We start from the raw sequence: 226,056 nt of genomic DNA, 5'->3' as shown, positions 1-226,056 counted from the left end.
AACGACACCTTGGCGTACCCCGATACCGCCCTGACCATGCGCGGCCGGGCGTCACTCACGGGGTGATGGTGGTCTTCTCGTCGATGGTGACGGTCGCCGGCATCGCCTTCTCGACCTGGTCGGGCAGGGCGTCGGCGTTGAGCTCCAGCAGGTAGATCACGTCGTCCTTGCCGTTGATGACCACGACCTTGTCCGCAACGGCCTTCACCGTGCCGTCCTGCGTCCACGTGCCGCCGATCTGGAAGGCTGGGAAGCCACCGAGGTTGTCCTCGGTGCCGTCACCGTGGGCTTTGAAACCGGGCAGGTTCTTGGTCGAACCGGCGGCGAGTTCGATCAGCTTCTGTGGGTCGACGTCGCCCTCGAGCTTGGACAGCGTCGCCACGATGCTGGGTGTGTACTTGGCGGCCTCCGGGCCGTTGTCGACGACGGCCCAGTACGCGGTCGGCGGCGTGTCCGGTCCGGCGTCAGCCCAGCCGTTCGGGATCGGGAAGTTGATCGTGGGTGCGCCCGGATCGCCCCGATGCACCGGGGTGGCGTTGATGTGCGCGTCGTTGAAGTAGCCGGCGATGGTCGGGTTCGGGCCGTTTGCGGTGATGCGGGGCGCCACCTTCGGTTGCGGCTTGGCGCTCGCCGAGGCGGACGTGTTGGTCGGCGCGTTCTTTTCGCTGGGCTGCGTGCCGCACCCCGCCAGCCCGATCGACGTCGCGAGTATTGCGACGGCTGCCCCGGCGATGGCTGTCCGCTTCATTGCACTGGCTCCTGTCGATCGATCGGCGCTGTCCGGACCCAGCCTAAAGGGCCGTGTTCGCCGGCCACGATCTACGGGATTGTGCCGATGTTTCGTTTCGCGGCCACTGCACGCTGACGGGGCCGACCTCGAGATTCCGCGCGGCGCTGGAAGGCGAAGCGGCAGAATATGTCTCCGCGTGCGGGGGCTATTCCATCAGTTCGCGGCGATCGAAGCTATCGTGGGTCACCCGCCACGACGCGAATCCGTCCCCTGCGACGTGCAGCGTGATCTCTGGATCGCAGGCGCATTCCTCGACATGATGTGGCTGCACATCGTCGAGCGGGACGATGTGGATTTCGCGAGACCCGATCCAGCCCGTCCACCACCGATTGCCTGGACAGGCACAGCCGAGCTCGGTGCAGTGGACGGGGTCGATGATCACGCCGACCGTGGCCACGCGTCGATGTACTGGTCCATGACCGCGTGCCATTGCATAGCCCGGACCTCGTCGCCGGCCGCGCGGGCTTGCTTCAGGTGTTCGCCTACGAAGACGAGGCAGCGCCCAATGCGCGCGGTATTTGCCGTCGTTGCCATCTCTGACCTCCCTCGACACGGGAAACAAGACCGGTTGGCGTCATTGGCGCGCGGCCAGCATTCGCATCGTCGCACGGAGAACGCAGGATTTCACGCCGACACACTCTGCGCCTAGCCGATGTGCAGCGGGTCGATCTGCACCCGGACCGGCTCGCTGGTTTGACGGGCGCTGACCACCGCGACTCCCCGCCGCAACTCCCCCGCCAGCGCCAAACCCTGACTGCGCTTGACCCGCAACAACATTCGGCTCACCGGCTCGTCGGCAGCCACGCCGGGTGGTCGGCGCACGCCCGGCGGCAACGGCGCCGGGCCGAGCACTTCGGCGGTATCCGGCAACCGGATCTCGTCGAGCAGCGCCGCTACCGCCGCACCGGCACCGTCCAGCGCAGCCATGTGCGCACAGGGCGGCAGCGCAACCTCGGCGCGGGCGGCCAGCTCCGCGTCGGCATGGCCGACCGGATCCCAGCGGATCAGCGCCTGCACGGTCGGCACCGACGCCTCGGCCACCACGGCCACCACCCCGCCTTCCTCGCGGGACCGAACCAACGCCGCGGCGGCCATCCACCGCCGCAGCGTGTCTTCGGCCGCGCGCAGATCCTGCCGGCCCAGCAGCGCCCAGCTGTCCAGCAGCAGCGCCGCCCCGTAACCGCTCGCCGCGCGAGGTTCAGCGCCGGGCGTAGCCACTACCAGCGCCGGTCGAGCGTCGACCTGCGACACCACCGCCTCACCCGCCGACGTGATCACCGTCGTGCCCGCGAACGCGCGACCCAGCTCCTCGGCGGTGCGCCGGGCGCCCACCACGACCGCGCGCACTGCCTCGGACCCGCAGGCGCTGCACCGCAGGGCGGCGTCGGCGCGGCCGCACCAGCGGCAGACCGGCGCCGTCCCCGCCCGATCGTCAAGCGACAGTGGGCCGGTGCAATGCCGGCAGCGGGCGATCGTCCGGCACCGCGCACACGCCAGTGCGGGGATGTAGCCGCGCCGCGGCACCTGCACCAGCACCGGTGCGCCGGCCTGCAGCGCCGACCGGGCCGCGCGCAGCGCGACCGAGGGCAACCTGGCCGTGCGCGCCGCCGGGTCGCGCTCGTCCGCGTACCCCCCGTCGTCGAGGGCCACCACTCGGGGGGCCCGTGCGCGCACCACCGGCCGCGCCGCGACGACGTCGTGCGCCCACCCGCTGCGCACCAGCGCCTGCGACTCCGCGGTGCGGGCGTACCCGCCGATTACTGCGGCACAACGTGTTTGGTGGGCGCGAAGCATCGCCACCTCGCGCGCATGCGGGTACGGGGCCCGCGGCTCGGCCAACGTGTCGTCTCCGTCGTCCCAGACCATCACCAAGCCGAGGTCGTGCACCGGCGCGAAAACCGCGCTGCGGGTGCCGATGACAAGTCGCGCACTGCCTCGCAGCGCCGCCAGCCAGCGCCGGTAGCGTGCGGACGGACCCAGGCCCGCCGACAGGGCGACCACCAAGGCGTCGTCGAGCAACGCCGTCGCCGCCAGCCACATGGCGTCCACATCGCGCTGGTCCGGGACGATCGCCAACACCCCCCGGCCGGTCCGCACGGTCTGCGCGGCAGCCTCGGCGAAACGGTCGGCCCACGACTCGCCCGGCAGCGCCTGCCACACCGCGCGTGCGGCGCGGGCCTCGGCCAACGCCGTCAGGAACTGGCCCCCGCTGCCATAGACTTCCCACCGGGCCCGGTCGACTTCGTTGATAACCAAAGATGCTGTCGCCGTTGGTATTTCGGCCTCCACCTTGGCATGCCGGGGTGGCACCGCAAGCCGCAACACGTCGGCGCGGGTACCGGCGTAGCGGGCCGCAACCGCGTCGACCAATCGACGGATCTCCGGGGTGAGCACCGCCTCGGCCGAGACCACACGCTCAAGCCACGCCAGCTTGCCGACATGATCGGTGTTGGTGCGGCGCTCCAGGATGAACCCGTCGACGAGGCGACCGTGAAAGCGAAGTCGCACCCGCACACCGGGTTGCGCGTCGTCGGATTGCTCCTCGGACACCAGATAGTCGAACTCACGATCCAGATGCGGCACCGACAACATCGGCAACACGCGAGCAATCGGCTCGAATGCGGCGGCCTGCCGGGTCCGGGTGGTCACTCCGCTGGTGTAGCAGACGCCGTCGACATCCGGCCGAAGAAGAAGCCGGCGGTGATCAACACCTGTGCCGCCGCGTATGTCCACCAAATCGGCACCGCCAGCGTCTCACTGTCCAGCACGAACCGGCTGACACCGATCATCGCGTCCGACCACGCGAAGCACACCGCACCCACCGCCGTCCACCGCGTGGGCAGCTCCGCCAGCAGAGCTGCTGACACCATCGCCGCCAGCACTGCCATGTAGACGGTCACCGGAACCGTCATGCCCTCGCGGTCCAACCGGGGCCAGAACCAGGTCAGCAGGGTCACGCACAGCGCCCAGATCAGCGCGACGGGGAGCCAGCGCCCACGCGGCCGGCCGGACCGCCGGGCGATTGGCACCAGCGCCCCCAGGAAACACAAGTGCGCCAACAGGAATGCGGCCAGCCCGAACACAAATGACGGCGCCCACCACGGGACGGCCAACAGCGCGTCTCCGACGGCGGAGAGCAGCAACGCCGGCATCAGCCAGCGCCGTTCGCGGACATCCGGATGCGCCGCCGCCGCCAGCGCCAACAACAGCGCCATCGATGCCTTGAACGCGGGCTGGGGGCCCCAGACCCCCGTCAGTTCGGCACCCGGCGGCAGCCTCAACGCCACGATGGTCAGGAACACGCCGTAGGCCAAGCCCGCCCAGCCGCCGGCGACCCAGGCGCCCAGCATGACCCGCGGTGCGTACGGTGTCTGCATGCCTAGCGTCGACGACCCTGGTTCCGCCATCGATCCCATCCTGCAGAAGGTACTGGACGCGGTCCCGTTCCGGTTATCCGCGGACGACGGTGTCGCGGCGGCCAGGGCGGCGCTGCGGGACCTGCCGCGGCGCAGCTTCTACCCAGAATTGCGGGTGGAGGATCGCGCCATCGACGGGCCGGCCGGGCCGATCAACATCCGGATCTACTGGCCGCCAACCGATGACGCCGCACCCCCGGTGGTGATGTTCTTCCACGGTGGTGGCTTCGTCGTAGGCGACTTGGACACCCACGACGGCACGGCCCGTCAGCACGCCGTCGGCGCCGAGGCCGTCGTGGTGTCGGTGGACTACCGGTTGGCGCCCGAGCATCCCTACCCCGCCGCGATCGACGATGCCTGGGCCGCAACGCAATGGGTGGCCGGGCACGGCGACGAGCTCGGCGCCGACACAAGTCGGCTTGCGGTGGCCGGAGATTCGGCGGGCGGCAACATTTCTGCCGTCATCGCGCAGCGGTCGCGGGACGAGGGCGGCCCCCCAATTGCGTTCCAGCTGTTGTGGTATCCGGCGACACTGTGGGACTCGTCGCTGCCGTCCTTCCGTGAGAACGCTGACGCGGCGGTGCTGGACAGCGCCGCGGTCGCCGCGTTCAGCCGCTACTACGCGGGCGAGATTGACCTGTTCAATCCCCCGGTCGGCATGGCGCCGGGCCGGGCCGCCAACCTGGCCGACCTCCCCGCCGCCTACATCGCCGTCGCCGGCCACGATCCCCTGCGCGACGACGGAGCCCGCTACGGCGAGTTGCTGGCCGCCGCCGGCGTTCCGGTCGAGGTGCACAATGCGACGTCGATGGTGCACGGCTACCTCGGCTATGCCGGAGTGGTACCCGCCGCCACCGAGGCGATGGATCGCGGGTTGGCCGCCCTGCGCAAGGCGCTCCACGTACGGTGAGTCCATGACGGACCCGATCATCACCCGACCGCAGATCGACCCGACGCTGAAGGCGTTGGTCGACGCGTTTCCGATGACCTTCAAGGCCTCTGACGGCGTCGAAGTCGCCCGCGCCCGGCTGCGGCAGCTGAAGGCGCCGCCGGAGATGCTGCCGGATCTGCGAATCGAAGACCGCACGGTCGGCCAGGGTGACGTGCCGGTGCGCATCTACTGGCCGCCGGGTTCGTCGGTTGAAGAGCACGGCAAACTGCCGATCGTCGTGTTCTATCACGGCGGAGGCTTTGCGCTCGGCGACCTGGATACCCACGACCCGGTCGCTCGCGCCCACGCCGTCGGCGCCGACGCCATCGTGGTCTCGGTCGACTACCGGCTCGCGCCCGAACACCCGTTTCCGGCTGGGCTCGACGACTGCTGGGCCGCGCTGCAGTGGGTCGCCGAGCACGCCGCCGAGCTGGGAGGCGACCCCGATCGAATCGCGGTCGCCGGTGACTCAGCGGGCGGCAACCTGGCCGCAGTGGTCGCCCAGCGCGCTCGCGACGAGGGTGGCCCGGCACTCGTCTTCCAGTTGCTGTGGTACCCCACGATCACCGCCGACTTGTCGCTGCCGTCGTTCACCGAGAACGCCGACGCGCCGATCCTGGACCGCGACGTCATCGACGCCTTCCTGCACTGGTACATCCCCGGTACGGACATCAGCGACCCGAAAGCCCTTCCGGCGACGCTCGCGCCCTGCAACGCGGCCGACCTCTCCGGCCTGCCGCCGGCGTTCATCGGCAGCGCCGAGCACGATCCGCTCCGCGACGACGCCGCCCTCTACGCCAAGCTGCTCAACGACGCGGGCGTGCCCGCCGAGCTGAGCAACGAGGGCACGCTGGTGCACGGTTACGTCAGCTTTGCGTTGATCATCCCGGCCGCCGCGGAGGCAACCGAACGCGGTCTGGCCGCCCTGAAGAGGGCACTGCACTAGATACGCGGTACCGTCGGTATCGACTGACCGCCTGTAGCGATGGAGGTACCGGTGACCAGTGACCGGCCCGACTACCACTGCCTGATCGTCGGCGCGGGATTCTCCGGCATCGGCGCTGGGATCAAGCTCGACCGCGAAGGCTTCGGTGACTACCTCATCGTCGAGGCCGGCGACGAGGTCGGCGGGACCTGGTATTGGAATACCTATCCCGGCATCGCCGTCGACATCCCGTCGGCGTCCTACCAATTCTCGTTCGAGCAGCGGCCGGACTGGTCGCGCACCTATGCGCATGGCGGCGAACTGAAGGCCTACGCCGAACATTGCGCCGACAAATACGGCCTTCGGCCCAAAATCCGATTCGGCACCACAGTGGTGTCCGCCGAGTTCGACGACGAGCGCTCGTTGTGGCGCGTGCAGTTGAACCCCGGCGGGGAAGTGACGGCGCGGTTCGTCTACAACGGCAGCGGTGTGCTCACCGTGCCGAAGCCGCCGGACATCGACGGCGTCGACTCCTTCGCCGGGGAGATAGTGCACACCGCCCGCTGGGACCACAACCTCGATTTGCGTGGCAAACGGGTCGCGGTGATCGGCACCGGCGCCTCGGCGGTACAGCTGATCCCGCAGATCGCGCCGATCGTCGAGCAGCTCACCGTTTTTCAGCGCACCCCGATCTGGTGCTTCCCGAAGTTCGACGTGCCGTTGCCCACTCCTGCGCATTGGGCACTCCGCCTGCCCGGCGCCAAGACCCTGCAGCGGCTGATCACCCAGACTTACGTCGAGGTGACCTTCCCGCTGCCGGCCCAGTACTTCACCGTCTATCCGTTGGCCCGGTGGATGGAATCCCTCGGTCGCGCGTACCTTCGGCTCAAGGTGAGGGATCCCCTTGTGCGCCAACAACTTACGCCTAATTACGCGATCGGCTGCAAACGTCCGGGGTTTCACAACAGCTACCTGTCTACCTACAACCGCGACAATGTTCGTTTGGTTACGCAGCCCATCGACAAGGTCACACCGTCGGCGGTGGCTACCACCGACGGCACCAACCACGAGATCGATGTGTTGGTGCTGGCCACCGGTTTCCACGTGTTCGAAGCCGACAGCACGCCGACCTTCTCGGTCACCGGCAGCGGCGGGCGGTCACTGCAGGAGTTCTGGGAAGAGAACAGGGCGCAGGCCTACGAGGGCACGGCGATCCCCGGCTTCCCGAACTTCTTCTCCACGATGGGCCCGTACGGATATGTCGGGTCGTCGTATTTCGCTTTGATCGAAGCGCAGACGCATCACATGGTGCGGTGCATGAAACGGGCGCAGCAGCGCGGCGCCCGTCGCGTCGAGATCAGCGAGGAAGCCAATGCCCGCTATTTCGCCGAGCAGTTGCGCCGCCGCGACAAGCAGGTCTTCTGGCAACCAAGCTGCCAGGCGGCCAACAGCTACTACTTCGACAAGAACGGCGACGTGGCACTGCGGCCCGCGCATACGTTCGAAGTCTATTGGCGCAGCAGACGTTTCGACCTCGACGACTACCGCTTCACGGCCTGACAGGCGCCGTCGTGGGTGCGGCCCGCCGCACACTAGAGCCACTGGAAACACAGAAAGCCCCCGCGTGGCGGGGGCTTTCTGATGCGAGTTACACGGCGCGCTGTAGCTCCTCGACTTTGTTGGTCTGCTCCCACGGCAGCTCGATGTCGGTGCGGCCGAAGTGGCCGTACGCGGCGGTGGGCGCGTAGATCGGGCGCAGCAGATCCAAGTCGCGGACGATGGCACCAGGTCGCAGGTCGAACACCTCGGGGACGATCTTCTCGATTTTGACCGGGTCGACGGTCGCGGTGCCGAAGGTCTCGATGAACAGCCCGACGGGGGCCGCCTTGCCGATCGCGTACGCGACCTGCACCTCGACCCGCTCGGCCAAGCCGGCGGCGACGATGTTCTTGGCCACCCAGCGCATCGCGTAGGCGGCCGAGCGGTCCACCTTCGACGGGTCCTTGCCGGAGAAGGCGCCACCACCGTGGCGGGCCCAGCCGCCGTAGGTGTCCACGATGATCTTGCGGCCGGTCAGGCCGGCGTCACCCTGGGGGCCGCCGATGACGAACTTGCCGGTCGGGTTGATCAGCACACGGGTCGACGAGGTGTCCAGCGTCTCGTGCGCAAGGTCGGCGAGCACGGTCTTGATGACGTGCTTTTGCAGATCGGGGTCCAGCGTCTTCACCAGGTCGATGCCGTCGGCATGCTGGGTCGAGATCACGACGGTGTCCAACCGGGTCGGAACATTGTCCTCGTACTCGATGGTGACCTGGGTCTTGCCGTCCGGGCGCAGGTAGTCCAGCGTGCCGTTCTTACGGACCTCGGTCAGTCGCCGCGCCAGCCGGTGCGCCAGTGCGATCGGCAGCGGCATCAACTCCGGGGTGTCGGCAATCGCGTAACCGAACATCAGGCCCTGGTCGCCGGCGCCCTGCGAGTCCAGGGGGTCGGCGGCACCCTCGACGCGCGTCTCGTGCGCGGTGTCGACGCCCTGCGCGATGTCGGGCGACTGGCGGCCGATGCCGATGTTCACGCCGGCAGTCTCGCCGTCGAAACCCTTCTCGGACGAGTCGTAGCCAATGTCGAGGATCCGCTGCCGGACGATGTTGGGGATGTCGGCGAACGCCTCCTTGGCGTTCGTGGTGACCTCGCCGATGACATGGACCTGGCCGGTGGTAACCGCCGTCTCGACGGCGACACGTGAGCGCGGGTCTCCCGCCAGCAGCGCGTCGAGCACCGAGTCGCTAATCGCGTCACAGATCTTGTCTGGATGCCCCTCGGTCACCGACTCACTGGTGAACAAACGACCCTTTCCGCTCACACTCTCTCCCTTTCGAAGCACATCAAATTTGTTAGTTAGGCAAATTATATCGCCAGGCTGGTATATGTTACCGGCCGGTCCGCGGGGCCAGAGACGCTAGGTGCCCCGCCTCAGGAAGGTGACGATCGCGTCCACGATACGGCTGGCCATCAAAGTCTTCGAGCCGGGTTGCAGCGCCGACTCCGTGCCGTCAGCGGCCAGCAGCCAGCCGTCGTTGTGGTCCACCTCGAAGGCTTTCCCCTCGCCGACGGCGTTGACGACCAGTAGGTCACATCCCTTGCGACGCAGCTTGGCTCGCGCGTGAAACAGCACGTCACCATTGGCGTCGCCGGTTTCGGCGGCGAATCCGACGATGGCGCGCATGTTCGGTAGCTGGCCGGCGGCGCGCGACTGCACCGCCTCGGCCAGGACGTCGTCGTTGCGGACCAAGTCGATTTGGGGTGCCGACTCGTCGGCGGCGCTCTTTTTAATCTTGGCGGTCGAGACGTGGGTGGGCCGGAAGTCGGCGACGGCCGCCGCCATCGCCAGCACGTGGACGTCGGGCGCGTGCTTGGAGACCGCATCGCGCAACTGCTGGGCCGTGCTCACGTGCACGACCTCGACGCCGGCCGGGTCGATCAGACCGGCGGTGTGTCCTGCGATCAGGGTGACCTCGGCCCCGCGCTGCGCGGCCACCCGCGCCAGCGCGTAGCCCTGTTTGCCGGAGCTGCGGTTGCCGATGAAGCGGACCGGGTCGATGGGCTCGCGGGTGCCGCCGGCGGTAACCAGCAACTTGACACCGGCCAGGTCGAACGGAAGCGCGTCGTGGCGTTCCAGCAGCAACTGGGCGAACGTGACGATCTCTTCGGCCTCGGGCAAGCGACCAGCGCCACTGTCCTCACCGGTCAACCGTCCGGATGCTGGTTCGAGCACTACCGCGCCGCGGCGGCGCAGGGTGGCGACGTTGTCGGCGGTCGCGGGGTGCAACCACATCTCGGTGTGCATCGCCGGTGCGAACAGCACCGGACATCGAGCGGTCAGCAGCGTCGCGGTCAGCAGGTCGTCGGCGCGGCCATGGGTGGCACGCGCCAGGAGGTCCGCGGTGGCCGGCGCGACGACGACAAGGTCGGCGGCCTGACCGATGGCGACGTGGGGCACCTGCGGCACATTGTCGAAGACCCCGGTCTGGACGGGTTGGCCGGACAGTGCCTCGAAGGTCGCGGCCCCGACGAACCGCAACGCGGATTCGGTGGGGATGACGCGGACCTGGTGGCCGGCCTCGGTGAGTTGACGGACGACGGTTGCGGCTTTGTAGGCGGCGATGCCGCCGGCCACGCCGACGACGATCCGCTTGCGGTCGGTCCGCTTCTCGCCCACGTGGCTCACAGCCGGCCCGCCTCGATTGCGCTACTCGCCTTCGGTGTGCTCGAGCAGGTCGCCGTGGATCTCGCGCATCGCGATCGACAGCGGCTTCTCCTGCAGACCCGGCTCGACCAGTGGGCCCACGTACTCGAGGATGCCCTCACCCAGCTGGTTGTAGTAGTCGTTGATCTGTCGGGCGCGCTTGGCGGCGTAAATCACCAAGGCGTACTTGCTTGACACCCGCGCAAGCAATTCGTCGATGGGCGGGTTGGTGATGCCCAGCGGCGTGTCGTAGGCGCCGATACCACCTGCGGACGGGTCGAACTGGTCCGGGACGGCGGCTAACGAGGTGTCGGTCTGCGAACTGCTCACGTAAATTTTCTCCTGGCGGCCTATGGCACGATATGCGGCTAAATCGAAATTTCGAGTCTGGATTGAACGTCACGCCGTTTCGGGCGAACTTCCGACCAGCAATGATACCAATTCTGAGCACGCGGTTTCCAATTGGCGATTGACGACGACCTCGTCGAAGTCCTCTTGGGCGGCCAATTCGATGCGCGCGGTGGCAAGGCGTCGCTCGATGACGTCGCGTGTTTCGGTCCCCCGGCCGATCAGCCGGGCTTCCAACGCCTCCCAACTCGGGGGGGCCAGGAAGACCGTCAACACCTCCGGCATGGCTCGCTTCACGGCACGAGCCCCAGCCAGGTCGACCTCGATGAGCACCGGGTGTCCGGCGGCGACGGCGTCGCGAACCGGGCCGGCCAGGGTGCCGGAACGGTGTAGGCCACCGTGAATTTCGGCCCACTCGAGCAGCGACCCGTCATCGATCAGCTGCTGGAATCGGTTGGCCGAGACGAAGTGATAGTCGATTCCGTCGACCTCGCCGGGCCGAGGCGCCCGGGTGGTCGCGGAGACACTGAAATGTAAATCCGGGATCCGCTCCCGCAGGCAGCGGACGACGGTTGACTTACCCACCGCGGACGGACCGGACAGCACGATCACGCGTGCCATGCCGTCCGGTCCCCCGTCGATGCTCAACGACGCTCAGGTCGTTGGGTCAGGAAAAGTCGAACTTTTCCAGCAGAGCCTTGCGCTGACGGTCGCCGAGGCCGCGCAGGCGGCGCGTCGGGGCGATCTCCAGCTCGGTCATGATCTCTTGCGCCTTGACCTTGCCCACCTTCGGCAACGCCTCCAGCAACGCGGAAACCTTCATCTTGCCCAAGACCTCGTCGGTCTCGGCGTCCTTCAGCACCTGCTTGAGATTGGTGCCGCCACGCTTCAGCCGGTCTTTGAGCTCGGCTCGGGCTCGGCGTGCGGCGGCAGCCTTCTCCAACGCTGCCGCGCGCTGCTCGTCGGTCAACTGGGGAAGGGCCACGATTCCTCCGTATCGATCAGCAACAGATTTCGATCTTTATTTGTCTCGGCCAGGTAGTCCAGCCAGCGGTGACGACCGTACCCACGCCTCCTGACGAAATCTAACCCGCCCCCCTGCTTGAAGCTACAAAGGCGCAGCTTATGGCGCCGAATAGGCCGCGTTCCGGCCGTCCGGTGCGCCGATCGACGGCTGTGGATGAACATGCCGCGAGCAATCGCTTTCGCGGAGCAAAATTGGCTCTACCTGGCATTTTGTCGCAGCGGGCAATAGCTGCCCGTCGCCGGCAATCCCGTCGCCCGATCCCTTTGACACCGGTCAAAAAGCCGAATCTGGTCCGCGGCGGAATACCGCGGCGTGTCGCGCGTGTCGCGGCAGCCGACACGACCGCCCGGGAGGTGGACGACGCCGTGTCGTTCCTGGTCCCCCGCACGCTCACTCGGCCAGGTAGGCAACCTCGTCACGCATGCGCTGCGCCGCAGCGCGCACCGCTGCGACGTCCGGTCCGGCCCGCAATACCTCGCGGGAGACCGCGGGCAGCAACTGACCGGAAACGGCTCCACCGAGGCCCCTGAGCGCGTCGGGCCGCCCGCCTTGGAAGCCGACCCCGGGGACAAGTACCGGCCCGGCGAGTTCGCCGACATGCGGCACCTCCGTCAACGTGGCGCCCACGACGACCCCCACCGTGCCTGCGCCCATCGTCCGGTTGGCTGCCGCAGCCTCGTCGACGATCAATTGGGCGACCGGACGGCCGTCGGATAGGGCGCGCTGCACGCTGGCGCCCTCCGGGTTGGACGTCGCGGCCAGCACGAACACTCCGCGACCATGTGCCGCGGCGCTGTCCAGCAGCGGTTGCAGCGAGCCGAAACCGAGGTAGGGCGACGCGGTGACGGCGTCGGCGGCAAGCGGCGATTCGCCCGTCCAGGCGGCCGCATAGGCCGCCATCGTCGATCCGATGTCACCGCGTTTGGCGTCGGCCAGCACCAGCACTCCGGCCTCGCGCAGGCCGGCCATCGTGCGCTCCAGCACCGCGTACCCGGCCGCGCCGTAAGCCTCGAAGAATGCGACCTGAGGCTTGACGACGGCGAAATCGGCGTACGCCTGTACGCAGATGTCGCAGAACGCCGCCAGCCCCGCGGGACTGACCGGCAGTTCCCACGCCCGCAGCAACTCGGGATGCGGGTCGATGCCCAGACACAGCGGGCCGCGACGGGAGATCGCGTCAGCCAGCCGGGCGCCGAACCCGCCCATGTTCAGTGGCCGCCGTCGTTCAGCGTGCTGTGCAACTCCTGCAGCGAGCGGACGCCGATGTCGCCGCGGATCCCGGCCTCGATGCCCTGCACGGCGGCCGACACTCCCTGCACGGTTGTCACGCACGGAATGTTGACTCCCACTGCGGCCGAGCGGATCTCGTAGCCGTCGATGCGCGGACCCGAGTTGCCGTAGGGGGTGTTGAACACCATGTCGACCTCGCCCGCACGGATCGCGTCGACCGCCGACATCGCCGGGCGACCGGGCTGGGCCTCTTCGAAGTGCTTGCGGACTTCGTCGCACGGAATACCGTTGCGGCGCAACATCTCCGCGGTACCCTCGGTGGCCAGTACCCGGAACCCCAGATCCGCCAGCCGCTTCACCGGGAACACCAGCGAGCGCTTGTCCCGGTTGGCCACCGAGACGAAGATCGTGCCGGAGACCGGTAACGAACCGTAGGCCGCGGTCTGGCTTTTGGCGAACGCGCTGCCGAAATCGCGGTCGATGCCCATCACCTCGCCCGTCGACTTCATCTCCGGGCCGAGCAGTGAATCGACACCCGAACCGTCGGCGCGACGGAACCGGTGGAACGGCAGGACGGCCTCCTTGACCGCGATCGGCGCGTTTGGTGCCGCATTGCCGCCGTCACCGGTGGGCGCCAACAGCCCTTCTTCGCGAAGCTGGGAGATGCTGGCGCCCAACATGATGCGGGCACACGCCTTGGCCAGCGGTATCGCGGTGGCCTTGGAGACGAACGGCACGGTACGGCTGGCCCGCGGGTTGGCTTCCAGCACGTAGAGCACATCGTCCTTGAGGGCGTATTGGACGTTGAGCAAACCGACCACGCCGATGCCGTGCGCGATCGCCTCGGTCGCTTTGCGAACCTGCTCGATGTCGCTGCGGCCCAACGTGACCGGGGGCAGCGCACAAGCCGAATCGCCGGAGTGGATACCGGCCTCTTCGATGTGCTCCATGATGCCGCCGATGTAGACCTCGTCGCCGTCGCAGAGAGCGTCGACGTCGATCTCGATGGCGTCTTCGAGGAAGCGGTCCACCAGCACCGGGTGCTCGGGTGAGAGTTCGGTGGCGCGCTCGATGTAGCCCTGCAACGTCTCGTCGTCGTAGACGATTTCCATGCCGCGACCGCCCAGCACGTACGAGGGCCGGACCAGCACCGGATAACCGATGTCGGAGGCGATCCGCCGAGCCTGCGCGAACGTAGTGGCCATGCCGTAGCGCGGCGCGGGCAATCCGGCCGCCGTCAGCAGGTCGCCGAACGCGCCGCGGTCTTCGGCGAGGTCGATGGCCTCTGGCGGAGTGCCGACGATCGGCACCCCTTCGTCGGCGAGCCGCTGTGCCAGGCCGAGCGGCGTCTGACCGCCGAGTTGGACGATGACACCGACGACGCCGGGACCGCCGGCACCGGAGAGCTGCTCGGCGTGAAACACCTCCAGGACGTCTTCGAATGTCAGCGGCTCGAAATAGAGCCGGTCGGCGGTGTCGTAGTCGGTGGACACCGTCTCCGGGTTGCAGTTGACCATCACCGTCTCGAAACCGGCCTGCGACAACGTCGTCGCCGCGTGGACGCAGCTGTAGTCGAATTCGATGCCCTGGCCGATCCGATTGGGTCCCGAGCCAAGAATCAGCACCTTGGGCTTGGCCGTCTGCGGCGCCACCTCACTCTCGGCAGCGGGGTCGAGCTCGTAACTGCTGTAGTGATACGGCGTTCTGGCCTCGAATTCCGCGGCGCAGGTGTCGACAGTCTTGTACACCGGGTGAATGCCCAGCCGCCGCCGCAGCGAGCGCACCCCGTCCTCGCCTGCCAGTTCTGGCCGCAGCGAGGCGATCTGGCGGTCCGACAGACCGCTGTGCTTGCAGCGGCGCAGCAGCTCGCCATCCAGGACGGGTGCGCCGGCTACCTCCTCGCGCAGCGTCAGCAATTCGGCGATCTGCGCGACGAACCAGGGGTCGATTCCCGAGGCGTCGGCCGCCTTGTCCACCGATGCACCGAGACGCAGCGCCAGTTCGACGTCGTAGAGCCGGCCGTCGGTGGGAGTGCGCAGGCGCTCGAGTGCATCCTCGGCGCTACCGCCGTCGTCGCTGCCGGTCCAAAAACCGGTGCGCTTGGTCTCCAGCGACCGCATCACCTTGCCGAGCGCCTCGATGAAATTGCGGCCCAACGACATTGCTTCACCGACAGACTTCATGGTGGTCGTCAGGGTCGGGTCGGCGCCCGGGAACTTCTCGAACGCGAATCGCGGCGCCTTGACCACGACGTAGTCGAGCGTGGGCTCGAAGCACGCCGGGGTCTCCTTGGTGATGTCGTTGAGGATCTCGTCGAGGGTGTAGCCGACGGCCAGTTTGGCGGCGATCTTGGCGATCGGGAACCCGGTGGCCTTGGAGGCCAAGGCGCTCGACCGCGAGACCCGGGGGTTCATCTCGATGACGATCAGCCGACCGTCGCGCGGGTCGACCGCGAACTGGATGTTGCAGCCACCGGTAGCGACACCCACCTCGCGCAGGATGTCGATCCCGAGGTCACGCATCCGCTGGTATTCGCGGTCGGTGAGCGTCATCGCCGGGGCGACGGTCACCGAATCGCCGGTGTGCACGCCCATCGGGTCGACGTTCTCGATCGAGCACACGACCACGACGTTGTCCTTGCCGTCGCGCATCAGCTCGAGCTCGAATTCCTTCCAGCCGTAGATCGATTCCTCGATCAGCACGTTGGCGCTGGGCGACGCGGCCAGCCCGGCACCCGCCATCCGGTCGACTTCGTCGGCGGTGTGGGCCAGCCCGGAACCCAGACCGCCCATCGTGAATGATGGCCGGACCACCACCGGCAGCCCTAGTTCGCCGACGGTTTCACGCACCTCGTCCATCGTGAAACAGACTCGGCTGCGGGCGGATTCGCCACCCACCTTGGCGACGATGTCCTTGAACCGCTGCCGGTCCTCGCCGCGCTGGATCGCGTCGATGTCAGCACCGATCAGTTCGACGCCGTAACGTTCCAACGCACCACTTTCGTGCAGGGCGACGGCGGTGTTGAGCGCTGTCTGACCGCCGAGTGTGGCCAGTAAGGCGTCGATCTTGTTGCCGCGCTCGGCTTGCTGGGCTATGACCCGCTCGACGAACGCCGGGGTGATCGGCTCGACATAGGTGTGATCGGCGTACTCGGGATCGGTCATGATCGTGGCCGGGTTCGAGTTGATCAAGCTCACCTGCAGCCCCTCGGCGCGCAGCACCCGACAGGCCTGCGTTCCGGAGTAGTCGAATTCGGCCGCCTGCCCGATGACGATCGGTCCGGAACCGATGACCAGGACGTGCTTGAGATCAGTCCGCCGCGGCATTACTTGTCCTCCTCCGACGTGCGGCGAGCGTGCACAGTTGTACGACGGTCACGGCGTGTCGACGTACCGACACGCACGCTCGCGGTAATGGAATGTGAGGGTGCATCGCTCACCATCACTGACCGCCCATCACGTCGACGAATTGGTCGAACAGATACGCCGCATCATGGGGTCCCGCGGCGGCTTCCGGGTGATACTGCACTGAAAACGCCCGTCCGTCGGCCAGTTTCACGCCTTCCACGACACCGTCGTTGGCGCAGGTATGGCTGACCACTGCGGTGCCGAACGGGGTGTCGAAGCGCTGGCCGGCTTCACCCTCGAGCGCGAACCCGTGGTTCTGAGCGGTGACCGCCACCCGCCCCGTCGCGTGATCCATCACCGGGATGTTGATGCCGCGATGTCCGAAGACCATCTTGTAGGTCGACAGGCCGAGCGCCCGTCCCAGGATCTGGTTGCCGAAACAGATGCCGAACAACGGGATTCCGGCGCCGAGCACCTCGCGGGTCACTGCGACGATATGGTCGGCAGTCGCCGGGTCGCCTGGGCCGTTGGAAAGGAACACTCCATCCGGCTTGAGGTCGGCGATCTGCTCGAAGGTCACCGACGAGGGCAACACCCGCGTACGCACCCCGCGGCTGGCGAAGTTGCGCGGCGTGTTGGTCTTGATGCCGAGGTCGATCGCGGCGACGGTGAAGCGGTGCGGGCCTTCCGGTTCCACCACGTAGGCCTCCTGGGTGCTGACCTGGCCGGCCAGGTCGGCGCCCAGCATGGGCTGCTGATTGCGTACCCGCGCGGTGAGTTCCTCGGGTGAGGCCAGCGCGTCGCCGGAGAACACGCCGGCCTTCATCGAGCCGCGGCTGCGGAGATGCCGCACCACCGCGCGGGTGTCGATGCCGGCAATCCCGACGATCTGCTGGCGAATCAACTCGTCTTCCAGCGTTCCGGTGGCGCGCCAGTTGGACACTCGCGGCGACGGATCGCGGACCGCGTACCCGGCGACCCAGATCTTGTCCCCCCGGCTTTCGCCGTCTTCAGCGTTCCAGCCGGTGTTGCCGATCTGCGGAGCGGTCGCCACCACAATCTGCTTGTGATAGCTGGGATCGGTCAGCGTCTCCTGGTACCCCGACATCCCGGTGGAAAAGACTGCCTCGCCCAATGTTTGACCGATCGCGCCGAAAGCCGTACCGGTGAACGTCCGGCCGTCGTCGAGAACCAGCATCGCCTTCACAGCGCGACTCCTTCCGGCCAGCTTTGCAGCCACCCCTTGTATTCACCGCGATTGTCGGCGCGAAATCCGGTGTCGATCTTGACTCCCGACGGCAGCTTCCACCGGATCGCCAGGATTCCGTCGCGCGCGGCGACCTTCCCGGCGATCACGTGCTCGGTCCTGATGCCAGAGATCGAGTCATTGGGGATCCAGATCGGTTGTGCCCCAACGCGTTGGACGAGGATGCCTTCGGGGTGGCGGGTCAGCACCGCCTTGCTGCGGTAGCCCAGGTCGCCGACCGTGATCCGCTGGCTCCAGGCCGGCGCCATGGTGCAGCCCACGTAGATGCCGGGCGTGGTGATCGCCGCGGGGCCGACCTGGGTGGGAATGTCGGGCAGCGTGCCGATCAACTCGGCTTGGCGTTCGGCGCGCTTGCGCCAGCCGCGGAGCATCAGCTGGATGATGAACGCGATCAGCAGGGCCAGCACCCCAGCCATGATCAGCGACGCGACCAGCGTTTCTGAGTTCATGCGGGGCTCTTTCCGTCGCGCGCGGTCACCTTGCCGCGCAACAGAGTTGCCGTGACGGTGGCGGGCAGCGTCATCGTCTCGTAAGGGGTGTTGGCCGACCGGCTGGCGAAGTCGGCGCCGGCGACGGTCCAGGTGGCGTCCGGGTCCACGACGGTCAGGTTGGCCGGCTCGCCGATTTCCAGCGGACGGCCCTGGTCGGGCAGACCGACGATGCGGGCCGGGTTTTCGCTCATCACGCGCGCGACGCCGCGCCAGGTGAGCAGACCGGGCACGACCATCGCCTGCACCACCGCCGACAACGCCGTCTGCAGCCCAAGCATCCCGGGCAGCGCCGCGGCGAATTCGACGCATTTCTCGTGCTCGGCGTGCGGCGCGTGATCGGTGGCCACACAGTCGATCACTCCCTCGGCCAGCGCCTGTCGCAGCGCGGCCGCATCGGCAGCCTCCCGCAGCGGCGGGTTGACCCGGTTCACGCCGTCGTAGCTGGCCAGTCGACTGTCGTCGAGCAGCAGGTGGTGCGGCGTCACCTCGGCGGTGATCGAAATGCCCTGCGACTTAGCCCACTTGATCAGCTCGACGGTTCCGGCGGTCGAGGCGTGGCAGATGTGCACCCGGGCACCCGCGTCGCGCGCCAGCAGCGCGTCACGGGCCACGATCGACTCCTCGGCGGCACGCGGCCAACCGGACAGTCCTAGCCTGGCGGCGGTCGGGCCCTCGTGCGCGACGGCGCCGACGGTCAGCCGCGGCTCCTCGGCGTGCTGAGCGATCAGCACCCCCAGCCCGGTGGCGTATTCCAGCGCTCGGCGCATGATCAGCGGGTCGTCGACGCACTTGCCATCGTCGGAGAACATCCGCACCTGGGCAGCTCCGGCGGCCATCATGCCCATCTCGGTGAGCTCTTTACCGGCCAACCCGACCGTGACGGCGCCCACGGGATGCACATCGACCAGACCGACCTGCTGCCCGCGATGCCACACGTGGTCGGTGACCACCGGGCTGTCGGCAACCGGCTTGGTGTTGGCCATCGCGAACACCGCGGTATACCCACCGAGCGCGGCTGCGGCCGAACCGGTTTCGATGTTCTCGGCATATTCGCGTCCCGGCTCGCGCAGATGGGTGTGCAAGTCGACGAACCCCGGCAGCAGCACCTGGCCGGTGGCGTCGATCACCTCGGCATCGTCGGGCACCGCCAGCTTGGCGCCGATCTCGGCGATCTGGCCGTCGGCGGCCAGGACATCGACCTGGTCCCCTTCGCCGTAGAGCCGCACTCCACGCAGCAACACGGTCACGCCATCACCTCCTTGACGGCCGATCCAGTGCCCACCAGCAGATGGAACAGCACCGCCATCCGGACGTGGACACCATTCGAAACCTGTTGCAGCACAGCTGATTGCGTTGAGTCGGCCACCGACGAAGAAATCTCCATGCCGCGCAGCATCGGGCCGGGGTGCAGCACGATCGCGTTACCCGGAAGCATTGCCTGACGGCGGTCCGACAGCCCGTAGCGCACCGAATACTCACGCGTGGAAGGGAAAAAGCCGCCGTTCATCCGCTCGGCTTGGACCCGCAGCATCAGCACCGCGTCGGCGGCCGGCAACTCGGCGTCGAGGTCGTGCGACACCGTGACCGGCCAGTCCGCGACGCCGACGGGTAGCAGTGTGGGCGGCGCCACCAGCGCCACCTCTGCCCCAAGTGTGGCCAGCAGCATGACGTTGGACCGGGCGACTCTGCTGTGCAGGATGTCGCCGACGATGACGATTCGGCGTCCCTCGATGCCGCCGAGTCGCTGCCTGATGGTCAGCGCGTCGAGCAGCGCCTGCGTCGGGTGCTCGTGCATGCCGTCGCCGGCGTTGATCACCGCCGGGCCGGCCGGTGCACCGCTGCCGGACGATCCCGTCCAGTCGGCGAGCCGGTGCGCGGCACCGGACGCCGAATGTCGGATGATCAGCGCGTCCGCGCCGGCAGCGCGCAGGGTGAGCGCGGTGTCGCGCAACGATTCGCCCTTGCCGACCGACGATCCGGCAGCGCTGACGTTGATCACGTCCGCGCTCATCCACTTGCCCGCGACTTCGAACGACACCCGCGTGCGGGTCGAGTTCTCGTAGAACATCGTGATGATCGTGCGCCCGCGCAGGGTCGGCAGCTTGCGGACCTCGCGGCCGACGAGTGCCTGCGCGAAGCGGTCGGCGTCGTCGAGGATCGCGGTGGCCTCGTCGCGGGATAGGTCGCCGGCGGCCAGCAGGTGCCGGGTCATGACGCGTCCTCCCGGGAGATGACGACGGCGTCTCGGCCATCCTGCTCGGCCAGCAACACCCGCACGTTCTCGGTGCGCGACGTGGGGACGTTCTTGCCGACGTAGTCAGCGCGCAGCGGCAGCTGTCGGTGACCGCGATCGACGAGCACTGCCAGCTGGACCACCCGTGGTCGGCCGACGTCGCGCAGCGCGTCCAGCGCCGAGCGCACCGAGCGTCCGGAATACAACACGTCGTCGACCAGGATCACCAGCGCGTCGTCGATGCCGCCAGCCGGGATCGAGGTGTTCTCCAGCGGCCGCGGGGGCTTGGTCATCAGATCGTCGCGATACAGCGTGATGTCCAATGCCCCGGACGGAACCTCGGCGCCGGAGAATTCGGCGATGTTGGCGGCCAGACGATCGGCCAGAGTCACACCGCGGGTGGGGATTCCCAGTAACACGACCCGAGGTGCGTCGGCACCGTCAAGGGCGGTCTTCTCGATGATCTGATGCGCAATGCGCGAAATAGTACGACCCACGTCAGCCGCCGACATCAATTCGCGGCCGGTGGCGGCGTCACCCGCTGCACCCATGCGAGACCTTGACCTCCTTCTCCGCCTCTCTGGACGGATCGTTAAAGGATGTCGACTGCCGGGCAGCCTAGCATTTGCGGGCGCGGTTGGCCGAAACGACCTGTGCGCGTTCTGACCGGCGCACCGGTGCGTTCCTCCAGTACGCTCATCCGCGTTGCCAAGGAGAACCTCCCCGCCAACCGAGGATCGGATGAGCGACCAGCCAAACGAGTCGGGCAGGCCCCTGATCGGGTTCGTCACCGGTGAACACGCACCGACATTCAGCCCGGGTGCGATCAATCGTCCGTGGATGTCAGAGATGCGCCGAGGTTGGGCCAATCGCTGCCTTCCGATGCTGATCGCCAACCAGAGCGGTTGGGAACTGCGCAACCCGTCCGGGTTCACCGCGACCTGGATGGGCGGCAACGACCAGTCAGGCGTGACTGTGGCGCCCGATCGTAGAGGGCCCGGTCAGTTTCTTCCCGGCAGCAATTTCGGTCACGGCATTCTGACCTGGCATCTGCCGATCGTGTTTCGCACTCCCCCCGGCTATGACCTGCTGGTCCGTGGACCGGCGAATCATCCCAAAGACGCCATTTCACCGCTGGAGGGCATCGTCGAAACCGACTGGACCAGTTCGGCTTTCAGCATCAATTGGAAGTTCACCCGCGAATACATGCCGGTCCGATTCGAGATTGACGAGCCGATCTGCATGATCGTTCCGCAACGCCGCGGCGAACTGGAAGAATTCACACCCGAATTCCGGCCGATCGAATCAGATGGCGATCTGCACCGCCAGCACGAATTCTTCATCCGGTCGCGGCAGGAGCTTGGTCAAGCCCAAGCGGCGACGACGTCGGGCGCCGACGACAAGGCGCCGTGGCAGGGCGACTACACACGCGGTGTCCATGCGGACGGCGAGGCCGGGGCACCCGATCACCAGACGCGCCGCCAGCTTCGTCCGTTCGCCCAGCTACCGGAAAAGCAAACCCACTAGGGTGCCGACGGGGCCAATTCTGTCTGGACGCCGCCAGGCAGTGGCGGCGTTCCTCGGGTACCTGCTCGGGGCGCTGGCCGTCACCGCCCGCGCCTGGCAAGCCCCGTCGTCCGGTTGGGCCGGCAACTGTTGCGATCAGGAGCAGGCGATCTGGTATCTCGGCTGGACCCCGCACGCGCTCACGCATGGGCTCAACCCGTTCTTCACCACCCAGATCGGCGCTCCGTCCGGCGTGAATCTGATGTGGAGCCCGTCGATGCCGCTGCTCGGGATTCTCGGTTGGCTACCCGCCAAGATCGGCGGCCCGATATTCGGATTCAATACCCTTGTTGTACTGGGCATTTCGCTCAGCGGCTGGACCGCCTGGCTGGCGATTCGCCGCTGGACCGGTGACGGTGTCGCCCCGATGGTCGGCGGGGCGGTCTATGCGTTCTCGCCCTATGTCGTCTCGCACGCAGCCTTACATCTGAATCTCGCCACGGCGTGGGTGCCGCCGCTGCTGCTGATCGTCATCGACGACTTGGTCGTGACGCGCCGGCAACCACCGTGGCGGCTTGGTCTGGTCCTCGGTCTCCTCGGCGTCGCTCAGCTCTTGATCAGCGAGGAGCTGCTCGCCACCAGTGTCGTCGCGGGCGTGGTGCTCCTCGGCGCGATCGCGACGGCGCACCAGGTGCCGATGCGGGCCCGGCTCCTGCCCACCCTCGCGGTCGCGGCCGTGACCTTCCTGCTGCTCGCGGCCTGGCCGCTCACCGTGCAGTTCCTCGGACCGCAGCGGGTCAGCGCGCAGGTTCAGGACCCGACGACCTTCTCGACCGATGCGCTGAATCTCGTCCTCCCGACGCCCTACCAGCTCATCGCGCCGGGCGCGGCGATCCGAATATCGCAGCACTTCAGCGGTTTCTACCACGAGGCGACGGCCTATCTCGGCGTGCCGCTGATCGTCCTGCTCGTCGTCGCGGCCATCCGCTTCTGGCGTGATCCGCGTATTCGGATTGCCAGCATCACGGGTGCGGTGATGCTGGTGCTGTCGCTGGGACCGTGGCTACATTTCGGCAAAGACGCTGTGCGCGTGCCGCTTCCGTGGCTGGTACTGGGAAAGCTACCCCTGCTCGAACATGTTCTGCCGGGCCGCTTGACCGTCTTCGTCTGGCTGGCGGTCGCCGTCGTGGTGGCGCTGGTCATTGCGAGGGTGACTCGCCGCGCCGTCCGGCCGTCCGCGCTGTGGATGCTGGCGGTAGGCGTGTCACTGGCTGTACTGATCCCCGCGCCGCTCCCCCGAGCGGCGTTCACCACCCCGGCGTTCTTCACGAACTGGTCCAGCCATCACATCGGCGCTGACGAAACAGTGCTCGTTGCACCATATTTCGTCAACGGCGGCGAAGCTGCCCCGATGGTCTGGGCGGCCGAGGCGGACTACGGCCTCCGGATGCCCGAGGCCTACGCGTACCTGCCCCAGCCCAACGGTGGCACCTACTCCGGGCCGCCGCAATCGCAGCTCACCTTCACCATGTTCGTGATCCAACAGCGCGGGGCCTGGCTGGTGGCGCGCGGCGACATCCGCGCGCAGATCGCCGACGACCTCAGAGCCGCGGACGTGCGCCACGTCATCGTCGGACCCGGTCCGCACTGGCAACCGATGATCGCCTTCTTCACCGACCTGTTCGGGCACTCCCCCGAGATCGTCGAAGGAGTCGCGCTCTGGCGCGACGTCACAGTCCGGTGACCAACGACTCCGCCAGACCGATGGCGAGGATTTGCGGGCCCCCGATCAGTTGGTCCATTGCGCTGAAACCGAAAAGCAGGCCTTCCGCCACCTCGCCGTCGGCGAAATAAGTTCCCGACTCGGCGAACTCCTGCGACGCCAAAGTAGCGAGGGCTTGGAGGTCGCTGAACGTCTCGGCAAGATCGGCTGGCGGCGTGAACGATTCGACATCGGGCCAGGTCAGGTCGTACGAGGCGTCGGTGAGCCGTCCGGTGAGGGCGTCGACGACGTCGACGGTCAGCACCTGACCCGACGACACCAGATAGTCGTCGGTTCCGAACAACGTCAACCCGAGCCCGGTCGCGAAGTCGCCATAGGCGAGATCGGTGGCCCCCGCGGTGAGGTCGGAGGACCCCGAATCGAACAACAGCGCCAGGTCCGCGGTGATGTCGGCGACCGGGTCGTCGGCGCGGGCCGGGGGCGCCAAACTTAGCTGAGCCCACGCGATTCCTGCGGCCGCGGCGCCGGCGAGGGCGACGAAGCCACGGGCGGGTCGCAGAGTACGTGTCGTCATGTCGGACCTCCGTGCAAGTTAATTAGGAATTGCCTGAGAGGAATCGTCGTTGGGCCGCGGGTCATGGTCTATGGGGAAAGCTCCCCATATTCGGGCGGACCCTGCGGCCGATCGGGCACCCACTAGCCTGAATCGGGTGAACCTCGAGGGCAATCAGGCCTCCATTCGCGAAGCCTGCGACGCCGGTCTCCTCGCGGGTGCAGTGACGCTGGTGTGGCAAGGCGGAAAGGTGCTGCAGGTCAACGAAATCGGGTACCGCGACGTCGACGCTCAGTTGCCCATGCAGCGCGACACCCTGTTTCGTATCGCGTCGATGAGCAAGCCCGTCACCGTCGCCGCCCTGATGACCCTCGTCGACGACGGCAAGCTGCGGCTGAGCGATCCGATCACGCGCTGGTTGCCGGAATTCGCCGAGATGCGGGTGCTCGACCATCCGACCGGGCCGCTGGACCGAACGCATCCAGCCAACCGCGCGATCCTGGTCGAAGACCTGCTCACCCACACCAGCGGGCTGGGCTACGGCTTCTCGGTCGCCGGCCCGATTTCCCGTGCCTACGTCCGGCTGCCGTTTGGTCAGGGACCGGATCCCTGGCTGACCGCGCTTGCCGAGTTGCCGCTCGTGCATCAACCGGGTGAACGTCTGACCTACGGCCATTCCACCGACGTGGTCGGCGTGCTGGCCTCACGCGTCGAGGGCAAGCCGTTCCACGAGGTGCTCGACGAGCGAATCCTGCGGCCGCTGCAGATGACTGACACCGGCTTCCACGTCACGCCTGAGGGTCGCCGGCGCGCCGCGACGATGTACCGCCTCGACGAAAACGACCACCTCCAGCACGACGTAATGGGCCCGCCGCACATCACACCACCGGCCTTCAGCAACGCCGGGGGCGGGTTGTGGTCGACCGCCGACGACTACCTGCGATTCGTCGAAATGTTGCTGCGCGACGGAACTTTGGACGGTGTGCGAGTGCTGTCACCCGAGTCCGCGCGGCTGATGCGTACCGATCGACTCACCGACGAGCACAAGCGCCATAATTTCCTCGGCTCACCGTTCTGGATCGGGCGAGGATTCGGGCTCAACCTGTCGGTCGTGACCGATCCGTCGAAGTCGGCGCCGCTGTTTGGCCCGGGCGGATTGGGTACATTCGGCTGGCCTGGTGCCTACGGCACGTGGTGGCAGGCCGATCCGTCCGCCGACCTCATCTTGGTTTACCTGATCCAGAACATGCCGGCGCTGTCGGCTGACGCCGCCGCGGCGGTCGCCGGCAACACCTCGCAGGCGAAACTCCAAGCGGTACAACCGAAGTTCGTGCACCGGACCTACCGGGCGCTGGGTCTGTAATGGCCGAATTCACGCCCGAGCGCATCGAGGGCCCGCGACTTCTGCTGCGCCCGCCGGTGATTGACGACGCCGGGCCACTTTTCCAGCGAGTCGCTCGAGATCCGCAGGTCACCAAGTACCTGCTGTGGACGCCACACCCGGATGTCGCCGCGACGCAGCGGGTGATCACCGAACGCATGAATGTCGACCCGCACCTGCGAACGTGGGTGATCGTCTTGAAGCACAGCGACGAAATCGTGGGAATGCTCAGCTGCGCGCGTCCCCTGCAGTATGTCGCCGAGATCGGCTATTGCATCGGCCGGCGTTGGTGGGGCAAGGGATTGATGTCCGAGGCGCTCGGCTTGCTGATGGCCACGCTGAGCGCCGATCCCGACGTGTACCGGGTCTGGGCAACGTGCCACGTCGACAACGAACGGTCGGTGCGTCTTCTCGAACGCGCGGGTTTCACCTTCGAGGGTCGGATGGCGCGTCACGGGATCTACCCGAACATCGGTACCGAACCGCTTGACAGCCTGCTGTTTGGAAAGGCGATGCGCTGAACGCTCGTTGGCCAGGAAAGCTCTCGGTCGCCGACTGTGAAACTGGTGCGAGAATCCGAGCGGTTGATCGCAGTGGCGCCACAATCGTTGCCCGCGACGGCCCGAAGCAGCTATCGGATCACCATGTCGGAACCAAGAGCTGCGTTGATCCGCTTCAGGGCGTCCTCGGTGAACACCGACAATCCCAGATCGGGGTTGTAGCCGTGAATCTCCTTGACGTCGAGTTGCGCGAGGAAATACAGAATCTGCTTGGACACCACCTGGCCGGGCACCAGCACCGGGAAGCCCGGCGGGTAGGGGACGACGAATCCGGTTGACACCAATGACTTTCCGTCGGCGAGCCGGCGGCCTGCCTCCCCGATCATGACGTGTTCACGATCTTCGTCCGCGTAGCCCGCGTAGAACGCCGAGCGCATGTCTCCGAACGAGCTGGCCTCGTCGGGCTTGAAGGTGTTGTCGAACTCGCTGAAGTCCGGCAGGGCGGGCAGGTCCTCGGTGATCTCCGCGACGCGCCGTTGGTGCAGCGCGCGGTCGTCGCGGCTGGCCGTGGCTTGGGTGTGGTCGAAGTCGCTGGCGATTCGGCGCAACACGTCCAGCAGATAGTGCACGCTCGACCATGTCACGCCGATCGTGAAGATCAGCAGAACACTGTTGATCGACGTCTTGTTGATCTGGATGCCGAATCGCTCCATCAGCACCTTCTCGCGGAAGTCGTAGCCGTTCATGCCGGTCTTACCGATGAACAACGTGACCCGCGTCGGGTCGAGCACGAATTGGTCGGACCGCCACGCTTCGTTCCAGTCCGCCAGCGCCCCCTGCCGCACCTGGCGATAGGAGCTGACCGCCGAGAGCCTGAAATCGTCTGGCACCAGGTCGGATTCGTCGAGGATGCGGAACCATTTGCTGATCAGCCGGTCCTTGCGGACGCGGTGCCGAAAGACCAGCGCCATGTCGTAGACGTAGCGCACCATCTGGAAGCCCTCGATGTCGACCTGGCGGCGGGCCAAGTCCAGCGAGGCGAGCAACTGCTGGTTGGGTGATGTCGAGGTGTGGGTCAGAAACGCCTCTCCGAACGCATCGCGGGACTGCGAATTGAAGTCCTGGTCGCGGACGTGGATCATCGACGCCTGCCGCAGCGCCGACAACGACTTGTGGGTGGAATGCGTGGCGTAGACCCGCACCCGCGCCTTGCTGGGGTCGGGAAGCAGGCGGTGCTCCGCCCACTCGCTGCGCGGGACGTCGCGCATCGACTCACGCCACTGCAGATACTCCTGCGCGTAGGCCGGCGAGGACAGCATGGACTCCAACCGTTCGGCCGACACCATCGCGGTGCGCTGCCGCGCCCACGGGACCGCGGTGGCGAACGCGTACCACGCCTCGTCCCACAAGAAGCAGATGTCCGGCTTGATCGCCAGCACTTCCTCCATCACCCGCCGCGGGTTGTAGACCACGCCGTCGAAGGTGCAGTTGGTGAGCAGCAGCATGCGCACCTTGTGCAACTGCCCGGCGGCCTCGAGGTCGAGCAGCGCCTTTTTGATGGTCTGCAGCGGTACCGCGCCATAGATCGCAAACGGTTGCAGCTCATAGGCATCCAGATACAGCGGGTAGGCGCCGGCGAGAACCAGCCCGTAGTGATGCGACTTGTGACAATTGCGGTCGATCAGCACGATGTCGCCAGGCCGGGTCAACGACTGCACGACGATCTTGTTCGCGGTCGACGTCCCGTTGGTGACGAAATAGGTGTGGTCGGAATTCCAGGTGCGCGCGGCCTTGTCCATCGCCTTCTTGATGTTGCCGTGCGGGTCCAGCAGTGAGTCCAGGCCGCCCGACGTGGTCGAGGTCTCGGCCATGAAGATGTTGCGCCCGTAGAACTCCCCCATGTCCTGCAGCGTCTTGGAGTTGAAGATGCTGGCGCCGCGAGCCACGGGCAGGGCGTGGAACTGGCCGGCCGGTCGGGCCGCGTAGGCCCGTAGTGCATCGAAAAACGGCGTCGCATACCGCTTCCTGATGCCGGCCAGCACGGTGCTGTGCAGATCGGTGACGTCGTTGAGCCGGTAGAAGGTGCGGTCGTAGACGTTGGATTCGTCCTCGGTCTCGGCAGCGATGGACTCGTCGGTGAGCAGATACAGGTCGATATGTGGACGAAGCTCGCGGATCCACTCTCCACATTCGACCCAGTCGTGGGTGCGGTCGGTGGCGATCACGGCGTCGTTCGGTCCGAGCAGCGTGGTCATCAGCGGCACCCTGTCGTGGGAGCGCAGCGGGATGTCGTGCCGGATGATCGCGGCCTGGATCTCCCCGTTGAGTGCGACCGCGGTAATGGCGTCCTCGACGCTGGAGACCACCAGCAGCTCGAACTGCACGTCGTCATCGACATCGCGGATGGCCCGCAGGCTTTCGGCGAGCCCTTCGGGCGCGTTGACTGGGGCGTCGTCGGCGAGCAACACGGTGTAGAACTGCTGCTCCTTCGCGCGCGCCACCAACTCCTGGTCGGCGAGGGATGTGGAGGTGTCGAACAGCGCTGCCCGGTCGCCGTATTCGGACAGCAACCGAACGGCCAGCGAAACCTGTTCGGCCAGGCTCACCGTGGCGAGTTGGTCAAGGTAGCCGCAGTAGGTGGCGAGGTTCTCCGGCCCCGGGTAAATCCAGTAGCGCTCGTAGGCGCCGAGCCGGTTGAGTAGACGCCGTACCCGGGCGACCTCATGCGAGGTGTCCATGCCGGCGCGATCGATGACGGCCAGTTGGTGGCACGCGTCATCGAGCAGATTCCAGGTGTCGACGCGCGAATAGGACGGATTGGCCACCGCCGCCAGCGCGGACACACTCAGCCGTCTCGGGTGTCTGCCGTCTCGGTCCATTACGCCAGTGTGTCCTTCCCGTTACCGCGGTGCGAGCGTTTCGCCGCGGGCAATTCAGACCGCCCGCTCGGACATATCAGAATGGACACATGCCACGCCTGGTGTTCACCGGACATATCGCGGGGTTCGGCACGCGAGCCGGTACCCGGTTCGTCGTCGGATCCTGGCTCCAGTCGCCGTTCGGCCGGTTCGCCGACGTCATGGTCGAGACCGCCGACGGCCAGCGCTCGCTGCTGGCGCCGAATGAGGACATCGCCGAGTTCGTCTCCGCCACATACCACTTCGACACGATCGAACTCGGTGGCGTCACGGTGGAGCAGAGTACCGACCGCTTCAGAGTGGTCGCCCCGGGCCTCGAAGCCGCGGGAGCACTCGGCGGTGCCGCACCGTTCGACTGGCTGCTCCGATGGGTGCCCGGCCGATTGGCCGCGGCGCCTGCGTGGCTGCGCGCCATCGATCCGGTGGCCGCGCGGCTGGTGCCGGGTGTCCGCACGGCGGGCAGCGCGGGCAGCGGACGCCGCGAGTATTACGGGGTACGCCGCGCTCGGCGCATCGTGTCGATGGACGGCAGTTTCCGCGGCGCCGACCTCGCGGGATTGGCCGATCTGGATCCGCCGGTGCGCTTCGGCTTCTCGTCGGCGCCCGCCACCCCGCAGTTGGTATCGGTGACGACCACGATCGACGTGCCCTGAGGTGTCAGGCCTCGAAGTCGTCGTCGGCCCGGCGACCGCGGGTGATCGGAATCCAGCGGCGCGGCGGCGCGACCTCGGTGGCGTCGGACAATGACCGTACGACGGCCTGCGTCAACGCCATGATCGCCGCCATCACCGGCAACAACGGCCGAAACGGAGTCGCAGCCGCACGCACGGTTTCGATGCGGCGAGCCAGAATGAGTCGCTCGACCGAGTGATACAGCCACGCGCCGACACCCAGCGCGTAGATGGCCAGCGCCGCGGCGACCGCCGCCTGCCCGTAGGCCGCGCACATCACCGCGCCCAGGATCACCGTCGCCGCAAGGATGCCGGCGATCACGACGCGCAGCTCCAGGCGGGTCATGACTCGCCGGTCGGCGCGGCTTCGGGATCCTCGGGCATCTTTATCGTCGCCGAAGAGCCTTCTGGTCCAGCTCCTCCTCGGCCGCCCTCAGGCGCCCGCATCGTCGCTGAACGGACGGCCTCCGCCGCGGCCCGGATCTGCGGAGTCACCAGCATGACTTGGCCCAACACACCGTTGACGAAGCCCGGTGAATCGTCAGTGGACAGCTCCTTGGCCAGCTCGACCGCCTCGTCGACGGCGACCGGCGCCGGCACGTCGTCGGCGTGCAGCAACTCGAACACCGCGACCCGCAGAATCGCGCGGTCGACGGCCGGCAGCCGATCCAGCGTCCAGCCCTGCAGGTGCGAGGAAATCAGGTCGTCGACGTGAGCAGAGTGCTCGGTCACGCCATGAGCCACCGCCACCGTGTACGGATGTGGTGGTGCCACATCGTCGTTGGCCTCCGCCAGCGCCGTGCGTGCATCGGCCGCCTCGGCCGGGGTGAGCCCACGGGCCTCGGCTTCGAACAACAAGTCGACGGCACGCTTACGTGCCTGATGCCGTCCCTTGACGGGCCGGCTCACGCGTTGACACGTCCCAGGTAGCTGCCGTCGCGCGAGTCGACTTTCAGCTTGTCACCGGTGTTAATGAACAGCGGCACCTGAAGCTCGGCACCGGTCTCGACGGTGGCCGGCTTCGTCCCGGCGCTGGAGCGGTCGCCCTGCAGGCCCGGCTCGGTGTGGGTGACGACGAGTTCTACGGTCACCGGCAGCTCGATGTAGAGCGGGGCGCCATTGTGGAACGCGACCTGGACCGGAAGGCCCTCTAGCAGGAAGCGGGCGTTGTCGCCGACCAGCGACTCCGGCAGCGGGTGCTGCTCGTAGTCCTGGCTGTCCATGAACACGAAGTCGGTGCCGTCGCGGTAGAGGAAGGTGGTGTCGCGGCGGTCGACCGTCGCGGTCTCCACCTTCACCCCGGCGTTGTAGGTCTTGTCGACGACCTTGCCGGACAGCACGTTTTTGAGCTTGGTGCGCACGAACGCAGGGCCCTTGCCGGGCTTGACGTGCTGGAACTCGATGATCTGCCACAGCTGGCCGTCGATCACGAGTACAAGTCCATTTTTGAAATCGGCAGTGCTTGGCACGGTCGGTGAATCTCCTACAGGATCGCCAGTTATCTAGGGAACTGGATTTTTGTTGTCAGTGGTTCTAGCTGCGGTTTTAATAAGATTCGGCGAGTCATCGTCATTGCATACCGCTCTACCCTAAGATAACTACCGTGCCGAAGACTTTGCCGGACCTCCGCGAACTGCTGGAGTCGTGGGAGATATCCCTGCGCGCCGAGAACAAGTCCCCCACGACCATCGCGTCCTACTTGCGCGGCGTGAGGTTGTATCTCGACTGGTGCAACCGGAACGAACACCCGGTAGAGATTACCCGCGCCCAAGTGCAGACCTACACCGCCGAGATGATCGGCGAGGGCAAGGAAGCGAACACGGTCCGTCTCCGACAAGCCGCGTTGAAGGCATTCGTGCGGTGGATGCTGGAGGAAGGCGAGATGTCCGAGGACACCTTGTTCGGCCTGAAGCCGCCGAAAATCCCAACCAAGATTGTCCAGGGCCTCACCGACGACCAACTCCGCGCGCTCATCCGGGCCTGTCAGGGCGGCGAGTTCACCGATCGCCGCGACCATGCCATCGTTCGGCTGATGGGAGAGACCGGACTACGGGCTTCGGAGCTACTCAACCTGACCGTCGATGATGTTGATGTCAGGCGCGGCATCGTCGTCGTCCGCAGCGGCAAGGGGGCCAAGGGACGGATTGCGCCGTTCGGGCCGCAGACCGCCGCAGCTATCGACCGCTACCTTCGCGCCCGACGCTCCCATGCTCGCGCCCACACCCCGGCGATGTGGCTCGGCTCCTGGGGCCGCGGATTCGCCTACCACGGGTTGAATGACACGCTGAAGATGCGCGCAGCAAAGGCCGGCATCGACGGGTTCCACCTACATCTGATGAGGCACACCGCCGCGAGCCGTTGGCTGGCTGCTGGAGGCAGCGAGGGCGGATTGATGACCCTAGCCGGATGGTCGAACCGCAAGATGCTAGACCGGTACGTACAGGCCACCGCATCCGAACGCGCCGCCGCGGAGTCCCGCAAGCTCAACCTGGGCGACATCTGAGGCAATAACACAAATAGCTGTGTTCCAGTCTTTCGGAGCGTTGTGGGCTTAGCCTTGCCCACATGGACACCCCATCTACCGAACGCAGCTTAGCTGCCAGACACCTAGCCCACCTGAGTTGGGCGCACACCGAAAACCGTTCAGCGCGAACACATCCCGCCCGGACGGCCTTCGAGGCGCGGTTTGAACGTGAAGCCGACCCGGACGGCGTGTTACTGCCCGCTGAACGCGTCCGTAGGGCCGCACACCTGCGGAAGGCATACTTTGCCAAGCTGGCGTTGAAGTCCGCGCAGACGCGGCGTCGAAGGGCCGAGGCGAGGGCAGCATGACCGCGAAACCCGAGACCCTCGGACAGGCCACCGAGTGGGAGCGGACCAAGAGCCGCTACCTCGGCCATGGGCTGTGCCAGCGTTGTGCCGCGCAGGCCGCCTGGGCGCACCAGAACCGGGGTGACAGCTGGACGACGATCCATCCGCCCTGCGAATCCTGTGCCCAGGTCGTTGCCAAGCTGCCGCATTCGACGCCTAGCCCGAAATGGCGAAAGTCGTTGCGCTGCCGCGCCGGAGCATCGCTTCAGGCAGCGGCATAATGCCGGTCACGCTGGCGGTTGTCAGGACTTCAGACCTTCCCTTCAACGATGCCCGAGCCATTACCGGCCGCATCCGTAAGTGGGTCAACGACTTTCCGGCCAACGATGTTAAACGTGCCTACGCCGGGCGCGTCTGGTTGGCGATGGGGTACGAGTCCTGGGCCGAATGGTCGGTCTCCGAGCTTGGCGGTGTCCAGCTTCCCGCGCTTCAACGGCGTGAAGTGGTGGTCGACCTCGCCGAGTCGGGCATGTCCCAGCGCGCGATTGCCAGTGTCGTTGGCGTAGATCAGAAGACAGTGAGCAACGACCTACGACGTGAGGAAAATTCCTCACGTGGGACGACCAAGGGGCTGGACGATAAGACGTATCAGCGGAAGCGTGAGCCGCTAGCGAAGCCGCAACCACAGTTCGATACTGCCCTCGACACCGCCCGCACGGCACTGGAGGCGCTGGGCTATGCCATCACCGACCGCGATCAGGGCGCGCAGGGCATAACGCTGGCTCGCAGCTATGTCACCAAGTACACGCAGTTGATGACGGCGCTCAGGCGCGGGGGGTCCCATGACATTCAGTAAGTTGCTCTGGCACAAAGAACTTCGGGGCTGCGACATGAAGCCCAGCGCCTACCGCGTGCTGATGACCGTGTTCGACTACACCGACGAGAACGGGCAGGGCGCGTACCCCGGCAACGACCGCCTGGCGGCTGACACCTGCCTATCGCTGTCCACAGTCAAGGATGCGTTGAAAGACCTTGTGGCTGAGGGATGGCTGCGCCGGGAGTGCCGCGGCGGGCGCAGCGGCAGCGGCGCGCACTGGGCAGCCGAGTACGCCTTGGCGAGGCCGTGGGAGATGTCAACGGGTGAATTCGAGTCCTCAACGGGTGAATTTGAGCCGTGTCAACAGCCGAATTCGAGGCATGTCAACAGCCAGAATCGGCCGTCTCAACAGTCGGCCAGTAACCCCCCACCAGATCATTACTCACCAGATCAAGTATCAGATCATTTACCAGATCATCTGTGCAGCGCGCGCAGTTGAAAATGCCTTCCCCTTCCCTGCCGATGCTTACGTCACCAACTACTCAAGAAACGTCATCGCATGGACGAGGACAAGGCTAACTACTACATGAACGTCACGTTCTCGAAGACTCCACTTCTTCGTTTCCCAGATGAAATGAATTCTCACAATGAACCTCCAGACCTCAACTAATCACCAGGCGTGGCGGAGCGCGGGCTACAGGCCCATCCCCGGCTGGCCGACATACGTGCTCGGCCTTGGCCTCGACGTGTGGAGCCTTCCCCGCGAGGTGGGCTGCAAGGGTGGTGTCACCCGGCAGACGACGGCACGGCAACTCAAACCCGACCGCGGACGGGTGTCGTTGTCGTGCGACGGGACCGTGCGCCGCTACCATGTCGCGGACGAGCTATTCCCCGCCGTGTTCCCCGAACGCCTACGCCCACAAGTGATCTGCCGCCACGGCCATCCACTTCACCACGTCGATTCCGCTCTGCTAGTGACACGGCGACTCGCCACGCCCTCTGTGCAGGTATGGGGAAGCGGCAACCGCATCTGCCTGCATTGCACCGACGCTCCGGCGACCTATCCCACGGACAACACTTACTCCCTGCAACACGGCGTGGACGGGATGCCCGACTACCAGCGCCGCCCGCTGCGATCCACGTCGTTGAACGACGGCCCGCGGTTGCGCGGCGGTAGCCGTTTCCTACTCGCCGAACTCGATTGGGGCGACCACGGCTACACAATTTCCCATTCGCCGTAACCATTTCCGCAGGTAGATTAGTTTACCAATATTCCCAATAGGTAGGAAAAGAATTTCCTGAATACCTACCAACGAAAGTCCACAATTGAACATCATTAAGTCCGAGGACCACAAGCAAATCCTCCCCGAATTCATCGACGTGCTCGTTGACCCCAGCACCAAACACGGTCAGGTCGTCGCCTTCAAGGTCGATCCCCACCGCGGCGAGAGCGTCATCATTCCGATGGCCGTCGAGACCGCCCGCGAACTATGCGTCACGCTGATGCGGACGCTGATCGCGGTCTCTGAACTCAAGTGACCGACGCTGCCACAATCAGCGATCCGCTCAGGCAACGCATCACGGCGCAACGCCGCGGTGATGGGTCGGTGTGTGTCCGTGGAGCGCGTGCCCTGATGATCCTGTCACCCAGCGAGATTGACCGGCTGGCAGACTTCGCCACCGGTCGCGCGCACATTCAGCGGTACCCGGCCGGTGGCTAACCACGACATCATCATCCCGCCATGGATGGAAGGCCTACCACCCTGCAATCCGCCGTACTCCCATCTGCCGGTGTCGGCGCGCAACTCCGCACTGTTGATGTAGTACACCTACGCCCCGCGCAGTCCGGTTGTCACTTGGATACAGGCATAACCGCTGGTCAAGTGGGTGGAGGGGTACGTTCTCATCTCTAGAGGGATGCCATCCCTACCGAATAACCGGGCTTCTATCTGGCGAAGCAAGTAAATGAAAAACGTGCCCACGGCAGCACAGCAAACTCTTCGAAGGACATATGCAGAAACCTCCCCGTCCGTGTTCGCGGTGCGGCAGGCCCGTGAAACGCGGGGGCCTATGTGCAGATCATCTCCTCCAGTATGACCGGCAACGCCGTCCGTCGGCAACCCAACGCGGCTACAACCGTGAACACCGAAACCGTTTCAGGACAGGCGTTTTGGAGCGTGACCCGTGGTGTGTCATCTGTGAGGATGCGCCGGCCACCGTGGCCGATCACTTTCCGATGTCCCGGCGAGAATTGGTCGCCGCCCACCTGGACCCCAACGACCCTGAGTACGGGCGCGGGCTATGCAAACCGTGTCACGACAGCTACACCGGAGCAACGAAACGCTAGTCCCGGCCAAGTAGATGGAGTCCAACCCCGACCAGCGCCACCACGACAGCGAACACGGCTAGCACGACCAGCGCGACATGCATCGTTCCGTGTCCGTGTCCGTGCCCGCTGACCATCAGCCCCACCACAACGGCCAGTAGCAGTCGCGTCCAAGGGCTTTGCATCCTCGGAATGTATCGCGCCGCATAATCGAAGCGATGGACGTTGAACAGTGGCTCGATAGCCTCGACCCCGACGACCCGAATGTAGTAGTCCAGGACGGTCGCTACCTACGTCGCATAAGCGCCGCCGATGATGAACTACGCGATGCAGTGGCCGACGCACGGGCCAACGGGGAATCCTGGGGCCTGATCGGCATGGTTCTCGGTATCGACGCCACGACCGCCGAGCAACGCTTCGCCACGTAACTACAAGCTGAGGTTGCGCGACCGTCGAAGTCGCAGCGCCACAACCAGTTGCACGGCGCAGTTGACCAGCAATACCGCCGCCAACGGATAGCTGTGATGCGTGAGGAAGTAGAGGCCCGCTGCGGTCATCGGCACGACGCCAACCATGATCCCCCAGAACCGGATGGTCGCCTTGTCCATGCTCACTCCTTTGCCGGGGTGTAATCACATTACCCCGGCCCTGAACGTCGCTCTCCGTTGATCTGAGAGGGCGTTTCTCCACGACTTAACGTAGTCGAATAATCGACAACGTTCCCCGGCTGAACGTTCACCCGCTCGCCGCTCACTGACGCCGCGCTGAAATTACTCACGCGTGAGTAATTCGGCCCCGCCGACGTGACCAGCGACCCGGCAGCGAACAGCCACCACGAAGTGTCTAACGCGTTAGACACCTTTTGCAGTACCCCGTGCCCACCTCACCGCGCTGAAATGTTGTCAATTGTCAACATTTGCCCCGTGAGAGCGCACAACTGACCGCACCAAAAGTGCGCAACGCCGATGCGCTCTTCAAAAAAGTCTGCAACGCCGTTGCCGACTTCCACGGTCCCGTCAGGATCGAATATCCATTCTTTTCTGAAAGAACAACTTAATCACAACATGAATAGCGTATTAGAACGCAAAGAGGCCGATCTAAAGGCCCGAGGGAAGGCACTAGACCGTCGCCTCAAAAACGCCACTTCTCAAGCAGAGATTAAAAAGCTCGAAGCAGAAATGCAGAAGTGGCTTGACGAATGCGACCACCTCGATTGGGAGAAGTCGCGTTTCAACCTGACCGGTAAGAATGCCAAGCTGAAGGCTTTTGGCGCAGACCGTTCCAGCGCACACGGACATTCGCCGGCCGAAATCGTTCTCGGCGCGGAAGCTAACCCTCTGCGATTCTCCGAGGATTCGGTTAAGAGCATTTATGACGCGCTGCAGAAGCGTCAGAGTGTGAGCGTTAAGGCATTCTCGACCGTTGAGAGTTTGATTCCTCCGCAGCTTGCGCCGGGAATTCTTGAGAGGCTCCATGAGAATAGGTTGCTGGACTATTTACCCGTCCAGAGCATCACGGCCCCTAGCTACGAGATAATTGTTCACAACTCGACTACCGGCGCTCCGGCCCCGGTTGCTGAAGGTGCCCTGAAGCCCGAGGTGGTGTTGAACACCACGCAGCTGACGTTGACCGCCATCAAGTTGGCCGCCCACGTCGGTATCTCGTATGAGTCGATTGCCGACTATCCAACCTTCTACGGGTACGCCCAACAGGAGGTCATTCGGCAGATCGGGGACGTGGAGAATTCCGAACTCCTGACCGGTTCGGGAACCGGCGGACAGATGCAAGGGTTTTTATCGACCAGCGGAATCCTGACTCACGACGCATCGGCGGACACCGGAACCAACGTCACGGCCCTGGACTCCATCGAAATGGCGATCACCCAGCTTCGCGTTGGTTCGGCCTTCGCCGAGGCAAACCTAATCGTATTGCACCCCAACACCTTTAGCGCCATCCGCAGGCTGAAGAACACCCTCGGCAACTTCTTGATCGGTGACCCCACCGACCAGGGTGCGCGGGAACTGTTCGGTGTCCGAGTTTTGGTCACCACGGCGATTGCCGCAGGCACCGGATTGGTCCTCGATACCACCAAGTTCGGACGTGTTCTGCTCCGTGAAGGAATTACCACCCACGCCGGACAGACGAACGATGATTTCACCCGGAACATCGCCCGTATTGTCATGGAGGAGCGCCTTGTCCTGGCCGTCGAACGCCCAAGTGCAGTGCTGGCGATTTCCAACCTGCCCACCGCGCCGTGACGCCTCGCAAACCGCGCCCTGATCTGGCTTACCTCGATGACCTCGAAATCAATGAGCAGCCCGAACCGGCCATCCGATCCGAAGCCCCGAAAAGGGTGCGGGTGTTAAAGCCGTTCCTGGTCTGTCATGAGGGAGCGAGATATTTCCCAGATCAAATCGCCGAAGTACCCGAAGCACTAGCTCACGAGTTGCTGGTCAACCAATGGGTCACTGAGGCTGAATAGATTTCCCCTCATCCCCGTAAGCCCTTGGGGATAGGGAAACCGCGTCGGGGACCTTTGACTCAGGTCACCATGGACGCGAGTCACAGCATCGGCACTTCGGTGCATTCCTCCAGGCTGTGACAGACCGACGCCCGGACTTCTAGCTGGGGTTCCCGGCGTCGGTCACCAAACTTCCCCCGCCACCATTCATCGGGTGTGCCTTTCAGAAGGCGGGGTAGACGGCGAATCAGATCAATTCGCCACACATAACTCCGGGGGCGGGTTTTCCTAAACCCCGTGCCGAGGTTGGCGTAGCCCGCCCCTGGAGTACCAACTTTACACGCTAGCGCACTCCTGAGGTTGCAGCGCGGGCATTGCACGGGTTCATCTCCTGTCCCCGTGCCCGGAGCCGGGTCAGTGCGGTCATCTGACCCGGCTCCCTTTTGTCTGAGTATCAAATAATCTTGGGTACAAAACCTTCAATCTCGGCCATTCGCTCCATTTCGACATATATCTCACGCATGTGGTGAGAAATCGGCGATAACGGGTGAGTGCTGAAATACCATGCCAGCGCCGTGTAGCCTCTAAGCGTGACTTTCGGTAACAGTGCAATGCTTGGAAACTTTTTGGCGTTGGGCACCACCTCTGCCACAACTACTTTTTCTGATAAGTTATATTGGCGAAAAGTATTGAAGTAATTCATTGCAAAATTTCCGTCGCCGACTAAGCGCATAGCAATAACAATCACTCGTCCCAATGAGAAACTTATTTGTGTGATACCAGCGATCCGGCCGCCAGTTGGCTTTATGGGACCGAACCCCACCTGAGTATGTGTGTGGTCCGGCTCGGCCATCTGACCTACAAAGATGTGCCATTGCGGGATATCTTCGCGGTCATAAATTTCTTTCAGGTCCCCCGGCTCTGGCAATAGCGGGCTATCGTAGAAAGCGCGTAAGACGGCAACTTTGATAGCCCAGAGCCTGAAATCCAGCGGGTCGGGTTTCAGACTGTCTTCATAGGGATTAAGTATCCACGGCTCGACAGCATCGTCTAAGCGGTTCATCCAGCTACTATTGCAGTCGCTACAGACCCATCGAATCTTCAGTTCAAACAATAATTCTGGCTTGGACTTCCGCACGGAGCCGTCCGGGTTGACCCTAGTGAACTCCCTATTGAACGGGCCATCACCTGTTTTAAGTTTTTTCTGCCACGACTCGCGAAAAAGGTGCTCCTCGCTCATACGGACTCGTCGAGAATCTGGATTCTTGGGGTCTACCAGATCGCCGGTCCGCCTACCGCAGAAGATGCACTGTCGCCGCTTGGCCTCGCGGTTGCGCTTCGCCTTACCCACCGCAGCGAGGTTAATCAGAACTGTTTACATCTTGAGACAGCCACGCCCGTGACTCGCCGCGTCTCTTCCAACGGATCTCGCATCGAATACCGGACACCCACGACGGCATGGGTGGTGCTGGGTGAGCCCCCCGCAAAACCGTTGCCCCACCTGTTGGCGACCAAATTCTCATGCGGGCTGTGGCTGCCGTTCCGGATCATCACCTCGATGACGGCGGAGAGACGCGCGCCATCGCGACCACTAATGAGTACTTCCTGCCCCAAAGGTCTGACCCGCCTATTGATCGCAGCATTCGTCGCGCTGATGCACCGCTGCGGGACTGCCGCCCCCAATGCAGCTTCGGGGAGGTAGTGCTTCAAGGCGTCGGCGGCGTTGTTCAAATCGTGTCGCCACGACAACCCATTGAAGTCTAAGACAAACAGGTACCATCTCTGCACATCGGAGAGGTGCCAATGGACAGAACGCCTGACGAGTGGATCGGGGAATACGGAATTCGCCGCCCGCTTTACGTTGAATATGTACGCCGGGTAGAGACCCTACTGAAAGACCTATTAAAGGCAGGGGGAATTGATGTTATTCAGGTCGAATCTCGCGCAAAAACTGTCGAAAGTTTCGCCGATAAGATTCAGCGAAAAGATCGAAGCGATAGAAATCCATTTGAGTCGGTGACTGACTTAGCCGGCGTCCGGATAATAACATACTATACCGATGACGTTAAAAGGGTCGGTAAACTGATTGGCAATGAATTCGAAATTGACGTTGAAAACTCCGTAAGTAAGTCAGAAGAGTTAGCCAAAGATCAATTCGGATACAGGTCCGACCATTATGTAGCTAAGCTTTCGGCCACCAGGTCGAAGTTAATCGAATGGCAAGCGTACACCGGAATTCCAATAGAATTTCAAGTCCGCACAGCACTTCAGCATGCATGGGCAGCTGTCGATCACAAGATCAAGTACAAGTCGGCCAACGAAGCGCCCACTACACTCCAGCGTCGGCTTTTTCAGCTAAGCGCGCTGTTCGAACTAGCTGACGAGCAGTTCGCCGTACTGAGAGACCAGTGGGCAGCGACATTCACCGCATATAGCGCGGACGTGACTAGTGGTCAGTTGCACCATGTACCCATTGACACGTCCTCTCTGGCGGCTTATTGGAACCTCAGCCGCACGGCGGCGAAGGTCCGAACGGAGTTGGCGGCAGAAAATCTCACCGATGACTCTGAAGTGATTGAAGAGGCACGTTTGGCGAGAGACCGTCGGGATAGCGTACGTGCTTTACGGGAAGTCGGAATAACTACGCTTGCGCAGCTTGATGAATATCTCCAGAGCGAACGTTTCGGTCTCTGCAAAGCAGCTTTGGTCAAATACTTCGAACAGCCTGACGCGCCCTTGGAAATTGGCGAAGAGAGTTTATCCCCAAACTCGTCTTTAGATGACTATCTGACAATGATACTTACGATAGACCATCCTGAAACTGTTGGCGATATCGAACCAAGAATTTATATAGACCAGGATTTCATTGACGGATTGAAAGCGGCCGGAGCCAATCTGCGTTAGCTGGCGAACTTTTTCGTTGCAACGGCAACTGGGCCGGGCATCGCATCACTAGGGTGCTGAATGGCTTGCGCTCGCATGCCGAAAGCGGACTACGTACCGCGAACCTCTTTGCGAAGCGCAATCAACTCACGCTCCAGCTGCTCTATGGCGTGCAAGGCGAACGCGCCGGGTGCGACCGCCTTGGTGAACTCGCGCTGAACAGGGTTGTGGGGGTGCAAGTCATCGATCCGTGCCACCATCTCCGCGAGTTCCCGGCTGATCACCATCTCGGCGGGGAGGTCCAGTCCGGCCTCCAGCACTGGCACGATGTCACGCGGCTCGTCCTCGAAGAAGTCGGGATTGGTCATTGGGGCGAATCGCCCCAGCGCCTCAACACTTGCCAAGGTCGCATCGGTCAATGCTGCGAGCAAGGTGGACTGCGCAGCAGTGATCGCACTGGCGTCACCTGATTCCCCAGCACTGCTGAGGTTGTCGAAGGCGGTCCGTAAAGCGGCCGCGATGTCGTCAAACGAACTGAATTCTTTGGAAGTCATTGCCCGAGGGTAGGCGTACGCGCCGACATCGCTCGAAGGTCAGCGACCCGACTAGCCGAAACCCCCCGGCTCAATGTCCGGGGGTCCTCGGTTGGGGATACTGCGGACCGTACGCCGGTAGGAAAAGCGACGAGCAAGCAGAGTCGTCCCCTGAAAAGTGTTAGCTGAGTCCCTAGATAACGGACTGCATAGCCTTCAGTGCTGACCTTGTTTTACCAGCTCACAGCACATCGCTAGCTAACCTAGAATCGCCAGTTCCTTCGGGAACCGGGTGAGTAATTCCGGTGCGTGGCCGAGGGCCTGCCCCGTGTCTGCGACCACCAGCGTGTCCTCGATGCGGACGCCGCCACGGTCGGGCAGATAGACGCCGGGTTCCACCGTCACCACGGAACCCGCCCGTAGTGTACCGGCGGCGGTGGCGTTGATCCCCGGCGCTTCGTGGATCTGCAGGCCCACCCCGTGGCCCAGACCGTGACCGAAGTGCCCGCCGTGCCCCGCGTCGACGATCACATTGCGGGCGGCGGCGTCGACGTCGGCGAGGCCCGCGCCCGCAGCGAGCGCCTCCCGTCCGGCTCGCTGCGCCGTACTGACCAGCTCGTATATGTCCAGCTGCCAGTCAGCAGCTGCGTCCAGCACGAAGGTGCGGGTCATGTCGGAGTGATAGCCGCCGACCAGAGCGCCGAAGTCGATCTTGACGAAGTCGCCGCTGGCCAGCACCGCGTCCGTCGGCCGGTGATGTGGGATCGCCGAGTGAGCCCCGCTGGCCACGATGGTCTCGAACGAGACACCGTCGGCGCCGTGGTCGAGCATCAGCGCCTCCAACTCGCGAGCGACCTCTCGTTCGGTGCGCCCGGGCCGCAGCCCACCACGCTCGACGAGAGCAGTCAGCGCCGCGTCGGCCGCCTCGCACGCCAGCCGCAGCAACGCCACCTCGCCGGCATCTTTGACTTCGCGCAGTGCCTCGACGAGCTGTGACGCGCGGACCAGCTCGGCGTTGCCCGCCGCGTCCACCAGCCCGTCGTAACCGTCGACGGTGACCACGTGGCTCTCGAAGCCCACCCGCCGAGCCTCACCGGCGGCCGCACGCCCGGCGAGATAACGCCCGCAGGCCCGCTGTATCGCGACTTCCACGTCGGGGGCCTGCTGCGCGGCCTGGGTGCGGTAGCGCCCGTCGGTGGCCAGGACCGCGTCCTCGCTGTCGGCGAACACCAGCAACGCCGCGTTGGACCCGGTGAATCCGGACAGGTAGCGGACGTTCGTCAGGTCCGTGACCAGCATCGCGTCGAGTTCCGCCGCGCGTAATTCGGCTCCAAGAGCGGCTCGCCGCTGGGAATGTGTCACGCCAGGTGACGCTACTCGCTACGCTGTGGCCCCATGACTAACTGGATGCTGCGTGGCCTGGTGTTTGGCGCCGCGATGGTCGTCGTCCGGCTGTTCCAGGGAACGTTGATCAGCGTCTGGCAGACGCAGGCCGCTCTGATCAGCATCGTGCTGCTCGTTCTGTTCGTCGTGGGCGTCGTCGCCTGGGGTTTTATCGACGGCCGTGAAGACGCCGCCTCCAATCCCGACCCGGACCGCCGCGAGGACCTGGCGATGACGTGGCTGCTGGCCGGCCTGGTCGCCGGACTGCTCAGCGGCGCAGTGACCTGGCTGATCGCAGTGTTCTACAAGGCGCTCTACGTCGGCGGCCTGATCAACGAACTCACCACCTTTGCCGCGTTCACCGCGCTGGTGGTGTTCCTGGGCGCCATCAGCGGCGTGGCAGTGGGTCGTTGGCGCGTCGACAAGAAGGGCGATTACAAGCCGCAGAGCGGTACCCGCGACGGCGAGGAAGACCGCGCTGACACCGACGTGTTCGCCGCCGTCAGGTCGGGGCAAGCACACGGCGACGGTGCCGTCGAAGAGTGGCCTGAGGAGCAGACCAGCGCCGTCGCGACGGCCGAGCGCGACCACGACGCGCCGACCGCCTACAGCGAGGAAGCCGCCGAGACGACCGAATCCCACGCGGCGCCCAGCGAAGCCAAGACCGCCGAGGTTCCAGCCAGCCAACACTCCGAGCCGGCCACCGAGCACATCGAAAAGCCGAAGACCGACTAGTCCTTGCGGTCGGCGAGGTAGCGCAGGGCGAGCAGGTAGCCCTGCACACCGCATCCCACGATGATCCCGCTCGCGACCGGGCTCAAGTACGAATGATGACGAAACTCTTCGCGGGCAAACACATTCGAGATGTGCACCTCGATCAACGGTGCACTCAATTCGGCGCAGGCGTCGCGCAGCGCGACCGACGTGTGGGTCAGGCCACCGGCGTTGAGGATCACCGGTTCGTCGGCGTCCGCGGCCTGATGGATCCAGTCGAGCAGTTGACCCTCGCTGTCGCTTTGCCGGACAACCACTTTGACGCCGAGCTCGGCCGCTTCGCGTTCGATCAGCGCGACGAGGTCGTCGTGGGTGGTGTCGCCGTAGACCTCCGGCTCGCGACGACCGAGCCGGCCGAGGTTGGGGCCGTTGATCACGTTGATGACCGTCCCCGGCGGGATCGTCGTGGGCGTCACCGCGTGCCCACCTCGGCGTAGGCGGCCGCAAGCAGCGTCGGGTCCGGACCCTCAAGCCGTCCGGGCTTGGCCAGTCCGTCGAGCACGACGAACCGCAGCACTCCCGCCCGGGTCTTCTTGTCGCCGGCCATCGATTCCATCAGCTGCGGCAGTGCGTCCGCGTCATAGCTGGTGGGCAACCCGATCGAAGTCAGGATGTCGCGGTGCCGCTGCGCAGTGGCGTCGTCGAGTCGCCCGGCCAGCCGGCCCAGTTCGGCGGCGAACACCATGCCGACGGAGACCGCGGCGCCGTGCCGCCACTGATAGCGTTCGCGGCGCTCGATGGCATGGCCCAACGTGTGGCCGTAGTTGAGGATTTCGCGCAGTTCCGATTCCTTCTCGTCGGCTGCGACGACGTCCGCCTTGACGGCGATCGCGCGCCGGATCAGTTCCGGCAGCACCTCCCCGGACGGATCCAGGGCGGCCCGGGGGTCGGCTTCGATCAGGTCGAGGATGACCGGGTCGGCGATGAACCCGGCCTTGACCACCTCAGCCATTCCCGCGGCGATCTCGTTGTGCGGCAGCGTCTGCAGCGTGGCCAGGTCGACCAGGACCGCGGTCGGCTGGTGGAATGCGCCGACCAGATTCTTGCCCGCGTCGGTGTTGATGCCGGTCTTTCCGCCGACCGCCGCGTCGACCATCGCCAGCAGCGTGGTCGGGACGTGGACGATCGACACTCCCCGCAGCCAGGTTGCCGCGGCGAAGCCGGCGACGTCGGTCGCTGCGCCGCCGCCCAGGCTGACCAACGCGTCCTTGCGGTCGATGCCGATGCGGCCCAGCACTTCCCAGATGTAGCCGACGACCGGCAGATCCTTACCGGCTTCGGCATCCGGGATTTCGATCTGGTGTGCGTCGATACCCTTGTCGGACAGGTGGTTTCGGATGGCCTGCGCGGTCTGCGTCAGGACGGGCTGATGCAGGATGGCGACCCGGTGGCGACCAGCGAGCAGCTCGCCGAGTTCACCGAGCAGGCCGGTGCCGACGACGACCGGATACGGCGGGTCAACGTTCACCTGTACCGTGACCGGCTCGCGAGGCTCCGTCATTTCTCCGCCTCGGCGCTGCCGTGCCTGCGAGCGGCGGCCAGCGCCGCCGGGGTCGCGGGTGTCGGTGGCGGGCCGGTCCGCGGCTCCGGCACACTCAGCGTCTCGGGCACAGACGAGCGGCGCCACGGGGGCCGTCGCCGGTCGCGGGCGGCGCTGCCAAGCTTCTGGTTGTTGAGGCGGCATACGATGTGTCGGACGACGGCGCCGGGGTTGCGACGGTTGGTGTTCACCCGGATCGTGGCGACCTTTCGATAGAGGGGCACACGCTGCGTCATCAGCGCGCGGAACTTCTCAGCCCGGTCGGGACCGGCCAGCAGCGGCCGCACGGTATTGCCGCCCGTGCGCCGAACCCCTTCGGCCGCATTGATTTCCAAGTACACGACGGTGTGGCCGGCCAGCGCGGCCCGCACGCCCGGGGTGGTGACGGCGCCGCCGCCCAATGACAGCACACCGTCGTGCGAGGCCAGCGCCTCCCGGATGACTTCTTCTTCGATCCGGCGGAATTCCGGCTCGCCGTCGGTGGCGAAAATGTCGGCGATCTTGCGGCCCGTCTTCTCCTCGATCGCCGCATCCGTGTCGAGCATGGCAACGTCCAGGGCCTTGGCCAGCCGTCGACCGATTGTGGACTTACCGGATCCCGGCAGTCCCACCAGTACGGCTCTCGGCGCCATGTGCAGCTATCCCCCTATGGACCTAGCCCGCACTTCGGTGACCGGTTCCCGCTCGGCCACCGAGCGACGGTACGCCTCGATGTTGCGGCGGGTCTCGGTCAGCGAATCGCCGCCGAACTTCTCCAGGGCCGCGCGTGCCAGGACCAGCGCCACCATCGTCTCGACCACAACGCCGGCGGCCGGCACCGCGCAGACGTCGGAGCGCTGATTGATGGCGACGGCCTCGTCGCCGGTGGCCATGTCCACGGTGGCCAGCGCCCGTGGCACGGTCGAAATCGGCTTCATCGCGGCGCGAACGCGCAGGGGCTCGCCGTTGGTCATGCCGCCTTCCAGACCGCCCGCGCGGTTGGTCGAGCGGACGATGCCGTCAGGTCCGGGATACATCTCGTCGTGCGCGCGGCTGCCTCGTCGCCGGGCGGTGGCGAATCCGTCGCCGATCTCGACGCCCTTGATGGCCTGGATGCCCATGACGGCGGCGGCGAGCTGACTGTCCAACCGGTTGTCACCGCTGGTGAAGGAGCCGAGACCGATCGGCAGGCCGGTCACGACGGCTTCGACCACCCCGCCGAGGGTGTCGCCGTCCTTCTTGGCGGATTCGATCTCGGCGATCATCGACGCTTCGGCGGCCTTGTCGAAGGCCCGTACGCCGCTGGCGTCGATCGCGGCCAGGTCGCTCGGCTGCGGCGGTGGGCCGTCATAGGGCGTGGAGTCGCCGATCGAGATCACGTGTGACAGCACCTCGACACCGAGGGCTTGGCGGAGGAACTGGCGAGCGACGGTGCCGGCCGCGACGCGGGCGGCGGTCTCCCGGGCGCTGGCGCGTTCCAAGACCGGCCGTGCGTCGTCGAATTCGTACTTCAGCATGCCGGCGTAGTCGGCGTGGCCGGGCCGGGGCCGGGTCAGCGGCGCGTTGCGCGCGACTTCGAGATCGGCCGCGTCGACCGGGTCGGGGGCCATCACGGTTTCCCACTTCGGCCACTCGGTGTTTCCGACCTCGATGGCGATCGGCCCGCCGAGGGTGACGCCGTGGCGCACTCCGGCGAGCACGGTGACCTGGTCACGCTCGAACTTCATCCGGGCGCCACGACCGTAGCCGAGTCGGCGGCGGGCCAGCTGGTCGGCAATGTCGTCGGAGGTGATCGTCAGCCCGGCGACCATGCCTTCGACCACGGCCACCAGCGCTCGGCCGTGGGATTCACCAGCGGTAGTCCATCGCAACACGGGTCCCATCTTCCCACGACGGGCATCGACATCGAAAAACGTCTTGTGTGACGGGGACTGTTAGCGCCGCAGCGACCTGAGTGCGACGTATTGCCAGATTCCCAGCACCAGCATCACCAATCCGGCGTCCGCCAGCGCCCAGTTGCCGGCCCGGGTCAGGCCTAGCCAGTCGAAACCGGCGGCGGCCAGCGCGAGCGGAGCCAGCGCGAAGTTGGTTACCACGAACGCTGCTACCAGCCCCGAGGACAGCCGCATCCGACGCAGCCCGAGGAGCATGAGCGGCCCGACGATCGCGAACACCAGCCCGACGTCGAGCAGAACCGCGCGCGGCACGGCCCATGAGTGGGATAACGGGCCGCTCAGCGCGGCGACCAGAGCCCCCGCGGCAGTCCAGAACACGAGATCCGCGCGAAGCGGACGCCGCCGAGACGAATCAGTAGTAGATGAGATCGCTGTCGTTGTCATGGCTGAATTGTCTGGTCAATCTCGCTGCCGATCCCAGCTCGGTTACTGCCACACCCTGCCATTCCGGCACCACAAGGCAGGTTTTATTACTCCCGAGTAGGGTACTTGCCTCTGTGATCGCAGTCACAAGCCCGTACCACCGCTAAGCAGAGAGGCGGTCCATGACGTCGACCCTGAATCCACTGAAGAGTTTCAAGCGTTGGGCCAGATCCCCGGCCAAGGACGTGGAGTCCGTCTCGGGTTCGTGGGTGAACCTCGTTCGCGGCCTGGCCACCAGGGCCACCACCCCGTTACTGCCCGATGACTACCTTTCGTTGCTCAACCCGCTCTGGTCGGCGCGCGAGCTCCGCGGCGAAATCGTTGCGGTCAAACCGGAGACCGAGGACACCGCCACGGTCGTCATCCGACCGGGATGGGGATTTTCCGGTGACTACCGTCCCGGCCAATACGTGGGCATCGGTCTGCGCGTGGACGGCAAATGGCATTGGCGGTCGTATTCTCTGACCTCGGTTCCCCAGCGCGGGGAGAACGAGATCACGATCACCGTGAAAGCCACCCCGGAGGGTTTCCTGTCGGCCCACCTGGTCAACGGGGTCGAGCCGGGAACGATCGTGCGACTGCAGTCCGCCAAGGGCGACTTTGCCCTACCCAACCCGCCGCCAGACGAACTGCTGTTCATTACCGCGGGTAGCGGCATCACGCCGATCATGGGCATGTTGCGATCGCTGCGAGGTCGCGGCCAGTTCCCCGACATCGTGCATCTGCACTCGGCGCCGTCGAAGGAGGCCGTGATCTTCTACGACGAATTGCGCGAAATCGAGAAAGAGGAGCGTGGCTACCGGCTCCTCCTGCAACTCACCGAGACCGACGGCAAGGTCGACTTCAACGAATTAGACAACCTCGTTTCCGACTGGCGTGATCGTTCCGCGTGGGCATGCGGGCCGGCGGCCATGCTCGATGCCGTCGAAAAGGTATGGCAGGACAACGACATCGAAGATGCGCTGCACATGGAGCGGTTCACGATTGCCGCCACCGACAAAGGCGGCGAAGGCGGCACCGTCAAGTTTGCGATCTCCGACAAGGAAATCGAAATCGACGGCGCGACATCTATTCTCGAGGCCGGTGAGAATCTGGGCATTCAGATGCCGTTCGGATGCCGCATGGGCATCTGCCAAACCTGCGTGCTGCCACTGGAAGACGGCTATATCCGTGACATTCGCTCCGGCGAGGAGCACGGCGCCGGCGACCGCATCCAGACCTGCATTTCGACCGCATCCGGCAACTGCACCATCAAGGTGTGAGAGGAAGTCGTTTTCCATGGCAATCACCGATATCAAGGCGTACGCCCACCTGACCCCCCAGGACGTCGAGAACCTGGCGGCCGAATTGGACGCCATCCGGGCCGAGGTAGAAGAGTCGCGGGGTGAACGCGACGCCAGGTACATCCGCCGGGCGATCCAATTGCAGCGCGGGCTTGCGGCTTTCGGCCGCCTGGCCCTGTTCGCCAGCAGCAGCCGAATGGCTCGCCTGGCGGGTATCGCAAGCCTGGCCTCGGCAAAGATCATCGAAAACATGGAACTGGGCCACAACATCATTCACGGCCAATGGGATTGGATGAACGACCCGGAGATTCATTCCACCGAGTGGGAGTGGGACACCGCGTGCCCATCGTCGCAGTGGAAGCATTCGCATAATTTCGTGCACCACAAGTACACCAACGTCGTGGGATTGGACGCCGACGTGGGCTACGGCATCATGCGGGTGACCCGAGACGAACCGTGGGCGCCGTGGATGATCGGCAACCCGATTTACAACCTGCTCCTCGGCACATTGTTCCAGTGGGGGGTCGCGCTTCACCACGTCGAGACCGCCAAAGTCAGGAAGAAGGAGAAGTCCCTGGCCGAGGTTCGCAAGGATCTGCGAATCATGGGCAAGAAGATGGGCCGACAAATCGGCAAGGACTATATCGTATTTCCCGCCCTCGCCGGAACCAACTGGAAACACACGCTCACGGCCAACGCGATCGCCAACCTGATCCGGAATTACTGGGCCTACATGGTGATCTTCTGCGGCCACTTCCCCGACGGCGCAGAGAAGTTCACCCGCGAGAGTTACGAACAGGAGACGCGCGGCGAATGGTACCTGCGTCAGATGCTCGGCTCGGCCAACTTCAATGCCGGCCCCGTCATGGCATTCATGAGCGGGAATCTGTGCTACCAGATCGAGCACCATCTGTTCCCCGATCTGCCGAGCAACCGATACGCCGAGATCAGCGTTCGGGTGCGCGCCGTATGCGACAAATACGATCTGCCTTACACCACTGGGCCGCTGCTGCGGCAGTACTGGCAATCCTTCTGGACGATCCTCAAACTCGCCCTGCCGAACGGCTGGCTGCGGTCGACGTCCGATGATGCGCCAGAAACGCACTCCGAGAAGAAATTTCGCGGTGAACAAATGCCTCAGGTCAACGGAAGGCGATACGGATTGCGCACCGCGCTGAAAAGCCGGGCCGCCGCCTAGCACCCTCGGCCCGGCGAACTGCCCAACGCCTGGGCGGCCCGAAGCGCGGTCGGCACGCTGTTGCCTGCCAACCAGCGGGTTAGCGTGACCCTCGATGGGGAACGTGAGAGAGGTTGCCCTCTGAAGCCGCCGGCGGGTGCATTGCGACAACCGCCGAACGAGGAGCAGTCATGGCAGAAGACAGTGGGCGCAGTAATCCGATCAAAGGCGTCGTCGAGGGCGTGAAAGGCGTCGCCAAGCAGGCCATCGGCGCGGTGTCGGGCAGCGAACTGCTGGTACGGGAGGGCAGGGCGCAGGCCGCCCAGGCGAGCGGCTACATCCCCAGCGCCCCAGGCGCCCAGCCGCCGGAAAAGGACGAACCGACGACGCCACATCCGCCGCTACCACCCAAGCCGGACCAGGTGGCGCCCGAGTTGCGCACCGCGACCGGGGCGCCGGTGGAGGGGCCCGATACCGCCCGGGGGCAGCAGGACGAATACCTCACCACCGGGCAGGGCGTCCGACTGTACGACACCGACCATTCGCTGAGGGCCGGCGAGCGGGGGCCAACGCTTCTGCAGGATCAGCACTTCCGGGAAAAGATCACCCACTTCGACCATGAGCGAATTCCCGAACGCGTCGTACACGCCCGCGGCGCGGCTGCGCACGGAGTTTTCCGCGCCAACGGCGCCGCCGAAAAGATCTGCAAGGCAGGCTTTCTGAAGTCCGGCACCGAGACAGCGGTTTTCGTGCGATTCTCCACCGTGCTGGGTTCCCGCGGATCCTCCGACACCGTTCGCGACACTCGCGGCTTCGCGACCAAGTTCTACACCGGCGAAGGCACCTTCGATTTGGTCGGCAACAACATTCCGGTGTTCTTCATCCAGGACGGCATCAAGTTCCCGGACATCATCCATGCCGGCAAGCCACATCCCGACCGTGAAATCCCGCAGGCCCAGTCGGCGCACGACACGTTCTGGGACTTCGTGTCCCTGCACACCGAGGCCTCCGCACACACCATGTGGAACATGTCCGACCGGGGCATCCCGCGCTCGTACCGGACGATGGAAGGCTTTGGCGTACATACGTTTCGGTTGATATCAGCGGACGGCACCACGTCGTTGGTCAAATTCCACTGGAAGCCGAGACTCGGGGTTCATTCGCTGGTGTGGGAAGAGGCACAGATCGCCGCCGGCGTCGACCCCGACTTCCATCGTCGCGACCTCGCTGACGCGATCGAATCGGGCGCTTACCCCGAGTGGGACCTCGGGGTCCAGGTGTTCCCGGACAACCCGGAGCAGACCTTCGAGGGCATCGACCTTCTGGACTCGACCAAACTCGTGCCCGAGGAGCTGTCCCCCGTCCAGATCATCGGGACGATGCAGCTCAACGCCAACCCGACCAACTTCTTCGCCGAGACCGAACAGGTGGCCTTCTGCACCAGCCACCTGGTGCCTGGTATCGACGTCACCGACGACCCGCTGATGCAGGCACGGCTGTTCTCCTACCTCGACACACAGATCACGCGCCTCGGCGGACCGAATTTCGCCCAGATCCCGATCAACCGTCCGCACGCGGCGGTCAACGACATGCTGCGCGATGGCTTCCACCAACACGGCGTCCACCCCGGAGTTGCTCCCTATCAACCGAACTCACTGGACGGCGGCTGTCCGTTCATGGCCGGCGCCGACACCGGGGCGTTCATCGAGGCACCCGTGGCGTTGCCCGCGTCGACCAAGCGGCGCGCGAACCCGGCGAGCTACGACGACCATTTCAGCCAGGCGACGCTGTTCTACCGCAGTTTGAGCCCGATCGAGCGATCTCACGTGATCGGCGCGTACGCCTTCGAACTGGGTAAGTGCTACGAGCAGGCAATCAAGGAGCGCACGCTTGCCGTCTTGGCGCGGATCGACACCGAGCTGTGCGAGGCCGTGGCCGCACGCCTGGGCCTCGAAGCGCCGGTCCCGGCTACGCCGCCGGTGGCTCCGGCGGCCAGCCCGGCGTTGTCGCAGGTGGGCGGGCAGTGGCCGGTAGCGGGTCGCCGGATCGGCATCCTCACCGACGCGAACTCCGACATCGGTGACGTCGCGGCAGCGGTTGCGTCGATCACCGCGGCGAAGGTCGTTCCGCTGGTCTTTGCAGCGCACGGCGGCACACTGCAACACGAAGGTGCACCCGTGCCAATCTCGCGAACGTATTTCACCGGACGTTCGATCGAGGTGGACGCGGTGCTGTTGGCCGGCTCGCCAGATGACACCAACGCACGGATCATCGTCGACGAGGCGTTCCGCCACCTCAAGCCGATCGGTGTCCTTCCGCCGGGTTCGAAACTACTTGCTGCGGCTGGTGTCTCGTTGGACGCCCCGGGAGTCTTCGCCGATTCGGGCGGCTCGGAGATCGTGGAGTCGCTGATCGGCGGCCTCGCGCAGCACCGTGTCTGGGAGCGCGTCGTCGCGGGCTGACGGATATGTGGGACCGTCGGCCTAGAGCATCATCGATCCGATGGCCGCGGCGCTGGCCGAACACATCGACGGGCCGTGCGGCAGCGCCCGCACCGACCAGCCGAAGCGCGCCACGACACCGGCCACCGCGGTCAAAAGTGGCGCGCCTATCGCGGCCATCGTCCACACATCGGCGCCGAAACATGCTGTCAGCGCGCCCAATCCGAGCGCAAGCTTGACGTCGCCGGCGCCCATCGCGGCGGGGGCCGCCACGTGGACCACCAGATAGGCGGTTGCCAACGCGCCGGCACCGACCAATGCGGCTCGGCCGTGCCCGGACCAGGCCGCGGCAGCCGCGATCACCGCAAATCCCGGAATGGTGAGCCAATTCGGTAACCGACGCTGGCGCACGTCATAACCACTTAGCGCCAGCATCCACACCAAGGCGATCCCGACCAGCATGCGTTTCTCCTATGTCAAGCCGCTGCCGGTTGGCAAGGCTGAGTTCGGTGTTGCTGGTCGGTGTGGAGGCGGCCGAAGACGACGCGGGCGAGGCGGCGTTTGAGGCAGCGCAGGGCTTCGGGATTGGAGTCGCCTGCGGCTAATCGATGACGGTAGTAGGTCTGTCCGAGGCCCTCGAGGCGGATTTGGGTGACGGCGATGCGGTGCAGGGCGGCATTGAGTTGTCGGTTGCCGGAGCGGGTCATGCGGACTCGACCGGCGGTGTTGCCCGACCACACTGGTACCGGGGCCACCCCGGCATGCCGTGCGAAGGCGGCCTCGCTTTTGAACCGGGTCACTCCTGCCGTCTCACCGACGAGCTTGGCCGCGGTCAACTCCCCGCACCCGGGCATCGCCAACAGTGTCGGGGCAATCGCGCGCACTCGCGCACCGATCCGCTTGGCCAGCGCGTCGATCGCTTCGGTCAGCCGGTCGATGTCGGCGAGCTCATCGCGGGCCAGCTCGGCGACTAGACCGGGAACGGTCGTCAACCAGGCGCCCAACAGCAGGCGATGTTTAGCGCGATCCAACGACCCAGGACGGGGGGCGCGCTCGGGATCAAGTTCATGAACTCGCCAGCGCAACCGGTTGATCGTTGCAGTCCGTTGTGCCACAAGAACTTCCCGGCGATCCACCAGCAGCTTCAGCTCGCGGGACACCTCATCATGGGACGCTACCGGCAGATCGGGTTCACGCAGGAATCCCCGCGCAACTGCGAGCGCATCGATCGGGTCAGACTTGCCCCGGGTCCGTGCCGACGCACGGGTTTGGGCCATTAACTTCGGTGGTACTCGCACCACCTTTTGGCCAGAACCCAGCAAGTCGCGTTCCAGGCGCGCTGACAAATGCCGGCAATCCTCGATTGCCCACACCACCTCGGCGCCAAAGCGTTCCCGGGCCCACATCACCGCCTCAGCATGCCCGGCAGTGACCGCTCTGACAGTCTTCTCGCCGAGCTTGCGCCCCACCTCGTCGACAGCAACAAAGGTATGGGTGTGCTTGTGAACATCGGCTCCAACAACAACCATAGGGGTTGCCTCCTTCACTGTGAGGTGACGGTTGGGCCGGTCGGCGGACAAACCTCAGTGGGGGCGGTGCCACGCTCCTATCAAGTCACGCCGGCCGGTCCTTCACACCCGGTGCCGGCAAAACGCATGAACGCCAACCGAAGGCGGCAGGCAGGCTATGAGCCAGACACCAGGTGATCAGGATCCAACCACCGCAACCTCCTGCGGCACCTCACCCTGACACTGAGCGGCATGCTAATCCAGGGCGGCCTCCATCGCCGCTCGCGGAGCGGGTAGGCCTGTGAATTGTTCGACTTGCGCGAAGGCCTGGTGCAGCAGCATCTGCAAGCCGCCGATCACCCGGCCGCCCGCCGCAGTTACCGCCGTGGCCAGCGGGGTAGGCCATGGGTTGTAGATTGCGTCCAGAAGAACTGGTATCGCGGCGAATTCGGCGGCGTGGCGCGCGGCCACCTCGGCGGGCAGGGTGCTGACCAAAACCTGCGCGCCAGCGATCGCGTCGTGGACCGATCCACCGTCGAGGACGCAGATTCGGGCAGCGGCACCGACCCGCCCGGCGAGCTCGACCAACGGGGCCGCCTTGTCCGGATTACGTGCCACGATCGTGATGTCGTTGACGCCGAGTTCGGCCAATGCCACCACCACCGCCGGAGCTGTGCCGCCAGAGCCGGCCACGACGGCAGGGCCGCTCGCCGCGCCGAGCGCACCCTTGACGCCGTCCACATCGGTGTTGTCAGCCCGCCAGCCCTGGGGTGTCCTCAGCAGGGTGTTGGCCGAACCGACCAGTTCTGCTCGTTCGGTGTGCGTATCCGCGAATTGCAGCGCGGCGAATTTGCCGGGCATGGTCACCGAGACACCAATCCACTCGGAACCCAATTTGCCTACCACGTTGGGCAATTGGTCCGCGTCGCACTCGATGCGGTCATAGGTCCAGCCGTCGAGGCCCAGCGCGCGGTAGGCGGCCAGGTGAAGTTGCGGGGAGCGCGAATGAGCGATCGGCGACCCGAGAACCGCTGCTTTTTTCGGCGCCCGGCTATCGGGCACTGTCAAGGACACCATTGCGCTTGGCCAACTCGATATTGGCCAGATGCTGTTGATAGTCGCGGGTGAACAGTGTGGTGCCCTGCGCGTCGATGGTGACGAAGTACAGCCAGTCACCGTCATCCGGGTGCTCTGCGGCCTTCAGCGCATCGGTACCCGGCGAACATATCGGCGTCGCGGGCAATCCGTCGGCGGCGTAGGTGTTCCACGGCGTGCCCTGCGCGCGGTCGCCGTCGGTGGTGGCCACCTCGCGGCGGTCCAGCGGATAGTTCACCGTCGAGTCGAACTCCAGCTTGCGGTGCTCGGCGAGCCGGTTGTAAATCACCCGCGCAACCTTGGCGAAATCCTGGGGTTTGGCCTCCCGCTGCACCAAGGAAGCGACCACCAACACGTTGTAGGGCGAGATGTTCATCGCGCTGGCGTTGTCTTGCAGCCCCGACCTGACATACAGGTCGGCGCTGGAACTGATCAGCGTCGAGAGGATCTCCTCCGGGGACGCCGACGGGTTGATGTTCCAGGTCCCCGGCGCGATCAAGCCTTCGATTCGACGGTGGTCGTTACCCATCGCCGTCACCGACGGGATTGCCCACGGCGGCACCAGAAGTGTTGAGGGATCGGCTTTCTCGGCGGCCGCACGCAAGTCGGCGCCGGACACGCAGTGCTTGTTGCCGTCCAGGTCGACGCAGCTTGCCTGGGAAATCATCGTGAAGATGCCCGGCGTGGTTTTGTTGGTCTTGACGTCGGAGGTGTCGTCGAGCTGCTGACCCTCCGGGATCACCAACTTGCCGACCCGGCTACCGGGATCGACCAGCCGATTCACTGCCGTCGCCGCCGGAAGTTCCGTACGCAGCCGGTAGTAACCGGGCTGGATCGCGGTGATCTTCTGATTGTCGTGTGCGGCCCCGAGGAACGCTTTGACGGTCTTGACGACGTCTTGCTTGTGCAACGTTTCGGCGATCGCGGTGGTCGAGTCGCCGGCATGCACCTCGATCACCAGATCTTGTTTGCCGTCGCCGGCGAAGTCATAGCGCGAGCCGCCGCCGTGCCATAGCCGGGAACCGAGGAATACCGCGGCGATGAGCACCCCGATGGCCAGGCTCAGCAAAATTCCGCGGGTCGTGTGCCGTCGACGGCGTTCGCGTTCGGCGCGCGCTCGGTCGGCCCGCGAGCTTCCTCGCCGCGTCGCCCCGACCGCCGTCGATGCGGGTGACGAGCCGCTGCGTCCGGCTGCGCCGCGCCGGCGCTCGTCACGGCTATCAGACACCGTTGACGTCCCCGGGCAGCATCGCGCGGCGCTCGTCCAACCAACCCTGCAGGATCGCCACCGCTGCCGCTTGGTCGATGACCCTACGCTGTCCCTTTGCCCTGACCCCGGCCTGGCGCAGCGCGCGCTGCGCGCTGACGGTCGTCAGCCGCTCGTCAGCCATCCGCACCGGGATCGGCGCGATCCGGCTGGCCAGCGCGTCGGCCAGTTCGATCGCGTCGAGCGCAGACGGGCCGGTGCGGTCGGCCAACGTTCGCGGCAGCCCGACGATCACCTCGACGACCTGCAGGTCGGCGACCAACTCCGTCAGGCGGCGGATGTGTTTCGTCGATCGCTCTCGGCGCACCGTTTCGACCGGGGTCGCCAGGATCCCATCGGGGTCGCTGACGGCTACACCGATGCGGACGCTGCCGACATCGATGCCGAGCCGTCGCCCTGATCCGGGATCGTCCCTACCCGGCCGATCCGGCAGGCGATGCGGCGAACCCACTCAGCTGGTCCTTGTGATCTCTGCCCGCAACGCGTCCAGTGCGGCGTCGATGCCCGACGGATTCTTTCCGGATCCCTGGGCAAGGTCGGCCTTGCCACCCCCGCGGCCCTCGACCGCCGAGGCCAGCGGCTTGATCAGGTCGTTGGCACACAATCCGAGATCCTGGGCGGCGGCGTTGGCGGCGACGGCGTAGGGAACGCTGCCGCCCTCCCCTTCGGCAATCAGGGCGACGACCGCGGGGTCGTTACCCAGCTTGCCTCGGATGTCACCGGCCAGCGAGCGAAGATCGGCGGCCGTGATGCCGGCCGACATCCGCTGCGCCACCAAACGGACGTTGCCGATGTGCTGCGCTCCGGCGGCGGCATTTGCGGCCGCTGCCCGCGCGTTCGCCAGCCGATTGCGTTCCAGTTCCTTCTCCGCGGCTTTCAGCCGTTCCACCAGGGTCGCCACCCGGGCCGGCACCTCCTCGGAAGGCACCTTGAGCGACGAGGCCAGCCCGGCCATCAGCGCCCTTTCTTTGGCCAAGTGCCGGTACGAGTCCAGCCCGACGTAGGCCTCGACCCGGCGCACGCCGGAGCCGACAGAAGATTCGCCGAGGATGGTCACCGGGCCGACCTGCGCGGAGTTGTGCACGTGGGTGCCACCGCACAGCTCGAGGGAGAACGGCCCGCCGATCTCCACCACCCGCACCTCGTCGGGATAGGACTCGCCGAACATCGCCATCGCGCCCATCGCCTTGGCCTTCTCGAGCTGCTCGAGGAAAGTGTGCACCTCGTAGTCGGCCTGCACGGCCTCGTTGGTCACTTCCTCGACCTGGCTGAGCTGGTCGGCGCTCAACGCGCCCTGGCTGTTGAAGTCGAACCGCAGATAGCCCGGGCGGTTCAGTGATCCCGCCTGAACCGCATTGGGTCCCAACACTTGTCGCAGGGCGGCGTGCACCATATGGGTGCCGGAGTGACCCTGGGTGGCACCCTTGCGCCAGTCGGGATCAACGGCTGCGACGACGGTGTCCCCTTCGACGAACTCCCCCGATTCCACATTCACCCGGTGCACCCACAGGGTTTTCGCGATCTTCTGCACATCGGTGACCGCGGCTTTGGCGGTTCCGCTGGAGCCGGTGCCGCTGATGGTTCCCGCATCGGCGACCTGACCACCCGACTCGGCGTACAGCGGGGTCCGGTCGAGTACGAGCTCGACGCGGTCGGCCCCCGCGGCCTCTTCGGTTCCATGAGTCACGACCGGAACCCGTTTGCCGTCGACGAAGATACCCAAAACCTTTGCTTGCGAACTCAATTCGTCGAATCCGGTGAACTCGGTCGGTCCGGCGTCGACCAGTTCGCGGTAGGCGGTCAGGTCGGCGTGCGCATGCTTGCGCGCCGCCGCGTCGGCTTTCGCCCGGCGCCGCTGCTCGGCCATCAGCTCACGGAATCCAAGTTCGTCGACCTGCAGATCTGCCTCGGCGGCCATTTCGAGGGTCAGCTCGATCGGAAACCCGTAGGTGTCGTGCAGGGTAAAGGCGTCAGACCCGGACAACACGGTGGCACCCGAGGACTTGGTGGCGGCCGCCGCCTCTTCGAACAGCCGCGAACCCGACTGCAGGGTCCGGTTGAACGCGGTCTCCTCGGCGACCGCAACGCGATTGATCCGGTCGAAGTCGGCGACCAACTCCGGATACGACGGGCCCATCGCGTCCCGGACGGTGGCCATCAGTTCGGCGACGATCGGGCCGTCGATGTCGAGCAGCCTTGCCGAACGGATGACACGCCGCAGCAACCGGCGCAGCACGTAACCGCGGCCGTCGTTGCCGGGGCTGACCCCGTCACCGATCAAGATGGCGGCGGTGCGGCTGTGGTCGGCGATGATGCGGTAGCGCACGTCGTCGTCGTGGTTTCCGACGTCGTAACCGCGCGGGGCGCGGCGGGCCACCACGTCGATGACGGGACGCAGCAGGTCGGTTTCGTAGACGTTGGCGACGCCTTGCAGCAGGAACGCGACCCGCTCGACACCCATGCCGGTGTCGATGTTCTTACGCGGCAGCGGCCCGAGGATTTCGAAGTCGTCCTTACCGGTGCCATCGCCACGTTCGTTCTGCATGAAGACGAGATTCCAGATCTCGATGTAGCGGTCCTCGTTGGCTTCTGGGCCACCCCCGACGCCGAATTCCGGCCCGCGGTCGTAGTAGATCTCCGACGACGGGCCGCACGGCCCGGGGATGCCCATCGACCAGTAGTTGTCGGCCATGCCGCGTCGCTGGATCCGTTCGATCGGCAGATCGGCGATCTCGCGCCATAGCTCGATGGCCTCGTCGTCGTCGAAATACACGGTGGCCCAAAGCTTGTCGGGCTCGAATCCGTAACCGCCGTCTTCGACCGGATTGGTCAGCAACGTCCAGGCGAATTCGATGGCCTCGCGCTTGAAGTAGTCGCCGAACGAGAAGTTGCCGGCCATCTGGAAGAAGGTGTTGTGCCGGGTGGTGATCCCGACTTCATCGATATCGGGTGTGCGGATGCATTTCTGGATGCTGGTCGCCGTCGGGTAGGGCGGCGTGCGCTGACCGAGGAAGAAGGGGACGAACTGCACCATTCCGGCATTGACGAACAGCAGATTGGGGTCGTCCAGAATCACCGAGGCACTTGGCACCTCGGTGTGGCCCGCTTTCACGAAGTGATCGAGGAACCTCTTCCTGATCTCGTGTGTCTGCACTTCTCCGCTTCCTTTTGGCCGCCTCTTTCGACCGCACCACAGTACCGGTCCTGCTGACCGGCCCGTACATGCGACAAAGCCGGCCGGGGTTCAGCCCCGCACGAACGACAAGCGCACCGACCGACGCGGGTTGTCCCGGTTCAGGTCGACCAGGACCACGCTCTGCCAGGTGCCCAACAGCGGCTCTCCTTCTTGAACCGGAACGGTGATCGAGGGCGCGACGATTGCCGGCATCACGTGATCGGCACCGTGTCCGAACGATCCGTGGGCATGGCGATAGCGGTCATCGCGCGGCAGGAGGCGTTCCAAGGTGTCGACGAGGTCGTCATCGGATCCGGCGCCGGTTTCGATGATTGCGACACCGGCCGTCGCATGGGGCACGAAAACGTTGCACAGGCCGTCGCCGCGTGACGAGCAGAACGTGCGCACCGAGTCGGTTAGATCGACGATACGGCGACGCGCAGTGTCCACATCCAGCACATCGGTATTCATTTGACCAGCCTACGTATGTGCCGTTTGACGCGCCGGGCGCAGCATCCTTCAAGGTACGATCCTCGGCGATACAGGAGGGGTGGCCTTGAGCGGATTGGACCGACTTTGATTGCACGCGGCCGCAGTGCGCAGGCCCCGTCGCCGCGTCGACGACTGTTGCCGCCGCCCCTGACCGACCCCCGCTGGTATTGGCTGATCGGACCCGCGGGCGTCGTCGCTTTTCTGCTCGGTTTCTGGGGCTACCTCAGTTATGAGCCGGAAAAAGACGTTCATCATTCGTTCTCGGATGCCGTTTACGGCAGTTTCAAGCTGTTCTTCCTCCATGCCGCGCCGCAACCGGAGAGCCACGTCGGCATCGTGCTGGACACCGCCCGCTATCTCGCGCCGATCGTGGCGGGTTGGGCCGGAATCATCGCGTTGTTCGGGCTGCTACGCCACCGGTGGCAGCAGATGCTGGTCCCGCTTCGGCGCGATCACGTGGTGGTTTGTGGCCTCGGCTATGTCGGCTTCGAGTTCGTGCGGCAACTGACCGACGCACGCCGCCGGGTGATTGTGGTGGAAGCGGACGCCAACAATCCGCGCATCGAAGCCTGCCGCGAAATGGGGGTCCCAGTCATCGTCGGCGACGCTCAGCTGGAATCGACGCTGGAATCCGCCGCCGCCAAGCGCGCAGAACGGCTGCTCGCCGTCACCCCCGATAGTGTGGTCAACACCGAAATCGTCAATCGGGCAACACATTTGGCTCGCGGCCGGCAACGCCTGCAGTGCCTCGCCCGGGTGGCCAACCCGAGCCTGTGCATCTCGCTGCGGATCGAAGAGTCGAACCGAGGCGCAGACCAGACGGCGTTGGACTTCTTCAGCACCGACGAACTCGGCGCGCGATTGCTGCTCGACCGGTACCCCTTCGACGCCGTACGGCAGCCTCATATCGCAGTAGCCCACCTTGACAGCTTGGGCTGCGAGTTGGTCCTGCAGGCGGCTCGGATCTGGAACGATCGTCGGACCGACTCTTGGGCGCCGCTGCGGGTCACCGTGATCGACGACGAAGCCGACAAGCGGTTAGCTGCCCTGCAAGACGAACATCCCGCCCTCGAGCAGATCTGCACCTTCTTTGCCTGCAGCCCCTCGGTCCGCGGCTTGACTCGATTGACCGAAGGCGGGGCGGCGATCACGTACGCGTACGTGACGGCTCAGCACGACGAGCAGGCTGTCGAGACTGCGTTGAAACTGCGCCACGCTCTCGATCGAGCGGTGCCGGTGGTGACGGCGTTGTGGCGGGCTTACGGAGTGGCGGACCTGCTGGAGAATCTCACAAGCCAGCGAGGTGCGAACCTCGCGGTGGTGAGGATGCTTCAAGAGACGTGCACCGTGGAACTCGTCGAGGGCGGTTCGTTCGAAGCCATAGCCCACGAAATCCATCGGCGTTACCGGCTGATGCAGCCCGATGGAGGACGTGACGTACCCGAATGGTCAGACCTAGACGAGGCATTGAAAAAGTCGAACCGGGCGCAGGCCCGTCACATCGGCGTGAAGCTGCGCAGTATCGGGTGCGAAATCGCACCACTTCGCGACTGGCAGGCGAGAGACTTCACCTTCACCGCCGCCGAGCTGGAAAAGCTGAGCATCATGGAGCACGACAGGTGGGCGCAGGAGAAGATGGACGCCGGCGTCAAGACCGATCCCCACTTCGTCCCATGGCATGAGCTACCCAAGGAAATCGCCGAATGGGATACGAACTTCGTCCGTGCGATCCCGGCAATGCTGGCCGCGGTCGGCTTGCAAATCGTTGACGTCAACGAGTCTGCGCCGCGTTATCCGGTCGTGGCGGCTGCCGATATCGCTGCATCTAACTGACGATTTGCTAAGCACTCGCTTGGCCCCGGACCGTATACTGCTGAAAATTTCCTGAGACGCCCGGGGGAATCTCTTGCTCTTTGTCAGCTACGCGAGTCAGGATCGCGCGCTGCTCGAGCATCTCCTGACGGCTCTGCGGCGCGCGCGTCAACAGGTGTGGTGGGATGACCAACTCGGTGGGGGTGAAGCGTGGTGGCACGCAATCCTGGAGCAAATCCGCCGCTGCGAGGTGTTCATCGTCGCGGTTTCAAACAATTCACTCGCCTCCAAACCGTGCCAAGCCGAGCTCGGTTATGCCGAGGCTTTGCGGCGACCGATCTTGCCCGTGCAGATCGGGCCGATTGACAGCCTGCGGCTGACGCCATTGGCGGCACGACAGACCCTCGATTTCCGCGAGCCGAACAAACAAAGCACCCTCCGCCTGCTGGCTTCGGTGCAGCAGCGCCAAGCCCAGGTGCCGCCACTGCCCTGGCCGCAACCGCCCGAGCCACCGGTCCCGTTCGCCTACCTGATGCGGCTTGCGGCAACGCTGTCGCGACCCGAGCTGACGCGACATCAGCAAACCGAATTGGTGACCGAACTGAAAGATCGGCTCGACGACGACAGGCACGACCCGAAAGCGGTCCGGGACATCACACAGCTGCTATGCCAGCTGCGTGACCGACCGGATGTCACGTGGCGGATTCGCACCGAAATAATCTCCACGCTGGCCGGTTTGGAAGCTGGGCCCGATGCCTCGTCGATTACTGTTCCGTTCGGCACCGCCCAATCGCTCGCGTCCGGCCCGCTGGCGACCCCAACTCGGTTCGATTCCGCGCCCCTGCCCACGATCATGTCCGCGCAGACAGTTCCGCAGGCCATCCCCTCCGCATCGCCGCTCCCATCCTTCGCGGCCCAGCCAATGCCGCCCGGACCGCCGGCTGCGGTTCCGGCACCGATATCGGGCGGCGATCCTCGACCGCCGAAGTCGCGGCGCCGCTGGGTCTTTGCCGGCATCGCCGGCGTAGTGATCGCGGTAGCAGCCGCGGTGAGCTACACGTTGGTGCTCCCACATCCTGCACCAAATCCGCTGGAGGCTCTGCTGCTCAGCGACGCCGAGGTCAACCAGGTAATGGGCGCCAACGACATGAAGACCGTTGAGCGCGGGAACCAAGCAATGAAGCAGAGCAACACGATCAACGTCTCGGCCCAGGACTGCATGGGAGCGCTATACCCGGGTCTGACCAGCACATACCAGGACAGCGGCGAGCTCAGTCTGACCTGGCGGACCCTCCAGAAGCCTGGTGGTCTTCCGCGGGCAGGTGAAAGCAAGAACCAGTTCGTCGACCAGGACGTTGCCGTCTTCCCCGTCAACTCCGACCAGCCGTTCAACCTTGTAGCCAAGGAGGCGGCGTACTGGAAGGCCTGCAGCGGAAAGACGGCCACGGTTACCTATGCCGACCGTCGCAAGTACACCTGGACCATCAACTCTCCGACCGGTGAGCCGCCAAAGATTCTGCTGACCTACAGCCAAGACAGCGACCACGGTTACACCTGTCAACGCGCGCTGAGCACGGTGTCGAACTACGTGGTCGACGTCAAGGCGTGCGGGTACAACATCACTGACCAGGCCAATCGCATTGCCGACCAGATCGCTGGCGACGTCAAAGACCCCAACGGAACGAAATAGGGTCGACATCGTGACGTGTGCCGCGTCGATCTCGATGCCCGTCAGTTGTAAAAGACGAATTCCACGATCCGCCAGAGCTGCCGACCGGTCCACAAGAAGAACACAACGACGACACCCAGGCTGAGAAACAACCCGGCGACCACCAGGTCGTTGATCGCGGACGCCGGAGTGTCGGCGGTATTGCCGCGCACTCTAACCTCCATTGATTGAGGCCGTTGGCGGAAACCATAGGTGTAAGCGTCGACCGAGCCGCTGTACGACTGCCCGTCAACGCTCCAGGTGATCGCGCAGCGCTTGATCCGCGGCACGACGAGGTTGAGCAAGCCCTCGGAGCCGGTGTTGTCGTCCGCGCAGTACTGCACCGAGGCGGCCGTGGGCGTGCCCGCCCGGTAGGCAAGGTAATCGCAGCCGGCGATCCCGCAGAACAGCAGAGACATCCCGGCGACGCCGAACGCGGCCAACACCGACAACAACCGGCGCGGCCAACGTCGTTGCTTCGGTGGCCGGGCGGGCGGCGGGTCAGGTAGCCCGAAATGTGCCCGGACGCGCCCGACGAATGCGTCGACCTCTTCTGTCTTATAGCCGAGCCTTCCGGGCGGCGCCGGACGAAAATTTACCTCGCCGACCTGCTGGGCAGTGAGAACGTGTCCGGCCGGGTCCCTTAGGGCCGCCTCGAGGCGGTCGAGAAATCCGTCCACGTCGTCGTGGTGGTAACCGCGCCAACCCAGCGGGCGGGAGAAGGACACGGATCGGACTTGTTCCGCGGTGAGCGGGGGACCCGGCGCGGCCGACACCGCAGGCCCCGTTCGAGGTCGGCCGCCCGCCCGTCGGGATCGTTGTCGTCCATGCCCGCAAGGCTGTCCCGTTGCAGCCGCCGATCGCATGGGTAGAAATCCCCAACTTTTTGCCGGCCGAGCCGGCTCGAGTCCTCAGCGCCTGCGCCGGATGATCGCGCGCAACTTCTCCAGGCGCGCACCGATATCGCGTTCGGCGCCCCGGCCGGTCGGCCGGTAGTAATCGACGCCGACCAGCTCGTCGGGCGGATATTGTTGCGGGACAACGCCGTCGGGATCATCATGCGAATACTTGTAGCCCTGCGCATTGCCGAGTGCCGCGGCGCCCGAGTAGTGGCCGTCGCGCAGATGCGCCGGAACCATGCCTGCCTTACCGGCGCTGATGTCCTGCATCGCCGCACCGATGGCCGAGGTGACCGCGTTCGACTTGGGAGCGGTGGCCAGATACACCGTGGCATGAGCCAGCGTCAGCTTGGCCTCGGGCATTCCGATCAGCGCGACCGTCTGCGCCGCCGCGACCGCGGTCGGCAGGCCCATCGGATCGGCCATCCCGATGTCCTCGCTGGCGAGGATCATCAGCCGACGGGCGATGAATCGCGGATCCTCGCCGGCGACCAGCATGCGGGCCAGGTAGTGCAATGCAGCGTCGACGTCACTGCCCCGCACCGACTTGATGAAAGCGCTGATCACGTCGTAGTGCTGGTCGCCGTCTCGGTCGTAGCGCACGGCGGCCTTATCCAGCGACTGCTCGATGGTCTCGACGGTGACCTGCTCCCCCGCCTCGGCCGCCACCTCCAGCGCCGTCAGCGCGCGACGGGCATCCCCGGCCGCCAGCCGGACCAGCAGGTCGACGGCTTCGGGTGTCACCTGCACCCGGCCGTCCAGCCCGCGCGGATCGTCGATCGCGCGTAGCACTACCGCGCGAACGGCGTCGGAGGTCAACGGATGCAGTTGCAGGATCAGCGATCGCGACAGCAGCGGCGCCACAACCGAAAACGAGGGATTCTCGGTGGTCGCTGCCACCAGCAGCACGACCCGGTTCTCGACGGCGGCCAGCAACGCGTCCTGCTGGGTCTTGGAGAAACGGTGCACCTCGTCGATGAACAGCACCGTCTGCTCACCGTGGGCAGCCGCGCGACGGGCGGTGTCGATGACCGCCCGCACTTCCTTGACCCCCGCCGACAACGCCGACAGCGCCTCGAAGCGACGGCCAGTGGCCTGCGACACCAGCGACGCCAGCGTCGTCTTTCCACTTCCAGGAGGGCCGTAGAGGATGGCCGATGCCACTCCCGAGCCTTCGACGAGTCTTCGCAGCGGCGACCCGGGTTGTAGCAGGTGATCCTGCCCGACAACTTCCTCCAGGCTGGCCGGTCGCATCCGCACGGCCAGTGGCGCGCCGGCCGATCCGCCGGGCGCAGGATCACCCAGACTGTCCTCGTCGGGGACGTCGAACAGACCGTCAGGCACGGAGTCAGGCATACCACGTCGGGGCGACACGCAAGCGCCCAGTGCGGGGTATCAGCGGGGGCGCCGAATACTTGCTAAGTTCGCCAATGCGCACGCCTGGACAACTTCCGACGACGAGGCAGGAGCGGCTATGAGCCAACCTCCGGAGCACCCTGGCAACCCGAGCGAGCCGTACGGCGGCAACCCAAATCCCGGTGACTATCCGCCGCCTCCCGGCTACGGACCGCCCCCCGGTCCGCCGCCGGGCTACGGACCGCCGCCGGGTCAGCAGCACCCCGGTTACGGGCCGCCTCCCGGGTACGGCGCACCACCGCCACCTCCTCCCGGATACGGCGCGCCGCCACCGGGTTACGGCCCGCCGCAGCAGGGCTACGGCCCCCCGCCCGGCTATCCGCCACCACCGGGTTACGGGCCGCCGCCTGGCTACTCGGGCATCCCCGGCTACTCGTCCGGGCCGGGCTCGGTGTTCAACATCGGTGACGCGTTCAACTGGTCGTGGAACAAGTTCAGCAAGAACATTGGTCCGATGCTGTTGGCGGCACTCGTCTACGGCGTGATCGGCATCGTCGTCCACGGCCTAGTCTTCGTGGTCCTGGGTGGCGCGACAGCCAACACCACGACCGACAACGACTATGGCGCGTCCTTCGCTGCGAGCCTGGGCGCAGGCGGCACGTTGGTGCTGTCCATCGTGTCGTTCGTGTTCAGCATCTTTGTCCAGGCCGCGTTCCTTTCAGGCGGGCTGGACCTCGCCGACGGCCGACCGGTCATCGTGGGATCGTTCTTCAAGCCGCGCAACTTCGGCAACGTGGTTCTCGCCGGCGCCCTGCTCAGCGTCATCAGCGCGGTGCTGGATCTGATTTCGCTGCCAGGCTTCGTGTTCGCGTTGCTGTCGTTCGTCGCGCTCGTCGTCTTCACGTTCTTCGCGCTGTTCACCATCGCGTTTGCCACCGACCGGGCGCTGCCACCGATTGACGCCCTGAAGGCCAGCATTGCCACCGTCCGGGCGCACATCGGCGAGACGCTGATTTCATTGCTGGTGCAGGGCCTGCTAGTGATCATCGGCTTTTTCGCTTGCGGCGTCGGCATTTTGGTGGCCGGGCCCTTGGCGCTGCTGATACAGGTCTACACCTACCGCAAACTCTCCGGGGGGCCGGTCGCGCCACTCACCCCCTGAGCGCGCCGCTACGGCTGGGTGACGAAGTCAATCAGCTCTTCCACCCGCCCGATCAGCGCCGCGTCCAGGTCGGTCCAGTCGCGTACGCTTCCGCGGATGCGCCGCCACGCCGCGGCGATGTCGGCTTGGTCGTGGTGCGGCCAGCCGAGTGACTGGCAGATGCCGTGTTTCCACTCGATACCGCGCGGGATCACCGGCCATTCCGACAGCCCGAGCCGCCCCGGCTTCACCGCTTGCCAGATGTCGACGAACGGGTGACCGACGACGAGCGTGTGCGCACCCGCTGGGCTGCGCTGCACCGCTTCGGCCAGCCGCGACTCCTTCGACCCGGCCACCAGATGGTCGACGAGCACGCCCAGCCGGCGTTGCGGTCCGGGCTGGAATTGCTTGACGATGTCGACGAGATCGTCGACACCGCCGAGGTATTCGACCACCACCCCCTCGACGCGTAGGTCGTCGCCCCACACCTGCTCCACGAGTTCGGCATCGTGGCGCCCCTCGACGTATATCCGGCCGGTCCGCGCGACTCTGGCGCGCGCTCCGGCTACGGCCACCGAGCCGGACGCCGTCCGGGTGGCGGTCTGTGGTGCCGCGCGTCGGGGTGCGGTGAGGATCACCGGCTTGCCGTCGACCAGATACCCCGGCCCGACCGGAAACGACCTGCGACGGCCGTGGCGGTCCTCGAGCTGCATCCGGCCGTACTCGACGCTGACAATCGCGCCTACGTAGCCGGTCTGGGCGTCCTCGACGACCATGCCGAGTTCTATTGGCGTCTCGGCAGACCGGGGTTTGCGCGCGCGATGCGGGTCGCGGGCCAGGACATCGGAACCGTAGCGATCTTTCACGCGAGCGATCCTAGAAAGGGTGGGCCGGGAAATCGGGTTGCGCCACTCCGCCGACATCACACCGAGACGCGCCGCCGCTGCGCTGCAACCTGTTGGTCGGTGTGATGAGATTTCCGGTTATGACCATCAAAGTGGCGCTGGAGCACCGCACCAGCTACACCTTTGACCGGCCGGTCAGAGTTTTCCCGCACGTCGTGAGGCTGCGTCCGGCACCGCATTCACGCACCCCCATCGAGGCCTACTCGCTGCAGGTCGAACCGGCCGACCACTTCGTCAACTGGCAGCAGGACGCGGTGGGCAACTTCGTCTACCGGCTGACTTTCCCGAACCCGACGGATCGACTGACCATCACCGTCGGACTGATCGCCGACCTGAAGGTGATCAACCCCTTCGACTTCTTCATCGAGGACTGGGCCGAAATCTGGCCGTCCGGGGGGTTCAGCTACCCCGAGCCGTTGGCCGACGAGCTCAAGCCTTACCTGCAACCGGTCGACGAAGACGGCGCAGGATCGGGTCCTGGCGAGTTGACGCGGAAATGGGTGCGCGAATTCTCCGTACCGCCGGAAACCCGGACAATCGACTTCCTGGTCGAGCTCAACCGGCGGATCAACGCCGATCTCTCCTACAGCGTGCGGATGGAGCATGGCGTTCAGACGCCGGATTTCACGCTGCGGACCGGCGTGGGTTCGTGTCGTGACTTCGCCTGGCTGTTGGTGTCGGTCGCACGCCAGATGGGTCTGGCCGCCCGATTCGTGTCCGGTTACCTGGTGCAGCTGACGTCTGACGTCAAGGCGCTCGACGGGCCGTCAGGTCCGGCCGCCGACTTCACCGACCTGCATGCGTGGGCAGAGGTCTTCATTCCCGGCGCGGGATGGATCGGGCTCGATCCGACATCCGGGCTGTTCGCCGGCGAGGGCCACATCCCTCTCGCCGCTACACCGAGCCCCGCCAGCGCGGCACCGATCTCCGGCGGCATCGAGCCCTGCGAGTCGACGCTGGAGTTCTCCAACACGGTGACCCGCATCCACGAGGATCCGCGGGTCACGCTCCCTTACACCGACGAAGCTTGGGCCACCATCCAGGATGTCGGCCGCAGCGTCGACGCTCGGCTTCAGGCCGGTGACGTCCGGCTCACCATGGGTGGTGAACCGACGTTCGTGTCGATCGACAACCAGGTCGACGACGAATGGAATACCGCCGCCGACGGTCCGCACAAACGCCAGCGCGCCTCTGACCTGGCCGCCCGATTGAAGGCGCGGTGGGCGCCACATGGACTGGTGCATCGCGGCCAAGGTCGCTGGTACCCGGGTGAACCGCTGCCCCGCTGGCAGATCGGGATCTACTGGCGTACTGATGGACAGCCGCTGTGGCCCGACGCCGCACTGCTGGCCGACCCGTGGAGCACCGCTCCGCCCGGCTCGCCGGCAGACAGCGGCACGGCCCAGAAGCTGTTGTCCGCGATCGCCGACGGACTCGGTCTGCCGCCCTCCCAGGTGCGGCCGGCATACGAGGACCCGCTGTCGAAGCTGGCAGCGAAGGCCCGGCTGCCGCAAGGCGACCCGGTGTCGCCCGAAGACGACCTCGACCCGGAAGCGGGCCGCGACAATGCCGCCGCGCGCGCCGAACTGCTGGCCCGGCTCGACCAATCCACGGACACACCAACGGCGTTCGTGCTCCCGCTGCACCGCCGGGACGACGAACTCGGCTGGGCCAGCGCCAATTGGCGGCTGCGCCGCGGCCGCATCGTCCTGGTCGACGGGGATTCGCCGGCGGGTTTACGTCTGCCGCTGAACGCGATCAGCTGGAAGCCGCCGCGGCCGTCGTTCGACACCGATCCCACCACGGTGGGCGACGAGCTACACGCGTCGGCCGTCGAAGCGCTCGTCGACGACGACGAGAGCGCACCGACCACCGCGATGGTCGCCGAGGCGCGGGACGGACTGCTCTACGTATTCCTCCCGCCGACCGGCGCGCTCGACCACTTCGTGGACCTGATCACCCGAATCCACGACGCGGCCGCAAAGATCGGCTGCCCGGTGGTGATCGAAGGGTATGAGCCGCCGGCAGACCCGCGGCTGACGTCGACGACGATCACCCCCGACCCCGGCGTCATCGAGGTCAACGTCGCTCCGACCGCCAGCTTCGCCGAGCAGACCCGGCAACTCGAAACCCTGTACGAACAAGCCAGATTGGCTCGACTCACCACGGAGTCGTTCGACGTCGACGGCAGCCACGGCGGCACGGGGGGCGGCAACCACATCACGCTGGGCGGGATCACCCCTAAGGACTCACCGCTGCTGCGTCGCCCCGACCTGCTGATGTCGTTGCTGACCTACTGGCAGCGACATCCCTCGCTGTCGTACCTGTTCGCGGGCCGCTTCGTGGGTACCACGTCGCAGGCGCCGCGCGTCGACGAGGGCCGGGCGGAGGCGCTCTACGAGCTGGAGATCGCGTTCGCCGAAATCAACAGGCTCGCTTCGGCTTCCGGCACGCCCCGTCCCTGGATCATCGACCGGGCATTGCGGCATTTGCTCACCGACATCACCGGCAATACGCATCGCTCGGAGTTCTGTATCGACAAGCTCTACAACCCCTACAGCATGCGGGGCAGGTTGGGCCTGTTGGAGTTGCGCGGCTTCGAAATGCCCCCGCATCTGCGGATGGCGATGGTGCAGTCGTTGCTGGTCCGGTCGCTGGTGGCGTGGTTCTGGGAGGAGCCGCTACGGGCTCCGCTGATCCGGCACGGCGAGAATTTGCACGGGCGATACCTGTTGCCGCACTACCTGATTCACGACATCGCCGACGTCGCCGCGGACCTGCGCGCCCACGGCATCGCCTTTGAAACCAGCTGGCTGGACCCGTTCACCGAGTTCCGCTTCCCACGCATCGGCACCGCGGTCTTCGACGGTGTCGAGATCGAATTGCGCGGCGCCATCGAGCCGTGGAACACGCTGGGCGAGGAGTCCACTGCCACCGGCACCGCTCGCTACGTCGATTCGTCCGTCGAACGCCTTCAGGTCCGCATCATCGGCGCCGACCGACACCGCTATCTGGTCACCTGCAACGGCTACCCGGTTCCGCTGCTCGCCACTGACAATCCCGACGTACACGTGGGAGGTGTGCGTTTCCGGGCCTGGCAACCGCCCAGTGCGCTGCATCCCAGCATCACCGTCGACGGTCCGCTGCAGTTCGAGCTGATCGACCTCACCACCTCGACGTCGCGCGGCGGCTGCACGTACCACGTCGCCCACCCCGGTGGGCGGGCGTACGACGTTCCTCCGGTCAACGCCGTCGAAGCCGAGTCGCGGCGCGCGCGACGCTTCGAGGCGACCGGATTCACCCCAGGCAAACTGGACCTCTCCGACATCCGGGAAATGCAGGCGCGAATTTCCACGGACGTCGGCGCGCCGGGCATTCTCGATCTGCGGCGCGTGCGTACCGTCCTGCGGTAATGGCTGCGGCACATATGGCAGTACATCCCGGCGACGCGGCGCCATTTCACGACCGCACCGACGTCGACCGGTTGCTGGACGGATACCGCACCGCGCGTACCCAAGAGACCTTGTTCGACGTGCGCACGCCGGATCTATCAGGCCCGGCGATCGGTTACGACGAGTTCCTCGATGCGGCGGGCAACGTGCGCCCGGCGTGGACGGATCTCGCCGACGCGGTCGGTGACCGCGGTCGGGCCGGGATGGGTCGACTGCGTTCCGCGGTGCGCCAACTCGTCGACAACGACGACATCACCTATACCGGCGTCGATCCCGCCAAGGGATCCGCCGACGGGGTTCCCGGCGAGCCGCGGCCGTGGGCGCTGGACCCGCTGCCGCTGGTGGTCGCGGCAGCGGATTGGGAGGCCCTCGAAACCGGACTGATTCAGCGGTCGCGGGTGCTCAACGCGGTCTTGACCGACCTGTACGGCAACCGCCGCTCGTTGACCGACGGCGTGCTGCCGCCCGAGCTGCTGTTCGCCCATCCGGGCTATGTCCGCGCCGCCAACGGGATCGAGGTGCCGGGGCACCATCAGTTGTTCATGCATGCCTGCGATGTCAGCCGCTTCTCCGACGGCAGTTTTGTGGTCAACGCCGACTGGACGCAGGCGCCATCCGGCGCCGGCTACGCGCTCGCCGACCGACGGGTGTTGGCGCAGGCGCTGCCGGATCTCTACGAGAAGGTCGGTCCGCGACCGACCACCCCGTTCGCCCAGGCATTGCGGCTGGCGCTGATCGACGCGGCGCCCGACGGTGTGCAGGATCCGGTGGTCGTCGTGCTCAGCCCCGGTATTTACTCCGAAACATCGTTTGACCAGGCGTATCTCGCGACGCTGCTTGGTTTTCCGTTGGTCGAGAACGCTGACCTGGTGGTGCGTGACGGCAAGCTCTGGATGCGCTCACTGGGCACCCTGAAACGGGTGGACGTCGTTTTCCGTCGCGTCGATGCCGCGTACACCGATCCGCTCGACCTGCGCGCCGACTCGCGGCTCGGGGTGGCCGGCCTGGTAGAAGCCCAGCGCCGCGGAACCGTGACCGTTGTGAATACCGTTGGCAGTGGCATTCTGGAAAGTGCTGGGCTGCAACGCTTTCTGCCTCAGCTGGCAACCCGGCTGCTCGGTGAAGCGCCGTTGTTGTCCAGTACGCCGAGCTACTGGGGCGGCATCGACACCGAACTATCGCACCTGCTGGCGAACCTGTCGTCACTGCTCATCCGCCCGACCATCGGCGGGCAAACACTGGTCGGACCGGCGCTGTCCTCGGAGCGATTGGCCGACCTGTCCGCCGCCATCACCGCAATGCCGTGGCAGTGGGTCGGCCAGGAATTGCCCCAGTTCTCCTCAGCCCCGACGAGCTACGCGAGCGAGCTCTCGGCGGGCGCGGTCGGAATGCGGCTGTTCACGGTGGCTCAGCGCGGCGGCTATGCACCGATGCTCGGCGGCCTCGGTTACGTGCTGGCCCAGGGACCGTCCGCGTACACGCTGGGAACCATTGCGGCCAAGGATGTCTGGGTTCAACCGACCGATCGCTCGCGAACTGAGACGGTCACCCTGCCACCGCCGGAGGTCCCCGCGAAAGCGGGTGCGGGCACGTTGGGCGTCAGCTCACCTCGCGTGCTGTCCGACCTTTTCTGGATGGGACGTTACGGCGAGCGCGCCGAGAACATGGCCCGGCTGCTGATCGCCGCCCGCCGTCGTTACTACGAATTCCGGCATCGCCAGGAGATCTCCGAAAGCCAGTGCGTACCAGTGCTGATGGCCGCATTGGGCCGCATCACCGGAACCGACCCCGGACCGGATGACCAAGCCGAGAGCATCGCCATCGCCCCGTCGACGTTGTGGTCTCTGACCATGGATCGCGACCGACCCGGCTCGCTGGTGCATTCGGTGGATCGGCTGGCGCTAGCCGCCAGGGCGGTGCGTGACCAGTTGTCAACCGACACATGGGCGGTGCTGGCCGGCGTCGAACGAGCACTGGCTCACAACGCCGAACCGCCCGACTCCCTGGCCGAGGGCGACGCGGTGCTCGAAACGGCGCAGTCGCAAACGCTGGTCGGCATGCTGACGCTGGCGGGCGTCGCATCGGAGTCCATGGTGCAGGACGTCGGGTGGACGATGATGGACATCGGGAAACGTATCGAGCGAGGGCTGGGTCTCACCGCGCTGCTGAACGCCACCCTGACCACGGTGCGGGCCCCGGCTGCCGAGCGTGCAGTCATCGAATCAACGCTCATCGCGATGGAATCCGCCGTGATCTACCGCCGCCGCACGGCGGGTCAGGTCAGCGTCGCCGCGCTCGCGGAGCTGATGCTGTTTGACGCCACCAACCCCAGGTCGCTGGTGTACCAACTCGAGCGGTTACGCACCGACCTCGGTGACCTGCCCGGGTCGTCGGGATCGTCTCGGCCACAACGCATGGTCGCCGAGATCAGCACCCAGGTGCGGCGCTCGCATCCGGCCGAACTCGAATCGGCGACCAAGGATGGGCGACGCGATGAGCTGGCCGAGTTGCTCACCACGGTGCATACGGCGCTGCGCGAACTTGCCGAGGTGATCACCGCGACGCAGCTGGCGCTGCCGGGCGGTATCCAGCCGCTGTGGGGTGGGGACGAGCGGCGGACGATGCCGTGAGGCTTACGCGCTGACTGAATCCCGCCTTCCCGAGAGGGCGGTCAGTTCGTCGATGACGGTGTGAATGAACTTCATCTTCTGCAGCACCGCGACCGGAAGCACGAACGGATACAGGTCGTCGTGGCCCATCGACCGGTTCACCATGTTCAGCGACCACGAGACCGGCAGCCACATATCGATGATCGTCTGAAATGCGCTCGGCCCCAGAACCGGCCGATCGAACGTTGCGGTGGCCGGCGCGAAGCCCGACCACGCCGCAGTGTCGAGCGTGTCGCGGATGTGCAGGTAGTGGGCGAACGTCTCGGCCCAGTCCTCGGCCGGATGCATGGTCGCGTACGACGACACGAAGGTCTCTTCCCAGCCGTCGGGTGCGCCTTCGCTGTAATGGCGATCCAACGCCGCTTGATAGTCAGCATCGGGGTCGCCGAAAAGGTCGTTGAATCGAGCCACATAGTCGGCGGACGGAGCGATCAGCCGGTAGTAGTAATAGTGACCGATTTCGTGGCGGAAGTGCCCGAGCAGCGTCCGGTACGGCTCGTCCATCTCGACCCGCAACTGCTCACGGTGGACGTCGTCGCCTTCAGCCAAATCCAATGTGATGATGCCGTTTTCGTGTCCGGTCAACACCTTCTCGCGGGCACTGGAAAGCAGCCGGAACGCCAACCCGTAGTCGGGGTCTTGGTCGCGGCCGACGATCGGCAGCCTCAGCTCGTGCAGTTCGGCGATCAGCCGGCGCTTGGCCGCCTCCGCCCGGGCGAACTCCGCCAGCCCGGCGGTATCCGCGTCGTTCGGTCGCTCGATGGTCAGGGCACACGACGCACACAGCCATCCGGGCTGGCGCACCGGGACCAGCCAATTGCATTCCGCCAGATTGCGATTTGCGCACAGTTCGTACTCGCTGGCGCTGACGAAGCCGGCCCGGCCCGCGTCGTCGCCGGTGGTGATGACCAGCAACGCCATCTCGTAGAGGGAGAAACCCAGGGCGCTACCGCACGCCAAGCACGCGGAGTTCTCGAAAGTCAGACGCTGGCCACAGTTGGGGCAGTGAAAGTCACGCATAGAGCTCGCCGCCTTCAAATGGCACGACGTCGACCGCGACGTCGATCTGGCTGGTCTCGGAGTTGGTGTAAATGATGCCGCGCAGCGGGGGCACGTCGGCATAGTCACGACCGCGGCCGACAATCACGTATCTCTCGTCGACCATCTGGTCATTGGTGGGATCTAGTCCGAGCCATTCGAATTGGCCGGGCGGCTGCGGCGTCCACACCGCGGCCCAGGCGTGCGTCGCGTCGATGCCGATCATGCGTTCCTTCCCTGGCGGCGGGTTGGTAGCCAGATATCCGGACACGTAGCTGGCAGCCAAACCGTTGGCGCGCAAGCAGGCGATCGCGAGCCGCGCGAAGTCCTGACATACCCCCTCGCGCGCTTTCAGAACCTCGTTGACTCCGGTCGATACCGTGGTCGAACCGGAGCGGTAGGTGAAGTCGGTGTAGATCCGGGTGGTGAGGTCACGCAGCACGTCGGACAACGGCCGCTCGGGCACAAAGCTCGGCGCCGCGTATTCACGGACCTCGTCGGTGATTTCGGGTGGATTCAGGTCGAGAGCGAACTCGGTAGCCAGTGCGCCCCGGATACCCACCGGGCGGGCAAGCTCCCACGGCGCCAAAGCAGGTCCGCCGCCCCACCGCTGCGGCGGTGACGGATAGACCTCGACGAGCGACTCGCTGGTGACCGTCAGCGTCTGGTGCGGCTCGGTGACGTGAAAGTACGAGCTGATGTTGCCGTAGGTGTCCAGACTCGTCGAGCTGTCCGCCGGTGTCGGTGAGATATGCAGTTCGTGGGACAGACACCGCTGCCGCGCAAGGTTTCGCGGAGTCAGGAATCCGCGGCCGTACGAACTCGTCACCACATCGGAGTAGCGGTACTCGGTGCGATGGGTGATGCGGTATCGCGCGCCGGCGCCTGGCAGGTGCCCCGAATCGCTGGTAGGGCTCGGCAACGTCACGCTGCAACACTAGTGAGGCCTATGGCCACCCGCAGCGGCGCGGGCCGATCCGATTCCTGGCCGGGTCCGCGGGAGCACAATGGGTCATGGCCACCTGGGACGACGTCGCCAACGTCGTCGGCGAACTGCCACTCACCGAGGAGCGATCGCCTCGGGAGTGGCGGGTGGGTAAGAAGCTGATCGCGTGGGAACGCCCGCTGCGCCCATCCGACCGTGAGGCGTTGGCGGCCCTCGGCGTCGACCCGCCGGAGGGCGACATCCTCGGGGTCCGGGTGGCCGACGAGGGAGTCAAATTCGCGCTGATCGCCCACGAACCGCACCGGTACTTCACCACCCCGCACTTCGACGGCTATCCCGCCGTGCTCGTTCGTCTCGCGGCGATCGACGAGCACGGACTGCGTGAGCTGATTGTTGATGCGTGGCTTCGGCAGGCCCCAAAAAAGCTGGTAGAGGAGTTTTTGGGCGGGAGACGCTGACCGCTGGGCTACGCCACTTGAGCATCTTCTGTCACTTTAGTAACAGCAGCATCACAAGCCACTTTAATTTACTTCATCACGACAAGATAACTTCATACTCATATAACTCAGTAGTTATATCTAGCATCAAAAACCTCATTAATTAACTCAAATACTATTCAGCAACACAAAACATATAATTAAACTTTAATCTCATTAATTGCTAAAGCCCCACTCATTGACTCCTTTCACACCTGCTTGTTAGACCTGTTAAATGAGTCATTTAGGTGGACTATTGAGCACGATGTGCAAGCACCTGGTGATATGCACATTGGTCGTCCTGGGCATGACGCTCCTGGTCAACCCGACCACCGGCGTGGCCTACGCGGACGGCATGAACTGGGATGCTGTGGCGCAGTGTGAATCGGGCGGTAACTGGCACGCCAACACCGGCAACGGATTCTATGGCGGACTGCAGTTCAAGCCCGCTACCTGGGCAGCGAACGGTGGGGTCGGCGACCCTGCGATGGCCTCGCGCGAGCAACAGATCGCCGTGGCGAATCGCGTTCTCGCCACCCAGGGACCCGGAGCGTGGCCCAAGTGCGGCGGCAATGGTCAGCTGTTCCCGATCCAGATCGTCAACATCTTCATGCACCCGGTGTACGGCACGATCCAGACGCTGTGGTCGATGGTTCCGCACTGAGTCGTTCACGGCCGACGTGACCATGCCGTGATAGGTGCCGTGATAGCCCCGTAACCGCGTGATTCGAGGGGTCGGTTGAGGGGCTAACTATCCGGTAGGGCTAACTGGCCGGCTGCAGTTCGAAGACCGGGATCACCCGCGAGGTCTTCGCCTGATACTCGGCAAAACCCGGCGCGAGCGCGGTGACCTTGGGGAAGAACTCGTCGCGCTCGGCGGGCGGTAATTCGCGGGCGACCACGTCCAAGGACTCGTTGCCGACCGCTGACCTTGCCGTCGTTGGCACGAAATTCGTCGGGGTTGACTATTCCGCGAAACAGAAGCGAGGGTCGCTTCGGTCGGCCGATTCACTGCCCTGGCGTCTATTTCGCGGACGCAGCCTCGGGCTTGACGTCGATCCCCGACTCCTTGCGCTGCTGGGCGGTGATCGGGGCCGGCGCATCGGTCAACGGGTCGACACCGCCGCCCGACTTCGGGAACGCAATCACCTCGCGGATCGAGTCCGCTTTCGACAGCAGTTGGACGATCCGGTCCCACCCGAAAGCGATTCCACCGTGCGGCGGAGCGCCAAAGGTGAACGCATCCAACAAGAATCCGAATTTCTCCTGCGCCTCGGCGGCACCGATGCCCATCATCGCGAAGACGCGCTCCTGGACGTCGCGGCGATGGATACGAATGGAGCCACCGCCGATCTCGTTGCCATTGCAGACGATGTCGTAGGCGTCCGCGAGCGCATTGCCCGGATCGCTGTCGAAGGTGGCCTCGGACTCGGGCTTGGGCGAGGTGAAGGCGTGGTGCACGGCTGTCCAGGCACCGCTGCCCAGCGCGACATCGCCGGCGGCGGTGGCCTCGTCGGCAGGCTCGAACAGCGGAAAGTCGACCACCCAGGTGAACGCCCAGGCATCCGGGTCGATCAGGTTCAGCCGCTTCGCAATCTCGTCACGAGCCGCTCCCAGCAGCGCCCGGGACGGCTTCACCGCGCCGGCCGAGAAAAAGATGCAGTCACCCGGTTCGGCGCCGACGTGGGCGGCCAGGCCGTCGCGTTCGGCGTCGGACAGGTTCTTGGCCACCGGACCGCCCAGTGTGCCGTCGTCACCGACCAGCACGTAGGCCAGCCCTTTGTGACCGCGCTGCTTCGCGAACTCCTGCCACCCGTCCAGGGTGCGGCGCGGCTGCGAAGCCCCACCGGACATCACCACTGCGCCGACATACGGCGCCTGGAACACTCGAAAGGTCGTCTCGGAGAAGAACTCTGTGCATTCGACGAGTTCGACACCGAACCGTAGGTCGGGCCGGTCGGTCCCGAACCGCCTCATCGCCTCGGCGTAGCTGATCCGCGGTATCGGCAGCGGAAGGTCATATCCGATCAACGCCCACACGGCCTTGAGCACCCGCTCGGCGGTCGCGATGACGTCGTCGGCTTCGACAAAGCTCATCTCCAGATCGAGCTGGGTGAACTCGGGCTGGCGGTCGGCGCGGAAATCCTCGTCGCGGTAGCAACGCGCGATCTGGTAGTACCGCTCCATGCCGGCCACCATCAGCAGCTGCTTGAACAGCTGGGGGCTCTGCGGCAGCGCGTAGAAGGAACCGGGTTGCAGCCTTGCCGGCACGAGGAAGTCGCGTGCGCCTTCCGGTGTCGAGCGGGTCATCGTCGGGGTCTCGATCTCGACGAAGTCCTGGCCGGCCAGCACGCCGCGCGCGGCCGCATTCACCTTGGAGCGCAACCGAATTGCGTTGCCCGGACCCTCGCGCCGCAGGTCTAGGTAGCGGTAACGCAGCCGGACTTCCTCACCCGCGGGCTCGTCGAGCTGGAAGGGCAGCGGAGCGCACTCCCCCAAAACCGTGAGCGATGTTGCGTTGACTTCGATCTCACCGGTCGCGATTTCGGCGTTGGCGTTGCCTTCCGGTCGGATCTCGACGACACCCTCGACGGCGATACAGAACTCCGCACGCAGTCGATGCGCCTGAGCCAGCACGTCCTCGGCACGGAAGACCACCTGGGACACGCCTGTCGCGTCGCGTAGGTCGATGAAGATCACTCCGCCGTGGTCGCGCCGACGCGCGACCCATCCCGCCAAAGTCACCTGTTGACCGGCGTCGGTGACCCGCAATGAACCGGCGGCGTGACTGCGCAGCACAAATACTCCTCGCGAACGGTGGGAACGACAGCCCAGTCTAGAGGCGGGTAATTTCGACCGAAGCTATGGATGTCATGGGTCGGGTCGCGCTTATCGGTCCGGGGGCCGTTGGCACGACGGTCGCCGCGTACTTGTCCGCCGCTGGTCACCGTGTTCTTGTCTGCGGGCGAACCCCGCGTGCCCAGATCGAGCTGCGGCCGGACGGCGCCGACCCGATCATCGTGCCCGGACCGGTACGTACCAATCCCGCGGAGATCACTGCTCCGGTCGAGGTGGTACTGCTCGCGGTCAAAGCGACGCAGAACGCACACGCGGCTCGCTGGCTGGCGCGGCTGTGCGATGAGCACACGGTCGTAGTTGTCTTCCAAAACGGTGTCGAACAGGTCGAGCAGGTGCAACCGCTGTGTGCGTCGTCAGCGGTTGTTCCCGGCATCGTGTGGTTTTCGGCTGAGACTCAGCCGGCCGGCTGGGTGCGGCTGCGTACCGAGGCGCGGCTGTCGCTACCGACCGGGCCGGCCGCAACTACGTTCGCCGAAACGTGGCGCGCGGCCGGCGGCGTCGCCGACTGCGATCCGGACTTCGTCACCGCAGCGTGGCGCAAGCTGCTGGTGAACGCGGTCGCCGGCCTGATGGTGCTGACCGGCCGGCGGTCTGGGATGTTCCGGCGTGACGACGTCGCGGAGTTGGCGCAGCGCTATGCGGCGGAATGCCTCAAGGTGGCTCGCGCCGAGGGGGCGCAGTTGGCCGACGACGTCGTCGCCGGCACCGTGGAGATGTTCCGGCAGGCGCCGGCGGACATGGGCACTTCGATGCTGGCCGACCGCGAGGCCGGCCGCCCGCAGGAGTGGGACATCCGCAACGGGGTGATCATCCGCAAGGCCCGCGCGCACGGAATCGCGACGCCGATCAGCGACGTGCTGGTGCCACTGCTGGCTGCCAGCAGCGACGGCCCTGGCTAGTCGAAACACTCTATTCCACAACGGAATTCGTTGACGAGGCCGTCCGGGTTAGAGAGCGAAGACCAGATTGGCGATGAGTTCGATTTGCCCGGGCAGGATGAACTGATCGATCAACGACTGCGCGTTGTACAGCGTCGCGTCGGCCAGATCGGTCGCGGGCAAGCTGTTGATCAAGTTGACCAGGGTGGTAGCGCCCTCGACATAAATGGTGTTGGCCTCGGTGACGGACTGAGCGAGGCTGGTCGGCGCCGAGAAGTCGAACGGAAGACCCGATCCGATTTCGAAATCGGTCGGCGGGATGATCGCCACGCCCTGCAACTGGTCGGTCAGCGCGGTTTCGTAGAAGCTGGGGATCCCGAACAGGTCGTCGTCCACGGCGATGAACAGCTGCGTCAAGCCGGCGGCCTCCGTGGCGGGGTTGCCCAGATCGGTCAGCGCGGTGGAGTAGGCGGTGTTCGCGGCGGCCTCGATGGCCGCGACGCCGTCAGTGATCGAGTCGGCGTGGGCCACCGGCGAATTTGTCGCCACGGCCGCGAACGCGCCGAGCGCACCGACAGCGGCGCCCAGGATGGCCCGGGGGTGTCTGTACGTCATGGGGGCTCCAATCTCTTGAAGCCCGAACGTATCTCGTTACCTGAGAGACTTCGCAGCGAGTACTGAGAATTTCCTCAGTTGGACACCTACAGTTTGCGAAGGGCTCAAAGCCCGAAGCCGGCGACTGAACCGACGATGAAGAGCTCAGGAACGACGAAGTAGAGGTACTCGTAACCGGTGAGGGCGGAGTCCAGCGCGCCGGCAAAGTCTCCGGCCGACAGGTCGGACGCCGCGTTGGTCAAATCACCGAGCCCGATGAGTTCCAGCGTCGGAGCGACGATCAGGGCGTCGTTGAAGTCCGCCGGTGTGGGAATCGTCCAACTCAGCGATGATTCGATCGGCTCCCCCAGCAGCGCAGCCAGTGAACCTTGGAGAAGATTGTCCGGCACCGACAGCAGGTAGTCGTCCAGGCCGCCGTAGAACAGCGCCAGCCCATTGGCCAGCTCACCGTCGGCAAAGGCCGCGTTGGCAAGGGTGAACGCTTCCTGACCGAGAGCGAAGTCGCCCTGCACGGCGGCGACGATGTCGCTGAAAGGGTCGTCGGCACGCGCGACTGCGATCGTGCCGATGGCCATCGTGTACGCAGTCACGAGAGCGCTGATGATCGTCGCCAGCAGGATTCCGCCTCGCGTGGTGCCGAACATATGTAGTGCTCCCATCTGCGCATAGCTGTCTCAACATCGGTACTGAGAGTTTGTCAGCGGTAACTTATCATTCGTTCAGCTTCGAACAAGCCCGGCGCCTGTACATGTGCCGTCCGACAGCTCACGCGCCGGGCCCGTTTCACGAGACCGGGGTTGAGGCGCGCATCGGGGGACGATGCAGTGCGACTCGGCTCGACGGGCTCTGCGCGGCACCGTGCGCCGTTTGCGGTAGAACCTGTCTCGCTACACCCGGATACGGTTGGCGGCGCAGTGGACGCGCCGGCTCACAGACCGGTCAGTGGCGCTCCGCCCGCGAAGATCATGAACATGTCGTTGAACAACCCGGCCGCCGCGTCGAACGGAGGGGGCAAAGTGATGTCGCCGAACGGTGTCACCAGCGTCTCCATGATGGTGTCTCCGCCGGGTATGGGCGAAGCGATGTCGGAGTAGAAGCTCTCGAATCCGTAGCCGAAATTGACGATCTCGAACTCCGACCCCGGCGGCAGCACGGCGGCGTCTGTCGAACTGGTGACCAGAATCGTCTCCGTGGAGTCGTTGAATTCGTCGAGTGTGTTTGTCACGTCAGCGGTAAAGGATCCCGCCGCGGCACCGTCGGTGAAGTTGAAGTCCTGTCCGCCTTGCACTCCGACGTCGACGGGCGGCAGCCCGTTGATCCCTGTGAACCCGAGTTCGGTGATTGGATCGAAGACCATCCCGTTCGGCAGCGTAATCGTGGAATTACTCAGAGTTTCGACGCTCGCAGCATCGAAAAGGGTTGGTATCCACATGTTTCCGAGCGGCGTGTACAAGATGTCCACGTAGTGGTTTCCACCCGGCATCACGTAGTCGGAGTAGACATTGGTCAGATTGCCGAACTGGATCGTGTTGAAGATCGAGCCCACTGCCGGGACATCCGCCGCGCCGCTGCCGATGTTGGTTGCGCCGTTGTCGGAAGTGATCAGCACGGCCTCGGTGTAGGTTCCGGCGCCGTCCGTCGTCGTGGTATCGACGGTCCCCACGGTCCCGAGCAGGTGATGAGCCGAGTTGAAGAACTGGAAGTCCTGGCTGCCCTGCAACGCCACGGTCAGTGGTGGAATGCCGCTGATCGATGTAACGTCTTGCGAGCCAACAGGAACCATCGTGCCGCCGTTGCCGACGCCGACACCGCCGGCGTCGGCGATCAATCCGTTGGCTGCGTCGAACGAGGTCGGGATCACGATTGTCCCGCTGGGCGTCTGGAGCGTGTCGGTGATGGTGGATCCGCCCGCACCGTTGGGGACCGCCGAGTAGGTATTGGTGAAGCTGCCGTATCCGTAGGAGTATGTGTCGAAAACGGAGCCCACCGCCGGACCGTTGGCACCCGTCACGTCGCCCGCGACGTACACCTCGGTGTTTATTCCGCCAAGACCGTCGTTCGAGTAACTCTCGTAGCCGTAGAAGGTCCCAGAGTTGTGGCTTGTGACGTTGGCCCAGTCGAAGGTCTGGTTGCCTTGGATGCTGCCTTCGACGGCCGGCGGTGCGGTGTCGCCGCCTTCGAACCCGTGTCCGTAGATCCCGGTTATGGTTTCGATCGAATGAGGGTCGGGGGTAACCGTCCAGTTGTCGGCATGCGCGACAGCCGACGGGAGGAACACCATGGCGAGCAATCCACTTGCAACGGCGCCGACGCGGCGGTGCCTGGTGGTCATCGATGTCACCTGCCGTGCGGCCGAACGCAGGCGCAGATCCAGAATTGAAGCGCCGGAGGCTGTTTCACGCTTCTCGATTGATTGCTTGCCCATGTCGCCGATCCTCCAGTGGTCATTCCGGGTGAACGAATGTGGTGCGCCGGACATCAGCCGGCTCGGTCTGACAGGCCAAAGGCTGGGTAGACGAATCCGAGGTCTGCCCGGATGCGCTCTGGGGTCAGGCCGAACTGCGAGGGCGAATGCCCGTGCTTGCTGCTGTAGCTTCGCTGCCGCGCGGCCTGTTCGCGTACCTCGTCCAGGAATTCCTCGGAGGGCTTGATCTCGACGAAATCGAGGATTCGATCCATCGTCGATTCGAGGTCGTGAATCAGGTCCTCGTACCGGACGATGCACAAGTTGCGCTCGGGGATCTTTCCGGCAGCGTGGGCTTCGTGAAAATGACGCAGCATGTCACACGAAGCCTGATACAGGTTCTCCACCCACCTGCGCTGGTCGGCTTCCTTGGTGCGATTCCACACGTCGTAGCCATTCTCGAGCACGCTGGCAAGCAACGACATTCCCGACGGGATCACCTCGACCGGATCGCGAATGACGTAGACGAGTTTGCAGTCGGGGTAACGCCGCAGCACCGCGTCGAGGCGCATGGTCAGCATGCTGGTTTTGGCCAGCACGCGGCCGGCGCCCTTGAGCGTCAGGTTCCGCCGCCAGCAGGCGTCATAGTAGTCGAAGAAACGCTCTTCCTCGTGGGGCGTGACGCCGTCAATCCCGAACTCCCGCCGCGACAATTCGCTCCCCCACTTGTCCTGCCACGCAAGGAAATACGCCCACGCGAAGGGGCCGTCCATGGTGCGGAAGAACCAGGCCACATCGTCGGTCTCGATGCCACGCAGGCTGGTCTCGTGCACGTCAGAAGGGTGATAGCGAGCCGGTGACAACTTGTCCAGGCGTGGCACGATACCGCCCAGGAGCTTGCGCGCGGTGATCGCGGGAAACAGCATTTCCCATAATTCGAAAGCCGCCATGTCACCCGCACCGAGCAGCAGTCGATGCAGGAATGTGGTCCCACTGCGGGGGTTTCCGATGATGAAGATCGGCCGGTCGATCGCCTGATTGCGGTGACGCGGATAGCACAGGTGGTCCAGACCTAACGTGATCGCCGAAACAAGCTGGCGCAGTTGTAGCAGCGTGAAGGCGCCAAACGGCCGAAACCACAAACCGAACGTTTGGCCGAGCACGCGGTAGACCCGCAGATAACGACCCACTTAGCTCTCCCACACCGCGGACGCGCATACGACGGTGAAACCGGATGCGGCGCTGGCGATCACAAGCTTGTCGCCGTTGTTGACCGTGCCGTGCTTGAGTCGGTGGTTGAGGGCCACCGCCCATGATGTGCTGGCGCTGTTGCCGTAGAGGGAGTGAGTGTGAACGCACGCTTCGGGGCGGGCGCCGATTCCGTCGAAGACACGCTCGAGGATTGCTTGGCTCGGCTGATGGAAGACATAGTGGTCGACGTCTTGGGCCGCCCACCCCGCGTCGGTGAGGAGTCGCGCGACCTCACCGGGCACGTGAACCGCAAGTGCGAAAAGTTCTTTCGAGCGCGAGAAGAACGGTCCGTCGACCGGCGCGGAACACAGGCCGTAATGCTCTGCCAACGTCTTGTGCCGGAAGCCCAGGAGTCGCGCTCCTCCGGCCGCCAGCGACTCGCGCGTCACCAAGAACGCCGCGGCGGCGTTGCCCAGGGTGAGGCCAGCGGCGTAAGTGGCTACGTCGTCGAGCGTCTGCAAGTCGTATGTAACGTGGTCGCGCCATAATTCACCCGCGCAGACCAGCGCGGTCTTGAGCTCGGGATGCAGGGCAAAATAGCCGGCGACGACGTGAATCGCCTCGACCAGCCCAGCGCAGGCACATGTCACGTCGAAGGCGTGCAGCGGCGTCGCACCCAGCCGGCCCGCCACCTCGGCCGCGGTCGCCGGTTCGAAGTTCTCGCGAGCAATTCCCCCGTAAACCAAAAGATCGACCTCGGACGCCTCGACGCCGTTCTCGAAGAGGCACGCCGTCGCCGCGCGGGACGCGAACTCGCCAGGCGAGAGCGTCGGGTCCGGGTCGATGTATCGGACTTGGGTGTTACATCGGGCCAACACGTATTGCACGCCTTGACAGACCGGCTCCCAGTCGGAATCCGGGCCGCGAAACGACTCCCGTACCCGCGTCAGCACCGTCGCGTTGTCGACTGCGGTCTCGGGAATGACGACGGAAGGCTTCGATAAGAACATTCGAGGAAGCTGAGAATTGTTTGCAATTCTTTTAGACATGGCTGGCCCCATTCCCAGAAGCCGCCCCGGTGCGGCCTCGATTGAAAGCCAAAATTACTCTTCAAGCGCATTTCAGTCGCGGAATTCGGCTGAACTCGCCGTGCCCGGCTTCTCAGCTGCGGTTAAGGAATTTCATTCCGAGACTCGGAACCACCAATTTCGGCGCCGACCGTCCGGATCGTTAATAACTTCGTCGTAACGAGACCGAATGATGCGAGTTGCGCGTCGCTGAATGTCGTAACGTGGCCACTCATTCGTCCACGGAGGGTCGCACCCGGCGGCCGCTGTCGCGAACTCCAACCACCCGCGCTGTAGCCGGCGCCCGACCCGGGGCGTCCACCATCTACCCAGCGGGTGCAGACGTCGACCCAGGTGCGAATCGTAGGTATGCAGGATGTGCACGATCTCGCTGCCGTGCACTGCGCCCAAGCCGGTCAGCCGCAGCGTCGCAGGTGCGTGGTCGAAACGGTACATATGCGTGGGCGCCAGTGCGCTATAGGCATCGGCGAACGCCCATGTCGGGGCCACGAACATGGCGTCGGCACCGAAGGCTTCTAGGGCGCGACGGTTCGGATAGCGCGGGTAGGCGGCACCGATCTGCGATGTGGCATCCGGTGAAAGCCGGCACAGCAGACGGTCCACGCTGTCCGGTGTGGTGGGAAGCATCGGCGGGTTGTCGCGGACAAACAGTGCGGCCTCACGCCGATTGGTACCGATAATGAGCGGCATCCGGGCGATCGCGCCTCGTTGCGCCGCCTCGATCGGATGCCGAGGCAGCAACTCAACGCCGTAGGTCAATCCATGCGCTAGTGTCGGCGACGACGCAACACTTGCGAGTTGTAATTGCCCTGCGGCGCGGCGCAATTCGCGTTGAGGCAGGCCCTTCAACTCCGCGGCCGTCACCTCGAGATGAGCAAGGAATCGATGCGTCTGCTCCGCGCGAATTTCGCGGTCGGCGATCAGCGGCAGCGCGGGACTCTGCGCGATCGCTCGCGCAAACAGGCCGTCGGCGGCCGGGCTGGCCAATAGCGCCAATACCGATGTGGCACCGGCTGATTCACCGAAAATCGTCACTCGATCAGGATCGCCGCCGAACGCTGCGACGTTCTCGCGTACCCATGTCAACGCGGCAATCTGATCACGCAGGCTGAGGTTGTCGTCGAATCCGGCGCCGAGCGCCCCAAGATCAAAACCGCCGAAAACACCGACGCGGTAGGTGACATTGACAACGACGACATCACCGTTGGCGGCCAGCCGCGACCCGTCGTAGAGCTGAAGCTGCCCGGCCCCGTTGACAAATGCCCCACCGGGGATCCAGACCATTACCGGCAGCGAGGCACTCACATCGGGTGACCACACTGTGACCGTCAGGCAGGCTTCGTCGCGGATCTTCGGGTCGTTGCGGTCCCCCGCTGCCATCGATCGGCTCTGGGGTGGCAGCGGAGCATGCTCGAGCGCGTCTCGTACACCGGGCCAAGCTGGCAACGGCTTGGGTGCGGCGAATCGACGGTCACCGACCGGCTGTTGCGCGTAGGGCACTCCACGCCACACCGCAATCCCGTCCTCGGCAATCCCGCGCAGAGCACCGAGCGCCGTGTGGGCGACGACGGGAACTTCGACAACCGCGGGCACGCCCGAATCGTAGTGTGCAAAGCTGATATCGCCGGGCCGGCAATACGTCACAAACCGCGACGGAGAATGCGATGACCTTCAACGAGGGTATGCAGATCGACACCAGCACGACGGATTCGTCTGGCGGCGGCGGAGGGCGAGGAATCGCGATCGGCGGCGGCCTCGGCGGGTTGTTGTTCCTTGTGGTCGCGTTGTTGCTCGGCGTCGACCCCGGCAAGGTCGTCAACCAGTTGCCCTCGACCAGTGCCGGCCAAGACGTCGCACCCGGCTTCGATTTGAGCAAGTGCAAGACCGGTGCCGACGCGAACGAATACGTGCAGTGCCGGGTGGTCGCCACCGGGAACTCCGTTGATGCGGTGTGGAAGCAGCTGATGCGCGGCTATACCCGCCCCAGGGTGCGGTTGTTCACCGGCCAGGTGGACACCGGCTGCGGGGCGGCCACCACCGAGGTTGGCCCGTTCTACTGCCCCGTTGATCAGACTGCGTATTTCGATACCGGCTTCTTCGATGTGCTGCGAACCCAATTCGGTTCGAGCGGCGGCCCGTTGGCGCAGGAATATGTGGTAGCGCACGAGTTCGGGCACCACGTCCAAGATCTGCAAGGCTCGCTCGGCCGGGCGCAGCAGGGCGCGCAAGGCGCCAACGGTAACGGCGTCCGCACCGAGTTGCAGGCTGACTGCTACGCGGGCGTGTGGGCGCACTATGCGTCGACGACCAAGCAGGAAAGCACCGGGGTTCCGTTCCTGGAACCGTTGAGTGACAAAGACATTGCCGACGCGCTTTCTGCGGCGTCATCGGTGGGCGACGACCGGATCCAGAAGGCCGCGACAGGTAGGGTCAACCCGGAATCGTGGACCCATGGATCCTCGGAGCAGCGTCAGCACTGGTTCACCGTCGGCTACCAGACCGGTGACCCCAATCAGTGCGACACTTACCACGCGGCTGACCTGAATTGAATCAGAACAGCGTCGGGGCGGCTGTGTCGGTGGCTTCCCGTGCAGTCACGGGCTCCGAACGCCGCGACGTTCCGCGCAGCCCGTGCGAGGCGATCAGCGGCGCCGCCCGCGCCCGCAGCTCGTTACGGTATGACGCCGGCAAATAGGCTCCGCGCCGGTACAATTCGCGGTATTTGCCGACCAGTTGCGGGTGAATCTGCCCCAGCCACGACATGAACCAGCCGCGGGTGGATCCGCGCAAATGCAAACCGAACACTGTTACACCGTTGGCGCCGGCCGCCGCGATCTGTCCGAGCAGGCTGTCGAGATGTTCGACCGAGTCGGTCAGGTATGGCAGCACGGGTGCGACCATCACATGACAGTCCAAGCCGGCCTCGCGAATCGCGGCGATGAGTGCAAGCCGGGCCTGGGGACTCGGTGTCCCAGGCTCCACCTGCTTGTGCAACTCTGGGTCCCCGACCGCGAGAGACACCGAGACACTGACCGGAACGTGCGCGGAAGCCTCGGCAATCAGCGGGAGATCGCGGCGCAGCAGCGTCCCCTTGGTCAGAATCGATAACGGGGTGCCCGATTCGGTCAGCGCGTTGATGATGCCCGGCATCAACGCGTAACGTCCCTCAGCACGTTGGTACGGATCGGTATTGGTGCCGAGCGCCACGGTGTCCCGCCTCCACGACGGCCGGCTCAGCTCTCGGCGCAAGACATCGACGATGTTGGTCTTGACGACGACTTGGGTGTCGAAGTCATTGCCGCAGTTGAATTCCAGGTATTCGTGGGTGGGCCGGGCGAAGCAGTAGCGACAGGCGTGCGAGCAACCACGATAGCCGTTGACGGTGTATTGGAATGGCAGCGCGGACGCGCGCGGAACTTTGTTCAGCGCCGATTTGCACAGCACCTCATGAAAAGTGATTCCTTCGAATTGTGGCGTGCGGACACTGCGTACCAACCCGATCCGCTCCAGACCGGGCAGCGCGCCATCGTCGACGCGGACCTGTTGGGAGTCCCAACGCATGAAGCCATTCGAACTTACGTTCGATCAAAAGTCAACCCGCTGGCCGCGAATGCGACTGCGGTCGGTACCGGGGCTCGTCGCCAATACGCCTGCGGCGAGCGGGTTGTCATTTAAGCTGGACCACCGTGACGTCTAATACTGACGGCCCAAAAGACAACAAAAATCTTAAATGGGCTATGGGTGGGGTGGCCGCGGTTGCCGTCTTGGCGACGATCGTCGCGGCCGTATTGCTATTCGGCGACGGGGGTTCTGGAGCGCCGACCGGCGGATCCGACAACGGCACGGGCCAGGAGACGGCGAACGTCGCCAGCGCGAAGGACACGGGACCGGTGACGGTGATCACCGACGATCCCAGCTGCACCGCGTGGATGTCGATCAACAACGAATTGGCTAACGGCGGGCAGGGTTTGTGGAACGACCGCGATCGGTCCGTGCCGGCGTCGGCCTGGAATCCCAAACAGCGTGCGATGTTCATCGCCGCCGCGCAATCGATGCGTAGCGCGGCGGCGCAGGCGGTCGGTTTGGTGAAGCTCACGCCGCACCGCGTCATGCGAGAGCTCTATCAACAGTTCATCGCCTACGCCCGCGCGTACTCCGAGCGAATCCCGAGATATACACCGTCAGACAACAATTTGGCGGGCGCCGCTAACAGCGCATCTTCCGCGTTGGGGTCGATCTGCGCTGCCATCAGCGATGGTTCGGCCGCGGCCCGCGGGCCGCTGGTGTCGCCTTCGCCGCCTCCGTCCGACATCGCGCCGGTGGGAAATCTGGCGAGCCCGCAGCCTTTTCTCACGTCGGACAACAACGTGTGCCCGGAGTGGAAGGCCGCTTTGGATCAGTTCGGCCAGCAGACCGCGCAATGGCAGCAAATGGATCCCAACGTTCCGTCGATCTATTGGAACAAGGAACAGAAGGCGGTCAACTACGCGGTGGGACCGGTGATGAACTCGTTCGCCGGGAAGCTGGAAGAGCTTGGAAAGCGCAGCGATAACGCGATCTGGCAGGATTTGGCGAACCTGTCGGCTCAGTACCGGCGCGCGTTTGTCACTGCTCTGCCGACCTACACGCCGACCGACAACCATTTAGCCAACGCGGCCAACTTTGCATCCACGACCGTCCTGGGAGGGTGTGCGGCGGTCGCCGAGTAGCCACCCTCCCAACCGTCGCGTCCGTTGCGACCCGCGCACGAAATGAGCTGCGAGTTAGCAATACTCGATCAGCGGCGGGCAGTTCGGTAACCCAGTCTTACGGCCGCGACAGATTGCCGGCGACGGGTGACGCCCTTCGCCTGGAACCAATCGCTGCCGAAACCTCGGGTGCGGCAATATGTTTGGGCGCCAAGACGAGGCAAACACCAGCGAAAACACAACGCACCGGGCATGTTCATGCCCGGTGCGTTGTCCCCCGAAGAGTGGTCAGGCCCAGCTGGAGCCAACAGCGGAGTCGGTCGACGACATGTTGTTGCCTGCCGTCTGCACCTTCTGGCCGTGGGAGTTGGCCTGTTCGTAGATGACCTGGAAGTTGCGGCCCAACTGGGTGATGAACTCCTGGCAAGCCACCGAACCCGAGCCACCCCAGAAGTCGCCGGCGGCCAGCACATCGCGAACGATGCTCTGGTGCTCGGCCTCCAAGGAAGCGGCCTGGGCGCGGATCAGGGCGCCGTGGGCATCCACGTCACCGAACTGGTAGCTGATCGACATGAGTGTTCTCCTAAATGGTTTCGGTGACCGGCTAGCTGGACAGGATCTGCTGGCTGGACTGCTCTTGGGTCTCGTAGTTGTTCGCGTCGCGGATCAATCCGTCCCGGACACCGTGCAGCATGTTCACGATGTTGCGAAACGCCGTGTTCATCTGACCCATCGTGTCGTAGCTAGTGGCCTGAGCAGTACCGGACCAGCCGGCCCCGGCGATGTTCTGGCTCGACGCCCACATCTTGCGGGCCTCGTCCTCCACGGTCTGGGCGTGCACGTCGAAACGGCCAGCCATCGCCCGCATCTCGTGCGGATCAGTCATAAAACGCGTAGGCATAACTTCTTCTCCTTCTATTTCACTGCCATGTCTTGGGTTAATGCGCACTGCAGCAAAGGCATCCCCCCGGTTCTCATCCGCCTGCCGGCGTGCGAGTCTCAACTTTCACGGACGCCGTCTTCGCCGCCTGCGTGCCCATGCCGCGTCCATTCATCGCACCCATCAGCGCCTGGGTGTACGGGCTGGTCGGTAGGTTCGCGGCGGACGCGACCGGTGAAGCAACGCTGTTGGCCGGCAGCACCGGAGCCGCGCGCACCATCTCGGGAGCATTCTGGGCCCAGCCTTGCGGAATCGAGAGGCCGCCCATACGTCCAGCGCCGGCAAGCTGAGCGGTGATTTGTGATCCGAATCCACGCATCTGGCCGGAAATGCTTCCGAGCAAGGCTTTGAGCTTTCCGTCCACGAGCGACTGCACGTCGGCAAGCATCGCCTGCTGGCTCGCCTGCAGCGCCTGACTCGCGCCCATCGAGTTACTCAAGCTCATCAGCATTTTGACCGGCATGCTGGCAAACGTCGTCAAGTAGTAGACGCCCTGAATCGGGAGCAAAGCACCGGCGGTCGAAGTGACCGCGCCGGTCGCTGCCGAGCTGGCGCTAGAGGTCGCCGCGCCTGAGGTGGCGGCGGCTGAGTGCGCCGTCGTCGACGCGCCCGATACGTTGGTCATCGCTGACGACAGCGCCGTCGTCAGCGTGTTAGCCGACGTGCCAGCCGTGCCGTTTCCACTCAGCAGTCCCTGTAGCGCGCTGGCCAGGTTATTGACCGTGCTGCTGATGGAGTTCTCGATCGACTGCGCCGCCGCGGCCAGATCGGACGACAAACCGCCGTCACTGGTCGAGGGCGCCGGGGTCTGTTGGGGCAGTACGACAGCCTGCTCCGAGGCGGCCGCGTAGGTGTCCATCGTCAGGCCGTCTTGGAACCACATTTCCATGTAGTGCGCTTCGGTCGCCATGATCGCTGGGGTGTTCTGACCGAGAAAGTTGGTCGCGACTAGTGCGGCCAGCAATGCCCTGTTGGCGGCAATCACAGCCGGAGGCACCGTCGAGGCGAACGCTCCTTCGTAGGCCGCAGCGGCGAACTGGGCCTGAGCGGACGTTTCGGCAGCTTGGCCTGCGGTGGTGGTCAGCCAATCGATATAAGGCGCCGTCGCCGCCGCCATGCGCATTGACGACGGCCCAAGCCACGTCGCCCCGGTGAGTTGCGCAAGAACCGACTGATATGACGCGGCGGTTGACTCCAGGTCGGCCGCCAGCTCGCTCCATGCCGACGCGGCAGCCATCAGCGGCCCAGACCCAGCGCCGCTGTACATCAAGCTGGAGTTGATCTCCGGCGGAAAGATCATGAAACTCATCGACCCAGGCCCCCCTTAGTCGGCAGCAGCTGCATTCGCCGCCTCGGTCAGCGCGTACGCCCCCGCCCCGGAACGTAACGCGGCTACTACTTGCTCGTGCACTACCGCAGCCTGCGCGGCAATCTGCTGATAGGCGGCACCGTGCTGGCCGAACTGCGCCGCCGTCATTGCCGAAACAATATCCGAAGCGGCGGGAGCAAGACCTGTAGTCGGTGTCGCCGCTGCGGCGTTTCTTGCCGCCATCGACTCGCCAAGGCCTGCCAGACTGCTCGCAGCCCCGGACAATTCTTCGGGCTGCGTAGTTACGAACGACACCGAATCCTCCTCGAGAACAGGAGTCAGACCTCGTGGCGCCCCCGCTCGATGAGTTAATCGAATTAACTCAACTGCAAAGTAGGCGTGTTTGAGGTCTGACAGTTTCGCAATCTTAAATCACAGAACAGCATCTTGTGCTGAGAAAAACCGAAGAGAGATTGCGCTGGCGACAATTTCTTGCGGCGTTCCGACAGGACCTTGCCAACCACAGCCAACCCATGTGAAAACTGGCCTAACGAAAGCTTGCTATTGGATGTTTGCCAGTTACTCGGTCTGCCACCGCCGTCGCGGTCCGACCACCCGGCCCGCGCAGCGGTCGTGATCATCGCCGGCAAACGGCTTACGCCCGCCCAGCCACGCGCCGACGGTTCATGGCGTGACGTAAATGCCTTGATGTCAGAGCAATTCGGCGACGTACGCCCCGCGCGGCAGTGACGGCGAGCCGATCGCCCGCCATCCCGACGACACTGCAACGGCCACAAGCGGCAAACCACCACGACGCCGTTTCGACGCGGACGCCGAGGAGACGGCCGGGCGACTCCGGCCTCCGTGGTAGCGCGGCTCAGGGAACGGTGTCGCACCCATTGTCCGGGCATCGATAATCCGGCCTCTCCGCGTTGTTATTAGCCGACAGATACGGGTCATGATCAAAATCTCGCGCCCATCACACAAGCTGAGAAAATGCTTAAGGGAATCGCTTTTGAAACATATTCCCGACGCGCCCCGCGCCGCTGCGGTCACTCATGAGCAGGTACGCCGCGGCATGGAGCGCCCGGACCTTGCCACCGTCCCACATTTCCGCCGCCCATTGGGCGGCTACCCGACAGGCACGCCTGAGCGTCCTCCAAGCCAGCAGCACGGCGGGAGTATGAAAGAGGCATGGTCGACGAGGTACACCCGGACGACGGCGTGAATTCGGCACGGGGTGTCAGCCGCCGAACCCTGCTGGCCACCGGCGCGACGGCGGCAATCCTCGGCGCCGGGTTCGGGGCAGGGGCCGTCGCACTCCTCGGCCCCTCCCAGCGCGGGCCGAGCTTGTGGACTCAGCCCAGCCGGCGCGGGGCCCAACCGGTGGGTGGTTTGCACTTGCAATTCGGTCGAGACGCTTCTCGCGAAGTCGTCGTGTCCTGGCACACCACCGATCCGGTGAGCAATCCACGCGTCTTGGCGGGCACGTCCACCGGCGGCTTCGGCCGTACGGTGCCCGCCGAAACGCGCACCTACCGCGACGCCAAGTCCAAGACCGAAGTCCGGGTGCATCACGCCAGACTCGACAACCTCGCTCCCGATACCGACTACGTGTATGCGGCGGTGCACGACGGCACCGATCCCGAGCTGGGAACGGTACGTACAGCGCCGGCAGGACGTAGTCCGTTGCGCTTCACCAGCTTCGGGGATCAAGCGACGCCCACCTTGGGTCGGCTGCAGAAAGACAGTTACCGCAGTGACAATCTGGGTTCCCCGGCAGCCGGCGACATCACAACGGCAATCGAGCGCATCGGACCGCTGTTCAACTTGGTCAACGGAGACCTCTGCTACGCGAACCTGGCGCACGACCGGATTCGCACCTGGTCGGACTGGTTCGACAACAACACCCGCTCCGCACGTTACCGCCCCTGGATGCCCGCGGCGGGCAACCACGAGAACGAAATAGGCAACGGTCCAGTCGGTTACGCCGCCTACCAGACCTATTTCTCGCTGCCCGAATCGGGATCGGACACCGAGCTTCGCGGTCTGTGGTACTCGTTCACCGCCGGTGCGGTGCGGATCATCAGCCTGAGCAACGACGACATCTGCTACCAGGACGGTGGTAACTCCTACGTCCGGGGTTACTCCGGCGGAGCGCAAAAGCGTTGGCTGGAAGGCGAACTGGCGAACGCACGCGCCGACAAGCGCATCGACTGGGTGATCGTCTGTATGCACCAAACCGCGGTGTCCACGGCCGATCACACCAATGGCGCCGACCTAGGCATCCGTCAGGACTGGTTACCGTTGTTCGACCGCTACCAGGTCGACTTAGTGGTGTGCGGCCACGAGCACCACTACGAGCGTTCCCATCCACTGCGGGGGGCGCAGGACACCGAGACCCGAACACCGATCCCGGTGGGAGACCATGGTGACACGATCGACACGACGCGAGGGACCGTGCACGTCGTCATCGGCGGCGGGGGAACGTCGACACCGTCGAACGGTATGTTCTTCCCAGAGCCGCGGTGCCGAGTGGTGACCGGAATCGGCGACACCCGCGACGGGATCGGGCGCCGTGTGCCGATCTACGTGATCGAAGACGCGCCATGGTCGGCGTTTCGCGACGGGCAAAACCCTTACGGCTTCGTCGCTTTCGACGTCGACCCCGGGTTGCCAGGTGGCAATACCACGATCAAGGCGACCCACTACGCCGTCAACGGCCCGTACGGCGCGGTCAGCGTGGTCGAGCAGTTCACGTTGACTCGGCCCCGCGGAGGCTGAACTTCCCAGATGACACGGCTTCCCGCGCGAGTTCGCCGTCGTTCGAAGAGGACCACTCGCTAATAGCCCAAGCGCGAAAGCACTTCGCGGACAACGGAATCGGTCTCGACATCGACCTGCTCGCCCGTCGTCAAGTCCTTGACGCCGACGGTCCCCGCGTCGATGTCACGGTCGCCGGCCACCAATGCGAGCCGCGCTCCGGACCGGTCGGCGGCCCGCATCGCACCCTTGAGGCCGCGACCACCGTAAGCCAAATCCACCCGCGCCCCGGCCGCGCGCAGTTGGCCGGCCAGCACGGCGAGTCGTAGCTTGGCCTGGTCGCTCAGCGGTACGCCGAACACGTCGCAGCGCGACGTGGGGCCGACATCCTTGCCCTCGGCGCGCAGCGCCAGCAGCGTCCGGTCGACGCCAAGCCCAAATCCGATGCCAGACAGATCTTGTCCGCCGAGCTGCCGCATCAGCCCGTCGTAACGGCCGCCACCGCCAATGCCCGACTGGGCCCCCAACCCGTCGTGCACGAATTCGAAGGTGGTCTTGGTGTAGTAGTCGAGGCCGCGAACCATCCTCGGGTTGATGACGTATGGCACGCCCAGCCCGTCGAGATGGGCCAGCACCGTGTCGAAATGTTGCTTGGCCTCGTCGGACAGATGATCGAGCATCACCGGAGCGTCGGCGGTCATCGCCTTGACCTCCGGACGCTTGTCGTCGAGCACACGCAGGGGGTTGATCTCAGCGCGCCTGCGGGTTTCCTCGTCGAGATCCAAGCGAAAGAGGAAGTCCTGCAACAGCTCACGGTATTGCGGACGACAGGTGTCATCGCCTAGCGAGGTGATCTCCAAGCGGAACCCGTCGAGGCCGAGCGACCGGAAACCGGCATCGGCGACGGCGATCACCTCGGCATCCAGGGCCGGGTCGTCGACGCCGATGGCTTCGACCCCTACCTGCTGCAGCTGGCGATAGCGGCCGGCCTGGGGGCGTTCGTAGCGGAAGAACGGACCTGAGTAGCACAGCTTGACCGGCAGTGCGCCGCGATCTAACCCGTGCTCGATCACCGCGCGCACCACGCCCGCAGTGCCTTCGGGCCGAAGGGTCACCGATCGGTCGCCGCGGTCGGCGAAGGTGTACATCTCCTTCGACACGACGTCGGTGGACTCCCCCACGCCGCGCGCGAACAGCGCGGTGTCCTCGAAGATCGGCAACTCGATATCGCTGTACCCCGCCCGGCGAGCGGCGTCGAGCAGAGCCGCCCGCACCGCGACGAACCGCGCTGAATCCGGCGGAACGTAATCCGGAACGCCCTTGGGCGCACTGAATTCACTCAACGGCGCCGCTCCTCCCCATCGCTACGCACTGCATCGTCACCGGCTCAGCCCCTCGATGAACGGGTTGAACCGGCGCTCGTCGCCAATGGTGGTGGCGTTGCCATGCCCGGGCAGCACCACCGTGCTGTCATCGAGCACCAACAGCTTGTCGACAATCGAGCGCAGCAGGTCGCGTCCACTGCCGCCGAACAAATCGGTGCGCCCTACCGATCGCTGGAACAAGGTGTCGCCGGTGAGAGCTACATCTTTGGCGCCCATGGCGCCGTCGATCCGGAAGACGACCGATCCACGGGTATGTCCCGGCGTGTGGTCGACGGTGACGCTGATTCCGGCCAGATCGATCTTGTCCCCGTCGCGGTCCAGTTCGACGACCTGCTTGGGCTCCCGGAAGATCGCCGCAAGCAGGATTTGGCCGATCTTGGGCCCGAAGTCCTTGATCGGGTCGGTCAGCATGAAACGGTCCTCGGGATGGATGTACGCCGGGCACCCATACGTGTCTGACACCTTCTGAGCCGACCAGATGTGGTCGATATGGCCGTGCGTGAGCAGCACCGCCGCCGGTGTCAGCCGATTCTTGTCGAGGATGCGACGCAGCTGACCCATCGCGCGCTGGCCCGGGTCGACGACAATGGCGTCGGCGCCGGGGTGCGGAGCCAGCACGTAGCAGTTGCACTGCAGCAACCCGGCAGGAAATCCGGTGATCAACACGATCACCAGTTTCCCATTCAGCTCGCCCGACGACGATGCGGCCCGCGCATCGGCGGCTGAGGAGTCGGGCCATATGCCGCGACGACGGGTCGCGCCACCCTTTTCGGAGGTGAACTGGCACACTCGTCAAGACCCAGACCGCGATCATGAAGGGACCGGCGGTGCCGAGCAACGAGCAACGACGTGCGTCAGCCAAGCGCAAACTCGAGCGGCAGCTCGAACGCCGCGCCCAGCAGGCCCGTCGTCGTCGAACACTGGCAATCATCGGCGGATCGGTCGCGGCAGTCGTCGTGACCGCCGCGATCGTCGCAACGGTCGTTCTGACCAATCACGACGACAAAAAGACGTCGGCCAGCTCCGACACCTCCTCGAGTGCGGCTCCCAGCGCCAAGGGCGCTCCGCTGCCGGCGTTCAAACCGAACGACACGATCGGCGCCGACTGCCAGTACCCGCCGTCCGGCCAGCCGGCCAAACCTGCGAACCTCCCCCGTACCGGCAAGGTGCCCACCGATCCAGCGCAGGTCAGCGTCAGCATGGTCACCAACCAGGGCCACATCGGTCTGCTGCTGTCAAACAACGAATCACCCTGCACCGTCAACAGTTTCGCGAGTCTGGCGCAACAGAAGTTTTTCGACGGCACGAAGTGCCACCGGCTCACGACGTCCATCCTGCAGTGCGGCGACCCCAGCGCTGACGGCACCGGCGGGCCGGGGTACAGATTCGCCGACGAATATCCGGTCGATCAGTATCCGCCCGGCGACCCAGCGGCGCACGAGCCGGTGATCTATCCACGCGGCACGTTGGCGATGGCAAACAGCGGGCCGAATACCAACGGCAGCCAGTTCTTCTTGGTCTACAAAGACACACCGCTGCCGCCCGCCTACACCGTCTTCGGCAAGATCCAGCAAGATGGGCTGGCCACCCTGGACAAGATCGCCAAGGGCGGCATCGCCGGCGGCGGTGAGGACGGACCGCCGGCTTCCGAGGTGACCATCACGTCGGTGAGGTTGGACTAAATGACCATAAAAGTGACCCGCATTGCCGCCCTGCTCGGCATCACCGCCGTCGCCTTGACCGTGACATCGTGCTCGCACCACAAGTCCGGCCAGGCCGCCGCCACCACGCCGAGCAGTGCCGCGGCGGCCGCCACGTCGACGTTGCCGCCCGTCCCGCCGGTGACCGGCCCGAAACTGCCGCCGTTCTTCCCCGGACCGTCGGTCGGCGCGAACTGTCAGTACCCGCGGACGACCGAACCGGCCGGCAAGCAGGCGGCCCCACCGCCCAACGGCAAGGTCTCGACAGAGCCGGCGACGATCGGGCTGACCTTTGTCACCGACCGCGGTCGAATTCCCTTGCAACTGGCTAACAACGAATCACCATGCACCGTCAGCAGTTTCGTGAGTCTGGCGCAGCAGGCGTATTTCGACAACACCGAATGTCACCGCCTCACCACGGCCCGTGCGTTGTCGGTGTTGCAGTGCGGCGATCCTAAGGGCGACGGCACCGGCGGGCCCGGCTATCAGTTCGCCAACGAATTTCCGACCATCCAGTACCCGCCCGGGGAACCGGCGCTTAAAGTACCCGTCGTCTATCCACGCGGAACTCTAGCGATGGCTAATGCCGGACCGGGCACCAACGGCAGTCAGTTCTTCATGGTGTACCGCGACTCACTGCTGCCGCCCACTTACACCATCTTCGGCACGATCACCCCGGCCGGGCTGGCGGTGATCGACAAGATCGCCTCCGGCGGCGTCGCCGGAGGCGGCGACGACGGCAAGCCCGCGAACGAGGTCGCGATCACCTCAGCCCGCCTCGACTGACCGTTCGACGTAGGTGCGGGCCGCCCGTCGAATCGAATCCTCGGTGGGTGTCGGATGCCAGCCCAATTCACGGCTCGCCTTGGCGTGGCTGGCCGGTGATGTCAGCTCGACCAGCCGCGCGCTCTGTCTACTCATCGGAAAGTCCTTGCGCAGCAACGCCCCCAGCCCGTCGTTGATCCAGCCCAAGCCGTAGAGCGCCGCCATTGGAACGCCGAATCGGGGCGGTCGCGCGCCGACCGCCTGCGCGGCTATGGTCAGCAGTTCACGCTGGCTCATGTAGCGCTCCGAAACGATGTAGCGCTCACCGATGCGGCCCCTCTCCGAGGCCAAGAGCAGCGCGTCGGCGACATCGTCGATACCGACCACTTCGGAGCCGACGCCGCTGACATAGAACGGCATCTTGCCCTGGGCCGCGAGCTTGACCAACATGCCTTGGCGCGGTTGCCAATCCGGTGGCCCATACGGGTTCGACACGTTGGCCACGACGGCTGGCAGCCCCTGCTCGGCCACATAGGACAGCACCAGAGCTTCGGCGGCCCGGCGCGATGCGATGTAACCACCGGCTTTGTCCGCCCAGTTGAACGGGGTGTCCTCGTCGACGGTCTGACCGTCGAACCCCACGGCGATGGTGCCGATAGTGCTCAGGAAGACAAAGCGCTGCACGTCGGCGGTCACCGCCGCGTCGAGCACATGCCGAAGGGCTTCGACGTTGGTGGCGAATAATGGTGCGGGATCCCGCAACTCCGCCCGAGTGTCCACGACGCAGTAGTAGACCACCTCGCGGTCTGCCATCGCCCGGGCCACCGCGTCGCCGTCGAACAGATCACCGTAGTGCCGATCGACGCTAAGACCGTCGATGCCCTTGGTAAAACTGGTCTTTCGCAACAACACCCGGACGTCGGCCCCGTCGGCCACCAGGTGGCGGGTCACGCAGGCACCGACGTTGCCGCTCGCGCCCATGACCAGGGCCCGCTGTCCGGCGACCGCCACCCGTCAGGCCGCCGACGTCACCCGGTAGACGTCGTAGACGCCCTCGACATTGCGGACCACGTCGAGCAAATGGCCCAGGTGTTTGGGATCGCCCATCTCAAATGTGAAGCGGCTGATCGCGACTCGATCACCGGCGGATGTGGTGACCGATGCCGACAGGATGTTCACCCGTTCGTCGGCGAGCACGCGGGTCACATCCGACAGCAGGCGGTGCCGGTCGAGCGCCTCGACCTGGATCGCGACCAGAAACACTGACGACGGTGAGGGCGCCCAGTGCACGTCGATGATGCGCTCGGATTGCTGTTGCAATGACGTGGCGTTCGTGCAGTCGGTGCGGTGCACGCTGACTCCCCCACCGCGAGTGACGAATCCGAGAATCTGATCACCGGGCACCGGTGTGCAGCACTTGGCCAGCTTGGTCAGTACACCCGGCGCCCCGGGCACCGAGACCCCGACGTCGTCGCTGCGCGGGCGGCGCGGAATGGCGGTCAGAGTCGAGCGCTCGGCGAGGTCTTCTTCGGCCTGGTCGATCCCGCCGAGTTCGACCAGCAGCCGCTGCACCACGTGCTTGGCCGAGATGTGCCCCTCGCCCACCGCGGTGTAGAGCGCCGAGACGTCGGCGTAGTGCAGCTCGTTGGCGACCGCCGCCATCGAGCCACCATTGACCAAGCGCTGCAACGGAAGTCCACCGCGGCGCACTTCGCGGGTGATCGCGTCCTTGCCGGTCTCGAGCGCTTCTTCCCGGCGCTCCTTGGCGAACCACTGCCGGATCTTGGTCTTGGCACGCGGCGAGACGACGAATTGCTGCCAGTCGCGTGATGGTCCGGCGGTGGCAGCTTTCGAGGTGAACACCTCGACCACTTCGCCGTTTTCCAGTTTGCGTTCCAGCGCCACCAGTCGGCCGTTGACGCGGGCCCCGATACAGCGGTGCCCGACCTCGGTGTGCACGGCGTAGGCAAAGTCCACCGGGGTGGATCCGGTGGGCAGGGTGATCACGTCGCCTTTGGGCGTGAACACGAAAATCTCTTGCACCGCAAGGTCGTAGCGCAGCGACTCGAGGAACTCGCCGGGGTCGGCGGCCTCTCGCTGCCAGTCGAGCAGCTGCCGCATCCAGGCCATGTCGTCGATCTCGGCAGCGGCGTGCACGTGCGGCACGCCGTTGCGGCCCTTGGTCTCTTTGTATCGCCAGTGCGCGGCGATACCGTATTCCGCGGTGCGGTGCATGTCGCGGGTGCGGATCTGCACCTCCAGCGGCTTGCCCTCCGGTCCGACGACGGTGGTGTGCAACGACTGGTAGACGCCGTAGCGGGGCTGAGCGATGTAGTCCTTGAACCGCCCGGCCATCGGCTGCCAGAGCGAATGCACCACGCCCACAGCGGCATAGCAGTCGCGGATCTCGTCGCAGAGGATGCGGATGCCGACCAGGTCGTGAATGTCGTCGAAGTCGCGGCCCTTGACGATCATCTTCTGGTAGATCGACCAGTAATGCTTGGGCCGTCCTTCGACAACCGCGTTGATCTTCGAGCCGTTCAGGGTGGCGATGATCTCGGCCCGAACCTTGGCCAGGTACGTATCGCGCGACGGCGCCCGGCCGGCGACCAGCCGGACGATCTCTTCGTACTTCTTGGGGTGCAGAATTGCGAAGGACAGGTCCTCCAGCTCCCACTTGACTGTGGCCATGCCCAGCCGATGCGCCAGCGGGGCAATGACTTCGAGCGTCTCGCGCGCCTTCCGGGCCTGCTTTTCCGGCGGCAGGAAACGCATGGTCCGCATGTTGTGCAGCCGGTCGGCCACCTTGATCACCAGCACACGCGGGTCGCGCGCCATCGCGGTGATCATCTTGCGGATCGTCTCTCCCTCTGCGGCGCTGCCCAGCACCACCCGATCCAGCTTGGTCACCCCGTCGACCAGGTGGCCGACCTCGTCGCCGAAATCGGCGGACAGCGCCTCCAGGCTGTAGCCGGTGTCCTCGACGGTGTCGTGCAGCAGCGCCGCGACCAACGTGGTGGTGTCCATGCCCAGCTCGGCGAGGATGTTGGCGACCGCCAGCGGGTGGGTGATGTAGGGGTCGCCCGAATGCCGCAACTGGTCGGCATGCCGGTGCTCGGCCACCTCGTAGGCCCGCTGCAATAGCGACAGGTCTGCTTTCGGGTAGATCTCCCGGTGCACCGCGACCAGCGGTTCCAGCACCGGGCTGATCGCGCTGCGCTGAGCGGTCATTCGCCGAGCCAGCCGCGCGCGAACCCGTCGCGACGCGCTGCTCGGCGCTTTGAGACCGATCCCAGGCTCAGCCGCTTGGGCCGCAGGAGACGGAAGATCGGCGAGCTGCAGCGGCTCCGTCGGCGGCTGTACCGCCGTGCCCTTGTCGTCCGCCACGCCTTTCACCTCCGAAGCTCCAGGATAACGTTCTCGAGCCGATTGCCCGGCTCCTTCTCATCGCGCCGTGACTGACACTCGACGCCCGCACACTCGAGCGCCTAGAACACGCAAACGCTGTGTACCGGCAGCGGCGCAACGTTGTCGCGGCCCCCAAGGCCAATCAGTTCGATGACCACCGCCGCGCGACTCACCTGAGCGCCGGCCTGGTCGAGGAGGCGATGAGCCGCCGCCAGCGTGCCGCCGGTGGCCAGTACGTCGTCCACGACGACAACGTTGCGACCGGTCAGTTCGATTCCGTCGGCGGGCAGCTCGAGGCTCGCGGTGCCGTATTCGAGCTGATAATGCTCGGTGTGTACGGGCGGTGGGAGTTTGCCGCCCTTGCGGATGGCCAGGACACCGGTTCCCAGCCGGGCCGCGACGGCGCCGGCGAGCAGGAACCCGCGGGCGTCGATCCCGGCGATCAGGTCGGCACCTGAGGCGACGTCGACGATCTCGTCAGTCACCGCGGCCAGCCCGCGCGGGTCGGCGAGCAGCGGCGTCAGATCCTTGAACTGGACTCCCGGCGAAGGGAAGTCGGCGACCTGCCGGGTCAGCGCGACGACCAGGTCGGCTGCCGTCATCGCACCAAAACCCAACGGTCCATGTTCCAGCCGGCGCCCCAGCGGCTGGGGTTGGTGCCGACCGCGTACATCTTCTTCGAGGCCAGCAAGGTCCGCTGTTGGCGGTACAGCGGCAGGGTCGGCATTGCTCCCCACAGCACGGGCGCGCTTTCGGCCAGCAGGCGGACCAGGTCGGCAGGATCGGCCGATACCGCCAGCGAGGCGATGATGCCGTCGACCTGCCCGTTGGTGAACCCCGACGCGTTGTTCCCGTTGCCAGTGTGCAGGTCGTAGGCATCCATGGCCGACGAGCCGGTCGAACCGCTGCCGGTGGCGCCGCCGGTGCTGGCCAGCAGCACGTCAATCTTCCCGTCCTTGAGAGCCTGCGGGCCAACCGAGTCGGACGTCACGTCCGACACCGTGATTCCGGCCGGGCCGCAGGCTTTGGCGATCGCGCCGACAATGGCCGCCAGTCGCGCATTGGGTCCGCGGTAGCCGATCCGCACGGGCAGCGGCTTGTTCTTCAACTCGCCGCGCGCCGCCACCGGATCGGCCTTGAGGAAGCGGGCCGCCTCGGGGATGTTCTCGGCCTGCCCGATGGCGTCGTCAACAGCCGGGTGCAACCGCGCATTGGCGATCGGCGACTGCGCGTCGCGCGCGATCACGTCGCGCGGGGTGCACGATGCGACAGCGCGGCGGGCCGCGACGTCGGCGAGCGGCCCGGCCGGTGCGAAAATCAGTTGTTCGATGCCGTCGGACGGCGCGTCGGTGCGCCGGTAGTTGTCCGGCGTGGCCAGGGCTCCCGATGAGCCGGCGGCAACGTCGACGATATCGGCGCTCTTGTCGTTCACCCGGTCCTGGATGTCGGCTTTCTGCGGCCAGACGGTGACCCGCTTGGTCATCGGCTTGGGCCCCCACCACTTGTCGTTCGCGACGAGAACGACTGCGCCGCCGTCCATCACAGATTCGACCTTGTATGGCCCCGACGACGGGAAGTGTTTGGCGATGACGCCGGCCTCGGTGCCCGGCTTCAGGTTCCAGGTGGTGTTCCACGTCTGCGCGATGCGGGCGATGTTCGGCGCGTTGTTGCCGAGCAGCGAGGCGGTGGTGTCGATGCCGAGTTCTTCGGCGATGACGTGCGACGGCAGGATCGCGGTGGCGGTGAACAACTGGTTGTAGTCGACGATGTTGCGGTCTGGAGCGAACGACACTCGCGCCTTCTTCTGCCCGGGTTGGCAGTCGATCGAGGTGACGTCGACGTAACCGGCCTGGCTTGCGGCGTCGAAGCCGGGAAACCGGCCCGACTGGGCGGCCCAGGCCAACACCAGGTCGTCACAGGTGACTGGTTTTCCGTCGGAGTAGACCGCGTTGTCGGCGATTTGGTAGTCGAGCACCAGCGGCGATCCGCCGACCAACGAGATCGAGCCGAAGTCGTGGTCGGCGACGACCTGACCGTCGGGCCCGTGGTAGCCGAATCCGGTGAGCGTGCGGGCGAATGCTTGCGCTCCGGCGGACGCGGCACCGCTCACCGTGTTGGTGTTGTAGGAGTCCAGCGCGCCGTCGACGACGTAGTCGACCTGGCCTGCCGCGCTGCCAGAGCAGCCCGTCAGCAGCGCCGGCACCAGTGCTGTGAGCATGACAGCCAGACCACTGGCGCCCATGCGCCGACGCCAGGGCATCATCGCCTTAGCGTTTGTTCTGCTTGCCGGTCGGCCGCGCGTGGCGGCCTGCAGGGTTGCGCGCGGGCCTGGCGCCGGGGGCCGGCTTGCTGGGCGGCGGCGTTGCGGCAACAGCAGCCGGCGCCGACTCCGCCGAGTCCTCGGTCGAGGCGCTTTGTCGCTTGCTGATCGGGGCCTTGGTGCCATCGGGTCCGCGTCGGCGCAGCACCCGACGGGTGTGAGTCTGAACCAACTCGGTGCGTTCGCGCAGCGTGACCAGTAGCGGCGTGGCGAAGAAGATCGACGAGTAGGTGCCGACGATGATGCCGACCAGCTGCACCAGAGCCAGGTCCTTGAGGGTGCCGACACCGAGCAGCCACACTGCCACCACCATCAGGGCCAGCACCGGCAGCGTCGACATCAGGCTGGTGTTGATCGATCGCATGAAGGTCTGGTTGATCGCGAGGTTGGCTTCTTCGGCGAAGGTACGCCGGGTGGTGTGTTGGAAGCCGTGGGTGTTCTCCTCGACCTTGTCGAACACGATCACCGTGTCGTAGAGCGAAAAACCCAGGATCGTCAGCAGACCGATGACGGTGGCCGGGGTGACCTCGAAACCGACCAGCGAGTAAATACCGGCGGTGACGGTCAGGTCGAAAACCATGGTGGTGAGCGCGGATATCGCCATGTAGCGCTCGTAGCGGACGGTGATGTACAGGCTGACCAGCACCAGGAACACCACCAGGGCGATGACCGCCTTCTTGGTGATCTGCCCGCCCCACGTCGATGACACCGCGGAATCCGAGATGGCCTTCTTGCTGGGCTGTCCGTCGGAACCCTTAGGCGCGAACTGGTCGAACAGCGCGTCGCGCAGCTTCTCGGTCTTGTCGTTCGACAAGGTTTCCGAGCGAATCTGCACAGTCGCCGACGATCCGCTGCCGACGATCACCACCGTCTCCGGGTCATTGCCCAGCGTCTTTCGGAAGACATCCTCGACCTGGCTGACGGTGGCGTGTCCCTTGTCGCCGACAACCGGCATCGACATCGTCGTGCCGCCCTTGAAATCGATGCCAAAGGTGAAGCCGCGCAACAGGATGCTGATGATCGCGATCGCGACGATCACCCCGCTGATCGCGTACCACAACGTGCGTCGTCCGACCACCTCGAAGGCACCGGTACCGCTGTACAGCCGGGACAGGAAGCTGTGGTGCGGCAGAACCGCCGAGTCGTCGCCGCTCGGGCGAACCACGCGCGCCGTCTCCTTGTCGATCTCGACGGCGGTCGTGTCGTCGGTGCCAGTTGTGTCTGCATTTGACGCCATCTCGCTACCCCCGTTCCGTCGCGTAGGCTCCGGACTTCGCTGCGCTCCGTTCGCGCGCGACCTGCTGGACCGCGCCCAGGCCGTTGTATGCCGGCTTCGCCAACCTGGCCGACTTGCCCGCCAAGTAGACCAGTGGCCACGTCACCAGGAACACCACCACGGTGTCGAGGGCCGTTGTGAGTCCCAGCGTGAACGCAAAACCCTTGACCTGGCCGATCGCCAGCACGTAGAGAACGGCGGCTGCCAGGAAGGTCACCGCGTTGCCCGACAGGATCGTCCGACGAGCCCGCACCCAGCCGCGGGGAACCGCGGACCGGAATCGCTTGCCGTCGCGGATCTCGTCTTTGATGCGTTCGAAGAAGACCACGAACGAATCGGCGGTCGTGCCGATACCGATGATCAGACCCGCGATGCCGGCCAGGTCCAAGGTGTAGTTGATGTATCTGCCGAGGAGCACCAGGATGGCGAAAATCATTGCGCCCGAAGCCGCCAACGACAACGCGGTGAGCACCCCGAGGACTCGGTAGTACAGCAGCGAGTAGAGCAGCACCAGGATCAGCCCGATACCGCCGGCGATCAGGCCCGCTCGCAGCGACGTCAATCCCAGTGTCGCGGAAACGGTTTGAGCTTCCGACGACTCGAACGACAGCGGCAGCGAGCCGTATTTGAGGACGTTGGCAAGCGCTTTGGCCGAGCTCGCGGTGAACGGCGGGTCCCCACCGGTGATCTGCGTGCGGCCCCCGGGAATCGCTTCCCGAATCTGAGGTGCGCTGACCACCTGCGAGTCCAGGGTGAACGCCGTCTGAGTGCCGATGTGCGAGGCAGTGAAGTCGGCCCAGGTGTTCGCCGCACCGCTGCGGAACTGGACATCGACGATGTAACCGCCACTGCGCTGATCCAGACCAGAACTGGCGTTCTCGATCTGGTCACCGCTGATGATCGACGGCGCGAGCAGGTAGGCCTGTTTGTGGTCCTTGTCGCAGGTCACCAGCGGCAGCTGGGGGTCGTCATTGCCTGCCAGGATGTCCTCTTGGAAGCACCGGGTGGCCTCATATTGGAGCGCCAAGAACTGCACGCCCTTGTTCGTGCTCTGCCGCCACTCTCGCTCCTTGGCAATTCGCTCGGCGAGGTCCTTGCGCGGGTCTGGCGGACCCGGCTGGATCGGTGGAGGCGCCGCGGGCGCAGGCTGCTCGGCCGCCGTCGAGGGCGACGCTGGGGCCGGTGACGCTGGGGCCGGTGGTGGCGCCGGGGTCGGGGTCGCGGGAGCGTCCTGGGGGTAGGGACGCGGCTGCGGCGGAACTGCCGGGCCACCGGGCGGGTTAGCAGGCGGATTGGGTTGTCCAGCATTCCCACCATCAGGCGCGGGCGCCAACTCGGCCGGGCCGCCGGGCTGAGCCCCAGGCGCCGGCGCATCCGGCGCCGCTCCAGGTGCGAGCGCTCCCGGCTCACCGCCCGGACCGCCCTGGGGGCCCCGAGGAGCAGGTGACCGCGGACCACCCTGCGCGCCGGCGGGGTCGACGGGAAGAGCGTTGATTACTGGCCGGATGTAGAGACGCGCCGTCTGCCCGAGGTTGCGGGCTTCGTTTCCGTCGGTTCCCGGAACGGTGATCACCAGGTTGTCACCGTCGACGATCACCTCGGACCCAGAAACACCAAGGCCGTTTACCCGGGCACTGATGATGGACTGCGCCTGCGACAGCGCTTCCTTGGTCGGACGCGATCCGTCCGGTGTCCGCGCGGTCAACGTCACCCGCGTGCCGCCCTGGAGGTCGATTCCGAGCTTAGGGTCAGGACGCTTGTTCCCGGTGAGGAACACCAACAGGTAGACCCCGATCAGCAAGACCAGGAATACCGCCAGATAGCGGCCAGGGTGCACCGGCGCCGATGGCGATGCCACGTGTTGCGTCTCCTCCGCTCATGCGCGCTGCGCTGTTCTGCAAGTCGCCGCCCCGCCGTTGGCCTCCAGCGCCCCGCTCGGTTCGACTGCACCGAAAAGGGTACGTGGCGGGCCCACAACCTCAGTCGTTGGGCAGTCGGCCCGGCTCGTCGGCAAGATCGCCGGCCTCGTCGACCCCGTTGTCCAGGGTTTCCGGTTCAATGCGGCTCGCGACCGCCAATTTCACCCAGGTGGTCACGACCCCTGGTGCGACCTCGAGGTCTACGACGTCGTCGGTGATCCGCGTAATGGTGCCGTGCAGGCCGGACGTGGTTTGCACTCGATCACCGATGGCCAGCGACTCGTGCAGATCGATGGTCGCCTGCATCGCGCGCTTCTGACGGCGCGACGCAAAGAACATGAACGCCCCCAAGACGATCAGCATCGGCAGGAACACAACCGTTTGGTTCATGAAGGCAGAGATCTTTCGTCGACGTCGCTGGACGGTCACCAGTGTGCCATCAGGCCGTCGCCATCCTCGATCATTGAGCGATGGAGCCCATCTCCGACGGACCGACGTTCCCCCGCACGCGGGAGGTGCCCCCACCTCAGCACGATGCTCGGCCTGCATCGTTGCCGCTCGCTGAAGCGTTGCGCAGCACCGGCGCCGTCCGCGAGTTCACCGATCAGGCCGTGGACGACGCCGTGCTGGCTCGAGTGCTCGACACCGCCCGATTTGCCCCCAGCGGCAGCAATGCTCAGGCCTGGCGAGTGGTGGTGATCAAGGATGCCGAGAACCGTCGTCGGCTGCGGGACTGCTACCTCAAGGGCTGGCGGGACTACCAAGCGCTTGCCGCCGCGGGCCTGCGGCCGTGGTCACCGACCAACGATCGCGCCGCAGAGGCTCGGGCGCTTGCCGCCGAAAACCTCTCGGCGCCAGCCGTTTTCGCGGAAAACTTCGATAAGGTTCCGGTATTGCTGGCGGTGTTCGCCGACTTGTCGAAATTGGCCGCGATCGACCGCGACGCGGGCCGCTATACGTTCGCCGCGGGCGCATCCATCTATCCGTTCGCGTGGAACGTCATGCTGGCCGCACGCGACGAGGGCCTCGGTGGCGTCATCACCACGATCGCGATCCGGGAAGAGGCCGAAGTCAAGGCCATTCTTGGGGCTGCCGACCCGTTGGCGCTGGCCGCGGTGATCGCGCTCGGTTATCCCGTCCGACGGCCTCGTCGACTTCGCCGCGAACCTGTGAGCTCGTTTGTTACGGTCGATTCGATCGACGGCCCGGCCTTCCAGGTTTAGACCGTGTCGGATCGTGGCAAGAGTGAATCGTTGCCTTCAGCAACTTCACAGTGGCTACCGAGGAGGTCTGAAGTGAAAAATCTTATTGGCCGGTTGGCGAGCGCACTGGTGTTGGCCGCTGGAGCCGTAGCCTTTGCGACGTCCGCTACCAGCTGGGCCGATCCGCCCGCGAACTGCGAGCCCGGCCAGTACTGGGACGCCTACAGCAACATCTGCCGCCCGCTTGGCCAGGGCCCGGCGCTGAACTGCCCTCCCGGCCAGTGGTGGGACCCGAACGGCAACGTCTGCCGCGAGTTGGGACACACCGCAGCCGGCTGACAACTGATTGCCAGCCGCGCCCCGCGCGCGGCTGGATTTCACCTGGTCGTCTTCTCGCCGAGTCTCGCGGCTCGTCGCATCGCCGGGCTACGCTGCTGGCGTGCCCGCCATTGAACAGAGCCGCCGCCTCGTCACCGAAATCCCCGGTCCGGCGTCGCTTGAATTGACCAAACGCCGCGCCGCAGCGGTCTCAGCCGGGGTGGGCATGACCATGCCGGTGTTCGCCGCGCGCGCGGCGGGCGGGATTGTCGAAGACGTCGATGGCAACCGGCTCATCGACCTCGGGTCAGGAATCGCGGTCACCACGATCGGCAACTCTGCGCCGCGCGTCGTCGACGCGGTCCGCGCACAGGTCGCCGATTTCACCCACACCTGCTTCATGGTGACGCCGTACGAGGAGTATGTGGCGGTCGCCGAAAGGCTCAACCGAATTGCCCCCGGTTCGGGCGAAAAACGGTCGGTGCTGTTCAATTCGGGCTCCGAGGCCGTTGAAAACGCGATCAAGATCGCCCGCTCTTATACGAAGAAGTCTGCGGTGGTTGCCTTCGACCACGCCTATCACGGCCGTACCAACATGACGATGGCGCTCACCGCGAAATCCATGCCGTACAAGAGTGGATTCGGCCCGTTCGCGCCAGAGATTTACCGTGCGCCGCTGTCCTATCCCTTCCGCGACGGCCTGATCGACAAGGAAATGGCCACCGACGGCGAACTGGCCGCCCGCCGCGCCATCGAAATCATTGCCAAGCAGGTGGGTGCCGACAACCTGGCGGCGGTCATCATCGAACCCATCCAAGGCGAGGGCGGCTTCATCGTGCCCGCAGAAGGTTTTCTGCCGGCGCTGCTCTCCTGGTGCCGAGAGAACAACGTGGTGTTCATCGCCGACGAAGTGCAGACGGGCATTGCTCGGACCGGGGCGATGTTCGCCTGCGAGCACGAGAGCATCGAGCCCGACCTGATCTGCATTGCGAAGGGCATCGCCGACGGGTTGCCGCTGTCCGCGGTCACTGGCCGCGCCGACGTCATGGACGCCCCGCACCCCAGCGGCGTGGGTGGCACCTACGGCGGCAACCCACTCGCGTGTGCCGCCGCGCTGGCCACGCTGGACACGATCGAGGCCGACGGGCTCATCGAGCGGGCCCGCCAGATCGAGCGGCTGATGAAAGACCGACTTCATGCGCTGCAAGCCTCCGACGACCGTATCGGCGACGTGCGCGGCCGCGGCGCGATGATCGCCGTGGAATTCGTCAAACCAGACAGCGCCGAGCCCGACGCCAAGCTGACCAACGCTCTAGCGACCGCAGCGCACGCCGCCGGCGTGATCGTGCTGACGGCAGGCACCTTCGGCAATGTCGTGCGGTTTCTGCCGCCGTTGACAATTACCGACGACCTGCTCAACGAAGGCCTCGACGTGCTGACCGGTGCGCTAGCTGAGCTCTGAGGACTTAGCGGTCCCGAAGCGGTGTGGCGCCGAACACCATGACGAGTCCGTCGGGGTTTTCCTGTAGCGCGTTGCGCAACGGTGCCAGTGACACTTCGGCCGCATCAGGCGAGATGATGAGAACCGACGCGTTTTGATACCGGGCCAGCGCGTCGCGCACGGGGACCATACTGACCGGGGCGGTCAGCGGCGCGTCCGTCTTGTCGGCGGTGAAGGGCATCCGCAGAGAGCCGGGAATCGGCTCAAGCCAACCGAATTCAACCAAGAGGCTGACCCAGCCGTTGTCGCCCAGCTTGTAATATTCCGCTATCTGGCGAAGCTCTTCGGAATTCGGGAAGTTATCGTCGAACCCCCGGCCGGTGCCACTGGGTTCGCCGTAGTAGCTGGCCCGCGTCAACCCGCACGCCCGGCGCATCTCTTCGATCGTGACGTCTGCGCCGGTGATTTCGGCTTGCAGAAAGGCTTTCAGCGGCCTTCCACGCCTGTCTGTGCGGGTCATAATGGTGAACGGTAATTCACACCGGGAACCGGTCGCAGATGGGTCGACACCCAAAAATCCGTCCGGATGCCGGAACCCACTCGGCGAACGACGTTGCGCGACAACGCCTCCGGCAACCTTGTGACCGGGATGCGGTATGAATCAACGGCTTTCCGGTCCCTAGCGCCACTCGGACTCGGGCCTTTTGACGACCACCGGTATGCCCGAGGCCCGCAAGCGCACGTCGGTGAATGATTGCGGAGCGAGGCCCATGGGCGTAGTGAGCGCATCTTTTCTGGGTACCCACACAACTTGGTTCCGACGCCGTTACTGCCTCTCGCGCGTCGGGGCCGTGCAATGAGTCACACATTGCCGCCATCCGCAAATCTCTGGAATATCGTTACCTTTGCTAACGTAGTACTCGTTACGTGCAGCGTGGCACGGGTAGATTTCCCCAATTCACACAGTTGTGAGGTTCTGATATGTCGACTGAGCTCCATGAAGACCAAGAACGTCGCGTCGCAGAGTTGGCCGCCAACGACCCCGAATTCGCGGCCGCGGCACCAGACCCAGCCGTCAGCGCCGCGATCGAGGCCGCCGGCCAAAGCTTTCCCCGCGTCATCAAGGCAGCGCTGGAGGGCTATTCCGACCGCCCAGCACTCGCTCAGCGCGCCTTTGAACTGGTCACAGATCCGCAGACGGGACGCACCACCGCCACGCTGCTGCCCTGGTTCTCCCACGTCACCTACGGGGAACTGGCCGACCGGGTGGATCAGTTCTCCCGCGCACTGACCGACGGCATGGTCAAGCGCGGCGACCGAGTCTGCGTTCTCGGCTTCACCAGCGTCGACTACACCACCATCGACATCGCCTTGGTGCTGGCTGGCGCCGTTTCCGTCCCGCTGCAGACCAGCGCGGCGATCACCCAACTCCAGCCGATCGTCGCCGAGACCGAACCCAGCGTTTTCGCGGCCAGCATCGATTACCTGTCCGACGCCGTTGACGTCATACTGGCGGGCGCCGAAGCCGGGCACACCCCGGCACGACTGATCGTCTTCGATTACCGCAGTGAGATCGACGAGAACCGCGAACTGCTGAACGAGGCGCACGAGCGTCTCGCCGCGCACGCGATCACCATCGAAACCCTCGACGAAGTCCGCGAACGCGGCGCGAAGCTGCCCGCGACCGAGATGGCCGAGGCTGGAGATGACGACCCGCTGGCGTTGCTGATCTACACCTCGGGCAGCACTGGCGCCCCTAAGGGCGCGATGTACCCGCAGAGCAACGTCGCAAAGATGTGGAACAGGTCGACCAAGAACTGGTTCGGCCCGAGCGCCGCGTCGATCACGCTCAATTTCATGCCGATGAGCCACGTCATGGGGCGCGGTATTCTGTACGGCACACTCGGCAACGGCGGCACCGCCTACTTCTCGGCCAAGAGCGACCTGTCGACCCTCCTCGAGGACCTGCGCCTCGTCCGGCCAACCGAACTGAACTTCGTGCCCCGCATCTGGGAGATGCTCTACAGCGAGTACCAAAGCGAGGTCGGGCGACGGATCGCCGAGGGCGCCGACCGCGAAACCGTCGAAGCTCAGGTGCTGGCCGAAGTCGGTCACGAGCTGCTGGGCGGCCGATACATCTTCGCGATGACCGGCTCCGCCCCCATCTCCCCCGAGCTACGCAGCTGGGTCGAGTCGTTGCTCGACATCCACCTGCTGGACGGCTATGGCTCTACCGAAGCCGGCATGGTCTTGTTCGACGGTGAGATCCAGCGCCCGCCGGTAGTCGACTACAAACTGGTCGACGTGCCTGATCTCGGCTACTACGGCACCGACCGGCCCTACCCGCGCGGTGAGTTGCTACTCAAGACCGGAAACATGTTCCCCGGCTATTACAAGCGGCCCGAGACCACGGCAGGAGTCTTCGACGACGACGGTTACTACCGCACCGGCGACGTCTTCGCCGAGACCTCGCCTGATCACTTGGTCTACGTCGACCGTCGCAACAATGTGTTGAAGCTGGCGCAGGGTGAATTCGTCACGCTGGCAAAGCTGGAGGCGGAGTTCGGGAACAGCCCGCTGGTCCGCCAGATCTACATCTACGGCAACAGCGCACAGCCGTACTTGCTGGCGGTCGTGGTGCCGAGCAATGACGCGCTGGCGACCTACGACGACGAGAACCTCAAGCCTCGAATCGCGGAGTCGTTGCAAGCCGTTGCGCGACAAGCGAATTTGCAGTCCTATGAGGTGCCGCGCGACTTCATCATCGAAAAGACGCCGTTCAGCCTCGAGAACGGTCTGCTGACCGGTATTCGCAAGCTGGCGTGGCCGAAGCTCAAGCAGCACTACGGTGAGCGCCTCGAGCAGCTCTACGCCGACCTGGCCCAGGGCCAGGCCGATGAACTCAACGAGCTGCGCCGCAGTGGCGCCGACGCCCCGGCCCTGCAGACCGTCAGCCGAGCGGCTGCCGCGATGCTCGGCGCGGCGAAGTCCGACCTGACGCCCGACGCGCACTTCACCGACCTCGGTGGAGACTCGTTGTCGGCGTTGACATTCGGCAACCTGCTGCATGAGATCTTCGACGTCGACGTGCCGGTTGGTGTGATTGTCAGCCCGGCAAACGACTTACAAGCCATCGCGAACTACATCGAAGCCGAACGACAGGGCACCAAGCGGCCGAGCTTCGCCGCGGTTCACGGCCGCGACGCTGTCGAGGTGCACGCCTCCGAGCTGACGCTAGACAAATTCCTTGACGAGGCCACGCTGACCGCGGCACCCGACCTGCCTAAGGCGAACAGGGAAGTGCGGACGGTGCTATTGACGGGCGCGACCGGCTTCTTGGGCCGCTACCTGGCGCTGGAATGGCTCGAGCGGATGGACTTGGTCGACGGCAAGGTGATCGCGTTGGTACGGGCCAAGACTGACGAAGAGGCGAGGGCCCGTCTTGACAAGACGTTCGACAGCGGTGACCCGAAGTTGTTGGCGCACTACGAGAGCCTGGCCGCCGATCACCTGGAGGTCGTCGCCGGCGACAAGGGCGAGGCCAACCTCGGCCTCGATCCGCACACTTGGCAGCGACTGGCCGACACCGTCGATCTGATTGTCGACCCCGCCGCGTTGGTCAACCACGTGCTGCCTTACAGCGAGTTGTTCGGCCCCAACGCGTTGGGCACCGCCGAGCTGATCAAGATCGCGTTGACCACAAAGATCAAGCCGTACACCTATGTGTCGACGATCGGCGTGGGCGACCAGATCCAGCCTGGAAAGTTCGTCGAAGACGCCGACATCCGGGAGATCAGCCCCACCCGTCGGATCAACGACAGCTACGCCAACGGCTACGGCAACAGCAAGTGGGCCGGCGAGGTGTTGCTGCGTGAGGCTAACGATCTGTGCGGTCTGCCGGTGGCGGTGTTCCGATGCGACATGATCCTGGCCGACACCACGTACGCGGGTCAGCTGAACCTGCCGGACATGTTCACCCGGTTGATGCTCAGCCTGGTTGCCACCGGCATTGCCCCCAAGTCGTTCTACGAACTCGACGCGGACGGCAATCGGCAACGCTCTCACTACGACGGGCTGCCAGTCGAATTCATCGCCGAGGCGATCTCGACGTTGGGCGCCCAAGTGGTCGAGCAGTTCCAGACGTATCACGTGATGAACCCGTACGACGACGGCATCGGACTGGACCAGTACGTCGACTGGTTGACCGACGCCGGGTACTCGGTGCAGCGCGTCGACGACTACGGAACGTGGTTGCAGCGCTTCGAGGGCGCGCTGCGTGGGCTGCCCGAACGGCAGCGTCAGTACTCGCTACTGCCCCTGCTGCACAACTATCAGCACCCGGACAAGCCGATCAACGGATCGATGGCGCCTACTGACCTGTTCCGCGCCGCGGTGCAGGAAGCCAAAATCGGCCCGGACAAAGACATTCCGCACATCTCGCAGCCGGTAATCGTCAAGTACATCACCGATCTGCAACTACTCGGACTGCTCTGACAACACGTCGAAGGCCGACCGCCCCCTTGCCGGTGGCGGTCGGCCTTCAGTGCTTCTTCGAGGTCAAACTTTCACGTCAATGACTGGTCACGCCTGCGCTGCGCCGGCGGAACAAGCCGCCCCTGTGTCCTCCTGCGTGCGCCTGGGCAGGGGTCAACACTTCGGTGCGGGCAGCCGACGTGCTGTACGCACCGGAGTTCCTGGTCGCAAGAACCCCGGCGGCCTGCCGGGCCAACTCGACGTCCCGTGCGGTCTGGATCGTGACGCGTGCCAGTACCGCTCCCCCGATCAGAATGATCAGCGCGCCCAGCCCGGAAAAATAGGTGATGTCGATGACGGCCCGCTTCGCGTCCGTCACCGCCATCGGCTGGCCGACATCACCGAGGCCCAAGGTCGGCGCCAGAGCGCGACCGACGACGAACCATGCACCGGCGATTACGGCCAGCCAGCCGCCGAACATTCCGGTGACACGGTTTCCGGAAACCAGCAGCAGAAAGCCTCCCACGACGACCGTGACCCCAGGAAACACCTCCAGCCAGGCGCGAGACGTGGTCCACAGCCAGGCGGAGCCAGGTGTGTAGGCCAGATGGAAGTAGGGGCCGATGAAGGGAATCAAAGCTCCCCAGGCGCCAAGGATCAGCAGGAGCAACCCGCTCACCGCGCCACGGCTGCGCGGCATGCGCAGGCTGCCAAAACCTGACCGCGAATCAGTCATTTTCGAGTCCTCCTCAACCAGTGGACACCGTGGTGTCGGGCGGGACACCGGGGTGTCGAGCGCGGCTGAGTTCTCAAACGCGCCGACTGAACCGGTGCTGTCTACTCGACGGTCAAGTTAGCCGCCGTGTCTTAGACCCACCTCAGAGCAGCCCACCGCACAGGCGTAGCGAGCAACGGGCCTCGACACCTCGATACGTCCAGTTACGCGGCGTTCGCCGAAGATTGCGAACGTTAGCAACCGCTGAGTTTATTCAGGTTCCGACGGCGATAGGACGGCGACAAATAGCGTTAGCCGGTCGCTGCAAGTTCGCAGCGACCGGCTAAATGTTGGTGAGATCAGGTCAGCGGCCCGCCCCTACGTGGACGCGCCGCCTGCGGAAAAGTCCGCGTTTGGGTTCCCGCCGGGTCTCTTCCGCGGTGTCTGCGTCATGAGCCCGGGATGTGTCGATCACCTCGGTCGGTGCCGCTGCCGCCGCCACGGGTGCGCTGGCCGCGTAGTCGTCTGATGCGGGCGCCAACGGCTCGACGTCGTCTCGCGTCACGTACTCGAGATCACGCGCCGCCCGGACCGAAACCCGGCCCAACATCGCAGCGCCCAGGAAGACGATCAGCGCGCCCAGTCCGGAGAAGTAGCAGATTTCGAGCGCGGCTCGCTTGGCGTCGGTGACAGCGATCGGGTCACCCACGCTGCCGAGTCGAAGTGCTGGTGCGAGCGACCGACCGACCACGAACCATGCCCCGCCGGCTACGGCCAGCCAGCCGCCGAGCATGGCGGTCGCCCGGTTACCTGAAAGCAGGAGTAAAAGGCCACCCACGGCGGCGACAACGCCGGGCAACACCTCAAGCCACCCTCGTGCGACGTTCCATACCCAGGGCTGATCAGGTGTGTATGCAAAGTGAAGATACGGGCCGAGGAAGGGGATCAACGCCCCCAGGATGATCAGGAGCAATCCGCTCATCGCCCCACGGCTGCGCGGCATGTACAGGCGGCCGGGTGCTTCTCGCCGGTAATTCATATCGAGTCTCCTCATACGGGACACCGAGGTGTCAGATTCCCTGGAAGTACCCGTTTGGCGCAGTGGAGTAACCGAGATCACTTTCGACAGCTATTGCGGCGCTTAACCCGGGCCGTTACCGGGCAACGAGTCCGGTCACCAGCAGGACGACCGCGATGGCTGGAAAGATGCCTTGCGTCAGTGCCGCCCGAGCCTTATCCGGCGCCGAGGCCAGCAGCACGATGGCCGCCGCGGCCATCGAACCGACGCCGGCGAATATGAGGGCTGCGCCAACACCCTTGTGTCCCAGCTCGATTGCGCCAATTCCGACGCCTGTGACGATCGCTAGGAAAAGGTTGTAGAAGCCCTGATTGAACGCCAGCAGCTTGGTGGTTTCGGCTTCCTCTGCTGTCGTTCCGAATGTGGCGCGGGTGCGCTTGCTGGTCCATGTCAGCGACTCCATCGTGAAGATGTAGACGTGCAGTAACGCCGCCAGTCCGGCGAATACGACAGCTGCGGTAATCATTCCGACCTCCTAGTCGACGTCGGCGACCCGATTGACCCGGCTGCGCCGCGCTCGCGATCACCGCTACTCGAACAGTCCCGGCTGCCCCAAACCGCTGGCCCGCGGGGGTGGTGTCATGCCCAGATGCGTCCACGCCAGCGGGGTCGCCACCCTGCCGCGCGGTGTGCGGGCGATCATGCCCGCCCGCACCAGGAAAGGCTCGCATACCTCTTCGACGGTGGTGGCCTCTTCGCCGACGGCGACAGCCAGCGTGGACACGCCAACCGGGCCGCCACCGAAGCTGCGGGTCAGCGCCGACAACACGCCGCGGTCGAGTCGGTCCAAGCCCAGTTCGTCGACGTCGTAGACCGCGAGCGCGGCCTTGGCGACATCGCGGGTGATCACCCCGTCGGCGCGCACCTCGGCGTAGTCGCGCACTCGGCGTAGCAGACGGTTGGCGATGCGCGGGGTGCCCCGCGAGCGGCGCGCTATCTCCGCGCCGGCTTCGGCGCCCAATTCGATCCCGAGTATTCCCGCCGAGCGGCTCAGTACGCGCTCCAGCTCGGCCGGCTCGTAGAAGTCCATGTGTGCGGTGAAGCCGAAGCGGTCGCGCAACGGGCCGGTGAGCGCACCAGAGCGAGTGGTCGCACCGACCAATGTGAACGGTGCCACCTCCAACGGAATCGACGTTGCCCCAGGGCCTTTGCCGACGACGACGTCGACCCGGAAGTCTTCCATCGCCAGGTACAGCATCTCCTCCGCGGGCCGGGCGATGCGGTGGATTTCGTCGATGAACAACACGTCGTGCTCGACCAGGTTGGACAGCATCGCCGCCAAATCCCCGGCACGTTCCAGCGCCGGACCCGATGTCACGCGCAGCGAGGAGCCGAGCTCGGCGGCGATGATCATCGCCAACGACGTCTTGCCCAGTCCCGGAGGACCGGAGAGCAGGATGTGATCCGGTGTGCCGCCGCGATTCTTGGCGCCCTCGATGACCAGTTGCAGCTGTTCACGCACCCGCGGCTGGCCGATGAATTCGCCTAACGAGCGCGGGCGAAGGCTGGCGTCGACATCCCCCTCGCCGACGGTCAGAGCTGCCGAGACCTCCCGGTCCTCGGCGTCATCGGCGTCACTCATGGCGCCACTCCTCGATCCCGGCTACGCCGGCATCATCGTCATCGGCGTCACACATGGCGCCACTCCTCGATCCCGGCTACGCCGGCATCATCGTCATCGGCGCGCTTCATTTCGTCTTCCCCAGCAGCGACAGTGCAGAGCGCAACGCGGTCGAGGTGGTGGCGTCCTGGTCAGCCGCGAGCACCTTGTCGGTGGCCTCTTCGGCCTGCTTGATCGCAAAGCCAAGGCCCACAAGAGCTTCCACGACCGGTCCGCGGACGCTATGGCCGTTGACCGCGGCGCCCGCCGAGGCCGAGACCGGCCCGATCTTGTCGCGCAGTTCGAGCACCATCCGCTCGGCACTGCGTTTGCCGATGCCCGGCACTCGGGTCAGGGCGGCGACGTCACCGTCGGCGAGGGCCTGCCGAAGCGCGGTTGCGTCATACACCGCAAGCGTCGCCAACGCGATCTTGGGGCCGATGCCGGACACGCCGAGCAACGTCAAGAACAGGTCGCGGGCGTCGCCGTCGGGAAAGCCGTAGAGCGTCATCGAGTCTTCGCGGACGATCATCGCGGTGATCAAGCGTGCTTCGCTCCCCCGCCGCAGCGTCGCGAGTGTCGACGGAGCCGCCATCAGCTTGTAGCCCACGCCCGCGGCTTCGATGACGACGTGGTCGAGGGCGATGTCGAGCACCTCGCCCCGCACGGAGGCAATCATGTGCGCCGCTCCTCCTCGACACCGCTCACGCGGCGCTCTGCATCGTCGCCGCCGGTCATCGAGCGGCCTTGAGCTTGGCCTGGTAAGTGCGACGCTGCTCGGCCGCAATGGCTTCCGCGGCGGCCATCCGGGCGATCATCGGTGCCCGCCAGCAATGGCAGATGGCCAGCGCGAGCGCATCCGCGGCGTCGGCCGGCGTGGGCTTGGTCTGTAACGCAAGGATTTTGGTGACCATCGCGGTGACTTGAGCCTTGTCGGCACGCCCGTTGCCCGTCACCGCGGCCTTGACCTCGCTCGGTGTGTGGAAGTGGACATCGATGTCGCGCTTGGCGGCAGCGAGTGCGATCACCCCACCGGCCTGCGCCGTCCCCATCGCTGTGTTCGCGTTCTGGTTGGCGAAGACCCGCTCGATCGCAATGACGTCCGGGAGGTGGGTGTCCATCCAATGGTCGACGGTATCGCTGATCGTCAGGAGTCGCCGCGCGAGCGGCTCCTCGGACGGCGTGCGCACCACGTCGACGTCCAACGCGACGACGTGGCGGCCGCGGCCGCTTTCGATCACCGACAGCCCGCAGCGGGTCAGGCCGGGGTCGACGCCCATCACGCGCACTTGACCTCCTCGAGCGCCGAACAGCTGTTCGATCAGAGTAGCGATCGCGGCGCCGAGTACAGGTGAGGGACACGCGGGGTGAGAAACGTGTCGGTGACGGCGGGCTGACAAAATTCCGTTCTCATACAACGCTTGGATTATTTTTATTTACGCAGCCGAATGCAAAAGCCCGTTCGTTCACGGCATTTCATGTTTGGATGAACTCGGAAGTTTCCATCAAGATCATTCGACGGTTCCTCTTGTATGAGAAGACGCTGAGCTAATTGCTCAGTGAGAACCGAGAATCTTCACTTCTGCAAGGGGGAGCGATCATGGCCGGTAAGCACTCCGGGGGGAGCCGGCAGCGGCGCCGAAGCAAAGCGCGTCGTCGCTCGAGCATGATGGGGCTCGGCGGTAGTGCCGGCGCGTTTCTGGCGTTGGGTTTGGGTCCGCTGGCAAGCGCGCCGGCGGCTCACGCAGATGATTTCGGGTTGGACAGCATCATCGATCCGATCGTCGCCTCGATCACCAGCCTCGACCCGGCCTTCGGCGCTAGCCTGGGGAGCTGGGTTGACAGCCTTGACACCGCGCTGACCGCGTGGTCGGCGGCCGACGCGTCGGCAGGTCTCGACAACGTCTTCGGCGCTGCCTCTGCCGGCTCGAGCGCGGCTTCGGACCCGTTCACGGACTTCTGGCAAGGCCTGCAGACCAGCTGGATCGAAAACCCCATGACCGAGGACCTCAACACCTGGCTAGTCCAGATGAACCCCGCCGCGGTTGCCGACTCCTGCGGCTACATCTGCAACGGCGCCAACGGAACCATCGACTCCATCAATGGCCAGGACGGCGGCATCTACTTCGGCAACGGTGGCGACGGGTATACCGCGCTCACCGGCGTCGACGTCAATGGCGGCGCGGGCGGTGACGCCGGAATGTTCGGCAACGGCGGGGCCGGCGGCGACGGCTTCGGCGGTGGCGACGGCGGCGCCGGCGGCCTCGGCGGCATGTACGGCGGCAACGGTGGTCTCGGCGGCGACGGCAGCGGCCTCGGTATCGGCGGCAACGGCGGCAACACCGGAGAGTTCGCGTTCTCCGGCTCCGGCGGAAACGGCGGCATGGGCTTCGTCGGCGGCAACGGCGGCAACGGCGCCACCTATGGATCCCTCGGCAACGGTGGCGCCGGTGGCGCCGGAAGCGCCGCCACCGCGACCCAGGCCGCAGGTACGGGCGGTAACGGCGGCAACGGCGGCCAGTTCTCGTTCCTCGGCTCGGGCGGCAACGGCGGAAGCGGCGGTGCCGGCCTGAACGGCACCACAGGCTCGTTCATCACCGGCGACGGCAGCGGCGGTGACGGCGGCGAAGGTGGCCTCGGCGGCAACGGCGGCACGGCCGGGCTGTTTGGCTTTGGCGGCAGTGGCGGTAACGGCGGTGTCGGCGGCAATGGCGGCGCGGGCGCCCTCGGCGACCTCGACAACCTCAAGTCAATGGGCTTCGGCGGCGTCGGTGGTACAGGTGGCGAAGGCGGCCACAGCGGGTTGGCGGGCGGCGCGGGAACGTCGTCCGGCTTCGCAGGCGCAAGCGGGCTCGACGGCAACGGTGGCTCCGGTGGCGCCGGTGGGGCCGGTGATTCCGTCAGCGCGACCGGCGCGACCGCGACCGGTGGCGCCGGTGGCGCCGGTGGTGCGGGTGGTGTCGGGACCGCGGATGCAGCCGGCCAGGGTGGCGGTGGCGGCGGCGGCGGCGGATGGGCCGTTACCAGTACCAACAGCGGCGGGCTCATTGGCGGAACGTCCACCGCGACCGGTGGCGCGGGCGGCGCCGGTGGCGCCGGGTCCACCACGGCGACGGGCGGCGTCGGCGGTCAGGGCGGATCCGCAGATCTCAACGCAAACGGTGGCTCGATCGTCGGCGGCAAAGCGGTCGGTGGCGTCGGCGGCGCCGGTGGCGCCAACGGCGCAACGGGCGGCGACGGCGGAGGCGCTGTGATCGAGTCCAACGGCGTCGGCAGCCTCGCGAGTGGCACCGCCACCGGCGGCGCCGGTGGAGCGGGCGCCGACGGCGGCGACGGCGGCGACGGCGGCCAAGGCATCCTCAGCGGCGGCTACGGAAACATTTCTCTCAATCCGATCAACAGCGGGACAGTCAGCGGCACGGCAACCGGCGGCGCTGGTGGCTCCGGCACCGGTGTGGGCAGCGTCGGGGGCGACGGCGGCCGTGGGCTCATCGGCGCGTCCGGCGGCCAGCTGCAATCCGGTCCGGTCGCTGGAAACCAGCCCGGCTTTGCCGGCGGCACTGCGACCGGGGGCGCGGGCGGCGCCGGCACCAGCGGCGGCGACGGCGGAACCGGCGGCAGCGCCGTGCTGTCGGGTGGCCTCGGCAACAGCAGTGGCGGTTCGCCCACCGGCGGTATGGTTTCCGGCGGCACCGCGACCGGAGGCGTGGGTGGCGCCGGTCAGTCCGCGGGTGCAGTCGGCGGTGACGGCGGTGCCGCTAGCGTCTCCGCCGGCAGCGGCGCGGGCAGCCAAGTCGTCAACAACGGCGTCGCGGTCGGTGGCGCCGGCGGAGCCAGCGGCACCGGCGTGGCCGGCGGTAACGGCGGAGACGGCGGCCTGGCAGCCACCGCTTTCAGTGGCACCACAGCCACCGGCGGAGCCGGTGCGGCGGGCGGCAACGGCACCGTCGCTGGAGCCACCGGTGGAGCAGGCGGCAACGGCGGCAACGCCATTGTGTCGGGTGGTAGCGGCAACAGCACCGGCGGAGCGGGCGGCGTCGGCGGGACTGGTGGCACGACGGCCGGCGCAGTCGGCGGCGCCGGCGGCAACGGCGGCTCAGGCGTTGCAGGATCGGGCAGCGGCTCGGCCGTCGGGGGCGCGGGTGGGGCTGGCGGTGCGGCCGGCTCGGCGGGTCCCGGCGGGGCAGGCGGCAACGGCGGCAACGCCATTTTGAGCAACACCGGAACGACCGCCCTCAACGCCAAAGGCGGCGTCGGCGCGGCCGGCGGCGTGGGCGGGACCACCGCTGGCGCGACCGGTGGCGCAGGCGGTGACGGCGGTGCGGGTACCGCCAGCACCGCCAACGGCACCGGCGGCAACGGCGGGGCCGGCGGCAACGGCACCGCCGCAGGCACAGGTGGCGCCGGCAACGGCGGGACCGGCGGCGACGGCGGCAACGGCACCAACGCCGTCGGGGGCAACGGGCAGCCTGGAGGCAACGCACAGGCCAACGGCACGCCCGGCACGAACGGCGCGAACGGGGCCAACAACCCCTGAGATCCTGAGCGCAGGCAGCCGCGGCCCGGTCGAAAGACTCGGCCGCGGTTGCCTCGTCGACGGTGTAACTGATCGTCGTAAGTCGCCGACAACGTGGTCAATGTCGATCACCCACGGCTCGCGGGCAGTTCTGACGACAAGTCAACGCCAACGTGCAATCGCCGATATTCTCGCCCGATGCGACGTACGCCATCGGAGTCGAAGCTGACATGAGCAACCCCACGTCCGACATCGTTTCGCGCCAGTACGAGCGTTGGCGGTATCCCGAGCCAATCCAAGACCTCGAAGTATGGCTTCGCAGCAACTGGCAATGGTTCGATCCCCGTCACGCGTCCCGAATCTTGTGGCCTGACCGCGAATACAAGCCCGACCTTGACATCCTGATCGCCGGCTGCGGTACCAACCAGGCTGCTGTCTTCGCCTACACCAACCCCGACGCCAAGGTGGTAGCGATCGATGTCAGCCAGCCGTCGCTGGATCATCAGCAGTACCTGAAGGACAAGTACGGTTTGACGAACCTCGACTTGCATCTGCTACCGATCGAGGAATCGCCAACGCTGGGAGCGGATTTCGACCTCATCGTGTCGACCGGCGTACTGCATCACATGGCGGAGCCCGTGGTCGGTATGAAGGCGCTGGCCGCATGCCTGCGGCCCGCTGGGGCGATCGGTGTGATGCTCTACGCCAAGTACGGGCGGGTTGGCGTCGAGATGCTGGAATCGACGTTCCGCGACTTGGGATTGCAGCAAGACGAGGCCTCGCTGCGGGTGGTCAAAGAGACTATTGCGCTGCTGCCGGCCGACCACCCCGCTCGCGGCTACCTGAAGATGTCGGGCGACGCGCAATTCGACGCCGTCCTGGTCGATACGTTCCTGCACGGTCGCGCCCGCAACTACACGGTCGCTGACTGCTTCGACCTGGTCGCCGAGGCCGGTCTTGAATTTCAAGGCTGGCTGCAGAAAGCGCCCTACTACCATCACGACTTGCTGAACTCAGCTCCTGATCTCACCGCGGCGCTCAGCGGAAAACCCGGGCCCAAGATCTGGTCGACGATGGAACGTATCCAAAGCTCCAACGCCTGCCACTTCTTCATCGCGTGCAGCCCCGATCGCCCGAAAAAGAGTTACGACATTGACTTTTCGACGGTTGAGAGTCTTGAGTACGTCCCGCTGATGCGTATGCGGTGTGGGTTGTCCGGCGACGATATCTTCCGGCCGAATTGGCGCATGCCCCTTACCGCCGCTCAGCTGCCCTACGTACAGAACATCGACGGGCACCGCACCATCCGCGAGATCGCCGCAGCTGTTGCACAGCGGCAAGGATCGGGACGCGCGCGGACAATCGAGTTCGAGAAGTTCGCGCGGAGGCTGTTTCAGGCGTTGTGGCGTCTTGACTTTCTTGCGATGGCCCTTCCACCCGCTGGGTAGCGGCGAAGCGAAATCAGTTGTGAGCGAGATGTGTTCGTCAATGCGCCTCGGGTAACAGCGGTGGCGGATATCCTCGGCGAATGCCTGACACTCCTGAGTCCGCGGAGAACAATTCCGTCGCCAGTAAGCCACAGTGGCCGCTGTTCGCCACGCTGGTGATTTCGTTGGTTGCCCTAGTTCTCGCCGGGCTTGCCTACTTTCGTCCGACACACACCGACGCTGTCGGTACCAAGCAGCAAGGTGGCGACGCAAAAGCCAACGTGTGCAAGGCCTACGCCGCCACTCACGGCGCCGTCGTACTCAACACGCATCTGCAAAGCCCGCCGAACGACCCGACGGCCGACCTCGCGGTGGCCACGAGCGCTCGGTTGGCCCTGCTCGGCGGTGGCGCTTACCTGAAGGACCGGCTCGATGCCAACGCCGCCGCGCCGAGCGATGTCGCCAACGCGATCAACTCGGTGGCCGACACGATCGAACAGCTTGGCCTCAACTACCTGAATCGGTCGGCCGCCGAAGCGCAGGAGTCGTTGCGGCGCGACCTTGATTCGCAACTCGGCGCAGCCGACAAACTCTGCGCCTGACGACCCGCCCGCGCTTCAGCGCGAAGCGGCAGACGAATGCCCGCGCACATGCGTAATGTGATTCGCGGTGGAGCCCGCGTCCTCGATCAAGATCGCGGTAGTCCGCCCTGACCCGGCAGAACTTGTTACCTTGAACCGCATCGTCCGCGGTCCCGCGTACAGAAAGGTTGCGCATGGGGTCAGTGCTGCTCGTGCTTGCCGCCGTCCTTTTCGTCGCAGCGATCGCCGTCTTCGTCGTTGCCCTGCGCCGTCCTAAGACGCCACGCGGCGGCGGCCGCCAAGACCCGCTTGCCTTCGCCTCAGCCGCACCGCAATTCGGACCCCGCCAGCTTGGTCCCGGAGCAATAGTCAGCCACGGCGGCGTCGACTACGTGGTGCGCGGTTCGGTCACCTATCGCGAAGGCCCCTTCGTTTGGTGGGAACATCTCCTGGAAGGCGGTGCCGAACCCGTCTGGTTCAGCGTCGAGGACGACGATGGGCGACTCAAACTGGCGATGTGGACCGCCCGCAAGGACTTACAACTGCAGCCGGGCGGCCAGCACGTCATCGACGGAGTGACCTACCACGAGTCAGAGCGGGGGCACGCCGGCTACACCACCGAAGGCACGACCGGCCTGCCCGCCGGCGGCGAGATGGACTTCGTCGACTACGCCAACGCCGACGAGACCGCTCTGTTGTCTTTCGAGCGCTGGGCGCCGGACATGCCGTGGGAGGTATCGACCGGCAAGGCCGTGGTGACCGGCGAACTCACTGTGTACCCGGCCCCACCGCCGGTTTCCGAGTAGGGGTTACCTCGGTGCCCCTCCATCACTTGTCGGTCACGCCTGTCGACGTTCGCGGTTCGGAGCTGGGGCTGGCCCTCAACACACCGCCTCCGCTCCCTCTGGCGGCATGCCGCCTCGATCACCCACATGGCGGGTCACTGGTCCTGGGTGTGTTGGGCGCATCCCACGTCATCACCGTTAACCAGCCGAATACCGTTTTCATTGAACAAGTTTCGTGTGATCTCGCGGGAAAGCTGCCTGAATCCAGTCAGGCGGCCGGCTATCACATCCAGTCCCGGATCGACCAGTGCGACGAGTCCGCGTTCCGACAGCTCGCGGAGAGATTGCGTGCACGCTGCACCGCAGAGAGCGGTTGGCTCGGCGGCACATTCCCCGGTGACGACGCGGCCCTTACCGCATTGGCCGCCGAGCCGGACGGCAGCGGATGGCGTTGGCAGACCTGGCACCTGTACCCCGCCGCAGCCGGCGGAACGGTCGTCTACACCAGCAGCCGGTGGCACCCATGAGCCGCAACGCGTTGTTCGTGTTGGCCTTCGGGCTGGCCACCTCGGCCTGCTTGAGCCTCATCTTCGGAATAACTCTGCAGCACAAAGATATTCGGTCATACATTGCCTCCCGTTATCACGAGTACTCCCGCGATGCAGGCGGCACACGGTACCTGTGCACCGGATCACCCGCACAGACCGCGAACTCGCTGGTCGGCTACCAGAGTCCGGCGGCTCGGGCGTCCAATGGCGGCACCGAATACCTGCGGTACAACGACGCCATCGTGTCAGTCGGCGCCGAGGGCACGCACCCCTGCAGTATCCGCGTCGAGGATCTGGCCGCCGGCTACAGCCACGGCGCATTCATATTTCTCGGACCCGGCTTCTACCCGGGATCCCCGTCGGGCGGATCGGGCGGCAGCACGGGCGGCCCGGGCGGAACCAAATGACCTGCAGCAGAAGGAGAAAATCATGTATCTAGCCGTTGAATTGGGCTCCATCGACCTCAATCCGGTCTTGCAGGGGGCGCTGGCGACCATTTCGTACTTCCTGGTCGGCACCGCCGTACTCATCCTCGGCTTCATCGTTGTCGACGTTTTGACGCCCGGAAAACTGCGGCAATTGGTGTTCGTCGATCGTCGACCCAACGCGGTGATCCTCGCCTGCGCCAACTACATTGCGGTGGCGGCCGTCGTCATCTGCGCCATCACCAGCAGCTACCGCCAACTCGGTCAGGGACTCGTCGGTGTCGCCGTATACGGGCTCATCGGGGTCATACTGCAAGGTGTCGCCATCTTGGCCATGCACGTCGTGATACCTGGCGAGTTCCACGAACACGTCGACGAGCCTGAGTTGCATCCGGCCGCGTTCGCCACGGCCGTGATGTTGTTGGCCGTCGGAGGAGTCACCGCCGCCGCGCTGTCATGACAGCCGCTGAGCCGCAACATGATTCGACGATCGACAAGACCGTCACCAGCACGCGATGGCGTGCCGTGCTGCTGGCCGCGGTGGCCGCTTGTGCGGCCTGCGGCATCATCTACGAGTTGGCGCTGCTGACCCTCTCGACGAGCTTGAACGGCGGCGGCATCGTCGCCACCTCGCTGATCGTGGCCGGCTATATCGCCGCGCTGGGCGCGGGCGCACTATTGGTCAAGCCGCTACTGCACAGCGCGGCAATCGCTTTCGTTGCGGTCGAAGCACTGCTGGGCGTCGTCGGCGGCTTGTCAGCCGCCGGCCTGTATGTGATGTTCTCTTTCTTCGGCGGCTCACTGCTCATGCTGGCGCTGGGTACCGCGCTGATCGGCGCGCTGGTCGGCGCCGAGGTTCCGCTGTTGATGACCCTCCTGCAACAGGGCCGCACCGCTGAGCCCACTGAGACCGGCCGCACGCTCGCCAACCTCAACGCCGCCGACTATTCCGGCGCCTTGATCGGCGGACTGGTATGGCCGTTCCTGCTGTTGCCACACTTAGGCATGATCCGCGGGGCCGCGGCAACCGGGATCATCAATCTGTGTGCCGCGGCCGTGGTTTCGGTCTACCTACTGCGGCGCGTCGTGACACTGCGGCAGCTGATCACCGCGCTGGCCTCACTGGGCCTGGCGCTGGCCTTGCTCGCCACGTTGCTGGTGCGGGCCAAGGACATCGAAACCACCAGCCGGCAGCGGCTTTACGCCGACCCGATCATCGCGTTCCGGCAGTCCGCCTACCAGGAGATCGTGGTCACCCGCCGCGGAAACGACATGCGGCTCTATCTCGACGGCGGTTTACAGTTCTCCACCCGCGACGAGTATCGGTATACCGAAAGTCTGGTCTACCCCGCTCTCGGCGCCGGGGCGCGCTCGGTGCTCGTGCTGGGTGGCGGTGACGGGCTGGCGGCGCGCGAACTGCTGCGCGTACCCGGGGTCGACAACATCGTGCAGGTCGAGCTCGACCCTGCTGTCGTCGAAATGGCCCGCACCACAATGCGTTCGGCCAACGAAGGATCGCTCGACAATCCGCGTGTGCACATCGCGACCGGCGATGCGATGACCTGGCTGCGCGCCGCCAGGACACCCAGCTTCGACGCCGTCATCGTCGATCTGCCCGATCCCGATACGCCCGTACTGGGTCGGCTGTATTCCACGGAGTTCTACGCGCTGGTATCGCGTGTGCTCACGCCCGGCGGATTGATGGTGGTGCAGTCCGGCAGCCCCTACTCGACTCGCACAGCTTACTGGCGAACGGTTTCCACGATCGCGGCCGCCGGTTACGCCATCACGCCGTATCACGTGTACGTTCCGACGTTCGGGGACTGGGGCTTTGCGCTGGCACGTCGGGGTGAGCAGGCCCCGCAGCCGACCGTGCCGCACAACGCGCCGCCGCTGCGATACCTCAATCAGTCGACGCTCGACGCGGCGACTGTCTTCGCTCCCGATGTGCGGCGGCAAAACCTCGAGCCGTCGACGCTGGAGCACCCGCGCATCGTGGAGGACATGCGCCACGGCTACGACTAGCTGGCGATCCGGGCGCAAAGACTCACTAGTCCGCGTCGAGCGCGGCCAAAACCTCGTCGGACAAGTCGACGTTGGTCCACACGTTCTGCACGTCGTCGCTGTCTTCCAGGGCGTCAACCAGTTTGAACACCTTGCGCGCGCCCTCGACGTCCACCGGCACGCTGACCGAGGGCTGAAAGCTGGCCTCAGCGGAGTCATAATCGATGCCGGCGCCCTGCAGAGCACTGCGCACCGCGACCAGATCGGTTGGCTCGGAGACGATTTCGAAACTGTCCCCCAGGTCGCTGACATCCTCCGCACCCGCGTCCAGCACCGCAGCGAGAACATCGTCCTCAGTCAGACCGTTTTTCTCCAGTGTCACGACGCCCTTGCGGGAGAAGAGGTAGGACACCGATCCAGGGTCGGCCATGTTTCCGCCGTTGCGGGTCATCGCCACCCGCACCTCGCCGGCGGCACGGTTGCGGTTGTCGGTCAGACATTCGATGAGTACCGCGACGCCGTTGGGCCCGTAGCCCTCGTACATGATGGTCTGGTAGTCGGCGCCGCCGGCTTCTTCGCCTGCTCCGCGCTTGCGGGCCCGTTCGATGTTGTCGTTGGGCACCGAGGTCTTCTTGGCTTTTTGGATTGCGTCGTAGAGCGTCGGGTTGCCAGCGGGATCGCCACCGCCGGTGCGCGCGGCGACCTCGATGTTCTTGATCAGCCGGGCGAATTCCTTACCGCGGCGCGCGTCCTTGACGGCCTTTTGATGCTTGGTGGTGGCCCACTTGGAATGGCCGCTCATCGGCTATTACCTCTTCTGTCGCTCACAATTCGCTTGCCGAGTCTACGTGGCCGTGCGATGAGGACGTCGCCGCCCGATTTATCCCCTCACGCGGGTGTAATCCATCGCCACTGCATCGACCCCCAGGACTCGGCGTCGGGCAGCACATCGCTCACCGCATGCACGACGCCCGGCCACCAGTCAGGCTGGTAATCGTCACCGGACAGCCAACCGCCGGGCCTGACCTTGGGCGCCCAGGCGTTGATGTCGGCGACGACACTGTCGTAATCGTGCCGGGCGTCGATGTGTACCCATGCGAATGATTCATCGGCGAACAATGCCGCAGCGGCCACCGAATCACTGATCACCAGCTGGATCCTGTCGTCGAGCCCGCAGCCGATGATGTTGCGGTGCAGCAGGCCCGCGAAGGTACCGCCGCCGTGCTCGACCGCCGGTCCGTGCGCGTTGATGTCCGCGGCGCCTTCGCTTCCGCTCCCCCGCGCGGTATCGACACCGATGATCCGGTTGCTCAATCCCGCATCGCGCACCGCCTCGCCCAGCGAGCAAATGCTGCGACCCAGATAGCACCCCACTTCCCCGAACCAGCTGCCGTCAGGGAAATGCGCCACCGCCTCCTCCTGGTGGCGGCGCCATTGGAACCAGCCCGGGATGTCGCGCCAACTCTCGACGGGCTTGTCGAACTTACTGGTCGCTGCGTCGCCGTACGGAGGATTCACCTGCACTTTTTTCACCGCGGCAGCCGACTTCAAACACTCCATTAACGTGGAAGCGTGACGACGCAAAGCCCGCTGCGAGCCGTACGCGACGCGCTGGGCAGCAGCCTGTTCGAGATGGTCGCCGGCCCCGAAGGTCCCGCGGAGCGCGAGCGCATCCACCACACCCCGGGGCCGCGGTGGTTTGCCGATGATCGTCCGATCCGCCGGGTACACGGCGACGCGTCGATGTTCGTCGGTGGCTTGCGAGCGCTGCTGCTGCAGTCGCTGCATCCGCTGGCGATGGCCGGCGTGGCCGAGCACTCCAACTACCGCGAAGACCCCTGGGGCAGGCTGCAGCGCACCAGCACGTTTCTGGCCGAGACGACTTTCGGGTCCGCCGTGGACGCCCAGCGCGCCGTCGATCGCGTCCGTGGCATCCATCGGCGGGTGCACGGCGTCGCCGCCGACGGCCGGGCCTACACAGCCACCGATCCGCACCTGCTGGAGTGGGTGCACATCGCCGAGACCGACAGTTTCCTTCGGGCCCATCAGATGTATGGCGCGGCCCCGCTGGATCGGGCTGGGCGCGACGGCTACATCGCCGACATGGCCGAGATCGCGGCGCGGTTGGGTGTGGCCGATCCGCCGCGGTCGGAAAAGCAACTCGCTCAACGCATCAGCGAATTTCGACCGGAATTGCACAGCACCTCGGCGGCGCGAGACGCCGCCCGCTTCCTGCTGTTGACGCCGCCGCTCCCGCTGGCCGCGCGAGCTCCATACGGCGTGCTGTCGGCGACCGCGGTGTCGATGTTGCCGTTGTGGGCGCGCATACCGTTGCGGCTGCCGTACTTCCCTCCCGTCGAACTCACAGTCGTGCGCAGCGTCGGCCGTGTCCTGGTCGGCGGGATCCGGTGGGTGCTGCCGGCGCCCGCGGCGGTCAACGCCGGCCGTTGACGATCTCGACGAACAACTGGTGGATGCGCCGGTCGCCGGTGACTTCGGGGTGAAAAGCCGTCGCCAACACCGCACCCTGCCGCACCGCAACCGGATGGTCCGCGGCCCGGGCCAATACCTGCACACCCGCCCCGACCCGCTCGACCCAGGGCGCACGAATGAAGACCGCGTGCACCGGGTCGTCGAGGCCCTCGAACGCGATGTCGCCTTCGAACGAGTCGACCTGTCGCCCGAAGGCGTTGCGCCGCACGGTGATGTCGACCGCAGACAACGGCAATGCTTCCCGACCCGCCGTGCCGGCATCGCGAATTTCGCTGGCCAGCATGATCATTCCCGCACACGCCCCGTAGGCCGGCATGCCGGCGGCCAACCTCTGGCGCAGCGGCTCTAATAGCTCCAGCTCGCGCAGCAGGTGAGTCATCGTGGTGGATTCCCCGCCGGGAATGACCAACCCGTCGACCGCCTCGAGTTCGTCGCGGCGTCGCACGCTGACCGGATCGGCCCCGCAGTCGCGTAGCGCCGCGAGGTGCTCGCGGACATCGCCCTGCAAGGCCAGGACGCCGATTCGTGCGTCGCTCACCGGCGGGACGGCAGGTGATCGCGACCGAACCGAGTCAGCCCCTCCTGGACGACGGCCGCAACCATCTCGCCGTACTGGTTGAAGATCTTGCCCTGGCACAGCGCACGGCCACCGGTCGCCGACGGCGAGGACTGGTCATAGAGCAGCCACTCGTCGGCGCGGAACACTCGCATGAACCACATGGCGTGATCCAGCGAGGCCACCTGAAGGTGATCACGCTCGTCGAGGTGGGTGACCTGCCCCGAGCCGAGCAAGGTGAGGTCGCTCATATACGCCAGCGCGCAGATGTGTAGCACCGGATCGTCCGGCAGCGGGTCGCGATGCCTGAACCAAACTTGTTGCTGGGCCGCCTTTCCCGGCAGTTTGTGGATTAGATCCCGCGGGACGATGCGGATGTCCCATTCCTGGAACTGCTTGAACCCCTCGTCGTCGAAGACCTTCATCGACTTGAGTCCGGGCAGGTCGTCTGGTGGTGGCGCCGACGGCATCACGTCCTGGTGGTGGATACCTTCCTGGTCGGTCTGAAAAGACGCCGACATCGAGAAGATGGTCTGACCGTGCTGGATCGCGTTGACCCGTCGCGTGCAGAACGACCCGCCGTCGCGCAGCCGCTCGACGATGAAAATCGTGGGCGCCGAGGAGTCCCCGGGCCGGATGAAGTACCCGTGCAGTGAGTGCACCAGGAACTGCGGCTCGACCGTGCGCACCGCGGACACCAGCGATTGGCCGGCCACCTGACCACCGAAGGTGCGCTGGAAATTTCCCTGTTCGGGGCTGAAGACGCTGCCCCGGTAGATGTTGACCTCGAGCTGCTCGAGGTCAAGGATCTTTTCGATCGACAATGTCTACCAGCCGCGTTGAGCCAGGCGATGCGGTTCCGGCACCTGCTCGACGTTGATGCCGACCATGGCCTCGCCCAGGCCCCGCGAGACCTTGGCCAGCACGTCCGGGTCGTCGTAGAACGTGGTGGCCTTTACGATCGCCGCCGCGCGCTGCGCCGGATCCCCGGACTTGAAGATGCCCGAGCCGACGAAGACCCCCTCGGCGCCGAGTTGCATCATCATCGCGGCGTCGGCCGGAGTCGCAATACCCCCAGCGGTGAACAGCGTGACCGGCAGCTTGCCCGCGCGGGCGACTTCCACGACGAGGTCATAAGGCGCCTGCAGTTCCTTTGCCGCAACGAACAATTCGTCCTCGGACAGCGAGCCGAGCCGACGAATCTCGCCCCCGATGGCACGCATGTGCGTCGTGGCGTTGGACACATCGCCAGTGCCGGCCTCGCCTTTGGAACGAATCATCGCCGCGCCTTCGTTGATGCGCCGCAGCGCCTCACCGAGATTGGTGGCCCCGCAGACGAACGGCACGGTGAATTTCCACTTGTCGATGTGGTGGGTGTAGTCGGCCGGTGTCAGCACCTCGGACTCGTCGACGTAGTCGACGCCGAGGCTCTGCAGGATCTGCGCTTCGACGAAGTGCCCGATGCGCGCCTTGGCCATCACCGGGATGGTGACCGCGGAGATTATGCCCTCGATCATGTCGGGGTCGCTCATTCGCGACACCCCGCCTTGGGCGCGGATGTCGGCGGGGACCCGCTCCAGCGCCATCACCGCTACGGCGCCGGCACCTTCGGCGATTCGGGCCTGCTCGGGTGTGACGACATCCATGATGACGCCGCCCTTGAGCATCTCGGCCATGCCGCGCTTGACTCGGGAGGTCCCGATCCGCGCGCTGCCATGTGCGCCGTTCGGCTGGGCGCTGTCCACGGTTAATCTCCTTCGACTGGTATCACCCAATTCTAGGGGTGGACTCCAAATCGGATTTTTCACCGCCTATCAGGGCGTCAGCACTGGCTGTGAGGACCGTCTCAATCGCGAGCAGACGCAGAATCGCATCTGGACCGCGGTCGCCGGGCGAGTCTGCGTCTGCTCGTCGACGTCAACTAGCGATCGCGCGGTGATTCAAGTGGCTGGCGATGCGTTCGGCGAGTCGACCCGGATTATGCCGCACGTCGTACACCACGATCGGGATGAGCGTCCAGCCCAGCTCCTGGATTTGGGCCGACCGGACTTTGTCCCTGAGCATCTCGTCGCGACCTGCATGCCACGCCACGCTTTCGTACTCCGCCGCGACGCGAACATCCGGCCAAGCAAAGTCGACGCGCCACCTTTCCCCGCTGCGGCCACGAATCTCGTGCTGAAGGACTGGCAGCGGAAGGCCGTGATCGATCATCACCAGCCGCGACTCGCTTTCCATCGGCGATTCTGCCCTGCCGTCAGCGTAGGCAAGCAGTTCACGCACGGCGACGATGCCCCGTCGACCCCGCTGTTCGCGAATCGCTTCCTCGAGACTGCCCAAGTCGCATCTTCCGGAGCGCAGTGCAGCGTCGAGGGTTGCCAAAGCCCTCGGCCGGGCACGTTCTCGCGCGATCTCCACCGCGGTCCACGCGGCCGCCGTCGCGACACGACCCGCCACCCTCTGCAAAGGTGCTCCGCTTCGCTGATGAACGGTCAGACCGGTGGTCGACCGCGTCCGTACACCGGGATCAAGCACGTGAATCGCAGACGTGTTCTCGATGTCGAACCCGTACAACGCCGCCGCCGTCGCCATGCACACAACAGCGTGCCGTCCCATGAAGAGATCAAGAGCAGCCAAGCGCCCCAACAGGTTTGGCTCTCTCGCTGCGTAGACGCCGTACCAGACACGAACAATACCGCCGCGGCGGACCTGAACGTCGAGTTGCTGACGAGTCATGACGTTCAACAGTTGCGCGGTCGTGGCAAACCCACCGCCTGCTTCAAGTACCGCTCGGGCGTCTGGCAACACCTGCGAAAGCATGTGGCCGGAACTCACCAACAAGCCAGCCGACAGCGGACCCGGTTGGGGATAACACCGCCCAGCAGACGCATAATCGCGCTGGGAAGGCATCCGGGGCGCGATTATGCGTCTGCTCGCGAAGTGAGCCTCAGCGGATGGACTGCAACTGGCGGGGGCGGCCGGGAGCGCTGGCCAGGGCGGCGGCCTCGTGGAGGAGCTCGGGAAGCTGAATCGGGTACACCGTCTCTCCAGAGCCAGCCAGCTGGGCGATGTCGGCAGGTGTACACCATCGGTGGCCATGGATGTAGCGGGTCTCGAGTTCGGTGCGGCCTTCGGTGGAGGGCTCGAAACGGGTGGTGCGGTAGACGAAGAAGAACTCTTCGCTGTCGATCTCGGCGCCGTTGAAGTCGAACACCGCGTCGCGACGCCAGATCGGCCCGATCAGGTCGGTGGGGTCGACTCGTAGTCCGGTCTCCTCGGCCAGTTCGCGAGCGGCCGCCTGGCCGAGCGATTCGCCGTCGCCGACCTGGCCGCCCACCGTGAACCACCACCGCGGTGCGTGGCCTTCGGGGTGGCTGGCGGCGGGGTCGGACCCGCACAGCAGCAGCACCGCGCCGGCCTCGTCGAGCAGCACCACCCGCGCCGACGTGCGTCGGTCGGCGGGGTGATCGACGTGGCGTAGCGCGTGCGATCGCTCGGCGATCTCGAAGTATGTGGGCAGCTGCGCTGTTCCGGCCAGCCGAAACAGCCGGACGAGACGCCGTTCGCGCAGGGCCAGCGTGTCGCGGACCGCGTCGTTGTGAAACCGCCGGGCCAGCACCACCCTGGCTTCGGCGTCAGCCAACTCGGCGATCACCCCGGCGGGCACCGAAGCAGGGTCGACCATCGCCAGCGCGGCCGCCAACTTGTTCTCGCAGCTTTCGCGGGCTGGCCGGGCAGCGCTCTCGGCGGCGTCAGCGCGGGCCACCAGTTCCTTGGCCTCGGTGTCGGACGGTCCACCGAGCGCATTGGCCGCGACCGTTCGGGCCACCACCGCCCGTCGGGCCAGGGCCGCGTCGAGCGCCTGCCAGGACAGGTCGTAGCGCACGTGCAATCGGTCCAGTCGATTGGCCATCTGGTACGCCCAGACACCGAACCCGGCCAGCACCAGAACCACCAGAGCCAAGGCGGCGACCAGGGCGATCGTCCCCCACATCAGCTCGCCGCCTCGACCTTGGTGCCGCTGACGGCGACGGTCTCGTAGACCCGCATGATCTGGCTTGCCACGACGGGCCAGTCGTAGCGGCGGACCGCCTCTGCCCCCGCATCGGCGTACCGCTGCGCCAACGACTCGTCGTCGAGCACTGCGATCAGGCCGTCGGCTAGTGCCGCGCTGTCACCGACAGCGACCAGCCGTCCCGCCTCGCCGTCCCGCAGCACCTGCCGGAAGGCGTGCAGGTCGCTGGCCACCACCGGAGTGCGGGCGGCCATCGCTTCGACGAGCACGATCCCGAAGCTCTCTCCGCCGAGATGCGGCGCGCAGTAGACGTCGGCGCTGCGCATTGCGGACGCTTTGAGGGCATCGTCGACCAGACCGAGGAAGCAGAGATGGCCGGCCAGTTCACCGACCTTGTCGCGCAACTCTTCTTCGTTGCCCCTGCCGACGATCAGCACTTGCAGCCCGGGAAATCGCTCGACGAGACGAGGCAATGCGTCGATCAGCACAGCCATGCCCTTGCGGGGTTCGTCGTAGCGGCCCAGGAACAACACGGTCTTCTCCGGGCGCGGATACCCGTCAAGCAACGGCGCCGAGGCCATCGCCTGGACGTCGACGCCGTTGGGAATCTCGACCGCGTCGGACCCCAGTGCCTCCATCTGCCACCGCCGGGCCAGATCGGACACCGCGATGCGACCGATGATCTTCTCGTGCATGGGTTGTAGCAGCCCGCCGAACACCGACAGCATCCGCGACTTGGTGGTCGATGTGTGGAAGGTGGCCACGATGGGGCCTTCGGCGATCCGCAACGCCCACATCGACACGCTCGGCGCGTTCGGCTCATGCAGGTGCAGGACGTCGAACTCGCCGTCAGCCAGCCAACGACGGATCTTGCCGCTGACCGCGGGGCTGATCTGCAGCCGGGCCACCGACCCGTTGTAGGGAATCGGGACGGCCCGGCCGGCCGACACCACGTAGTCGGGCAACGCCACGTGGGGTGACGACGGTGCCAGCACGCTGACGTCCTGCCCGCGAGCGCGCAGCACCTCGGCGAGTTGCAGGACATGCGACTGGACACCGCCCGGCACGTCGAACGAGTACGGACACACCATCCCGATCCGCATCAGCTTTCCGCCAACCGGGCGCGGTGCTTTTCGGACAGATCAGACAGCCATTGCGGCTGCAGCATGTGCCAGTCGGCGGGATGCTCGGCGATGTTACGGGCGAACACGTCGGCCAGCGACTGCGTGACGACACCGACGTCCCCGCTGGAGCAATCCAGCTTCGGGTAGATGTCGACCTGGCAGTCGTCGCCGTTGTACCAGCAGTGCACGGGCAGGAGGACCGCGCCAGTGGTGATGGCCAACTTCGCGGAGCCGGCCGGCATTCGGGTGGGCTCGCCGAAGAAGTCGACCTGAACGCCGGTGCGGCTCAGGTCCCGTTCGGCCATCAGACACACCACGTTGTTGCCCGCGAGTCGTTCGCTCAGCAGCGGAAACGGCGGCTGTTGCCCGCCCGACAGCGGAATCACCTCGAAGCCAAGGCTTTCCCGGTAATCGATGAACCGCCTATACAGCGATTCGGGTTTGAGCCGTTCGGCAACCGTCGTGAACTTGCCGTAGGCCTGGGTCAGCCACACGCCGGCCATGTCCCAGTTGCCGCTGTGCGGCAACGCCATCACCACGCCCCGGCCGGCGGCGAGCGCCGCGTCGAGATGCTCCTGCCCGGTGGTGGTTTCGGTCATCCGAAGCCCGACGGCCCGGTGATCCATGGTCGGCAATCGGAAGGCCTCGCGCCAGTAACGGGCGTAGGACGCCAACGAGGCCCGCATCAAACTGGCGGGTACGTCTTGCGGTGTGACACCGATGACGCGAGCGAGGTTCTTGCGCAACTGGTCGGGGCCCCCGCCGCGGGATGCATACAGCGCTCCGGCGCCGAAGAGGTTGCGGGCGGCGAACTCTGGCATCGTGCGCACGGTCAACCAGCCCGCGGCATAGCCCCAGTCGGTCATTCGACTGCCGAGCGAAAGACCTTTGCTGCCAGGCAGTCTCAGACCGTCGATCACGGCTGATTTTCCCCCGGCTCGTTCGGCGCCGCCAGCGGAGTGCCGGCGCCGGTCGAATGCCGCACGGTATGCAACCGTTGAGCGCAAGTCACCATGCTCGCGGCGGCCAGCAACCACATGGCGATCGGCAACGCCCAATGCAATGGATATATCGGCAGGCCTGACAGACCCGCGCCGACCAGCACGATGATCAGCCGTTCCGGCCGCTCGATGAAGCCACCGTCGCCGCGCAGCCCGCTGGCTTCGGCGCGGGCCTTGATGTAGGAGATCACCTGGGAAGTCACCAGGCAGATCAGCGTCGCCACGACCAGCGAACGGTCGTTGAGACCGAACGCCGCCCACCACGCCAGGCCGCAGAACACCGCTCCGTCGCTGATCCGGTCGCAGGTGGCATCCAGCACCGCGCCAAACCTGCTGCCGCCCCCGCTTTCTCGTGCCATCGCACCGTCGACGAGGTCGAACATCACGAAAAACCAGATGACCAATGTGCCGGCGAAGAGCTTGCCGATCGGGAACAAGGTCAGCGACGCCAGCACCGCGGCGGCGGTGGCAATGATGGTCACTCCGTCCGCGGTGAAGCCCGCGCGCAGGAGTGCGCGCGCGACCGGACCGGTGACCCGTGCGACCCCCTCGCGCGACAACAGCTTACTCAACGGCGCCGCTCCTCCTCATCGCCGCGCTCTGCATCGTCACCGGCGCACTCACGACTGTCGAGCCCACTCCGTCGCCAGCAGCCGTCGGGTATCGCGCAACAGCTGCGGGATCACCTTGGAGTCGCCGATGATCGTGATGAAGTTGGCGTCACCACCCCACCGCGGCACCACGTGCACGTGCAGGTGCTCGGCCAGCGAGCCACCCGCCGAGTGGCCCAGGTTGACCCCGACGTTGAAGCCGTGCGGGCGCGAGACCGTCTTGATCACGCGGATTGCCTTCTGAATGAAGGCCATCAGCTCGCTGCTCTCCGCCTCGGTCAAATCCTCGAGTTCGGAGAGCCGACGGTAGGGCACCACCATCAAGTGGCCGGGGTTGTACGGGTAGAGGTTCAGTACCGCGTAGACCAATTCGCCGCGGGCCACTACCAATCCGTCCTCGTCGGACAGTTGCGGTATGTCGGTGAACGGCTGTTCTTTGGTGCCGTTCTCCTGCTTGAGCGGGCCTTCGGCCAGGTAGCTCATCCGGTACGGCGTCCACAGCCGCTGCAGGTGGTCGGCCTCTCCTGCGCCCCTGTCGACGAGGGCCGTCGGATCCTCGCGCTGGTCGTCTTCAGCCACGGCTACTCACCTTGATGAGATCGGCTGTGGGAACACTATTTTCGCGATCGGCGACCCATTGCTTGATGATCGCCACCGCCTCGTCGCGGGGAACGCCGTTGATCTGAGTGCGATCGCCGAACCGGAAGCTGACCGCGCCGGCTTCGACGTCGCGGTCACCGGCAAGCAACATGAACGGCACACGCTGGTTGGTGTGGTTGACGATCTTCTTGGCCATCCGGTCGTCGCTGGCATCCACCTCGACGCGGATACCGCCGGATTTCAGTTGGGCGGCAACATCTTCCAGGTATTCGACGTGGCCGTCGGCGACGGGAATACCGACCACCTGCACCGGGGCCAGCCAGGCCGGGAAGGCTCCGGCGTAGTGCTCGGTGAGGATGCCGAAGAACCGCTCGATCGATCCGAATAGCGCACGATGGATGAGCACCGGTCGCTGCCGTGAACCATCGGCGGCGGTGTACTCCAAATCGAACCGGTCGGGCATGTTGAAGTCCAGCTGGATCGTCGACATCTGCCAGCTGCGCCCCAGCGCGTCCTTGACCTGGACCGATATCTTCGGACCGTAAAACGCCGCCCCACCCGGGTCGGGAACCAGGTGCAGGCCAGATGCTTCGGCGACCTCACGCAAGACGTCGGTCGCCTCGTCCCACACTTCGTCGGAGCCGACGTACTTTTCCGGATCCTTGGTGGAGAGCTCCAGATAGAAGTCGTTGAGGCCGTAGTCGGCCAACAGATCCAGCACGAATCCCAGCAAAGAGCCCAGCTCGTCGCGCATTTGTTCGCGCGTGCAGTAGATGTGCGCGTCGTCTTGCGTCATGCCCCGCACCCGGGTCAGGCCGTGCACCACACCCGACTTCTCGTACCGGTAGACCGTGCCGAATTCGAAGAGCCGCAACGGAAGTTCCCGATAAGACCGGCCCCGCGACCGATAGATCAGGTGATGCATCGGGCAGTTCATCGGCTTGAGGTAGTAGTCCTGGCCGGGCTTGCGAACCGTCCCGTCTTCGTTGAACTCCGCGTCGATGTGCATCGGCGGGAACATCCCGTCGGCGTACCACTCCAGGTGGCCCGAGGTGATGTAGAGCTGCTCCTTGGTGATGTGCGGGGTGTTGACGAACTGGTACCCCGCCTCGACGTGCTTACGACGCGAATAGTCTTCCAACTCGCTGCGGACGATGCCGCCCCTTGGGTGGAAAACCGCTAGGCCCGAACCGATTTCGTCGGGGAAGCTGAACAGATCGAGCTCGACCCCCAGCTTGCGGTGGTCGCGGCGCTGCGCCTCCTCGAGCAACTCCAGGTGGCGGTCCAGCGCCTCCTGCGACTCCCACGCCGTGCCGTAGATGCGCTGCAGGCTGGCGTTTTTCTGGTCGCCTCGCCAATAGGCCGCGGAGCTGCGGGTCAGCTTGAAGGCGGGAATGTGCTTCGTGGTGGGGATGTGCGGTCCCCGGCAGAGATCGCCCCAAACCCGTTCGCGGGTACGCGGATTCAGGTTGTCGTAGGCGGTGAGCTCGTCGCCGCCGACCTCCATGACGTCGGGATCGCCCGACTTGTCGTCGACCAATTCGAGCTTGTACGGCTCAGCGGCCAGTTCCGCGCGGGCCTGGTCTTTGGACTCATAGACCCGGCGGTCGAACAGTTGGCCCTCTTTGACGATCTGACGCATCCGCTTTTCGAGCTTGTCCAAGTCTTCTGGCGTGAATGGTTCGGCGACGTCGAAGTCGTAGTAGAAGCCGTCGGTGATCGGCGGCCCGATGCCGAGCTTGGCCTGTGGGAACAGGTCCTGCACGGCCTGCGCCAACACGTGGGCGGCCGAGTGCCGGATCACGCTGCGTCCGTCGTCGGTGTCGGCGGCCACCGGGATGACGTCGGCGTCCGCGTCGGGAATCCAGCTCAAGTCGCGCAACCGGCCCTCGGCGTCGCGCACGACCACGATCGCGTCGGGCGCGCCGCGACCCGGCAGTCCGGCTTCGCGCACTGCGGCCGCCGCGGTCGTCCCGGCAGCCACCCGGATCGGGGCTTGCGGCGATCGCGAGCCCGGCCCGGCCGGGCGTTGCGGGTCGCCGCCATCGGGCCCGGGAACAGGGTGTGCGAGGGCGGTCATCGACGCGGTCTCCATGGTTTTCGGGTGTTCAAACGACCCGACCATGCTATCGGGGCCAATGCGGCGCGAGGGTTGCAGCCTTATGGCTGGCCCGGTTTAAGCAGAACGAACAATGCCTCGGCATCAGTGAGCACGGTGTCGCCGTCACTCAACCGGCCCGACACAAAGATTTTGCGACCCTCCACCCGGTCGACCTGTGCGGCGACGTCGAGCTTTTTCTCGATCGGCACGATCTGGCGGTAGTTGATGTGCAGATAAGCGGTGCGCTGGCGTGGCCCGCCGGTCAGCACCGACGACGTCAGTCCCAGCACCGTGTCGAACAGCATCCCGAGGCAACCGCCATGTACAGCACCGTTGCGGCCTAAGTGGAAACGGGCGAACCGCGCCCAGCCCTCGATGCGGCCGTCGTCGGTCCTGCGCGCGCTCATCGGGACCGTCAGGATGTTGCCGCGAACCGGCAGGTCCATCCTTCGGCCCGACGGCGAGTGCCACTCGTCGGTGTCGTAGGGGCTGAGCAGTCCGGACAGTTTGTCCAGCAGGTCGGCGGCCTCGGTGATCACCTCGTCCGGCGCGTCGACCGCCCGGGCGTGATCCTGCAACGCCCGGACGCCCTCGATAAACCTGCCGTAGTCCGGCCCACCCTTGGTGCTGGGGTCGGGCGGGTTGAACCCGCCACCGGGACGCCACGCGTCATGAGCTGCCACCCGAACACCGTATTGCCCGGTGTCGACGGGACCTCAGTCGGCGTTCTGCTTTCCGAGCTCGCTCAGCTTGTCGAACTCGTCGTCGGTGAGTTCGATCTCGGCGGCGGCGACGTTTTCTTCCAGATGCCCGACGCTCGAGGTCCCGGGAATCGGCAGCACGACCGGCGAGCGTTTCAGCAGCCAGGCCAGTGCCAGCTGCGACGGGCTTGCATGCCCGTGCTCCTCGCCGAGTTTGGCCAGCGGGCCGTCGGGCGCGGCGAGCGGGCCGGCGGCGAGCGGGAACCAGGGAATGAACCCGATGCCCTGCTTGGTGGACTCGTCGAGCAAGGCTTCGGCGCTGCGGTTGGTCAGGTTGTAGAGATTCTGCACCGAAACGATCTGCGCGATTTTTTGCGCGGCGTGCAACTGGTCGACGTTGATCTCCGACAACCCGATGTGGCGGATCTTGCCTTCCTCCTGCAGCTTGACCAGTTCCCCGATCTGGTCCTCCAGCGGGAACTTGTCATCGATGCGGTGCAGCTGGAACAGGTCGATGGTCTCTACCCCGAGACGGCGCAGGCTCAGCTCGGCTTCCTGGCGGAGGTAAGCCGGGAAGCCCAGCGGGACCCACACGTCAGGGCCGGTACGCAATAGTCCCGCCTTGGTGGCGATGACCAGCCCGTCGTACGGGTGCAGCGCTTCGCGGATGATCTCCTCGGCGAAGTACGGGCCGTACGAGTCGGCGGTGTCGATGAAGTTGACGCCGAGTTCGGCCGCACGCCGAAGCACCCGGACCGCCTCGTCTCGGTCGGCGGGCGGTCCCCAGACGCCTTTGCCGGTCAGGCGCATCGCGCCGTAGCCGAGGCGATTGATCGTGAGATCGCCGCCGAGAGTGAACGTTCCGGATGCTTGAGCGGGAGCCTTCGTAGTCACGATTTCGACCGTACGCGAGCCAGGAAATCTGGGCCACGTCCGCGTGGCAAGCTGAACCGGTGGATTTGCACACCATCGCTCAGTTGCCATTCACGTATCCCGAAGTCGGTGCGACGGCCGGACCGTTCCCGCCGGGGTACAAGCACATGGGCTACTCGGCCCACATCGGCATGGGTCAGCTCCGCTTCGACGAAGCCGCGGACGCCGTCATGCACTGGGGCATGCAGCGGGGCTCCGGGCTTCGCGTCGAGCCCAGCAGCGAGACCATCGTTCCCGGCACGGTGGTCGTGGTGAAGATCGGTTTCATGAAGGCTCCGTGCCGGGTGGTGTACGTCGTTGACGAGCCACACGTGCGCGGCTTCGCCTACGGCACGCTGCCGGGCCATCCCGAGATCGGCGAGGAGCGGTTCGTGGTGCGCCACGACCCCGTCACCTCCGCGGTATTCGCCGAAGTCTCTGCCTTCTCGCGACCGGCGACCTGGTGGGCCAAAGCCGGTGGACCATTCACCTCGCTAATGCAGCGGGTGATGAACAAACGCTACGTTCGGGCGGTCTGAGGGTCGCCAGGCCACTGGCCGCTGCCCGCCTCCGCGACACGTAACTGGCTGCGACGACACGCCGCGTCGGGTCGCCCTGACGTAAGTCTCGGGAACCTTCCTGGCCACTGGCGACTCCGACCTCGTGTGCGCGGTGTGTTCATTGGCAGTGAAGCGGTTCGCCGGGGCGAGGTGAGCCGCTACCAGCTCCGGTCGCAATTCCGATCCATCTATCCCGACGTGTATCTGCCGAAGTGGTCGCAGCCCTCGCTTCGACAACGGTCGGAGGCGGCGTGGCTCTGGTCGGGCCGACGCGGTGTACTGGCCGGGCTCGCCGCCGCAGCCTGGCACGGCTCCAGATGGGTTGACGACGACGTGCCCATCGAGTTGATCTGGCGCAACCCGCATTCACCGGCAGGGATCGTCACCCGTAACGATGCGATCCGCGATGACGAGGTCGCACGCGTGGGAGGACTTCCCGTCACGTCGCTCCCACGAACCGCATACGATCTGGGCCGAACGTCACCGCGCGGCGCAGCCGTAGCGCGACTGGACGCGCTCGTCCGCGCCAACTCCTTTCCCATAAGCGACGTCCAAGTCGTGATCGAACGGCACCCGCGGGCGCGCGGCCTGCGACAGCTCCGGGCAGTGTTGCCGCTGGTCGACGGTGGTGCTGCGTCACCGAAGGAGACGTGGCTTCGGCTGCTGCTCATCGATGCTGGACTGCCCGCTCCGACCACGCAGTTGCCCGTGACGGAAGGCTGGCGACTGATCGCATTGCTCGACATGGGCTGGGAGACATACAAAGTCGCAGTCGAGTATGACGGCGAACAGCACCGAACGAATCGCAAGCAATATGCGAAAGACCACTGGCGACTGCCCAAGCTGGATGACATGGGATGGATCGTGGTGCGCGTAATCGCTGAGGACGCGCCAGCGGACGTCATCCGGCGGGTCCGCGGCGCGCTCAGCCGTCGAGGGTGGCGCGACACGTAACTGGCTGCGACGACACGCCACGGCGGGTCGCCCTGCTTTAAGTCTCGCCGGCGGCGCCGACGATGCCAGCGGTGCCAGTCTCGCCGACGGTCGGTCGACCCCAATGCGACAGCAGTTCGTACGCACCTGAGCAAAGACGGTCGATGACCTCCCCTACCGGCGACGCGTCGGCGACCATCCCGACGCCTTGGCCCGCGTCGACGGCGGCGATCCGCCGGTCGTCGGCCGCGATAGCGGCGACGAGTTCGGCCTCGGCGTCGGCGTTTTCGGCCAACGCCTCCTCGTGTCCGGTCCAGCGTGCGACGAAGTCGTTGCGCAGCACACGCGACGGGAATCGTTCTGTCCAAGGCAGATGACGAACGATGTCGTAGACGCGGGTGCTCTCGGTGTCGGTCTCGCGAGCCTCGATCAGCGCACGGCGCCCGGCGTCGCTGATGAGCGCCTCGACCGAAGCCGACAGGCAGGTGCCCAGCCACGCTCCGCTGGCGCCGGCGGCCAGCACCGCGGCCAGGCTGCGCGGCGAGGCAATGCCCCCGGCCGCAAGCACGGGCACCGACACGGCGTCGAGAACGGCGTCCAGCAGCGGCAGCGTACCGATCGTGGCCTCTCCGTGCCCGCCGCCTTCGCACCCGCGCGCCACCAGCACATCGACGCCGGCGTCCTGCGCCCTGCGCGCCTCGGCGGCGTTGTATACCTGTGTGGCAGCGAGGATTCCGGCGTCGTGCACCCGGCCAACCCAGGACAGGTCGGTGCCGAAGCTGACGGAGATCAGCGCTGGCCGCGCAGCCAGCGCCGCGTCGAAAAGCCCTTCTTCTTTGCGCATCACCCAGTCCACCAAACCGATTCCGAACGTGCCCGAGACATGTGGCAACTCGGCGTGCAATGCCGCGGTCGACCCGGCGGTGCCCATGCCGACCATCCCGAGTCCCCCTGCGGCGCTCACTCCAGCGGCCAGCTTTCCGCCCGCGACACCGCCCATTGGGGCGTTGACGATGGGCACACGCAGACCGATCGACCTGGACCAGGGTGTCGACAGCATTCCGGTGAGCATGTCCTTTGGTTCGTAAGCGCGGGGATTTTCTAGCCCGATAGTAGAAGGACCCCACCGGCGATCAATGCGACCGACTTGAGCACCTCGAGTCCGATGTAGATCAGGTGCTCGCGCGAACGGGGAGCGTCCAGCCCGGCCAGCACGTGATCGGTTCGACGGGTCAACCGTGGTCGAAGCACGCCGACCTGCACAACTAAAACGACGATCGCGACCGTCACAGCCGAGGTCACCGGTACCGAGGAAGGGCTGAGAACGAGGGCCGTCGCGATGACGAGTGCAAACACCACCTCGACGGCGTTGAGGGCGCGGAACACCAGACGGCCGATGCCCAGGCCAATTGGAAGCGTGACATTGGGTGCGCGGAACTTCAGTGGCGCTTCGAGAAACGAAATCGCCAGCACCATGCCCAGCCAGACGAAGTCGACCGCGACAGTGACGGCTGTCGAGGCACTCACCGACTCACCCGCTGCGGAAAGCTGATTCTTCTGCGCCTGGACAATGGACCCTCCTGCCCGGACGGTAGCCGATTGCCGCTGATCGCCGCGTCGACCCGGCGGTGGATCGTGCATTCTTTACCCATGACGGTGGACGCCCTGCTGCAGTCGATCCCCCCGCTTGCGGTGTACGGCATGGTAGGCGCCGTCGTCGGCATGGAAAGCCTGGGCATTCCACTGCCAGGTGAAATAGTCCTGGTCAGCGCCGCGCTGCTGTCGTCGCGACATGAATTGGCTGTCAATCCTGTCGGCGTCGGCGCCGCCGCGGTGCTCGGAGCGGTGATCGGCGACTCCACCGGTTACGCCATCGGTCGCCGCCTTGGCTTGCCTCTGTTCGACCGTCTGGGCAGGCGTTTCCCCAACCACTTCGGTCCCGGGCATGTCCGCTATGCCGAGCGACTCTTCGAGCGCTGGGGAGCACGGGCGGTATTCTTCGGCCGCTTCATTGCGCTGCTGCGAATTTTTGCCGGGCCATTAGCCGGTGCGCTGAAGATGCGGTACGCCAGATTTCTGCTCGCAAATGTCTCCGGCGCGGTGTGCTGGGCCGGCGGCACGACCGCGCTGGTGTATTACGCCGGCGTTGCCGCTGAACGCTGGCTGACCCGCTTCTCGTGGATTGCCCTGGTGGTCGCGGTGGTGGGCGGTGTGATCGCCGCAATTGTGCTGCGGGAGCGCACCTCTCGGGCGATCGCGGATCTCGAAGACTCGCTCTCCGACGACTCCGATAGCTCCGCTGCATAGCCATGCCGGGCGCAGGCTCGCGCCGCGGGCACTCGTCGATTTCATTGCAGGTGGCTTTAGCAAAGAATGTGTCGCATTTTGCAAAATCAGACAAAAATGGGCACACAAATGCAGAACCGCGAGTTTTTTCTTTGCGGAATTCTGAAACCATGGGAATCGAATCTCCGCGCAAACGTACCGAAGTACACCGCGCGCTGCTGCGCCGTCGTCGAAAAGCGCAGTCGACGTGCACTTTCGTCAAGCCGCGATGCTGCCGCCCGCCGACCGCCCGGGAGCCGGAACCGATCATCAAGATCGTTAGTTTCGCCAATAAAAGGTCGCGGATATGCTGGGGATACAACGATCCTCACGCAATTCTCAGCCGTATCGATATGGACACCGCCGATGCGTTTCTGTTATAAATGGAAAATCTTCTAAATCGACGTCGGTCTTAAGCTTCCTAGGGCGGGCATCCATATCACGGCGCGTTGCGCCGATGGATCAGGAGCACTATGAGCACTTTCGCTATCGCCGACCCCTCTTTTCATCCCCTCGTGCTCAGCGGTCGGCTCATCTCCGAATTAGCGCAGGCACACAGCACGCTGCGCGCAACAACCGAGCGATTCGGCTCGACGGTGATTGTCTACGCAGGCGGCGAACTCGACGCATCGAACGACGACGCGTGGCGACGTCTACTCAGCGAGGCTTCCGCAGCGGCGGGCCCTCCAGGCCCACTCGTGATCGACATCAGCGGGCTCGACTTCATGGGGTGCTGCGCCTACGCCGCGCTCGCCGACGAGGCGGCCCGTGCTCGAAAGCGGGGCGTCGAACTGCGTGTGGTCAGCAACCAACCGGTGGTCGCACGAATCGTGCAAGCCTGCGGTCTGAGCGATTTGCTGCCGGTGGACAGCTCGGTGGACGCCGCGTTGGCCTCGTGCGCCTTCGCTGACTGACCAGTCACTTCCTGGCTAGTTTGGCGCGCACCGTCTTGAAGTCGTCGACCAGCAGTTGGTACGCCTTGTCTCGGTCCGCGCGGTCACGCAATATCGACGACGGATGGACGGTCGCCGACAGCGCTGGCTCGGGATCCAGGTCGAGTTCGGCGGGTAACGCAAGTAGTTCTCCGCGATGTTCACACACGCGAAACGCCGAGCCGAGCAACGCCTGAGCGGCCGTGGCCCCGAGTAGCACGATTGTCGTAGGTCGTAGCGCGTGGATCTCAGCGATCAGCCAGGGCCGGCAAGCGACCACCTCGCTGCGACTCGGCTTTTGATGTATGCGGCGCGTACCGCCCTTGCGGGTGAACTTGAAATGCTTGACCACGTTCGTTTGGTATGTCGTTTCGGGATCGATGTCCGCATCGCCGAGCGCGCGGGCCAGCAGACGGCCCGCCGGGCCGACGAAGGGCAGGCCTTCGACGTCCTCGCGGTCTCCGGGTTGTTCACCGACGAGCATGATGGACGCGTCCGGATGCCCGTGCCCGAAGACAGTCTGCGAGGCATGTTCGTACAACCCACAGCCGCGGCATCCAATTGCGGCCTGCGCCAGAGACTTCAGGTCGCGATCGGCGGGAAGGAATTCACCCGCCCCGACCGGTTTTGTCGTACCCATCAGTGATGCTGGCTACCCCCGTGCCGGGTCCGACCAAACGCACGGTCGTTCAGGTCGGAAGGCCGAAGAGCTGCACGACGCCGTGGTTGCGGCCGGCGGTGTAACCCCGTCGACCACGCGTCCGGGGAGGCGAAGAATGCCGCCCTACATCATCATCGGCGATGAGGATCGATTAGCGTCACTGATTGGTTTCTGGCCATACGTCGCTGCTCGGGAAGACTCCCTGATTGCGACCCGACCAATTTTTAACTCGGGCTTTTTCGGCGGCGCGGGCCTTTGCTTCCGCTTTCTTTCGAGCCTCGTAGCTGTCGGGATCTTCGTCTTCTTCATCTTCGGGGTCGTCATCGACTTCGAAGAGGACCTCGAACCAGCGCTTGTGGGGCTGCATCCGGGTGTCAATGTCACCGGTAGGAGTGGCCCGCTTGATCTGGATGTTCTCCAAACCCGGATCCCGACGGGCGATGTACGCCTCGAGCGCTTCACCCAAATCGCGCCCGGTGAGGTTGATATCTGCCAGCGCCCTGCCTTGGTACATAGCCACGCCGGACATCTTGCAACGGAATGGAGCCGGATGCACTCTTTTGCGGTGAGCCAGCGGAGCGTGGCGGACCAAACTGATCGACCTCCCGCCGCCGCACTGTGACGGTAGCGGGAGGTCGATGACAGCGGATCAGTACAGCGGAATCCAGACGCCGAAGAACCAGAAGCCCCAACCGCCGAACACCGGGTTGAACACCGGGATCGCGTTGTAGCCGTTGTAGTTGAACGGTCCGTAGAACCGCTGCCCCCAACCGATGTCACGCGGCGGACCGACCCACGGGCGGTTCCAGCCTCCGGGAGGCGGCGGTCCATTCCACCCACCAGGAGGAGGCGGCCCGTCCCAGTTCAGCGGCGGTACGCCCGGCGGAGGTCCGTCGTTCCAACCGAATCCGCGCAGCGGCGGTGGAGGCGGCGCTCCGTAACCGGGCGCGCTGAATCCGTGCGGTGCATCTCGTGGGCCGCCCCATTGCGGGCCGCCCCGGTCGAAGTGCCCTCGCTGGACATACGGAGGCAGCGGTCCACCTGGGCTACCGGGACCACCGGGGCCATTCGGGCCAGGACCACCGGGCCCAGCCGGGCCGAATCCGCCCGGGCCGCCGGGACCACCTGGACCACCGGGCCCGAATCCGCCCGGACCACCGGGACCACCCGGACCACCGGGGCCATTCGGTCCGGGACCACCGGGGCCGAATCCGCCCGGGCCACCGGGGCCACCTGGGCCGGGCCCATTAGGCCCACCAGGACCACCCGGGCCGTTAGGCCCACCAGGACCACCGGGGCCGTGAGGGCCACCCGGACCACCTGGACCACCCGGGCCGGGACCACCCGGACCACCGGGGCCGTGACCTCCGCCACCAGGTCCACCTGGACCACCAGGGCCGGGACCACCCGGACCACCGGGGCCGCCAGGGCCACCGGGTCCGGGACCGCCCGGACCACCGGGACCGCCGGGCCCGTGACCTCCGCCGCCACCAGGTCCACCTGGACCACCGGGGCCAGGCCCGGGACCACCGGGTCCACCGGGTCCCCCAGGGCCAGGAGCATCAGCGAACGGTCCGCACTGGATGCACATCGGGTCCGCCGGAAACGGCGTTGCGCCGGCCAGACCGGTCCCGAGAGTGAGTCCCGAGACGCTGAGGGCAGCAACGAACGCTGCGCCCGCCACGCGCTTCACATACATACCTGTCAGATCCTTCCGAGCTTGAAAAGCAATGACATGCTTGCTGCGTCGATCGCGACGGCGTCCTAGGGACAAGTCACATCCATCTCGAATGGCTTGCTGACCGGCTGTTCCGGGTTCGCTGGATCGGCACCCGTCGCAGTGCCTTTGATGACGTAAGAATTTCCGTTCTTGGTGGCTTGAGCGGTGGCCTGATTCGGCGCCCCCGCCGAGTAGCCGAGGGTGACGCCGGTTAGGTTGCCCAAGCCGACCGCCTGGACGACGGGCGGTTCAGCATTTGTCACCACAGCTCCGACGCCGCTGGTCGGATCGCCGAAACCGATGCTGGTATTGCCGTTGACTTGCGTGCAGCTGATGGCGCCGGCCACTGTTTGGGGCTGCCCATCGATAGTCACCTTGTTGCCGGCCGGTGCCGATGCGCTACTGCTCGTCCCGCCGTCGCTGGACTTGCTACCCGAACAGCCGGCCAGCCCTGCCACGATGGTGGCCGCGGCCGCCACGCCCACCACAATCCCGTGCTTAACCACTGGTCTCCTTCTGCCTCTCCCTGACAAGCCCCGACCAATCATTCGCTTTGCTGACTTGGCCCCCGGGTTTCACCGACGTTACGCCCCGCCCTTTTGTGCGGGCTTAGCTAGCGCTGTGAGGCTGTCCCCGAAGGCGCAGAGCAAAGGGCGGCATACACCGGCCCCTTGACACACGCACCCGATGCCTACGACGGCGACGGAACAGCCGACTGCACCTGCTGCAGCAACTCGTGGCAGCGTTGGGCACGCTTCGAGTCCTGCTGCATGACCTCTACGAAAAACGAAGCGACGTCGTCCAAGCCGGCGTTTTTCGCATCGCGCACGTACTGCCCGTAGTCATGCCCGGCCTTCAGTGCGTGATACTGCACCGAGACGAGATCGAACTCGACGTCAGTAAATCCGGTTTCCCCTGTTGCCATGATTCCCCCCAATGATTGCGAAGTTCGGACTAGGCAGTCCTACCCGTGGGAGGGGGACCTAAACGCGGACCCGACGGGCCCCTCGATACGTCGGCTTTCGACCTACGATGACGTCGATTTCACCGTCGCCAATTCGGTGAGACCACTGATGTCGAACACGCGAACCAGGAACGGGTTGGCGAGGACGATGATGCGTTCAGCGTGGGCGAACAGAGCGTTGACGGCCGTGCTGTCCAGATAGTCGATGCCGCGCAGGTCGACCGTCAGCATCTCATCGCGCCCGGAAGCCTCGGCCACATCCGCGGCGAGGGCTTGAGTGAAGGACTCGATGTTGCTGAGGTCGAGCTCGCCGATCGCCGTCAACACGAGGTCCCCACCCCCGGTTCGGGACGTGTCCAAACTCAGCGCTGTAGCCATCAGCTCGTCCTCGCAGTCATCCGCGCCGTGGTTCCGGCCGAGTCGGAATCGATTGTCACATCGAGCATGAGCGACCGCATCAGCGCGATGCCTCGCCCTCGATGCTCGGCACCTACCGGACGCGGCGGCTTCCATGAACCGCTGTCGGCAACGGTCACGCTCACTTCGTCCGCGCTCGCGACAGCCAGCATGCTGATCATCTCGCCGGGGTTGTCCCGGTGGCCGTGCTCGATCGCGTTGGTGACCGCTTCCCCGGCCGCAACAAGGATGGCGTGAATTTGATCCGGCACCACCTCCGCCCGAATCAGCCAGGCGCGCAAAGTATTTCGCACTTCAGAGAGACGTTCCGGGTGGGCCGCAAACTCGACCTTCAACGGCGCGGGATGGCGGTAGAGCAAGAGTGCAACGTCGTCTTGATAGCCGCCGCTGGGCGTGAGGCGTGACATCACCTGGCTTGCCAGTAGCTCCATGTCGGTGTCGCGGCCATCCTCGAGCAGGGCACACACTTGGTCGATTCCGGCATCCACCGGGCTGCGCCGGCGCTCGACCAAGCCATCGGTATACAACAGCAGCGTCGAACGCGCCGGCAGGACGATGCGCGCTTCCGGGCGGGCCCGATTGGGGCGCACACCCAACGGAATCGTGCGGCCGTCCTCGAGGGTGTGCGTCGTGCCGTCGGCGTGCATCACGATCGGCGGTGGATGCCCGGCGCTGGAATACACCAGCTCGCCAGTCTCCGAGTGCAGCACAGCGCACACCGCGGTGCCGCACCGGGCGCCGGGCAGCCGCGCCGCGAAACGGTCCAGGCCGGCAAGAGCGAGTCGCGGACTGGGTCGTTCGAGCAATAGCGCGCGGCAGGCGCTGCGCAGCTGGCCCATCACGGTCGCCGCGGCGAGACCGTGTCCGACGCAGTCGCCCACAATCAACCCGATGCGTCCGTCCTCGAGATCGACGATGTCGTACCAGTCTCCGCCCACCTGCAGGGGACGACTGGCGGCTTGATAGCGCACGGCGAAGCCGGAGGGAAGATCAGCCGGCCCCAGGATGGCGTGCTGCAGAGCCAGAGCGGTTTCACGCTGCTGGTCGACCTGATGCACGCGCTGCAGGCCCTGCCCAAGGCGGGCCGCCAGCATCGTGAGCAACGTCTGGTCCTCGAGGGTGAAGGGACGCTTTTCGGCCAGATCGATCCAGACGACCAGCACACCCTCGGGGTGCTGCAACGCGATGCCGGCGGCTCCGGATTCTGACGTGTGGGGCGTCAGCAGATCGCCGTCGGGCAGAGCGCGCAGAATCTGCTGGAGCTGCTCTGGTAGGTCGTGCCACTGCGCGTCTTCACCGACCGAGATCAAATCTGGTGTGCCATGCCCGTTTCCGACCGCGTGAGACGGGAACGTGACGGCCAGGACGCGCCGGGCCCGCCATAATCGACGTAATTCCTCGGTGGCGACCTGCAGCGCGTCGTCGACTGTATCGGCCTGAGCAAGCTGTCGGTTGAGTGCGTGTTCGCGGCCCGCGGCCAGTGCCAACGCAAGTGCAGCGTGCCGAGCGAAGTCGCTGACCAACTCGAGATAGTCGTTGCTGAACGCCTGTTGCTGTGGATTTCGGGCCACAGCGATGACGCCGAGCGCCGCATCGTCGGCGATCAGCGGTATGACGATCGCCGGTCGTTCACCGGCATCGGTGAAACCTTCGATCGGATACTGGAAAGAGTCGGTGATCAACGGAATGCCCCGGCGCGCAACGCCTCCCGTGGTTGAGCGATCCATCGGAACCTGCTGGCCGATCACCTCGGAGGTATATCTGCCCGCGGTCGCGGCAACGACGAGGGTGTCGTTGTCGGCGGCGGCCACGTCAGAATCGCTGGGTACCAACAGGATTGCCTGCTCGGCCTCGGCCAGTTCGAGTACACGGTCGACGATGAGTTGAAGCGGCGCCGTCTGCGGGTCTCCGGACAGGAGCGCGGACGTGATCTCACGGCTTGCCGTCGTCCACTTCGCCGTTTCGCGTTCCCGCTCGAACAGCCGAGCGTTGTCGATCGCCACGGCGGCGGCCGACGCCAACGCCCGCACGGCGCGATCCTGCGCGTCGGTGAATAGGCGTCCCGGCCGGTCGTCGGCGAGGTAGAGGTTGCCGAAGTCGGCGGACCGGACCCTGATCGGCATCGCGAGCAGCGCTCGGAACGGCAGCGCGCCCACGTCGAGCGCCCCCGCGAGCGGGTCAGCGCTCAAGTCGGCGATGCGCAACCCGTCCCCCACTGGGAGATAGCCGAGCCGGCGGGCGGTGTCGTCGGCAATGCCCGATGTCACGAACGAGGCGAAAGCACCCTCGGCGCCCCGTATGCCGAGCGCGCCGAAGCGGGCATCGGTCAGGTCCATCGCGGCGTGCACGATTCGATGCAACGTGCCGCGCAAATCGAGGTCGGAACCGATCTCGACGATCACCCGCACGAGCTGCTCTATCTGGTCCCGAGCCACCCGAAGTTCTTCAACCTGATCGCGCATTCGATTCACCAACCGGCGCTGACCTGAGTCGCTCGACGACCGATACCCCCAGGACCGTCCACCTGTGCCACCTTCATGCTTCGGTTATCCAGATCGCCGTTGTTGCGGACGGAGATCTGTGCGAATCCCACCGTTTTCTACGTGGCCGATATTCAACGTACCGGTCTCGGTGTCCGCACTTGCCGACATTGGGAAACCGAGCGGCTGGCCGAAGGGTGGTCCCGGCTGGGTTCGAACCAGCGACCTCCCGCGTGTGAGGCGGGCGCTCTTCCACTGAGCTACGAGACCGGGTGCCGAGGCGAACGACGTCGAAGGTTAACACGAGACGCCATCTCGGGAGAACGCGCCGCCTGGGGTTAAATCCCGGCGCGCCCATTGTTACTGAGGAATTTGTGCGGTCGCGCTCACGTGGACTATCGTCGTGCTTCGCACCGGGCGACGATCTCGTCCGAGGCGCGCGGATGTAGCGCAGTTGGTAGCGCATCACCTTGCCAAGGTGAGGGTCGCGGGTTCGAATCCCGTCATCCGCTCGAAGGTGCACATGGCATCAATCCAGCGGTGGAGTGGCCGAGTGGTGAGGCAACGGCCTGCAAAGCCGTGCACACGGGTTCGATTCCCGTCTCCACCTCCAGATTTGTTCCCCGGCGCGATTAGCTCAGCGGGAGAGCGCTTCCCTGACACGGAAGAGGTCACTGGTTCAATCCCAGTATCGCGCACCAGAGTTTGTGCGAGTCGAAGCCCATTTGCGAGTGACATTTGGGCACGGCGCCAAATGATCGACCCAGCCAGGTGACGCCTCACGCGTTGGCGTTTGGAAGCGGTCCCGCCGGCGTGTTGTCATCTGGTCCTTCGGGCTCGTTTCCGGAGCCCTGGTCGATGTCCTCGGCGGTGCGGCGCAACTCGTCGTCCGCTTCGTCCGCGCCCTCTGCTGGTGTGCTCATTTGTCGTCCCGATCTGTGGCCATCGGATGCTGTCCGACGGTGAGTACCCAGTTAGGGCTGCCTCAAGAATGTCGCAGTTCCCGACTCCAGGTCGCCGACGAGGGACGCGCGAATTACCGCAACGAGAAGTGCTCAGTGATTCGGTACTGCTGGTGCTGTCGGCGAGGTCGGTGTCTGGGTTGTGCCGCTGTGTTCGCTATTGCGGTCAGCGAGCAGAAAGATGGTGATTCCCAGCAGGAACGCCACTAATACGGCAACGGTCAGCGAGACAATCGGCTTGCGCCACCACGGCTCGTCCGGCGGCGTTTCGCCCGTCTCACCTGCCGCACCATCGCCGGGGTCGAACGATTCTTCGCTGGTCACGAAAGCAGATCCTGCCACGGCCGCGCGGCGCGCACGTGAGCTTTGCACTCTTGATCACCTGACGCTGGCGTCCGTCAACGGTGGGCGTCAATGAGTGCAGCGACGGCCACTTGTGGTGCACCATGCCCTTTGTCACCTACTTCTGGGGTGTTCGCCGCATAGCCCGCCAAGACCTCGCAGTGAAGTTTTAGCGTCGGCGGCAACTGTTACCGGTAATGGGAAGAGCGCCGGACCCCGCGCTGACCGCGAGATCCGGTGCTCGACTCATCCGTTTGTTTTCGCGAAAGTCGTTGCAGCGAATGGTTTAGCTTCCCGACTGCGGACCCATCATCCCCGGGCCCATCCCGGCTGGTTTCATGCCACCGGGCTGCATCATGCCACCAGGCTTCATGTCGTCGTGCTTCATGTCGCCGTGCTTCATGTCGGCACAGCAGTCCTTGCCATCGTGAGCCATCGCAGCGTGACCCATTTGCATGTGGGCGTGCTCGCTGTAGTTCAAGAAGAAGCCGGCCAAGAAAATCGCGCCGACGACAAACAGACCGCCGGCCGCGATTCCCACCCAGGCAAGTGCTTGGTTGAGCCGGGATGGACGGTGTGGCGCTGGGCCGGACTCATCGGTCGGCGGGGCGAGTTCGGTCGTATCGGCCATGGGTGAACCTCCTGTGAGGGAACGTGACGGAGCCATGCTACCCCACCCCGGGTGGGGTGGGATCAGCTAAGCTTGTCACAGTTCATCGCCGTACGCGCTGGAAGGGGACGGCAATGTCGGATGAGTTGACGGCCAAGAAGCGCTCCGCGCTCAATCGACTCAAGACAGTGCGTGGCCACCTCGATGGCATCATCCGGATGCTTGAAACGGACGCCTATTGCGTCGACGTGATGAAACAGATTTCGGCGGCGCAGTCCGCGCTGGAGCGAACTAATCGCGTGATGTTGCACAACCATTTGGAGACGTGCTTCTCCGAAGCCGTCGTGGGCGGAAAAGGCGAGCAGGCAATAGCCGAACTGGTCGATGCGCTCAAGTTCAGCTCGGCTTTAACCGGCCCTGATACTCACATAAATGGAACGATCTCCGACGAGGCAGTACAAGCCGGCAAGACCGCGCCGAAGTAAGCAGCGCGAGTTCGGCTTCGAGCTGCCTGCCAGCAGGTTGGCAGGTGTCGAAGCCGCTTTTGCGCCGGTCATGCTCGCATACTGGGGCCATGCGCATGGCGGACGCCGACAGCCTGATCGCGATCGATTGCTACAACGCTGCCCAAGGAGCGCGTGAGCCGGTCACGATGGCGTTGGTGCGGCGGGTCATCGATGAACTGCTTACGCATCCGGCTGAATGTGAGTGCGGACATTGCGAAGCGGCGGCTATTGCGAGGGTCGGCGACGTCTGCACTATCGCGACGAGTTGGCAGCGGGTGGTGGCCGCGGTACCGCGCCGGGCAGCCTACTGATCTGAGGTTTCGGATCTAGCGCGCGACCTGCGCTTGAGCGGTCGCGTTGGCGACCTGGTCCGGGCAGTGCTGGCGGATCGTGGTGCCGGTCAACACACCGGCGTTGGTGGCGTTGTATCCGCTCGCCTCGAGCGTCGTCTCGATCGCGGCGAGGCTGGTGCCGTTGCGAAGCGCCGCGCAAATGTCGTAGCGGGAGTCGATGGTGGCGGCGTGGGCCGGCGCCGCAAGCGTCAGCGTCGCTACTATTGCAGCACCGGCTGTCAGTAGAGATGCGCGAAAGACGCTGTGCCCGTTGCGGTTGTTGTGCCTCATGTCAGCCTCGCTATGGTCGAGGTCACCGTCCTGATTAGTGGCCGCTGTCGTCTACCAACACCGGAATTACCCGCACTCTGCCCGACATGCCGCAATCGTGACCCAACTCACGATCACGAAGCGATTTCACAGCCCCGGCCGGGGCTGTGCGCCTAAGCTGAGGGACGCCCGCCCACCGAGAGGCCCGATATGACGAGGTTTCTTCGCCGTCTGACGATCACTGTTGCGGCCGCAGTGACTCCAATGGCCTCCGTCGCTGTCGGGACAGGCGCCGCGAGCCCCGCCAGGTGCGACCCCGGCGTGGCTTCACATTGCGTGTCCAGTTCACCGCACTGCGACGTCAATTGGTCTCGCAACGTCTGGACCGGCGAGTGCCATCCACAACCCGCTCCACCGGATTGGTACTCCGTTCGGCCGGCTTACGCTCCGCCCTACGCGCCCCTTGACGTCCCGCCGCCGCCTCCCCCTCCTCCGTGGGCACAACACATGCAGCCCAGGTGGGACGAGGGTTCCCAGAAGTGGTTCTGGGCCGGGGTGTAACGACTCAGATGCGTTGCGCTCGACGAAGGACTTCGAGCCGTCCCGGCGCCTGGTAGGTGTACTGGCCGTGAGGGCGGCCCTGCCAGCGGCCGTCGCGCGGCACGAGGTGCTGCACGGCCAGCGCTGCTTCGGCCTGGCTGGCCGCGGTCACCGAGTCGACGAGTTGCCCCTCCGGCGTCGTGAGTTGCCAGAGGTCTCCGATGCGGTGTCGCATGATGTGGGTGGTAGGCATTCAATCACCCCGATGAGCGTGTGTTTGGACAATTGTCAACCGCATGCCTTCTGAGCGATCACGCAGTGTTACCCGGTGCACGCACACCTAAACCGAACGAAAAACCTTGTCCAGCATGCGAAGTGTGCCCTACAGTCTGCGCGCCCCCCGCATAACCCTCGCGAACGGGCCGCCGGCGGCCAGGCCGCGCCGAAGGCTCGGCTGCAGGGTGCTCAGATTCAGCAGAACCGGGTAGCCCAGCCCGTGGTCGCGCCAATCCGCGAGCTGGTCCACGATCTCGTCGTGAGTGCCCTGCAGGCAGGCATCTTTGAGTAGCGACGACGGAACGTTCGAGGTGTACCTCAACACCGACTCCTCGTCGAAGACCTGCGGGATGATGTCCTGCGAGCCGGTGAAATCGTCACCGAGCGGGTGGGAAACGTTGTGCCTCTTCCACAGTTCCGCGGGCGCGTTCAGCGCGAAAGTCTTCATGGCGGTGGACTCGAGCGCCTCGTCGATTTCGTCGCGACTGCGACCGGTCACGGTAAAGAACAGCATCGCGGCGCCGATCGACGACGGATCCCGTCCGGCGTCGGAGGCGGCGACGCGAACCGCGTCCAGGCCACGGGCGTAGTCCGTCGGCGAAAACACCGCAGCGGGAAACCACGCGTCGGCATACCGGCCCGTCGCGCGCAACATCCTGGGTCCGTGCGAGGCGATCCAGATCTCCGGCCACTTGCCGCGATAAGGCCACAGGTCGAACACCGCGTTGTGCAGCGGGAAGAACGGAGAGTCGCGGTTGACTAGTTCTCCCCCGGAATTCCACAAGGCCCGGATCGTCGCCATGGCCTCTTCGAACCGCGCCACCGGTCGCGACCAGTCGACACCGTAAGGTTCGTTGCCTTCGCGTTCCCCGGTGCCGATGCCGAGAATCGCCCGACCCTTGGTGAGCAGGTGCAGGGTTGCGGCCGCCTGCGCCGTGACCGCCGGGTTGCGTCGACCGGTGTCGGTGACGCCGATACCGAGACGCATGCGTCCCAACCGATTTCGCGCGGCCAAGTGTCCTAGCACCGTCCATGGTTCGAGGTTCGCGTCGACCTTGGGTGTCAGTCGCGCGGCTCCGATGTATTTCGGCTGTGCCATCGCCCGCGGAAACAACGAATTCAGGTGATCGGCCAGCCAAAAGGAGTCCGCACGCGCGGCCACCGCCGACAGATAGCTGCTTCGCGTCACTGCCATCGGCGAGAAACGCATGGGCAGCGCCTGCGCCGCCAGTCCGACTTTCACCCTTGACCCCCGGTGGTCGCTGCCTACTGCTGACCGCCCGATCCTCCCACTTGCTGCACGTACTGCGGGCAGTAGGCGGTTACCGCGATCGCGGTGAACTTCGCGGCGCTGACCGTGCTGATCCCCGAATTCTGTTGTTGCACAAGCTGAACCACTTGTATGCCGGGCTTCCCCTGCGCTATCAGATCACACGTCGTGTGGCCCGCCTCGACGGCGTTGCCGGGGTCGTTGAACGTGATGCCCGCCTTGGTCAGCGCATCAACGAAGCTCGCGTCAACGCCCGGCTCCGCATGAACGGGTGCCGCCAAAACTAACGCCGACGCGGCCCCGACCACCAGCAGAAGACGGCTCATGGCGCTCATCATCGCCGACCTCGGCGCCGTAGTCGAACCGGCGCCACATACCTCGAGGCGAGAGTTACCCGGCGGGGGGTTGAACGGTGCCCGGTGCGGTGTGGTTGTCGACGCGTTGCAGGAATTGCGGGCAGTAAGCGCTTGCCGCGATCGCGGTGAATTGCGCGGCCCTTGTGGTGTCCAAGCCCGGATTCTGCCGCGTCACGAGTTCCACCACATCGAGTTGCGGCCGACCCTGGGCCATCATGCCGCACGCCGCTTTGGCCGCCTTGACAGCGCCGGTCGGGCTTTTGATGGTGATGTCCGTCTTGGTCAGCGCGTCGAGAAAGCTGGCATCCACGCTGGGGTCGGACCCCGTCGGGCTCGCCTGCACCGAAGGGGCAAAGGCGAGTGCCGCCGCCACTGCCGCCATCGCCAGGCCGAACCTCATCACGACATCGTCGCGCATCGGGCCGATTTTGTCGCGGTGACCGAATCGCTCCGTCGACTCCAGCGCCCTGACAAGATCGGCCGAATGGTCGAAAGAATTGAAGTCCAACGCACAATCGCCGCTCCGCCCGCCGACATTTTCGCCGTCCTCTGCGACCCGCAGGGTCACGTCGCGATCGATTCGTCGGGCATGTTGCAGGACGCCGACGGGTCCGCCGTTGCCGCCGCCGGCGACAGCTTCGTGGTGCACATGGATCGCGAGGCGCTCAACGATTTCCCGGAACTCGGCAAGTACGACGTCACAGTCACCATCCGCGAATTCGAACAGGACCGGTCGATTGCGTGGACGGTGCTGGGTCAGATCAGGCCGCAAATCGGTCACGTCTACGGGTACCGGCTCGAACCCGACGCGCAGGGCGACGGAACGCTGGTCACCTCGTTCTACGACTGGTCGCAGATCGACGACAAGTGGCGCGAGGCTGGCATCTTTCCCGTCATCTCCGAAGGGGCGCTGCGAGCATCGCTGGGCATCCTCGACCGGACGGTCCGACGCGGCTATCCAAAGGGCTGACGGCGTCAACGTATGGTTGACGGGCCGCTAGCGTCAACCTACTGTTGACGCCATGGCGCAGATGATCGGACCGGTTCGCCTCGACGACATGATCAACACGATCAAGAAGGTGCATTCCGACGTGCTTGATCAACTCAGCGACGCGGTGCTGGCCGCGGAGCATCTCGGCGAGATCGCCGACCACCTGATCGGGCATTTCGTTGATCAGGCGCGGCGATCTGGAGCGTCGTGGACCGACATCGGCAGGAGCATGGGTGTGACCAAACAGGCGGCTCAGAAGCGGTTCGTCCTGCGCGCCGAGAACACCAGCCTCGACGGAGGCGGCGGCTTCGAACGCTTCACCCCGCGAGCCCGCGACTCCGTGGTCGCCGCTCAAACGGCCGCGCGCGACGCCGGCAACGACGAAATCACCCCCGACCACTTGATTCTCGGGGTGTTGAGCGATCCCGAGGCCCTGGTCACCAAGCTGCTGCGCTCGCAGCGTATCGACCCCGAGTCGTTGCGCGCCGCAATCTCTCTGCCGCCGTCAGCCGACGAAGTGCCCGCGCTGATTCCGTTCAGCGGCTCGGCCCGCAAAGTGCTCGAGCTCACCTTTCGCGAAGCTCTTCGCTTGGGCCACAACTACATTGGCACCGAGCACATCCTGCTCGCATTGCTCGAACTGGAAGACGGCAGCGGCCGACTGCACCAAGCCGGTGTCGACAAGGCCCGTGCGGAGGCCGATCTGGCCGCCGTACTGGAGTCTCTGGCCACCGGCAAGAAACGCTGAGGGTTGTGCATCCCGACACTAGGAAGCAGCCAGTGTGCCATCATGCGATGGTCGTCGAGGAGGACTGATGCGCCGCTACCTAGTTGTCGTGATCACCGCTATCGCGGCCACATTCCTCGCGGTACCGCGCGCGTCGGCGGGCGACGCACCGATCGGTCATCTCGGTGACACCTTGCGCGTCGACACCGGGAAGATGATCGCCGACGTAACGGTCAGCAGCGTCCAACCGGTCGATCCGCCGCCCGGGTTCGGTTACAACCGGGTCGGTGTCCCGGTGAAGAGCTTCCCGAACAGCGCGGTGGTGCGTGCCGATGTGGCGATTCACGCGGTTCGGGCGCCGACCCCGTATCAAATGGCCACCGACTTCACCTTCGACGGAGTCACGCCGTTCGGCGACGCCTACAAGTCTCGGCCGTCCGACGCACCCGACGCGCTGGACGCCGCCTTGGCCAATGCGCCGGCCGGATCGATCGTTCGTGGCGGCGTCTACTGGGAGGCCTACCGCGATCCGGTCTCGACTGTTGTTCTGCTGGACCGAAAAACGGGGTATCACCTGGCGCAGTGGAACCTCTAGCGCGGCGACGATGCAGACCGGAACGGTCTGAGGAGGGGCCGGGCAAATGACCGTAGCGCGCGTTGCGACCACGAGCTCCGTCGACGCGGTCGAGTTGGCTGCGGTCGCGGCGCGCACGTTTCCCCTGGCCTGCCCCCCGTCGGTGGCGCTGCCCGACATCGCCGCATTCATCGACGCGAACCTGTCTGACGCGCGGTTCACCGACTACCTGGCCGACCCGCAGCGGCTGATCTTCACCACCAGCGACGGTGGCTCAATTACCGGCTACGCCATGCTGATCAGCGGTGTGTCCGACGATCCCGATGTTCAGCGCGCCGTCGACATCCGGCCCGCCGTCGAGCTGTCGAAGATGTACGTGCTGCCGGCGCATCACGGTTCCGGCGCGGCGGCGGCCTTGATGAACGCGGCGCTCACCGCGGCCGCTGAGCGCGGGGACGGCTGCGTGTGGCTCGGCGTGAATCAGAAAAACGCGCGGGCGCAACGCTTTTACGCCAAGAGCGGTTTCACGGTCAGCGGGCACAGGAGTTTTCGGCTCGGCGACCACCTCGAAAACGACTATGTGATGGTCCGGCCGTTCACGCGTTGACCGCGGCACTCAGCGCCAGCAGCCGCGACGTGGCCCGTAGATATTTCTTCCGGAAGCCGCCGGCCAGCATCTCCGCACTGAAGATGCGGTCGAGCCGTTCGCCGGCGGCCAGCACCGGGATGCCGGCGTCGTACAGCCGGTCGGTCAGCGCGACCAGTCGCAGCGCCACGTTCTGATCGTCGATGCCGTGCACGCCGGTCAGGCAGACCACCGTCACCCCGTCGACCAGTGTCAGGTAGCGCGAGGGATGCATGGTGGCCAGGTGGGCGCAGAGCGCGTCGAAGTCGTCGAGGGTCGCGCCCGGCACTCGTGCGGCGTAGGCGGCCACCTCGTCGTCCGACGGCGGTCGCGGCGCCGGCGGCAGATCACGGTGGCGGTAATCGGGGCCGTCGATTCGAACCACGTCGAAAATTGTTGCCAGCGTTGTGATTTCACGCAGGAAGTCTTGTGCGGCGAATCGGCCCTCGCCGAGCTGTTCGGGCAGCGTGTTGGAGGTGGCGGCCACCGACACACCGCGTTCGACGAGTTGGGCGAGCAGTCGCGAGACCAGCGTGGTGTTGCCTGGGTCGTCGAGTTCGAACTCGTCGATGCACAGCAGGGTGTAACTGCCCAGCAATTCGACGCATTCGACGAAACCGAATACGCCGGCGAGCTGGGTGAGCTCCATGAACGTCGCAAATGCTTTCGGGTACGCAACGTCGTCGGGCACCTGTCGGTAGGCGGCCGCCAGCAGGTGCGTCTTGCCGACACCGAATCCGCCGTCGAGATACAACCCGAGACCGGGCAACGCCTCGCGTCGGCCGAACAGCTTCTTGCGGCCACGGCGGCGTTCGACGGCGCGCTCACAGAAGCGTCGGCAGGCGGCCACGGCCACCGCTTGGCTTGGTTCAGCCGGGTCGGGGTGATAGCTCGCGAAGGTGGCGTCGGCGAACGTCGTCGGTGGCGTGAGCTGCGCGACGAGCCGCTCCGGCGAGACGGTCGGCTGCCGGTCGACCAGACGCGCAACCCCCTGCATGCACGCACCCTATCGACGTGCTGCAATCATGCGCATGGCTGACGGCTCCGGTGCGGTGCAGATGCGGCTGCTCGGTTCGTCGCGTGAGGTCGACGGCGGCGACCTGCCTGAGTTCTACGGCTACCCCACCCATGCAGGCGTCTGGTTGCGCGCCAATTTCATCGCCAGCCTGGACGGCGGCGCGACGTTCGGCGGCAAGTCCGGTGAACTCGGCGGCCCCGGCGACCGGGCGGTGTTCGGCGCGCTGCGCGAAATGGCCGACGTCATCCTGGTCGGTGCCGGCACGGTGCGAACCGAGGGCTACGCCGGTGCACGTCCGACCGTCGTACAGCGGCAACGCCGGCAGATCCGCGGGCAAAGCGAAGTCCCGCAGATTGCGATCGTCTCGAAATCCGGTCGTCTGGAGCGGGATATGCCGGTCTTCACCCGCACCGAAGTGCCTCCCCTGGTCTGCACCTGCAGCGCGGCGGCCGAGCAAACCCGGCGCACGCTGGCCGGGCTGGCCGACGTCGTCGACTGCTCGATCGACGACCCCGACAGCGTTGACCCCGCCGCCGTGCTGGCCGCCCTCGCCGACCGCGGTCTGCCGCGGGTGCTGACCGAGGGCGGCCCGATGCTGTTCAGCTCGTTCGTCGAACGCGGCCTGCTCGACGAGCTGTGCCTGACCATCGCGCCGAGCCTGGTCGGCGGTCACGCCGGCCGCATCGCTACCGGTTCGGAACAGGTGCTGACCGCCATGCGGTGCGCGCACATCCTCACCGACGACGACGGATACCTCTACACGCGCTACGTCAGGCCATAGGCCCAGATCGGTCGGCCGATCGCTACTGTGGTCGGCATGAGCAGGCGCGCCGCATTCACCACTTCGCTGATCGTGGTGACGACGTTGCTGGCCGGCTGTGCGCCGGGTCTGGCCGCAAACCCGCGGTTCGCTACCGACGCGGGCGCCCGGCCGCAGGGCAAGCCCACCAAGTCCACCGCTCCGACGGGACCGCCGCCGATAGCCAAGCCGAAGAACGAATTGTCGTGGCACGACTGCACGTCGAGGGAGTTCGGTGACGCCGGGGCTCCCGCGCCGGGCGGCGTGAAGCTGGACTGCGCGAGCTATGACGCCGACCTGGACCCGGTCAATGGCGCGGCTGGGTCGCTGAGTATCGGCGTCGTTCGTGCCAAATCCGTCAAGACACCGGACGACGCCGGGCCGCTGGTGTTCACCACCGGCTCGGACCTGCCGTCGTCGCTGCAACTGCCGGTATGGCTGGCGCGTGCTGGTGCCGACGTGCTCGACAAACACCCGATCGTGGCCGTCGACCGACGGGGCATGGGCAACTCGAGTCCGGTGGACTGCCTCGAACAATACGATCGCCAAGAGATTCACGACCAAGCGCAGTTCGAGGCCGGCAACGACCCCGTCGCCAACCTCGCCGACATCGTCCACAACGCCACCACCAGTTGCACTGACACCATCGCACCCGGTGACTCGGCCTACGACAACACTCATGCCGCGACCGACATCGAGCGGCTGCGCAGCATCTGGGATGTGCCGTCGCTGGCACTGATCGGCATTGGCAACGGCGCCCAGGTGGCGCTGTCGTACGCCAGCGCCCATCCCGACAAGGTGGCCCGATTGGTGCTCGACTCCCCCTTGGCTTTGGGAGTGGGCGCCGAGGCCGCCGCCGAGCAGCGGGTCAAAGGCCAGCAGGCGGCGCTCGATGCGTTCGCCGCTCAGTGCGCCGCAGTGAACTGCCCGCTGGGGCCCGATCCGAAGGGCGCTGTCAGCGGCATACTCGCCGACGCCCGAGCCGGCCACGGCCCGGCGGGCGCGTCGGTGGCCTCGATCGTCAGCGCGATCAGCACCGCGCTGGGCTACCCCTCCGGCGATCGGGTCGGCACCACCAACGAGTTGGCCACCGCGCTGGCCAACGCCCGCGGCGGCGACACCAATCTGCTGGCCAATCTGATCAACCGCGCGCAAAGTACCCGCGGAACCGACGGGCAGTTCGTCAACTCGTGCAGCGACGCGGTCAACCGGCCCACCCCGGACCGAATTCGGGAATTGGTGGTCGCTTGGGGCAAGCTCTACCCGCAGTTCGGCACGGTCGGCGCGCTCAGCCTCGTCAAATGCGTTTCCTGGCCGAGTTCCACACCGCCACAACCGCCCAAGAAGCTGGCCGTCAACGTGATGCTGATGGGAGTCCAGGACGATCCGATCGTGGGATCCGAGGGCGTCTCGGCAACCGCCGCCACCATCATCAACGCCACCGCCGCCAGCAAGCGGGTGATGTGGCAGGGCATCGGGCACGGCGCCAGCATCTATTCCTCGTGTGCCGTGCCGCCGCTGATCGGTTACCTCGACAGCGGCACCCTGCCGGCCACCGACACCTACTGTCCCGCCTGATCTCGCGCGCCAGATAAGGTCTCGCTCGTGACGCGCGCCGACGACGAAGCAGAGCAAGCGACGACGGGAAGCGCTGCCGTGACGCCGGTCAACTCTCGCGGCGGTGTACGCGCCTGGTTCGCCCCCCGCACAACAGCTCCAAGCGCCGCTACCGTGCTGCGGTCGGCGCTGTGGCCGGTGGCCATTCTCGCGGTCATCCACCGTACGATCGTGGTCACCACCAACGGCAACATCACCGACGACTTCAAGCCCGTCTACCGCGCGGTGCTGAACTTCCGTCACGGCTGGGACATCTACAACGAGCACTTCGACTACGTCGACCCGCACTACTTGTATCCGCCCGGCGGCACGCTGATCATGGCGCCGTTCGGCTACCTGCCGTTCGCGGAGTCACGGTATCTGTTCGTCGCCATCAACAGCACCGCCATCGTTCTCGCCGCCTATGTGCTGCTGAAAATGTTCAAGTTCAGCCTGAGTTCGGTAGCGGCCCCGGCCCTGCTGCTCGCCATGTTCTGCACCGAATCCGTCACCAATACACTGGTTTTCACCAACATCAACGGTGTCATCCTGCTGTGCGAGGTGCTGTTTCTGCAGTGGCTGTTGGACGGCCGGACCAGCCGCCAGTGGTGGGCCGGCATCGCGATAGGGCTGACTCTCGTGGTCAAGCCGGCGTTGGGTCCACTGCTGCTGCTTCCCCTGCTGAACCGGCAGTGGCGCGCGTTGATGCCGGCCTTCCTGGTGCCGGTGGCGTTCAACCTCGCGGCCTGGGGGCTGGTCGTGCACCCCGGCGACTTCATCACCCGCACCGTGCCCTACATGCTGGGCGTCCGCGACTACTTCAACAGCTCGATCGAAGGTAACGGTGTCTACTTCGGATTGCCGTTCTGGTTGATCCACCTGTTGCGAATCCTGTTCACCCTGTTGGCCATCGGCAGCCTATGGCTGCTCTACCGCTACTACCGCACCCGTGACCCGCTGTTCTGGTTCACCACATCGTCGGGTGTGCTGCTGTTGTGGTCGTGGTTGGTGCTGGCGTTGGCGCAGGGCTACTACTCGATGATGCTGTTCCCGTTCTTGATGACGGTGGTGTTGCGCAATTCGGTGATCCGCAACTGGCCGGCGTGGCTGGGTATCTACGGCTTCCTGACAATGGACCGCTGGCTGCTGTTCAACTGGATGTTCGTCGGGCGGCCGCTGGAGTACCTGAAGATCACCTACGGCTGGTCGCTGCTGCTGATCGTGACATTCTGCGTGCTGTACTTCCGTTACCTGGATGCAAAGGCCGAGCACCGACTCGACGAGGGGATCGATCCGCCATGGATGACGCGCGAGCAACCCCGCGCTAACTTGGTGGCATGACGAATGCCCAGCCGCGAGTGCAGCTCAGCGACGACGAATGGCGCAAGAAACTCAACCCGCAGGAGTTCGAGGTGTTGCGCCGGGCCGGTACCGAGCGACCGTTCGTCGGCGAGTACACCGACACCAAGACCGAGGGCGTCTACAACTGCCGGGCATGCGGCGCGGAATTGTTCCGCAGCACCGAGAAATTCGAATCTCACTGTGGCTGGCCGTCCTTCTTCGATCCGGCCAACTCCGACGCCGTGATCCTGCGGACCGACAACTCGCTGGGCATGAAGCGCGTCGAAGTACTGTGCGCCAACTGCCACAGTCACCTCGGGCACGTTTTCGAGGGCGAGGGCTACCCCACCCCGACCGATCAGCGGTACTGCATCAACTCGATTTCGCTGCGCCTGGTCCCTTCCGGGTCTTGACGGCGACGGAAGTGCCGCCGGGCGAAAAACCACCGTTCAGAGGCGAATTCGCGTAGCGGATGCCGAATCCCGCCGATCCTCGACTCCTCGACGATCCCGTCTGGCATGCCCTTACCGGACCGCATCGCCGGTTCGCGGTCGCATCCGATCATGGCACGCCGCGCGCTTACCGTTACCGGGTCGACGTCGTGCCTTTCGCCGCTCTCCGCGACGTCGAGGACGCCGGTGCCTGGCAGGATCTCGCCCAATTGTGTGGACCCGAAGGTCGGGCTGCGCTGGAGTCTCGGCGCGCGATCGCTGTGCCCGCGGGCTGGACGGTGAGCAGAGTGTTCCCGGTGGCGCAGATGATAGCGCCCGTCGCCGGACTCGCCGGATTGCCCGAATCGTCGGAATCCATTGTTACGCTTGATATTCGAGATTCGGCCGAGATGATGGCACTGGCCGAACTGACGCGCCCCGGCCCGTTCGAGGCCGCGACCGTCGAGCTGGGCGGCTACGTGGGGATACGGCGCGGGGGCCAGCTCGTCGCGATGGCCGGGCGGCGCCTGCACCTGCCCGGCTGGATAGAGATCAGCGCGGTGTGCACTCACCCGGACCATCGCGGCCAGGGCTTGTCCACGTTGCTGATGACGGCGGTGGAGGCAGGAATTCGCGCCGAGGGTCAGCGCGCGTTCCTGCACGTGCTGCACGACAACACCCCCGCCCTCGACCTCTATCGCCGGCTCGGCTTCGACACGCGCGCCGACATGACGATCACCGCGGTGCAGCGTTCGGGCTGATTACCGCTAATCGATCCGAGTCGCGTGAACTTCCCAGAAGGGCGCATGCACGCGACCGTCGGTGAGCCAAGGCTCTATGGCGCGGAACCGCTCGGCCACCGACTTCATCTCCTCCGCCCGCTCCGGGGCGCGGCGCAGCATGTCGTCGAAGTTTTCCGCGCTCATGTTGATCTGGTAGGTCGTCGGGCCTAGGTACGTCAACTCCCATCCGGCATCCGGGAAGACGTCCCGAAAGTCGCTCTCGGACAGCGCACGCGGCATGTGGAACCCGTTGACGTTGCCGATGCCGAACTCGAACATGAACAACCGGGCTCCCGGTTTGGTAGCACGGTGCAGCGCACGCGCATACGACCGTTGCAGGTCCGGCTCCGTCGAAAAGGTGTGATAAAAAGCGCAATCCACGACGGTGTCGAACCGGCCGTCCAAACCGTCGAGCTTTGTGGCATCGGCCAGTTCGAAATTCACCGACACACCCGCCTTGCTCGCGTTCTCCCGGGCCCGTTTCAGGGCGGTTTCCGAGCCGTCGATCCCGGTGGCGGACAAGCCTTTTGACGCGTAGTAAATCGCGTGGTGGCCCGGGCCGGTGCCCGGGTCGAGCACCTCGCCGGTGACCGCACCCAGCGCGACGAGCTGTTGGACCACCGGCTGCGGGCCGCCGATATCCCAGGGGGTGGCAGCGGGCAAGCCATGCGCCAGCCGGTCGTCGCGATACATCTCTTCGAAGCGGGTGTGGTCGTTGGGATCGAATTGGGCGGTCATGGCAGCGAGTTCACCAATTGCTCGACCCCGACCCGTGGCCCGGTGAAAAACGGCGTCTCCTCGCGCGTGTGGCGCCGCGCGTCGGTGGCCCGCAGTTCCCGCATCAGGTCCACGATGCGATGCAGTTCCGGCGCCTCGAACGCCAGCAGCCACTCGTAGTCGCCGAGCGCAAAAGCCGGCACCGTGTTGGCCCGGACGTCCTTGTACTCGCGGGCAGCCATGCCGTGTTCGGCAAGCATCCGGCGGCGTTCCTCGTCGGGAAGCAAGTACCACTCGTAGGACCGCACGAACGGATAGACGCAGATGTAGGCGCCCGGCTCTTCACCGGCCAAGAATGCGGGGATGTGACTCTTGTTGAACTCGGCTGGCCGGTGCAGCGCGACGCTGCTCCATACCGGCGACGACGCCCGGCCCAGCGTGGTGGTGCGGCGAAAGTCCTCGTAGGTAGCTTGAAGCGCCTCGACGCGTTCGGCGTGGGTCCAGATCATGAAGTCGGCATCGGCCCGCAAGCCCGCGACGTCGTAGAGGCCGCGGACGACGACTCCCTGATCTTCGCGCTGCTTGAGGAAGGTCGCCGTCTCGTCGATCACGGCGTCGCGCTGCTCACCCAATTCACCGGCGCGCACCGAGAACACCGAGAACATCAAGTAGCGGACGGTCGAGTTGAGAGCGTCGTAGTCCAATCGAGCCATGGGACCTATGGTGCCACGGGCGTTTCGACGGATCGGACGGCGGCAGCCGCAGCTCGTCCGGCCGCGCCCACACAGGCAGGCACCCCGATCCCGTCGAGGTAGCTGCCCGCGACCTGCCAGGTCCGGGGCAGCCCGGCCCGCAGTTCGGCGACCAGTCCTCGGTGCCCCGGACCGTACTGCGGCATGGCATCCGGCCAACGCTGGACGTGGACGTCGACCGGCTCCACCGTGAGGTCGAAAACAGCGGAAAGGTCTTCCAGAGCCCAGGCCAGCAGTTCGTCGTCCGAGGCCCGGATCGCTGGATTGTTTTCCGCGGAGTCGCCGAACCGGCCGAACGACAGCCGTAGCAGCTCGACGTCCGTTCGCCGGCCCCACTTGCGCGACGACAGCGTGATCGCCTTGGCGTGCAACCGTTCCCCGCTGGCCACCAGCACACCGGAGTTCTGTGGGAAGGCGACACCGCGCGGCACCGCCATCGCCAGCACCGCCGACGAGGCGCTCTCGATTCGCCCCGCCGCGGCGGCGGTACGCGGAGCCAGGGTGCCGACCAGCTTGGCGAGTCGAGCCGCGGGCACGGCGAAGATCACCGCGTCGGCATGCCACTCCTGCCCGGTCGCATCGTGCAGGGTCCAGCCCTGCCCGTCGGCGCCGACGGTGTCGACCGCGGCCTGTACCCAGTGAAACCGACCGCGCCGGAACAGTTCCTCCACCAGAACGGCGTATCCCCCGCCGACGGCACCGAAGATCGGGCCCGCGGTGACGCTGAGCAGCGCCCGCCGCACCGCGTCGGTCACGCTGGTGGCCCCGGCGTCCAGGGCGGCGGTCAGGGTCGGCGCTGCCGAGCGCAGGCCGATAGTCGCCGAGGACCCGGCATAAACCCCGCTGAGCATAGGGTCTACCGACCGGGCCAGCACCTGCTCACCGAACCGGTCGGCGAGCAGGTCGGCGACGGCGGGGTCGGCGCCAGGTTGCCAGTTCAGCGGCAGGTCGGGTTCGGCGGCGATGCGCGCCAACGTGGCGTCGTTGACCAGTCCGGCCATCGACTCCGCCGAGGACGGGATGCCGTTCAACGTGCCTGTCGGAAGGGGGTGCAGCCGCTGTTGGCTGTAGATCAGCGGACGTGCGCCGGTGGTGCCGAGCTGTTCGTTCGCGAGGTTCAATTCCGCGAGCAATTCCGGTATCTCGGGTCGCCGAACCACGAATGCTTCGGCGCCGACGTCGACGGCGACACCGCCGACCTGCTCGGTGCGCAGCACGCCGCCCAGACGATCTGAGGGCTCGAATAGCGTGATGCTGGCTTGGTCGCCGGCGGTCTGGCGCAGCCGGTAGGCGGCGGTCAGACCTGAAATGCCGCCGCCGACAACACAATACGAGCGCTTTACGGACGTCATAAGGAGTGGATCAACGCGACCAGGTCGGTGAGGATCCCGGGGTCGGTCTCGGGCAGCACCCCGTGGCCCAGGTTGAAGATGTGCCCGCCCGCACCGGCGTCGACGGCGCTTCGCCCGTCGTCGACCACGGCGCGCGCGGCGCGCTCCACGGTCGGCCAACCGGCCAGCAGCACCGCCGGATCCAGGTTGCCCTGCAACGACTTACCGGCTTCGACCCGCCCCGCCGCATCGATGAGCGATGTCCGCCAGTCGACTCCGACCACCGTCGCACCGGCCGACGACATGGCGCCCAGCAGTTCTGCGGTGCCGACCCCGAAGTGCGTCATCGGAACTCGTCGCCCGGCAAGCTCGGCGAACACCCGCGAGCTGTGCGGCAGCACGTAGCGGCGGTAATCCGCCAGCGACAACACGCCGGCCCACGAGTCGAACACCTGAATCGCGTCGACCCCGGCGTCGAGTTGCACCCGCAGAAACCCGATGGTCAGGTCGGTCAGCTTGGCCATCAGCGCATGCCAGCAGTCGGGTTCGGACAACATCATCGCCTTGGTCTTGGCGTGGTTGCGGCTCGGGCCGCCCTCGACCAGGTAGGACGCCAGCGTGAACGGTGCACCGGCGAAGCCGATCAACGGCACCGAACCAAGATCTCGGACCAGCAGCGAAACCGCGTCCGAAACGGGTTGCACCTCAGCCGGATCGAGCGGCCGCAGGGCTTCGACGTCGACGGCGGCGCGCACCGGCGCGGCGATGACGGGGCCGACATCGGCGACGATGTCGACGTCGACACCGGCGCCACGCAACGGAACGACGATGTCGGAGAACAGGATTGCGGCATCGACGGCGTGACGGCGGATCGGCTGCAGCGTGATCTCGGCGATCAACTCGGCGTCGAAGCAGGCTTCCATCATGGTGTTCTGCTTGCGCAGCTCGCGGTACTCAGGCAGCGAACGGCCGGCCTGGCGCATGAACCACACCGGCACCCGGTTGGGTTTGCGGCCGGTGGCCGCGGCCAGATACGGCGACTCGGGAAGCGTGCGACGGTCACTCATCAGCATCAATGCTGCCACGACGGGCCGATGGGCGGGTGCGGCGGGCCACCGACGTGCAGAGCCGACCCGTGGGATCGCGTGGTCAATTCAGGCGGTGCGAGACAGCCCGTTCATGCCGGTGCTTTGGCGGCATAGCTGTCGCGCACGGTGTTGTATCGACGCTCGACGGCCGCGCGGTCAAACGGCTCTGACACCGATTCGAGGCTCGCGCGATGGATCATCTCGGCCTGATTTATCAAGATGCCGGCGTGACCGGGATCGACCGTCTGGTCCATAATCGCTTTCAGCGCCTCGAGTTGGCGCATGAACAACGCGGGCATGCCAGTACTGGCCTGACGGATCTTGTCGAAGGATCGCTGCACGAGGTTTTCATACGTGACCTGCTCGCAGATGACCCGCACCTGCCCGGTCCGGTCACGGTAAGCCGCTGCAGGCGTCCACACCCGGCCTAGCTGGCACAAGGTATTGCCGAGCCAGTCAACGCATGTCATCGCCGTGTAAGTGTCGTTAACCGCCGGCGATAGAGCGCGAATGGCTATCTCGACCAGTTGGTCGATCGCAAATGCGGGGTCCTGGGCGAGGGCGCGGACCGGCCCGAGGATGTGGGCCCGGTTCAGACAGCGGGCGACCTCGCCGGCGGCGTGCGGCGGCCACACGCCGACTAGCTCGCTGCCTTCGACCAGGAAATTCCCCGGGCGATAAGGCACGTGTATCACCCCGTTGAAGCTCGACGCCGCCTCGACCAACATGTCGTAGCGAATTGCCTGGAGGTAGCCGCCTTTTGGTGTGGGCACTGGCGATCCGGCCGACTCGATTTTGGCAATCCACTCGCTGATCTCCTCGGCATCATCCGGGTCGCCCGGTTTCTTCATCGGTATGTCGGGCCGGCGCACTCGCAGGTACCGAGAAAGGTCCGCGGCGATGTTTGCGATGACAAACGGCAGTTGGATCGCGATAGCGATGTGGTGGAGGAAGTAGATGAGTACTGCTAGGTCGACCAGCACCAAAAGGAACACCATCGACACCGAGAAGTGCGGGACGAACTCGCCGTGCTCCCCGGGCCCGATGGCCAACAAGACGAGCACGCAGTAGACGGCCGTGGCCACGAAAGTGCCAAGGGTCAGTTGTGTACCGCGATCGCGAATGAAGTTGCGTAGCATCCGCGGTCCGAATTGGGTTGATGCGAGCGTCAGCGTGACGATGGTGACCGAGAAATTAATACCGATCACCGTCATGATCGCCGCAGCGACCGCCAGCAGAATCTCACGTGCTGTGTCGGCACTGCCCGCTTCGACCCAGGCCGGCAAGGTAAAGGCGTGGTGATATACCGCACGATCGACCTGGAGCGTTCCCCAGAACAGCGCAACGGCGGCCAGCACCTCCATGCTGGGTATCACCCAGAAGTTGGTCCACAGTACTTCGCGTCGCCACTGCGACAGTCTCACCGGTGATCGCACGAACCGAGATTAGCCATGCGCACGCGGAACAAGCGCCACAACGGCGGATGCGTAATCTCGTCGTCGGTAATGCCAGCGACCCAGTCGTCAGGAGCCCGGATGCCCGTCAGCCACCCAGCAGTCAGCTACGACGAGTTCCCCAGCCTGCGCATCGAGCGCGCCGAGCACGGCGTCCTGCACATCGTTCTCGACTCCCCCGGCCTCAACTCGGTCGGCCCGCAAATGCACCGCGACCTCGCCGACATCTGGCCGGCGATCGGCCGCGACCCCGATGTGCGCGCGGTGCTGGTTCGGGGCGAGGGCAAAGCGTTCTCCTCCGGCGGCAGCTTCGACCTGATCGACGAGACCATGGGCGAACACGACGGCCGGATGCGCATCATGCGTGAGGCCCGCGACCTGGTGCTCAACATGATCAACCTGGACAAACCCGTGATCTCGGCGATTCACGGCGCCGCGGTGGGCGCCGGCCTGGTGGTCGCGCTCCTCGCCGACGTCTCGGTGGCCGGACGGACCGCGAAGATCATCGACGGGCACACCAAGCTAGGTGTTGCCGCGGGCGACCACGCCGCCATCTGCTGGCCACTGTTGGTCGGGATGGCGAAGGCCAAGTACTACTTGCTCACCTGCGCCCCGCTGTCCGGGGAGGAAGCCGAACGCATCGGGCTGGTCTCGCTGTGCGTCGACGACGGCGACGTGCTCGACACCGCCACCCGCATCGCCGACGAACTGGCCCAGGGCGCCCAGTCGGCCATCCGGTTCACCAAACACAGCCTCAATCACTGGTACCGGACCGCCGCGCCGGCCTTCGAAACGTCCCTTGGCCTGGAATTTCTGAGCTTCGGCGGCCCCGACGTGCGCGAGGGCCTGGCCGCTCACCGCGAGAAGCGGCCGGCCCGTTTCACCAGCGACTAGGCATGCCGTTGCAGACCACCGCGAGCGCGCCCGTCGGACCGAACCGGCGCGCCTGTGTCCGCGTGTCACCGGATAGGTCTAGCGTCAAACGCTGTGAACCGCCAGCAACGCTGCGCGGCGGAACGAAGCGACGAGGAGGTGCGGCGCCGATGACGACGACAGCCGAGCCTGCCCCGTTTCGCGATGCCGTGGAGGCGATGAGCGGGGCGACCGTCCGATCCGAGATCGAGTTGGGCCCGATCCGGCCCCCGCAGCGCCTCGCGCCGTTCAGCTACGCCCTGGGCGCCGAGGTCAAGCGTCCCGAAACGGACGTGGTTCCGGAGCGGTCGGACGGCGACGCGTTCGGCCGACTGATCTTGCTTTACGACCCGGAGGGCGCCGACGCCTGGGACGGCACCATGCGTTTGGTCGCCTATATCCAGGCCGACCTCGATTCCAGCGAAGCGGTCGACCCACTGTTGCCCGAAGTCGCCTGGAGCTGGCTGGTGGAGGCGCTGGATGCCCGCGCCGAGCAGGTCACCGCGCTAGGTGGCACCGTCACCGCCACCACCTCGGTGCGCTACGGCGACATCTCGGGACCACCGCGCGCCCACCAGCTCGAGTTGCGCGCGTCGTGGACGGCACTCACCACCGACATCGGTACCCATGTCGAAGCGTTCTGCGAAGTGCTCGAGCACGCCGCAGGGCTGCCCCCGGTCGGGGTGACAGATTTGGGCACCCGGTCGCGCGTGTGACATGGCCAGCGAGCCGACCGAGGTATCCACCCACACGTCCGAGGCCGCCGAGGCTGACGTCACGCCGCTGCTGCATCCCGCCGACGGTGTGCCCGAGCTATCGGTCAGTGCCACTGAGATCGAGGCCGCCGCAGCTCTGCTCGCCCGAGGGCATGGTCCGTTCGCGGTGGACGCGGAGCGGGCCTCGGGCTTCCGCTACTCCAATCGCGCTTACCTGATCCAGATCCGACGAGCCGGGGCGGGCACGGTGCTGATCGACCCGGTCAGCCACGGCGGTGACACATTGTCCGTGCTGCGGCCTGTCGCGGAGGTGATGGCATCCGACGAATGGATTCTGCATGCCGCGGACCAGGACCTGCCGTGCCTGGCAGAGGTCGGCATGCAGCCGCCGGCGTTGTACGACACCGAATTGGCCGGGCGGCTGGCCGGTTTCGACCGGGTCAACCTCGCGGCGATGACGCAGCGTTTACTCGGTGTCGGGCTGGCCAAGGGTCATGGCGCGGCGGACTGGTCCCGGCGCCCCCTGCCGGCGGCGTGGCTCAACTACGCGGCCCTTGACGTCGAGGTGTTGATCGACCTGCGCGCAGCAATCGCGGACGTGCTGGCCGAGCAAGGCAAAAGCGGTTGGGCGGCAGAGGAATTCGACTACCTCAGGACCGCCGCCAGCCACAACCCCCCGACCACCCGTCGGGACCGCTGGCGCCGCACTTCGGGCATTCACAAGGTGCGCAATCAACGCGGCCTGGCCGCGGTCCGTGAATTGTGGACGGTGCGAGACGAAATAGCGCAACGACGCGACATCGCGCCTGGCCGCATTTTGCCCGACTCGGCGATCATCGAAGCAGCGGCCGCCGACCCGAAGACCCTCGACGACTTGGTCGCGCTGCCCATCTTCGGCGGGAGACGGCAGCGTCGCAGCGCCTCCACCTGGTTGGCCGCCCTCAAGGCCGCCCGGGAAAAACCGGGTCCAGAAGAGGAATCCGAGCCGACCAACGGGCCGCCCCCGCCGGCGCGGTGGGCCCGCCGACGGCCCGAGGCCGCCGCGCGTCTCGACGCAGCTCGTTCGGCGCTACGGGAGTTGTCGGATCGGGTGTCGGTGCCGACCGAGAACTTGGTGACGCCCGACCTGGTTCGGCGGCTGTGCTGGGACTGGGATGGCGCCCGTCACGTCGCTGCCGCAGTCGACGAATTCCTGGCCGCAGGGCAGGCCCGCGACTGGCAGCGGGAGTTGACCGTGCCGGTGCTGGCAGCGGCGTTGCAAGACGTGCCCGCCGCGGACGACGCCGAAATTTAAGTTACGGCGACGCCGAACGGCGTGTCGTCGCAAAAGATTTACGTGTCGCGAGACGGCGGCAACTATTCCAGCTGCTCGGTGATCGCGGTGCCCGGCTCAACGTTTTCTCCGGATAGCGCCGCGATCCAGCCGGTGATTCGGCGAGCGACGTGCTGGTCGGTCAGCCCGGCGTCGGCGAGTACCTCACCGCGGGACGCATGATCGAAGAACTGCTGTGGCAGACCGACATCGCGGCACGGCACGTCGATTTCGGCGGACCGCAACGCGGCCGACACTGCCGCGCCGACGCCACCGGCCACCCCGTTGTCTTCCAGCGTCACGACCACCTTGTGGGCAACTGCCAACTCCCGCAACACTTCTGGCACCGGCAGCACCCACCGTGGATCGACCACTGTCACACCGATGCCCTGATCGAGCAGCCGCTCGGCCACCCCGAGCGCCATCGAGGCGAAGGCTCCTACCGCCACCAGCAACACGTCCGCACCCAGGCCGTCGACGGGCTCGGCAAGCACGTCCACCCCGGAAAGCCGTTTGACCGCTGGAATATCGTCGCCGACATCGCCTTTCGGGAACCTGATGACCGTCGGGCCGTCGTCGATTGCCAGCGCCTCGCCGAGTTCCTCACGCAGGCTGGCGCCGTCTCGCGGCGCGGCCACCCGGATGCCTGGCACTATGCCCAGCATCGACATGTCCCACATGCCGTTGTGGCTGGCGCCGTCGCTGCCGGTGACGCCAGCCCGGTCGAGCACCATCGTGACGGGCAGCTTGTGCAACGCCACATCCATCATGATCTGGTCGAAGGCCCGGTTGAGGAACGTCGCGTAGATCGCGACCACGGGATGCATGCCGCCCATCGCCAGCCCGGCCGCCGACGTCATCGCGTGCTGCTCGGCGATACCAACGTCGAACAGCCTGTCCGGGAAGCGATCTCCGAACGCACTCAACCCGGTGGGGCCGGGCATGGCCGCTGTGATCGCCACGATGTCACGGCGTTTGGTCGCGTGCTCGATCAACGTCTCGGTGAACGTGGCCGTCCAGCTCGGCCCCGGAATCTTGGTGGCCAACCCGGTCATCGGGTCGATCACCCCGCAGGAATGCATCTGGTCGGCCTCGTCGTCTTCCGCCGGCCCGTAGCCGCGACCCTTCTGCGTGACGACGTGCACCAGCACCGGACCGTGAAACCCGCGGGCCCGCCGCAGCGCTGCCTCGACCGCATGCTCGTCGTGCCCGTCGACCGGACCCAGGTACTTCAGCCCCAGGTCGGTGAACAGCAGCTGCGGCGAAAGTGCATCTTTGACACCGACTTTCACGCTGTGCATGAACTGGTAGGCCACCTCGCCGAAGACCGGCATGCCCCGCACCGCGCTGCGTCCGCGTTCCAGCAGGCTCTCGTAGCCCGGTTGCAGACGCAGCATGGCCAGGTGGTTGGCCAGACCACCGAACGTCGGCGCGTAGCTGCGGCCGTTGTCGTTGACGACGATGACCACCGGCCGGCGCGCCGCCGCGATGTTGTTCAGCGCCTCCCAGCACATCCCGCCGGTCAGCGCGCCATCGCCGACCACCGCGACCACGTGCCGATTGCGGTGGCCAGTCAACTCGAAGGCCTTGGCCAGCCCGTCGGCGTAGGAAAGCGCGGCGCTGGCGTGGCTCGACTCGACCCAGTCGTGTTCACTCTCCGCACGCGACGGATACCCCGACAGCCCGTCCTTTTTCCGTAACGTCTCGAAGTCGGCGGCGCGTCCGGTCAGCATCTTGTGCACGTAGGCCTGATGGCCGGTATCGAAGATGATCGGGTCGTGCGGTGAATCGAACACCCGGTGCAGCGCCAGCGTCAGCTCGACGACGCCGAGATTGGGACCGAGGTGACCGCCCGTCGCCGCCACCTTGTGGATCAAAAACTCACGGATCTCGTCGGCCAGGTTGCGCAGTTCCGCCTGCGAGAGGTGCTGCAGATCGGCCGGCCCACGGATCTGTTCAAGCATTGTGTCAGTGTACGCAGGACCCCGAACTGGCACGCGGACCAGCGCAGATACCTGGCGGCACCGACCGCTACCGCGCTCAGAAACAACACAGATAAGCCTGCTAACGTAGCCCCCCGGTGTGCCGGGAAGCCTGGTCGGCGTTCTTTGACGTGCTGTTGGTCTTCCCGCAATTACGGGCTATTCGGGAGTGCGGAATGACTTGCTCGGTCGGCGCCACCGCGCTTAGCGGACGGACGTCACGTTTCAACGGTGTGATCACGCTGTCACGCCCATGGGCAGCGGCGCACGTGTCTTGAGAGCCACTGATCCGTCCATGCCGAGCAACGCACACGCCCGACAGGACAGCCGATGACCAGCGCGCTCTTCCACTCCATCTACGCCTCAGTGGTGTTCGTGGTCTGCTACGTGCTGATCACCACCGAACGCTTCAACAAGACGAAGGTGGCGCTGGCCGGCGCCATCCTGATGTTCTTTCTGCCGTTGATCAGTTCCGACGACGTCTTCTACTCACGCGATACCGGCGTCAACTGGGACGTGCTGTTTTTGCTCCTCGGCATGATGATCATCGTCAGCGTGGTGCGCCAGACCGGAGCCTTCGAGTACGTGGCAATCTGGTCTGCCAAGCGCGCCAAGGGATCTCCGCTACGGATCATGATCCTGTTGATTCTGGTCACCGCACTCGGCACAGCAGTCCTGGACAATGTCACCACGGTGCTACTCATCGCCCCCGTCACGTTGCTGGTCTGCGACCGCCTCGCGGTGAACCCCGCGCCGTATCTGGTCGTGGAGGCCATCGCCGCGAACATTGCCGGTGCGGCGACCCTGGTTGGTGACCCGACCAGCATCATCATCGGGACCGGCGCCCACCTGAGCTTCATCGAATTCAGCGCCAACATGGCCCCGGCGGTGCTGCTCGTTCTCGTCGCGCTGATCGCAATACTCCCACGCCTGTACCCGGGTTTCTTCGTCGCGGATCCGGCACGCGTCGCCGACGTGATGTCGCTGGACGAACGCGAAGCGATCCGCAACCCGAAGCTGCTCACCCAGTGCGGAATCGTGTTGTCTCTGGTGTTTGTCGGGTTCGTGCTGCACCGACAGATCCACATGGAGCCCTCGATGGTGGCGATGGCGGGTGCCGGGATCCTGATCGTCATCTCGGGCATCGACCGCGAGTTCTACCTGTCCAGCGTCGAGTGGGAAACGCTGCTGTTCTTCGCGGGGCTGTTCATCATGGTTGGCGCTTTGGTGCGGACCGGCGTGATCGGAGAGCTGGCCAAGGTGGCCAGCCATATCGCCCAGGGCGACGCCTGGAAAGCTACCTTGCTCCTGTTGACGATTTCGTTCACGTTGGGCAGCGTCATCAACAACGTCCCGTACGCGGCGGCGATGACACCGATCGTCGCGCAGTTCTCGGACACCATCCCCGGCCACGACAGCTCGGGAGTGCTGTGGTGGGCGCTGTTGCTGGGCACCGTTCTCGGCGGCAATCTCACTCCCGTCGGCGCCAGCGCCAATATCGTCGCGGTCGGCATCGCGCAGCGTTCCGGTCATCCTGTTTCGTTTTGGGACTTCACCAAACGCGGCGCGGCCGTAACAGCAATGTCGTTCGTCCTGTCGCTCGGCTATCTGTGGCTGCGCTACTTCGCCTAGTGGCGGGTTTTGGTCGTATGGTGGCCTAGTGCGAGCAGCTGACCTCGACGAGCAGTTTCCGATCGTGCAGCAGGACTCTGACGCTATGGACGCGGCCCGGATGATCGCCGAGCACGGTCTGCCCGGTGTCGTGGTTGCCGACGCGGCACGCAAGCCGATCGCGATGATTCTGGCCTCCGAGATGCTGCACTTCGTGTTGCCGCGCTATGTCCAGGCCGACATCGCACTGGCCGGCGTGGTCGGGGACGCCTTGTCCGACCACGCACAGAACCTTGCGGGCAAAACGGTCGGCGACCTGTTGCCTCGGGATCCGCGCCGAGTGCCCACCATCAATGCCCGCGACGGCGTGATCAAGGTTGCCGCAGAGATGTCCCAGCAGCGGTGCGCTTTGATCGGAGTCATCGAGAATGGGGCCCTGCACGGCGTGATCACCGCGTCGCGACTGCTAGCAGCGGCCCTCAAATCCTGAGCGCCCCTTCGACGCCCGACGACGCCGACTCCGCCTCGAACGCAACCTGAGAATTTCCTTACACCTGTCCCATTAACCGAATTCTCGTCGCGGACGTATTGTGTCGGTGTGCGGGCAGAGGATCTCGACGAGAAGTTCCCAGTTGTAAAAATCGACTCAAACGCGCTTGACGCAGTCCGTCTGCTCGCTGAGCACCGGCTCAACGGACTGGTCGTCGTCACCGACACGTCGGAGACGCCATTCGCGGTTCTACCTGCCTCGCAGGTCGTGCGCTTCATTGTGCCTGGCTATGTGCAGGACGACCCCGGGCTGGCCAGTGTGGTCACCGAGACGATGGCCGACCACGCCGCGGAAAAGCTGAGCGGCAAGACCATCCGGGACATGCTGCCCAAGCAGCGGCAGCACATCCCGGTGGCCGAGGCAGACGACACGATCATCGAGGTGGCCGAGGTCATGGCGCGGCTGCGCAGTCCGCTGGTGGCCGTGGTCAAAGACGGCAAGCTACACGGTGTGATCACCGCGTCCCGGTTGCTGTCGGCCGCGCTAAAGGAGGAGTAGGCGGCGGCTCACGCCTCTTATTTGTCAACGACTCCTGAGTCTCCACGACCCGGGACGGCTTGCCAGTAACGGCAATCGGGCGCGGCGTCCATCACCAGCCCGTGTAATAGGCTAGCCCGATGCCGAGAACGCCGTCGAGGACATCCTGGTCGTGAGCGCCGAGGCCAAGCGAACCCTGATCGGGCGCTGCGACTCCCGCCGATGACGTACTTCGCGATCGCGGTCTTCATCGCCGCTTACGCATGCATCGTCACGGAGCGATTCAACAACACCAAGGTTGCGCTGGTCGGCGCCGGCCTGATGATCACACTGCCGGTGATCGAGTCGCGAGACGTGTTCTACTCACAAGCCAGCGGAATCGACTGGGACGTCATCTTTTTGATGCTCGGCATGATGATCATCGTCAGCGTGCTGCGGCAGACCGGAATTTTCGAATACGCCGCGATATGGGCCGTCAAGCGCGCCAACGGCTCGCCGCTGCGGATCATGATCCTGCTGACGCTGGTCATGGCAGCCGCCTCGGCGATCCTGCCCAACGTGGTCTCGGTGCTGCTGATAGCCCCGGTCACCCTATTGGTGTGTGACCGGCTGGCCATCAACCCGGTCCCACTGCTGATGGCTGAAGTATTCGCCTCCAACATCGGTGGTACAGCGACGCTGGTCGGCGACCCGCCCAACATCATCATCGGCGCACGGAAAGGTCTCTCGTTCAACGCCTTTCTGTTCAACATGGCGCCCATCGTGATCATCATCCTGCTGGTCTTTGTGGCGATGATGCCGCTGATGTTCCGCGGCCAGTCGGCGGTTGACCCGGAGCGACTCGCCGAGGTCATGGCGGTCGATGAACGCGAAGCCCTGCAGAACCGCGGCCTGCTGATCAAGTGCAGCGCCGTCATGGTCCTCGTACTGGTGGGCTTCATCGTCTCCGAGGCCATCCACCTGCAACCATCACTGGTGGCACTGCTAGGCGCCGGCCTCCTCATCCTCATCTCCGGCTTGGACCAATCCGACTATCTCGCCAACGTCGAATGGGACACCCTCCTGTTCATGGTCGGCCTGTTCATCATGGTCGGCGCGCTGTTCAAGACCGGGGTGATCAAACGACTCGGCCAAATGGCCGCGGATGCCACTGGCGGCAATGTGCTGTTGACGACAATGCTGATCCTCGTCGTCTCCATGTTGGTTTCCGGCATCATCGACAACGTCCCGTATGTCGCCACCATGACGCCGATCGTCGACCATCTGGCGTCGGCGGTCCCAGGCCAGGCGCACCACGACGTGATGTGGTGGTCATTGGCGCTGGGCGGTGACCTCGGTGGCAATCTCACCGCTGTGGGATCGAGCGCCAACATCGTCATGGTAGGGATCGCGCTGAAAGCCGGCAGCCCGATCTCGTTCTGGCAATTCACTCGCAAAGGCATCGTGGTGACCCTGATGTCAACGGTGTTGTGTGCGGTGTACTTGTGGCTCCGCTACTTCGTCCTGAGCTGACCGGTGTAACCCGATCACCGCTAAGAGCGCGTAAAGATTTTCCGCCCGCGGTCACAACCGCGCTTGGTAGATTCCATGCGGTACCAGCGACTTTGCTCCCAATCAGACTGACGCAACGCCCCTAGATGTCACATCTCTCGTCACGTCGGATGCGTAACGTTCTTATAGGCTGCGTGCGTGCGCGCCGAGGACATGGTCGACGAGTTTCCGATCGTCGACCTTGATTTGCCCGCCCGCGAAGCGGTTCGATTAATCGCAGAGCGTCGCCTAAGCGGCCTGGTGGTCGCTGACCACACTCGGTCCCGAGCTGTTGCGGTATTGCCCGCCTCACAAGTAGTCCGCTTCCTGGTGCCCGGTTACGTGCAGGACGATCCCGGGCTCGCTGGAGTGCTTACCGAGTCGATGGCCGATCACGCCGCGGACAAGCTGCGTGGCAAGACAATTCGTGACCTGCTGCCGCCGAAGCGTGAACGGGTGCCCGTCGTCGATGCCGACGACACCATCATCGAGATGGCTGAGACCATGTCGCGGATGCACAGTCCGTTGGTGACAGTGATCAAGAACGGCAGGCTGCACGGGGTGATCACTGCGGCGAGCCTGTTGGCTGAGGCGCTGAAGCAGCGGGTTGGCACGTGAGCGAAGCGGCGCGATGACGGCCACCAGCGTCATGATGTACCTGGCAGTGACCATCTTTGTTGCGTCCTACGGCTTGATCATCAGCGAGCGCTTCAGCAAGACGACGGTCGCGCTGGTCGGTGCAGGCCTGATGATCCTGCTCCCCGTGGTCGACTCGCCGGACGTCTTCTACTCCGCGGAAACCGGAATCGACTGGGACGTAATCTTTTTGATGTTCGGCATGATGATGATCGTCAGCATCCTGCGCCAGACCGGGGTCTTCGAGTACGCGGCGATCTGGGCAGCCAAACGGGCCAACGGATCACCACTGCGGATCATGATCCTGCTCATGCTGGTGATGGCGGTGGCCTCCGCCCTGCTGCCCAACGTGGTCTCGGTGCTGTTGATCGCTCCTGTGACATTGCTGGTCTGCGAACGCTTGGCGATCAACGCGGTGCCGATGTTGATGGCGGAAGTGTTCGCCTCTAACGTCGGCGGCGCTGCCACCTTGGTCGGCGACCCCCCCAACATCATCATTGGTGCTCGAAAGGGCCTGTCCTTCAACGCCTTTTTGGTCAACATGGCTCCGATCGTGATCATCGTGATGCTCGTTCTTGTTGCCGTATCGCCCTTGCTTTTTCGAGGGTTCGCCACGGTTTCGCCCCAGCGGGTCGCCGACGTGATGGCACTCGACGAGCGCGAACTGCTCAACGATCGCCGGCTGTTGCTGAAGTGCGGCGTCGTGATGGTGGTTGTCTTCGTGGGATTCGTCGTGTCGCCGACCATTCATATCCAGCCTTCGCTGGTGGCGCTACTCGGCGGCGGACTGCTCATCTTGATCTCCAAGATGGAGAAAGACGACTACCTCTCGAATGTCGAATGGGACACGTTGTTGTTCATCGTGGGCTTGTTCATCATGGTCGGCGCGCTGCTCAAGACCGGCGTCATCAAGCATCTCGGCGAGCTGGCGGCGAATGCTACGGGCGGCAGCCCGCTGGTGACCACCATCCTCATCCTCGGGGTGTCCACCTTGGTATCCGGCATCATCGACAACGTCCCGTACGTGGCTACGATGACTCCGATCGTCACCCACCTCACCACTGTCATGCCGCATCAGGAACACGGGAACGTCCTCTGGTGGTCGTTAGCGCTCGGCGGGGACCTGGGCGGTAACCTGACCGCCGTCGGCTCCAGCGCGAACATTGTGATGATCGGCATTGCGCTGCGATCGGGCTACAACATCTCGTTCTGGGAGTTCACCCGAAAGGGCATCGTGGTCACCACAATCTCCGCATTGCTGTGCGGGCTTTACCTGTGGCTGCGGTACTTCGTGTTCGCGTAGCCTCAGCGGGTCAGCAGCGCGACGCACTCGATGTGGTGGGTCAGTGGGAACGAATCGAACACCGACAGCTTGCCCACGGTGTAGCCATGACTCTGATACAGGCCGATGTCACGAGCGAAAGATGCTGCCTCGCAACCAATGTGGACGATGCGCGGAACGTCGGCTGCGGCCAGCAAATCGATGACCTCGCGGCCGGCGCCGCCCCGCGGCGGATCCAGCACGGCCACGTCGGCGCGTCCGCGCTGAGCGGTCAGCGCCCGGCGAACCGAATCGCTGACCACCCGTACCTGCGGAAGGTCGGCCAGCGTAGCCCGGGCTGCTCGCGATGCGGTACGGGAGCTGTCCACCGTGACCACCTGACCCGACTCCCCGACCGCGTCGGCCAGGACCGCGGCGAAAAGCCCCGCGCCGCCGTAGAGGTCCCAGGCCGTCATTCCGCGGTCGGGCTGGGCCCATTCGCTGACCAGGTCGCTGTAGGTCCGGGCGGCGTCGCGGTGGGCCTGCCAGAAACCCGTCACCGGCACCCGCCAGCTGTGTCGTCCGGCTCGCTGCACGCCCTGGCCACTGCCTTCGACCACCTCGGTCATATTGCGCCGGCCCTGACGCACCGTGCGCGCCACATGCCGTCGACCATCGTCGTCGACGACCACGTGCAGGTGTGCGCCCGGCGCCCACCCGATATCGGTCAACCCATCGGTCATCCTGGCCGGCAGTTGACCGCAGTTCAGGTCGGCGACGAGCTCGTCGCTGCGGTAGCGGTGAAAGCCGGGGCGCCCGTCAGGACCGACATCGAGCCGGATTCGGGTCCGCCATCCCGTCACACCCGTCGGCGACAGCGGCTGGACCTCGTCGCTCCACTGGTAATTGCCTAAGCGGCCAAGCTGATTGGACACCACTTCGGCTTTCAGCGCGCGCGCCGCCGCCGGCTCGACGAAGGCGAGATCACAACACCCGGCGCCGTCCACCCCCGCGATCGGGCACAACGACGCGGTCCGGTCGGCGGACGGCTGGAGCACTTCGATCGTCTCGGCGTGCCAATACGACCCGCGGTCCGCGGTGACGCGCACCCGTACCTGCTCACCGGGCAGCGCGTAACGCACGAACACCACCCGGCCGTCGTGGCGCGCCACGCAACTTCCCCCGTTCGCCGGCGCACCGACGCTCAACGTCAACTGCTCCAGTTCCGGTGACGGCGCAGCGGTGGCATTCGACGTCAATCGAATATCCCCCGCCGCGCATCGCCCGGGGCGGCGTGCGGCTGCATCGTCTTGAGCCGCTCCGACGAATTGAGTTGCCAGGGAACCGATGTCACCATCACCCCGGGCATGAACAGCAGCCGCCCCTTGAGCCGCAACGCGCTCTGGTTGTGCAGGACGTGCTCCCACCAGTGACCGACGACGTACTCCGGCAGAAAGACCGTCACCACGCTGCGCGGCGACTCCTTGCTGACACGCTTGACGTAATCCAATATGGGGCGGGTGATTTCGCGGTAGGGCGAAGCGATGACCTTCAGTGGGACGTTGAGCTTGCTGTCCTCCCAGCGGCGAACCAGCGCGCGGGTCTCGGCATCATCGACACTGACCGTGACGGCCTCGAGCACATCGGGCCGGGTCGCCCGGGCGTAGGCCAGTGCCCGCAGCGTCGGTAGGTGCAGTTTCGACACCAGCACGATCGCATGGTTCTTGCTGGGCAGCACCATGTCCTGGGCACCGGCGTGCTGCTCGATTTCGCGGCTGACGGTGTCGTAGTGCTTGCGGATCATCTTCATCAACGCGAACAGCAGCGTCATCGCGACGATCGCGATCCAGGCGCCGGCCAGGAACTTGGTGACCAGGACGACGAGCAGCACGGCGCCGGTAGCCACGAAGCCGATCGTGTTGACCGCCCTGGACCGCATCATCGTCCGCCGGGCGGCCGGGTCGGTCTCGTTGCGCAACAGCCGTGTCCAGTGCCGGACCATGCCGATCTGGCTCAGCGTGAAGGAAATGAACACCCCGACGATGTAGAGCTGAATCAGCGCGGTGACCTGTGCGCGGAACGCGACGATGAAGGCCAGCGCGGCCACCGCCAGGAACACGATGCCGTTGGAGAAGGCCAGCCGATCGCCCCGGGTGTGCAACTGGCGGGGCAGGTAACTGTGTTGCGCCAGTACCGAACCCAACACCGGAAATCCGTTGAACGCGGTGTTCGCCGCCAACACCAAGATCAGCGCGGTCACCACCGCAATGAGCAGGAAGCCGATCCGGAAGTCACTGAAGACGGCCTGCGCGATCTGCGCAACGAGGGTCTTCTGTTGGTAGTCGTGCGGGATTCCGGTCAGTTGCGTCTCAGGGCTGTCGACGACCTGTACGCCGGTTTCTTTGGCCAACAGGATGATCCCCATGAAGAGGCTGACGGCGATCGTGCCGAGCAACAGCAACGTCGTCGCCGCATTGCGCGACTTCGGCTTCTGAAACGCGGGCACGCCGTTGCTGATCGCCTCGACACCCGTCAGTGCCGCGCAGCCAGAGGAGAACGACCGCGCCAACAAGAAGACCATCGCGAAGCCGGCGACCGAGCTGCGCTCGGCATGCATGACGAAATCAGCCGACTCCGCTTTGATCGACTCGTCCAAAAAATAGATCCGAAACAGTCCCCAAGCCAACATGATTCCCACGCCGGCAATGAATGCGTAAGTCGGGATCGCGAACGCCAGACCGGATTCCCGCACGCCGCGCAGGTTGAGCGCCGTGACAAGCAGGATCGCCGCGACGCAGAACAGCACTTTGTGGTGTTCGACGAACGGGATCGCCGAGCCGATGTTCGACATGGCGGACGCCGTCGAAACCGCAACGGTCAGAACGTAATCCACCATCAGCGCGCTCGCGACAATCAGGCCTGCGCTTGGCCCGAGGTTGGTGGTGACCACCTCGTAGTCGCCGCCACCGGAGGGATAGGCGTGCACGTTCTGCCGGTAGCTGGCCACCACGACAAGCATCACTGCGGCTACCGCGAGACCGATCCACGGCGTCAGCGAGTATGCCGCGAGGCCGGCAACCGACAGCGTCAGGAAGACCTCTTCGGGGGCGTACGCCACCGACGAGAGCGCGTCCGACGCGAACACCGGTAAGGCGATCCGCTTGGGAAGCAGGGTGTGGCTCAACCGGTCGCTGCGAAACGGCTGGCCCAACACCAGTCGGCGCGCCGCAGTCGAAAGTTTGGACACGAGAGCCAAGAGTAAAGGCAACCGTGCCTCCCGGTACGGTTCGGTGGACCAGAATGTCTCCCAAACCGACTGGCCAGTACGGCCGGCGGCCCGAGAGGACCTCTAGTGCGCGTGGTGGTGATGGGATGCGGCCGGGTGGGATCGTCGGTGGCTGACGGTCTCTCCCGGATTGGTCACGACGTCGCGGTGATCGACAGCGACGAGACGGCGTTCAGCCGGCTCAGCCCCGAGTTCGCCGGTGAACGGGTACTTGGGCTGGGATTCGACCGCGACGTCCTGCTCAAGGCCGGTATCGAGGGCGCGGACGCGTTCGCCGCCGTCTCGTCCGGCGACAACTCCAACATCATCTCCGCGCGATTAGCCCGGGAGACCTTCGGCGTTCGGCGGGTGGTGGCAAGGATTTACGACGCCAAGCGCGCCGAGGTGTACGAGCGCCTGGGTATCCCGACGATCGCGACCGTGCCGTGGACCACCGATCGGCTGCTGCACGCGCTCACCCAGGAAAGCGAGACCGCGCGGTGGCGCGACCCGAGCGGGACCGTCGCCGTCCTCGAGGTGGCGTTGCACGAGGACTGGGTGGGCCGCAGGATGACCGACCTGGAATCGGCCACCGGCGCGCGGGTGGCGTTTCTGATCCGGTTCGGCACCGGAATCCTGCCCGAACCGAAGACCGTCATCCAGTCCGGCGACCAGGTCTACATCGCCGCCATTTCCGGACACGCGGCAGAAGCACTGGCCATCGCGGCGCTGCCGCCGAGCGAGGACGCGGAGTCGTGACACGGCAGCGGCGGCTCCGAGGAAGAGCGGCGGTCATATGAAAGTCGCTATCGCAGGCGCGGGTGCGGTCGGTCGGTCAGTGGCCCGCGAGCTCATCGAGAACGAGCACGACGTGACCCTGATCGAACGCAAACCCGAGCACATCGACCAGGACGCGATTCCGGCCGCACACTGGCAGCTCGGCGATGCCTGCGAAGTGAGCGTGCTCGAGCAGGTCCAGCTGCACGAATTCGACGTGGTAGTGGCCGCCACCGGTGACGACAAGGCCAACGTCGTGCTCAGCCTGCTGGCCAAGACCGAGTTCGCGGTGCCCCGCGTGGTGGCCCGGGTCAACGATCCCCGCAACGAGTGGCTGTTCACCGAAGCCTGGGGTGTTGACGTGGCAGTGTCCACCCCGCGGATGCTGTGTTCGCTGATCGAGGAGGCCGTCGCGGTCGGAGATCTCGTCCGACTGATGGAGTTTCGCAAGGGTCAGGCCAACCTCGTCGAGATCACCCTGCCGGACAACACCCCGTGGGGCGGCAAGCCGGTGCGCAAACTGCAGCTGCCGCGTGACGTCGCACTGGTGACGATCCTGCGCGGGGCCCGCGTGATCGTGCCACAGGACGACGAACCGTTGGAGGGCGGCGACGAACTGCTCTTCGTCGCGGTTACCGAGGCGGAAGAGGAACTGCGTCAGCATCTGCTGCCGTCGCAGTGAGGGCTTCTTTTTGCGAAGCCTCTACGGCGCGCTGCGCCGTCCGGATCGCCACGAACGTCACCAGCGCCGCCACCGCCGCCAGCGGCCAGCCCATCCCGATGCGGGCCACCACCAGCCAGCCGGTGTGATTGGTGTCGTAAAGCACCCGCTGCACCACAAAGCGGGCCGCAAAGACCACCACCCAGGTGAGCGTCGCGACGTCGAACGCGTAGACCGCTCGACGCACGTCGCGCCAGCCGCGATCATGCCCATGCAGCCAGCTCCAGATGTAGCCGACGACCGGCCGACGGATCACGATCGACACCGCGAACAGCGTCGCGTAGATCAGCGATGTCCATATGCCCAGCAGGAAGTAGCCTTTTGACTCCCCCATCAGGTATGCGATCAGCACGCAGACAGCGACGCCGATCAACCCGGACACGGCCGGCTGCACCGACTCGCGGCGGACCAGACGCCACAGCAGAATCAAGCTGGCGACACCGAGCGCGGCGCCAGATGCCACAGCCAGCCCCAGCAGTTTCGAGGTGCCGACGAAGACCAGGACCGGCAGCGAAGAGTAGACGATTCCTGCGACCCCACCCAGTTGCTGCATCATCCGGTCGGCCGGCGTCCGGGCGGCGACGGCAGCGGCCGTTTCGCCGTCGGCATCCGTCGCGCGGCTCACCGTTGAATCTCGTAATGCGGGTTGTAAATCGCCTTGCTGCCATTGTCCAGCTTGCCCAGCCGACCCTGCACCCGAAGGGTGCGACCGGACTCGATCCCGGGAATCCGGCGCTGACCCAACCACACCAACTCGATGGTGTCGGTGCCGTCGAAAAGCTCGGCACGAACCCCGTCCGCGCAACCCTTGCCGTTGCATTCGACGCTGCGCAGCGTGCCGACCACCGTGACCTCCTGGCCACGTTCGCAGTCGATCGCCCGCTGCGCGCCGGTCGTTACCGCCTCGTCGCACAGTTCCTCGGCGTCGCGCTGCTCGGGGTCCTCAGTCAACCGACGAGTCAGCCGGCGCAGAAACCCTTCCGCAGCCATGGCCTCTCCTGAGCGTCTTGATGTCAACACCGGACCGGGTACCCGGGGTTGATGTGCCTGACTCCTCAGCCGGGCCACTGCGCGGCCCGCATCGTCGTCACGCGGGGTCGATCTGCCTGACTCCTCGGCCGGCCGCTGCGCGGCCCGCATCGTCGTCACGCGGATCCTCTCACGACAACGGACACCGTCGGCCCGATGGTTCCCCAAAGGCGTCGCGGCGCCCGGGCAATATTTAGGGGTGACTATCGACCTGCGCGGAGTGACCGCAGTCGTGCTGCCGGGAACCGGGTCGGACGACAACTACGCTGCCCGCGCGTTTGGCCGACCGCTGCGTGACGCCGACGCCCGACTGCTGACGCCGGCACCGCAGCCGGCCCGTTTGATCGATGGTTACCTCGACGACCTGAACCGTGCCGCAGCGAGCGGGCCGATCGTGGTCGGCGGTGTCTCGATCGGCGCGGCGGTAGCCGTGGCGTGGGCACTGCAGCATCCCGACCGTGCGGTGGCGGTGCTGGCCGCGCTGCCGGCGTGGACCGGCGCGCCAGACGGCGCGACCGCCGCCCTCGCAGCCCGACACTCCGCGCGACAGCTACGCGACGACGGCCTGGAGGCGACGACGACGCAGATGCGCGCGTCCAGCCCCGCGTGGCTGGCCGACGAATTGACCCGGTCGTGGCGGGCCCAGTGGCCCGATCTGCCGGACGCGATGGACGAGGCCGCCGCGTACGTGGCCCCGAGCCTCGAAGAGCTCCGACGGCTGGAGACACCGCTGGGGGTCGCCGCAGCCGAGGATGATCCGATCCATCCCGTCGAGGTCGGTCGGCAGTGGGCCGCGGCGGCGCCGCGTGCGGCGCTGCGCATGGTGACGCTCGATCAAATCGGCGCGGACCCGGCCGCGTTGGGCGCGGCCTGCCTGGCGGCGCTGGCAGAGGCGTGAACTGGCGACCCGCGGCGGCGCGATCGCCGGCCGGCCTAGCCGCCGGTGCCGCGAAGTTGCTGCATCGCCGAGCCAGAAGCGCCGCGCCGCTCGGGAGTGTCGTCTTGGCGCACGACGTCGGCGGCGCTCTGCTCGACTGGCTCGCCGCCGGCCATCTGAGCGGCCGCGGCCTCGCGCAGCTGCGACGCCATCGGCTCCGGCAGCTGGACGGGCAACGGCGTGCGCACCGGCAGGGGCGTGTCGCCGCGACGAATCACGGTGTCCAATAGGGCGTTTCGCGCCTGCTCCGTCAGCGCGTCGATGCTTTCCGTCGATCCGTTCACCACACATCGGATCATCCAGCGGTACCCGTCGACGCCGATGAAGCGGACCACCCCGGTCGCGGTGCCGACCACTTCGCGGCCCCACCGGCCGTCCTGGATGGTGACCGAGGCTCCGTCGTTACGCAGCGACTCGGCCAGTTCTGCGGCGACTTCCCGCCACAGTCCGCCCGTCTTGGGTGCGGCGTAAGCGGCGATGGTGAAACGACCGTTAGCCGTCACCACCCACACCGCGCTCGGAACGCCGTTCTCTGTCAGCTCGACCTGCAGCTGCGCCGCCTCCGGCAACGGAATCAACACCGAGCCGAGGTCCAGGCGACCTTCCGTGGCCGCCGACGGCTCGTCGAAGTCCTCGATGTCGAAGGGGCCGTCCACGTCGTCGACGACCGCGGTGTCGGCGGGCGCGTCCGGCTTCCGGTGTAAGCCCGCCACGTCCGGTTCGTCGACCGGGTGGTCTTTTGATTTACGTCTGCCAAATGCCATCAGAGACTCGCATGTCCTCCCGAGGAACCGTGGCCGCCGGCGCCACGGGAAGTGTCGGCCATCCCGGCCTCGTCGAACGACGACACCTCGACCAGGTCAACCAGCTCGACGCGCTGCACCACCAGCTGCGCGATCCGGTCACCGCGATTGACCACGATCGGCACCGCCGGGTCGAGGTTGATCAGCGAGACCTTGATCTCTCCACGGTAACCCGCGTCGATCGTGCCGGGACTGTTGACGATCGAAAGTCCTACTCGCGCAGCCAAACCGGACCGCGGGTGCACCAGCCCCACCATCCCGACCGGGATCGCCACCGCGATTCCCGTACCCACCAACGCCCGGTGCCCGGGCGCGAGCTCGACGTCTTCGGCGCTGTACAGATCTACGCCGGCATCACCGTGGTGGGCCCGGGCGGGCAGCGGAAGCCCGGGGTCGAGACGAACAACCGCCAGACTCGTCGACACGGGCGCACAGATTACCCTTGACCGGATGTCAGGGACGCCAGTCACGCCGCACAACGTGCGGTACCGCGAGCGTTTGTGGGTGCCGTGGTGGTGGTGGCCACTGGGTTTCGGGTTGGCGGCGGTGATCGCGTTCGAAGTCAACATGGGCGTGCCGAGCCTGCCGGATTGGCTGCCGTTCGCGGTGTTGTTCGTCGTTGCCGCGGGCGCATTGCTCTGGCTGGGCCGCATCGAAGTCCGGGTCACCACCGGCGACGACGGAGTGGAGCTGTGGGCCGGCGACGCCCATCTACCTGTGTCGGTCATCGCAAGGTCCGCCGACATCCCGCGCTCGGCCAAATCCGCGGCGCTGGGCCGCCAATTCGACCCAGCCGCGTTTGTTGTGCATCGCGGCTGGGTCGGCCCCATGGTGCTAGTGGTGCTGGACGACGCGGACGACCCAACGCCCTACTGGCTGGTGAGCACCCGCCATCCCGGCCGGGTGTTGTCGGCACTACGCAGTTAGTCGGCGACTGCCCGACTGTCAAAGTCAGGCCGCGCAGTCCGTACAGATCATCACGCCGCCCTTTTCGCTCGCGAGCCGGCTGCGGTGCTGGACCAGGAAGCAACTCGAGCAGGTGAATTCGTCGGCCTGTTTCGGGATGACGCGGACCGAGAGCTCTTCGCCGGACAAGTCGGCCCCAGGGAGCTCGAATGACTCGGCGGACTCGGATTCGTCGACGTCGACAACCGCCGACGCCGCCTCGTTTCGCCGTGCCTTGAGCTCCTCGAGAGAGTCCTCTGAAACGTCGTCGGTTTCGGTACGCCTTGGGGCGTCATAATCAGTTGCCATCGTCTGTCCCCTCGTAACCCTGCAAGCAAAGCTTTGTACCAGCGTCGAACGCATCCGCAAAACGATTCGTGCCCGTATCCCAGGGTGTTCAAGTGTGATTTACCTCACACCGCAAGTTTGGCCGCGCTACCTGACGCTAAACACGGCGCTCTAGAGTGCGTTTGTGGTCGCGCACATCACTGAGGGCACAGCGTTCGACAAGCATGGTCGCCCCTTCCGCCGTCGCAACGCCAAGCCAGCGATCGCCCTGCTGGTGGTGCTGTTTGTGGCCAGCGCGGTGGTGTGGGCCGTGGCGCTGACCCGTCCGGCCGAAGTGCACGAAGCCACGGTGTGCAACCCGCCGCCCGAGCAGCCCGACCCGGCCCAGCCGCACCTGGGCACCGCGGTGTCGCGCAGCACGATGATCAACGTCGCGCCGGCCAAACTCGCCGACACCAAAGTCCGCGTCCTCAACGCCAGTGGCCGCGGCGGTCAGGCCGCCGACGTGTCGGGCGCGCTGCGGGACCTGGGATTTGCGCAGCCGACGGCGGCCAATGACCCCGTCTATGCCAAGACCCGGCTGACCTGCCAGGGCCAGATCCGATTCGGCGAAGCCGGCCAGGCCGGAGCGGCGGCGGTCTGGCTGGTCGCGCCATGCGCCGAGCTCTACCGCGACGACCGCACCGATGATTCCGTTGACTTGGCTATCGGCACCGAGTTCGGTGCGCTGGCCCACAGCGACGACATCGCCACGGTGCTCGCCGGTCTGCGGCCCGGCAACACCGAGCCCGCGGATCCCGCCCTGCTGGCCAAGATCCACGCCGGGACCTGCTGACCGCTCAACCTGGAATCGGGACCAGACCGTCGAATCGGTCTAGCGCGGTCAGCAATTCCTCGCCGATGCCGGGCGCGGCGGCCACTACCAATGCCGAGTCGGCGTCCGGATCACCCGGTCCCGGCAACACGACCCGCGCACCGGCTTCGGCGGCGATGAGCGCGCCCGCCGCCGCATCCCAGACGTGCAGACCATGCTCGTAATAAGCGTCCAGCCGACCGGCTGCGACCATGCACAAATCCAGCGCCGCAGAACCGATTCGCCGCACGTCTCGGACCACGGGCAGGATCCGTGAGACGAGTTGCGCTTGAACCGCGCGGCGCCGCCCGGAGTAGGCGAACCCGGTGCCCACCAAAGCCCGCGACAGGTCGTCGACGGTGCTGCACCGCAGGCGACGGGTGCCCTGGCCATCCGTGACGTGCGCACCGAGGCCCGCCCCGGCCGAATACAGCCGCCCACCGACGACATCGGCGACGGCACCAGCCACCGAGACACCGTCGATTTGGGCGGCCACCGACACCGAGTACGCGGGGATGCCGTAGACAAAGTTCACGGTGCCGTCGATGGGATCCAGCACCCAGGTGACCGCGCCGGAGTCGATACTTGCCTGATCGGTCGGGCCGCCACCCTCCTCGCCGAGGATTGCGTCGCCTGATCGCAACTGTGCCAACCGGTCACGAAGCAGCCGTTCGGTTTCGGTGTCGACGACGGTCACCGGGTCGGTGGGGGTCGACTTGCTCTGCACCGCGTCGTCGCCGTCGGCGCCGGCATCAGCGCCGAACACCTCACCGCGGCGTCGCCGCACGAATGCGGCCGCTTCGCCGGCCAGTGTCTCGGCGACGGTCCGCAGCCGCGCCGGCTGGTTCTCGGGTGTGCTCACGGTCCCATCGCATCACAGGTCATGCCGGCTTCGGCAACGTCGGGGTAACGGGGCCACCGACGACCCAGCTACGCACTAGGGTTTCCTCGACGCCCACGTGCCGCCGAGGAGATGCGATGACCACTGCCGACTCGACCAGCCCGTCACCGACGAGCGGAGAGTCCACCACGCCGGCACGACGCGGTTTCGGCATTGACGTCGGCGGCAGCGGCATCAAGGGCGGCGTCGTCGACCTGGACACCGGCGAACTCGTCGGTGATCGCTACAAGCTGCCGACGCCTCAGCCGGCCACGCCATCGGCAGTCGCCCAGACGATCGCCGCCGTGGTCGACGAATTCGGATGGACCGGCCCGCTCGGCGTGACCTATCCCGGCGTGGTCACCAACGGGATCGTCCGCACGGCGGCCAACGTCGACAAGAAGTGGATCGGAACCAACGCTCGCGACATCTTCAGTGCGGGGTTGAAAGGGCAGGAAGTCGTCGTGCTCAACGACGCCGACGCCGCCGGACTGGCCGAGGCGCGCTACGGCGCCGGCCAGAACACTGCCGGCGTAGTGGTGCTGCTCACATTCGGCACCGGCATCGGCTCGGCGGTGATTCACAACGGGATTTTGCTGCCCAACACCGAGTTCGGCCACCTCGAGGTCGGCGGTAAAGAAGCCGAACGCCGAGCCGCGTCCTCGGTCCGCGATAGACGCGGCTGGAGCTACGAAAAATGGACTAAGCAGGTGACTAAGGTGCTGATCGCGATCGAGAACGCGATGTGCCCCGAGTTGTTCATCGCCGGCGGCGGAATCAGCCGGAAAGCCGACAAATGGGTGCCGCTACTGAAAAACCGCACACCGGTGGTGCCTGCGACACTTCAAAACACTGCAGGGATTGTCGGCGCAGCGATGGCGGCGACGCGCGGCGTGACGCACTGATTTGCGCTCACTGGCCAGGGGAATGCCCCGCGGTCGTTACAATGGTCACCGGCAGCCGCCTGACCGATAGCGGCGAATATCCACCCTGATAATCGACGCCGACATCCGACATAGCTGACGTTTTCCGGTCGAGCTTGCCTACAGCACCGGAAAAGTTCTACCGAAGGGGTTCACGTGGCAGCGACCAAAGCACGACCGGCAACCGATGAGCCGGTGAAGCGCACGGCCGCCAAAGCTCCCGCCAAGCGTCCACCGGCGAAGGCCACCAACGGCGCAGCCACCAAAGCAGCGAAAGCTCCGGCCAAGTCCGCCACCGCGACCAAGAAGAGTGGCGCGACCAAGGCAGCAGCGGCGGGTGGGCGCTCGAAGAAGGCGACCACCAAGGGCGCCGATGACGCCGAGGCCACGACCACCGATCTCGAGGTCGATGATCAGGACCTCGACACCGACGCTGAGCTCGACAACGAGCCCGGCGACGAGATCGACCTTGCCGACGAAGACTTGAATCTCGAAGACGACGACCTCGAAGACGAGGCGTCGGACGAGACCGACGAGGACGTCGCCGAGCCCGCTGACACCGGTGAAGCGAAACCGGTGAAGGCTGCCGACGAGGAAGCCGACGAAGAAGAAATCGTCGAGCCGAGCGAAAAAGACAAAGCATCAGGCGATTTCGTTTGGGACGAGGACGAGTCGGAAGCGCTGCGACAAGCCCGCAAAGACGCCGAACTGACCGCGTCGGCAGACTCGGTACGCGCGTACCTCAAGCAAATCGGCAAGGTGGCACTGCTCAACGCCGAGGAGGAAGTCGAGCTGGCCAAGCGGATCGAGGCTGGTCTGTACGCGACCCAGTTGATGAGCGAGCTCAACGACAAGGGCGAGAAGCTTCCCGCTGCGCAGCGTCGCGACATGATGTGGATCTGCCGCGACGGTGACCGCGCGAAGAATCATCTCCTAGAGGCCAACCTGCGACTCGTGGTGTCGTTGGCCAAGCGTTACACCGGCCGCGGCATGGCGTTCCTGGACCTGATTCAGGAAGGTAACCTCGGCCTGATCCGTGCCGTCGAAAAGTTCGACTACACAAAGGGTTACAAGTTCTCCACCTACGCCACGTGGTGGATTCGCCAGGCCATCACCCGCGCTATGGCCGACCAGGCCCGCACCATCCGCATTCCGGTGCACATGGTCGAGGTGATCAACAAGCTGGGCCGGATTCAGCGCGAACTGCTGCAGGACCTGGGCCGCGAGCCCACCCCTGAAGAGCTGGCCAAGGAAATGGACATCACCCCGGAGAAGGTGCTGGAAATCCAGCAGTACGCCCGGGAACCGATCTCGCTGGACCAGACCATCGGTGACGAGGGCGATAGCCAACTCGGTGACTTCATCGAGGACAGCGAAGCGGTGGTCGCTGTCGACGCGGTGTCGTTCACGCTGCTGCAGGACCAACTGCAGTCGGTGCTGGAAACGCTGTCCGAACGCGAGGCCGGCGTCGTGCGCCTGCGCTTCGGTCTCACGGACGGCCAGCCACGCACCCTCGACGAGATCGGTCAGGTGTACGGCGTTACCCGCGAGCGTATCCGTCAGATCGAGTCGAAGACGATGTCGAAGCTGCGGCACCCCAGCCGCTCGCAGGTGTTGCGCGACTACCTCGACTAAGAGGCGCGGCCGTCTGCTGTCCCACCACGAAATACGCGGCGGGACAGCGTCGTACGACCAGCGCGCTAGGCGCGAGGTGTGGTGCGCGGCGCGGTCGTCGCGACGTGAGCGTCGTCGCGACGCTTCAGCCCGGCGAGTCCCGCCAGGCCTGCTAGCCCGAGCAGTCCCCACAAGCCGGTCTTGTCGCTGTGGTGGTTGTTCGCGTCATCGCCGTTTTGAGCGATCGACGTCGTGGTCGCGGACGGCGCGGGAACTGTTGGTGCGGTGGCACTTGCGATGCCCGCACCGCCGAACAACAGCGACCCGGTAGCAGCAGCGATTGCCAGTGTTTTGCGCATGACTATCTCCCAAGATGTATGAGGAACGCGGCGATCTGGGCCTGTGGCTGAAGCCGTCCCGAGTGAGCCGGCGTGCGGTCACCTCGAGCGCCATGCGTTAGTTACCCCGCCGAGACGATTCCTCAAACCGCCTCGCACGCAGCGCAACCGCGCAGGCCGCCATGACGCATGCGTCAATTTTTCCAGGTCTCGAGCAACGCGCACGAGGCTGAGACGCTTGCATGAGACCGCCGTGACCCGCTGTGCCGCAGTTAATTCGAATGCACCGGTAACGAAACTGCTCTACGTTCAGCGCATGTCAACCGATCGCATCCTGGTGTCGTCCGAAACCAATTTTGAGGCGGCAGTCGGTTATTCGCGCGCTGTGCGCGTTGGCCCATTGATCGCCGTGTCCGGGACGACCGACCCCGCAGCATCCGACGGCATCGCGGCACAAACCCGAGAAGTGTTGCGCCGCATCGGGGTCGCGCTTGTCGAAGTCGGCGCAACGCTCAGCGATGTCATTCGCACCCGCATCTACGTCACCGACATCGCGTGCTGGCGGGAGGTTGCGGCCGTGCACGCCGAGGTCTTCGGTGACATCCGTCCGGCGGCGACCATGGTCGAAGTTGCCGCGCTCATCGAGCCCGGGCTACTCGTGGAGATCGAAGCCGACGCCTACTCGTCGAGCGCCGCGAAGGCGCCATCGGCTCCCGGACGGTAACTGGTGACGTCGATCACAGCCTCAATCGGCAAGGGGCCGTACAGATGCGGGAACACCATCGACTCCGGATCCGTTGCTACACCTAGTTCCCAACGAATGGGTGAATCCAGACAAGCAGGGTCGATATGCAGCAGGACAAGGTCCTCGCGACCGCGATACAAGCGGTTCGCCGGGAGATGCACCTGCTGCGGAGTCGACAGGTGGATGAATCCAACGCTGGTAAGGGACTCAGGTCGCAGTTCGCCGATGTCTTGGGCGGCCGACCAGTCGTCGGTGGGACACAGGTGTACCAGCACCGCCGGCGGCTGACTCATATCGCCATCTTGCCCGACGCCCTAAACCATGGGTTGAGGTGAGAAACGACACAGCCGGTAAACCGCCGGTGAAGACGGCCAAAAGTCTAGACATCTGAGACAGTGGAGAAGGCAGAACGGAGTAGCCATGAACGCAACGTTGACCAGTCCAGAACTGACCCGGGCTGATCGGTGCGATCGGTGCAGCGCTGCTGCACGGGTTCGCGCCAAGCTGCCCTCCGGCGCAGAACTCCTGTTCTGCCAACACCACGCGAACGAGCACGAGGCCAAGCTGATCGAGCTGTCCGCGGTGCTCGAAATCAGCGGCGACCCGATCGAGTCGTAACACACAAGACTCGCTACCAGCAGTCCTGGCGACACTGGCGTTCGTCAGGAATCCTGGACGGGTCATGACCGACTCTCCGGTAAAGCCCTCACGGCATCATCTCTGGCGCATCACTCGGCGAGCGTTGTCGAAAAGCTGGGATGATTCGATCTTTTCGGAATCCGCGGGAGCCGCGTTCTGGTCAGCGCTGTCGTTGCCGCCTCTGCTGTTGGGAATGCTGGGGAGCCTCGCCTACGTCGCTCCGATTTTCGGACCGGACACCATGGCCGGCATCGAGCACTACTTGGTGTCGATGTCGAACAAGATCTTCTCGCAGAGCGTCGTGCACGAAATCATCGAGCCGACCATCGCCGATATCGACCGCGGTGCCCGCGGGGAGGTCGTGTCGCTCGGCTTCTTGATATCCCTGTGGGCGGGTTCGTCTGCCGTCTCGGCGTTCGTCGACGCGGTGGTCGAGGCTCACGATCAGACGCCCTTGCGGCATCCGGTCCGACAACGCTTCTACGCGCTCGCCCTGTATGTGGCGGCGCTGCTATTCGTGATACTCACGGCGCCGCTTTTGGTGCGCGGGCCTCGCAAGCTTGCCGACGTGATTCCCGACGACTTACAGGATGTGCTGGCCTACGGCTATTACCCGGCGCTTCTGGCCGGGTTGATCGCGACAGTGGTCCTGCTGTACCGGGTGGCGTTGCCTGACCCGCTGCCCACGCACCGGCTGATCTTCGGTGCGACCCTGGCCAGCGTCGCCTTCGTGATCGCCACGCTTGGGCTGCGCATTTACCTGCGCTACATCACCGGAACGGGCTATACCTACGGCGCACTGGCCACGCCGATCGCATTTTTGTTGTTCGCGTTCTTCGGAGGCTTCTCGATCATGCTGGGCGCCGAATTGAATGCCGCCATTCAAGAGGAGTGGCCGGCCCCGCGTACCCACGCTCACCGGATGCGGCGGTGGCTGGTCAGGCGCGCCAAGGAAGTTGCCGACGACGTCCGCCCGGAATCAGGCGAGGATGAGCCGGCCCCGGCGGGCACCAACCGGGTCAGCCCTTCTTGAGGGACTCGTAGATCCGCTTGCAGTCCGGGCACACTGGTGACCCGGGCTTGGCGGACTTGGTCACCGGAAAGACTTCGCCGCACAGCGCGACGACGTGTGTGCCCATCACCGCGCTCTCGGCGATCTTGTCCTTCTTGACGTAATGGAAATACTTGGGCGCGTCGCCGTCGGTCCCGTCGTCGACGCGTTCGTCGGTGTCGGTGCGCTCGATCGTCTGGGTGTCCATGTCAGACATTGTGCCGGAACCGGATACGCCACCGTGAGCAAGTTGTGGAACAGTGGTGTGATGAGGCGCAGCCAAGAGCTGGGTTTCGACGACGATGGCCGACCGATCCTCATCACCGCCGCCGCACCCGCATACGAAGTTCAGCACCGGCAACGTGTCCGGAAGTACCTCACGATCATGTCCTTCCGGATCCCGGCGCTGCTGCTGGCGGCCGTGGCGTATGGCTTGTGGCACAACGGTCTTATCTCTCTGGCAATCATTGCAGCGTCGATTCCGTTGCCGTGGGTCGCCGTGCTCATTGCGAATGACCGCCCGCCGCGCCGAGCCGACGAACCGCGTCGGTTCGACGCTTTCGAAAGACGCACTCCCCTCTTCCCCACCGCCGAGCGTCCGGCGCTGGAGCGTCGCAGTCGTTCGGCCTCGCAACCGGAATGGCAGCACAGGGACGTCGACGGTTCCGAATAAACCGACTGCGCAGGGGGTTCTCAGTACATTCTCAGGGCTGCCGGACATTCGCGCACGTCAGCGGGTGTGAGAACGCCAATCGGTGGGAACTACTACGCCGGGTTGGTCGTTGTACCCGATGACAGTTCACGCTCTGAGGAGGCCGCCATGGCAAATGCCAACACAGTCCGGGTCGACGGCGATCTGGACGCTCAAAGCCCAGCCGCGGACTTGGTGCGCGTGTACCTGAACGGGATCGGCAAGACGGCCCTGCTCAATGCTGCCGACGAAGTCGAATTGGCCAAGCGAATCGAAGCCGGGCTGTATGCCAAGCACCTCTTGGAGACCCGCAAGCGCCTCGGCGAGACCCGCAAGCGCGACCTGGCAGCCGTGGTCCGCGATGGCGAGGCCGCCCGCAGCCATCTGCTGGAAGCCAACCTGCGGCTGGTTGTGTCGCTGGCCAAGCGCTACACGGGACGCGGAATGCCGCTGCTGGACCTCATCCAGGAGGGCAACCTGGGTCTGATCCGCGCGATGGAAAAGTTCGACTACGCAAAGGGATTCAAGTTCTCGACGTACGCGACGTGGTGGATCCGCCAGGCGATCACTCGCGGCATGGCCGACCAGAGCCGCACCATCCGCCTGCCGGTCCATTTGGTCGAGCAGGTCAACAAGCTGGCACGCATCAAGCGGGAGATGCACCAGAACCTCGGCCGTGAGGCCACCGACGAAGAGTTGGCGGCCGAGTCCGGCATTCCCGTCGAGAAGATCAACGACCTACTCGAGCACAGCCGCGACCCGGTCAGCCTCGACATGCCGGTGGGCTCGGAAGAAGAAGCTCCGCTGGGCGATTTCATCGAAGACGCCGAGGCGATGTCGGCAGAGAACTCGGTGATCGCCGAGCTGCTGCACACCGACATCCGCAGCGTGCTTGCCACGCTCGACGAGCGCGAGCACCAAGTAATCCGCCTGCGGTTCGGGCTCGACGACGGCCAGCCCCGCACTTTGGACCAGATCGGCAAGCTGTTCGGGCTGTCCCGTGAGCGGGTTCGCCAGATCGAGCGTGAGGTGATGGCCAAGCTGCGCAACGGCGAACGGGCCGACCGGCTGCGCTCGTACGCCAGCTAGCCCGCCAGCCAGATCGACGCGTATGCCCGCCGCTGACGCGGCGGGCATACTGCTGCGCGGCGGGTCGCCACCAGCTACGCGGGAGTGTTAGGGAACCATTGACGCAGCTGGACAAGTAGACTCAGCCGCAATGGAAGGTGCGGAATGAACGACCTGGTTGATACCACAGAGATGTATCTGCGGACGATCTACGACCTCGAGGAAGAGGGCGTTACTCCGTTGCGTGCACGTATCGCCGAGCGACTGGACCAAAGTGGGCCCACGGTCAGCCAGACCGTATCGCGAATGGAACGGGACGGCCTGTTGCATGTGGCCGGGGACCGTCACCTCGAGCTGACCGACAAGGGTCGGGCGTTGGCCGTCTCCGTAATGCGCAAGCACCGCCTCGCCGAGCGCCTACTGGTCGACGTGATTGGTCTTCCGTGGGAGGAAGTCCATGCCGAGGCGTGCCGGTGGGAGCACGTCATGAGCGACGACGTGGAGCGCCGGCTGATGAAGGTGCTCAACAACCCGACCACCTCCCCGTTCGGCAATCCAATTCCCGGGCTCATCGACCTGGGCATCGGTGACGGCTTCGGGGCCGACGACGGAAACCTGGTGCGGTTGACAGAACTGCCAGCCGGTCCGCCCGTTGCGGTTGTGGTTCGCCAGCTGACCGAGCACGTGCAGGGCGACATCGACCTGATCACCCGCCTCAAAGACGCTGGCGTCGTTCCCAACGCCCGCGTGACCGTTGAATCCAACCCCGCCGGAGGCGTGACCATCGTCATCCCCGGCCACGAGAACGTCAGCCTTCCGCACGAGATGGCCCACGCCGTCAAAGTCGAGAAGGTCTGACATCGTTCGGTCACACCGCACGTCGCCGGAAGTCGAGAGGCGGCGGTAGCCGCACCCCGAGCCGTTCAGCCAGCCGGTAGCCGGTGATCGCGAGTTCGCGGATGCGCTCTGGCCGCAGACCTGACTGTAGAGCCGTGTCGAGCATGCCGGCCATCCGGTGCTCGGGCTCGCAGCGCAAAGCGGCTTCCAGTGACACACCGGCCAGCGGCCCGTCACCGCGGACGTAGGCACTGAACGCGAGCAGCACCAACGCCTCAGTACGCCACGGCGTCGGCAGCATGCGCGCCAGCAGCGCCCACAACGATTCGGCGTCGCTGGCGCCGTGGCCGATCGCCAACGCATACAACGTGTCTCGCACTTCGACATCAGCCAGCGCGCACGCCAGGCCGGCGATCTCGGTCTCGCCGAGCTGTTGTCCATCGGCGACGCCCGCGGCCGCTGCCATCGCAGCTTCGACGTCGCGACGTACGCACGCCGTCGGATTTTCGCGATTCATTTGGTCACGCCGTGCGGCGTGCTCGGTGATCAGACCGGTGAGTGCCGCGCTGCGGCCCCGGTCGACGGGTTCAATCACCGCCTGCAGGTCGGCGCGTCGTGCGTAGAGCCGGCGGCCGTCCAGCACTGCCGCGGCCGCCAGCGGCGACGCGGACGGATCGTCGACGACTCCACCCGCCCCGCAATCGTCGACGCAGTGCCAACGACCACCGGCCGCCACCCGATCGACGACGTGCACGGCCCAGAGCACGATGTCACGCCGCGCCAGTTCGTCGCCCAGCGACGAACATATCTCGCGGTATTGGTCGTTACACATTGGGCAAAAGGCCCCGTCGGCGTCGACGATCACCGCGATCGCGGCCTCTGGTCCGGCGGCGGCGGCGACGTCGGCGAGATGATCGACCTGGTCGGCGACGGTATCCGTCAGGTCGGCGCGCATTACCGCGCCGAGCTCGCCCTGGTCGATAGTCAACAGCACCAACGATTTCTCGGGCACGAAGCCCAACACCGCTGGGAGCGCGGCGATCACCGCGCCGGGTCGAGTCAGTTCAAAGTCGCGTCGCTGCTTGGTCATGGCGACAACGCTGGCAACGATCACCGTCAGCACGTCCGCGATACAGGCGGCGCCACCCGCGCACTGTGGACAAATGCAGCGCTGGGGATAACTCGCGATCGCGCAGCGAATCCCTCGTTTCCCGATATCCGCGCTTTTCATCGGCAAACGTGCCCATTATGACCTTCGAGCTGCGGCCCAAGAATCCCTTTAGACAGCGGCGGCACCCTTGACCTCGACAAGTTCGCCGAACGAAGGACGACCATGCACTTTCCGATCTCGAAGCTCACGCTGATCGCGACCGCGGCGGCGACGATCGCACTAGCCGGCTGCTCGACGAGCCACCCGCAGACGGCGCCCGCAAGCTCGACGGCCTCTGCCGTCGCACCGGGCGAGAACTGCGCGGTCAACCCGAAATCCGAGCCCATGCCCGCGGCCGAGAAATTCGCACCCGCGCCCCCGAATGCCCGGATCTCCGTGAAAATCAGCGGGATCCCGTCCGGAGCCGTCAAGCCCGGCGACCCTCCGGCCGAAGTTGACGTCACGCTGTGCAACAACTCATCGGTCGACTACCCGAATGTCGGTGTCACCACGGTGCTTTCGAGATGCAGCTGCGCGATCAACCCGTCGGGGCTGCCCGTAGGTCGGATCGAGCGCTTCGACGCGACGACCAAAGCGTGGGTGCCGTTGAAGCATCCAGTAGTCACCACTGGCATGGACTACCTCGGCCGATTCACCGATGAACAACCCCTGCCCAAGGGCAAGACCGTGACCCTCAAATACCGGGTGTCACTTGACCACTCGATGACCGCGGGCAAGGGAAGCGTGGAGTCGACGGTCGTTGTTCCGGACTCCCTGGTCGAGATCGGCATGGCGGATCTGCCCTTCAGTGTGCTCAAGGACTCGCCCAAAGACACGCCAACGCCGCGCCCCGAGGTTCCATCGGAGCGGCAGTCCGTGTTGCCGTTCACGGATCTGACGAATCCTTGGTCTGTAGCCGCCGGCAGGGACGGCAACGTCTACGTCAGCCAGCGTGGCGGAGTGGTGAAGTTGGCGGCCGCGTCCTACGCACCGACGGTGCTGCCGGTTACCGGCGTGAAAGGCCTCGCCGATGTCGCGGCGGACGGCGCAGGCAATGTGTACGTCGCCGATTTCGCCGGCAACCGGGTGCTGAAGCTGACCGCCGGGTCGAACGTACCGACCGCACTACCGTTCACGGGCCTGGACAACCCGCAACATCTTGCGGTGGACAGCGACGGAACCGTTTATGTCACTGACAGCGCGGCGCGAGTCGTCAAGCTGGCGGCGGGCGCGAGCGAACAAACGGTGCTGCCGCTCAATCCGGAGTTGAGGTACCCCGCCGGTGTCGCAGTCGACGACGCACACAACGTCTACATCGCAGACTCACGCAACCATCGCATCGTGAAGTATGCGGCCGGTTCGAATAACCAGACGACGATCTCGATCAGTGGACTGGACTCCGGCCGCGGGTTTGCCGTGGACTCCGCCGGCGATGTGTTCGTCACCGATGAGATGAACCGGAGGGTGCTGAAGCGGCCGGCAGGATCGAATGAATCCATCGAGCTTCCATTCGCCGGTCTCAACGGACCCGAATGCGTGTCGGTAGACGGCGCAGGCAACGTGTACGTCCTCGACAGCAGCGGATTCGGCCGCATCGTGAAATTGGCGGCAGGCTGATGCGGCGGCTGATCGGCGCACTGATGGTGGTCGTGGCCGGCCTCACCGGGTGCAGCCACGTGTCCGCTCCGGCGACCGCACCGCCGCACCCGGCGCCCACGCAGTCAGTGCTCCCCTTCACGGATCTGAACGGACCCTACGATGTCGCGGTCGACGCAGCGGGCGACGTGTTCGTCACCGATATTCCAGCAGGGAGAAACGGATTCAATCGCGCGATCGAGTTGCCCGCCGGCTCGAACACGCAAAAGGTGCTGCCGTTCAAGCGCCCCACCGTGATGACCGATCCCTCCGGGAAGGTATGGGTCATCGACGGCGGCTACAGTCCGAGCCATCTGGTGAAGCTCGCGCAGAATGGGGAGCAGCAGACCGTACAACCGGTGCCCGACATCGGTCGCGACTACCGCGGTGTAATCCACGCTGTAGACGCCGCCGGCAACCTCTACGGCATGATCGGCGGTGGCCAGGATTCAGGCGGCGGATGTTGCCTGCCCGTTCAGGTGGCCAAGCAAGCGCCGGGATCGAACACCCCCGAGGCATTGCCGTTCCAGCACATGAACGCCGTCGCCGGGATGACTGTCGACGCCGCAGGCAACCTGTACGTCGGAGACAGCAGCGGCAAGCGAGTCCTGAAATTGGCGCCAGGAGCGAGCAGTCCGGTGGAGCTGCCTTTTCATGCGCCAGTCATAAACATCGCTGTGGACGCGAAGGGCGCGGTGTATGTGATTGACGGACAACAGACGCAGATCGTGAAACTCGATCCCGGATCGACCACACCAACGGTGCTGCCGTTCACCGGACTCAAAAGGCCCGTCAGCGTGGCTGTCGGCGCCAGAGGCGAAGTGTACGTCGTCGACGACGGCACCCGCCGCGTCGTCAAACTCGAGGCCGTCTGATGTCCGCACGAATTCTTTTGCAGGCGTTCACGAGCGCAGCGGCCATCGCGACGTTGTCAGGGTGCCACGCGTTAAGCACTCCGCCGCAGCTGACGACGACGGGCACGACGCAGCCGACCGCTACCACCGCGGCACTCACGCGGCGGCCGTGCGACCTTCTTACTCCGGAGGTTGCCAAGAAATTCGTGGGCGAAGACGCCCAGCGGCAGCTCTTTTACGACGCCCGGCCGCCAGTACCCGTCGGCGACACGGCGTGCTACTACACGGGCGCCACCCGAGAGGTCGACGTCTCGATCTTCCCGAGACCGAGCGACCCCACCGCCCCGGTCAACCATTTTCATGTGATCCGCCCGGACAATCGAGTCGGCGCCGTTCGCTATGAGGCCTATTGGTTCGGACCGGGCGAAAGCATCGTGGCTGTGAAAGACGGGCTGCTGGTCAGCGTGAAAGTGGCCCATATCAAAGGTGATTGGACCGATCAAGACCGCACAGACGACATCGACCTCGCAAACCTCGTCGTTCCCCGTGTCGGCTGAGGAAGTGCAATGACAACGACGATCGCACGATTGACCGTCGCGGCGATGACCGCCCTGTTGTGCGCGACCGCATCAAGCGCCAGCACAGCTGCACAGCCGGCGGCACCCGGCTGCCTCGACATCGGCGGAACGGTGGCCGTCGGCCAAAGCTGCCGCGTTCACGTCGAAACCCCCACGTACACAATCGATGCGAGTTATCCGCTCGACTACGCCGACCAGCCGGCCCTCAGCGACTTCGTCAAGCACGACAGGGATGAGTTCGTCGATTTCATGGCACAGACACGGCCGCGGGATCTGCCTTACCGACACGAATTAACACCGCACTCGTACTCGACTTCTGGTACCCAGAGCGTGGTTTTCGACGTGTACGACGACACGGGCGCCCACCCGGTGACCGGATTCACGGCGTTCAACTACAACCTGGGCACGGCCGCCGCAATCACGTTCGACACGCTGTTCAAGCGTGGCGCCGCCGCGGTCACGATCCTCGACCCGATCGTCCAGCGCGTCATGGACAAACACTGGGAGGGTTACGGGGGGCCGGCGCCGCAGAACACCCTCGGGGCGAAGGTGTATCAGAACTTTGCGATCACCGACGACGCGATCATCTTTTACATCGGTCAGGGCATGTGGCTGCCAGAAGTCGCGGGGCCGCAACGCGTGCCCGTACCACGCTCCGAACTGGTCTCGGTACTGGCCGAATAGGGCCGAATGTTCACATGTACGTATCCGTTTTCGACGCATGCGCGCAACGCTGAGGGCGTAAAAGTCTGTTCATGGGTTCGATACTCGAATACGACATGGTGGTCATCGGCTCGGGTCCGGGCGGCCAGAAGGCGGCGATCGCCGCGGCCAAGCTCGGCAAATCGGTTGCCGTCATCGAGCAACGTCCGATGCTGGGCGGCGTGTGCGTCAACACGGGCACGATTCCCTCGAAGACGCTGCGCGAGGCCGTGCTGTACCTGACCGGCATGAACCAGCGCGAGCTCTACGGCGCCAGCTACCGCGTCAAGGACAAGATCACGCCGGCCGACCTGTTGTCACGGACCCAACATGTCATCGGCAAGCAGGCCGATGTGGTGCGAAACCAGCTGGTGCGCAACCGAGTTGACCTGATCCCCGGCGAAGCGCGATTTCGTGACGACCACACGCTGCTCGTCGAGGACCGCACCCGCGGTGAGCGGACCACGGTCAGCGGAGAGCGGATCGTAATCGCGACAGGCACCAAACCGGCCCGCCCCGGGGGAGTCGAATTCGACGACCAGCGCGTGCTGGATTCCGACGGGATCCTCGACCTCAAAACCATTCCCACCTCGATGGTGGTCGTCGGCGCCGGGGTGATCGGCGTCGAGTATGCGTCCATGTTCGCCGCGCTGGGCACCAAGGTGACGATCGTCGAGAAGCGGCGCGACATGCTCGATTTCTGCGACCCCGAGATCATCGAAGCGCTGCGCTTTCACCTGCGCGACCTAGCGGTCACCTTCCGCTTCGGCGAGGAGGTAACCGGTGTCCAGGTGGGCACCTCGGGCACCGTCACCAGCCTGGCCAGCGGTAAGAAGATCCCCGCGGAGACGGTGATGTACTCGGCGGGCAGGCAAGGCCAGACCGAAAGCCTCGAGCTGGAGAACGCTGGTCTCGAGGCCGACGCCCGCGGGCGGATTTTCGTGGACGAGGATTTCCGGACCAAGGTCGATCACATCTACGCCGTGGGCGATGTCATCGGCTTTCCCGCGCTGGCGTCGACGTCGATGGATCAGGGCCGCGTCGCGGCCTGCCACGCATTCGGCGAGCCGGTGCACGGGCTGACGGCGCTACAGCCGATCGGCATCTACTCGATTCCGGAGATCTCCTACGTCGGCGCCACCGAGGTCGAACTGACCAAGGACTCGATCCCCTACGAGGTCGGCGTCGCCCGCTATCGAGAGCTGGCCCGCGGCCAAATCGCCGGCGACTCTTACGGCATGCTCAAGCTGCTGGTCTCCACCGATGATCTGAAGCTGCTGGGCGTGCACATCTTCGGCAGCAACGCCACCGAAATGGTGCACATCGGCCAGGCGGTGATGGGATGCGAAGGCACCGTCGAATACCTGGTCAACGCCGTATTCAACTATCCGACGTTCTCCGAGGCCTACAAGGTCGCCGCGCTGGACGTGATGAACAAGGTTCGCGAGCTGAGCCACTTCGATCTCTAACACTGGTCGTCGAAGGAACTCGGCGCTGCATCGCCGGGCCCGCCCGCCTGGGCCCGTACCAAAAGCTCGGTGACGTGCTCATCGAACGGCGACGTGTACGACATGTTCTCCGCACAGCCGCCGCCGTGCAGGCCGCCGATCACACCGGTGACCGTCGACCCGCTGATCCAGGGCGCGCCGCTGGTCCCGTCAACCAGGCCCGCGCACGGCAACTCCGGGAATCCCCCGGCGCCGACACCGGTCGCTACCCGGCATCCGATCGGCATGCCGCCCACACCGGCCGGATACGCGATCACGGTGACCTGAGTGCCTCGGCCTGGCGCGGTGCCGATCGTCAGCCCCGACCCGGCCGGCGATTCGACGGATCCGCCGGACGGCCTGATCACCCGCGCGATCGCGTAATCGGCCCGAGGATCCCGGCTGGCCAGCCACCGCGGATCCATATACAGCGCGTCGACCCTCCAATGATCCCCGGGCGCGGCGGCTCGGGCGAAGCCGGGAACGAAGGTAACCGGGCCGCCGGTGCTGAGGCAGTGCGCGGCCGTCAACACCAGATTGCCGACCTCCGAATGCACCACCGAGCCCGTACAGGCGTGCACGTCGCCATCAGACAGAAAAAAGGCGCCCACCCGCGGATCCGGATCCACCGGCGACGCGCTCACCCGGTTCGGCGCGTCGGCGACAACCTGCCCTGATTGGGTCGCGGGCGGCGACGAGCGCGCCGGGTGCCCACAACCGGCCACCACCACGGCCAGGCCCACCCCCGCCGCCAGAATTCGCATCACCGTCGATCATGCCCGATACGGGCCCTTCACCCCGTTTCGCGCGCGGTCATTTCGTCGCCGTGAGGAGCGGGTATCCGCCGGAATGTCGCCCGTGCTGACCGCGTTCCGAACCACAAGAGCACGCGGGTCAGCCATCCGCGGCTCGGCGATCTGAGAGACACTATGTGGACGCGGTCCGGTACCTGGCGTCGTGGCAAGGAGGTAAGAGCAATGGGCCAACACGAGATCCCCGACACACCCGACCGGGACAAGCGCTACCAGCCCGAGCAGAACAGCATGTACGAGCTCGAGTTCCCGTCGCCTCAGCTGTCGTCGTCCGACGGTCGCGGCCCGGTCCTGGTCCACGCTCTGGAAGGATTTTCCGACGCGGGCCACGCGATCAAGCTGGCCGCACGCCACCTCAAAGACAGCCTGGACACCGAGCTGGTTGCGTCGTTCGCGATCGACGAGTTGCTCGACTACCGCTCGCGGCGCCCGCTCATGACGTTCAAGACCGACCACTTCACTCATTACGAGGACCCCGAGCTGAGCCTGTATGCCATGCATGACAGTGTCGGCACGCCGTTTCTGCTGCTAGCCGGTTTGGAACCGGACCTCAAGTGGGAGCGGTTCATCACGGCGGTCCGGCTGCTAGCGGAGCGCCTGGGTGTCCGGCAGACGATCGGGCTCGGCACGATTCCCATGGCAGTTCCGCACACCCGGCCGATCACGTTGACCGCTCACTCGAACAATCGCGAACTCATCGCGGATTTCACGCCGTGGCTCTCGGAGGTGCACGTGCCCGGCAGCGCCTCGAACCTGCTGGAGTTCCGGATGGCCCAACACGGGCACGAGGTCGTCGGCTACACCGTCCATGTCCCGCACTATCTGGCGCAGACGGACTATCCGGCCGCCGCGCAGGCACTGCTGGAACAGCTGGCCAAAACCGGCGGGCTGCAGCTGCCGTTGAACGCGCTCACCGAGGCTGCCGCAGAGGTCAGGGCCAAGGTCGACGAGCAGGTCGAGGCCAGCTCGGATGTCGCTCAAGTGGTGGCTGCGCTGGAGCGCCAGTACGATGCCTTCATTGCTGCGCAGGAGAATCGATCGCTGCTGACACGGGACGAAGACCTGCCTAGCGGTGACGAACTCGGTGCAGAGTTCGAGCGTTTCCTGGCACAGCAGGCCGAGAAAAAGTTCGACGACGACGATCCGACCTGATCGCCGTCGGCGAGCCCGACAGCGAAGTTGGCAACATGACCCAGGGCAAGCCCAATCTTCGCTCGGTGCGTGAGTTGACGCCCCAGCTCCAATTCCGCACGGTGCACGGCTACCGGCGCGCTTTCCGGGTTGCCGGCTCGGGTCCGGTGATCCTGTTGATCCACGGCATCGGCGACAACTCGACGACATGGTCGACGGTGCAATCCACCCTCGCGCAACGGTTCACCGTCATCGCCGTCGACCTGCTCGGTCACGGCGAATCGGACAAGCCACGAGCCGATTACTCGATTGCCGCCTACGCCAACGGAATGCGTGACTTGATGTCCATCCTGGACATCGAGCGAGCGACGGTGATCGGGCATTCCCTCGGCGGCGGCGTGGCAATGCAGTTCGCCTACCAGTTCCCACATTTGGTAGAGCGACTGGTGTTGGTCGGCGCCGGCGGGGTCACTAAAGACGTCAACATGGCGTTACGGGTGGCATCGTTACCGATGGGCAGCGAAGCGCTCGCACTGCTTCGCCTGCCGTTGGTGCTACCGGCCCTGCAATTGTTCGGCCGGGCGGCCGGAATGGTGCTGGGCTCCACGGCTATTGGACACGACCTGCCCGACGTCCTGCGGATTCTGGCCGGCCTGCCGGAACCGATGGCCTCTGCGGCGTTCACTCGGACGCTGCGCGCAGTGGTCGACTGGCGGGGGCAGAGCGTCACGATGCTCGACCGATGTTATCTGACGAAATCTGTTCCGGTACAGATCATTTGGGGCACCGACGATGTCGTTGTCCCGGTCAGCCACGCGTACATGGCCCACGCGGCGATGCCGGGTTCGCAGTTGGAGATCTTCGAACGCTCCGGCCATTTCCCGTTCCACGACGACCCCGATCGTTTCATCGAGGTCGTCGAACGCTTCATCGACACCACCGCGCCCGCCGACTACGACCAGGCGGCGCTTCGGGAGTTACTCCGCACCGGCGGTGGTGCGCAAACCGTCTCCGGCCCGATCGACACCCGGGTGGCCGTCCTAGAGGCCATGGGCGCCGACGAACGCAGCGCCACCTGACCAACGCCGTGCGGCGGCACCGTACAGTCACCCCATGAGCGTCGATGTCACGGTGCTGAGGGTATTCACCGATCCAGCAGGCGATTTCGGTAATCCACTCGGCGTGGTCGACGCCGCGACAGTCGAACCTGGCCAGCACCAGCGCATTGCCAACGAATTGGGTTACAGCGAAACGATTTTCGTCGACCTGCCGCCGACGGGGGGCACTGCGGCGGCGGCGCGAATCTACACTCCGCTCACCGAGTTGGCCTTCGCGGGACACCCGACTGTCGGGGCGTCTTGGTGGCTGCGTTCTCTAGGCACACCGATTCACACGCTGCGGGTGGCAGCCGGGCTGGTGCAGGTGAGCTACGACAACGACCTCGTCGCGGTCCGTGCCCGCTCGGATTGGTCGCCGGAGTTCACCATTCACGAGCTGGGCAGCCTCGACGAGCTCGCCGCGGCCGATCCCGCCGACTACTCCGACGACGTCGCGCACTACCTGTGGGCGTGGATCGACGAAGCCGGGGGTGCACTGCGCTCGAGGATGTTCGCGCCGAATCTCGGTGTGGCAGAGGACGAAGCGACAGGCTCGGCCGCCGTCCGGATCACCGACTACCTCAGCCGGGACCTCCACATCACCCAGGGCCGGGGATCGGTTATCCAGACCGCATGGAGCCCGCAGGGATGGGTGCGGGTCGGCGGGCGCGTAGTGAGCGACGAACCGCGTCGACTGCCCTAGCCCAGGATTGCGTCGCGCTGCGCCACACGCAACAGCAACTGGCCCGCGAGCCCGGCCACCCGATGAACGCTGGCCTCCATCACCTCGGGCGATGTGACCAGCCTGGCAAATGCTGCGGCGGAGGGATACTCGACGAGCACGCAGGTATCCCACAACTCCCCCACCTCGCCGATTACCGCCGATGAGATGTCACCGCCGAATACCATCCGGCCACCGTTGTTCTCGACGATCGCTTGCATTGCCGCGCCGTACACGTGATAGGCCTCTCGGCCGCTGAGGTCGCTGGCTCGTCCGTCTGCGTACTCCGCTTTCTCGCGGAACTTGAGCAGGTTGAGCATCACCACGCGATCCGTCGAGTCGTCCGTGAGCAATGTTTCCAGACGGGAACGTGTGGGATACACATGGTTTTCGACGTCCATAGCGGCGCTCCTTCGATGTTCGCTGGTGATCACACTGTGCGTTGCAACGTCGCTGAGAGGTGGTGCTGTAGCGGCTGACCGACAGCGCCCATCTGAACCGAGTAGACAAGCTCGTCGCCGTCGATCCGGAAGCGGCGGGCCAGAGAAGTCACTTCCTTGGCGGTCGGGGTCAGACCGACGTGGGTCGTCGCCAGCTCTAGCTCCAGCGTGGTGTCGTCGCTGACGTATCTGCCGACCTCGATTTCGGTGATGCCGCTCGGGTGAGCCAATACGAGTTCAACCTGATTATCTCGGGGCACGCGCAGGTAGCCGGCTTCGGCGTGCAGCGGCAGTCCATCGACCACCGTTTTGGTCTTCTGGGCGTAGATCAAGAAAGGCTTACCCACATGCGAGAACGTAACCTCTTCGAGGTACTCGAACGGCTCGATAGTGGGATATTCGCCGGAACCGCGGCCCTGCCAGGTACCGAGCAACGAGGCCAGTGCGCTCAGGTTGGGGTGCAGGTCGGGCGGCGGCATCAGGTCAGACTAGTCCGGCTCGACCGCGCGTCAGGCCGCGTGCACGTCCGGTGTGCGGACATGCTCGGGGCGAAAGCCCCTTCCGACGACGATCGGCGGAATGAACTGCAGCGGTCCGCGCCCGACGATCTTGGGAACCCGGACCGCTGACAGGTCACCGGCGAGATTCGGCTCGATCACGTTGTTCTGAACGAAGACCTGGACAGCTTGGATGAGCTTGGCCGGGAGTTCCCGTCGACGCTGCACCTTGGCCAGATGGGCTTCGGTCAAACGGTTTTCGCAGAGCGGGCCGCACAGGACGTTGGCCGCGCCGACCGCGTCCGCGACCGCAAGATTGATGCCTACCCCGCCGACCGGCGACATCGCATGCGCGGCGTCACCGATGCACAGCAGGCCCTTGCGCCACCACGTCTCGAGCCGGTCCACTCGGACGTCGAGTTGGCTGGTGTCGTCCCACGAATGCAGGTCGTTGACGTGCTCGGCCAGGTTGGGCGCCACGGCGACCAACCGGTCTTTGAATGCCTGCAAGGAGCCGTCCCTGGGGTTCTCGCCCTTCGGCATGACGTAGGCGACCTGCCAATAGTCGCCGCGGTAGATCATGGCCATCATCAGACCTTTGCGAACCACGCCGACCAGTTCCCGAGGATCCCCGGGACGCCAGTTCAGCCGGAACCACAGCACGTCGATGGGCGAGTTCGAACTACCGACCCGCAACCCTGCCGCGGCGCGCACCGCGGATTTGCGGCCGTCGGCACCAATGACGAGGTCGGAGCGCACCTCCAGATCGGGAGTGCGCACGCCGACCACTCGGTCGCCCTCGGCGATCACGTCGGTGACCTCGGCATTGCGGATCAGGCTGAATTCGGGGTACGCACTGGCCTTTTCTGCCAGGAAGTCAAGAAAATCCCACTGCGGCATCAGCGCGATGTAGGGCTGCCGGAAACCCAGCCGCCCGAGGGCGCTGAAGTTGCCGAAGGTTCGCAAGGTTCCGTCGGTGTCGAAGGCCAGCCGACTCACCTTGGTGTGCGGAAGTCGCAGGAACTCGTCGATCAGCCCGAGTTCGTCCATGACGCGCAGGGTGCTGGGATGCACTGTGTCGCCGCGGAAGTCGCGCAGGAAATCACCGTGCTTCTCCAGCACCGTGACCCTCACTCCGGCACGGGCCAGCAGAAGCGCGTGCACCATGCCCGCAGGGCCGCCGCCGGCAACACATACCTGGGTTCGTACGACGTGCCTCATGATGCGACCCCTCGACGTCGGTTAACCGGACGCCGGCACCTTGCGGTGGGCGCGTAGAGCTTTGATCTCGCGCTCGAAGTCCTCGGCGGATTCGAAAGACCGGTACACCGAAGCGAATCGCAGGTATGCCACCTCATCGAGTTCGCGCAGCGGCCCGAGAATCGCCAAGCCGACTTCGTTGCTGGGAACTTCGGGCGACCCGGCGGCCCGGACCGTGTCCTCGACCTGTTGGGCCAGCAGGTTCAGCGCGTCGTCGTCAACCTGACGACCCTGACACGCGCGCCGCACGCCTCGCATCACCTTCTCGCGGCTGAACGGCTCGGTGACGCCGCTGCGCTTGACGACCGCCAGCACCGCCGTCTCGACGGTGGTGAATCGCCGGCCGCACTCGGGGCAGGAGCGGCGGCGTCGAATCGCCTGTCCCTCATCGGTCTCACGGGAATCGACGACTCGCGAATCCGGATGCCGACAGAACGGACAGTGCATGGCCGCTCCTTCGCCGCGCTGACTTCGGGGAGTCCCGAACCACCACGAGCCTACCTGCGTCGTGCGGCGCAGGCCTAGCGTCGTCGGGTGTCGCGGCTGGTAAACGGCTCAGCCCACCGGCGCGATCAGCGTCTGGCCGGCCGTCACCGCCGACGAGTCGAGTTCGTTGAGTTCGCGAATGCGGGCGGTCACCTGCGCGGTCGGAGCGTCCGGCGCCACCCGGGCGGCCAGGTGCTGCAGCGTCTCCCCCGGTTCGACCCGGACCACAGCGAGCTGGTCCGGCACCTGCACCGCGGCTTTTTCGGGGCCGCTGTTCAGCATGCCGCCGAAGTGCGCCACAAACCCCAACCAGACCGTGATGCCGGCGGCGACCATGGCGAGCGCCACCGTCGTCATCGGGGTGATCGGTCGCGGCCGGTGCGAGGCGTTCGACCTCAAAACGCCGGTACCGCGGTACCGCGGCGGTGTTGCGACAGGCCGGGTCGGCTGCGGGCCGCGGGGCCCCGGGCGGGTGGACCGGCCGGTGGGACGCACCTGAACGGGGCGAACCCGGGTCGGCGCGGTGTGCGAGATGGTCTCGATGTGCATCATGTGCGTTCCTCCAGTCGGCTCGTGGTCGATCACTTGTTCGAAGAGTAGTCGATAATGTGTTCGAAAACCGAACATGTGATCGAACTGTTGCACATGACGATGACCATAGAACGGCCCACCGACAAGAATTCCCGGGCGCGCACACCCCGCGACCGCGACATGCCTCGAACACATGTTTGATATCCAGGCAAAAGGCCGCTACATTCGTCCGTATGAGCGATAGCGATACCCCGGACGCCGACTCAGACCGTGGCCCGCGATCAGCGGAATCGGGCCTGACACCGCGTCAGCGCACCATCCTGGATGTCATCCGCGCATCGGTGACCAGCCGCGGATATCCCCCGAGTATTCGCGAGATCGGCGATGCTGTGGGACTGACATCGACCTCCTCGGTCGCCCATCAGCTGCGCACGCTCGAGAAAAAGGGCTATCTCCGCCGCGACCCGAACCGCCCACGCGCGGTCGACGTCCGGTCCGCCGACGACGTGTCCAAGCCGAGCGTGATCACCGACGTCGCCGGCTCGGACGCACTGCCGGAGCCAACGTTCGTGCCGGTACTGGGACGCATCGCCGCCGGTGGTCCGATTCTCGCAGAGGAAGCGGTCGAGGATGTCTTCCCGTTGCCGCGCGAACTCGTCGGCGAGGGCGCGCTGTTTCTGCTCAAGGTGGTCGGTGAATCGATGGTCGACGCCGCGATTTGCGACGGTGACTGGGTGGTGGTCCGTCAGCAGAATGTCGCCGACAACGGCGACATCGTGGCCGCAATGATCGACGGGGAAGCCACGGTCAAGACCTTCAAACGCACGAATGGGCAGGTATGGCTGATGCCACACAACCCTGCGTTCGATCCCATCCCGGGCAACGACGCGGCCGTGTTGGGCAAGGTCGTCACGGTCATCCGCAAGATCTGACGCGGCGCGGCTCGGGCCGACGGCCTAGCCAGCCTTGTGGAAGCCGTTAGCTTTGGCCATTTCCTCACTGGCGAACCAGATTTCGGCCTGAGTGTCCTCGTACAGGTTGCTGTCGGGCATGTAGTAGAGGCCGGAACTGGCGTTTGCCTTGACGGGGTAGCCGTCGGGCACCTGATAAGGGTCGTCCATCGGCAAATGGATTGCCAACTGCCCGGGCGCTATCCGCGGTATCGGCACCGCCTCCGTCACCTGGGAATCCTCATCATCGTCGGCATCCGACGCCGCATGCCGGCCGACACGGCCGTCGCCTCCGATCGGAATCCCGGTGGGATCGGTGTCGACGTCGTCAGGATCTTCCTCGAAGTGCTCCGCGTCTTCGTGATCGTGTTCGGTAAAGGCGGAAAAGTCTTCGGGGCTGTCGTTTTCGTCTTCGAGCAGCTCGTCGACCAAGCTCTTGTGGTCCTCGGGCGGCATCCACGCACTGGAGGGCTGGCTGGGCAGGCGCACCGTTCGTGGACGCGGCGGCCGGTGGTCCTCGGCCACGCTCGACGACGCCGAATCCGGGTCGGCCTCGGGCGACCACTGCGACACCGACTCGGTCGCGGGCTCGTAGTTCGAGTCGTGCCCGTCGTGGGATTCGGCGTCACGTTCAGCGGCCCGACGCCGACCGGCCCACCGTGCCAGCAAGGCCAGCAGGCCGATGAGCAGCAACGCGCCCGCACCGATCGCCAACCACCACCAGTGCCCGCTCAGCCAACTCGTCGCGGCATGAGGCGACGCGGAATTCGCCGGTGTCTTCTGCCCGGGTACCTCAAGACCGGCCAGCGCCGAGGCCAAGTTCGCCGGCTGCGTGGTGAAGGTGTTCTTCGTCTTATCCCAGGCGATCTGGCCACCGGTGAATTTCTGCGTGGCGACATCCTGGGCAATCGTTTGATCACCCACTGGAGCGCCCAGTTTGCCCGTCGGTCCGAGAAGCTTGTCCCACGCCGCTTTGATGGGGCCACGTACCACGTAGGCGCCATGATCGGGCGTCCAGAAGATCACCGGCTTGTCGGTCGCGGAAAACGCGCTGACCTTGCTCGCCGGCTTCAGTCCCCCGTCGGCCTCATTGGAAATCGGGAAGCCGAGGTCGCTCTTGGCCGGTCCGCCGAGCGCCTCGTACTTGGTCAAGATGTCGGTTTCGACGGCATTGGCGCCGGTGGCCGGGCTGAAGAAGACCTTGCCGCCGGTGAAGTTTTGCGCCAGCCCATCGCCGCCGATCGGGTACTGGTCGCCCTGTTTGGCTCCCAGCGGACCCGAAGCGCCCCCCGCTGCCCGCCACGCCTGGTTGATCTCTGCCGTCGGGTCGACCGGCACCTGCAGACCGGAGAGCTGCCCGGCAAGGTTGGGCGGGACGGTGGTGAAGGTTTTGGTCAGGCGGTTCCATGACACCTTGCCGCCGCTGAACGCCTGGGTCGCGAGCTCGCCGTCGTAGGTCTCGTCCCCGATCGGTACGCCGAGTGCACCACCGGAACTGCCGAGCTTGTCCCATGCGGCGTTGATCGCACCGCGCACCACGAACGCGCCGTGGTCGGCAGTCCAATAAATCAGGGGTTTGTCGCTGGCCGAGAAAGTGCTCACCCGGCTATCGGGTCCGGCCAGCCCGCGAACCTCGTTCGCGGTCGGAAAGCCAAGGTCGGAATCCGCCGGGCCGCCCAGCGACTCGTATTTGTCGAGGATGGCGCCCATCATCGACCGGGGCCCCGTCGCCGGGGTGAAAAACATCTTGCCGTGCACGAAGTCCTGGGCGAACCCCTGCCCCGCGACGTAGCACTCGCCCTGCTTGGGGCCCAGGTCAGAGGTGTCCCCGCCCGCTTCTTTCCAGGCCGCGGTGATCGCGTTGTCGGCATCGCCGATGGGAGAAGCGTCTGCGACCGGGGTCTGCAGCGCCAGGAGTGCCAGTGCCGCCGCTAGCGTTACCAAGCCACGCGTTGAGCACGCGAAGGTCCATGATCGTCTTCGCTGCCGTGTCATCCCGCCCTCCCCGCGGCCGCCCAGTCCGGTTCTCGGGCACAGCGTCGACCACCCTGCGGGTCGCCACGACGCTGCTGCGGGAGACCACACATCGGAAGTCATAGCAAGACCCTACGGTTTGCTCATCGTGTCGACGCCGAATTGCGGTCCGCAGGCCTGGCTTGTGTCGCTTTCTGCCTGTTCGGCGTTTAGATTACGGTCCCTCGATATCCGCTGGCACGCCACGGCACGTTTGACTGGCAAACCGACGTCGAGGACGGGCCCGAAGCCGGCTTGCTTTGTCACGCAGCCAGGACTTTCGGACCCGCCTTTCGCAAATTGCCTCTACGGCCCGAAGTGTCGGGAGTCAGCAACACCGGCGTCACCGCAGGCAATCGAAATTGACCTGAGCCAACGCTTTACGGGGTCAGACACCCAGGCTGCGGCCGATGATTTCCTTCATGATCTCGGTGGTGCCGCCGTATATCGTCTGCACCCGCGCATCGAGATACGCACGCGCAACCGGGTATTCGCGCATGTAGCCGTAACCGCCGTGCAGTTGCAAACAACGGTCGATCAGATACACCTGCTTTTCGGTGGAATACCATTTGGCCATCGCGGCCTGTTCGACAGTCAGTTTGCCTTCCAGGTGCAGGGCGATGAACTCGTCGACCATCATCCGAACCACGGTGGCCTCGGTGGCCAGCTCCGCGAGCAGGAAACGGCTGTTCTGGAAACTGCCGACAGGCTTTCCAAAAGCCTTGCGCTCCTTGGTGTATTGCAGCGTCTGCTCCAGCACCTTCTCCATGGCCGCCGCGGCCATTATCGCGATCGAAATGCGTTCCTGCGGCAAGTTCTGCATCAGGTAGATGAAACCCATGCCCTCCTCACCGAGGAGATTCTCGACGGGCACCTCGACATCGGTGAACGACAGCTCGGCGGTGTCCTGGGCGTCCAGGCCGACCTTGTCCAGGTGCCGGCCGCGTTCGAATCCCTTCATGCCGCGCTCGACAGCCAGCAGCGAAAACCCTTGCGATCCTTTGTCCGGATCGGTCTGCGCGACCACGATCACCAGGTCGGAGTTGATTCCGTTGGTGATGAACGTCTTTGAGCCGTTGAGAACGTAATGATCACCCTTCTTGACGGCGCGGGTCTTGATGCCCTGCAAATCACTGCCGGTGCCTGGTTCGGTCATCGCGATCGCCGTGATCATCTCGCCGGTGCAGAATTTCGGCAGCCAGCGCTGCTTCTGCTCCTCGTTGGTCAGGCTCAGCAGGTAGGGCGCGATGATGTCGTTGTGCAGGGCCCAACCGATGCCGCTGTACCGGCCGTAGGTGGTCTCCTCGGTGATGATGGTGTTGTAACGAAAGTCGTCGTTACCGCCGCCGCCGTACTCCTCCGGGATCGCCATTCCCAGGAAGCCCTGTTTGCCGGCCTCCAGCCAGACTCCGCGGTCGACGATCTTCGCCTTCTCCCACTCATCGTGGTACGGCGCGACGTGGCGCTCCAAAAAGGACCGGTACGACTCCCGGAACAATTCGTGCTCGGGCTCGAACAGTGTGCGCTGATATTTGATGGCGCTACCCATGAAATGGACCTCCGGCAAGTTGGGAACACTGCCGCTCAACATATACCAACCAGATGGTTGGTAGGCCGGGGTGGCAGTGCGGGCCTAGAGTCGCCAGATGGACGACACGATCCTGGTGCGGGAACGCGGGCAACTGCTCGAGTTTTCCTACACCGACATGCTGTGTTACGCCGGGCCGCGCTCCCGGGTAGGGGTTGCCGCCGCCCTTAAAGTGCTGCAGCGGGCATTCGCCGCGCTCTCCCCCAATCACCCACCGCAGCGGCGATCGATCGCCATTCGCGTCGCAATCGACGAGCCCGGGATCCGCGACGGGATAGAGGCCGTCACCCGCGCCGTCACCGACGGCCGATATTGCGTCGACGCCAACCTGGCACGACCGGACCGGGGCCCGATATTGCAAGGGTTCGCCTTTCACGTCACGGTCAAGGGCCGCACCGCGACGCTGCTGATGCGCCACGGCTTCATCACCGACGAATTCTTCCGCCTGACTGCGAAACCCGAGCGCAGCCAAGCCGACGAGGGGCGGCTCGACGAGCTGAACCATCAGCTCGCGACGCACGTCCTGATGACCTCCGCTGAAGACGTGTTTGAACTGGTCGAGTAGTCCGATAAAACGCGCACATTCCTGAAACTTCACTGAGCTTTAATATTGCGCCACCTTATGCCGGCTGCGCGGTTTGAGATGGCCGAAAAAAACCTTCGGCCAGCATCAATCGACTACCGAAAAAAGTCCAAAAGTTTTCCGACAATATCCTTTACTCACACAAATCTTAGGCGGTAGCTTAAGTCAACCTGAGAGCTTTCAGGCGTCCTTACGGGGAGGACGGGGCGGCAGTAACGCGCACAGCCCGCACAAGTGCAGGGGAAGGGAAATCATGAAGGCTGTAACCAGACACACTCTCATCGCCGCTGGTGCCTTGACCGCGGCGGGACTCTTCGGGTCGCTGCCCTACCACGACTCAGTCCAGGCTCAAGGCGTGCCGGTACAGCATCACGATGTCGCGCTGGTGGACGTGACTGACGCGACGCTCCTGCTCGACGAAGGCACCCTCGACAACGCCTTCTGGAACGACGTGTTGGGACCGACCGGCGCAGAAGCGACGCTGTACAACGATCTGGCGAGCGCGCTCGGCGCCAGCCAGGCGACCACCCTGCTCGACGCCACTGGCGCCGAGCCCATCTACAGCGGGGCGTTCAACGGCGCCGAGAGCCGGGCGTTCGAGGCGCTGTTCCTCGACGGTCTCGTCGCCGAGGACCAGGTGAACCAGCTCGTGGGCGTCACCAGCAGCGCGTCACAAGCCGAGTTACTGGCGATCTTCAACGCGGATTTCGTGCCGATTCCGGCCAGCACCGACCTCACCGCCGCAGACCTCGCTGCTGCCGTGGGTACGCCGGCGTTCGACACGGATCTGACCACGATTGCCAACGCGGACTTCGCCCTGGCGGCCAGTGATTTCGAGGGCTACCTGGTTGCTCTGTCGGGCGACACCAGCAGCCTTGGCGACCTCACTACGCTCCTCACCGCCCTCGGTGACAGCTTCAGCGGCCTGGGCACGAACCTCACCACCGATTTCTCCACCGTGCTCAGTGACCTCACGTCGCTTCTCACCGGCGGTCTGGACCTCGGCGGCCTGTTCTAACGCTACTAAGCAGAAAAGCGCCGGAGTGGGGGACTCCGGCGCTTTTCTGTTGTCTGGCAAGCCTTTTCAGGTCGCCGAAAATTGCCGCAGCAGCGCGGCCAAGGCGACCGGCACTCGAGCCTTGATCCGCGTCCCGTCACCGATGTGCTCCGTCTCCTGCACCCGGCCGTCAGCATGCACACGGGAAACGAGGTCACCACGGTCGTAAGGGATCACCACGTCCACGGCGGTGTCCGTCGGCGCGGCCAGCTCGGCCAATCGCCGACGCAACCCCTCGATCCCGTCGCCGGTGCGCGCCGAGACGAATGCCGCTCCCGGCAATGCGCGACGCAATTTGGCCAAAGCCAAATCGCTTGCGGCATCGATCTTGTTGACCACGATGAGCTCCTGCGGCGCCGCGCCGCCAGGGTCTAGGTGATGGTCGGCGAACACCTCTGAGACCACCTGGCGGACCGCGCTGATCTGCGCCAGCGGGTTGACGTCAGAGCCGTCGACGACGTGCACCAGCAGGTCGGCGTCGACGACTTCTTCCAGCGTGGAGCGGAACGCCTCGACCAACTGAGTCGGCAGATGCCGCACGAAGCCGACCGTGTCACTGATGACGAACGGCCGCCCGTCCTCGAATTCCGCGCGGCGGGTGGTGGGTTCGAGCGTTGCGAACAACGCGTCCTGTACCAGCACCCCAGCGCCGGTCAGTGCGTTCAGCAGACTGGATTTGCCGGCGTTGGTGTAGCCGACGATCGCGATCGAAGGCGCCTCGCTCTTGCGCCGGCGGCTGCGCTGGGTGTCGCGGACCTGCTTCATGTCGCGAATGTCGCGTCGCAGCTTTGACATTCGTTCGCGGATACGACGGCGATCGGTCTCGATCTTGGTTTCACCGGGGCCGCGTAGACCCACACCTCCGCCGCTGCCGCCGGCTCGACCACCGGCCTGCCGCGACATCGACTCGCCCCAGCCACGCAGGCGGGGCAACATGTACTCCATCTGCGCCAGCGACACCTGTGCCTTGCCTTCTCGGCTGGTGGCGTGCTGGGCGAAGATGTCCAGAATCAACGCGGTTCGGTCGATGACCTTTACCTTGACCGCCTTCTCCAGCGCGGTTAACTGTGCCGGTGACAGCTCACCGTCGCAGATGACCGTGTCGGCGCCGGTCGCCGACACTACGTCGCGCAATTCGGCGGCCTTACCGGACCCGATGTAGGTCGAGGGGTCTGGCTTGGTGCGCCGCTGGACCATGCCTTCGAGCACCTGCGACCCGGCGGTCTCGGCCAGGGCAGCCAACTCGGCGAGGCTCGCATCGGCGTCCGCGGCGCTGCCATCGGTCCACACCCCGACCAGCACCACCCGCTCGAGTCGCAGCTGGCGGTACTCGACCTCGGAGATGTCGGTGAGTTCGGTGGATAGCCCGGCGACACGGCGCAGCGCGGCGCGGTCGTCGAGCGCAAGGTCTCCCGTGCTCGGGATGTCAGGAATGTCGGGATATGTCATAGGCAATGTCACATGGTGCCCGCACATGCGGCGGCACGCATCCTATTTAACCTTGCGCGCTCTGCCACCATTCCTCGCTGAGTTCGCCGCGCGCCACTAGCACCGAGGGCCCGCGCAGATAGCTGGTCGCTTCGGTGACGGTGACGACGACGTCGCCGCCGGGCACTCGCACGGTGAGGGTTCCGGTGGCTGCGCCGCCGTGCGACAGCGCCGCCACCGTGGCCGCGACGGTTCCTGTTCCGCAGGAGCGGGTTTCACCCACACCCCGCTCGTGCACCCGCATGCTCACCACACTGTCGTTCGGGGCGGTGAGGATCTCGACGTTGACCCCGTCGGGGAACTGACCGTGGTCGAAACTCACGGGCGCGGCGACGTCGATTTCGGCCAGCGTCTCGGCCGTCAGCGCGGAGTCGACACACGCCAGGTGCGGGTTGCCTACGTCGACCGCCAAGCCGTTGAACGTTCGGCCGTCGACGACTGCCTGTCCCGGGCCCAGCCGGTTGGCCTTGCCCATGTCTACCCGGACGTCGGCGTTGGCCGCGCCGACGTGATGCATCACCACCGGGCGAGGACCGGCCAGCGACCCGACAACGAACTCATCGCGGGATTCCAAGCCGGCGGCCCTCAGGTAGTGCGCGAAAACGCGCACACCGTTGCCGCACATCTGCGCGACCGAGCCGTCGGCATTGCGGTAATCCATGTACCAGTCGTCGAGATTCACTCCGTCGGGAGTCCGATCGAGCACCCCGGCCGCCAGCGCCGCGCCGGCGGTGGTGACACGCAGCACCCCGTCGGCGCCCAGGCCGCGGCGCCGGTCGCACAATGCCGACACCAGCTGCGGGGTCAACGCCAACGCGGCGTCCAGGTCATCGAGCAGCACGAAGTCGTTCTCGGTGCCGTGTCCCTTGGCGAAACGGATCACCAGCTCAGGATACGTGGCGCCACTGCCTCAATGCGGCCTCGTCGTTGCCGTCCGCGGCCGCATCCAGCCAATGAATGCGGTGGTCGCGGCGAAACCAGGACCGTTGGCGACGGACGTAGCGGCGAGTACCGATGAAGGTCGGCTCCCGGGCTGCGGCGCCCGTACCACCGGCGTCGAGATCGTCGAGCACCTGCGCGTAACCCAGCGCTCGCGACGCGGTGACACCGTCGCGCAGCCCACGGTCGAGCAGACCGATCACCTCGTCGACCAGGCCTTCGGCGAACATCGTCTCGGTGCGCTGGGCCAGCCGCTGGTCGAGCAGCCCTGTCTCGCAATCCAATCCGATGATGGCGGTGTCCCATCGGGGCGTGCCGATCACGGGCGCCGACGCGGCGAACGGTTGGCCGGTCAATTCCACCACTTCCAGCGCCCGGACGATGCGCCGGCCGTCGGTGGCCAGGATGGAGGCGGCGGCGGCCGGATCGCGCTCGGCAAGCTCGGCATGCAGGGCACTGACGCCGATGTCGCCGAGCCGCTGCTCCCACTTCGCCCGCACCGCGGGATCGGTCGCGGGAAAGGACCAGTCGTCGAGCAGCGACTGGATGTAGAGCATCGAACCGCCCACCAGGATCGGAACCTTGCCGCGCGACGCTATCGCCTCGACGTCGGCGGCGGCATCGCGCTGGTAACGCGCGACGGTCGCGGTGGCGGTGACATCGAGGACGTCGAGCTGATGGTGCGGGATTCCGCGGCGCTGTTCGACGGGAAGTTTCGCGGTGCCGATGTCCATGCCGCGGTAGAACTGCATCGCGTCGGCATTGACGATCTCCGCCTCTCCGTCGAGCCGCTCCGCAACATCAAGAGCCAGTTGGGATTTGCCGGTTCCGGTCGGCCCGACGATGGCCAGCGGCCTCACGGCTGCCAGACGCCGGCGAAGTACCCGACTCCGTAGGGCGCCGCCCGGTGAAGCTCCTTGGCCGACCGCGGCATCGGTTGGGCCAACCCGGCCAGTACGCCAAAGGCGACCCGTCCCCGCACTTGCGCGGGTAGCCGGGACAGTGCCGCGACATCCCCGCATGCCAA

At 65.5% G+C, this 226,056-nt stretch carries 227 protein-coding genes, 4 tRNA genes and 4 pseudogenes (1 of these 235 cut by a window edge); 99 read left to right on the top strand and 136 right to left on the bottom strand.

Features of this window, described 5'->3' with window-relative positions:
• Positions 1–55: 55 nt before the first annotated feature.
• The 5 genes from lpqN to MKK62_RS20500 form a co-directional block, all read right to left on the bottom strand.
• The gene (gene lpqN, locus MKK62_RS20520; RefSeq protein ID WP_240258115.1) at positions 56–748 is read right to left on the bottom strand and encodes an envelope biogenesis lipoprotein LpqN; all 693 of its coding nucleotides are present in this window, start codon (positions 746–748) and stop codon (positions 56–58) included.
• Positions 749–935: 187 nt separating this feature from the next.
• Positions 936–1,187: a hypothetical protein gene (locus MKK62_RS20515; protein ID WP_240258116.1), complete on the bottom strand. Its 252-nt coding sequence runs from the start codon at positions 1,185–1,187 to the stop codon at positions 936–938.
• Positions 1,169–1,324 (bottom strand): hypothetical protein, encoded by a 156-nt coding sequence (locus MKK62_RS20510; RefSeq protein ID WP_240258117.1) that lies wholly within the window; start codon positions 1,322–1,324, stop codon positions 1,169–1,171. Before MKK62_RS20510 ends, MKK62_RS20515 begins: the two co-directional genes overlap by 19 nt.
• A 111-nt stretch (positions 1,325–1,435) precedes the next feature.
• Complete coding sequence (locus tag MKK62_RS20505; RefSeq protein ID WP_240264029.1) at positions 1,436–3,382, bottom strand: primosomal protein N'; 1,947 nt, start codon at positions 3,380–3,382, stop codon at positions 1,436–1,438.
• A 53-nt stretch (positions 3,383–3,435) separates the two neighbouring features.
• On the bottom strand, positions 3,436–4,167 hold the full coding sequence (locus MKK62_RS20500) for a lysoplasmalogenase (protein WP_240264030.1): 732 nt from the start codon (positions 4,165–4,167) through the stop codon (positions 3,436–3,438).
• Between MKK62_RS20500 and MKK62_RS20495 the strand changes: the two genes are divergently transcribed.
• Genes MKK62_RS20495 through MKK62_RS20485 form a run of 3 tightly spaced genes read left to right on the top strand, consistent with a single transcriptional unit; the run spans position 4,166 to position 7,622 of the window.
• The gene (locus MKK62_RS20495) at positions 4,166–5,116 is read left to right on the top strand and encodes an alpha/beta hydrolase (protein ID WP_240258118.1); all 951 of its coding nucleotides are present in this window, start codon (positions 4,166–4,168) and stop codon (positions 5,114–5,116) included. The genes MKK62_RS20500 and MKK62_RS20495 overlap by 2 nt on opposite strands.
• A gap of 4 nt (positions 5,117–5,120) precedes the next feature.
• On the top strand, positions 5,121–6,083 hold the full coding sequence (locus MKK62_RS20490; RefSeq protein ID WP_240258119.1) for an alpha/beta hydrolase: 963 nt from the start codon (positions 5,121–5,123) through the stop codon (positions 6,081–6,083).
• A 51-nt stretch (positions 6,084–6,134) separates the two neighbouring features.
• Positions 6,135–7,622: a flavin-containing monooxygenase gene (locus MKK62_RS20485; RefSeq protein ID WP_240258120.1), complete on the top strand. Its 1,488-nt coding sequence runs from the start codon at positions 6,135–6,137 to the stop codon at positions 7,620–7,622.
• 88 nt (positions 7,623–7,710) lie between these two features.
• Here MKK62_RS20485 and metK read toward each other — a convergent pair whose 3' ends face one another.
• The 12 genes from metK to pyrR all read right to left on the bottom strand — a co-directional run bounded on the left by metK (position 7,711) and on the right by pyrR (position 20,799).
• The gene (metK, locus tag MKK62_RS20480; protein ID WP_240258121.1) at positions 7,711–8,922 is read right to left on the bottom strand and encodes a methionine adenosyltransferase; all 1,212 of its coding nucleotides are present in this window, start codon (positions 8,920–8,922) and stop codon (positions 7,711–7,713) included.
• A 96-nt stretch (positions 8,923–9,018) separates the two neighbouring features.
• Positions 9,019–10,278 carry a bifunctional phosphopantothenoylcysteine decarboxylase/phosphopantothenate--cysteine ligase CoaBC gene (gene coaBC, locus MKK62_RS20475; RefSeq protein WP_240264031.1) on the bottom strand — a complete coding sequence of 420 codons (1,260 nt, stop codon included), beginning with the start codon at positions 10,276–10,278 and terminating at the stop codon, positions 9,019–9,021.
• 30 nt (positions 10,279–10,308) lie between these two features.
• Entirely contained in the window at positions 10,309–10,635 is a 327-nt protein-coding gene (rpoZ, locus tag MKK62_RS20470) for a DNA-directed RNA polymerase subunit omega (protein ID WP_240258122.1), read from the bottom strand.
• Positions 10,636–10,704: 69 nt separating this feature from the next.
• On the bottom strand, positions 10,705–11,274 hold the full coding sequence (gmk, locus tag MKK62_RS20465) for a guanylate kinase (RefSeq protein ID WP_350355732.1): 570 nt from the start codon (positions 11,272–11,274) through the stop codon (positions 10,705–10,707).
• A gap of 46 nt (positions 11,275–11,320) precedes the next feature.
• The gene (gene mihF, locus MKK62_RS20460) at positions 11,321–11,638 is read right to left on the bottom strand and encodes an integration host factor, actinobacterial type (RefSeq protein WP_003932123.1); all 318 of its coding nucleotides are present in this window, start codon (positions 11,636–11,638) and stop codon (positions 11,321–11,323) included.
• A gap of 432 nt (positions 11,639–12,070) precedes the next feature.
• Positions 12,071–12,886: an orotidine-5'-phosphate decarboxylase gene (pyrF, locus tag MKK62_RS20455; protein ID WP_240258123.1), complete on the bottom strand. Its 816-nt coding sequence runs from the start codon at positions 12,884–12,886 to the stop codon at positions 12,071–12,073.
• Between the two features lie 2 nt (positions 12,887–12,888).
• Entirely contained in the window at positions 12,889–16,236 is a 3,348-nt protein-coding gene (gene carB, locus MKK62_RS20450) for a carbamoyl-phosphate synthase large subunit (protein ID WP_240258124.1), read from the bottom strand.
• A 115-nt stretch (positions 16,237–16,351) separates the two neighbouring features.
• Positions 16,352–17,455: a glutamine-hydrolyzing carbamoyl-phosphate synthase small subunit gene (carA, locus tag MKK62_RS20445; protein ID WP_240264032.1), complete on the bottom strand. Its 1,104-nt coding sequence runs from the start codon at positions 17,453–17,455 to the stop codon at positions 16,352–16,354.
• Positions 17,456–17,460: 5 nt separating this feature from the next.
• Positions 17,461–17,973, bottom strand: coding sequence for a PH-like domain-containing protein (locus tag MKK62_RS20440; protein WP_240258125.1), 513 nt, complete (start codon positions 17,971–17,973; stop codon positions 17,461–17,463).
• Entirely contained in the window at positions 17,970–19,262 is a 1,293-nt protein-coding gene (locus MKK62_RS20435; protein ID WP_240258126.1) for a dihydroorotase, read from the bottom strand. The genes MKK62_RS20440 and MKK62_RS20435 overlap by 4 nt, the downstream gene beginning before the upstream one ends.
• On the bottom strand, positions 19,259–20,227 hold the full coding sequence (locus tag MKK62_RS20430) for an aspartate carbamoyltransferase catalytic subunit (protein WP_240258127.1): 969 nt from the start codon (positions 20,225–20,227) through the stop codon (positions 19,259–19,261). Before MKK62_RS20430 ends, MKK62_RS20435 begins: the two co-directional genes overlap by 4 nt.
• Entirely contained in the window at positions 20,224–20,799 is a 576-nt protein-coding gene (gene pyrR, locus MKK62_RS20425; RefSeq protein ID WP_240258128.1) for a bifunctional pyr operon transcriptional regulator/uracil phosphoribosyltransferase PyrR, read from the bottom strand. Before pyrR ends, MKK62_RS20430 begins: the two co-directional genes overlap by 4 nt.
• A gap of 190 nt (positions 20,800–20,989) precedes the next feature.
• Between pyrR and MKK62_RS20420 the strand changes: the two genes are divergently transcribed.
• Both MKK62_RS20420 and MKK62_RS20415 read left to right on the top strand, forming a co-directional pair.
• A complete protein-coding gene (locus MKK62_RS20420; RefSeq protein ID WP_240258129.1) occupies positions 20,990–21,775 on the top strand; it encodes a DUF6065 family protein in 786 nt (261 codons plus the stop codon).
• A 1-nt stretch (position 21,776) separates the two neighbouring features.
• Complete coding sequence (locus tag MKK62_RS20415) at positions 21,777–23,498, top strand: DUF6311 domain-containing protein (protein WP_240258130.1); 1,722 nt, start codon at positions 21,777–21,779, stop codon at positions 23,496–23,498.
• Here MKK62_RS20415 and MKK62_RS20410 read toward each other — a convergent pair.
• The gene (locus MKK62_RS20410; RefSeq protein WP_240258131.1) at positions 23,485–24,051 is read right to left on the bottom strand and encodes a hypothetical protein; all 567 of its coding nucleotides are present in this window, start codon (positions 24,049–24,051) and stop codon (positions 23,485–23,487) included. The genes MKK62_RS20415 and MKK62_RS20410 overlap by 14 nt on opposite strands.
• Before the next feature lie 136 nt (positions 24,052–24,187).
• On the opposite strand from MKK62_RS20410, the gene MKK62_RS20405 reads away from it, so the two are divergent.
• A complete protein-coding gene (locus MKK62_RS20405) occupies positions 24,188–25,393 on the top strand; it encodes a serine hydrolase domain-containing protein (RefSeq protein ID WP_240258132.1) in 1,206 nt (401 codons plus the stop codon).
• On the top strand, positions 25,393–25,932 hold the full coding sequence (locus MKK62_RS20400; protein WP_240258133.1) for a GNAT family N-acetyltransferase: 540 nt from the start codon (positions 25,393–25,395) through the stop codon (positions 25,930–25,932). The genes MKK62_RS20405 and MKK62_RS20400 overlap by 1 nt, the downstream gene beginning before the upstream one ends.
• A gap of 110 nt (positions 25,933–26,042) precedes the next feature.
• On the opposite strand, the gene MKK62_RS20395 is transcribed toward MKK62_RS20400, so the two are convergent.
• Positions 26,043–28,790, bottom strand: a complete 2,748-nt coding sequence (locus tag MKK62_RS20395; protein ID WP_350355731.1) for an aminotransferase class I/II-fold pyridoxal phosphate-dependent enzyme — start codon at positions 28,788–28,790, stop codon at positions 26,043–26,045.
• 89 nt (positions 28,791–28,879) lie between these two features.
• Between MKK62_RS20395 and MKK62_RS20390 the strand changes: the two genes are divergently transcribed.
• Positions 28,880–29,482: a hypothetical protein gene (locus MKK62_RS20390; RefSeq protein WP_240258134.1), complete on the top strand. Its 603-nt coding sequence runs from the start codon at positions 28,880–28,882 to the stop codon at positions 29,480–29,482.
• Positions 29,483–29,486: 4 nt separating this feature from the next.
• On the opposite strand, the gene MKK62_RS20385 is transcribed toward MKK62_RS20390, so the two are convergent.
• The 3 genes and pseudogenes from MKK62_RS20385 to efp all read right to left on the bottom strand — a co-directional run bounded on the left by MKK62_RS20385 (position 29,487) and on the right by efp (position 30,969).
• Complete coding sequence (locus tag MKK62_RS20385) at positions 29,487–29,846, bottom strand: antitermination protein NusB (protein WP_240258135.1); 360 nt, start codon at positions 29,844–29,846, stop codon at positions 29,487–29,489.
• Positions 29,847–29,956: 110 nt separating this feature from the next.
• Positions 29,957–30,409 (bottom strand): annotated as a pseudogene (nusB, locus tag MKK62_RS20380) (transcription antitermination factor NusB); the annotation flags it as partial.
• Positions 30,406–30,969 carry an elongation factor P gene (gene efp / locus MKK62_RS20375; RefSeq protein ID WP_240258136.1) on the bottom strand — a complete coding sequence of 188 codons (564 nt, stop codon included), beginning with the start codon at positions 30,967–30,969 and terminating at the stop codon, positions 30,406–30,408. The pseudogene nusB and the gene efp, both read right to left, overlap by 4 nt.
• A gap of 134 nt (positions 30,970–31,103) precedes the next feature.
• Here efp and MKK62_RS20370 point away from each other — a divergent pair, with 134 nt between their 5' ends.
• The 6 genes from MKK62_RS20370 (at position 31,104) to MKK62_RS20345 (ending at position 34,667) form a co-directional block, all read left to right on the top strand.
• Positions 31,104–32,003, top strand: a complete 900-nt coding sequence (locus tag MKK62_RS20370) for a tyrosine-type recombinase/integrase (protein WP_240258137.1) — start codon at positions 31,104–31,106, stop codon at positions 32,001–32,003.
• Positions 32,004–32,328: 325 nt separating this feature from the next.
• The gene (locus MKK62_RS20365; RefSeq protein WP_240258138.1) at positions 32,329–32,592 is read left to right on the top strand and encodes a hypothetical protein; all 264 of its coding nucleotides are present in this window, start codon (positions 32,329–32,331) and stop codon (positions 32,590–32,592) included.
• Complete coding sequence (locus MKK62_RS20360; protein ID WP_240258139.1) at positions 32,592–33,167, top strand: hypothetical protein; 576 nt, start codon at positions 32,592–32,594, stop codon at positions 33,165–33,167. The genes MKK62_RS20365 and MKK62_RS20360 overlap by 1 nt, the downstream gene beginning before the upstream one ends.
• The gene (locus tag MKK62_RS20355; protein WP_240258140.1) at positions 33,154–33,627 is read left to right on the top strand and encodes a helix-turn-helix domain-containing protein; all 474 of its coding nucleotides are present in this window, start codon (positions 33,154–33,156) and stop codon (positions 33,625–33,627) included. The genes MKK62_RS20360 and MKK62_RS20355 overlap by 14 nt, the downstream gene beginning before the upstream one ends.
• A gap of 148 nt (positions 33,628–33,775) precedes the next feature.
• Positions 33,776–34,369 (top strand): hypothetical protein, encoded by a 594-nt coding sequence (locus MKK62_RS20350; RefSeq protein ID WP_240258141.1) that lies wholly within the window; start codon positions 33,776–33,778, stop codon positions 34,367–34,369.
• 85 nt (positions 34,370–34,454) lie between these two features.
• Entirely contained in the window at positions 34,455–34,667 is a 213-nt protein-coding gene (locus MKK62_RS20345) for a hypothetical protein (RefSeq protein WP_240258142.1), read from the top strand.
• A gap of 804 nt (positions 34,668–35,471) precedes the next feature.
• Here MKK62_RS20345 and MKK62_RS20340 read toward each other — a convergent pair.
• Complete coding sequence (locus MKK62_RS20340; protein WP_240258143.1) at positions 35,472–35,639, bottom strand: hypothetical protein; 168 nt, start codon at positions 35,637–35,639, stop codon at positions 35,472–35,474.
• A 33-nt stretch (positions 35,640–35,672) separates the two neighbouring features.
• On the opposite strand from MKK62_RS20340, the gene MKK62_RS20335 reads away from it, so the two are divergent.
• The gene (locus tag MKK62_RS20335) at positions 35,673–35,882 is read left to right on the top strand and encodes a hypothetical protein (RefSeq protein WP_240258144.1); all 210 of its coding nucleotides are present in this window, start codon (positions 35,673–35,675) and stop codon (positions 35,880–35,882) included.
• On the opposite strand, the gene MKK62_RS20330 is transcribed toward MKK62_RS20335, so the two are convergent.
• A complete protein-coding gene (locus MKK62_RS20330) occupies positions 35,883–36,062 on the bottom strand; it encodes a hypothetical protein (protein ID WP_240258145.1) in 180 nt (59 codons plus the stop codon).
• Positions 36,063–36,419: 357 nt separating this feature from the next.
• Between MKK62_RS20330 and MKK62_RS20325 the strand changes: the two genes are divergently transcribed.
• Positions 36,420–37,712: a phage major capsid protein gene (locus MKK62_RS20325; protein WP_240258146.1), complete on the top strand. Its 1,293-nt coding sequence runs from the start codon at positions 36,420–36,422 to the stop codon at positions 37,710–37,712.
• A 657-nt stretch (positions 37,713–38,369) separates the two neighbouring features.
• Here the strand turns inward: MKK62_RS20325 and MKK62_RS20320 are convergent.
• Positions 38,370–39,266 carry a hypothetical protein gene (locus MKK62_RS20320; RefSeq protein WP_240258147.1) on the bottom strand — a complete coding sequence of 299 codons (897 nt, stop codon included), beginning with the start codon at positions 39,264–39,266 and terminating at the stop codon, positions 38,370–38,372.
• A gap of 452 nt (positions 39,267–39,718) precedes the next feature.
• On the opposite strand from MKK62_RS20320, the gene MKK62_RS20315 reads away from it, so the two are divergent.
• Positions 39,719–40,819, top strand: coding sequence for a GTP pyrophosphokinase (locus MKK62_RS20315; protein ID WP_240258148.1), 1,101 nt, complete (start codon positions 39,719–39,721; stop codon positions 40,817–40,819).
• A gap of 89 nt (positions 40,820–40,908) precedes the next feature.
• Here the strand turns inward: MKK62_RS20315 and MKK62_RS20310 are convergent, their stop codons facing one another.
• Together MKK62_RS20310 and MKK62_RS20305 are read right to left on the bottom strand one after the other, a co-directional pair.
• Positions 40,909–41,352 carry a hypothetical protein gene (locus MKK62_RS20310; RefSeq protein WP_240258149.1) on the bottom strand — a complete coding sequence of 148 codons (444 nt, stop codon included), beginning with the start codon at positions 41,350–41,352 and terminating at the stop codon, positions 40,909–40,911.
• A 237-nt stretch (positions 41,353–41,589) separates the two neighbouring features.
• Positions 41,590–42,693, bottom strand: a complete 1,104-nt coding sequence (locus tag MKK62_RS20305; RefSeq protein ID WP_240258150.1) for a M24 family metallopeptidase — start codon at positions 42,691–42,693, stop codon at positions 41,590–41,592.
• Between the two features lie 33 nt (positions 42,694–42,726).
• Here MKK62_RS20305 and MKK62_RS20300 point away from each other — a divergent pair, with 33 nt between their 5' ends.
• Complete coding sequence (locus MKK62_RS20300; RefSeq protein WP_240258151.1) at positions 42,727–43,449, top strand: B-4DMT family transporter; 723 nt, start codon at positions 42,727–42,729, stop codon at positions 43,447–43,449.
• Here MKK62_RS20300 and aroQ read toward each other — a convergent pair.
• From aroQ to MKK62_RS20275, 5 genes and pseudogenes are all read right to left on the bottom strand, one after another.
• Positions 43,446–43,889 (bottom strand): type II 3-dehydroquinate dehydratase, encoded by a 444-nt coding sequence (aroQ, locus tag MKK62_RS20295; protein ID WP_240264033.1) that lies wholly within the window; start codon positions 43,887–43,889, stop codon positions 43,446–43,448. The two genes, MKK62_RS20300 and aroQ, sit on opposite strands and share 4 nt — an antisense overlap.
• Positions 43,890–43,900: 11 nt before the next feature.
• A complete protein-coding gene (gene aroB, locus MKK62_RS20290) occupies positions 43,901–44,989 on the bottom strand; it encodes a 3-dehydroquinate synthase (RefSeq protein WP_240258152.1) in 1,089 nt (362 codons plus the stop codon).
• A gap of 146 nt (positions 44,990–45,135) precedes the next feature.
• Positions 45,136–45,660, bottom strand: a pseudogene (locus MKK62_RS20285) (shikimate kinase); the annotation flags it as partial.
• A gap of 6 nt (positions 45,661–45,666) precedes the next feature.
• Positions 45,667–46,881, bottom strand: a complete 1,215-nt coding sequence (gene aroC / locus MKK62_RS20280) for a chorismate synthase (protein ID WP_240258153.1) — start codon at positions 46,879–46,881, stop codon at positions 45,667–45,669.
• A 60-nt stretch (positions 46,882–46,941) separates the two neighbouring features.
• Positions 46,942–47,346, bottom strand: a complete 405-nt coding sequence (locus tag MKK62_RS20275) for a hypothetical protein (protein WP_240258154.1) — start codon at positions 47,344–47,346, stop codon at positions 46,942–46,944.
• A gap of 161 nt (positions 47,347–47,507) precedes the next feature.
• On the opposite strand from MKK62_RS20275, the gene MKK62_RS20270 reads away from it, so the two are divergent.
• From MKK62_RS20270 to MKK62_RS20260, 3 genes are all read left to right on the top strand, one after another.
• Entirely contained in the window at positions 47,508–48,647 is a 1,140-nt protein-coding gene (locus MKK62_RS20270) for a ferredoxin reductase (RefSeq protein WP_240258155.1), read from the top strand.
• A gap of 16 nt (positions 48,648–48,663) precedes the next feature.
• A complete protein-coding gene (locus MKK62_RS20265; RefSeq protein WP_240258156.1) occupies positions 48,664–49,866 on the top strand; it encodes a fatty acid desaturase family protein in 1,203 nt (400 codons plus the stop codon).
• A 170-nt stretch (positions 49,867–50,036) separates the two neighbouring features.
• A complete protein-coding gene (locus tag MKK62_RS20260) occupies positions 50,037–52,307 on the top strand; it encodes a catalase (RefSeq protein ID WP_240258157.1) in 2,271 nt (756 codons plus the stop codon).
• Positions 52,308–52,328: 21 nt separating this feature from the next.
• Here the strand turns inward: MKK62_RS20260 and MKK62_RS20255 are convergent, their stop codons facing one another.
• From MKK62_RS20255 to MKK62_RS20225, 7 genes are all read right to left on the bottom strand, one after another.
• Positions 52,329–52,748 carry an A24 family peptidase gene (locus MKK62_RS20255; protein WP_240258158.1) on the bottom strand — a complete coding sequence of 140 codons (420 nt, stop codon included), beginning with the start codon at positions 52,746–52,748 and terminating at the stop codon, positions 52,329–52,331.
• A gap of 14 nt (positions 52,749–52,762) precedes the next feature.
• Positions 52,763–53,833, bottom strand: coding sequence for an IS110 family RNA-guided transposase (locus tag MKK62_RS20250; protein WP_240258159.1), 1,071 nt, complete (start codon positions 53,831–53,833; stop codon positions 52,763–52,765).
• A 216-nt stretch (positions 53,834–54,049) separates the two neighbouring features.
• A complete protein-coding gene (locus MKK62_RS20245; protein WP_434084972.1) occupies positions 54,050–54,871 on the bottom strand; it encodes a shikimate dehydrogenase in 822 nt (273 codons plus the stop codon).
• Positions 54,846–56,117 carry an endolytic transglycosylase MltG gene (gene mltG, locus MKK62_RS20240; RefSeq protein ID WP_240258160.1) on the bottom strand — a complete coding sequence of 424 codons (1,272 nt, stop codon included), beginning with the start codon at positions 56,115–56,117 and terminating at the stop codon, positions 54,846–54,848. The genes MKK62_RS20245 and mltG overlap by 26 nt, the downstream gene beginning before the upstream one ends.
• The gene (ruvX, locus tag MKK62_RS20235; protein WP_240258161.1) at positions 56,110–56,607 is read right to left on the bottom strand and encodes a Holliday junction resolvase RuvX; all 498 of its coding nucleotides are present in this window, start codon (positions 56,605–56,607) and stop codon (positions 56,110–56,112) included. Before ruvX ends, mltG begins: the two co-directional genes overlap by 8 nt.
• A complete protein-coding gene (alaS, locus tag MKK62_RS20230) occupies positions 56,608–59,310 on the bottom strand; it encodes an alanine--tRNA ligase (protein WP_240258162.1) in 2,703 nt (900 codons plus the stop codon).
• Positions 59,311–59,400: 90 nt separating this feature from the next.
• Positions 59,401–59,790, bottom strand: a complete 390-nt coding sequence (locus MKK62_RS20225) for a secondary thiamine-phosphate synthase enzyme YjbQ (protein ID WP_240264035.1) — start codon at positions 59,788–59,790, stop codon at positions 59,401–59,403.
• 117 nt (positions 59,791–59,907) lie between these two features.
• Here MKK62_RS20225 and MKK62_RS20220 point away from each other — a divergent pair, with 117 nt between their 5' ends.
• Together MKK62_RS20220 and MKK62_RS20215 are read left to right on the top strand one after the other, a co-directional pair.
• Positions 59,908–61,656, top strand: a complete 1,749-nt coding sequence (locus MKK62_RS20220; protein WP_240258163.1) for an NAD-binding protein — start codon at positions 59,908–59,910, stop codon at positions 61,654–61,656.
• A 73-nt stretch (positions 61,657–61,729) separates the two neighbouring features.
• Positions 61,730–63,325: a sensor domain-containing protein gene (locus tag MKK62_RS20215; protein WP_240258164.1), complete on the top strand. Its 1,596-nt coding sequence runs from the start codon at positions 61,730–61,732 to the stop codon at positions 63,323–63,325.
• A 41-nt stretch (positions 63,326–63,366) separates the two neighbouring features.
• Here the strand turns inward: MKK62_RS20215 and MKK62_RS20210 are convergent, their stop codons facing one another.
• Positions 63,367–64,071, bottom strand: a complete 705-nt coding sequence (locus MKK62_RS20210) for a DivIVA domain-containing protein (protein ID WP_240258165.1) — start codon at positions 64,069–64,071, stop codon at positions 63,367–63,369.
• Positions 64,072–64,254: 183 nt separating this feature from the next.
• Entirely contained in the window at positions 64,255–65,598 is a 1,344-nt protein-coding gene (locus MKK62_RS20205; protein WP_240258166.1) for a replication-associated recombination protein A, read from the bottom strand.
• A gap of 118 nt (positions 65,599–65,716) precedes the next feature.
• Between MKK62_RS20205 and MKK62_RS20200 the strand changes: the two genes are divergently transcribed.
• Positions 65,717–66,760 carry a hypothetical protein gene (locus tag MKK62_RS20200; RefSeq protein WP_240258167.1) on the top strand — a complete coding sequence of 348 codons (1,044 nt, stop codon included), beginning with the start codon at positions 65,717–65,719 and terminating at the stop codon, positions 66,758–66,760.
• Positions 66,761–66,768: 8 nt separating this feature from the next.
• Here MKK62_RS20200 and MKK62_RS20195 read toward each other — a convergent pair whose 3' ends face one another.
• Complete coding sequence (locus MKK62_RS20195) at positions 66,769–67,605, bottom strand: DUF3097 domain-containing protein (protein WP_240258168.1); 837 nt, start codon at positions 67,603–67,605, stop codon at positions 66,769–66,771.
• A gap of 119 nt (positions 67,606–67,724) precedes the next feature.
• On the opposite strand from MKK62_RS20195, the gene MKK62_RS20190 reads away from it, so the two are divergent.
• Both MKK62_RS20190 and MKK62_RS20185 read left to right on the top strand, forming a co-directional pair.
• Positions 67,725–71,057, top strand: a complete 3,333-nt coding sequence (locus tag MKK62_RS20190; RefSeq protein ID WP_240258169.1) for a transglutaminase family protein — start codon at positions 67,725–67,727, stop codon at positions 71,055–71,057.
• Positions 71,057–73,726 carry a circularly permuted type 2 ATP-grasp protein gene (locus MKK62_RS20185; RefSeq protein ID WP_240258170.1) on the top strand — a complete coding sequence of 890 codons (2,670 nt, stop codon included), beginning with the start codon at positions 71,057–71,059 and terminating at the stop codon, positions 73,724–73,726. The genes MKK62_RS20190 and MKK62_RS20185 overlap by 1 nt, the downstream gene beginning before the upstream one ends.
• Before the next feature lie 3 nt (positions 73,727–73,729).
• Here MKK62_RS20185 and MKK62_RS20180 read toward each other — a convergent pair whose 3' ends face one another.
• The gene (locus MKK62_RS20180) at positions 73,730–74,785 is read right to left on the bottom strand and encodes a zinc-binding metallopeptidase family protein (protein ID WP_240258171.1); all 1,056 of its coding nucleotides are present in this window, start codon (positions 74,783–74,785) and stop codon (positions 73,730–73,732) included.
• Complete coding sequence (locus tag MKK62_RS20175) at positions 74,778–75,695, bottom strand: transglutaminase family protein (RefSeq protein ID WP_434085105.1); 918 nt, start codon at positions 75,693–75,695, stop codon at positions 74,778–74,780. The genes MKK62_RS20180 and MKK62_RS20175 overlap by 8 nt, the downstream gene beginning before the upstream one ends.
• A 122-nt stretch (positions 75,696–75,817) precedes the next feature.
• On the opposite strand from MKK62_RS20175, the gene MKK62_RS20170 reads away from it, so the two are divergent.
• Together MKK62_RS20170 and MKK62_RS20165 are read left to right on the top strand one after the other, a co-directional pair.
• Positions 75,818–76,207, top strand: a complete 390-nt coding sequence (locus tag MKK62_RS20170) for an MmcQ/YjbR family DNA-binding protein (protein ID WP_240258172.1) — start codon at positions 75,818–75,820, stop codon at positions 76,205–76,207.
• A 325-nt stretch (positions 76,208–76,532) separates the two neighbouring features.
• A complete protein-coding gene (locus tag MKK62_RS20165; protein WP_286670904.1) occupies positions 76,533–76,889 on the top strand; it encodes a transglycosylase family protein in 357 nt (118 codons plus the stop codon).
• A gap of 100 nt (positions 76,890–76,989) precedes the next feature.
• Here MKK62_RS20165 and MKK62_RS20160 read toward each other — a convergent pair.
• A pseudogene (locus MKK62_RS20160) lies at positions 76,990–77,160 on the bottom strand (nitroreductase/quinone reductase family protein); the annotation flags it as partial.
• 88 nt (positions 77,161–77,248) lie between these two features.
• On the bottom strand, positions 77,249–79,024 hold the full coding sequence (aspS, locus tag MKK62_RS20155; protein ID WP_240258173.1) for an aspartate--tRNA ligase: 1,776 nt from the start codon (positions 79,022–79,024) through the stop codon (positions 77,249–77,251).
• Positions 79,025–79,098: 74 nt separating this feature from the next.
• On the opposite strand from aspS, the gene MKK62_RS20150 reads away from it, so the two are divergent.
• Positions 79,099–79,983 carry an oxidoreductase gene (locus tag MKK62_RS20150; RefSeq protein WP_240258174.1) on the top strand — a complete coding sequence of 295 codons (885 nt, stop codon included), beginning with the start codon at positions 79,099–79,101 and terminating at the stop codon, positions 79,981–79,983.
• A 48-nt stretch (positions 79,984–80,031) separates the two neighbouring features.
• Here the strand turns inward: MKK62_RS20150 and MKK62_RS20145 are convergent, their stop codons facing one another.
• The 6 genes from MKK62_RS20145 to MKK62_RS20120 all read right to left on the bottom strand — a co-directional run bounded on the left by MKK62_RS20145 (position 80,032) and on the right by MKK62_RS20120 (position 86,853).
• Positions 80,032–80,577 (bottom strand): hypothetical protein, encoded by a 546-nt coding sequence (locus tag MKK62_RS20145; RefSeq protein WP_240258175.1) that lies wholly within the window; start codon positions 80,575–80,577, stop codon positions 80,032–80,034.
• A 104-nt stretch (positions 80,578–80,681) separates the two neighbouring features.
• Positions 80,682–81,236, bottom strand: a complete 555-nt coding sequence (locus MKK62_RS20140; protein WP_240258176.1) for a hypothetical protein — start codon at positions 81,234–81,236, stop codon at positions 80,682–80,684.
• A 269-nt stretch (positions 81,237–81,505) separates the two neighbouring features.
• Positions 81,506–83,002, bottom strand: a complete 1,497-nt coding sequence (locus tag MKK62_RS20135; RefSeq protein ID WP_240258177.1) for a hypothetical protein — start codon at positions 83,000–83,002, stop codon at positions 81,506–81,508.
• Between the two features lie 53 nt (positions 83,003–83,055).
• Complete coding sequence (locus tag MKK62_RS20130; protein ID WP_240258178.1) at positions 83,056–84,171, bottom strand: sulfotransferase family protein; 1,116 nt, start codon at positions 84,169–84,171, stop codon at positions 83,056–83,058.
• Entirely contained in the window at positions 84,172–85,182 is a 1,011-nt protein-coding gene (locus MKK62_RS20125) for a 3-oxoacyl-ACP synthase III family protein (protein ID WP_240258179.1), read from the bottom strand. It lies immediately after the preceding gene.
• A gap of 171 nt (positions 85,183–85,353) precedes the next feature.
• Positions 85,354–86,853, bottom strand: a complete 1,500-nt coding sequence (locus tag MKK62_RS20120) for a carboxylesterase/lipase family protein (RefSeq protein WP_240258180.1) — start codon at positions 86,851–86,853, stop codon at positions 85,354–85,356.
• Between the two features lie 71 nt (positions 86,854–86,924).
• Here MKK62_RS20120 and ypfJ point away from each other — a divergent pair, with 71 nt between their 5' ends.
• Complete coding sequence (gene ypfJ, locus MKK62_RS20115) at positions 86,925–87,809, top strand: KPN_02809 family neutral zinc metallopeptidase (protein ID WP_240258181.1); 885 nt, start codon at positions 86,925–86,927, stop codon at positions 87,807–87,809.
• A gap of 1 nt (position 87,810) precedes the next feature.
• Here ypfJ and MKK62_RS20110 read toward each other — a convergent pair whose 3' ends face one another.
• Positions 87,811–88,821 carry an Rv2578c family radical SAM protein gene (locus MKK62_RS20110; protein ID WP_240258182.1) on the bottom strand — a complete coding sequence of 337 codons (1,011 nt, stop codon included), beginning with the start codon at positions 88,819–88,821 and terminating at the stop codon, positions 87,811–87,813.
• Positions 88,822–88,946: 125 nt separating this feature from the next.
• On the opposite strand from MKK62_RS20110, the gene MKK62_RS20105 reads away from it, so the two are divergent.
• Positions 88,947–89,969, top strand: a complete 1,023-nt coding sequence (locus MKK62_RS20105; RefSeq protein ID WP_240258183.1) for an ESX-1 system-associated protein — start codon at positions 88,947–88,949, stop codon at positions 89,967–89,969.
• A gap of 267 nt (positions 89,970–90,236) precedes the next feature.
• On the opposite strand, the gene MKK62_RS20100 is transcribed toward MKK62_RS20105, so the two are convergent.
• The 4 genes from MKK62_RS20100 to MKK62_RS20085 form a co-directional block, all read right to left on the bottom strand.
• Positions 90,237–90,521, bottom strand: coding sequence for a WXG100 family type VII secretion target (locus tag MKK62_RS20100; RefSeq protein WP_067336045.1), 285 nt, complete (start codon positions 90,519–90,521; stop codon positions 90,237–90,239).
• Positions 90,522–90,552: 31 nt separating this feature from the next.
• On the bottom strand, positions 90,553–90,849 hold the full coding sequence (locus tag MKK62_RS20095; RefSeq protein WP_240258184.1) for a WXG100 family type VII secretion target: 297 nt from the start codon (positions 90,847–90,849) through the stop codon (positions 90,553–90,555).
• 73 nt (positions 90,850–90,922) lie between these two features.
• Positions 90,923–92,197: a PPE family protein gene (locus tag MKK62_RS20090; protein ID WP_240258185.1), complete on the bottom strand. Its 1,275-nt coding sequence runs from the start codon at positions 92,195–92,197 to the stop codon at positions 90,923–90,925.
• Positions 92,198–92,212: 15 nt separating this feature from the next.
• Positions 92,213–92,512, bottom strand: coding sequence for a PE family protein (locus MKK62_RS20085; protein ID WP_240258186.1), 300 nt, complete (start codon positions 92,510–92,512; stop codon positions 92,213–92,215).
• A gap of 879 nt (positions 92,513–93,391) precedes the next feature.
• On the opposite strand from MKK62_RS20085, the gene MKK62_RS20080 reads away from it, so the two are divergent.
• A complete protein-coding gene (locus tag MKK62_RS20080) occupies positions 93,392–94,981 on the top strand; it encodes a purple acid phosphatase family protein (protein ID WP_240258187.1) in 1,590 nt (529 codons plus the stop codon).
• A gap of 59 nt (positions 94,982–95,040) precedes the next feature.
• On the opposite strand, the gene hisS is transcribed toward MKK62_RS20080, so the two are convergent.
• Complete coding sequence (gene hisS, locus MKK62_RS20075; RefSeq protein ID WP_240258188.1) at positions 95,041–96,303, bottom strand: histidine--tRNA ligase; 1,263 nt, start codon at positions 96,301–96,303, stop codon at positions 95,041–95,043.
• Positions 96,304–96,339: 36 nt separating this feature from the next.
• Entirely contained in the window at positions 96,340–97,011 is a 672-nt protein-coding gene (locus MKK62_RS20070) for an MBL fold metallo-hydrolase (protein WP_240264038.1), read from the bottom strand.
• Between the two features lie 161 nt (positions 97,012–97,172).
• Here MKK62_RS20070 and MKK62_RS20065 point away from each other — a divergent pair, with 161 nt between their 5' ends.
• Together MKK62_RS20065 and MKK62_RS20060 are read left to right on the top strand one after the other, a co-directional pair.
• Positions 97,173–98,027: a peptidylprolyl isomerase gene (locus tag MKK62_RS20065; protein WP_240264039.1), complete on the top strand. Its 855-nt coding sequence runs from the start codon at positions 97,173–97,175 to the stop codon at positions 98,025–98,027.
• Positions 98,028–98,831, top strand: a complete 804-nt coding sequence (locus MKK62_RS20060) for a peptidylprolyl isomerase (RefSeq protein WP_434084971.1) — start codon at positions 98,028–98,030, stop codon at positions 98,829–98,831.
• Here MKK62_RS20060 and MKK62_RS20055 read toward each other — a convergent pair.
• From MKK62_RS20055 to yajC, 7 genes are all read right to left on the bottom strand, one after another.
• Positions 98,814–99,791, bottom strand: coding sequence for an NAD-dependent epimerase/dehydratase family protein (locus tag MKK62_RS20055; RefSeq protein WP_240264040.1), 978 nt, complete (start codon positions 99,789–99,791; stop codon positions 98,814–98,816). The genes MKK62_RS20060 and MKK62_RS20055 overlap by 18 nt on opposite strands.
• A gap of 33 nt (positions 99,792–99,824) precedes the next feature.
• A complete protein-coding gene (locus MKK62_RS20050) occupies positions 99,825–102,197 on the bottom strand; it encodes a RelA/SpoT family protein (RefSeq protein WP_240258189.1) in 2,373 nt (790 codons plus the stop codon).
• A gap of 101 nt (positions 102,198–102,298) precedes the next feature.
• Positions 102,299–102,820, bottom strand: a complete 522-nt coding sequence (locus MKK62_RS20045) for an adenine phosphoribosyltransferase (protein ID WP_240258190.1) — start codon at positions 102,818–102,820, stop codon at positions 102,299–102,301.
• Entirely contained in the window at positions 102,817–104,481 is a 1,665-nt protein-coding gene (locus MKK62_RS20040) for an ABC transporter substrate-binding protein (RefSeq protein WP_240258191.1), read from the bottom strand. The genes MKK62_RS20045 and MKK62_RS20040 overlap by 4 nt, the downstream gene beginning before the upstream one ends.
• A gap of 4 nt (positions 104,482–104,485) precedes the next feature.
• Positions 104,486–105,775, bottom strand: coding sequence for a protein translocase subunit SecF (gene secF / locus MKK62_RS20035; protein WP_240258192.1), 1,290 nt, complete (start codon positions 105,773–105,775; stop codon positions 104,486–104,488).
• A gap of 4 nt (positions 105,776–105,779) precedes the next feature.
• On the bottom strand, positions 105,780–107,672 hold the full coding sequence (gene secD / locus MKK62_RS20030) for a protein translocase subunit SecD (protein ID WP_240258193.1): 1,893 nt from the start codon (positions 107,670–107,672) through the stop codon (positions 105,780–105,782).
• 121 nt (positions 107,673–107,793) lie between these two features.
• Entirely contained in the window at positions 107,794–108,123 is a 330-nt protein-coding gene (gene yajC / locus MKK62_RS20025) for a preprotein translocase subunit YajC (protein ID WP_240258194.1), read from the bottom strand.
• Between the two features lie 80 nt (positions 108,124–108,203).
• On the opposite strand from yajC, the gene MKK62_RS20020 reads away from it, so the two are divergent.
• The 3 genes from MKK62_RS20020 to gabT all read left to right on the top strand — a co-directional run bounded on the left by MKK62_RS20020 (position 108,204) and on the right by gabT (position 110,715).
• Positions 108,204–108,956 carry a nitroreductase family protein gene (locus MKK62_RS20020; RefSeq protein ID WP_240258195.1) on the top strand — a complete coding sequence of 251 codons (753 nt, stop codon included), beginning with the start codon at positions 108,204–108,206 and terminating at the stop codon, positions 108,954–108,956.
• Positions 108,957–109,028: 72 nt separating this feature from the next.
• On the top strand, positions 109,029–109,274 hold the full coding sequence (locus tag MKK62_RS20015; RefSeq protein WP_240258196.1) for a hypothetical protein: 246 nt from the start codon (positions 109,029–109,031) through the stop codon (positions 109,272–109,274).
• Positions 109,275–109,374: 100 nt separating this feature from the next.
• On the top strand, positions 109,375–110,715 hold the full coding sequence (gene gabT / locus MKK62_RS20010) for a 4-aminobutyrate--2-oxoglutarate transaminase (RefSeq protein ID WP_240258197.1): 1,341 nt from the start codon (positions 109,375–109,377) through the stop codon (positions 110,713–110,715).
• 4 nt (positions 110,716–110,719) lie between these two features.
• Here gabT and MKK62_RS20005 read toward each other — a convergent pair whose 3' ends face one another.
• Positions 110,720–111,214: a hypothetical protein gene (locus MKK62_RS20005; protein ID WP_240258198.1), complete on the bottom strand. Its 495-nt coding sequence runs from the start codon at positions 111,212–111,214 to the stop codon at positions 110,720–110,722.
• A gap of 461 nt (positions 111,215–111,675) precedes the next feature.
• Between MKK62_RS20005 and car the strand changes: the two genes are divergently transcribed.
• Positions 111,676–115,188 (top strand): carboxylic acid reductase, encoded by a 3,513-nt coding sequence (gene car / locus MKK62_RS20000; protein ID WP_240258199.1) that lies wholly within the window; start codon positions 111,676–111,678, stop codon positions 115,186–115,188.
• A gap of 76 nt (positions 115,189–115,264) precedes the next feature.
• Here the strand turns inward: car and MKK62_RS19995 are convergent, their stop codons facing one another.
• The 6 genes from MKK62_RS19995 to ruvC form a co-directional block, all read right to left on the bottom strand.
• Entirely contained in the window at positions 115,265–115,903 is a 639-nt protein-coding gene (locus tag MKK62_RS19995; protein WP_240258200.1) for a hypothetical protein, read from the bottom strand.
• Between the two features lie 343 nt (positions 115,904–116,246).
• On the bottom strand, positions 116,247–116,921 hold the full coding sequence (locus MKK62_RS19990; protein WP_434084970.1) for a hypothetical protein: 675 nt from the start codon (positions 116,919–116,921) through the stop codon (positions 116,247–116,249).
• 115 nt (positions 116,922–117,036) lie between these two features.
• Positions 117,037–117,426, bottom strand: coding sequence for a DUF1304 domain-containing protein (locus MKK62_RS19985; RefSeq protein WP_240258202.1), 390 nt, complete (start codon positions 117,424–117,426; stop codon positions 117,037–117,039).
• Positions 117,427–117,489: 63 nt separating this feature from the next.
• Positions 117,490–118,542, bottom strand: a complete 1,053-nt coding sequence (ruvB, locus tag MKK62_RS19980; RefSeq protein WP_240258203.1) for a Holliday junction branch migration DNA helicase RuvB — start codon at positions 118,540–118,542, stop codon at positions 117,490–117,492.
• 106 nt (positions 118,543–118,648) lie between these two features.
• Positions 118,649–119,239 carry a Holliday junction branch migration protein RuvA gene (ruvA, locus tag MKK62_RS19975; protein WP_240258204.1) on the bottom strand — a complete coding sequence of 197 codons (591 nt, stop codon included), beginning with the start codon at positions 119,237–119,239 and terminating at the stop codon, positions 118,649–118,651.
• A 55-nt stretch (positions 119,240–119,294) separates the two neighbouring features.
• Positions 119,295–119,849, bottom strand: coding sequence for a crossover junction endodeoxyribonuclease RuvC (gene ruvC / locus MKK62_RS19970; RefSeq protein ID WP_240258205.1), 555 nt, complete (start codon positions 119,847–119,849; stop codon positions 119,295–119,297).
• 311 nt (positions 119,850–120,160) lie between these two features.
• Between ruvC and MKK62_RS26470 the strand changes: the two genes are divergently transcribed.
• From MKK62_RS26470 to MKK62_RS19925, 8 genes are all read left to right on the top strand, one after another.
• Positions 120,161–123,097 carry a PGRS repeat-containing protein gene (locus tag MKK62_RS26470; protein ID WP_286670868.1) on the top strand — a complete coding sequence of 979 codons (2,937 nt, stop codon included), beginning with the start codon at positions 120,161–120,163 and terminating at the stop codon, positions 123,095–123,097.
• A gap of 209 nt (positions 123,098–123,306) precedes the next feature.
• Entirely contained in the window at positions 123,307–124,524 is a 1,218-nt protein-coding gene (locus MKK62_RS19955) for a class I SAM-dependent methyltransferase (RefSeq protein ID WP_240258209.1), read from the top strand.
• A gap of 80 nt (positions 124,525–124,604) precedes the next feature.
• On the top strand, positions 124,605–125,105 hold the full coding sequence (locus MKK62_RS19950) for a hypothetical protein (protein WP_240258210.1): 501 nt from the start codon (positions 124,605–124,607) through the stop codon (positions 125,103–125,105).
• Positions 125,106–125,278: 173 nt separating this feature from the next.
• Complete coding sequence (locus MKK62_RS19945) at positions 125,279–125,890, top strand: DUF4178 domain-containing protein (RefSeq protein WP_240258211.1); 612 nt, start codon at positions 125,279–125,281, stop codon at positions 125,888–125,890.
• An 11-nt stretch (positions 125,891–125,901) separates the two neighbouring features.
• Positions 125,902–126,396, top strand: a complete 495-nt coding sequence (locus MKK62_RS19940) for a DUF2617 family protein (protein WP_240258212.1) — start codon at positions 125,902–125,904, stop codon at positions 126,394–126,396.
• A complete protein-coding gene (locus MKK62_RS19935; RefSeq protein ID WP_240258213.1) occupies positions 126,393–126,824 on the top strand; it encodes a DUF4247 domain-containing protein in 432 nt (143 codons plus the stop codon). The genes MKK62_RS19940 and MKK62_RS19935 overlap by 4 nt, the downstream gene beginning before the upstream one ends.
• 22 nt (positions 126,825–126,846) lie before the next feature.
• Entirely contained in the window at positions 126,847–127,302 is a 456-nt protein-coding gene (locus tag MKK62_RS19930; RefSeq protein ID WP_240258214.1) for a DUF350 domain-containing protein, read from the top strand.
• Entirely contained in the window at positions 127,299–128,867 is a 1,569-nt protein-coding gene (locus tag MKK62_RS19925; RefSeq protein WP_240258215.1) for a polyamine aminopropyltransferase, read from the top strand. Before MKK62_RS19930 ends, MKK62_RS19925 begins: the two co-directional genes overlap by 4 nt.
• 25 nt (positions 128,868–128,892) lie before the next feature.
• On the opposite strand, the gene MKK62_RS19920 is transcribed toward MKK62_RS19925, so the two are convergent.
• Together MKK62_RS19920 and MKK62_RS19915 are read right to left on the bottom strand one after the other, a co-directional pair.
• On the bottom strand, positions 128,893–129,648 hold the full coding sequence (locus tag MKK62_RS19920; protein ID WP_240258216.1) for a YebC/PmpR family DNA-binding transcriptional regulator: 756 nt from the start codon (positions 129,646–129,648) through the stop codon (positions 128,893–128,895).
• Positions 129,649–129,734: 86 nt separating this feature from the next.
• Positions 129,735–130,370 carry a class I SAM-dependent methyltransferase gene (locus tag MKK62_RS19915; protein ID WP_240258217.1) on the bottom strand — a complete coding sequence of 212 codons (636 nt, stop codon included), beginning with the start codon at positions 130,368–130,370 and terminating at the stop codon, positions 129,735–129,737.
• A 108-nt stretch (positions 130,371–130,478) separates the two neighbouring features.
• Here MKK62_RS19915 and MKK62_RS19910 point away from each other — a divergent pair, with 108 nt between their 5' ends.
• Positions 130,479–131,297: an oxygenase MpaB family protein gene (locus tag MKK62_RS19910; RefSeq protein WP_240264041.1), complete on the top strand. Its 819-nt coding sequence runs from the start codon at positions 130,479–130,481 to the stop codon at positions 131,295–131,297.
• On the opposite strand, the gene pdxT is transcribed toward MKK62_RS19910, so the two are convergent.
• The 12 genes from pdxT to MKK62_RS19850 all read right to left on the bottom strand — a co-directional run bounded on the left by pdxT (position 131,281) and on the right by MKK62_RS19850 (position 142,939).
• Positions 131,281–131,877, bottom strand: a complete 597-nt coding sequence (pdxT, locus tag MKK62_RS19905; protein ID WP_240258218.1) for a pyridoxal 5'-phosphate synthase glutaminase subunit PdxT — start codon at positions 131,875–131,877, stop codon at positions 131,281–131,283. The genes MKK62_RS19910 and pdxT overlap by 17 nt on opposite strands.
• Positions 131,874–132,719, bottom strand: coding sequence for an acyl-CoA thioesterase II (tesB, locus tag MKK62_RS19900; protein WP_240258219.1), 846 nt, complete (start codon positions 132,717–132,719; stop codon positions 131,874–131,876). Before tesB ends, pdxT begins: the two co-directional genes overlap by 4 nt.
• Before the next feature lie 3 nt (positions 132,720–132,722).
• Positions 132,723–133,571, bottom strand: a complete 849-nt coding sequence (pdxS, locus tag MKK62_RS19895; protein WP_231997235.1) for a pyridoxal 5'-phosphate synthase lyase subunit PdxS — start codon at positions 133,569–133,571, stop codon at positions 132,723–132,725.
• Positions 133,572–133,812: 241 nt separating this feature from the next.
• Positions 133,813–134,697, bottom strand: coding sequence for a type IV toxin-antitoxin system AbiEi family antitoxin (locus tag MKK62_RS19890; RefSeq protein WP_240264042.1), 885 nt, complete (start codon positions 134,695–134,697; stop codon positions 133,813–133,815).
• A 142-nt stretch (positions 134,698–134,839) separates the two neighbouring features.
• Positions 134,840–135,886, bottom strand: coding sequence for an NUDIX hydrolase (locus MKK62_RS19885; RefSeq protein ID WP_240258220.1), 1,047 nt, complete (start codon positions 135,884–135,886; stop codon positions 134,840–134,842).
• Positions 135,886–137,010 carry a glycosyltransferase family 4 protein gene (locus tag MKK62_RS19880; protein WP_240258221.1) on the bottom strand — a complete coding sequence of 375 codons (1,125 nt, stop codon included), beginning with the start codon at positions 137,008–137,010 and terminating at the stop codon, positions 135,886–135,888. The genes MKK62_RS19885 and MKK62_RS19880 overlap by 1 nt, the downstream gene beginning before the upstream one ends.
• Entirely contained in the window at positions 137,010–137,897 is an 888-nt protein-coding gene (locus tag MKK62_RS19875) for a phosphatidylinositol mannoside acyltransferase (RefSeq protein WP_240258222.1), read from the bottom strand. Before MKK62_RS19875 ends, MKK62_RS19880 begins: the two co-directional genes overlap by 1 nt.
• A 50-nt stretch (positions 137,898–137,947) precedes the next feature.
• Entirely contained in the window at positions 137,948–138,604 is a 657-nt protein-coding gene (gene pgsA, locus MKK62_RS19870; RefSeq protein ID WP_240258223.1) for a phosphatidylinositol phosphate synthase, read from the bottom strand.
• A 48-nt stretch (positions 138,605–138,652) separates the two neighbouring features.
• Positions 138,653–139,222 (bottom strand): ATP adenylyltransferase, encoded by a 570-nt coding sequence (locus MKK62_RS19865; RefSeq protein WP_240258224.1) that lies wholly within the window; start codon positions 139,220–139,222, stop codon positions 138,653–138,655.
• A complete protein-coding gene (gene thrS, locus MKK62_RS19860; protein WP_240258225.1) occupies positions 139,215–141,323 on the bottom strand; it encodes a threonine--tRNA ligase in 2,109 nt (702 codons plus the stop codon). The genes MKK62_RS19865 and thrS overlap by 8 nt, the downstream gene beginning before the upstream one ends.
• Positions 141,324–141,403: 80 nt before the next feature.
• Positions 141,404–142,027 (bottom strand): PaaI family thioesterase, encoded by a 624-nt coding sequence (locus tag MKK62_RS19855; protein WP_240258226.1) that lies wholly within the window; start codon positions 142,025–142,027, stop codon positions 141,404–141,406.
• Between the two features lie 33 nt (positions 142,028–142,060).
• Entirely contained in the window at positions 142,061–142,939 is an 879-nt protein-coding gene (locus MKK62_RS19850) for an aldo/keto reductase (RefSeq protein WP_240258227.1), read from the bottom strand.
• Between the two features lie 59 nt (positions 142,940–142,998).
• Here MKK62_RS19850 and MKK62_RS19845 point away from each other — a divergent pair, with 59 nt between their 5' ends.
• Both MKK62_RS19845 and MKK62_RS19840 read left to right on the top strand, forming a co-directional pair.
• Positions 142,999–143,496 (top strand): DUF1990 domain-containing protein, encoded by a 498-nt coding sequence (locus MKK62_RS19845; RefSeq protein ID WP_240258228.1) that lies wholly within the window; start codon positions 142,999–143,001, stop codon positions 143,494–143,496.
• A 126-nt stretch (positions 143,497–143,622) separates the two neighbouring features.
• A complete protein-coding gene (locus tag MKK62_RS19840; RefSeq protein ID WP_240258230.1) occupies positions 143,623–144,471 on the top strand; it encodes a hypothetical protein in 849 nt (282 codons plus the stop codon).
• A 37-nt stretch (positions 144,472–144,508) separates the two neighbouring features.
• Here the strand turns inward: MKK62_RS19840 and MKK62_RS19835 are convergent, their stop codons facing one another.
• Positions 144,509–145,510: an NAD(P)H-dependent flavin oxidoreductase gene (locus tag MKK62_RS19835; protein ID WP_240258231.1), complete on the bottom strand. Its 1,002-nt coding sequence runs from the start codon at positions 145,508–145,510 to the stop codon at positions 144,509–144,511.
• A 41-nt stretch (positions 145,511–145,551) separates the two neighbouring features.
• Complete coding sequence (locus MKK62_RS19830) at positions 145,552–145,977, bottom strand: hypothetical protein (RefSeq protein ID WP_240258232.1); 426 nt, start codon at positions 145,975–145,977, stop codon at positions 145,552–145,554.
• Positions 145,978–146,100: 123 nt separating this feature from the next.
• Between MKK62_RS19830 and MKK62_RS19825 the strand changes: the two genes are divergently transcribed.
• The 3 genes from MKK62_RS19825 (at position 146,101) to MKK62_RS19815 (ending at position 147,689) form a co-directional block, all read left to right on the top strand.
• The gene (locus tag MKK62_RS19825; RefSeq protein ID WP_240258233.1) at positions 146,101–146,757 is read left to right on the top strand and encodes a DedA family protein; all 657 of its coding nucleotides are present in this window, start codon (positions 146,101–146,103) and stop codon (positions 146,755–146,757) included.
• 149 nt (positions 146,758–146,906) lie between these two features.
• Positions 146,907–147,158, top strand: coding sequence for a hypothetical protein (locus MKK62_RS19820; protein WP_240258234.1), 252 nt, complete (start codon positions 146,907–146,909; stop codon positions 147,156–147,158).
• A gap of 90 nt (positions 147,159–147,248) precedes the next feature.
• A complete protein-coding gene (locus tag MKK62_RS19815) occupies positions 147,249–147,689 on the top strand; it encodes an anti-sigma factor antagonist (RefSeq protein WP_240258237.1) in 441 nt (146 codons plus the stop codon).
• Between the two features lie 4 nt (positions 147,690–147,693).
• Here MKK62_RS19815 and MKK62_RS19810 read toward each other — a convergent pair whose 3' ends face one another.
• The 8 genes from MKK62_RS19810 to MKK62_RS19775 all read right to left on the bottom strand — a co-directional run bounded on the left by MKK62_RS19810 (position 147,694) and on the right by MKK62_RS19775 (position 154,219).
• Positions 147,694–148,350 carry a UdgX family uracil-DNA binding protein gene (locus MKK62_RS19810; RefSeq protein ID WP_240264043.1) on the bottom strand — a complete coding sequence of 219 codons (657 nt, stop codon included), beginning with the start codon at positions 148,348–148,350 and terminating at the stop codon, positions 147,694–147,696.
• A gap of 175 nt (positions 148,351–148,525) precedes the next feature.
• Complete coding sequence (locus MKK62_RS19805; RefSeq protein ID WP_240258239.1) at positions 148,526–148,897, bottom strand: hypothetical protein; 372 nt, start codon at positions 148,895–148,897, stop codon at positions 148,526–148,528.
• A 120-nt stretch (positions 148,898–149,017) separates the two neighbouring features.
• The gene (locus MKK62_RS19800) at positions 149,018–149,959 is read right to left on the bottom strand and encodes an MAP_0585 family protein (protein ID WP_350355764.1); all 942 of its coding nucleotides are present in this window, start codon (positions 149,957–149,959) and stop codon (positions 149,018–149,020) included.
• A gap of 173 nt (positions 149,960–150,132) precedes the next feature.
• Positions 150,133–150,594, bottom strand: a complete 462-nt coding sequence (locus tag MKK62_RS19795) for a lipoprotein LpqH (protein ID WP_240258241.1) — start codon at positions 150,592–150,594, stop codon at positions 150,133–150,135.
• 185 nt (positions 150,595–150,779) lie between these two features.
• Positions 150,780–151,013 (bottom strand): acyl carrier protein, encoded by a 234-nt coding sequence (locus MKK62_RS19790; RefSeq protein ID WP_240258242.1) that lies wholly within the window; start codon positions 151,011–151,013, stop codon positions 150,780–150,782.
• Positions 151,014–151,115: 102 nt separating this feature from the next.
• Positions 151,116–151,430, bottom strand: coding sequence for an STAS domain-containing protein (locus MKK62_RS19785; protein ID WP_240258243.1), 315 nt, complete (start codon positions 151,428–151,430; stop codon positions 151,116–151,118).
• A complete protein-coding gene (locus MKK62_RS19780) occupies positions 151,430–153,931 on the bottom strand; it encodes a SpoIIE family protein phosphatase (protein ID WP_240258244.1) in 2,502 nt (833 codons plus the stop codon). The genes MKK62_RS19785 and MKK62_RS19780 overlap by 1 nt, the downstream gene beginning before the upstream one ends.
• A gap of 216 nt (positions 153,932–154,147) precedes the next feature.
• Positions 154,148–154,219, bottom strand: a tRNA-Val gene (locus tag MKK62_RS19775).
• Between the two features lie 169 nt (positions 154,220–154,388).
• Here MKK62_RS19775 and MKK62_RS19770 point away from each other — a divergent pair.
• The 3 genes from MKK62_RS19770 (at position 154,389) to MKK62_RS19760 (ending at position 154,650) form a co-directional block, all read left to right on the top strand.
• Positions 154,389–154,461, top strand: a tRNA-Gly gene (locus MKK62_RS19770).
• A gap of 27 nt (positions 154,462–154,488) precedes the next feature.
• Positions 154,489–154,562 (top strand) — tRNA-Cys (locus MKK62_RS19765).
• A 13-nt stretch (positions 154,563–154,575) separates the two neighbouring features.
• Positions 154,576–154,650, top strand: a tRNA-Val gene (locus MKK62_RS19760).
• 78 nt (positions 154,651–154,728) lie between these two features.
• Here MKK62_RS19760 and MKK62_RS19755 read toward each other — a convergent pair.
• From MKK62_RS19755 to MKK62_RS19745, 3 genes are all read right to left on the bottom strand, one after another.
• The gene (locus MKK62_RS19755; RefSeq protein WP_240258245.1) at positions 154,729–154,872 is read right to left on the bottom strand and encodes a hypothetical protein; all 144 of its coding nucleotides are present in this window, start codon (positions 154,870–154,872) and stop codon (positions 154,729–154,731) included.
• Between the two features lie 132 nt (positions 154,873–155,004).
• Positions 155,005–155,235, bottom strand: coding sequence for a hypothetical protein (locus MKK62_RS19750; protein WP_240258246.1), 231 nt, complete (start codon positions 155,233–155,235; stop codon positions 155,005–155,007).
• A gap of 304 nt (positions 155,236–155,539) precedes the next feature.
• Positions 155,540–155,884: a hypothetical protein gene (locus MKK62_RS19745; protein ID WP_240258247.1), complete on the bottom strand. Its 345-nt coding sequence runs from the start codon at positions 155,882–155,884 to the stop codon at positions 155,540–155,542.
• A 113-nt stretch (positions 155,885–155,997) separates the two neighbouring features.
• Here MKK62_RS19745 and MKK62_RS19740 point away from each other — a divergent pair, with 113 nt between their 5' ends.
• A complete protein-coding gene (locus MKK62_RS19740) occupies positions 155,998–156,348 on the top strand; it encodes a metal-sensitive transcriptional regulator (protein ID WP_434084969.1) in 351 nt (116 codons plus the stop codon).
• Positions 156,349–156,437: 89 nt separating this feature from the next.
• Positions 156,438–156,680 carry a hypothetical protein gene (locus MKK62_RS19735; protein WP_240258248.1) on the top strand — a complete coding sequence of 81 codons (243 nt, stop codon included), beginning with the start codon at positions 156,438–156,440 and terminating at the stop codon, positions 156,678–156,680.
• 15 nt (positions 156,681–156,695) lie between these two features.
• Here MKK62_RS19735 and MKK62_RS19730 read toward each other — a convergent pair whose 3' ends face one another.
• The 5 genes from MKK62_RS19730 to MKK62_RS19710 all read right to left on the bottom strand — a co-directional run bounded on the left by MKK62_RS19730 (position 156,696) and on the right by MKK62_RS19710 (position 159,831).
• Positions 156,696–156,992, bottom strand: coding sequence for a DUF732 domain-containing protein (locus tag MKK62_RS19730; RefSeq protein WP_240258249.1), 297 nt, complete (start codon positions 156,990–156,992; stop codon positions 156,696–156,698).
• 544 nt (positions 156,993–157,536) lie between these two features.
• Positions 157,537–157,764 (bottom strand): hypothetical protein, encoded by a 228-nt coding sequence (locus MKK62_RS19725; protein ID WP_240258250.1) that lies wholly within the window; start codon positions 157,762–157,764, stop codon positions 157,537–157,539.
• 129 nt (positions 157,765–157,893) lie between these two features.
• Positions 157,894–158,997 (bottom strand): LLM class flavin-dependent oxidoreductase, encoded by a 1,104-nt coding sequence (locus MKK62_RS19720; protein WP_240264044.1) that lies wholly within the window; start codon positions 158,995–158,997, stop codon positions 157,894–157,896.
• A 56-nt stretch (positions 158,998–159,053) separates the two neighbouring features.
• Positions 159,054–159,383 carry a DUF732 domain-containing protein gene (locus MKK62_RS19715; protein WP_240258252.1) on the bottom strand — a complete coding sequence of 110 codons (330 nt, stop codon included), beginning with the start codon at positions 159,381–159,383 and terminating at the stop codon, positions 159,054–159,056.
• Positions 159,384–159,447: 64 nt separating this feature from the next.
• Positions 159,448–159,831 carry a DUF732 domain-containing protein gene (locus MKK62_RS19710; protein WP_240258253.1) on the bottom strand — a complete coding sequence of 128 codons (384 nt, stop codon included), beginning with the start codon at positions 159,829–159,831 and terminating at the stop codon, positions 159,448–159,450.
• A gap of 66 nt (positions 159,832–159,897) precedes the next feature.
• Here MKK62_RS19710 and MKK62_RS19705 point away from each other — a divergent pair, with 66 nt between their 5' ends.
• The 4 genes from MKK62_RS19705 to MKK62_RS19690 all read left to right on the top strand — a co-directional run bounded on the left by MKK62_RS19705 (position 159,898) and on the right by MKK62_RS19690 (position 162,312).
• Entirely contained in the window at positions 159,898–160,383 is a 486-nt protein-coding gene (locus MKK62_RS19705) for an SRPBCC family protein (protein ID WP_240258254.1), read from the top strand.
• Between the two features lie 52 nt (positions 160,384–160,435).
• Positions 160,436–161,152 carry a Clp protease N-terminal domain-containing protein gene (locus MKK62_RS19700; RefSeq protein ID WP_240258256.1) on the top strand — a complete coding sequence of 239 codons (717 nt, stop codon included), beginning with the start codon at positions 160,436–160,438 and terminating at the stop codon, positions 161,150–161,152.
• Between the two features lie 67 nt (positions 161,153–161,219).
• Positions 161,220–161,726 carry a hypothetical protein gene (locus MKK62_RS19695; protein WP_240258257.1) on the top strand — a complete coding sequence of 169 codons (507 nt, stop codon included), beginning with the start codon at positions 161,220–161,222 and terminating at the stop codon, positions 161,724–161,726.
• A gap of 46 nt (positions 161,727–161,772) precedes the next feature.
• Positions 161,773–162,312: a GNAT family N-acetyltransferase gene (locus MKK62_RS19690; protein WP_240258260.1), complete on the top strand. Its 540-nt coding sequence runs from the start codon at positions 161,773–161,775 to the stop codon at positions 162,310–162,312.
• Here the strand turns inward: MKK62_RS19690 and zapE are convergent.
• Positions 162,302–163,327 (bottom strand): cell division protein ZapE, encoded by a 1,026-nt coding sequence (gene zapE, locus MKK62_RS19685; protein ID WP_240258261.1) that lies wholly within the window; start codon positions 163,325–163,327, stop codon positions 162,302–162,304. The two genes, MKK62_RS19690 and zapE, sit on opposite strands and share 11 nt — an antisense overlap.
• A gap of 34 nt (positions 163,328–163,361) precedes the next feature.
• On the opposite strand from zapE, the gene MKK62_RS19680 reads away from it, so the two are divergent.
• The 5 genes from MKK62_RS19680 to MKK62_RS19660 all read left to right on the top strand — a co-directional run bounded on the left by MKK62_RS19680 (position 163,362) and on the right by MKK62_RS19660 (position 168,276).
• Entirely contained in the window at positions 163,362–164,129 is a 768-nt protein-coding gene (locus MKK62_RS19680; RefSeq protein WP_286670867.1) for a pyrimidine reductase family protein, read from the top strand.
• Positions 164,130–164,165: 36 nt separating this feature from the next.
• The gene (locus MKK62_RS19675) at positions 164,166–165,725 is read left to right on the top strand and encodes an alpha/beta fold hydrolase (protein ID WP_240258263.1); all 1,560 of its coding nucleotides are present in this window, start codon (positions 164,166–164,168) and stop codon (positions 165,723–165,725) included.
• 78 nt (positions 165,726–165,803) lie between these two features.
• Positions 165,804–167,084 carry an arabinofuranan 3-O-arabinosyltransferase gene (gene aftC / locus MKK62_RS19670; protein ID WP_240264045.1) on the top strand — a complete coding sequence of 427 codons (1,281 nt, stop codon included), beginning with the start codon at positions 165,804–165,806 and terminating at the stop codon, positions 167,082–167,084.
• Positions 167,081–167,497 (top strand): peptide-methionine (R)-S-oxide reductase MsrB, encoded by a 417-nt coding sequence (gene msrB, locus MKK62_RS19665; RefSeq protein WP_240258264.1) that lies wholly within the window; start codon positions 167,081–167,083, stop codon positions 167,495–167,497. Before aftC ends, msrB begins: the two co-directional genes overlap by 4 nt.
• 59 nt (positions 167,498–167,556) lie before the next feature.
• Positions 167,557–168,276 (top strand): GNAT family N-acetyltransferase, encoded by a 720-nt coding sequence (locus tag MKK62_RS19660; protein ID WP_240258265.1) that lies wholly within the window; start codon positions 167,557–167,559, stop codon positions 168,274–168,276.
• Positions 168,277–168,282: 6 nt separating this feature from the next.
• Here MKK62_RS19660 and MKK62_RS19655 read toward each other — a convergent pair whose 3' ends face one another.
• From MKK62_RS19655 to MKK62_RS19635, 5 genes are all read right to left on the bottom strand, one after another.
• Positions 168,283–169,035: a class I SAM-dependent methyltransferase gene (locus MKK62_RS19655; RefSeq protein WP_240258266.1), complete on the bottom strand. Its 753-nt coding sequence runs from the start codon at positions 169,033–169,035 to the stop codon at positions 168,283–168,285.
• Positions 169,032–169,727 (bottom strand): hydrogen peroxide-dependent heme synthase, encoded by a 696-nt coding sequence (gene hemQ, locus MKK62_RS19650; RefSeq protein WP_240258267.1) that lies wholly within the window; start codon positions 169,725–169,727, stop codon positions 169,032–169,034. The genes MKK62_RS19655 and hemQ overlap by 4 nt, the downstream gene beginning before the upstream one ends.
• A gap of 5 nt (positions 169,728–169,732) precedes the next feature.
• Positions 169,733–171,118 carry a protoporphyrinogen oxidase gene (locus tag MKK62_RS19645; protein WP_240258268.1) on the bottom strand — a complete coding sequence of 462 codons (1,386 nt, stop codon included), beginning with the start codon at positions 171,116–171,118 and terminating at the stop codon, positions 169,733–169,735.
• Complete coding sequence (gene hemE / locus MKK62_RS19640; protein ID WP_240258269.1) at positions 171,115–172,164, bottom strand: uroporphyrinogen decarboxylase; 1,050 nt, start codon at positions 172,162–172,164, stop codon at positions 171,115–171,117. The genes MKK62_RS19645 and hemE overlap by 4 nt, the downstream gene beginning before the upstream one ends.
• Before the next feature lie 110 nt (positions 172,165–172,274).
• On the bottom strand, positions 172,275–173,621 hold the full coding sequence (locus tag MKK62_RS19635) for a DUF2254 domain-containing protein (RefSeq protein WP_240258270.1): 1,347 nt from the start codon (positions 173,619–173,621) through the stop codon (positions 172,275–172,277).
• Between the two features lie 99 nt (positions 173,622–173,720).
• Here MKK62_RS19635 and MKK62_RS19630 point away from each other — a divergent pair, with 99 nt between their 5' ends.
• The 3 genes and pseudogenes from MKK62_RS19630 to MKK62_RS19620 all read left to right on the top strand — a co-directional run bounded on the left by MKK62_RS19630 (position 173,721) and on the right by MKK62_RS19620 (position 176,561).
• On the top strand, positions 173,721–174,533 hold the full coding sequence (locus tag MKK62_RS19630; protein ID WP_240258271.1) for an enoyl-CoA hydratase/isomerase family protein: 813 nt from the start codon (positions 173,721–173,723) through the stop codon (positions 174,531–174,533).
• 93 nt (positions 174,534–174,626) lie between these two features.
• Positions 174,627–175,267: pseudogene (locus MKK62_RS19625) on the top strand (DUF3000 domain-containing protein).
• Position 175,268: 1 nt separating this feature from the next.
• Complete coding sequence (locus MKK62_RS19620) at positions 175,269–176,561, top strand: HRDC domain-containing protein (RefSeq protein WP_240258272.1); 1,293 nt, start codon at positions 175,269–175,271, stop codon at positions 176,559–176,561.
• A gap of 62 nt (positions 176,562–176,623) precedes the next feature.
• On the opposite strand, the gene dxs is transcribed toward MKK62_RS19620, so the two are convergent.
• Positions 176,624–178,543 carry a 1-deoxy-D-xylulose-5-phosphate synthase gene (gene dxs, locus MKK62_RS19615; RefSeq protein ID WP_240258273.1) on the bottom strand — a complete coding sequence of 640 codons (1,920 nt, stop codon included), beginning with the start codon at positions 178,541–178,543 and terminating at the stop codon, positions 176,624–176,626.
• A 348-nt stretch (positions 178,544–178,891) separates the two neighbouring features.
• On the opposite strand from dxs, the gene MKK62_RS19610 reads away from it, so the two are divergent.
• From MKK62_RS19610 to MKK62_RS19585, 6 genes are all read left to right on the top strand, one after another.
• The gene (locus MKK62_RS19610; protein ID WP_240258274.1) at positions 178,892–180,193 is read left to right on the top strand and encodes an ArsB/NhaD family transporter; all 1,302 of its coding nucleotides are present in this window, start codon (positions 178,892–178,894) and stop codon (positions 180,191–180,193) included.
• Positions 180,194–180,221: 28 nt separating this feature from the next.
• Positions 180,222–180,662, top strand: a complete 441-nt coding sequence (locus MKK62_RS19605) for a CBS domain-containing protein (RefSeq protein ID WP_240258275.1) — start codon at positions 180,222–180,224, stop codon at positions 180,660–180,662.
• Between the two features lie 108 nt (positions 180,663–180,770).
• Complete coding sequence (locus MKK62_RS19600; protein WP_067332461.1) at positions 180,771–181,220, top strand: CBS domain-containing protein; 450 nt, start codon at positions 180,771–180,773, stop codon at positions 181,218–181,220.
• A 201-nt stretch (positions 181,221–181,421) separates the two neighbouring features.
• On the top strand, positions 181,422–182,711 hold the full coding sequence (locus MKK62_RS19595; RefSeq protein ID WP_240258276.1) for an ArsB/NhaD family transporter: 1,290 nt from the start codon (positions 181,422–181,424) through the stop codon (positions 182,709–182,711).
• A gap of 177 nt (positions 182,712–182,888) precedes the next feature.
• Positions 182,889–183,347 (top strand): CBS domain-containing protein, encoded by a 459-nt coding sequence (locus tag MKK62_RS19590; protein WP_240258277.1) that lies wholly within the window; start codon positions 182,889–182,891, stop codon positions 183,345–183,347.
• A gap of 31 nt (positions 183,348–183,378) precedes the next feature.
• Positions 183,379–184,668 carry an ArsB/NhaD family transporter gene (locus MKK62_RS19585; RefSeq protein ID WP_240264046.1) on the top strand — a complete coding sequence of 430 codons (1,290 nt, stop codon included), beginning with the start codon at positions 183,379–183,381 and terminating at the stop codon, positions 184,666–184,668.
• 2 nt (positions 184,669–184,670) lie between these two features.
• Here the strand turns inward: MKK62_RS19585 and MKK62_RS19580 are convergent, their stop codons facing one another.
• Both MKK62_RS19580 and MKK62_RS19575 read right to left on the bottom strand, forming a co-directional pair.
• Positions 184,671–185,849, bottom strand: a complete 1,179-nt coding sequence (locus tag MKK62_RS19580; protein ID WP_240264047.1) for a class I SAM-dependent RNA methyltransferase — start codon at positions 185,847–185,849, stop codon at positions 184,671–184,673.
• A 32-nt stretch (positions 185,850–185,881) separates the two neighbouring features.
• Positions 185,882–187,873 carry an APC family permease gene (locus MKK62_RS19575; RefSeq protein WP_240258278.1) on the bottom strand — a complete coding sequence of 664 codons (1,992 nt, stop codon included), beginning with the start codon at positions 187,871–187,873 and terminating at the stop codon, positions 185,882–185,884.
• A 105-nt stretch (positions 187,874–187,978) separates the two neighbouring features.
• On the opposite strand from MKK62_RS19575, the gene MKK62_RS19570 reads away from it, so the two are divergent.
• Positions 187,979–188,650: a potassium channel family protein gene (locus MKK62_RS19570; protein ID WP_240258279.1), complete on the top strand. Its 672-nt coding sequence runs from the start codon at positions 187,979–187,981 to the stop codon at positions 188,648–188,650.
• A gap of 37 nt (positions 188,651–188,687) precedes the next feature.
• Positions 188,688–189,350 (top strand): potassium channel family protein, encoded by a 663-nt coding sequence (locus tag MKK62_RS19565; protein ID WP_240258280.1) that lies wholly within the window; start codon positions 188,688–188,690, stop codon positions 189,348–189,350.
• On the opposite strand, the gene MKK62_RS19560 is transcribed toward MKK62_RS19565, so the two are convergent.
• Together MKK62_RS19560 and MKK62_RS19555 are read right to left on the bottom strand one after the other, a co-directional pair.
• Positions 189,301–189,945 (bottom strand): DUF3159 domain-containing protein, encoded by a 645-nt coding sequence (locus MKK62_RS19560; RefSeq protein ID WP_240264048.1) that lies wholly within the window; start codon positions 189,943–189,945, stop codon positions 189,301–189,303. The two genes, MKK62_RS19565 and MKK62_RS19560, sit on opposite strands and share 50 nt — an antisense overlap.
• Before the next feature lie 65 nt (positions 189,946–190,010).
• Positions 190,011–190,379 carry an OB-fold nucleic acid binding domain-containing protein gene (locus MKK62_RS19555; protein WP_240258281.1) on the bottom strand — a complete coding sequence of 123 codons (369 nt, stop codon included), beginning with the start codon at positions 190,377–190,379 and terminating at the stop codon, positions 190,011–190,013.
• A 238-nt stretch (positions 190,380–190,617) separates the two neighbouring features.
• Here MKK62_RS19555 and MKK62_RS19550 point away from each other — a divergent pair, with 238 nt between their 5' ends.
• Positions 190,618–191,316, top strand: a complete 699-nt coding sequence (locus MKK62_RS19550) for an alpha/beta hydrolase (protein WP_240258282.1) — start codon at positions 190,618–190,620, stop codon at positions 191,314–191,316.
• Between the two features lie 35 nt (positions 191,317–191,351).
• Here the strand turns inward: MKK62_RS19550 and MKK62_RS19545 are convergent, their stop codons facing one another.
• Complete coding sequence (locus MKK62_RS19545) at positions 191,352–192,119, bottom strand: DUF3710 domain-containing protein (protein ID WP_240258283.1); 768 nt, start codon at positions 192,117–192,119, stop codon at positions 191,352–191,354.
• Complete coding sequence (gene dut / locus MKK62_RS19540) at positions 192,119–192,583, bottom strand: dUTP diphosphatase (RefSeq protein WP_240258284.1); 465 nt, start codon at positions 192,581–192,583, stop codon at positions 192,119–192,121. Before dut ends, MKK62_RS19545 begins: the two co-directional genes overlap by 1 nt.
• A gap of 25 nt (positions 192,584–192,608) precedes the next feature.
• Between dut and MKK62_RS19535 the strand changes: the two genes are divergently transcribed.
• Positions 192,609–193,085 carry a DUF3093 domain-containing protein gene (locus MKK62_RS19535; protein ID WP_240258285.1) on the top strand — a complete coding sequence of 159 codons (477 nt, stop codon included), beginning with the start codon at positions 192,609–192,611 and terminating at the stop codon, positions 193,083–193,085.
• Positions 193,086–193,109: 24 nt separating this feature from the next.
• On the opposite strand, the gene MKK62_RS19530 is transcribed toward MKK62_RS19535, so the two are convergent.
• A complete protein-coding gene (locus MKK62_RS19530; protein ID WP_067332485.1) occupies positions 193,110–193,412 on the bottom strand; it encodes a DUF4193 domain-containing protein in 303 nt (100 codons plus the stop codon).
• Between the two features lie 163 nt (positions 193,413–193,575).
• Here MKK62_RS19530 and cei point away from each other — a divergent pair, with 163 nt between their 5' ends.
• Positions 193,576–194,226: an envelope integrity protein Cei gene (gene cei / locus MKK62_RS19525; RefSeq protein WP_240258286.1), complete on the top strand. Its 651-nt coding sequence runs from the start codon at positions 193,576–193,578 to the stop codon at positions 194,224–194,226.
• Positions 194,227–194,230: 4 nt separating this feature from the next.
• Here cei and MKK62_RS19520 read toward each other — a convergent pair whose 3' ends face one another.
• The gene (locus tag MKK62_RS19520; RefSeq protein ID WP_240258287.1) at positions 194,231–195,106 is read right to left on the bottom strand and encodes an inositol monophosphatase family protein; all 876 of its coding nucleotides are present in this window, start codon (positions 195,104–195,106) and stop codon (positions 194,231–194,233) included.
• Between the two features lie 116 nt (positions 195,107–195,222).
• On the opposite strand from MKK62_RS19520, the gene ppgK reads away from it, so the two are divergent.
• Together ppgK and MKK62_RS19510 are read left to right on the top strand one after the other, a co-directional pair.
• On the top strand, positions 195,223–196,029 hold the full coding sequence (ppgK, locus tag MKK62_RS19515; protein WP_240258288.1) for a polyphosphate--glucose phosphotransferase: 807 nt from the start codon (positions 195,223–195,225) through the stop codon (positions 196,027–196,029).
• Between the two features lie 174 nt (positions 196,030–196,203).
• The gene (locus tag MKK62_RS19510) at positions 196,204–197,682 is read left to right on the top strand and encodes an RNA polymerase sigma factor (RefSeq protein WP_240258289.1); all 1,479 of its coding nucleotides are present in this window, start codon (positions 196,204–196,206) and stop codon (positions 197,680–197,682) included.
• Between the two features lie 65 nt (positions 197,683–197,747).
• Here the strand turns inward: MKK62_RS19510 and MKK62_RS19505 are convergent, their stop codons facing one another.
• Positions 197,748–198,020: a WGxxGxxG family protein gene (locus tag MKK62_RS19505; RefSeq protein ID WP_240258290.1), complete on the bottom strand. Its 273-nt coding sequence runs from the start codon at positions 198,018–198,020 to the stop codon at positions 197,748–197,750.
• 295 nt (positions 198,021–198,315) lie between these two features.
• Here MKK62_RS19505 and MKK62_RS19500 point away from each other — a divergent pair, with 295 nt between their 5' ends.
• Positions 198,316–198,723 carry a RidA family protein gene (locus MKK62_RS19500; RefSeq protein WP_240258291.1) on the top strand — a complete coding sequence of 136 codons (408 nt, stop codon included), beginning with the start codon at positions 198,316–198,318 and terminating at the stop codon, positions 198,721–198,723.
• Here the strand turns inward: MKK62_RS19500 and MKK62_RS19495 are convergent.
• A complete protein-coding gene (locus MKK62_RS19495; protein WP_240258292.1) occupies positions 198,678–199,037 on the bottom strand; it encodes a DUF952 domain-containing protein in 360 nt (119 codons plus the stop codon). The genes MKK62_RS19500 and MKK62_RS19495 overlap by 46 nt on opposite strands.
• Positions 199,038–199,164: 127 nt before the next feature.
• On the opposite strand from MKK62_RS19495, the gene MKK62_RS19490 reads away from it, so the two are divergent.
• Both MKK62_RS19490 and MKK62_RS19485 read left to right on the top strand, forming a co-directional pair.
• A complete protein-coding gene (locus MKK62_RS19490) occupies positions 199,165–199,362 on the top strand; it encodes a DUF7455 domain-containing protein (protein WP_240258293.1) in 198 nt (65 codons plus the stop codon).
• 64 nt (positions 199,363–199,426) lie between these two features.
• Positions 199,427–200,416 carry a YihY/virulence factor BrkB family protein gene (locus tag MKK62_RS19485; protein WP_240258294.1) on the top strand — a complete coding sequence of 330 codons (990 nt, stop codon included), beginning with the start codon at positions 199,427–199,429 and terminating at the stop codon, positions 200,414–200,416.
• Here MKK62_RS19485 and MKK62_RS19480 read toward each other — a convergent pair.
• Positions 200,403–200,642 (bottom strand): DUF3039 domain-containing protein, encoded by a 240-nt coding sequence (locus MKK62_RS19480; RefSeq protein ID WP_240258295.1) that lies wholly within the window; start codon positions 200,640–200,642, stop codon positions 200,403–200,405. The two genes, MKK62_RS19485 and MKK62_RS19480, sit on opposite strands and share 14 nt — an antisense overlap.
• Before the next feature lie 42 nt (positions 200,643–200,684).
• Between MKK62_RS19480 and MKK62_RS19475 the strand changes: the two genes are divergently transcribed.
• The 3 genes from MKK62_RS19475 (at position 200,685) to MKK62_RS19465 (ending at position 203,051) form a co-directional block, all read left to right on the top strand.
• Entirely contained in the window at positions 200,685–201,107 is a 423-nt protein-coding gene (locus MKK62_RS19475; RefSeq protein ID WP_434085104.1) for a DUF3099 domain-containing protein, read from the top strand.
• Positions 201,108–201,254: 147 nt separating this feature from the next.
• The gene (sigB, locus tag MKK62_RS19470; protein WP_240258297.1) at positions 201,255–202,214 is read left to right on the top strand and encodes a sigma-70 family RNA polymerase sigma factor SigB; all 960 of its coding nucleotides are present in this window, start codon (positions 201,255–201,257) and stop codon (positions 202,212–202,214) included.
• Positions 202,215–202,358: 144 nt separating this feature from the next.
• Entirely contained in the window at positions 202,359–203,051 is a 693-nt protein-coding gene (locus MKK62_RS19465; protein ID WP_240258298.1) for an iron-dependent transcriptional repressor DtxR, read from the top strand.
• A gap of 10 nt (positions 203,052–203,061) precedes the next feature.
• Here the strand turns inward: MKK62_RS19465 and MKK62_RS19460 are convergent, their stop codons facing one another.
• Positions 203,062–204,120: a DUF4192 domain-containing protein gene (locus MKK62_RS19460; RefSeq protein ID WP_240258299.1), complete on the bottom strand. Its 1,059-nt coding sequence runs from the start codon at positions 204,118–204,120 to the stop codon at positions 203,062–203,064.
• Between the two features lie 243 nt (positions 204,121–204,363).
• Between MKK62_RS19460 and MKK62_RS19455 the strand changes: the two genes are divergently transcribed.
• The 5 genes from MKK62_RS19455 (at position 204,364) to sthA (ending at position 209,418) form a co-directional block, all read left to right on the top strand.
• The gene (locus MKK62_RS19455; protein ID WP_240258300.1) at positions 204,364–205,797 is read left to right on the top strand and encodes an NHL repeat-containing protein; all 1,434 of its coding nucleotides are present in this window, start codon (positions 204,364–204,366) and stop codon (positions 205,795–205,797) included.
• The gene (locus MKK62_RS19450; protein WP_240258301.1) at positions 205,797–206,690 is read left to right on the top strand and encodes an NHL repeat-containing protein; all 894 of its coding nucleotides are present in this window, start codon (positions 205,797–205,799) and stop codon (positions 206,688–206,690) included. Before MKK62_RS19455 ends, MKK62_RS19450 begins: the two co-directional genes overlap by 1 nt.
• Positions 206,690–207,226 carry a hypothetical protein gene (locus tag MKK62_RS19445; protein ID WP_240258302.1) on the top strand — a complete coding sequence of 179 codons (537 nt, stop codon included), beginning with the start codon at positions 206,690–206,692 and terminating at the stop codon, positions 207,224–207,226. Before MKK62_RS19450 ends, MKK62_RS19445 begins: the two co-directional genes overlap by 1 nt.
• Positions 207,227–207,235: 9 nt before the next feature.
• On the top strand, positions 207,236–207,931 hold the full coding sequence (locus MKK62_RS19440; protein WP_240258303.1) for an esterase: 696 nt from the start codon (positions 207,236–207,238) through the stop codon (positions 207,929–207,931).
• Between the two features lie 71 nt (positions 207,932–208,002).
• Positions 208,003–209,418, top strand: coding sequence for a Si-specific NAD(P)(+) transhydrogenase (sthA, locus tag MKK62_RS19435; protein WP_434084968.1), 1,416 nt, complete (start codon positions 208,003–208,005; stop codon positions 209,416–209,418).
• Here the strand turns inward: sthA and MKK62_RS19430 are convergent.
• Entirely contained in the window at positions 209,415–210,200 is a 786-nt protein-coding gene (locus MKK62_RS19430; protein WP_240258304.1) for a trypsin-like serine peptidase, read from the bottom strand. The two genes, sthA and MKK62_RS19430, sit on opposite strands and share 4 nt — an antisense overlap.
• A 213-nt stretch (positions 210,201–210,413) precedes the next feature.
• Between MKK62_RS19430 and MKK62_RS19425 the strand changes: the two genes are divergently transcribed.
• The 3 genes from MKK62_RS19425 to MKK62_RS19415 are packed head-to-tail and all read left to right on the top strand — an operon-like array spanning position 210,414 to position 213,179.
• Positions 210,414–211,400, top strand: coding sequence for a proteasome assembly chaperone family protein (locus tag MKK62_RS19425; RefSeq protein WP_240258305.1), 987 nt, complete (start codon positions 210,414–210,416; stop codon positions 211,398–211,400).
• Positions 211,401–211,435: 35 nt separating this feature from the next.
• Positions 211,436–212,458 (top strand): alpha/beta fold hydrolase, encoded by a 1,023-nt coding sequence (locus MKK62_RS19420; RefSeq protein WP_240258306.1) that lies wholly within the window; start codon positions 211,436–211,438, stop codon positions 212,456–212,458.
• Positions 212,459–212,492: 34 nt separating this feature from the next.
• Positions 212,493–213,179 carry a PhzF family phenazine biosynthesis protein gene (locus MKK62_RS19415; protein WP_240258307.1) on the top strand — a complete coding sequence of 229 codons (687 nt, stop codon included), beginning with the start codon at positions 212,493–212,495 and terminating at the stop codon, positions 213,177–213,179.
• Here MKK62_RS19415 and MKK62_RS19410 read toward each other — a convergent pair.
• From MKK62_RS19410 to MKK62_RS19390, 5 genes are all read right to left on the bottom strand, one after another.
• Entirely contained in the window at positions 213,176–213,598 is a 423-nt protein-coding gene (locus MKK62_RS19410; protein WP_240258308.1) for a DUF1330 domain-containing protein, read from the bottom strand. The two genes, MKK62_RS19415 and MKK62_RS19410, sit on opposite strands and share 4 nt — an antisense overlap.
• 29 nt (positions 213,599–213,627) lie before the next feature.
• Complete coding sequence (locus tag MKK62_RS19405; protein WP_240258309.1) at positions 213,628–214,116, bottom strand: peroxynitrite isomerase; 489 nt, start codon at positions 214,114–214,116, stop codon at positions 213,628–213,630.
• Positions 214,117–214,146: 30 nt separating this feature from the next.
• A complete protein-coding gene (locus MKK62_RS19400; RefSeq protein WP_240258310.1) occupies positions 214,147–215,355 on the bottom strand; it encodes an FAD-dependent oxidoreductase in 1,209 nt (402 codons plus the stop codon).
• Positions 215,356–215,376: 21 nt separating this feature from the next.
• On the bottom strand, positions 215,377–215,841 hold the full coding sequence (gene nrdR / locus MKK62_RS19395) for a transcriptional regulator NrdR (protein ID WP_240258311.1): 465 nt from the start codon (positions 215,839–215,841) through the stop codon (positions 215,377–215,379).
• Positions 215,842–215,949: 108 nt separating this feature from the next.
• Positions 215,950–216,432 (bottom strand): LysM peptidoglycan-binding domain-containing protein, encoded by a 483-nt coding sequence (locus MKK62_RS19390; protein WP_240258312.1) that lies wholly within the window; start codon positions 216,430–216,432, stop codon positions 215,950–215,952.
• 212 nt (positions 216,433–216,644) lie between these two features.
• Between MKK62_RS19390 and lexA the strand changes: the two genes are divergently transcribed.
• A complete protein-coding gene (gene lexA / locus MKK62_RS19385) occupies positions 216,645–217,343 on the top strand; it encodes a transcriptional repressor LexA (protein ID WP_240258313.1) in 699 nt (232 codons plus the stop codon).
• A 24-nt stretch (positions 217,344–217,367) separates the two neighbouring features.
• Here the strand turns inward: lexA and MKK62_RS19380 are convergent, their stop codons facing one another.
• Entirely contained in the window at positions 217,368–219,356 is a 1,989-nt protein-coding gene (locus MKK62_RS19380; RefSeq protein WP_434084967.1) for a sunset domain-containing protein, read from the bottom strand.
• Between the two features lie 406 nt (positions 219,357–219,762).
• Complete coding sequence (locus tag MKK62_RS19375; protein WP_240258315.1) at positions 219,763–220,923, bottom strand: acyl-CoA dehydrogenase family protein; 1,161 nt, start codon at positions 220,921–220,923, stop codon at positions 219,763–219,765.
• Between the two features lie 97 nt (positions 220,924–221,020).
• On the opposite strand from MKK62_RS19375, the gene MKK62_RS19370 reads away from it, so the two are divergent.
• Positions 221,021–221,527: a hypothetical protein gene (locus MKK62_RS19370; RefSeq protein ID WP_240258316.1), complete on the top strand. Its 507-nt coding sequence runs from the start codon at positions 221,021–221,023 to the stop codon at positions 221,525–221,527.
• Between the two features lie 313 nt (positions 221,528–221,840).
• Positions 221,841–222,563 (top strand): hypothetical protein, encoded by a 723-nt coding sequence (locus tag MKK62_RS19365; protein ID WP_240258317.1) that lies wholly within the window; start codon positions 221,841–221,843, stop codon positions 222,561–222,563.
• A 66-nt stretch (positions 222,564–222,629) separates the two neighbouring features.
• Here the strand turns inward: MKK62_RS19365 and hflX are convergent, their stop codons facing one another.
• The 4 genes in view from hflX to MKK62_RS19345 are tightly spaced (at most 46 nt apart) and all read right to left on the bottom strand, a layout consistent with a single transcriptional unit that may run on beyond the window.
• A complete protein-coding gene (gene hflX, locus MKK62_RS19360) occupies positions 222,630–224,051 on the bottom strand; it encodes a GTPase HflX (protein ID WP_240264050.1) in 1,422 nt (473 codons plus the stop codon).
• A gap of 46 nt (positions 224,052–224,097) precedes the next feature.
• The gene (gene dapF, locus MKK62_RS19355; protein ID WP_240264051.1) at positions 224,098–224,970 is read right to left on the bottom strand and encodes a diaminopimelate epimerase; all 873 of its coding nucleotides are present in this window, start codon (positions 224,968–224,970) and stop codon (positions 224,098–224,100) included.
• A 7-nt stretch (positions 224,971–224,977) separates the two neighbouring features.
• Positions 224,978–225,889 carry a tRNA (adenosine(37)-N6)-dimethylallyltransferase MiaA gene (gene miaA, locus MKK62_RS19350; protein WP_240258318.1) on the bottom strand — a complete coding sequence of 304 codons (912 nt, stop codon included), beginning with the start codon at positions 225,887–225,889 and terminating at the stop codon, positions 224,978–224,980.
• On the bottom strand, positions 225,886–226,056 hold the end of the coding sequence (locus MKK62_RS19345; RefSeq protein WP_240258319.1) for a class III extradiol ring-cleavage dioxygenase family protein. 516 nt of this gene lie beyond the right edge of the window; only the last 171 of its 687 coding nucleotides appear in the window; the start codon falls outside the window, past its right edge — the gene reads right to left on this strand; its stop codon occupies positions 225,886–225,888. The genes miaA and MKK62_RS19345 overlap by 4 nt, the downstream gene beginning before the upstream one ends.

Origin of the sequence: Mycobacterium paraterrae (assembly GCF_022430545.2) — a bacterium.
Classification (GTDB): Bacteria; Actinomycetota; Actinomycetes; order Mycobacteriales; family Mycobacteriaceae; genus Mycobacterium; species Mycobacterium paraterrae.
The sequence above is the reverse complement of the archived record's forward strand: the minus strand, read 5'-3'. Positions and strand labels throughout refer to the sequence as shown.

Bases quoted from the DNA above. Each gene is read 5' to 3' on its own strand.
- MKK62_RS19740 (WP_434084969.1), top strand. From the start codon at position 155,998: ATGTCGGATGAGTTGACGGCCAAGAAGCGCTCCGCGCTCAATCGACTC.
- MKK62_RS19785 (WP_240258243.1), bottom strand. From the start codon at position 151,430: ATGGCTACAGCGCTGAGTTTGGACACGTCCCGAACCGGGGGTGGGGAC.
- MKK62_RS19465 (WP_240258298.1), top strand. From the start codon at position 202,359: ATGAACGACCTGGTTGATACCACAGAGATGTATCTGCGGACGATCTAC.
- pdxS (WP_231997235.1), bottom strand. From the start codon at position 133,571: ATGGCCGAGATGCTCAAGGGCGGCGTCATCATGGATGTCGTCACACCC.
- MKK62_RS20495 (WP_240258118.1), top strand. From the start codon at position 4,166: ATGCCTAGCGTCGACGACCCTGGTTCCGCCATCGATCCCATCCTGCAG.
- msrB (WP_240258264.1), top strand. From the start codon at position 167,081: ATGACGAATGCCCAGCCGCGAGTGCAGCTCAGCGACGACGAATGGCGC.
- MKK62_RS20300 (WP_240258151.1), top strand. From the start codon at position 42,727: ATGACTAACTGGATGCTGCGTGGCCTGGTGTTTGGCGCCGCGATGGTC.
- MKK62_RS19725 (WP_240258250.1), bottom strand. From the start codon at position 157,764: ATGCCTACCACCCACATCATGCGACACCGCATCGGAGACCTCTGGCAA.
- MKK62_RS20180 (WP_240258171.1), bottom strand. From the start codon at position 74,785: ATGCGTGACTTTCACTGCCCCAACTGTGGCCAGCGTCTGACTTTCGAG.
- MKK62_RS20395 (WP_350355731.1), bottom strand. From the start codon at position 28,790: ATGGACCGAGACGGCAGACACCCGAGACGGCTGAGTGTGTCCGCGCTG.
- MKK62_RS19545 (WP_240258283.1), bottom strand. From the start codon at position 192,119: ATGGCATTTGGCAGACGTAAATCAAAAGACCACCCGGTCGACGAACCG.
- MKK62_RS20090 (WP_240258185.1), bottom strand. From the start codon at position 92,197: ATGAGTTTCATGATCTTTCCGCCGGAGATCAACTCCAGCTTGATGTAC.
- MKK62_RS19690 (WP_240258260.1), top strand. From the start codon at position 161,773: ATGACCGTAGCGCGCGTTGCGACCACGAGCTCCGTCGACGCGGTCGAG.
- MKK62_RS19950 (WP_240258210.1), top strand. From the start codon at position 124,605: ATGCCTGACACTCCTGAGTCCGCGGAGAACAATTCCGTCGCCAGTAAG.
- MKK62_RS20315 (WP_240258148.1), top strand. From the start codon at position 39,719: ATGGACAGAACGCCTGACGAGTGGATCGGGGAATACGGAATTCGCCGC.
- MKK62_RS20265 (WP_240258156.1), top strand. From the start codon at position 48,664: ATGGCAATCACCGATATCAAGGCGTACGCCCACCTGACCCCCCAGGAC.
- MKK62_RS20040 (WP_240258191.1), bottom strand. From the start codon at position 104,481: ATGATGCCCTGGCGTCGGCGCATGGGCGCCAGTGGTCTGGCTGTCATG.
- secF (WP_240258192.1), bottom strand. From the start codon at position 105,775: ATGGCGTCAAATGCAGACACAACTGGCACCGACGACACGACCGCCGTC.
- MKK62_RS19405 (WP_240258309.1), bottom strand. From the start codon at position 214,116: ATGCCGCCGCCCGACCTGCACCCCAACCTGAGCGCACTGGCCTCGTTG.
- MKK62_RS20205 (WP_240258166.1), bottom strand. From the start codon at position 65,598: ATGCCTGACTCCGTGCCTGACGGTCTGTTCGACGTCCCCGACGAGGAC.
- MKK62_RS20325 (WP_240258146.1), top strand. From the start codon at position 36,420: ATGCGCTCTTCAAAAAAGTCTGCAACGCCGTTGCCGACTTCCACGGTC.
- MKK62_RS20005 (WP_240258198.1), bottom strand. From the start codon at position 111,214: ATGACCCGCACAGACAGGCGTGGAAGGCCGCTGAAAGCCTTTCTGCAA.
- MKK62_RS19880 (WP_240258221.1), bottom strand. From the start codon at position 137,010: ATGCGGATCGGGATGGTGTGTCCGTACTCGTTCGACGTGCCGGGCGGT.
- MKK62_RS19705 (WP_240258254.1), top strand. From the start codon at position 159,898: ATGGTCGAAAGAATTGAAGTCCAACGCACAATCGCCGCTCCGCCCGCC.
- MKK62_RS19595 (WP_240258276.1), top strand. From the start codon at position 181,422: ATGACGTACTTCGCGATCGCGGTCTTCATCGCCGCTTACGCATGCATC.
- MKK62_RS19925 (WP_240258215.1), top strand. From the start codon at position 127,299: ATGACAGCCGCTGAGCCGCAACATGATTCGACGATCGACAAGACCGTC.
- MKK62_RS20310 (WP_240258149.1), bottom strand. From the start codon at position 41,352: ATGACTTCCAAAGAATTCAGTTCGTTTGACGACATCGCGGCCGCTTTA.
- aroB (WP_240258152.1), bottom strand. From the start codon at position 44,989: ATGACGGAGCCTCGCGAGCCGGTCACGGTACAGGTGAACGTTGACCCG.
- MKK62_RS19660 (WP_240258265.1), top strand. From the start codon at position 167,557: ATGCCGAATCCCGCCGATCCTCGACTCCTCGACGATCCCGTCTGGCAT.
- MKK62_RS20330 (WP_240258145.1), bottom strand. From the start codon at position 36,062: ATGGACAAGGCGACCATCCGGTTCTGGGGGATCATGGTTGGCGTCGTG.
- MKK62_RS19695 (WP_240258257.1), top strand. From the start codon at position 161,220: ATGCGCCGCTACCTAGTTGTCGTGATCACCGCTATCGCGGCCACATTC.
- MKK62_RS19440 (WP_240258303.1), top strand. From the start codon at position 207,236: ATGACAACGACGATCGCACGATTGACCGTCGCGGCGATGACCGCCCTG.
- MKK62_RS19585 (WP_240264046.1), top strand. From the start codon at position 183,379: ATGATGTACCTGGCAGTGACCATCTTTGTTGCGTCCTACGGCTTGATC.
- MKK62_RS20190 (WP_240258169.1), top strand. From the start codon at position 67,725: ATGACCATCAAAGTGGCGCTGGAGCACCGCACCAGCTACACCTTTGAC.
- MKK62_RS20020 (WP_240258195.1), top strand. From the start codon at position 108,204: ATGGAGCCCATCTCCGACGGACCGACGTTCCCCCGCACGCGGGAGGTG.
- MKK62_RS19610 (WP_240258274.1), top strand. From the start codon at position 178,892: ATGACCAGCGCGCTCTTCCACTCCATCTACGCCTCAGTGGTGTTCGTG.
- MKK62_RS20440 (WP_240258125.1), bottom strand. From the start codon at position 17,973: ATGAACTCAGAAACGCTGGTCGCGTCGCTGATCATGGCTGGGGTGCTG.
- nrdR (WP_240258311.1), bottom strand. From the start codon at position 215,841: ATGCACTGTCCGTTCTGTCGGCATCCGGATTCGCGAGTCGTCGATTCC.
- MKK62_RS19935 (WP_240258213.1), top strand. From the start codon at position 126,393: ATGAGCCGCAACGCGTTGTTCGTGTTGGCCTTCGGGCTGGCCACCTCG.
- MKK62_RS19755 (WP_240258245.1), bottom strand. From the start codon at position 154,872: ATGAGCACACCAGCAGAGGGCGCGGACGAAGCGGACGACGAGTTGCGC.
- MKK62_RS20490 (WP_240258119.1), top strand. From the start codon at position 5,121: ATGACGGACCCGATCATCACCCGACCGCAGATCGACCCGACGCTGAAG.
- MKK62_RS20360 (WP_240258139.1), top strand. From the start codon at position 32,592: ATGCCGGTCACGCTGGCGGTTGTCAGGACTTCAGACCTTCCCTTCAAC.
- MKK62_RS19700 (WP_240258256.1), top strand. From the start codon at position 160,436: ATGGCGCAGATGATCGGACCGGTTCGCCTCGACGACATGATCAACACG.
- MKK62_RS19920 (WP_240258216.1), bottom strand. From the start codon at position 129,648: ATGAGCGGCCATTCCAAGTGGGCCACCACCAAGCATCAAAAGGCCGTC.
- MKK62_RS19710 (WP_240258253.1), bottom strand. From the start codon at position 159,831: ATGCGCGACGATGTCGTGATGAGGTTCGGCCTGGCGATGGCGGCAGTG.
- MKK62_RS19805 (WP_240258239.1), bottom strand. From the start codon at position 148,897: ATGTCCGGCGTGGCTATGTACCAAGGCAGGGCGCTGGCAGATATCAAC.
- lpqN (WP_240258115.1), bottom strand. From the start codon at position 748: ATGAAGCGGACAGCCATCGCCGGGGCAGCCGTCGCAATACTCGCGACG.
- MKK62_RS20400 (WP_240258133.1), top strand. From the start codon at position 25,393: ATGGCCGAATTCACGCCCGAGCGCATCGAGGGCCCGCGACTTCTGCTG.
- MKK62_RS19450 (WP_240258301.1), top strand. From the start codon at position 205,797: ATGCGGCGGCTGATCGGCGCACTGATGGTGGTCGTGGCCGGCCTCACC.
- MKK62_RS19675 (WP_240258263.1), top strand. From the start codon at position 164,166: ATGAGCAGGCGCGCCGCATTCACCACTTCGCTGATCGTGGTGACGACG.
- ruvB (WP_240258203.1), bottom strand. From the start codon at position 118,542: ATGAGTGACGCCGATGACGCCGAGGACCGGGAGGTCTCGGCAGCTCTG.
- MKK62_RS20270 (WP_240258155.1), top strand. From the start codon at position 47,508: ATGACGTCGACCCTGAATCCACTGAAGAGTTTCAAGCGTTGGGCCAGA.
- sthA (WP_434084968.1), top strand. From the start codon at position 208,003: ATGGGTTCGATACTCGAATACGACATGGTGGTCATCGGCTCGGGTCCG.
- pyrF (WP_240258123.1), bottom strand. From the start codon at position 12,886: ATGGGCGGGTTCGGCGCCCGGCTGGCTGACGCGATCTCCCGTCGCGGC.
- MKK62_RS20045 (WP_240258190.1), bottom strand. From the start codon at position 102,820: ATGACGGCAGCCGACCTGGTCGTCGCGCTGACCCGGCAGGTCGCCGAC.
- MKK62_RS20355 (WP_240258140.1), top strand. From the start codon at position 33,154: ATGACATTCAGTAAGTTGCTCTGGCACAAAGAACTTCGGGGCTGCGAC.
- MKK62_RS19620 (WP_240258272.1), top strand. From the start codon at position 175,269: ATGGCCAGCGAGCCGACCGAGGTATCCACCCACACGTCCGAGGCCGCC.
- hemQ (WP_240258267.1), bottom strand. From the start codon at position 169,727: ATGGCTCGATTGGACTACGACGCTCTCAACTCGACCGTCCGCTACTTG.
- hflX (WP_240264050.1), bottom strand. From the start codon at position 224,051: ATGACATATCCCGACATTCCTGACATCCCGAGCACGGGAGACCTTGCG.
- MKK62_RS26470 (WP_286670868.1), top strand. From the start codon at position 120,161: ATGGCCGGTAAGCACTCCGGGGGGAGCCGGCAGCGGCGCCGAAGCAAA.
- MKK62_RS19380 (WP_434084967.1), bottom strand. From the start codon at position 219,356: ATGACACGGCAGCGAAGACGATCATGGACCTTCGCGTGCTCAACGCGT.
- MKK62_RS19485 (WP_240258294.1), top strand. From the start codon at position 199,427: ATGACCGACTCTCCGGTAAAGCCCTCACGGCATCATCTCTGGCGCATC.
- MKK62_RS20350 (WP_240258141.1), top strand. From the start codon at position 33,776: ATGAACCTCCAGACCTCAACTAATCACCAGGCGTGGCGGAGCGCGGGC.
- MKK62_RS20200 (WP_240258167.1), top strand. From the start codon at position 65,717: ATGAGCCAACCTCCGGAGCACCCTGGCAACCCGAGCGAGCCGTACGGC.
- MKK62_RS20150 (WP_240258174.1), top strand. From the start codon at position 79,099: ATGGGTCGGGTCGCGCTTATCGGTCCGGGGGCCGTTGGCACGACGGTC.
- MKK62_RS19630 (WP_240258271.1), top strand. From the start codon at position 173,721: ATGCCCGTCAGCCACCCAGCAGTCAGCTACGACGAGTTCCCCAGCCTG.
- MKK62_RS19820 (WP_240258234.1), top strand. From the start codon at position 146,907: ATGGGAATCGAATCTCCGCGCAAACGTACCGAAGTACACCGCGCGCTG.
- MKK62_RS19445 (WP_240258302.1), top strand. From the start codon at position 206,690: ATGTCCGCACGAATTCTTTTGCAGGCGTTCACGAGCGCAGCGGCCATC.
- MKK62_RS20140 (WP_240258176.1), bottom strand. From the start codon at position 81,236: ATGGGAGCACTACATATGTTCGGCACCACGCGAGGCGGAATCCTGCTG.
- MKK62_RS19495 (WP_240258292.1), bottom strand. From the start codon at position 199,037: ATGAGTCAGCCGCCGGCGGTGCTGGTACACCTGTGTCCCACCGACGAC.
- MKK62_RS19985 (WP_240258202.1), bottom strand. From the start codon at position 117,426: ATGATTACCGCAGCTGTCGTATTCGCCGGACTGGCGGCGTTACTGCAC.
- MKK62_RS19530 (WP_067332485.1), bottom strand. From the start codon at position 193,412: ATGGCAACTGATTATGACGCCCCAAGGCGTACCGAAACCGACGACGTT.
- MKK62_RS20145 (WP_240258175.1), bottom strand. From the start codon at position 80,577: ATGACGTACAGACACCCCCGGGCCATCCTGGGCGCCGCTGTCGGTGCG.
- MKK62_RS20095 (WP_240258184.1), bottom strand. From the start codon at position 90,849: ATGCCTACGCGTTTTATGACTGATCCGCACGAGATGCGGGCGATGGCT.
- yajC (WP_240258194.1), bottom strand. From the start codon at position 108,123: ATGAACCAAACGGTTGTGTTCCTGCCGATGCTGATCGTCTTGGGGGCG.
- MKK62_RS19645 (WP_240258268.1), bottom strand. From the start codon at position 171,118: ATGACGTCCGTAAAGCGCTCGTATTGTGTTGTCGGCGGCGGCATTTCA.
- MKK62_RS20390 (WP_240258134.1), top strand. From the start codon at position 28,880: ATGCCACGCCTGGTGTTCACCGGACATATCGCGGGGTTCGGCACGCGA.
- sigB (WP_240258297.1), top strand. From the start codon at position 201,255: ATGGCAAATGCCAACACAGTCCGGGTCGACGGCGATCTGGACGCTCAA.
- MKK62_RS19745 (WP_240258247.1), bottom strand. From the start codon at position 155,884: ATGGCCGATACGACCGAACTCGCCCCGCCGACCGATGAGTCCGGCCCA.
- MKK62_RS19735 (WP_240258248.1), top strand. From the start codon at position 156,438: ATGCGCATGGCGGACGCCGACAGCCTGATCGCGATCGATTGCTACAAC.
- dxs (WP_240258273.1), bottom strand. From the start codon at position 178,543: ATGCTTGAACAGATCCGTGGGCCGGCCGATCTGCAGCACCTCTCGCAG.
- MKK62_RS19910 (WP_240264041.1), top strand. From the start codon at position 130,479: ATGGTCGCCGGCCCCGAAGGTCCCGCGGAGCGCGAGCGCATCCACCAC.
- MKK62_RS20125 (WP_240258179.1), bottom strand. From the start codon at position 85,182: ATGTTCTTATCGAAGCCTTCCGTCGTCATTCCCGAGACCGCAGTCGAC.
- MKK62_RS19715 (WP_240258252.1), bottom strand. From the start codon at position 159,383: ATGAGCCGTCTTCTGCTGGTGGTCGGGGCCGCGTCGGCGTTAGTTTTG.
- MKK62_RS20185 (WP_240258170.1), top strand. From the start codon at position 71,057: ATGGCTGCGGCACATATGGCAGTACATCCCGGCGACGCGGCGCCATTT.
- MKK62_RS20165 (WP_286670904.1), top strand. From the start codon at position 76,533: ATGACGCTCCTGGTCAACCCGACCACCGGCGTGGCCTACGCGGACGGC.
- MKK62_RS20135 (WP_240258177.1), bottom strand. From the start codon at position 83,002: ATGGGCAAGCAATCAATCGAGAAGCGTGAAACAGCCTCCGGCGCTTCA.
- MKK62_RS19390 (WP_240258312.1), bottom strand. From the start codon at position 216,432: ATGATGCACATCGAGACCATCTCGCACACCGCGCCGACCCGGGTTCGC.
- MKK62_RS20505 (WP_240264029.1), bottom strand. From the start codon at position 3,382: ATGTTGTCGGTGCCGCATCTGGATCGTGAGTTCGACTATCTGGTGTCC.
- MKK62_RS20060 (WP_434084971.1), top strand. From the start codon at position 98,028: ATGACCATAAAAGTGACCCGCATTGCCGCCCTGCTCGGCATCACCGCC.
- MKK62_RS19500 (WP_240258291.1), top strand. From the start codon at position 198,316: ATGTCAACCGATCGCATCCTGGTGTCGTCCGAAACCAATTTTGAGGCG.
- MKK62_RS19720 (WP_240264044.1), bottom strand. From the start codon at position 158,997: ATGCGTTTCTCGCCGATGGCAGTGACGCGAAGCAGCTATCTGTCGGCG.
- MKK62_RS19995 (WP_240258200.1), bottom strand. From the start codon at position 115,903: ATGACTGATTCGCGGTCAGGTTTTGGCAGCCTGCGCATGCCGCGCAGC.
- MKK62_RS19565 (WP_240258280.1), top strand. From the start codon at position 188,688: ATGAAAGTCGCTATCGCAGGCGCGGGTGCGGTCGGTCGGTCAGTGGCC.
- carA (WP_240264032.1), bottom strand. From the start codon at position 17,455: ATGCTGGTTCTCGACGACGGCCGGACGTTCACCGGTACGGCTTTCGGC.
- MKK62_RS19425 (WP_240258305.1), top strand. From the start codon at position 210,414: ATGGGCCAACACGAGATCCCCGACACACCCGACCGGGACAAGCGCTAC.
- MKK62_RS19490 (WP_240258293.1), top strand. From the start codon at position 199,165: ATGAACGCAACGTTGACCAGTCCAGAACTGACCCGGGCTGATCGGTGC.
- thrS (WP_240258225.1), bottom strand. From the start codon at position 141,323: ATGACCGCCCTCGCACACCCTGTTCCCGGGCCCGATGGCGGCGACCCG.
- MKK62_RS19800 (WP_350355764.1), bottom strand. From the start codon at position 149,959: ATGTGCATCCAGTGCGGACCGTTCGCTGATGCTCCTGGCCCTGGGGGA.
- ppgK (WP_240258288.1), top strand. From the start codon at position 195,223: ATGACCACTGCCGACTCGACCAGCCCGTCACCGACGAGCGGAGAGTCC.
- MKK62_RS19815 (WP_240258237.1), top strand. From the start codon at position 147,249: ATGAGCACTTTCGCTATCGCCGACCCCTCTTTTCATCCCCTCGTGCTC.
- MKK62_RS20100 (WP_067336045.1), bottom strand. From the start codon at position 90,521: ATGTCGATCAGCTACCAGTTCGGTGACGTGGATGCCCACGGCGCCCTG.
- MKK62_RS19885 (WP_240258220.1), bottom strand. From the start codon at position 135,886: ATGTGGGGGACGATCGCCCTGGTCGCCGCCTTGGCTCTGGTGGTTCTG.
- MKK62_RS19680 (WP_286670867.1), top strand. From the start codon at position 163,362: ATGGCTGACGGCTCCGGTGCGGTGCAGATGCGGCTGCTCGGTTCGTCG.
- MKK62_RS20510 (WP_240258117.1), bottom strand. From the start codon at position 1,324: ATGGCAACGACGGCAAATACCGCGCGCATTGGGCGCTGCCTCGTCTTC.
- MKK62_RS19430 (WP_240258304.1), bottom strand. From the start codon at position 210,200: ATGCGAATTCTGGCGGCGGGGGTGGGCCTGGCCGTGGTGGTGGCCGGT.
- gmk (WP_350355732.1), bottom strand. From the start codon at position 11,274: ATGGCACGCGTGATCGTGCTGTCCGGTCCGTCCGCGGTGGGTAAGTCA.
- MKK62_RS20420 (WP_240258129.1), top strand. From the start codon at position 20,990: ATGAGCGACCAGCCAAACGAGTCGGGCAGGCCCCTGATCGGGTTCGTC.
- MKK62_RS19990 (WP_434084970.1), bottom strand. From the start codon at position 116,921: ATGAATTACCGGCGAGAAGCACCCGGCCGCCTGTACATGCCGCGCAGC.
- MKK62_RS19560 (WP_240264048.1), bottom strand. From the start codon at position 189,945: ATGATGCAGCAACTGGGTGGGGTCGCAGGAATCGTCTACTCTTCGCTG.
- MKK62_RS20170 (WP_240258172.1), top strand. From the start codon at position 75,818: ATGGCCACCTGGGACGACGTCGCCAACGTCGTCGGCGAACTGCCACTC.
- MKK62_RS20055 (WP_240264040.1), bottom strand. From the start codon at position 99,791: ATGGGCGCGAGCGGCAACGTCGGTGCCTGCGTGACCCGCCACCTGGTG.
- MKK62_RS19420 (WP_240258306.1), top strand. From the start codon at position 211,436: ATGACCCAGGGCAAGCCCAATCTTCGCTCGGTGCGTGAGTTGACGCCC.
- MKK62_RS20260 (WP_240258157.1), top strand. From the start codon at position 50,037: ATGGCAGAAGACAGTGGGCGCAGTAATCCGATCAAAGGCGTCGTCGAG.
- MKK62_RS19455 (WP_240258300.1), top strand. From the start codon at position 204,364: ATGCACTTTCCGATCTCGAAGCTCACGCTGATCGCGACCGCGGCGGCG.
- MKK62_RS19945 (WP_240258211.1), top strand. From the start codon at position 125,279: ATGGGGTCAGTGCTGCTCGTGCTTGCCGCCGTCCTTTTCGTCGCAGCG.
- MKK62_RS19930 (WP_240258214.1), top strand. From the start codon at position 126,847: ATGTATCTAGCCGTTGAATTGGGCTCCATCGACCTCAATCCGGTCTTG.
- MKK62_RS19535 (WP_240258285.1), top strand. From the start codon at position 192,609: ATGTCAGGGACGCCAGTCACGCCGCACAACGTGCGGTACCGCGAGCGT.
- MKK62_RS20430 (WP_240258127.1), bottom strand. From the start codon at position 20,227: ATGACCCGGCACCTGCTGGCCGCCGGCGACCTATCCCGCGACGAGGCC.
- MKK62_RS20385 (WP_240258135.1), bottom strand. From the start codon at position 29,846: ATGACCCGCCTGGAGCTGCGCGTCGTGATCGCCGGCATCCTTGCGGCG.
- MKK62_RS19875 (WP_240258222.1), bottom strand. From the start codon at position 137,897: ATGACCGACTGGGGCTATGCCGCGGGCTGGTTGACCGTGCGCACGATG.
- zapE (WP_240258261.1), bottom strand. From the start codon at position 163,327: ATGCAGGGGGTTGCGCGTCTGGTCGACCGGCAGCCGACCGTCTCGCCG.
- MKK62_RS19835 (WP_240258231.1), bottom strand. From the start codon at position 145,510: ATGCTGTCGACACCCTGGTCCAGGTCGATCGGTCTGCGTGTGCCCATC.
- MKK62_RS20340 (WP_240258143.1), bottom strand. From the start codon at position 35,639: ATGCAAAGCCCTTGGACGCGACTGCTACTGGCCGTTGTGGTGGGGCTG.
- MKK62_RS19730 (WP_240258249.1), bottom strand. From the start codon at position 156,992: ATGAGGCACAACAACCGCAACGGGCACAGCGTCTTTCGCGCATCTCTA.
- car (WP_240258199.1), top strand. From the start codon at position 111,676: ATGTCGACTGAGCTCCATGAAGACCAAGAACGTCGCGTCGCAGAGTTG.
- ruvA (WP_240258204.1), bottom strand. From the start codon at position 119,239: ATGATTGCCTCCGTGCGGGGCGAGGTGCTCGACATCGCCCTCGACCAC.
- MKK62_RS19375 (WP_240258315.1), bottom strand. From the start codon at position 220,923: ATGGGTAGCGCCATCAAATATCAGCGCACACTGTTCGAGCCCGAGCAC.
- MKK62_RS19400 (WP_240258310.1), bottom strand. From the start codon at position 215,355: ATGAGGCACGTCGTACGAACCCAGGTATGTGTTGCCGGCGGCGGCCCT.
- MKK62_RS20110 (WP_240258182.1), bottom strand. From the start codon at position 88,821: ATGCGTTGGGACTCCCAACAGGTCCGCGTCGACGATGGCGCGCTGCCC.
- ypfJ (WP_240258181.1), top strand. From the start codon at position 86,925: ATGACCTTCAACGAGGGTATGCAGATCGACACCAGCACGACGGATTCG.
- MKK62_RS19955 (WP_240258209.1), top strand. From the start codon at position 123,307: ATGAGCAACCCCACGTCCGACATCGTTTCGCGCCAGTACGAGCGTTGG.
- carB (WP_240258124.1), bottom strand. From the start codon at position 16,236: ATGCCGCGGCGGACTGATCTCAAGCACGTCCTGGTCATCGGTTCCGGA.
- hemE (WP_240258269.1), bottom strand. From the start codon at position 172,164: ATGAGTGACCGTCGCACGCTTCCCGAGTCGCCGTATCTGGCCGCGGCC.
- MKK62_RS19480 (WP_240258295.1), bottom strand. From the start codon at position 200,642: ATGGACACCCAGACGATCGAGCGCACCGACACCGACGAACGCGTCGAC.
- MKK62_RS20080 (WP_240258187.1), top strand. From the start codon at position 93,392: ATGGTCGACGAGGTACACCCGGACGACGGCGTGAATTCGGCACGGGGT.
- MKK62_RS19370 (WP_240258316.1), top strand. From the start codon at position 221,021: ATGGACGACACGATCCTGGTGCGGGAACGCGGGCAACTGCTCGAGTTT.
- pyrR (WP_240258128.1), bottom strand. From the start codon at position 20,799: ATGGGTGCAGCGGGTGACGCCGCCACCGGCCGCGAATTGATGTCGGCG.
- MKK62_RS19410 (WP_240258308.1), bottom strand. From the start codon at position 213,598: ATGGACGTCGAAAACCATGTGTATCCCACACGTTCCCGTCTGGAAACA.
- MKK62_RS19780 (WP_240258244.1), bottom strand. From the start codon at position 153,931: ATGCGCGATCAGGTTGAAGAACTTCGGGTGGCTCGGGACCAGATAGAG.
- MKK62_RS19555 (WP_240258281.1), bottom strand. From the start codon at position 190,379: ATGGCTGCGGAAGGGTTTCTGCGCCGGCTGACTCGTCGGTTGACTGAG.
- MKK62_RS20335 (WP_240258144.1), top strand. From the start codon at position 35,673: ATGGACGTTGAACAGTGGCTCGATAGCCTCGACCCCGACGACCCGAAT.
- MKK62_RS20410 (WP_240258131.1), bottom strand. From the start codon at position 24,051: ATGACGACACGTACTCTGCGACCCGCCCGTGGCTTCGTCGCCCTCGCC.
- MKK62_RS19415 (WP_240258307.1), top strand. From the start codon at position 212,493: ATGAGCGTCGATGTCACGGTGCTGAGGGTATTCACCGATCCAGCAGGC.
- MKK62_RS20500 (WP_240264030.1), bottom strand. From the start codon at position 4,167: ATGCAGACACCGTACGCACCGCGGGTCATGCTGGGCGCCTGGGTCGCC.
- MKK62_RS20365 (WP_240258138.1), top strand. From the start codon at position 32,329: ATGACCGCGAAACCCGAGACCCTCGGACAGGCCACCGAGTGGGAGCGG.
- lexA (WP_240258313.1), top strand. From the start codon at position 216,645: ATGAGCGATAGCGATACCCCGGACGCCGACTCAGACCGTGGCCCGCGA.
- MKK62_RS19505 (WP_240258290.1), bottom strand. From the start codon at position 198,020: ATGCGCAAAACACTGGCAATCGCTGCTGCTACCGGGTCGCTGTTGTTC.
- MKK62_RS19460 (WP_240258299.1), bottom strand. From the start codon at position 204,120: ATGACCAAGCAGCGACGCGACTTTGAACTGACTCGACCCGGCGCGGTG.
- MKK62_RS20275 (WP_240258154.1), bottom strand. From the start codon at position 47,346: ATGACAACGACAGCGATCTCATCTACTACTGATTCGTCTCGGCGGCGT.
- MKK62_RS20255 (WP_240258158.1), bottom strand. From the start codon at position 52,748: ATGCTGGTCGGGATCGCCTTGGTGTGGATGCTGGCGCTAAGTGGTTAT.
- MKK62_RS19825 (WP_240258233.1), top strand. From the start codon at position 146,101: ATGACGGTGGACGCCCTGCTGCAGTCGATCCCCCCGCTTGCGGTGTAC.
- MKK62_RS19790 (WP_240258242.1), bottom strand. From the start codon at position 151,013: ATGGCAACAGGGGAAACCGGATTTACTGACGTCGAGTTCGATCTCGTC.
- MKK62_RS19655 (WP_240258266.1), bottom strand. From the start codon at position 169,035: ATGACCGCCCAATTCGATCCCAACGACCACACCCGCTTCGAAGAGATG.
- MKK62_RS20245 (WP_434084972.1), bottom strand. From the start codon at position 54,871: ATGGTGTCCTTGACAGTGCCCGATAGCCGGGCGCCGAAAAAAGCAGCG.